At 35.8% G+C, this 230,686-nt stretch carries 225 protein-coding genes, 1 tRNA gene, 1 other RNA gene, 1 riboswitch and 5 other annotated features (2 of these 233 cut by a window edge); of the genes, 198 read left to right on the top strand and 29 right to left on the bottom strand.

The features are described from left to right. The 13 genes from HUW50_RS02010 to HUW50_RS01950 all read left to right on the top strand — a co-directional run. Positions 1 to 201, top strand: partial view of a CvpA family protein gene (locus HUW50_RS02010; RefSeq protein WP_066326911.1) — the end only. The gene continues 339 nt to the left of window position 1, outside the view; 201 of the gene's 540 nt are visible here — the last part of the coding sequence; its start codon lies beyond the left edge, outside the window; the stop codon is at positions 199 to 201. A gap of 123 nt (positions 202 to 324) precedes the next feature. Next, on the top strand, positions 325 to 2,049 hold the full coding sequence (gene polX / locus HUW50_RS02005) for a DNA polymerase/3'-5' exonuclease PolX (RefSeq protein ID WP_066326912.1): 1,725 nt from the start codon (positions 325 to 327) through the stop codon (positions 2,047 to 2,049). Positions 2,050 to 2,114: 65 nt separating this feature from the next. Beyond that, positions 2,115 to 4,475: an endonuclease MutS2 gene (locus HUW50_RS02000; RefSeq protein WP_066326914.1), complete on the top strand. Its 2,361-nt coding sequence runs from the start codon at positions 2,115 to 2,117 to the stop codon at positions 4,473 to 4,475. Positions 4,476 to 4,490: 15 nt separating this feature from the next. Next, positions 4,491 to 4,895, top strand: coding sequence for a DUF350 domain-containing protein (locus tag HUW50_RS01995; RefSeq protein ID WP_066326916.1), 405 nt, complete (start codon positions 4,491 to 4,493; stop codon positions 4,893 to 4,895). 275 nt (positions 4,896 to 5,170) lie between these two features. Further along, positions 5,171 to 6,498, top strand: a protein-coding gene (locus HUW50_RS01990) for an IS3 family transposase (RefSeq protein WP_185653649.1) whose coding sequence is annotated in 2 segments (ribosomal slippage) — positions 5,171 to 5,540 and positions 5,540 to 6,498 — 1,329 coding nt in all. Because the reading frame shifts where the segments join, the coding sequence is not laid out codon by codon here. Positions 6,499 to 7,108: 610 nt separating this feature from the next. Next, positions 7,109 to 8,797 carry an AMP-binding protein gene (locus tag HUW50_RS01985; protein ID WP_066334144.1) on the top strand — a complete coding sequence of 563 codons (1,689 nt, stop codon included), beginning with the start codon at positions 7,109 to 7,111 and terminating at the stop codon, positions 8,795 to 8,797. A 189-nt stretch (positions 8,798 to 8,986) separates the two neighbouring features. Beyond that, a complete protein-coding gene (locus tag HUW50_RS01980) occupies positions 8,987 to 9,571 on the top strand; it encodes a fatty acid metabolism transcriptional regulator FadR (RefSeq protein ID WP_066334147.1) in 585 nt (194 codons plus the stop codon). 233 nt (positions 9,572 to 9,804) lie between these two features. Then, a complete protein-coding gene (locus tag HUW50_RS01975) occupies positions 9,805 to 10,578 on the top strand; it encodes an enoyl-CoA hydratase (protein ID WP_066334150.1) in 774 nt (257 codons plus the stop codon). A gap of 368 nt (positions 10,579 to 10,946) precedes the next feature. Continuing rightward, complete coding sequence (locus tag HUW50_RS01970; RefSeq protein ID WP_066334154.1) at positions 10,947 to 11,720, top strand: electron transfer flavoprotein subunit beta/FixA family protein; 774 nt, start codon at positions 10,947 to 10,949, stop codon at positions 11,718 to 11,720. 43 nt (positions 11,721 to 11,763) lie between these two features. Beyond that, positions 11,764 to 12,741: an electron transfer flavoprotein subunit alpha/FixB family protein gene (locus HUW50_RS01965; RefSeq protein WP_066334157.1), complete on the top strand. Its 978-nt coding sequence runs from the start codon at positions 11,764 to 11,766 to the stop codon at positions 12,739 to 12,741. A gap of 193 nt (positions 12,742 to 12,934) precedes the next feature. Then, positions 12,935 to 13,249, top strand: coding sequence for a thioredoxin (gene trxA / locus HUW50_RS01960; RefSeq protein ID WP_066334160.1), 315 nt, complete (start codon positions 12,935 to 12,937; stop codon positions 13,247 to 13,249). A 312-nt stretch (positions 13,250 to 13,561) separates the two neighbouring features. Then, positions 13,562 to 15,334, top strand: coding sequence for an excinuclease ABC subunit UvrC (gene uvrC, locus HUW50_RS01955; RefSeq protein ID WP_066334163.1), 1,773 nt, complete (start codon positions 13,562 to 13,564; stop codon positions 15,332 to 15,334). Positions 15,335 to 15,508: 174 nt separating this feature from the next. Further along, positions 15,509 to 15,688, top strand: a riboswitch (Lysine riboswitch). Between the two features lie 194 nt (positions 15,689 to 15,882). Then, positions 15,883 to 17,112 carry an aspartate kinase gene (locus HUW50_RS01950; protein ID WP_066334166.1) on the top strand — a complete coding sequence of 410 codons (1,230 nt, stop codon included), beginning with the start codon at positions 15,883 to 15,885 and terminating at the stop codon, positions 17,110 to 17,112. 61 nt (positions 17,113 to 17,173) lie between these two features. Here the strand turns inward: HUW50_RS01950 and HUW50_RS01945 are convergent, their stop codons facing one another. Continuing rightward, positions 17,174 to 17,665 carry a YslB family protein gene (locus tag HUW50_RS01945; RefSeq protein WP_066334169.1) on the bottom strand — a complete coding sequence of 164 codons (492 nt, stop codon included), beginning with the start codon at positions 17,663 to 17,665 and terminating at the stop codon, positions 17,174 to 17,176. Between the two features lie 471 nt (positions 17,666 to 18,136). Here HUW50_RS01945 and HUW50_RS01940 point away from each other — a divergent pair, with 471 nt between their 5' ends. The 24 genes from HUW50_RS01940 (at position 18,137) to yihA (ending at position 45,365) form a co-directional block, all read left to right on the top strand. Then, a complete protein-coding gene (locus tag HUW50_RS01940; RefSeq protein WP_066334172.1) occupies positions 18,137 to 18,745 on the top strand; it encodes a succinate dehydrogenase cytochrome b558 subunit in 609 nt (202 codons plus the stop codon). A gap of 32 nt (positions 18,746 to 18,777) precedes the next feature. Beyond that, entirely contained in the window at positions 18,778 to 20,544 is a 1,767-nt protein-coding gene (sdhA, locus tag HUW50_RS01935) for a succinate dehydrogenase flavoprotein subunit (protein WP_066334174.1), read from the top strand. Next, positions 20,541 to 21,302: a succinate dehydrogenase iron-sulfur subunit gene (gene sdhB, locus HUW50_RS01930; protein ID WP_066334177.1), complete on the top strand. Its 762-nt coding sequence runs from the start codon at positions 20,541 to 20,543 to the stop codon at positions 21,300 to 21,302. Before sdhA ends, sdhB begins: the two co-directional genes overlap by 4 nt. Positions 21,303 to 21,718: 416 nt before the next feature. Continuing rightward, positions 21,719 to 21,907, top strand: a complete 189-nt coding sequence (locus HUW50_RS27380; RefSeq protein ID WP_311774033.1) for an acyl-CoA thioesterase family protein — start codon at positions 21,719 to 21,721, stop codon at positions 21,905 to 21,907. Positions 21,908 to 22,041: 134 nt separating this feature from the next. Then, positions 22,042 to 22,266 (top strand): spore germination transcription factor GerE, encoded by a 225-nt coding sequence (gene gerE / locus HUW50_RS01920; protein WP_003184172.1) that lies wholly within the window; start codon positions 22,042 to 22,044, stop codon positions 22,264 to 22,266. Positions 22,267 to 22,465: 199 nt separating this feature from the next. Continuing rightward, on the top strand, positions 22,466 to 22,915 hold the full coding sequence (locus HUW50_RS01915) for a MarR family winged helix-turn-helix transcriptional regulator (protein ID WP_066334180.1): 450 nt from the start codon (positions 22,466 to 22,468) through the stop codon (positions 22,913 to 22,915). Between the two features lie 10 nt (positions 22,916 to 22,925). After that, the gene (gene racE, locus HUW50_RS01910; protein ID WP_066334182.1) at positions 22,926 to 23,747 is read left to right on the top strand and encodes a glutamate racemase; all 822 of its coding nucleotides are present in this window, start codon (positions 22,926 to 22,928) and stop codon (positions 23,745 to 23,747) included. Positions 23,748 to 23,930: 183 nt separating this feature from the next. Continuing rightward, complete coding sequence (locus HUW50_RS01905) at positions 23,931 to 25,001, top strand: GerMN domain-containing protein (RefSeq protein ID WP_066334184.1); 1,071 nt, start codon at positions 23,931 to 23,933, stop codon at positions 24,999 to 25,001. Between the two features lie 114 nt (positions 25,002 to 25,115). Continuing rightward, positions 25,116 to 25,883: a ribonuclease PH gene (gene rph, locus HUW50_RS01900; RefSeq protein ID WP_066334191.1), complete on the top strand. Its 768-nt coding sequence runs from the start codon at positions 25,116 to 25,118 to the stop codon at positions 25,881 to 25,883. Beyond that, positions 25,880 to 26,473, top strand: a complete 594-nt coding sequence (locus HUW50_RS01895; protein ID WP_066334194.1) for an XTP/dITP diphosphatase — start codon at positions 25,880 to 25,882, stop codon at positions 26,471 to 26,473. Before rph ends, HUW50_RS01895 begins: the two co-directional genes overlap by 4 nt. An 18-nt stretch (positions 26,474 to 26,491) precedes the next feature. Beyond that, positions 26,492 to 27,004: a metallophosphoesterase family protein gene (locus HUW50_RS01890; protein WP_066334196.1), complete on the top strand. Its 513-nt coding sequence runs from the start codon at positions 26,492 to 26,494 to the stop codon at positions 27,002 to 27,004. A 169-nt stretch (positions 27,005 to 27,173) separates the two neighbouring features. Next, positions 27,174 to 27,250, top strand: a tRNA-Arg gene (locus HUW50_RS01885). Between the two features lie 474 nt (positions 27,251 to 27,724). After that, positions 27,725 to 27,979 (top strand) — a binding site (T-box leader). 107 nt (positions 27,980 to 28,086) lie between these two features. Next, positions 28,087 to 29,811, top strand: a complete 1,725-nt coding sequence (gene ilvB, locus HUW50_RS01880; protein WP_066334198.1) for an acetolactate synthase large subunit — start codon at positions 28,087 to 28,089, stop codon at positions 29,809 to 29,811. After that, positions 29,808 to 30,323: an acetolactate synthase small subunit gene (gene ilvN, locus HUW50_RS01875; RefSeq protein ID WP_066334201.1), complete on the top strand. Its 516-nt coding sequence runs from the start codon at positions 29,808 to 29,810 to the stop codon at positions 30,321 to 30,323. Before ilvB ends, ilvN begins: the two co-directional genes overlap by 4 nt. A 99-nt stretch (positions 30,324 to 30,422) precedes the next feature. Further along, on the top strand, positions 30,423 to 31,448 hold the full coding sequence (gene ilvC, locus HUW50_RS01870) for a ketol-acid reductoisomerase (protein WP_066334204.1): 1,026 nt from the start codon (positions 30,423 to 30,425) through the stop codon (positions 31,446 to 31,448). 254 nt (positions 31,449 to 31,702) lie between these two features. Further along, positions 31,703 to 32,812 carry a 3-isopropylmalate dehydrogenase gene (gene leuB / locus HUW50_RS01865; protein ID WP_185653648.1) on the top strand — a complete coding sequence of 370 codons (1,110 nt, stop codon included), beginning with the start codon at positions 31,703 to 31,705 and terminating at the stop codon, positions 32,810 to 32,812. 158 nt (positions 32,813 to 32,970) lie between these two features. Then, positions 32,971 to 34,398 carry a 3-isopropylmalate dehydratase large subunit gene (gene leuC, locus HUW50_RS01860; RefSeq protein WP_066334209.1) on the top strand — a complete coding sequence of 476 codons (1,428 nt, stop codon included), beginning with the start codon at positions 32,971 to 32,973 and terminating at the stop codon, positions 34,396 to 34,398. Positions 34,399 to 34,411: 13 nt separating this feature from the next. Beyond that, positions 34,412 to 35,005 (top strand): 3-isopropylmalate dehydratase small subunit, encoded by a 594-nt coding sequence (gene leuD, locus HUW50_RS01855; RefSeq protein WP_066334212.1) that lies wholly within the window; start codon positions 34,412 to 34,414, stop codon positions 35,003 to 35,005. 111 nt (positions 35,006 to 35,116) lie between these two features. Beyond that, positions 35,117 to 36,121, top strand: coding sequence for a tetratricopeptide repeat protein (locus tag HUW50_RS01850; RefSeq protein WP_066334213.1), 1,005 nt, complete (start codon positions 35,117 to 35,119; stop codon positions 36,119 to 36,121). Between the two features lie 366 nt (positions 36,122 to 36,487). Continuing rightward, a complete protein-coding gene (tig, locus tag HUW50_RS01845) occupies positions 36,488 to 37,777 on the top strand; it encodes a trigger factor (RefSeq protein WP_066334215.1) in 1,290 nt (429 codons plus the stop codon). Positions 37,778 to 38,210: 433 nt separating this feature from the next. Then, a complete protein-coding gene (gene clpX / locus HUW50_RS01840; RefSeq protein WP_066334217.1) occupies positions 38,211 to 39,476 on the top strand; it encodes an ATP-dependent protease ATP-binding subunit ClpX in 1,266 nt (421 codons plus the stop codon). 982 nt (positions 39,477 to 40,458) lie between these two features. Then, a complete protein-coding gene (gene lonB / locus HUW50_RS01835; RefSeq protein WP_066334222.1) occupies positions 40,459 to 42,141 on the top strand; it encodes an ATP-dependent protease LonB in 1,683 nt (560 codons plus the stop codon). A 318-nt stretch (positions 42,142 to 42,459) separates the two neighbouring features. Further along, positions 42,460 to 44,784 carry an endopeptidase La gene (lon, locus tag HUW50_RS01830; RefSeq protein WP_066334225.1) on the top strand — a complete coding sequence of 775 codons (2,325 nt, stop codon included), beginning with the start codon at positions 42,460 to 42,462 and terminating at the stop codon, positions 44,782 to 44,784. Further along, entirely contained in the window at positions 44,781 to 45,365 is a 585-nt protein-coding gene (gene yihA / locus HUW50_RS01825; protein ID WP_066334228.1) for a ribosome biogenesis GTP-binding protein YihA/YsxC, read from the top strand. The genes lon and yihA overlap by 4 nt, the downstream gene beginning before the upstream one ends. A 212-nt stretch (positions 45,366 to 45,577) precedes the next feature. Here yihA and HUW50_RS01820 read toward each other — a convergent pair whose 3' ends face one another. Beyond that, positions 45,578 to 46,066 carry a LiaI-LiaF-like domain-containing protein gene (locus tag HUW50_RS01820; protein ID WP_066334232.1) on the bottom strand — a complete coding sequence of 163 codons (489 nt, stop codon included), beginning with the start codon at positions 46,064 to 46,066 and terminating at the stop codon, positions 45,578 to 45,580. A gap of 474 nt (positions 46,067 to 46,540) precedes the next feature. Between HUW50_RS01820 and hemA the strand changes: the two genes are divergently transcribed. The 8 genes from hemA (at position 46,541) to ysxE (ending at position 55,468) form a co-directional block, all read left to right on the top strand. Then, positions 46,541 to 47,899 (top strand): glutamyl-tRNA reductase, encoded by a 1,359-nt coding sequence (gene hemA / locus HUW50_RS01815; RefSeq protein WP_066334234.1) that lies wholly within the window; start codon positions 46,541 to 46,543, stop codon positions 47,897 to 47,899. 62 nt (positions 47,900 to 47,961) lie between these two features. Next, a complete protein-coding gene (locus HUW50_RS01810; protein WP_066334238.1) occupies positions 47,962 to 48,792 on the top strand; it encodes a cytochrome C assembly family protein in 831 nt (276 codons plus the stop codon). Between the two features lie 31 nt (positions 48,793 to 48,823). Further along, the gene (gene hemC / locus HUW50_RS01805) at positions 48,824 to 49,756 is read left to right on the top strand and encodes a hydroxymethylbilane synthase (protein ID WP_066334240.1); all 933 of its coding nucleotides are present in this window, start codon (positions 48,824 to 48,826) and stop codon (positions 49,754 to 49,756) included. After that, positions 49,756 to 50,541 carry a uroporphyrinogen-III synthase gene (locus tag HUW50_RS01800; RefSeq protein WP_066334242.1) on the top strand — a complete coding sequence of 262 codons (786 nt, stop codon included), beginning with the start codon at positions 49,756 to 49,758 and terminating at the stop codon, positions 50,539 to 50,541. Before hemC ends, HUW50_RS01800 begins: the two co-directional genes overlap by 1 nt. A 16-nt stretch (positions 50,542 to 50,557) precedes the next feature. Next, positions 50,558 to 51,541, top strand: a complete 984-nt coding sequence (gene hemB / locus HUW50_RS01795) for a porphobilinogen synthase (RefSeq protein ID WP_066334248.1) — start codon at positions 50,558 to 50,560, stop codon at positions 51,539 to 51,541. 46 nt (positions 51,542 to 51,587) lie between these two features. Next, positions 51,588 to 52,874, top strand: a complete 1,287-nt coding sequence (gene hemL / locus HUW50_RS01790) for a glutamate-1-semialdehyde 2,1-aminomutase (RefSeq protein ID WP_066334251.1) — start codon at positions 51,588 to 51,590, stop codon at positions 52,872 to 52,874. Between the two features lie 200 nt (positions 52,875 to 53,074). Continuing rightward, the gene (gene spoVID / locus HUW50_RS01785; protein WP_066334253.1) at positions 53,075 to 54,229 is read left to right on the top strand and encodes a stage VI sporulation protein D; all 1,155 of its coding nucleotides are present in this window, start codon (positions 53,075 to 53,077) and stop codon (positions 54,227 to 54,229) included. 210 nt (positions 54,230 to 54,439) lie between these two features. Then, positions 54,440 to 55,468 (top strand): spore coat protein YsxE, encoded by a 1,029-nt coding sequence (ysxE, locus tag HUW50_RS01780; RefSeq protein WP_185653647.1) that lies wholly within the window; start codon positions 54,440 to 54,442, stop codon positions 55,466 to 55,468. A gap of 115 nt (positions 55,469 to 55,583) precedes the next feature. On the opposite strand, the gene HUW50_RS01775 is transcribed toward ysxE, so the two are convergent. Then, positions 55,584 to 55,775 (bottom strand): hypothetical protein, encoded by a 192-nt coding sequence (locus tag HUW50_RS01775; RefSeq protein WP_066334256.1) that lies wholly within the window; start codon positions 55,773 to 55,775, stop codon positions 55,584 to 55,586. A gap of 236 nt (positions 55,776 to 56,011) precedes the next feature. Continuing rightward, positions 56,012 to 56,441: a binding site (T-box leader), on the top strand. A gap of 284 nt (positions 56,442 to 56,725) precedes the next feature. Between HUW50_RS01775 and HUW50_RS01770 the strand changes: the two genes are divergently transcribed. The 23 genes from HUW50_RS01770 to pheA all read left to right on the top strand — a co-directional run bounded on the left by HUW50_RS01770 (position 56,726) and on the right by pheA (position 78,690). Beyond that, positions 56,726 to 59,374, top strand: a complete 2,649-nt coding sequence (locus HUW50_RS01770; protein WP_066334258.1) for a valine--tRNA ligase — start codon at positions 56,726 to 56,728, stop codon at positions 59,372 to 59,374. Between the two features lie 66 nt (positions 59,375 to 59,440). Beyond that, positions 59,441 to 60,760, top strand: coding sequence for a bifunctional folylpolyglutamate synthase/dihydrofolate synthase (locus tag HUW50_RS01765; protein ID WP_185653646.1), 1,320 nt, complete (start codon positions 59,441 to 59,443; stop codon positions 60,758 to 60,760). Positions 60,761 to 61,437: 677 nt separating this feature from the next. After that, the gene (locus tag HUW50_RS27375) at positions 61,438 to 61,761 is read left to right on the top strand and encodes a type II secretion system protein (RefSeq protein ID WP_066334287.1); all 324 of its coding nucleotides are present in this window, start codon (positions 61,438 to 61,440) and stop codon (positions 61,759 to 61,761) included. Further along, positions 61,751 to 62,506: a prepilin peptidase gene (locus tag HUW50_RS01755; RefSeq protein ID WP_066334290.1), complete on the top strand. Its 756-nt coding sequence runs from the start codon at positions 61,751 to 61,753 to the stop codon at positions 62,504 to 62,506. The genes HUW50_RS27375 and HUW50_RS01755 overlap by 11 nt, the downstream gene beginning before the upstream one ends. Before the next feature lie 425 nt (positions 62,507 to 62,931). Beyond that, positions 62,932 to 63,084: a hypothetical protein gene (locus HUW50_RS01750; RefSeq protein WP_157094418.1), complete on the top strand. Its 153-nt coding sequence runs from the start codon at positions 62,932 to 62,934 to the stop codon at positions 63,082 to 63,084. Positions 63,085 to 63,209: 125 nt separating this feature from the next. Continuing rightward, positions 63,210 to 64,262 carry an SPOR domain-containing protein gene (locus HUW50_RS01745; protein ID WP_185653645.1) on the top strand — a complete coding sequence of 351 codons (1,053 nt, stop codon included), beginning with the start codon at positions 63,210 to 63,212 and terminating at the stop codon, positions 64,260 to 64,262. Positions 64,263 to 64,464: 202 nt separating this feature from the next. Continuing rightward, positions 64,465 to 65,037, top strand: a complete 573-nt coding sequence (locus HUW50_RS01740; RefSeq protein ID WP_066334295.1) for a Maf family protein — start codon at positions 64,465 to 64,467, stop codon at positions 65,035 to 65,037. 138 nt (positions 65,038 to 65,175) lie between these two features. Beyond that, positions 65,176 to 65,865 (top strand): RadC family protein, encoded by a 690-nt coding sequence (radC, locus tag HUW50_RS01735; RefSeq protein WP_066334298.1) that lies wholly within the window; start codon positions 65,176 to 65,178, stop codon positions 65,863 to 65,865. A 255-nt stretch (positions 65,866 to 66,120) separates the two neighbouring features. Next, positions 66,121 to 67,143, top strand: coding sequence for a rod shape-determining protein (locus HUW50_RS01730; RefSeq protein WP_066334300.1), 1,023 nt, complete (start codon positions 66,121 to 66,123; stop codon positions 67,141 to 67,143). A gap of 100 nt (positions 67,144 to 67,243) precedes the next feature. Continuing rightward, positions 67,244 to 68,173: a rod shape-determining protein MreC gene (gene mreC / locus HUW50_RS01725; protein WP_066334302.1), complete on the top strand. Its 930-nt coding sequence runs from the start codon at positions 67,244 to 67,246 to the stop codon at positions 68,171 to 68,173. After that, a complete protein-coding gene (gene mreD / locus HUW50_RS01720) occupies positions 68,170 to 68,688 on the top strand; it encodes a rod shape-determining protein MreD (RefSeq protein ID WP_066334305.1) in 519 nt (172 codons plus the stop codon). The genes mreC and mreD overlap by 4 nt, the downstream gene beginning before the upstream one ends. 130 nt (positions 68,689 to 68,818) lie before the next feature. Further along, on the top strand, positions 68,819 to 69,499 hold the full coding sequence (gene minC / locus HUW50_RS01715; protein WP_066334308.1) for a septum site-determining protein MinC: 681 nt from the start codon (positions 68,819 to 68,821) through the stop codon (positions 69,497 to 69,499). A gap of 2 nt (positions 69,500 to 69,501) precedes the next feature. Then, complete coding sequence (minD, locus tag HUW50_RS01710) at positions 69,502 to 70,305, top strand: septum site-determining protein MinD (RefSeq protein ID WP_066334311.1); 804 nt, start codon at positions 69,502 to 69,504, stop codon at positions 70,303 to 70,305. A gap of 290 nt (positions 70,306 to 70,595) precedes the next feature. Beyond that, on the top strand, positions 70,596 to 71,381 hold the full coding sequence (locus tag HUW50_RS01705; RefSeq protein ID WP_066334314.1) for a M23 family metallopeptidase: 786 nt from the start codon (positions 70,596 to 70,598) through the stop codon (positions 71,379 to 71,381). Further along, the gene (locus tag HUW50_RS01700; RefSeq protein WP_066334317.1) at positions 71,374 to 72,240 is read left to right on the top strand and encodes a M50 family metallopeptidase; all 867 of its coding nucleotides are present in this window, start codon (positions 71,374 to 71,376) and stop codon (positions 72,238 to 72,240) included. The genes HUW50_RS01705 and HUW50_RS01700 overlap by 8 nt, the downstream gene beginning before the upstream one ends. A 133-nt stretch (positions 72,241 to 72,373) precedes the next feature. Then, positions 72,374 to 73,825, top strand: a complete 1,452-nt coding sequence (locus HUW50_RS01695) for an Rne/Rng family ribonuclease (protein WP_066334319.1) — start codon at positions 72,374 to 72,376, stop codon at positions 73,823 to 73,825. 66 nt (positions 73,826 to 73,891) lie between these two features. Beyond that, positions 73,892 to 73,972, top strand: a sequence feature (ribosomal protein L21 leader region). Between the two features lie 11 nt (positions 73,973 to 73,983). Further along, a complete protein-coding gene (gene rplU, locus HUW50_RS01690; RefSeq protein WP_066334322.1) occupies positions 73,984 to 74,292 on the top strand; it encodes a 50S ribosomal protein L21 in 309 nt (102 codons plus the stop codon). Positions 74,293 to 74,303: 11 nt separating this feature from the next. Beyond that, positions 74,304 to 74,639, top strand: coding sequence for a ribosomal-processing cysteine protease Prp (locus tag HUW50_RS01685; RefSeq protein ID WP_066334326.1), 336 nt, complete (start codon positions 74,304 to 74,306; stop codon positions 74,637 to 74,639). A gap of 16 nt (positions 74,640 to 74,655) precedes the next feature. Further along, positions 74,656 to 74,946, top strand: a complete 291-nt coding sequence (gene rpmA / locus HUW50_RS01680; protein WP_066334328.1) for a 50S ribosomal protein L27 — start codon at positions 74,656 to 74,658, stop codon at positions 74,944 to 74,946. A 335-nt stretch (positions 74,947 to 75,281) separates the two neighbouring features. Beyond that, positions 75,282 to 75,833 (top strand): sporulation initiation phosphotransferase B, encoded by a 552-nt coding sequence (locus tag HUW50_RS01675; RefSeq protein ID WP_066334335.1) that lies wholly within the window; start codon positions 75,282 to 75,284, stop codon positions 75,831 to 75,833. 15 nt (positions 75,834 to 75,848) lie between these two features. Continuing rightward, complete coding sequence (gene obgE / locus HUW50_RS01670) at positions 75,849 to 77,132, top strand: GTPase ObgE (RefSeq protein WP_066334339.1); 1,284 nt, start codon at positions 75,849 to 75,851, stop codon at positions 77,130 to 77,132. Between the two features lie 215 nt (positions 77,133 to 77,347). After that, the gene (locus HUW50_RS01665; protein WP_066334341.1) at positions 77,348 to 77,791 is read left to right on the top strand and encodes an ACT domain-containing protein; all 444 of its coding nucleotides are present in this window, start codon (positions 77,348 to 77,350) and stop codon (positions 77,789 to 77,791) included. A gap of 14 nt (positions 77,792 to 77,805) precedes the next feature. Continuing rightward, complete coding sequence (gene pheA / locus HUW50_RS01660; protein WP_066334343.1) at positions 77,806 to 78,690, top strand: prephenate dehydratase; 885 nt, start codon at positions 77,806 to 77,808, stop codon at positions 78,688 to 78,690. A gap of 119 nt (positions 78,691 to 78,809) precedes the next feature. On the opposite strand, the gene HUW50_RS01655 is transcribed toward pheA, so the two are convergent. Further along, positions 78,810 to 79,349, bottom strand: coding sequence for a transcription repressor NadR (locus HUW50_RS01655; RefSeq protein ID WP_396652576.1), 540 nt, complete (start codon positions 79,347 to 79,349; stop codon positions 78,810 to 78,812). Positions 79,350 to 79,387: 38 nt separating this feature from the next. Beyond that, a complete protein-coding gene (locus HUW50_RS01650; RefSeq protein WP_083964659.1) occupies positions 79,388 to 80,518 on the bottom strand; it encodes an IscS subfamily cysteine desulfurase in 1,131 nt (376 codons plus the stop codon). Positions 80,519 to 80,641: 123 nt separating this feature from the next. Here HUW50_RS01650 and nadB point away from each other — a divergent pair, with 123 nt between their 5' ends. The 6 genes from nadB (at position 80,642) to HUW50_RS01620 (ending at position 87,136) form a co-directional block, all read left to right on the top strand. Next, on the top strand, positions 80,642 to 82,195 hold the full coding sequence (nadB, locus tag HUW50_RS01645) for an L-aspartate oxidase (RefSeq protein WP_066334357.1): 1,554 nt from the start codon (positions 80,642 to 80,644) through the stop codon (positions 82,193 to 82,195). A 3-nt stretch (positions 82,196 to 82,198) separates the two neighbouring features. Further along, entirely contained in the window at positions 82,199 to 83,029 is an 831-nt protein-coding gene (nadC, locus tag HUW50_RS01640; protein ID WP_066334366.1) for a carboxylating nicotinate-nucleotide diphosphorylase, read from the top strand. A gap of 11 nt (positions 83,030 to 83,040) precedes the next feature. Further along, on the top strand, positions 83,041 to 84,150 hold the full coding sequence (nadA, locus tag HUW50_RS01635; RefSeq protein ID WP_066334369.1) for a quinolinate synthase NadA: 1,110 nt from the start codon (positions 83,041 to 83,043) through the stop codon (positions 84,148 to 84,150). Positions 84,151 to 84,467: 317 nt separating this feature from the next. Then, positions 84,468 to 85,871 (top strand): SafA/ExsA family spore coat assembly protein, encoded by a 1,404-nt coding sequence (gene safA, locus HUW50_RS27685; protein WP_311774031.1) that lies wholly within the window; start codon positions 84,468 to 84,470, stop codon positions 85,869 to 85,871. Between the two features lie 215 nt (positions 85,872 to 86,086). Then, on the top strand, positions 86,087 to 86,839 hold the full coding sequence (locus HUW50_RS01625) for a YhcN/YlaJ family sporulation lipoprotein (RefSeq protein WP_185653644.1): 753 nt from the start codon (positions 86,087 to 86,089) through the stop codon (positions 86,837 to 86,839). 108 nt (positions 86,840 to 86,947) lie between these two features. After that, a complete protein-coding gene (locus HUW50_RS01620; RefSeq protein WP_066334378.1) occupies positions 86,948 to 87,136 on the top strand; it encodes a DUF8096 family protein in 189 nt (62 codons plus the stop codon). A gap of 77 nt (positions 87,137 to 87,213) precedes the next feature. On the opposite strand, the gene HUW50_RS01615 is transcribed toward HUW50_RS01620, so the two are convergent. The 3 genes from HUW50_RS01615 to HUW50_RS01605 all read right to left on the bottom strand — a co-directional run bounded on the left by HUW50_RS01615 (position 87,214) and on the right by HUW50_RS01605 (position 88,227). Then, complete coding sequence (locus HUW50_RS01615) at positions 87,214 to 87,399, bottom strand: hypothetical protein (RefSeq protein WP_066334381.1); 186 nt, start codon at positions 87,397 to 87,399, stop codon at positions 87,214 to 87,216. Positions 87,400 to 87,525: 126 nt separating this feature from the next. Further along, a complete protein-coding gene (locus HUW50_RS01610) occupies positions 87,526 to 87,843 on the bottom strand; it encodes a hypothetical protein (RefSeq protein WP_066334384.1) in 318 nt (105 codons plus the stop codon). A 183-nt stretch (positions 87,844 to 88,026) separates the two neighbouring features. Beyond that, a complete protein-coding gene (locus HUW50_RS01605; protein WP_066334390.1) occupies positions 88,027 to 88,227 on the bottom strand; it encodes a cold-shock protein in 201 nt (66 codons plus the stop codon). 374 nt (positions 88,228 to 88,601) lie between these two features. Between HUW50_RS01605 and HUW50_RS01600 the strand changes: the two genes are divergently transcribed. The 7 genes from HUW50_RS01600 to yajC all read left to right on the top strand — a co-directional run bounded on the left by HUW50_RS01600 (position 88,602) and on the right by yajC (position 93,733). Beyond that, complete coding sequence (locus HUW50_RS01600; protein ID WP_083964661.1) at positions 88,602 to 89,135, top strand: intercompartmental signaling factor BofC; 534 nt, start codon at positions 88,602 to 88,604, stop codon at positions 89,133 to 89,135. Between the two features lie 245 nt (positions 89,136 to 89,380). Next, positions 89,381 to 89,989: a Holliday junction branch migration protein RuvA gene (gene ruvA, locus HUW50_RS01595; protein WP_066334399.1), complete on the top strand. Its 609-nt coding sequence runs from the start codon at positions 89,381 to 89,383 to the stop codon at positions 89,987 to 89,989. A gap of 10 nt (positions 89,990 to 89,999) precedes the next feature. Further along, positions 90,000 to 91,004 (top strand): Holliday junction branch migration DNA helicase RuvB, encoded by a 1,005-nt coding sequence (gene ruvB, locus HUW50_RS01590; protein ID WP_066334402.1) that lies wholly within the window; start codon positions 90,000 to 90,002, stop codon positions 91,002 to 91,004. Then, positions 90,997 to 91,197, top strand: coding sequence for a DUF2905 domain-containing protein (locus HUW50_RS01585; RefSeq protein WP_066334405.1), 201 nt, complete (start codon positions 90,997 to 90,999; stop codon positions 91,195 to 91,197). The genes ruvB and HUW50_RS01585 overlap by 8 nt, the downstream gene beginning before the upstream one ends. 41 nt (positions 91,198 to 91,238) lie before the next feature. After that, a complete protein-coding gene (gene queA, locus HUW50_RS01580) occupies positions 91,239 to 92,267 on the top strand; it encodes a tRNA preQ1(34) S-adenosylmethionine ribosyltransferase-isomerase QueA (RefSeq protein WP_066334421.1) in 1,029 nt (342 codons plus the stop codon). 34 nt (positions 92,268 to 92,301) lie between these two features. After that, positions 92,302 to 93,447 carry a tRNA guanosine(34) transglycosylase Tgt gene (gene tgt / locus HUW50_RS01575; RefSeq protein WP_083964662.1) on the top strand — a complete coding sequence of 382 codons (1,146 nt, stop codon included), beginning with the start codon at positions 92,302 to 92,304 and terminating at the stop codon, positions 93,445 to 93,447. A 25-nt stretch (positions 93,448 to 93,472) separates the two neighbouring features. Further along, complete coding sequence (gene yajC, locus HUW50_RS01570) at positions 93,473 to 93,733, top strand: preprotein translocase subunit YajC (RefSeq protein WP_066334425.1); 261 nt, start codon at positions 93,473 to 93,475, stop codon at positions 93,731 to 93,733. Positions 93,734 to 93,780: 47 nt separating this feature from the next. Here the strand turns inward: yajC and HUW50_RS01565 are convergent, their stop codons facing one another. Next, positions 93,781 to 94,167 carry a TIGR04086 family membrane protein gene (locus HUW50_RS01565; RefSeq protein WP_066334428.1) on the bottom strand — a complete coding sequence of 129 codons (387 nt, stop codon included), beginning with the start codon at positions 94,165 to 94,167 and terminating at the stop codon, positions 93,781 to 93,783. 283 nt (positions 94,168 to 94,450) lie between these two features. On the opposite strand from HUW50_RS01565, the gene HUW50_RS01560 reads away from it, so the two are divergent. Both HUW50_RS01560 and HUW50_RS01555 read left to right on the top strand, forming a co-directional pair. Further along, complete coding sequence (locus tag HUW50_RS01560; RefSeq protein ID WP_311774030.1) at positions 94,451 to 95,746, top strand: ArsB/NhaD family transporter; 1,296 nt, start codon at positions 94,451 to 94,453, stop codon at positions 95,744 to 95,746. Positions 95,747 to 95,821: 75 nt separating this feature from the next. After that, the gene (locus tag HUW50_RS01555) at positions 95,822 to 96,478 is read left to right on the top strand and encodes a DUF421 domain-containing protein (protein WP_066334437.1); all 657 of its coding nucleotides are present in this window, start codon (positions 95,822 to 95,824) and stop codon (positions 96,476 to 96,478) included. 122 nt (positions 96,479 to 96,600) lie between these two features. Here the strand turns inward: HUW50_RS01555 and spoVB are convergent, their stop codons facing one another. Next, positions 96,601 to 98,175, bottom strand: coding sequence for a stage V sporulation protein B (gene spoVB / locus HUW50_RS01550; protein WP_066334440.1), 1,575 nt, complete (start codon positions 98,173 to 98,175; stop codon positions 96,601 to 96,603). 168 nt (positions 98,176 to 98,343) lie between these two features. On the opposite strand from spoVB, the gene HUW50_RS01545 reads away from it, so the two are divergent. The 7 genes from HUW50_RS01545 (at position 98,344) to dtd (ending at position 107,754) form a co-directional block, all read left to right on the top strand. Continuing rightward, entirely contained in the window at positions 98,344 to 98,637 is a 294-nt protein-coding gene (locus HUW50_RS01545; protein WP_066334443.1) for a post-transcriptional regulator, read from the top strand. Between the two features lie 128 nt (positions 98,638 to 98,765). Beyond that, on the top strand, positions 98,766 to 101,009 hold the full coding sequence (secDF, locus tag HUW50_RS01540) for a protein translocase subunit SecDF (RefSeq protein WP_066334450.1): 2,244 nt from the start codon (positions 98,766 to 98,768) through the stop codon (positions 101,007 to 101,009). A 283-nt stretch (positions 101,010 to 101,292) separates the two neighbouring features. Further along, positions 101,293 to 101,610 (top strand): LapA family protein, encoded by a 318-nt coding sequence (locus tag HUW50_RS01535; protein ID WP_066334454.1) that lies wholly within the window; start codon positions 101,293 to 101,295, stop codon positions 101,608 to 101,610. 94 nt (positions 101,611 to 101,704) lie between these two features. Further along, entirely contained in the window at positions 101,705 to 104,065 is a 2,361-nt protein-coding gene (recJ, locus tag HUW50_RS01530) for a single-stranded-DNA-specific exonuclease RecJ (RefSeq protein WP_066334455.1), read from the top strand. Positions 104,066 to 104,081: 16 nt separating this feature from the next. After that, positions 104,082 to 104,594 (top strand): adenine phosphoribosyltransferase, encoded by a 513-nt coding sequence (locus tag HUW50_RS01525; RefSeq protein ID WP_066334459.1) that lies wholly within the window; start codon positions 104,082 to 104,084, stop codon positions 104,592 to 104,594. A 497-nt stretch (positions 104,595 to 105,091) separates the two neighbouring features. Beyond that, entirely contained in the window at positions 105,092 to 107,299 is a 2,208-nt protein-coding gene (locus tag HUW50_RS01520) for a RelA/SpoT family protein (protein ID WP_066334461.1), read from the top strand. Positions 107,300 to 107,313: 14 nt separating this feature from the next. Then, on the top strand, positions 107,314 to 107,754 hold the full coding sequence (gene dtd, locus HUW50_RS01515; RefSeq protein WP_066334467.1) for a D-aminoacyl-tRNA deacylase: 441 nt from the start codon (positions 107,314 to 107,316) through the stop codon (positions 107,752 to 107,754). Positions 107,755 to 107,952: 198 nt separating this feature from the next. On the opposite strand, the gene HUW50_RS01510 is transcribed toward dtd, so the two are convergent. Next, the gene (locus HUW50_RS01510; protein WP_083964663.1) at positions 107,953 to 109,716 is read right to left on the bottom strand and encodes an N-acetylmuramoyl-L-alanine amidase family protein; all 1,764 of its coding nucleotides are present in this window, start codon (positions 109,714 to 109,716) and stop codon (positions 107,953 to 107,955) included. A 132-nt stretch (positions 109,717 to 109,848) separates the two neighbouring features. Between HUW50_RS01510 and HUW50_RS01505 the strand changes: the two genes are divergently transcribed. The 5 genes from HUW50_RS01505 to HUW50_RS01485 all read left to right on the top strand — a co-directional run bounded on the left by HUW50_RS01505 (position 109,849) and on the right by HUW50_RS01485 (position 115,072). Beyond that, positions 109,849 to 110,028, top strand: a complete 180-nt coding sequence (locus HUW50_RS01505; protein WP_157094419.1) for an RNA polymerase subunit sigma-70 — start codon at positions 109,849 to 109,851, stop codon at positions 110,026 to 110,028. 73 nt (positions 110,029 to 110,101) lie between these two features. Continuing rightward, positions 110,102 to 110,335, top strand: a binding site (T-box leader). Between the two features lie 99 nt (positions 110,336 to 110,434). Continuing rightward, positions 110,435 to 111,718 (top strand): histidine--tRNA ligase, encoded by a 1,284-nt coding sequence (gene hisS, locus HUW50_RS01500; RefSeq protein ID WP_066334468.1) that lies wholly within the window; start codon positions 110,435 to 110,437, stop codon positions 111,716 to 111,718. 234 nt (positions 111,719 to 111,952) lie between these two features. After that, a complete protein-coding gene (aspS, locus tag HUW50_RS01495; RefSeq protein WP_066334472.1) occupies positions 111,953 to 113,719 on the top strand; it encodes an aspartate--tRNA ligase in 1,767 nt (588 codons plus the stop codon). Positions 113,720 to 113,791: 72 nt separating this feature from the next. Beyond that, positions 113,792 to 113,981, top strand: a non-coding RNA gene (gene ssrS / locus HUW50_RS01490) — 6S RNA. 323 nt (positions 113,982 to 114,304) lie between these two features. Beyond that, positions 114,305 to 115,072: a tRNA threonylcarbamoyladenosine dehydratase gene (locus tag HUW50_RS01485; RefSeq protein ID WP_066334480.1), complete on the top strand. Its 768-nt coding sequence runs from the start codon at positions 114,305 to 114,307 to the stop codon at positions 115,070 to 115,072. Between the two features lie 45 nt (positions 115,073 to 115,117). Here the strand turns inward: HUW50_RS01485 and HUW50_RS01480 are convergent, their stop codons facing one another. Continuing rightward, positions 115,118 to 116,368: a replication-associated recombination protein A gene (locus HUW50_RS01480; protein ID WP_066335477.1), complete on the bottom strand. Its 1,251-nt coding sequence runs from the start codon at positions 116,366 to 116,368 to the stop codon at positions 115,118 to 115,120. A 281-nt stretch (positions 116,369 to 116,649) separates the two neighbouring features. Here HUW50_RS01480 and HUW50_RS01475 point away from each other — a divergent pair, with 281 nt between their 5' ends. From HUW50_RS01475 to HUW50_RS01370, 22 genes are all read left to right on the top strand, one after another. Next, positions 116,650 to 117,333: a YczE/YyaS/YitT family protein gene (locus HUW50_RS01475; RefSeq protein ID WP_066334482.1), complete on the top strand. Its 684-nt coding sequence runs from the start codon at positions 116,650 to 116,652 to the stop codon at positions 117,331 to 117,333. 10 nt (positions 117,334 to 117,343) lie between these two features. Next, positions 117,344 to 117,760 carry a cysteine metabolism transcriptional regulator CymR gene (gene cymR / locus HUW50_RS01470; protein ID WP_066334484.1) on the top strand — a complete coding sequence of 139 codons (417 nt, stop codon included), beginning with the start codon at positions 117,344 to 117,346 and terminating at the stop codon, positions 117,758 to 117,760. A gap of 36 nt (positions 117,761 to 117,796) precedes the next feature. Next, on the top strand, positions 117,797 to 118,936 hold the full coding sequence (locus tag HUW50_RS01465) for a cysteine desulfurase family protein (RefSeq protein ID WP_066334485.1): 1,140 nt from the start codon (positions 117,797 to 117,799) through the stop codon (positions 118,934 to 118,936). 22 nt (positions 118,937 to 118,958) lie between these two features. Further along, positions 118,959 to 120,071 carry a tRNA 2-thiouridine(34) synthase MnmA gene (gene mnmA, locus HUW50_RS01460; protein WP_066334491.1) on the top strand — a complete coding sequence of 371 codons (1,113 nt, stop codon included), beginning with the start codon at positions 118,959 to 118,961 and terminating at the stop codon, positions 120,069 to 120,071. Positions 120,072 to 120,190: 119 nt separating this feature from the next. Next, positions 120,191 to 120,850 carry a tetratricopeptide repeat protein gene (locus HUW50_RS01455; protein ID WP_185653643.1) on the top strand — a complete coding sequence of 220 codons (660 nt, stop codon included), beginning with the start codon at positions 120,191 to 120,193 and terminating at the stop codon, positions 120,848 to 120,850. Positions 120,851 to 120,883: 33 nt separating this feature from the next. After that, positions 120,884 to 123,250 carry an SF1B family DNA helicase RecD2 gene (gene recD2 / locus HUW50_RS01450; RefSeq protein WP_066334497.1) on the top strand — a complete coding sequence of 789 codons (2,367 nt, stop codon included), beginning with the start codon at positions 120,884 to 120,886 and terminating at the stop codon, positions 123,248 to 123,250. Positions 123,251 to 123,282: 32 nt separating this feature from the next. Beyond that, positions 123,283 to 123,756 carry a PRC-barrel domain-containing protein gene (locus tag HUW50_RS01445; protein WP_066334499.1) on the top strand — a complete coding sequence of 158 codons (474 nt, stop codon included), beginning with the start codon at positions 123,283 to 123,285 and terminating at the stop codon, positions 123,754 to 123,756. 21 nt (positions 123,757 to 123,777) lie between these two features. After that, the gene (locus HUW50_RS01440) at positions 123,778 to 123,969 is read left to right on the top strand and encodes a hypothetical protein (RefSeq protein WP_066334501.1); all 192 of its coding nucleotides are present in this window, start codon (positions 123,778 to 123,780) and stop codon (positions 123,967 to 123,969) included. A 14-nt stretch (positions 123,970 to 123,983) separates the two neighbouring features. Beyond that, a complete protein-coding gene (locus HUW50_RS01435; protein ID WP_066334504.1) occupies positions 123,984 to 124,115 on the top strand; it encodes a YrzQ family protein in 132 nt (43 codons plus the stop codon). A gap of 175 nt (positions 124,116 to 124,290) precedes the next feature. Then, positions 124,291 to 125,352, top strand: coding sequence for an AI-2E family transporter (locus HUW50_RS01430; protein ID WP_066334509.1), 1,062 nt, complete (start codon positions 124,291 to 124,293; stop codon positions 125,350 to 125,352). Positions 125,353 to 125,984: 632 nt separating this feature from the next. After that, entirely contained in the window at positions 125,985 to 128,624 is a 2,640-nt protein-coding gene (alaS, locus tag HUW50_RS01425; RefSeq protein ID WP_066334511.1) for an alanine--tRNA ligase, read from the top strand. 78 nt (positions 128,625 to 128,702) lie between these two features. Beyond that, positions 128,703 to 128,963, top strand: a complete 261-nt coding sequence (locus tag HUW50_RS01420; protein ID WP_066334513.1) for an IreB family regulatory phosphoprotein — start codon at positions 128,703 to 128,705, stop codon at positions 128,961 to 128,963. Between the two features lie 122 nt (positions 128,964 to 129,085). Next, positions 129,086 to 129,502, top strand: a complete 417-nt coding sequence (gene ruvX / locus HUW50_RS01415) for a Holliday junction resolvase RuvX (protein ID WP_066334515.1) — start codon at positions 129,086 to 129,088, stop codon at positions 129,500 to 129,502. Between the two features lie 30 nt (positions 129,503 to 129,532). Beyond that, on the top strand, positions 129,533 to 129,820 hold the full coding sequence (locus HUW50_RS01410) for a DUF1292 domain-containing protein (protein ID WP_066334525.1): 288 nt from the start codon (positions 129,533 to 129,535) through the stop codon (positions 129,818 to 129,820). Positions 129,821 to 130,086: 266 nt separating this feature from the next. Further along, entirely contained in the window at positions 130,087 to 131,214 is a 1,128-nt protein-coding gene (mltG, locus tag HUW50_RS01405) for an endolytic transglycosylase MltG (RefSeq protein ID WP_066334531.1), read from the top strand. Positions 131,215 to 131,417: 203 nt separating this feature from the next. Beyond that, a complete protein-coding gene (locus tag HUW50_RS01400; protein ID WP_066334537.1) occupies positions 131,418 to 132,062 on the top strand; it encodes an O-methyltransferase in 645 nt (214 codons plus the stop codon). Positions 132,063 to 132,083: 21 nt separating this feature from the next. Further along, a complete protein-coding gene (locus tag HUW50_RS01395; protein WP_066334540.1) occupies positions 132,084 to 133,013 on the top strand; it encodes a peptidase U32 family protein in 930 nt (309 codons plus the stop codon). A gap of 58 nt (positions 133,014 to 133,071) precedes the next feature. Then, on the top strand, positions 133,072 to 134,340 hold the full coding sequence (locus tag HUW50_RS01390) for a peptidase U32 family protein (protein WP_066334548.1): 1,269 nt from the start codon (positions 133,072 to 133,074) through the stop codon (positions 134,338 to 134,340). Between the two features lie 4 nt (positions 134,341 to 134,344). Continuing rightward, positions 134,345 to 134,980, top strand: coding sequence for a uridine kinase (udk, locus tag HUW50_RS01385; protein WP_066334556.1), 636 nt, complete (start codon positions 134,345 to 134,347; stop codon positions 134,978 to 134,980). A 341-nt stretch (positions 134,981 to 135,321) separates the two neighbouring features. Further along, positions 135,322 to 135,795 carry a transcription elongation factor GreA gene (gene greA / locus HUW50_RS01380; protein ID WP_066334559.1) on the top strand — a complete coding sequence of 158 codons (474 nt, stop codon included), beginning with the start codon at positions 135,322 to 135,324 and terminating at the stop codon, positions 135,793 to 135,795. 108 nt (positions 135,796 to 135,903) lie between these two features. Then, on the top strand, positions 135,904 to 137,658 hold the full coding sequence (locus HUW50_RS01375; RefSeq protein ID WP_066334562.1) for a peptidoglycan D,D-transpeptidase FtsI family protein: 1,755 nt from the start codon (positions 135,904 to 135,906) through the stop codon (positions 137,656 to 137,658). A 246-nt stretch (positions 137,659 to 137,904) separates the two neighbouring features. Beyond that, entirely contained in the window at positions 137,905 to 138,576 is a 672-nt protein-coding gene (locus tag HUW50_RS01370) for a YrrS family protein (protein ID WP_066334566.1), read from the top strand. A gap of 86 nt (positions 138,577 to 138,662) precedes the next feature. On the opposite strand, the gene HUW50_RS01365 is transcribed toward HUW50_RS01370, so the two are convergent. Further along, complete coding sequence (locus tag HUW50_RS01365; protein ID WP_066334568.1) at positions 138,663 to 138,866, bottom strand: DUF2536 family protein; 204 nt, start codon at positions 138,864 to 138,866, stop codon at positions 138,663 to 138,665. Between the two features lie 275 nt (positions 138,867 to 139,141). On the opposite strand from HUW50_RS01365, the gene mtnN reads away from it, so the two are divergent. From mtnN to HUW50_RS01350, 3 genes are all read left to right on the top strand, one after another. After that, positions 139,142 to 139,834: a 5'-methylthioadenosine/S-adenosylhomocysteine nucleosidase gene (gene mtnN, locus HUW50_RS01360; protein WP_066334569.1), complete on the top strand. Its 693-nt coding sequence runs from the start codon at positions 139,142 to 139,144 to the stop codon at positions 139,832 to 139,834. A 195-nt stretch (positions 139,835 to 140,029) separates the two neighbouring features. Then, on the top strand, positions 140,030 to 140,266 hold the full coding sequence (locus HUW50_RS01355) for a YrhC family protein (protein WP_185653642.1): 237 nt from the start codon (positions 140,030 to 140,032) through the stop codon (positions 140,264 to 140,266). Between the two features lie 562 nt (positions 140,267 to 140,828). Next, positions 140,829 to 140,975: a YrzI family small protein gene (locus tag HUW50_RS01350; RefSeq protein WP_083964666.1), complete on the top strand. Its 147-nt coding sequence runs from the start codon at positions 140,829 to 140,831 to the stop codon at positions 140,973 to 140,975. 170 nt (positions 140,976 to 141,145) lie between these two features. On the opposite strand, the gene sigK is transcribed toward HUW50_RS01350, so the two are convergent. Continuing rightward, a complete protein-coding gene (gene sigK / locus HUW50_RS01345; RefSeq protein ID WP_066334573.1) occupies positions 141,146 to 141,868 on the bottom strand; it encodes an RNA polymerase sporulation sigma factor SigK in 723 nt (240 codons plus the stop codon). A gap of 218 nt (positions 141,869 to 142,086) precedes the next feature. On the opposite strand from sigK, the gene HUW50_RS01340 reads away from it, so the two are divergent. After that, complete coding sequence (locus HUW50_RS01340) at positions 142,087 to 142,242, top strand: hypothetical protein (RefSeq protein ID WP_185653641.1); 156 nt, start codon at positions 142,087 to 142,089, stop codon at positions 142,240 to 142,242. Positions 142,243 to 142,468: 226 nt separating this feature from the next. Here the strand turns inward: HUW50_RS01340 and sda are convergent, their stop codons facing one another. Further along, positions 142,469 to 142,609: a sporulation histidine kinase inhibitor Sda gene (gene sda, locus HUW50_RS01335; RefSeq protein ID WP_066334579.1), complete on the bottom strand. Its 141-nt coding sequence runs from the start codon at positions 142,607 to 142,609 to the stop codon at positions 142,469 to 142,471. Positions 142,610 to 142,985: 376 nt separating this feature from the next. Here sda and HUW50_RS01330 point away from each other — a divergent pair, with 376 nt between their 5' ends. Genes HUW50_RS01330 through HUW50_RS01295 form a run of 8 tightly spaced genes read left to right on the top strand, consistent with a single transcriptional unit; the run spans position 142,986 to position 148,019 of the window. Further along, entirely contained in the window at positions 142,986 to 143,501 is a 516-nt protein-coding gene (locus HUW50_RS01330) for a YqeG family HAD IIIA-type phosphatase (protein ID WP_396652573.1), read from the top strand. A gap of 4 nt (positions 143,502 to 143,505) precedes the next feature. Further along, positions 143,506 to 144,612, top strand: a complete 1,107-nt coding sequence (yqeH, locus tag HUW50_RS01325) for a ribosome biogenesis GTPase YqeH (protein ID WP_066334582.1) — start codon at positions 143,506 to 143,508, stop codon at positions 144,610 to 144,612. 18 nt (positions 144,613 to 144,630) lie between these two features. Then, positions 144,631 to 145,473 (top strand): shikimate dehydrogenase, encoded by an 843-nt coding sequence (gene aroE, locus HUW50_RS01320; RefSeq protein WP_066334590.1) that lies wholly within the window; start codon positions 144,631 to 144,633, stop codon positions 145,471 to 145,473. Beyond that, positions 145,467 to 145,760, top strand: a complete 294-nt coding sequence (yhbY, locus tag HUW50_RS01315; RefSeq protein ID WP_066334591.1) for a ribosome assembly RNA-binding protein YhbY — start codon at positions 145,467 to 145,469, stop codon at positions 145,758 to 145,760. The genes aroE and yhbY overlap by 7 nt, the downstream gene beginning before the upstream one ends. Positions 145,761 to 145,783: 23 nt before the next feature. After that, complete coding sequence (locus HUW50_RS01310; protein ID WP_066334594.1) at positions 145,784 to 146,356, top strand: nicotinate-nucleotide adenylyltransferase; 573 nt, start codon at positions 145,784 to 145,786, stop codon at positions 146,354 to 146,356. After that, positions 146,346 to 146,912 (top strand): bis(5'-nucleosyl)-tetraphosphatase (symmetrical) YqeK, encoded by a 567-nt coding sequence (gene yqeK / locus HUW50_RS01305; protein WP_066334597.1) that lies wholly within the window; start codon positions 146,346 to 146,348, stop codon positions 146,910 to 146,912. The genes HUW50_RS01310 and yqeK overlap by 11 nt, the downstream gene beginning before the upstream one ends. A gap of 4 nt (positions 146,913 to 146,916) precedes the next feature. Then, positions 146,917 to 147,273 (top strand): ribosome silencing factor, encoded by a 357-nt coding sequence (rsfS, locus tag HUW50_RS01300; protein WP_066334600.1) that lies wholly within the window; start codon positions 146,917 to 146,919, stop codon positions 147,271 to 147,273. Further along, positions 147,270 to 148,019, top strand: a complete 750-nt coding sequence (locus HUW50_RS01295) for a class I SAM-dependent DNA methyltransferase (protein ID WP_066334604.1) — start codon at positions 147,270 to 147,272, stop codon at positions 148,017 to 148,019. Before rsfS ends, HUW50_RS01295 begins: the two co-directional genes overlap by 4 nt. A 131-nt stretch (positions 148,020 to 148,150) precedes the next feature. On the opposite strand, the gene comER is transcribed toward HUW50_RS01295, so the two are convergent. Continuing rightward, a complete protein-coding gene (gene comER / locus HUW50_RS01290) occupies positions 148,151 to 148,984 on the bottom strand; it encodes a late competence protein ComER (protein WP_066334608.1) in 834 nt (277 codons plus the stop codon). Between the two features lie 88 nt (positions 148,985 to 149,072). Between comER and HUW50_RS01285 the strand changes: the two genes are divergently transcribed. The 3 genes from HUW50_RS01285 to HUW50_RS01275 all read left to right on the top strand — a co-directional run bounded on the left by HUW50_RS01285 (position 149,073) and on the right by HUW50_RS01275 (position 152,834). After that, entirely contained in the window at positions 149,073 to 149,708 is a 636-nt protein-coding gene (locus tag HUW50_RS01285; RefSeq protein ID WP_185653640.1) for a helix-hairpin-helix domain-containing protein, read from the top strand. Positions 149,709 to 149,866: 158 nt separating this feature from the next. Continuing rightward, positions 149,867 to 150,427: a ComE operon protein 2 gene (locus HUW50_RS01280; protein WP_066334614.1), complete on the top strand. Its 561-nt coding sequence runs from the start codon at positions 149,867 to 149,869 to the stop codon at positions 150,425 to 150,427. A 91-nt stretch (positions 150,428 to 150,518) separates the two neighbouring features. Then, positions 150,519 to 152,834: a DNA internalization-related competence protein ComEC/Rec2 gene (locus tag HUW50_RS01275; RefSeq protein ID WP_185653639.1), complete on the top strand. Its 2,316-nt coding sequence runs from the start codon at positions 150,519 to 150,521 to the stop codon at positions 152,832 to 152,834. A gap of 140 nt (positions 152,835 to 152,974) precedes the next feature. Here the strand turns inward: HUW50_RS01275 and HUW50_RS01270 are convergent, their stop codons facing one another. Then, complete coding sequence (locus tag HUW50_RS01270) at positions 152,975 to 153,109, bottom strand: YqzM family protein (RefSeq protein ID WP_066334616.1); 135 nt, start codon at positions 153,107 to 153,109, stop codon at positions 152,975 to 152,977. 438 nt (positions 153,110 to 153,547) lie between these two features. On the opposite strand from HUW50_RS01270, the gene holA reads away from it, so the two are divergent. Then, positions 153,548 to 154,567, top strand: a complete 1,020-nt coding sequence (gene holA, locus HUW50_RS01265; RefSeq protein ID WP_066334619.1) for a DNA polymerase III subunit delta — start codon at positions 153,548 to 153,550, stop codon at positions 154,565 to 154,567. 112 nt (positions 154,568 to 154,679) lie between these two features. On the opposite strand, the gene rpsT is transcribed toward holA, so the two are convergent. Then, the gene (gene rpsT / locus HUW50_RS01260) at positions 154,680 to 154,946 is read right to left on the bottom strand and encodes a 30S ribosomal protein S20 (protein ID WP_066334621.1); all 267 of its coding nucleotides are present in this window, start codon (positions 154,944 to 154,946) and stop codon (positions 154,680 to 154,682) included. Positions 154,947 to 155,255: 309 nt separating this feature from the next. On the opposite strand from rpsT, the gene gpr reads away from it, so the two are divergent. From gpr to HUW50_RS01065, 39 genes are all read left to right on the top strand, one after another. Beyond that, positions 155,256 to 156,377, top strand: a complete 1,122-nt coding sequence (gpr, locus tag HUW50_RS01255) for a GPR endopeptidase (protein WP_185653638.1) — start codon at positions 155,256 to 155,258, stop codon at positions 156,375 to 156,377. Between the two features lie 221 nt (positions 156,378 to 156,598). Continuing rightward, positions 156,599 to 157,798 carry a stage II sporulation protein P gene (gene spoIIP, locus HUW50_RS01250; RefSeq protein WP_185653637.1) on the top strand — a complete coding sequence of 400 codons (1,200 nt, stop codon included), beginning with the start codon at positions 156,599 to 156,601 and terminating at the stop codon, positions 157,796 to 157,798. Between the two features lie 21 nt (positions 157,799 to 157,819). Then, positions 157,820 to 158,170, top strand: a complete 351-nt coding sequence (locus tag HUW50_RS01245) for a YqxA family protein (RefSeq protein WP_066334633.1) — start codon at positions 157,820 to 157,822, stop codon at positions 158,168 to 158,170. Between the two features lie 237 nt (positions 158,171 to 158,407). Beyond that, positions 158,408 to 160,231, top strand: coding sequence for a translation elongation factor 4 (gene lepA / locus HUW50_RS01240; RefSeq protein WP_066334636.1), 1,824 nt, complete (start codon positions 158,408 to 158,410; stop codon positions 160,229 to 160,231). Positions 160,232 to 160,334: 103 nt separating this feature from the next. Next, complete coding sequence (gene hemW, locus HUW50_RS01235; protein ID WP_066335481.1) at positions 160,335 to 161,474, top strand: radical SAM family heme chaperone HemW; 1,140 nt, start codon at positions 160,335 to 160,337, stop codon at positions 161,472 to 161,474. Positions 161,475 to 161,626: 152 nt separating this feature from the next. Next, a complete protein-coding gene (gene hrcA, locus HUW50_RS01230; RefSeq protein ID WP_066334638.1) occupies positions 161,627 to 162,658 on the top strand; it encodes a heat-inducible transcriptional repressor HrcA in 1,032 nt (343 codons plus the stop codon). A 109-nt stretch (positions 162,659 to 162,767) separates the two neighbouring features. Continuing rightward, positions 162,768 to 163,358 (top strand): nucleotide exchange factor GrpE, encoded by a 591-nt coding sequence (gene grpE, locus HUW50_RS01225; protein ID WP_396652618.1) that lies wholly within the window; start codon positions 162,768 to 162,770, stop codon positions 163,356 to 163,358. Positions 163,359 to 163,391: 33 nt separating this feature from the next. Then, entirely contained in the window at positions 163,392 to 165,227 is a 1,836-nt protein-coding gene (dnaK, locus tag HUW50_RS01220) for a molecular chaperone DnaK (protein WP_066334642.1), read from the top strand. 207 nt (positions 165,228 to 165,434) lie between these two features. Further along, positions 165,435 to 166,556, top strand: a complete 1,122-nt coding sequence (dnaJ, locus tag HUW50_RS01215) for a molecular chaperone DnaJ (protein ID WP_066334645.1) — start codon at positions 165,435 to 165,437, stop codon at positions 166,554 to 166,556. A gap of 48 nt (positions 166,557 to 166,604) precedes the next feature. Continuing rightward, positions 166,605 to 167,543 (top strand): 50S ribosomal protein L11 methyltransferase, encoded by a 939-nt coding sequence (prmA, locus tag HUW50_RS01210; RefSeq protein ID WP_066334647.1) that lies wholly within the window; start codon positions 166,605 to 166,607, stop codon positions 167,541 to 167,543. A gap of 68 nt (positions 167,544 to 167,611) precedes the next feature. Further along, the gene (locus tag HUW50_RS01205) at positions 167,612 to 168,367 is read left to right on the top strand and encodes a 16S rRNA (uracil(1498)-N(3))-methyltransferase (protein WP_066334649.1); all 756 of its coding nucleotides are present in this window, start codon (positions 167,612 to 167,614) and stop codon (positions 168,365 to 168,367) included. 6 nt (positions 168,368 to 168,373) lie between these two features. Beyond that, entirely contained in the window at positions 168,374 to 169,735 is a 1,362-nt protein-coding gene (gene mtaB / locus HUW50_RS01200) for a tRNA (N(6)-L-threonylcarbamoyladenosine(37)-C(2))-methylthiotransferase MtaB (protein ID WP_066334656.1), read from the top strand. Between the two features lie 177 nt (positions 169,736 to 169,912). Next, complete coding sequence (deoC, locus tag HUW50_RS01195) at positions 169,913 to 170,581, top strand: deoxyribose-phosphate aldolase (RefSeq protein WP_185653636.1); 669 nt, start codon at positions 169,913 to 169,915, stop codon at positions 170,579 to 170,581. Between the two features lie 313 nt (positions 170,582 to 170,894). Further along, positions 170,895 to 171,068 (top strand): 30S ribosomal protein S21, encoded by a 174-nt coding sequence (gene rpsU / locus HUW50_RS01190; protein WP_015595024.1) that lies wholly within the window; start codon positions 170,895 to 170,897, stop codon positions 171,066 to 171,068. 14 nt (positions 171,069 to 171,082) lie between these two features. Beyond that, positions 171,083 to 171,529, top strand: coding sequence for a GatB/YqeY domain-containing protein (locus tag HUW50_RS01185; RefSeq protein WP_066334668.1), 447 nt, complete (start codon positions 171,083 to 171,085; stop codon positions 171,527 to 171,529). A gap of 192 nt (positions 171,530 to 171,721) precedes the next feature. Further along, the gene (locus HUW50_RS01180) at positions 171,722 to 173,041 is read left to right on the top strand and encodes an NfeD family protein (RefSeq protein ID WP_066334671.1); all 1,320 of its coding nucleotides are present in this window, start codon (positions 171,722 to 171,724) and stop codon (positions 173,039 to 173,041) included. Between the two features lie 112 nt (positions 173,042 to 173,153). Then, complete coding sequence (floA, locus tag HUW50_RS01175; protein WP_066334674.1) at positions 173,154 to 174,146, top strand: flotillin-like protein FloA; 993 nt, start codon at positions 173,154 to 173,156, stop codon at positions 174,144 to 174,146. A 111-nt stretch (positions 174,147 to 174,257) separates the two neighbouring features. Then, complete coding sequence (locus tag HUW50_RS01170) at positions 174,258 to 174,740, top strand: hypothetical protein (RefSeq protein WP_066334680.1); 483 nt, start codon at positions 174,258 to 174,260, stop codon at positions 174,738 to 174,740. A 71-nt stretch (positions 174,741 to 174,811) separates the two neighbouring features. Beyond that, entirely contained in the window at positions 174,812 to 175,099 is a 288-nt protein-coding gene (yqfC, locus tag HUW50_RS01165; protein WP_066334695.1) for a sporulation protein YqfC, read from the top strand. 226 nt (positions 175,100 to 175,325) lie between these two features. Further along, on the top strand, positions 175,326 to 176,516 hold the full coding sequence (gene yqfD, locus HUW50_RS01160) for a sporulation protein YqfD (RefSeq protein ID WP_396652572.1): 1,191 nt from the start codon (positions 175,326 to 175,328) through the stop codon (positions 176,514 to 176,516). A 3-nt stretch (positions 176,517 to 176,519) separates the two neighbouring features. Further along, positions 176,520 to 177,485: a PhoH family protein gene (locus tag HUW50_RS01155; protein ID WP_066334699.1), complete on the top strand. Its 966-nt coding sequence runs from the start codon at positions 176,520 to 176,522 to the stop codon at positions 177,483 to 177,485. Between the two features lie 241 nt (positions 177,486 to 177,726). Further along, the gene (locus tag HUW50_RS01150) at positions 177,727 to 179,847 is read left to right on the top strand and encodes an HD family phosphohydrolase (protein ID WP_185654028.1); all 2,121 of its coding nucleotides are present in this window, start codon (positions 177,727 to 177,729) and stop codon (positions 179,845 to 179,847) included. 2 nt (positions 179,848 to 179,849) lie between these two features. Continuing rightward, complete coding sequence (gene ybeY / locus HUW50_RS01145) at positions 179,850 to 180,332, top strand: rRNA maturation RNase YbeY (RefSeq protein ID WP_066334705.1); 483 nt, start codon at positions 179,850 to 179,852, stop codon at positions 180,330 to 180,332. Beyond that, positions 180,304 to 180,696 carry a diacylglycerol kinase family protein gene (locus HUW50_RS01140; protein WP_185653635.1) on the top strand — a complete coding sequence of 131 codons (393 nt, stop codon included), beginning with the start codon at positions 180,304 to 180,306 and terminating at the stop codon, positions 180,694 to 180,696. Before ybeY ends, HUW50_RS01140 begins: the two co-directional genes overlap by 29 nt. Before the next feature lie 179 nt (positions 180,697 to 180,875). After that, positions 180,876 to 181,274 carry a cytidine deaminase gene (locus HUW50_RS01135; RefSeq protein ID WP_066334712.1) on the top strand — a complete coding sequence of 133 codons (399 nt, stop codon included), beginning with the start codon at positions 180,876 to 180,878 and terminating at the stop codon, positions 181,272 to 181,274. Then, positions 181,267 to 182,178 carry a GTPase Era gene (era, locus tag HUW50_RS01130; RefSeq protein WP_066334715.1) on the top strand — a complete coding sequence of 304 codons (912 nt, stop codon included), beginning with the start codon at positions 181,267 to 181,269 and terminating at the stop codon, positions 182,176 to 182,178. The genes HUW50_RS01135 and era overlap by 8 nt, the downstream gene beginning before the upstream one ends. A gap of 191 nt (positions 182,179 to 182,369) precedes the next feature. Further along, entirely contained in the window at positions 182,370 to 182,513 is a 144-nt protein-coding gene (locus HUW50_RS01125; RefSeq protein WP_066334717.1) for a YqzL family protein, read from the top strand. Positions 182,514 to 182,546: 33 nt separating this feature from the next. Then, positions 182,547 to 183,299: a DNA repair protein RecO gene (recO, locus tag HUW50_RS01120; RefSeq protein ID WP_066334720.1), complete on the top strand. Its 753-nt coding sequence runs from the start codon at positions 182,547 to 182,549 to the stop codon at positions 183,297 to 183,299. A 57-nt stretch (positions 183,300 to 183,356) separates the two neighbouring features. Next, positions 183,357 to 183,537 (top strand) — a binding site (T-box leader). 241 nt (positions 183,538 to 183,778) lie between these two features. Beyond that, complete coding sequence (glyQ, locus tag HUW50_RS01115; RefSeq protein ID WP_066334729.1) at positions 183,779 to 184,669, top strand: glycine--tRNA ligase subunit alpha; 891 nt, start codon at positions 183,779 to 183,781, stop codon at positions 184,667 to 184,669. Then, positions 184,662 to 186,725, top strand: a complete 2,064-nt coding sequence (glyS, locus tag HUW50_RS01110) for a glycine--tRNA ligase subunit beta (RefSeq protein WP_185654027.1) — start codon at positions 184,662 to 184,664, stop codon at positions 186,723 to 186,725. Before glyQ ends, glyS begins: the two co-directional genes overlap by 8 nt. A gap of 329 nt (positions 186,726 to 187,054) precedes the next feature. Then, positions 187,055 to 187,693, top strand: a complete 639-nt coding sequence (locus HUW50_RS01105) for a transcriptional regulator CcpN (protein ID WP_066335483.1) — start codon at positions 187,055 to 187,057, stop codon at positions 187,691 to 187,693. 24 nt (positions 187,694 to 187,717) lie between these two features. After that, positions 187,718 to 188,533, top strand: coding sequence for a pyruvate, water dikinase regulatory protein (locus HUW50_RS01100; protein ID WP_066334734.1), 816 nt, complete (start codon positions 187,718 to 187,720; stop codon positions 188,531 to 188,533). 416 nt (positions 188,534 to 188,949) lie between these two features. Then, positions 188,950 to 189,402: a YaiI/YqxD family protein gene (locus HUW50_RS01095; RefSeq protein ID WP_066334737.1), complete on the top strand. Its 453-nt coding sequence runs from the start codon at positions 188,950 to 188,952 to the stop codon at positions 189,400 to 189,402. 32 nt (positions 189,403 to 189,434) lie between these two features. Next, complete coding sequence (gene dnaG, locus HUW50_RS01090) at positions 189,435 to 191,252, top strand: DNA primase (protein ID WP_066334741.1); 1,818 nt, start codon at positions 189,435 to 189,437, stop codon at positions 191,250 to 191,252. Positions 191,253 to 191,400: 148 nt separating this feature from the next. After that, on the top strand, positions 191,401 to 192,516 hold the full coding sequence (gene rpoD / locus HUW50_RS01085; RefSeq protein ID WP_066334743.1) for an RNA polymerase sigma factor RpoD: 1,116 nt from the start codon (positions 191,401 to 191,403) through the stop codon (positions 192,514 to 192,516). A 187-nt stretch (positions 192,517 to 192,703) separates the two neighbouring features. Continuing rightward, positions 192,704 to 193,255 carry a hypothetical protein gene (locus tag HUW50_RS01080; RefSeq protein ID WP_066334746.1) on the top strand — a complete coding sequence of 184 codons (552 nt, stop codon included), beginning with the start codon at positions 192,704 to 192,706 and terminating at the stop codon, positions 193,253 to 193,255. A gap of 323 nt (positions 193,256 to 193,578) precedes the next feature. Next, positions 193,579 to 193,941 carry a cytochrome c550 gene (cccA, locus tag HUW50_RS01075; protein ID WP_066334747.1) on the top strand — a complete coding sequence of 121 codons (363 nt, stop codon included), beginning with the start codon at positions 193,579 to 193,581 and terminating at the stop codon, positions 193,939 to 193,941. Between the two features lie 339 nt (positions 193,942 to 194,280). Continuing rightward, a complete protein-coding gene (locus HUW50_RS01070; RefSeq protein WP_185653634.1) occupies positions 194,281 to 194,997 on the top strand; it encodes a tRNA (adenine(22)-N(1))-methyltransferase in 717 nt (238 codons plus the stop codon). Beyond that, the gene (locus tag HUW50_RS01065) at positions 194,994 to 196,115 is read left to right on the top strand and encodes a Nif3-like dinuclear metal center hexameric protein (RefSeq protein ID WP_185653633.1); all 1,122 of its coding nucleotides are present in this window, start codon (positions 194,994 to 194,996) and stop codon (positions 196,113 to 196,115) included. Before HUW50_RS01070 ends, HUW50_RS01065 begins: the two co-directional genes overlap by 4 nt. 58 nt (positions 196,116 to 196,173) lie before the next feature. Here HUW50_RS01065 and HUW50_RS01060 read toward each other — a convergent pair whose 3' ends face one another. Beyond that, positions 196,174 to 197,118, bottom strand: coding sequence for a 4-hydroxy-3-methylbut-2-enyl diphosphate reductase (locus HUW50_RS01060; protein WP_185653632.1), 945 nt, complete (start codon positions 197,116 to 197,118; stop codon positions 196,174 to 196,176). Between the two features lie 157 nt (positions 197,119 to 197,275). Continuing rightward, positions 197,276 to 197,917: a YqfQ family protein gene (locus tag HUW50_RS01055; RefSeq protein ID WP_185653631.1), complete on the bottom strand. Its 642-nt coding sequence runs from the start codon at positions 197,915 to 197,917 to the stop codon at positions 197,276 to 197,278. A 219-nt stretch (positions 197,918 to 198,136) separates the two neighbouring features. Between HUW50_RS01055 and HUW50_RS01050 the strand changes: the two genes are divergently transcribed. After that, on the top strand, positions 198,137 to 199,453 hold the full coding sequence (locus HUW50_RS01050) for a DEAD/DEAH box helicase (RefSeq protein ID WP_066334761.1): 1,317 nt from the start codon (positions 198,137 to 198,139) through the stop codon (positions 199,451 to 199,453). An 11-nt stretch (positions 199,454 to 199,464) separates the two neighbouring features. Further along, positions 199,465 to 200,358, top strand: coding sequence for a deoxyribonuclease IV (locus HUW50_RS01045; RefSeq protein WP_185653630.1), 894 nt, complete (start codon positions 199,465 to 199,467; stop codon positions 200,356 to 200,358). A gap of 127 nt (positions 200,359 to 200,485) precedes the next feature. On the opposite strand, the gene HUW50_RS01040 is transcribed toward HUW50_RS01045, so the two are convergent. Then, positions 200,486 to 200,740: a DUF2624 domain-containing protein gene (locus HUW50_RS01040; protein WP_066334767.1), complete on the bottom strand. Its 255-nt coding sequence runs from the start codon at positions 200,738 to 200,740 to the stop codon at positions 200,486 to 200,488. A gap of 179 nt (positions 200,741 to 200,919) precedes the next feature. On the opposite strand from HUW50_RS01040, the gene HUW50_RS01035 reads away from it, so the two are divergent. Genes HUW50_RS01035 through HUW50_RS01025 form a run of 3 tightly spaced genes read left to right on the top strand, consistent with a single transcriptional unit; the run spans position 200,920 to position 202,946 of the window. Next, complete coding sequence (locus HUW50_RS01035; protein ID WP_066334777.1) at positions 200,920 to 201,681, top strand: metal ABC transporter ATP-binding protein; 762 nt, start codon at positions 200,920 to 200,922, stop codon at positions 201,679 to 201,681. Positions 201,682 to 201,696: 15 nt separating this feature from the next. Continuing rightward, complete coding sequence (locus HUW50_RS01030) at positions 201,697 to 202,539, top strand: metal ABC transporter permease (protein ID WP_066334783.1); 843 nt, start codon at positions 201,697 to 201,699, stop codon at positions 202,537 to 202,539. Further along, the gene (locus HUW50_RS01025; RefSeq protein WP_066334786.1) at positions 202,536 to 202,946 is read left to right on the top strand and encodes a zinc uptake transcriptional repressor Zur; all 411 of its coding nucleotides are present in this window, start codon (positions 202,536 to 202,538) and stop codon (positions 202,944 to 202,946) included. The genes HUW50_RS01030 and HUW50_RS01025 overlap by 4 nt, the downstream gene beginning before the upstream one ends. A gap of 111 nt (positions 202,947 to 203,057) precedes the next feature. Here the strand turns inward: HUW50_RS01025 and HUW50_RS01020 are convergent, their stop codons facing one another. Beyond that, positions 203,058 to 203,630: a hypothetical protein gene (locus tag HUW50_RS01020; RefSeq protein WP_066334788.1), complete on the bottom strand. Its 573-nt coding sequence runs from the start codon at positions 203,628 to 203,630 to the stop codon at positions 203,058 to 203,060. A 142-nt stretch (positions 203,631 to 203,772) separates the two neighbouring features. Between HUW50_RS01020 and HUW50_RS01015 the strand changes: the two genes are divergently transcribed. Both HUW50_RS01015 and HUW50_RS01010 read left to right on the top strand, forming a co-directional pair. Next, on the top strand, positions 203,773 to 204,168 hold the full coding sequence (locus HUW50_RS01015; protein ID WP_066334789.1) for a hypothetical protein: 396 nt from the start codon (positions 203,773 to 203,775) through the stop codon (positions 204,166 to 204,168). An 86-nt stretch (positions 204,169 to 204,254) separates the two neighbouring features. Further along, a complete protein-coding gene (locus HUW50_RS01010) occupies positions 204,255 to 204,470 on the top strand; it encodes a hypothetical protein (RefSeq protein WP_066334795.1) in 216 nt (71 codons plus the stop codon). 58 nt (positions 204,471 to 204,528) lie between these two features. Here the strand turns inward: HUW50_RS01010 and ispG are convergent, their stop codons facing one another. Together ispG and HUW50_RS01000 are read right to left on the bottom strand one after the other, a co-directional pair. After that, complete coding sequence (gene ispG, locus HUW50_RS01005; protein WP_157094421.1) at positions 204,529 to 205,680, bottom strand: flavodoxin-dependent (E)-4-hydroxy-3-methylbut-2-enyl-diphosphate synthase; 1,152 nt, start codon at positions 205,678 to 205,680, stop codon at positions 204,529 to 204,531. Positions 205,681 to 205,777: 97 nt separating this feature from the next. After that, on the bottom strand, positions 205,778 to 206,110 hold the full coding sequence (locus HUW50_RS01000) for a hypothetical protein (protein WP_066334800.1): 333 nt from the start codon (positions 206,108 to 206,110) through the stop codon (positions 205,778 to 205,780). Between the two features lie 208 nt (positions 206,111 to 206,318). Between HUW50_RS01000 and HUW50_RS00995 the strand changes: the two genes are divergently transcribed. Further along, a complete protein-coding gene (locus HUW50_RS00995) occupies positions 206,319 to 208,085 on the top strand; it encodes a methyl-accepting chemotaxis protein (protein ID WP_083964669.1) in 1,767 nt (588 codons plus the stop codon). A gap of 175 nt (positions 208,086 to 208,260) precedes the next feature. Here HUW50_RS00995 and HUW50_RS00990 read toward each other — a convergent pair whose 3' ends face one another. Beyond that, entirely contained in the window at positions 208,261 to 209,040 is a 780-nt protein-coding gene (locus HUW50_RS00990) for a DUF1189 domain-containing protein (RefSeq protein ID WP_066334803.1), read from the bottom strand. Between the two features lie 244 nt (positions 209,041 to 209,284). On the opposite strand from HUW50_RS00990, the gene HUW50_RS00985 reads away from it, so the two are divergent. From HUW50_RS00985 to phoU, 8 genes are all read left to right on the top strand, one after another. Then, positions 209,285 to 210,916 (top strand): Na/Pi cotransporter family protein, encoded by a 1,632-nt coding sequence (locus tag HUW50_RS00985; RefSeq protein ID WP_185653629.1) that lies wholly within the window; start codon positions 209,285 to 209,287, stop codon positions 210,914 to 210,916. A 259-nt stretch (positions 210,917 to 211,175) separates the two neighbouring features. Beyond that, positions 211,176 to 211,784 (top strand): superoxide dismutase, encoded by a 609-nt coding sequence (locus HUW50_RS00980; RefSeq protein ID WP_066334809.1) that lies wholly within the window; start codon positions 211,176 to 211,178, stop codon positions 211,782 to 211,784. 238 nt (positions 211,785 to 212,022) lie between these two features. Then, positions 212,023 to 213,312, top strand: a complete 1,290-nt coding sequence (locus tag HUW50_RS00975; RefSeq protein ID WP_066334811.1) for an MFS transporter — start codon at positions 212,023 to 212,025, stop codon at positions 213,310 to 213,312. A gap of 289 nt (positions 213,313 to 213,601) precedes the next feature. Further along, complete coding sequence (locus tag HUW50_RS00970) at positions 213,602 to 214,597, top strand: PstS family phosphate ABC transporter substrate-binding protein (RefSeq protein WP_066334818.1); 996 nt, start codon at positions 213,602 to 213,604, stop codon at positions 214,595 to 214,597. A gap of 79 nt (positions 214,598 to 214,676) precedes the next feature. Beyond that, complete coding sequence (gene pstC / locus HUW50_RS00965; RefSeq protein ID WP_066334820.1) at positions 214,677 to 215,624, top strand: phosphate ABC transporter permease subunit PstC; 948 nt, start codon at positions 214,677 to 214,679, stop codon at positions 215,622 to 215,624. Between the two features lies 1 nt (position 215,625). Next, complete coding sequence (gene pstA, locus HUW50_RS00960; protein WP_066334826.1) at positions 215,626 to 216,504, top strand: phosphate ABC transporter permease PstA; 879 nt, start codon at positions 215,626 to 215,628, stop codon at positions 216,502 to 216,504. A gap of 26 nt (positions 216,505 to 216,530) precedes the next feature. Further along, positions 216,531 to 217,343: a phosphate ABC transporter ATP-binding protein PstB gene (gene pstB / locus HUW50_RS00955; RefSeq protein WP_066334827.1), complete on the top strand. Its 813-nt coding sequence runs from the start codon at positions 216,531 to 216,533 to the stop codon at positions 217,341 to 217,343. A 311-nt stretch (positions 217,344 to 217,654) separates the two neighbouring features. Then, on the top strand, positions 217,655 to 218,314 hold the full coding sequence (gene phoU, locus HUW50_RS00950) for a phosphate signaling complex protein PhoU (protein WP_066334829.1): 660 nt from the start codon (positions 217,655 to 217,657) through the stop codon (positions 218,312 to 218,314). Between the two features lie 267 nt (positions 218,315 to 218,581). Here the strand turns inward: phoU and HUW50_RS00945 are convergent, their stop codons facing one another. Both HUW50_RS00945 and HUW50_RS00940 read right to left on the bottom strand, forming a co-directional pair. Beyond that, entirely contained in the window at positions 218,582 to 219,085 is a 504-nt protein-coding gene (locus HUW50_RS00945) for an endolytic transglycosylase MltG (protein ID WP_066334833.1), read from the bottom strand. Further along, positions 219,082 to 219,447 carry a hypothetical protein gene (locus HUW50_RS00940; protein WP_066334835.1) on the bottom strand — a complete coding sequence of 122 codons (366 nt, stop codon included), beginning with the start codon at positions 219,445 to 219,447 and terminating at the stop codon, positions 219,082 to 219,084. Before HUW50_RS00940 ends, HUW50_RS00945 begins: the two co-directional genes overlap by 4 nt. 182 nt (positions 219,448 to 219,629) lie before the next feature. Here HUW50_RS00940 and HUW50_RS00935 point away from each other — a divergent pair, with 182 nt between their 5' ends. The 8 genes from HUW50_RS00935 (at position 219,630) to HUW50_RS00900 (ending at position 226,204) form a co-directional block, all read left to right on the top strand. After that, complete coding sequence (locus HUW50_RS00935) at positions 219,630 to 220,091, top strand: hypothetical protein (protein WP_066334838.1); 462 nt, start codon at positions 219,630 to 219,632, stop codon at positions 220,089 to 220,091. Next, positions 220,084 to 221,280: a glycosyltransferase family 4 protein gene (locus tag HUW50_RS00930; protein WP_066334842.1), complete on the top strand. Its 1,197-nt coding sequence runs from the start codon at positions 220,084 to 220,086 to the stop codon at positions 221,278 to 221,280. Before HUW50_RS00935 ends, HUW50_RS00930 begins: the two co-directional genes overlap by 8 nt. A gap of 353 nt (positions 221,281 to 221,633) precedes the next feature. Next, positions 221,634 to 221,783, top strand: a complete 150-nt coding sequence (gene rpmG, locus HUW50_RS00925) for a 50S ribosomal protein L33 (RefSeq protein WP_066334843.1) — start codon at positions 221,634 to 221,636, stop codon at positions 221,781 to 221,783. 116 nt (positions 221,784 to 221,899) lie between these two features. Next, the gene (locus tag HUW50_RS00920; RefSeq protein WP_066334844.1) at positions 221,900 to 222,457 is read left to right on the top strand and encodes a 5-formyltetrahydrofolate cyclo-ligase; all 558 of its coding nucleotides are present in this window, start codon (positions 221,900 to 221,902) and stop codon (positions 222,455 to 222,457) included. A gap of 1 nt (position 222,458) precedes the next feature. Continuing rightward, positions 222,459 to 223,247: a DUF92 domain-containing protein gene (locus HUW50_RS00915; protein ID WP_066334846.1), complete on the top strand. Its 789-nt coding sequence runs from the start codon at positions 222,459 to 222,461 to the stop codon at positions 223,245 to 223,247. A gap of 105 nt (positions 223,248 to 223,352) precedes the next feature. Next, positions 223,353 to 224,291 carry an L-lactate dehydrogenase gene (locus HUW50_RS00910; protein ID WP_066334852.1) on the top strand — a complete coding sequence of 313 codons (939 nt, stop codon included), beginning with the start codon at positions 223,353 to 223,355 and terminating at the stop codon, positions 224,289 to 224,291. 42 nt (positions 224,292 to 224,333) lie between these two features. Next, positions 224,334 to 224,501 (top strand): hypothetical protein, encoded by a 168-nt coding sequence (locus HUW50_RS00905; RefSeq protein ID WP_185654131.1) that lies wholly within the window; start codon positions 224,334 to 224,336, stop codon positions 224,499 to 224,501. Between the two features lie 167 nt (positions 224,502 to 224,668). After that, on the top strand, positions 224,669 to 226,204 hold the full coding sequence (locus HUW50_RS00900) for a rhomboid family protein (protein ID WP_185653628.1): 1,536 nt from the start codon (positions 224,669 to 224,671) through the stop codon (positions 226,202 to 226,204). On the opposite strand, the gene HUW50_RS00895 is transcribed toward HUW50_RS00900, so the two are convergent. Then, positions 226,194 to 227,072: a hypothetical protein gene (locus HUW50_RS00895; RefSeq protein WP_066334859.1), complete on the bottom strand. Its 879-nt coding sequence runs from the start codon at positions 227,070 to 227,072 to the stop codon at positions 226,194 to 226,196. The genes HUW50_RS00900 and HUW50_RS00895 overlap by 11 nt on opposite strands. A gap of 185 nt (positions 227,073 to 227,257) precedes the next feature. On the opposite strand from HUW50_RS00895, the gene HUW50_RS00890 reads away from it, so the two are divergent. After that, entirely contained in the window at positions 227,258 to 228,721 is a 1,464-nt protein-coding gene (locus tag HUW50_RS00890) for a spore germination protein (RefSeq protein ID WP_185653627.1), read from the top strand. 123 nt (positions 228,722 to 228,844) lie between these two features. Here the strand turns inward: HUW50_RS00890 and HUW50_RS00885 are convergent, their stop codons facing one another. After that, the gene (locus tag HUW50_RS00885; protein WP_066334870.1) at positions 228,845 to 230,275 is read right to left on the bottom strand and encodes a carbon starvation CstA family protein; all 1,431 of its coding nucleotides are present in this window, start codon (positions 230,273 to 230,275) and stop codon (positions 228,845 to 228,847) included. Between the two features lie 384 nt (positions 230,276 to 230,659). Between HUW50_RS00885 and HUW50_RS00880 the strand changes: the two genes are divergently transcribed. After that, on the top strand, positions 230,660 to 230,686 hold the 5' portion of the coding sequence (locus HUW50_RS00880; protein ID WP_066334876.1) for a YqgQ family protein. It continues 177 nt past the right edge of the window; the window shows 27 of its 204 coding nt (coding positions 1-27); it begins with the start codon at positions 230,660 to 230,662; its stop codon lies off the right edge, out of view.

Genomic DNA, 230,686 nt, shown 5'->3' with positions numbered 1-230,686 from the left:
TTAAATAGATGGGCAGGGTCAATTTTAGGTTTTCTAGAATCATACCTCTTGTTATTTATTTTCCTATTTATAGGAGCGCTTATTCCAATTCAACAACTTCAGGTAGTGTTAGACCAATCAATGCTAGCTGATTTAATTGTAAATCATACTCCGTATTTTTCTAATAAAGTAAATGAACTATGGATTCAGTACATGTCATAACTTCTCTGCTTACATAGAGAAGTTTTTTTCTTTTACTTTATGGATGCTTTTAAAAAATTGTACTTTTCGTTTAATTATTTGTATCATTTTTATTAACATGCAATTAATAATAGAGGTGAAAAAATGGATATTCATAAAAAGGACGTAATTCGTTTATTGGAGAATATAGCAATACTAATGGAACTTAAGGGTGAAAATCCTTTTAAAATATCAGCGTTTCGAAAAGCAGCGAATGCATTAGAGACTGATGACAGAAGTTTAGCTTTAATCGATGATTTTACAAAAATTCCTGGTATTGGCAAAGGGACATCAGCAGTAATAGAGGAATATGTAGAAACCGGAAAGTCAGAAATTTTGGATGAACTAAATGAAGAGGTTCCAGCTGGGCTTTTACCACTGTTAAAACTACCAGGTTTAGGTGGCAAAAAAATTGCTAAGTTATATAAGGAATTACATATAGATAGTGTTGAAGCATTGAAGCAGGCTTGTGAGGAAAATAAAATTCAAGCATTAGCTGGCTTTGGAAAAAAATCTGAAGAAAAGATTTTAGCAGCGATTGCAGAAATGGGGAGTCGTCCTGAGCGTCTTTCATTAGCGTTCATGCTTCCAATAGCAGAAGAAATAGAAGCATATTTAGAGCAGTGTAATGGCATAGAAAAGTTTTCAAAAGCTGGTAGTCTTCGCAGAATGAAAGAAACCATAAAGGACTTAGATTTCATCATTTCGACAAATGAGCCGGAAATGGTTAGGGATCAGCTTTTAGCAATGCCTTTTTTAACTGATGTTATCGCAAGTGGTGATACAAAGGTTTCGGTCCAATTAGGCTATGACTATGAAGTGAGCGTGGACTTTCGTTTAGTAAAGCCTACTGAATTTGCAACTACCCTACATCATTTTACCGGCTCTAAGGATCATAATGTAAGAATGAGACAGCTTGCGAAAGAGCGTGGGGAAAAAATAAGTGAATACGGTGTGGAAAATACTGAAACGAACGAAATCAAAACATTTGCAACTGAAGCTGAATTTTATGAGTATTTTAATCTCCCACATTATGATCCAGAGATACGCGAGGATGGTTCAGAGGTAGATGTTTTCAATAATAAAATGAAGCTCATCCGATTAGACGATATAAAAGGTGATTTACATATGCACTCAACCTGGAGTGATGGTGCTTTTACAATTCGGGAAATGGTAGAGGAGTGTCGCAAAAAAGGTTATAGCTATATTGCGATCACAGATCACTCTCAATATTTAAAGGTCGCAAATGGATTGACACCTGAGCGGTTACGAGCACAGCGAGCAGAAATTCATGCGTTAAATGATGAATATGATGATATTACGATCCTTGCAGGAGTAGAAATGGATATTTTACCAGATGCAACTTTAGATTATGATGATGAGCTATTAAGTGAGATGGATCTTGTTATTGCATCGATTCATTCAAGCTTTTCTGGGTCACAAGAAGTGATTATGAACCGTTTAAAAACCGCTTTGGATAATCAGCATGTTGACATTATTGCTCATCCAACAGGTCGTCTAATTGGAAAGCGAAAAGGCTATGATGTAGATGTAGATATGCTAATACAATTAGCAAAAGAAACGGATACAGCCTTAGAGTTAAATGCCAATCCTAATCGACTAGACTTAAGTGCTGAACATGTCAGAAAAGCACAAGAAGCAGGTGTAAAGCTTGTTATCAATACAGATGCCCATAATAAAGAAATGCTTGAACATATGAAAATAGGGGTATCAACTGCGAAAAAAGGTTGGATTGAAAGCGAAAATGTGATAAATACTTGGGAGATTGATAAGCTACAAGCATTTTTAAATAGACATCATAAAGAATAATTCAGTTAGAATAGCGACTTGGATGATCAATGAGCTTGCGCTTTTCTATTTAGGAGGTTTAAGGTTTGCAGCAGAAAGTATTTCATGTATTAGAATTTGAAAAAGTTAAAGAGCAGCTTGTTAAGCATGCATCTTCCTCATTAGGGAAAGAAAAAGCAAAAGCGTTAATTCCCTCTAGTCATTATGAAGAAGTGATAACCGCTCAAGAGGAGACAGATGAGGCTGCAAAGGTGTTACGCTTAAAAGGCAATGCACCACTTGGAGGATTAGTAGATGTTAGAGCAACTGTTAAGCGTGCAAAAATCGGTGGTTTACTAAGTGCGTCTGAATTAATCGAAGTGGCTGGAACACTTTATGCTGGACGAAATATGAAACGCTTTATTGAAAAAATGGTTGAAGAAGATATTGAATTACACCACTTACCAGAGCTTGCTGAAAAAATTGTGCTTTTAATAGACCTTGAAAAAAACATCTCACAATGTATCGATGATAATGGTTATGTTTTAGATAGTGCAAGTGACACATTAAAGGGCATTCGTCAGCAGCTTCGCACAACAGAAGCAAGAGTTAGAGATAAGCTAGAATCAATGATTCGTTCATCTTCTGCAACAAAAATGCTTTCAGATGCAATTATCACTATAAGAAATGATCGCTTTGTTTTACCAGTTAAACAGGAATATCGTGGTTCATATGGGGGAATTGTACATGATCAATCAAGCTCAGGTGCTACACTTTTTATTGAACCACAGGTGATTGTTGATTTGAATAACATCTTACAACAAGCAAAAGTTAAGGAAAAGGTTGAAATTGAACGAATTTTAAGACTTTTATCTGAAGAGGTTGCTGAGAATAGTCAAGATATTTTACAAAATGTTTATTGCTTAGCAGAAATGGATTTTATGTTTACGAAGGCAAGATATGCAAAACAAATTAAAGGAATTAAGCCAGCTGTCAATAACACAGGTGTTGTTCGAATGTTTAAGGCACGGCACCCACTTTTACCCGAAGATGAGGTTGTTCCAAACGATATTGAACTGGGAACAGACTTTACTACAATCGTGATTACAGGTCCAAATACAGGTGGTAAAACAGTTGCGTTAAAAACGTTGGGTTTATGTACATTAATGGCACAGGCTGGCTTGCAAATTCCTGTTCTTGATGGTTCTGAAATCGCTGTGTTCGATGCGGTTTATGCTGATATTGGTGATGAACAATCAATCGAGCAGAGCTTGAGTACGTTTTCTTCGCATATGGTTAATATAGTTGATATTCTTGATAAGGTTGATGAAAAAAGCTTAGTGCTTTTTGATGAACTTGGAGCAGGTACTGATCCTCAGGAGGGTGCAGCACTCGCCATTTCAATCCTTGATGAAGTATATAACAGAGGAGCACGGGTTGTTGCGACCACTCATTATCCTGAGCTTAAGGCATATGGATATAATCGTACTGGTGTCATCAATGCAAGCGTTGAGTTTGATATTACAACATTAAGTCCAACTTATAAGCTATTAATTGGTGTACCTGGCCGGAGTAATGCATTTGAAATTTCAAAGAGACTGGGCTTGCAAGAACATGTCATAAATATGGCAAGGGCGCAAATGAGTGATGAACGTAATGAGGTAGATACGATGATTGCTTCATTAGAAACCAGTAAAAAATCAGCTGAGCATGAGATGATTGAAGCGGAAAAAATTCGCAAGGAAGCCGAACAGCTTCATTATGAGCTCCAACAACAAATTATTGAGTTTAATCAGGAGCGTGACGCTTTGTATGAAAAAGCTGAACGCAAAGCTGAAGAAAAGGTTGAGGAAGCACGCCAAGAAGCAGAAAAGATTATTCATGAATTAAGAAAGTTAAGAAAAGATCACAATGCACAAGTAAAAGAGCATGAGCTCATTGATGCAAGAAAACGCTTAGAAGATGCAATTCCAGCATTTGAGAAGAGCAAAAAAGTTGAAAAGAAAGAACCAGCAAAGCAATCCTTTTTACCTGGGGATGAAGTAAAAGTGATTAGCTTTGACCAGAAAGGTCATTTAATTGAAAAGGTTAGTGAAAATGAGTGGCAGGTTCAAATGGGCATCATGAAAATGAAAGTAAAAGAAAAAGATCTTCAATATATAAAGAGACCAAAACAAGAGGTACATGAAAGACCTTTAGCAACAGTAAAAGGTAAGGATTATCATGTTTCTCTTGAATTAGATTTACGTGGTGAACGCTTTGAAAATGCACTACTTAAAGTAGAAAAATACCTAGACGATGCTGTATTAGCTGGTTACCCAAGAGTATCTATTATTCATGGTAAAGGTACAGGAGCTCTTAGGACAGGTGTAAAAGAATTACTCAAAAGCCATCGAAGTGTTAAAAACACCCGATTTGGAGAAGCAGGTGAAGGTGGGTCTGGAGTAACCATTGTCGAACTCAAATAGCGGGGAGAAGATGTGATGAAAGGATTCTGGGAAAATGAATTAGTCCAAATTGCTGCTTACTACAGTGTTGTTGTTCTTTGTATTATTGTGTTTTTAACAATATTTGAGCTTGTGACAAAATATAAAAATTGGGAAGAAATTCAAAATGGAAATATGGCTGTTGCAATGGCAACAGGGGGAAAAATATTCGGCATTGCAAATATTTTTAGATTTTCAATTAACCAACATGATAGCTTATTGGAAATGATGGGATCTGGACTATTTGGTTTTATTCTCTTGCTATTAGGCTACTTTATTTATGAGTTTATGACGCCAAAGTTCAGAATAGATGAAGAAATACAAAAGGACAATCGAGCGGTTGGCTTTATCTCACTTGTTATATCAGTGGGTTTATCGTTTGTCATTGGAGCAGGGATATAAGGAGAGTGTGAGTTGGAGACTTTAGCTAAAGTTTTATTTGGGTTATGTGGGTTATTTATTTTGATCGGAATTATTTATTTAGTGTTTTTTTAATATACCATTCAAAAACAGCATCCAAAAGCTAAATTGTAACTATAAAAAACTTATGTAGTCTGGCATTGATCTGTATCCCGAAAAATGGACACTTATAAAAAAGTCCATTTTTCGGGATTTTTTATGTTTTATCATAGAAGAACCGTTATAATCAAAACAAATAGAGAGAACGGGGAACTAATATGAGTAAAATTATTTTTAATGAATTTCAACGTCAACAACTGGAGAACAATCCAAATGTCAATCATGTATCAGATCGGTCGATCTCTTACAAACCTGAATTTAAAATTGCTGCCATTAAGGAATACAAAAATGGCAAAGGGCCAACGGATATTTTCATTGAATATGGATTTGATCTAGACATAATTGGATCTAAAAAGCCTCAACAATGTTTAAAGCGTTGGAGAAAAACTTATGAAAAGTATGGTGAGGAAGGTTTTAAGAATGAGCTTCGTGGTAAAGGAAGCACTGGACGCCCATCTTCGAAGGATCTTACAGTAGAAGATAAACTAAAAAAAGCAGAGGCACGTATTGCCTTCTTAGAGATGGAGAACGACTTCTTAAAAAAGTTAGAAGAACTAGAGAGGAAGGCGAAGAAACAAAATTAACATTATCAGAAAAGTTCCAACTAATTGAGGCCACAATTCGTAGATATGGTCTAGTTAGAATGGTATCTTATCTTTGTGAATTAGCTACAGTAAAACGCAAAAGTTACTATGCCTGGCTTAAGGCTGAACCCAAGCGTATCGATAGAGAACGTAAGGATGTACAGGATTATAAACTTATAAAACAAGTCTTCGATGAAAAGAATGGTAAATCAGGTGGACGAGATATAAGAATGGTTCTAGAAAATGATTATTTCACTGTGATGAATCTCAAGAAAATCTATCGTATTATGAATAAGTTTAACCTAGAGTCAAAAATTAGAAGGTCAAACCCTTACAAACGAATGGCTCAGGCAACACAAGAACACCGGACTCGTCCAAATATCCTGAATCGAAATTTCGTACATAGTGAGCCTGGTAAAGTGTTACTTACTGACATCACCTATCTTTATTTAGAAAATGGCATACCTGTATATTTGTCATGTGTTAAAGACGGTTCAACACGTGAAATCTTGGCCTACTATCTCTCGACAACATTAGAAATGCGACTTGTTTATCGAACACTTGATAACTTAATTAATGCCTTGGACGGGAACGTCCACCCAGAAGCCATACTCCATTCTGATCAAGGATTTCACTATACAAATCCAGAATATCGAAAAAAAGTTAAGAAACTTGGGTTTATTCAATCTATGTCTCGTAAAGGAAACTGTTGGGATAACGCACCAATAGAATCATTCTTTGGCCATTTAAAAGATGAGATTGATGCTTCTTCATGTCAAACACTCACAGAATTAAAAGGGGTAATTGAAGATTATATGGTCTACTATAATACTTACCGATATCAATGGGGATTAAAAAAGATGGCCCCGGAACAATACCGAAGCCACCTATTAAGTGCATAAAGGTCTTTTTATAAACTGTCTATTTTTAAGGGTACAGATCACATGTACTTTGTCAGACTTTTTTAAAAGGTAAGAAAGTATAAAATTTTGTACTTAATTTTTGTGTCTAGCTCCAGCGCCTATCGCCTATCAAACTTCAGAGCATCTCCCTACGATAAGTCAACATCGGTGCGCTTCGCTTACCGTGTTTCCTTTATCCCACTTTAACGGGCAATAGAAAAATGATCAAAGAACACTAACTTGTGAGTTAACTGCCCGTAAAAGTCCGATAAGTCTCGCTATCCATTAGGATGAGGCCCTAATGGAAGTCTCGCTTTATCTCAGTCGATGCTCCTCCAGTTTGTACGGCGATGACCAAGGCGCTTGCGCTTTTCTTTCATAAAGGCTTGTCAAATATTATTTGAAAATATTTTATATTTCTGAAAATAAGAAAATCTGCTATACTTTCTAATATGAAGGTATAGGGGAAGAGTGACTCCGAACAAAAACTCCAAATAAATACAATCCTATTTATAAATTTCTAGTCTCCCCTCCTCTAAAAAAACAGAGTGTTGTTCATCAATTTAGTTGGTTCATTCTAAAAGTATAGTCTAAGTAGGAGGAGAAGAAGATGGAAATTCAAAAACCTTGGCTACATCATTATCCAGCAGAAGTCCCTCACGAAATAACCATTGATGAAAAACCGCTATACGAATATTTACAGCATGCCGCAGATAAATTCCCAACAAAAACAGCCATTCATTTCCTGGGGAAAGAACTTTCTTATTCTGAACTTTATAATCAATCTCTCAAGCTAGCGAACTATTTACAATCGCTTGGCTTACAAAAAGGCGATCGTGTGTCCATAATGTTACCAAACTGTCCTCAAGCTGTTATTTCATACTATGGTGTACTATTTGCGGGTGGCGTCGTTGTTCAAACAAATCCACTTTATATGGAGAGAGAACTTGAATATCAGTTAAAAGATAGCGAGTCTACATTTATGGTAACCCTTGATTTATTATATCCGAAAGCTTCTAAAATGAAAGCGTTAACAAGTCTAAAGCATATAATCGTTACAAGTATAAAAGATTTTTTACCATTTCCTAAAAATCTTTTATACCCTTTTGTGCAAAAGAAGCAAAATCAAATAGTTGTAAAAGTTGAGCATCAAGGTGATACACATTTATTTAAGCAGATAATGTCTTTAGCTGAGCCAAAAGTAGATTTACCGGATATAAACCCTTCAGAGGATATTGCCTTACTTCAGTATACGGGAGGGACAACGGGTTTTCCGAAGGGAGTCATGCTCTCACATAAAAATATTGTTGCGAATACACAAATGTGTGCATCCTGGTTGTATAAATGTAGAAGAGGAGAAGAATCATTATTAGGAATCGTTCCATTTTTTCATGTTTATGGAATGACAATAGTAATGAATTTATCTGTAATGCAGGCATTTAAAATGATTCTCTTACCGAAATTTGATGCAACAGATACATTAAAAACAATTGGAAAATTAAAACCGACTCTTTTTCCAGGTGCTCCAACCATTTATATAGCATTATTAAATCATCCTGACATTCAAAAATATGATCTTTCATCCATTGATTGTTGTATTAGTGGTTCAGCACCACTTCCAGTTGAAGTCCAGGAACAATTTGAGAAGGTGACAGGTGGACGTCTTGTAGAAGGATACGGTTTATCAGAGGCGTCCCCAGTAACTCATGCAAACTTTTTATGGGATAAAAGAAAAACCGGGAGTGTAGGTGTTCCATGGCCAAGTACGGATGCAGCGATATTTTCGTATGAAAATGGTGAAGTCGCTGATACAAATGAGTTAGGGGAAATAATCATTCGTGGACCTCAAGTAATGAAGGGATACTGGAATAATAAAGAGGAAACCGAAGCTATCCTTAAAAATGGTTGGTTGCTTACAGGTGATATCGGCTATATGGATGAAGAAGGATTTTTCTACGTTGTTGATCGTAAAAAGGATATGATCATTGCTGGTGGGTATAATATTTATCCACGTGAAATAGAAGAAGTCCTATATGAGCATGAAAAAGTCCAAGAGGTAGTTGTTGCAGGTGTTCCAGATCCTTATCGAGGTGAAACGGTAAAGGCCTATATTGTGTTAAGGGAGCATCAAAATGCAACAACAGAGGAATTTAATGAATATGCACGGCAGCATCTTGCAGCGTACAAAGTACCTCGTATTTATGAGTTTAGAGACGAGTTACCAAAAACGGCAGTAGGAAAAATTTTGAGACGTGCATTAATTGAGGAAGAAAAAGAAAAATTAAAAGATGCGAAATGAACGGATTTTTATTTTTTAATCCCTTTTAACTTTATGTAAAGAGTTGCCAGGAGGACTCATATTGAGTCCTCTCTACTCTTACAACGAAAAAGAATAAAAATGGTGAAATGAGGCTTGACATAATGAAAAGGAAAAATTAAGATTAAATTATGAATGACTATTCATTCATTATCAGAAGGGGAGTCGACATTGAAACAGAAAAAACCAAAATATAAACAAATAATAGATGCAGCAGTTATTGTAATTGCTGAAAATGGCTATCATCAAGCACAGGTTTCAAAGATTGCAAAACAAGCGGGTGTTGCAGATGGGACAATCTATTTATACTTCAAAAACAAAGAAGATATACTTGTTTCGCTTTTTCAAGAAAAAATGGGAGTTTTCATCGAAAAAATAGAAGATGAAATCCGCTCTGTGGAAACAGCAGCAGAGAAGTTATTTACATTAATTGAGACACATTTTTCATTGCTTGCTGAAGATCATCATTTAGCTATTGTTACACAGCTAGAGCTGAGACAATCGAATAAAGAATTACGTCTAAGAATTAATGAAGTGTTAAAAGGTTATTTCAATGTGGTTGATAAAATCATCACAGCAGGCAAGGAAACTGGTGAATTTAGAGAAGCCTTAGATCACCGTTTAGCAAGGCAAATGATTTTCGGTACTATTGATGAAACCGTCACAACATGGGTAATGAATGATCAAAAATACGATTTAACAAAACAAGCAAAACAGGTTCATGATTTATTTGTTTATGGATTTACTAAATCATAATAAAAACTATCGGTAAAAAGAGAAAAAAACCTTTACTAACGGAAGTACTTTTTCACCGATATCAAAACATACATTATACCAAACCCTTAGGTGTATGATGGCGAGGGGTCAAGCAAGCTCACTTTACAGTTTTGCTTCCTAGTCATTTTTAATACTTAGCTTATTAATAAAACGAGGCAAGCGGGTATCCCGTTTCCTTCAAAGAGGACAAAATGTTACGAGGGGGTAATTAAATGGACTTTTTAACGCTTAAGAAGGAAAATTTCATCGCTGATATTTCAATTAATCATGCACCAGCAAACGCATTATCTTCTAGTGTTTTGATGGAGCTTTCAACCTTACTTGATCAACTGGAAACAGATGAGGATGTAAGAGTGATTGTTTTACATGGTGAAGGAAGATTTTTCTCAGCAGGGGCAGATATTAAGGAATTCGTTGGTGTTCCTTCGAGCAAAGAATTTTCTTCATTAGCTGAGCGGGGGCAGCAATTGTTTGAGCGAATTGAAACATTTAATAAGCCGGTTATTGCTGCTATTCATGGTGCTGCATTAGGGGGCGGCTTAGAACTTGCGATGTCTTGCCATCTTAGGCTTGTTACAGAGGACGCAAAATTGGGTTTACCTGAATTACAGCTTGGTATTATACCGGGTTTTGGTGGGACACAAAGATTACCAAAGTATGTTGGAACAGGGCGTGCATTAGAAATGATGCTAACAAGTGAACCGATCTCAGGGGCAGAAGCAGTGCAGCTCGGACTAGCAAACCACTCTTATCCGGAAGAATCGATAATAGAGGAAGCAAAAAAGCTAGCAGCTAAGTTTGCACAAAAAAGTCCACTTACTGTAAAAGCTGTTATTTCACTTCTAAATGCTGCAAAGACAACGGCATATGAGGCTGGTATTAAGCAGGAGGCAGGATGGTTTGGTGAGATTTTTGAAAGTGCTGATGCAAAAGAGGGGATTTCAGCTTTTATCGAAAAGAGAAAGCCGACTTTTACAGGAAAATAAGTCTTTGAGGTACTTACATCATTATCAAAAATGAAGGGGAAATTGTTTGTACTCAATTTTTTTATACAATTAACTGAGTTAAGTTTGTTTAACAGCGTACCTTCATAATAAAAGGCTGTTTTCGCAAACTTTGTTGCTTTTAAAATAGTATTGGGTTGGTTGATTGGCACTTCAGGATGCTCGCTTTCCGTGGGGCGGGCGATGAGCCTCCTCAGCGCGAAGCGCCTGCGGGGTCTCATCTGTCCCGCTACTCCCACAGGAGTCTCGCACCTTCCGCACCAATCAACCTAATCATTTTTGTTCAAAAACAACAATCTTTTAGAAAAGAGCCTAATAAAAATACTTAATGAAACATGGGGGAATGGGAAATGAATATCTTCGTAATGATGAAAAGAACATTTGATACGGAAGAAAAAATCTCTGTTCAAAATGGACAAATTAATGAAGACGGTGCAGAATTTATCATTAATCCTTATGATGAATATGCAATTGAAGAAGCAATTCAATTACGTGATAAAAATGGCGGAGAGGTTATAGTGGTCACGATCGGTGGGGAAGATTCTGAAAAAGAATTACGTACCGCTTTAGCAATGGGTTGTGACAAAGCTGTGTTAATTAATACGGAAGATGATTTGGAAGATGGAGATCAATATACTACTTCTAAAATACTGGCAGAATATTTTAAGGAGCAAGATATAGACATCATCATAGGTGGAAATGTGGCAATTGATGGTGGTTCAGGGCAGGTAGGACCTCGTCTTGCGGAATTATTAGATATCGCTTATGTGACAACGATTACAAAACTGGATATTGATGGTGCTAAAGCAACAATTGTTCGTGATGTTGAAGGGGATTCAGAGGTTATTGAAGCAACTTTACCGTTATTAGTCACAGCGCAACAGGGATTAAATGAACCTCGTTATCCTTCATTACCAGGGATTATGAAAGCAAAGAAAAAGCCACTTGATGAGCTTGAATTAGATGATCTTGATATAGATGAAGATGATGTAGAGGCAAAAACGAAAACAATTGAAATCTACTTACCTCCGAAAAAAGAGGCTGGAAAAGTATTGCAAGGAGATCTTGATGATCAGGTTAAAGAATTAGTTTCACTTCTTCGGAACGAAGCAAAGGTTGTTTAAACAGGGAGAAAGCGGACAATTATTTGAACAGGGGGAAATAATCATGGCTAGAAAAGTACTTGTATTAGGTGAGGTTCGTGATCAAGCTTTACGTAATGTTTCATTTGAAGCAATTGCAGCAGGAAAAACAATTTCTGAAGGGGGAGAAGTTGTTGCGGTATTAGTGGGTGAGAACATCGGTTCATTATCATCAGAATTGATTCATTATGGTGCAGATCGAGTAGTGACGGTAGAGGATGCAAAGCTTAACACATATACACCAGATGGATACTCACAAGCAGTATTAGCTATTATTCAAGAAGAAAGACCAGAAGGAATCGTGTTCGGTCACACCGCACTAGGAAAAGATTTATCTCCTAAAATTGCCGCAAGATTAAACTCAGGATTAATTTCTGATGCTACGGCAATTGAAGTGACAGGTGGAAATGTTGTATTCACTCGTCCAATCTATTCAGGAAAAGCATTTGAGAAAAAAATTGTTACTGGAGGAATTATTTTTGCCACAATTCGACCTAATAATATTACTCCACTAGCCAAAGATGAAGCACGAAGTGGAGATATAACCTCATTAGCAGTAACAATTAAAGATTTACGGACAATCGTAAAGGAAGTTGTACGGAAAGCTTCTGAAGGAGTTGATTTATCAGAAGCTAAGGTCGTTATAGCTGGTGGCCGAGGGGTAAAAAGTGAAAATGGCTTTGAACCTCTAAAAGAATTAGCAAATGTTTTAGGTGGTGCGGTTGGAGCATCTCGTGGCGCATGTGATGCGGACTACTGTGATTATTCGTTACAAATCGGCCAAACAGGTAAGGTTGTAACACCAGATCTATACATTGCATGTGGTATCTCAGGAGCAATCCAACACTTAGCTGGAATGTCAAACTCTAAAGTTATTGTTGCAATTAATAAAGATCCTGAAGCAAATATATTTAAAGTTGCTGACTACGGAATCGTAGGTGACCTATTTGAGGTAGTACCACTTTTAACAGAAGAGTTTAAAAAGCTAAAAATACATGCATAATTTCTAAAGCACGCAGGCCAGCGTGCTTTTCTTTTTAGTATCCATTACATAGCTAAGATTTTCATGAGAAAACAAACCATGTTTTGTTATAGAAACATTGGGAAAAGTATTAGTGAAGCATATTGTTAGCTTACTTTAAAAGTGAGTGCTATACTTTAAACATATTTTACCCTACAAATTAGGAGGAATTACAATGGCAATAACAAATGTAACAGATCAAACATTTTCAAATGAAACAAACGAAGGTGTCGTATTAGTAGATTTTTGGGCACCATGGTGCGGACCTTGTAAAATGATAGCTCCAGTTCTAGAAGAACTTGATTCAGATATGGGCGACAAAGTGAAAATTGTTAAGGTTGACGTTGACGAAAACCAAGAAACAGCTGGTAAATTCGGCGTTATGAGTATCCCAACATTACTCGTACTTAAAGATGGTGAAGTTGTTGATAAAGCTGTAGGATATCAACCAAAAGAAGCACTTGCTGAAGTAATAAACAAACATGTATAAAATTTTGGATTGACTTTTGTCAGTCCTTTTTTTTACCTCGAAAGTATCCATTTAGTGGAATATATTATTTCTCCTAAAGCTATGAGCTAAGTTTTGATAATGTATTCACTTTTCTTTAGCAACCAATAATTGCTCAGGAAATGATTGTATGTACTACGACTATTTAACATAGTACGAAAGTATCGAGACATGGTAAAATTAGTTTAGTTAATAATGGACAATAATCCGCTATTTTAATGCTACTCATTAATGTAGGGGATTACTGCCTATTTAAGAGGGTTAACTTTTAACATTTAGTAAGGAGTGTTTGCTATGAAGGATCAAATAAAGGAAAAGCTTGCACTTCTTCCTGATCAGCCTGGTTGCTATATTATGAAGGATCGCCAGGGGATAGTCATTTATGTAGGTAAAGCGAAAGTATTAAAAACAAGAGTTCGATCCTATTTTACAGGATCACATGACGGGAAAACATTACGATTGGTAAATGAAATTGTTAATTTTGAATATATCGTGACATCGTCCAACTTAGAAGCATTAATACTAGAATTAAATCTTATTAAAAAGTATGATCCGAAATATAATGTGATGTTAAAGGATGATAAAACTTATCCATTTATTAAAATTACGAGCGAGCGTCATCCACGATTACTCGTTACAAGACAGGTTAAAAAGGACAAAGGTAAATACTTTGGACCATACCCTAACGTTCTATCTGCTCGTGAAACAATTAAGCTTTTAGATCGATTATATCCGCTTAGAAAATGCTCCACATTACCTGATCGGGTATGTCTTTATTATCACATGGGACAATGCTTAGCTCCATGTGTAAATGATGTATCAGTCGAAACGAATCGTCATATAGTAGAGGAGATTTCAAAGTTTTTAAATGGTGGATATAAAAAGATAAAAGAAGAACTATCTGATAGAATGATGAAAGCCTCAGAGGAATTAGAATTTGAGCGTGCAAAAGAATTTCGAGATCAGATTCTCCATATTGAAGCTACGATGGAAAAGCAAAAAATGACATTAAATGATCATGTAGATCGTGACGTATTTGGCTATGCATATGATAAAGGGTGGATGTGTGTACAAGTCTTTTTTATTCGCCAAGGAAAGCTTATCGAAAGAGATGTATCAATGTTCCCAATATACGATAGCCCTGAACAGGAATTCTTAACGTTTTTAGGGCAATTTTATTCAAAAGCAAATCATTTTGTACCAAAGGAAATTTTATTACCTGATAGCATTGAATTTGATTTAGTTGAAAAGCTATTAGACGTGACTACTCTTCAACCTAAACGCGGCAAAAAGAAGGATTTAATTTTATTAGCTCATAAAAACGCAAAAATCGCTTTAAATGAAAAATTTTCTTTAATCGAAAGGGATGAAGAAAGAACAATTAAAGCTGTTGAAAATCTTGGAGATAAGCTTGGGATTCAAACTCCACTTCGTATAGAAGCCTTTGATAACTCAAATATCCAGGGGACAGACCCTGTATCTGCAATGGTTGTGTTCGAAGATGGAAAACCTGCAAAAAAACATTATCGTAAATATAAAATTAAAAGTGTTCAAGGTCCCGATGACTATGAATCGATGAGAGAAGTTGTGAGAAGACGTTATAGTCGTGTTCTGAAGGATGATCTTCCTTTACCGGATTTAGTAATCATTGATGGAGGGAAAGGACATTTAGCTGCTGCACAAGATGTATTGGAAAATGAATTAGCATTAGATATTCCTGTTGCAGGTCTTGTAAAGGATGATAAACATCGGACCTCTGAACTAATAATCGGTTCCCCTCCTGCATTTATCCAACTTGAGAGAAATAGTCAGGAATTTTATCTTTTACAAAGAATTCAGGATGAGGTCCATCGTTTTGCAATTACCTTCCATCGTCAATTGAGAGGTAAAAATGCACTCCAATCGATCTTAGATGATATTCCTGGTGTTGGTGCTCAAAGAAAGAAATCACTTCTTAAGCACTTCGGATCGTTAAAGAAGATGAAGGAAGCTAGTGTAGAACAATTTAAAGAAGCTGGTATGCCTGAAAATATTGCCAAGCTAATCTTTGATCATTTAAAAGATTAGACACTGTTAATTTTAAAGCGCATATTCTCATTTTGGTGTTTACTGATCGAGTAACCGTGAGGCAATAAATCACCCTATATGTAGCTTATTGATAGTATTAAATAAGCCGCTTGCGCTTTTCTTAAAAGTTTGGTAAACTTTTAAATAATTTCATATTTGATCGTTAGTTTGTTAAATGATGGTAGAGGTGCGAATTTTAAGAGTAGCCTGTTTGAGGAGTATGGTCTCCAATGATAACTGGTGAAAGGAATGTTCGCCGAAGTGAGTAAAGCACCATTTGCTTTAGTTGCTGGTTTTACATTTAAGAGATGTAAAATTGTCAAGAAATCTATTTCTTGGAGAGCTATCTCATTGTAAGAAACGAAGTTTTTTTTCGTTTAGTAAGCAATGGGATGTTTTTCGTCTCATTGCTTTTTTATTTGCAGTCGAAGCTATCCAATCAGTACTAAACATTCTTGCATAGCACAAATGTTACTAATTGAATAGTTGCTCTAACCTTCTAGCAAACAGGGTTCGATCATGAAAATTAACAGAAGGGTGAGATTAATTTGGGTATTATCGTTCAAAAATTTGGTGGTACATCAGTTGGTACTGTTGAAAGAATCTTAAATGTAGCAAACCGTGTCATTCAAGAAAAAGAAAACGGGAATCAATTAGTTGTCGTTGTGTCAGCAATGGGGAAGTCAACCGATCAGCTTGTTGGTCTTGCAGGGCAAATTACTGAGAGACCTAGTAAGCGGGAAATGGATATGCTTCTTACAACCGGTGAACAAGTGACAATATCATTGTTAGCAATGGCATTACAGGAAAAGGGACACGATGCTATTTCATTTACTGGTTGGCAAGCAGGAATTCAAACAGAAGCAAGACATGGCAATGCCAGAATTACAAATATAAACCCTGACGCGATAAAGAAAGAATTATGTGCTGGGAAAATTGTCATTGTTGCAGGCTTTCAGGGCTTTTCAGACGTCCAACAAATAACAACTCTTGGCAGAGGTGGTTCAGATACGACAGCAGTTGCTCTTGCAGCCGCCTTAAATGCTGATAAATGTGATATTTATACAGATGTAACAGGTGTATATACAACAGATCCAAGATATGTAAAAGGTGCTCGTAAGCTAGAAGCAATTTCATATGATGAAATGTTAGAGCTAGCTAATTTAGGAGCGGGTGTTCTACATCCAAGAGCAGTCGAATTTGCGAAGAATTACAGCATTCCATTAGAAGTTCGTTCGAGCATGGAAAATGAACGTGGTACGATCATTGAGGAGGAAACAAACATGGAGCAAAACTTAGTTGTGAGAGGGATTGCATTTGAAGATCAGGTAACAAGAGTCTCAGTTTTAGGGCTAAGAAATGAATTGACGACACTTTCTACTATTTTCTCAACTTTAGCTAAGCAGGGCTTAAATGTCGATATTATCATTCAAAGTACAACAAGTGACAATAAAACGTCGATCTCATTTTCTGTTAAAACAGGTGATCTTGAGGATACAATTTCAATCCTTGAGCAACATAAGTCTGTATTGAATTATGAAAAAATTGAATTTGAATCTGGTCTAGCAAAAGTATCAATTGTTGGTTCTGGTATGGTGTCAAACCCAGGTGTTGCTGCAGAAATGTTCGAAGTATTAGCTAACGAAGGAATCGAAATTAAAATGGTTAGCACATCTGAAATAAAAGTTTCAACAGTATTGTCAGCCGAGGATATGGTGACAGCGGTTGATATTCTTCACAGTGCATTTGAACTTTCTAAAGAAGTTGCTAAGGTATAAAAATAAAAAAGAAAGAGGGTGACTAAATGTTTTTTGAGACATTGAGTCACCCTCTGTAGTTTTAACCTTTACGAGCGCTGCGTTTCCCTATAGAAGGTTCTTCTAATATTTGGTCTTTTTGGTCCCATTGTGCTGTAAAAACCACTTTATTAGAACGTTTTTTTACTTGTTCGTATGTTTCGGTAATGTACTTGTTCATCGATTGTAGCTGTTCTGCAATAAAACCAGCTTCTAACTGAAATGTACATTCATTTGTCTTTTTTAATCTGATAGCAATGAGCTCTCCACCTAGCTCGAATTCCATCTCATTCTTTTTGTTCTGTAGTAAAGTGAGATTTCCCCATCCAGCAGCTTCAAAAAATGCGGATATTTCTTCGATTGATTGAACAGGATATCTACGAGCTAATCCTTTTCCAGCCCAATACAGCATTTGAGGATGATCAGACCCGAGTATATCTGGGAGCAAGACCTCTCTAAGTATTTCTAGTCCGAATGCTGGTGCTTGGATATCCTTTAATTCTTCGATATTAACGAGTACTAATTGTTTGTTCACGGAATTCCCCTCTTTCTATGGTTTATTATATAACAAGTAGTGTAGTGAAAAACATGTAATATTAAGTAAAAGAAGGTTGAAATTTTATTAATAGTAGGGGAACTTATGTTTTTAAATTTAATATTTATTAATAATGATAGTTAAATAAAAAAGGTAACGTTGTTGAATTTACACTATATTGATAAAATAAAATTAAAGGAAAGTAGGATTTGTCGAAAAATTAAAATTTATGAACACGTTTTCTTGACGCTCATACGTTATGGGAGTAAAATGTATTTGTTACATTTTATCTTTTGTAAGGTGGCAGAATTTGATTTTTGTCTACCTTTTAATGCCCATTATGTTTTACATACAATCAATGGTGACCACTATTGATTAAAGTTTAACTTTATCAGGAAAAGATAATTAGGTGAAAAATGAAAAAGTTGAGTTAAAAACTGGGCGCAATATTGAAACTAGGGGGTAAGTTTAATGGCTGGAAACAGAGAGTTTGTGAATCGTAGACTGCACTCATTATTAGGGGTAATTCCTGTAGGCCTCTTTTTAATTCAGCATCTTGTTGTCAATCACTTTGCAACAAGAGGTGCAGAGGCATTTAACAAAGCAGCTCATTTTATGGAGATGCTTCCTTTTCGCTATGTATTAGAAGTGGTAATTATCTTTCTACCAATTTTATACCATGCAATTTACGGAGTTTACATTGCTTTTACAGCTAAAAACAATGTAAGTAATTATGGGTTTCTTCGCAACTGGCTATTTATGCTACAGCGTGTATCAGGTATAATTACATTCATTTTTATCGCTTGGCACGTTTGGGAAACTAGAATAGCAGCTGCACTTGGGGCACAGGTAAACTATGACATGATGGCTTCAATTTTAAGCAGTCCTTTTATGCTAGCATTCTATTTAATTGGAGTTATTTCAACCGTATTCCATTTTGCTAACGGATTATGGTCATTTGCTGTTAGTTGGGGAATTACCGTTACTCCACGCTCTCAATTGATATCTACCTATGTAACGCTTGCAATCTTTATAGCGTTATCAATTGTGGGAGTTCGAGCAATATTTGCATTCGTCTAATCCAGTAATAGCTATTAAAAGGAGTGGGCTTAATGAGTAAAAGTAAAATTATCGTTGTCGGAGGCGGATTAGCCGGTTTGATGGCTACTATGAAAGCCGCTGAAGCTGGCGTTCAAGTAGATTTATTTTCATTAGTACCTGTAAAACGTTCACATTCTGTATGTGCACAGGGTGGAATAAACGGTGCTGTAAATACGAAAGGTGAAGGAGATTCACCTTGGGAGCATTTTGATGACACAGTATACGGTGGAGACTTTTTAGCTAATCAACCGCCAGTTAAAGCATTGGCAGATGCAGCTCCATCAATCATTCACCTATTTGACCGATTGGGTGTTATGTTTAATCGTACTCCAGAAGGATTACTAGATTTCAGACGTTTTGGTGGCACTCAGTATCATCGTACAGCATTTGCTGGTGCAACAACAGGGCAGCAATTACTTTATGCACTAGACGAACAAGTTAGACGCTATGAAGTTGCTGGTCTTGTTACAAAATATGAAGGCTGGGAGTTTTTGGGTGCAGTAATTGATGATGACGGTGTTTGCCGTGGAATCACAGGTCAAAACCTTACTTCTATGCAAATTGAATCATTCCGTGCTGATGCTGTTATTATGGCAACAGGTGGACCTGGTATTATTTTTGGTAAATCAACAAATTCAATCATTAACACTGGTTCTGCTGCTTCCATTGTCTATCAACAAGGAGTTACCTATGCAAATGGTGAATTTATTCAAATTCATCCAACAGCAATCCCCGGTGATGATAAGCTCCGTCTTATGAGTGAATCAGCGCGTGGAGAAGGTGGACGAGTTTGGACGTATAAAGATGGAAAACCATGGTATTTCCTTGAAGAAAAATATCCTGCATATGGTAATCTAGTTCCACGTGATATTGCAACACGTGAAATCTTCGATGTTTGTGTGGAACAGAAGCTAGGTATTAACGGCGAAAACATGGTGTATCTAGATTTATCTCATAAAGATCCAAAAGAGCTTGATATTAAATTAGGTGGTATTATTGAAATCTATGAAAAATTCATGGGTGAAGATCCACGTAAAGTTCCAATGAAAATTTTCCCTGCTGTGCACTATTCTATGGGTGGACTATGGGTTGATTATGACCAAATGACAAATATTCCTGGATTATTTGCAGCTGGTGAGTGTGATTACTCTATGCACGGAGCAAATCGTTTAGGTGCAAACTCATTACTATCAGCAGTTTATGGTGGTATGGTTGCAGGTCCGAATGCAGTGAAGTATATCAAAGGTCTTGAAAAGAGTGCAGAGGATCTTTCATCATCTGTATTTGACGGACACGTGAAGCGAGAAGAAGAAAAGTGGAATAATATCATGAACTTAGATGGTAATGAAAATGCTTACGTTCTTCATAAGGAATTAGGAGAATGGATGACAGATAATGTTACTGTTGTTAGACACAATGATAAGCTGCTTAAAACTGATGAGAAATTACAAGAGCTTATCGAACGCTTCGATAAAATTAATATTAACGACACAGCTAAATGGAGCAATCAGGGTGCAGCATTCACTCGTCAATTGAAAAACATGCTTCAATTATCACGTGTTATAACACTTGGTGCCTACAATCGTAACGAAAGTCGTGGCGCACATTATAAACCAGAATTCCCTGAGAGAAATGATGAGGACTTCTTAAAAACAACTATGGCTACACATACGGGAGATCGTACAGCACCTGAATTTAACTATGATGATGTTGACGTATCATTAATTAAACCACGTAAACGTGATTATTCAAAAAGCAAAGAGGGGGATAAAAAATGAGCGAGAATAAAGTAGTTCAATTTATTATAACCCGTCAAGAATCACCAGAAGCAGCGCCTTATCAGGAAAAATTTGAAATTCCATATCGCCCGAATATGAACGTTATCTCAGCACTTATGGAAATTCGTAGAAATCCTGTAAATGCGGAAGGGAAAGAAACAACTCCTATTAACTGGGATATGAACTGCTTGGAGGAAGTATGTGGAGCTTGTTCGATGGTAATAAATGGAAAGCCTCGTCAATCTTGTTCAGCGCTAGTTGACCAACTTGAACAGCCAATCCGCCTTGAACCAATGCGTACATTCCCTGTAGTACGTGACTTGCAAGTTGATCGGAAGCGCATGTTTGATTCACTTAAGAAGGTTAAAGCTTGGATTCCAGTTGATGGTACGTATGATTTAGGTCCTGGACCACGTATGCCTGAGAAAAAACGTCAATGGGCATATGAATTATCAAAATGTATGACATGTGGTGTGTGCTTAGAGGCTTGCCCAAATGTAAATAGTAAATCTAATTTCATTGGTCCTGCTCCTTTATCACAAGTCCGTTTGTTTAATGCTCATCCAACTGGTGAGATGAATAAATCAGAGCGTCTTGAAGCAATTATGGGTGATGGTGGTTTAGCGAACTGTGGAAATTCACAAAACTGCGTGCAGTCGTGTCCTAAGGGGATTCCTTTGACAACATCAATCGCAGCATTAAATCGTGATACAACGATACAATCATTCCGTAATTTCTTTGGTAGTGACCAAGGTTAATTGTTTTATATGAAGAAGGGCTGACTTTTTAAGTCAGTCCTTTTTCTGCAAGATAAGGCATTACATTATTGGCTAGCTAAAACGTTAAACGATATTTATTGGCATTAGAAATATGTGTTGTGAAAGAAAGGAACATTTTGAAAAGTATTTCATATATTGACTGTTTTGACGAATCGTACAGAAATAGTTTTTCTTTTTCCTATCTAATAAAAATTAGATTTTCTAAAACAGATATGTTTGGACATATGAACAACACGGCTCCTTTTACATACTTTGAAGAAAGGAGGATCTAATTTTTTAAGAAAATTGGCATATGCAAGCCTGGATGAGTTCAAATGGATAAAAATTCCAGTTGTTGCCAACTTACAATGTGATTTTTACAACAAGGATTTTTTGATGACGAAATCACCTTATGTGTGAAAATAAATCGAATTGGAACATCATCTGTTGATTTGAATTACTTAGGAATAAATCAAAACAGGGAGAGTCTTTTTGTAGGGCGAGGAACTGTCGTACAGATTGCAAAGCATACGGGCAAAAGTGTTCCGTGGTCTCAAGAAGATAAAAAGAGAATGCACGAATTAGAAGAACTAGCAAAATTGTAAAAAATAGACGTTGTTTAGGATATTTTCCTTCATCTTTCTGTCACAGTGGCCCTTGGAAACACATAGTATATGTTGACTAAATATATACCCATACGTTTGATCAGCTCTCACCTTAGCAAGGAGGGTTACAATACTTGAAAGAGAAAGAGTTTCAATCAAAGCCATTACTCACGAAAAGAGAGAGAGAAGTATTCGAATTGTTAGTTCAAGATAAGACAACAAAGGAGATTGCTAGCGAGCTCTTCATAAGCGAAAAAACGGTTCGGAACCATATCTCGAATGCGATGCAAAAGCTTGGTGTTAAGGGACGTTCTCAAGCGGTTGTTGAGCTCCTTAGAATGGGTGAACTAGAGCTCTAACCAATACCGGCTACCCTTTTCAGTAAGGAAGCCGGTTATTATTATATTTAGAAAAAATAGTAATGTATTACATAAAAACTAGCTGAATGAGAAAATATGTAACTTGCATTTTTAAAAGAAAACATGGAAAATATGTATTGATAAGCTCGTTTGTCTTAATAAGAAGCATATCATAACTAATTAGTGAGGATTTTAAGTGATGACAAATTATGCAAGTGTTAACGAACAAACCGTAGCTGATCTAGAAAAGGCGCTACGTCACATATCTGCTATTATAAAGCAAAAGGGCCGGGAAATATTAAACGATTATACCATCACTCCCCCTCAATTCGTTGCCTTACAATGGCTTTGGGAAAATGGGGACTTAACAATTGGTGAGCTTTCTAATAAAATGTACTTAGCGTGTAGTACAACGACAGATTTAGTAGATCGTATGGAAAAAAACCAATTAGTCTTAAGAGTGAAAGACCCAAAAGATCGAAGAGTTGTACGAATACATTTATTACAAGAGGGCGAACGTATTATTGAAGAAGTAATTGCTAAACGTCAACATTACTTAAAAGATATGCTCGTTACATTTGAAGAAAAAGAATTATCCATTTTGGAAAAATCGTTAATCAAGTTACAACATGAAATGAGAGAAGAATGAGGCGAATTATTTGAAAAGTCCAATCGGTGTCATTGATTCTGGAGTCGGCGGTTTAACAGTTGCAAAAGAAATAATGAGACAATTACCAAAAGAAGAAATTATCTATTTAGGGGATACAGCTCGGTGTCCTTATGGTCCTAGGCCTGCTGAAGAGGTACGTCGTTTCACGTGGGAATTAACAAATTACTTATTAGAAAATCATCATATAAAAATGCTAGTCATTGCTTGCAATACAGCCACAGCTATCGCTCTACATGAAATTCAAGAAAAAGTAAACATTCCTGTTATTGGAGTTATTTTCCCAGGAGCTAGAACGGCTGTAAAAGTAACGAAAAATGAACAAATCGGTGTTATTGGAACATTGAATACAATTAAAAGTGCTGCTTATGAAACAGCCCTTAAAACGCTAAATAATAATTTAACTATAGAGAGCTTAGCATGCCCTAAATTTGTGCCACTAGTTGAAAGTGGTGAATATGAAGGGAAAGAAGCAGAGTTAATTGTTGAAGAATCATTAGCTTCTTTTAAAGATCTTAAAATAGACACGCTAATTCTCGGGTGCACACATTATCCAATTCTTCAGCATCATATCGAGGAATTTATGGGACAAGCGGTAAGAATTATTTGTTCTGGTGATGAAACTGCTAGAGAGGTTAGTACGATTTTATCGTTTAAAAAGGCTCTAAATCAATCTTCTGGTAAACGTGAGCATTTGTTCTTAACAACAGGACCTCAAAAATTATTTGAGAAAATTGCTACTAAATGGTTTGAACATCCTATTGAAAATATCCGCACAATTTCATTGGATAATGTAGAGAATTTAAAAGCTTAAAAATCTTTAGAAACACGGTGTTAATGGACATCGTGTTTTATTTTGTATCAATTTATATATACGCCTTTTATTGTGAACTAAATTAAGCTCTTCCCACTTTTAGAAAGTTTGTACAAATAATCGGTCTAAAACAAATAATAGCTCGTATACATAGTAGTACAAACTGCCTTTGGAGGGATTTTAATGTCTAAATTCAACAAACAGATTGCAATCACTGTCATTGCGTCATCCATGCTACTCTCTGGTTGTGGTTTATTCAATGCAGAACAAGCTACAAAAGAAATTGATCCACCTCAAGATGTGACGTTTAAAGAAGAGGGGGAACAGTTAGATTCGGAAGGTAAAGTAGAAGATGTAAAAGGTGAAGAAGCAGCTGAAAAGGTGACGAGTCAATTATACTTAATTGATAAAAATGGATTTGTTGTCCCTTATTCGATGAATCTCCCTGAAACGAAGAGTGTTGCAAAACAAGCTTTAGAATATTTAGTAGAAGGTGGACCAGTTTCTAATATTCTTCCTAATGGATTCAAAGCAGTTCTTCCTCAGGACACACAGGTTTTAGGAGTGGATATTAAAGATGGAGTAGCAGTAGCTGACTTCTCTAAGGAATTTAATGCTTATAAAAAAGAGGATGAAGCAAAGATTTTACAAGCAATTACATGGACCTTAACTCAGTTTGACTCTGTAGAAAAAGTGAAAATATGGGTGAACGGTCATGAACAGAAAGAAATGCCTGTAAATGGTACACCAATTCAAGATGGTGTTACCCGTGATAGTGGGATCAACCTTGATTCAAGTGATGTAGTTGATATTACAAATACTCATCCGTTAACAGTTTATTACACTGCTGAATCAGATGGTCAACAGTACTTTGTACCAGTAACAAAGCGTGTTAGCAATACTGAAACAGATTCAATTGTTTCTGCTGTAGAAGAACTTGTTGAGGGTCCGACTGCTTCAACAAGTCTAATAAGTGACTTCCAAAATGGTGTTGAATTATTAAGTGCACCAAAATATGAAGATGGAAAAGTAACATTAGATTTTAACGAATCAATTTATGGAAGCTCTGATGAAGAACAAAAAATAATATCTTCTAATGTACTTCAATCTCTTGTATTGACATTAACTGAACAACAAGGAATTGAAAGTGTGGCTGTAACTGTCAATGGAAAAGCAGAATTAATAAATGAAAATGGAGAAAAGCTAACAGAACCTGTTACAAGACCTGCTAAAGTGAACACAGGTAGTTTTTAATAATAAGTTTTTGATATACTATAAAAAGGGTAAAAAGAGGTATGCTTCTAAAAGCTGCCTCTTCTTTCTTGTTTATACATAAAAAAAGTGGACTTTCATTGGAGGGAATTTGGAATGAGACATGATGGTCGAAGAGTAAATCAATTAAGAAAAATTGACATAGTAAAGGATTTTGTCATTCACCCAGAGGGTTCAGTATTAATTACCTTCGGAGAAACGAAGGTAATATGTAACGCAAGTATCGAAGACAGAGTACCTCATTTTATGCGTGGTGAAGGCAAAGGTTGGATTACTGCTGAGTATTCTATGCTCCCGAGAGCGACTAACCAACGCACGGTAAGAGAGTCCTCAAAAGGGAAGATCAGTGGTCGGACAATGGAAATACAACGGTTAATAGGTAGGGCATTACGTGCTGTTGTAGACCTAAAAGAATTAGGTGAAAGAACGATTTGGATCGACTGTGATGTCATACAAGCTGATGGCGGAACACGAACGGCATCGATTACAGGTGCATTTATTGCAATGACATTAGCTCTTGGAAAATTAGTAAATGGCGGTAAACTTAAGGTGTTACCTATTACAGATTATCTTGCTGCCGTTTCAGTTGGGGTTGACAAAGAGCATGGAGAGATCTTAGATTTAAATTATATTGAGGATTCAAGTGCCCAAGTAGACATGAATGTCATTATGACTTCACAAGGTAATCTTGTTGAGTTGCAGGGCACAGGGGAAGAATCAACATTCACAAGGCAACAATTGAACAGTATGCTTGATCTCGCTGAACAGGGAATTCAATCACTTGTTGAGCATCAGAAAGAGGCACTAGGGGATCTATCACTTATTGTGTCGGAAAACATGAAAAAGCAGGTTGGTACAAAGTGAAAGAGATAATTATTGCCACAAAAAATCAAGGGAAAGTAAAAGAATTTGAAGCATTGTTAGCTCCAATTGGTTTCCGTGTTCAATCACTTCTAGATTATCCTGATTCAATAGATGTAGAAGAGACAGGAAAGTCATTTGAAGAAAATGCAATATTAAAAGCAGAGGCAATTGCAATGCATTATCAGAGAATGACAATTGCAGATGATTCTGGATTAGCGATCGATTATCTAGGTGGTAAGCCGGGGATATTTTCTGCACGCTACGCAGGACCAGATAAAAATGATCAATCCAATATAAATAAAGTACTTGAAGACTTATCAGATGTACATGCTCTAGAGGACCGTTCTGCGAGGTTTATTTGTGCGTTAGCTATATCAATACCAGGTGAAAAAACAAAAACAGTTGTAGGTACATGTGAAGGGTATATCGCAACAGAGCCACAAGGGGAGAATGGGTTTGGTTATGACCCGATCTTCATATTAAAGAATAGAAATCAAACAATGGCAAACTTGACGAAAGAGGAAAAAAATCAGATTAGTCATCGTGCAGTGGCATTAAAAAAAGTAATAGAAGTCATCAAACACTCTTAAAATGGGGCGGCGTGTATAATGAAAGTTTTAATAATGAGTGATAGCCATGGCTTAACAACTGAAATAGATGACATTAAAAACCGTCATATCGATGAGGTTGATTATATGCTTCATTGTGGGGACTCTGAATTATCAGCTGAGAGTTCGGAGTTAATGGCATTTAAAGTTGTTAAAGGTAATTGTGATTTTGGTTCAAATTTGCCTGATGAGATAATTGAAGATCTTGGTGAAAATATTCTGTATATGACACATGGGCATTTATATAACGTTAAAGCAACATTAATGAATTTAAAATACCGAGCATTAGAGGTAAATGCGAAAGTTGCTTGTTATGGACACTCACATATTGCAGGTGCTGAGATCATTGATGGTGTTCTTTTTATTAATCCTGGTAGTATCAGGCTTCCAGTACTGCGAAGACAGAAAACGTATGCTATACTTGATATGGAAAATACATTAGCAAAGGTTACATTTTTTGAAGTTAATGGACAGAAACTTGAAGAAATTTCTCGGCAGTTTACGCTTGAATAGTAAATATGAGGGGGATCATTTCCCTCTTTAAGATAATTTCAAAAAAGTTAAGATAAGTTGTTGACTTTTACATCATTTGAAAATATAATAATAAATGTCGCTGATGATTATTGTGAAAATAACAAATTAAACACACAGTCAGTTGCTTAACTGAATAAAGTACTTAAATGTCCCAGTAGCTCAGCTGGATAGAGCATACGCCTTCTAAGCGTACGGTCGGGAGTTCGAATCTCTCCTGGGACGCCACTTATTACATACTCAACCTTTCATTACAAAATGAAAGGTTTTTTGTTTTCTTAAATACAATGAACTTTTTACTTTCCGAAATTTAACGGCTCAATCATCTGAAAAATATGGAAGATTACCTTACATGTTAGTACACAATGTAACATTTACCATGTAACATATACATAACGAAAGTTCACTATGATCTCTCGGACCTCTTATCTTTTAAATGTTATAAAATTACAGGTTTTAGAATAACCTCCTCAGATACGAATTTTTATTTTCAGCAAAAAAAAATAAAATTAGCCTTTCCATTTATATCAATAATGAAAGCGTATACAACAAAAATGATAAATCTAAATTATCAAATAATTCGTAAAACACTGTTGACACTTGCATTTATAGAGCGTAATATAAGTTCAAATAAAGTTACACGAACATTTAAAAAAGTGTAGAAAATTCGATCAAAAGTCTCAGAGTTTTCTATTCTCATATCATAAAGCAGTGAAGAGGATAAGTAGTCTTTGGAAAAGTATTCAACAGAGAACCGGGGTAGCTGGAAGCCGGTGATACTCCCAAATGATGAACTCGCCTCTGAGTGTTAATCTGAATGTTAGTAAGATTAACCGGGTCCCATTCTTCGGTACTCGTTATCAAAGTGAACAGTAAATCTGTTCGTAAGGTGGTCGCTTTTTGACCATGAAGAAGGGTGGTACCGCGAAAAAGTTTATTAACCTTTTTGCCCCTTTGACACACAAAGTTATGTGGAGTCTTATGAGGGGTGGGAAGGTTTTTTATATGCTGTTTTGTTAATACAATAACACGAAGGCTAGTAGCCTGCTAAGGGAGGAAAGAAAATGAGTACAAATGTACAGTTGAATAGCTCAACTGCCAAATGTACAAACACAATGTCAGGGTCATTAATGCTGATTGAAGCACTTAAACAGGAAAAAGTTGAAGTAATTTTCGGTTATCCTGGTGGTGCTGTATTACCTATTTATGATAGCTTATACGATTCAGGTATGAACCACGTATTAACTCGACATGAACAAGGTGGTATACACGCAGCAGAAGGTTATGCACGCATCTCTGGTAAGCCTGGCGTTGTGATTGCTACATCTGGTCCAGGTGCTACAAATTTAGTTACTGGATTAACAGATGCGATGATTGACTCATTACCATTAGTAGTTTTTACAGGGCAGGTTGCTTCTAGTGTAATCGGTTCAGATGCTTTCCAAGAAGCTGATATTTTGGGGATCACAACTCCAATTACAAAACATAACTATCAAGTTCGTGAAGTAAGTGAACTCCCAAGAATTATTAAAGAAGCATTTCATATTGCGACAACAGGTAGACCTGGTCCAGTATTAATTGATATTCCTAAAGATATTGCGATTTTTGAAGGGGAATTTAGCTATGATATGCCTGTTAATCTACCAGGATATCAACCAAATAGTGAACCAAATTATTTACAAATTCGCAAATTAGTGGAAGCTGTAAGTAGAGCGAAAAAACCAGTCATTTTAGCAGGAGCAGGTGTTTTACACGCAAATGGATCCGAAGAGCTAATAAAATACGTAGAACAACAGCAAATACCTGTTGCAAACACGTTACTAGGCTTAGGGGGATTCCCAGCAGATCATTCTTTATTTTTAGGAATGGCTGGAATGCATGGTACTTATACAGCTAACATGGCTCTATATGACTGTGACTTACTGATCAGTATTGGGGCAAGGTTTGATGACCGAGTTACTGGTAACTTAGAGCATTTCGCGAAAAAAGCAACAGTTGCTCATATTGATATCGATCCTGCAGAGATTGGGAAGAATGTTCCAACTCAAATCCCTATCGTTGGTGATGCAAAGCTTGTTTTAGAGCAATTAATAAAACAAGACGGAAAACAAGGCGATAATAAGGAATGGAATGAACAACTCGCTAATAATAAGCAAGAATATCCATTGGTTTATAACGATAGTGATACAGAGTTAAAACCACAAAATATCTTAGAGCTTATTCACAAGTGGACAAAAGGTGAAGCAATCGTTACAACTGATGTAGGTCAGCATCAAATGTGGGCAGCCCAATATTATAACTTTAAAAATCCTAATAAATGGGTAACATCTGGAGGACTTGGAACAATGGGCTTTGGCCTACCAGCAGCAATTGGAGCACAATTAGCTGATCGAGAATCAACTGTAGTTGCAGTTTTAGGTGATGGTGGTTTCCAAATGACACTTCAAGAGCTTTCAGTCATTCATGAATTAAACTTACCTATTAAAGTTGTTATTTTAAATAACGGAGCTTTAGGTATGGTGAGACAGTGGCAAGAATTATTTTACGAAGAAAGATACTCTCATTCGAAATTCGTATCTCAACCAGATTTCGTTAAACTATCTGAAGCTTACGGTATTAAAAGTGCTCGTATTGAGAAAAGTGATGAAGGCTGGGAAGAGAAATTGAAAGAAGCTATCACTTCAGATGAACCAGTACTTTTAGATATACATGTTTGTAAGAATGAAAATGTCTATCCTATGGTAGCCTCTGGAAAAGGGTTGCATGAAATGGTAGGTGTTAAACTATGAAAAGAATCATCTCATTAACAGTTCTTAATCAAACTGGAGTTTTAAATAGAATTACAGGTTTATTTTCAAAAAGACATTTCAATATTGAGAGCATAACAGTAGGTCATGCTGAAACAGAAGGTGTTTCACGAATGACACTTGTTGTAAATGTTCAAGAAGAAAAAGAAGTCGAGCAAATCACGAAGCAATTGAATAAGCAAATTGATGTGATTAAGGTTACTGATATTACAGCACATTCAATTGTATCAAGAGAGCTGGCGTTAATTAAAGTAATGTCCACTCCAGCGACAAGAATGGAGCTTCAAGGACTCATTCAACCATTCCGTGCTTCAGTCATTGATGTCAGCCGAGAAAGTGTTGTTGTTCAAGTAACAGGCGAACCTGAGAAAATTGAAGTTTTAATAGATTTATTGAAACCTTATGGAATCAAAGAAATTGCACGAACTGGAACCACAGCTTTCACTCGCGGAACTCAAAGATCTGTAAAAGAAGTTCCAATATCAATTGTATAAAAGTTAGCGATCTTACCTGAATAACACAGGTTTTAAGATTCATATATAAAGCAATTATCTTATTTAATTCTTACTACTATTTTAAGGGAGAGATTATACATGACAAAGGTATATTATAACGGAGACGTAAACGAAGCAGCATTACAAGGGAAAACAGTTGCAATTATTGGATATGGTTCACAAGGGCATGCGCACGCATTAAACTTAAAAGAAAGTGGAGTTAATGTCATTGTAGGTGTTCGTCAAGGTGGTTCTTTCAATAAAGCTGTTGAAGATGGTCATACAGTATTATCGGTTGCTGAGGCAGCAGAGCAAGGCGATTTAGTAATGGTATTACTACCAGATGAGCAACAAGCGAAAGTATATCAAGAAGAAATTAAACCAGGCTTAGAAGCTGGAAACTCTTTAGTATTTGCTCACGGATTTAACGTGCATTTCAGCCAAATCGTACCTCCAGCAGATGTTGACGTATTCTTAGTTGCACCAAAAGGTCCAGGACATTTAGTAAGAAGAACATATGAAGAAGGTGCTGGTGTACCTGCATTATTCGCTATCTACCAAGATGTAACTGGTAACGCAAAAGAAACTGCTTTAGCATATGCAAAAGGTGTTGGCTCAGCACGTGCGGGTGTATTAGAAACTACATTTAAAGAAGAAACTGAAACAGATTTATTTGGAGAGCAAGCAGTACTATGTGGTGGTTTAACTTCATTAGTAAAAGCTGGTTTCGAAACATTAGTAGAAGCTGGATACCAACCTGAGGTTGCTTACTTTGAATGTTTACATGAATTAAAATTAATCGTTGACTTAATGTATGAAGATGGTATGGCTGGAATGAGATATTCAATTTCTGATACTGCACAATGGGGTGACTTCGTTTCAGGACCACGCGTAGTAGACAGCAGTTCTAAAGAAGCGATGAAAGAAGTTCTTAAAGATATCCAAACAGGTAAATTTGCAAAAGAGTGGATCTTAGAAAACCAAGCTAATCGTCCACAGTTTAATGCAATCAATAACAACGAAAATGAACACCAAATTGAAGTTGTAGGTAAAAAGCTTCGTGCTATGATGCCGTTCGTAAAATCTAAACAAAATAAGAAAGAAGCTGTGAGTGCGAAAAATTAACCTTTTTGTTACAACGCTCCGTGATGGCGAACAATCTAAAAAGGCTTAAACTTAATGTTAAATAAATGCGTGAGATTGCATAAATAGCTAGAAAAACTCGGCATTGTCGTTAATGAAGCAGGTTTTCCTGCTTCATTAAAAAGTGATTTATTAGCAGTTTAAGAAATCGTAAAGAAGTCAAAAACAGCTCAGTAATCGGGCTAGCTCCTTGGAAGCAAGTCTACTAAATTAAATCACTAGAAGGGGGATAGAACATGAAAAAAACAATTGCATTATTACCGGGTGATGGAATTGGTAAAGAAGTTGTTGATGTAACAGTTGATATCTTAAAAGCTATTGCAGAACATTTTCATCATCAATTTCAATTTAACTATGGACTTATCGGTGGAGACGCAATCGATCAAAAAGGCACTCCACTACCAGAAGAAACTATTGCTATCTGTAAGGATTCCGATGCAATTATTTTAGGTGCTGTTGGTGGACCGAAATGGGACCAGAATCCTATGGAACTTAGACCAGAACGTGGACTATTAGCATTAAGGAAAGAACTTGATTTATTTGCAAATCTACGACCAATTAAAACATTTGAAAGTTTGTTAGACTCTTCCCCTTTAAAGAAAGAGTATGTTGATGGAGTAGATTTTGTAATCGTTCGAGAGCTAACAGGCGGATTATATTTCGGCAAGCCAAGTGAACGAATTGTTCATGAAGGTGAGGATGCTGTAGTAGATACTTTACTTTACAAGCGTTATGAAATCGAGCGAATCCTTGTTTCAGCATTTGAAATTGCCTCTAAGCGTCGCAAACATGTCACATCTGTTGATAAGGCGAACGTATTAGAATCAAGCCGAGTGTGGAGAGAAGTGGCAGAAGAGGTAGCTGCAAGATATCCAGATGTTACCCTAGAGCATATGCTTGTTGATAATGCAGCAATGCAGCTTATCCGCTCACCTAAACAGTTCGATGTTATTGTTACAGAGAATATGTTTGGTGACATATTAAGTGACGAAGCATCGATGATTACTGGTTCACTAGGATTGCTGTCTTCTGCAAGCTTATCTTCTAGTGGATTGCATTTATTTGAGCCAGTACACGGTTCTGCTCCAGACATTGCTGGGAAAAACATTGCGAATCCGATTGCAACTATTCTTTCTGCAGCAATGATGCTACGCCAATCATTTGGTTTAGAAGAAGAAGCAAAGGCAATTGAAAAGGCTGTTGATAATGTATTGAATGCTGGTAACAGAACAGCTGACCTTGCTGAAGATGGAAAGGCTGTTTCCACAAAGCAAATAGGTGAAGAGATTAAAAATGCACTTGGAGATGACCATGCAATCTTAAATATTATGGAAGCTTATTCATAAATCGTAATATTAAAAGACCTGATCTTCAAGCCTGTGCTAACAATAGACCAATATACTATGTTATCTACTTGATAATTAACGATACCTGAGTTTGAGGGGTCTGACACGTGCATTTGTCAGCCCCTCATTTTTCCATCTATAAAAGGAGGTTTATGACCATGAAGCCTAGAACGATAATTGAAAAGATATATGATGAGCATATTGTTCAGCAAGAACAAGGTAAGCCTGATCTAATTTATATTGATTTACACTTAATACATGAAGTTACATCACCACAGGCATTTGAAGGTTTGCGTGAAAAAAATCGTAAAGTAAGAAGACCAGACAGAACATTTGCTACGATGGATCATAACATCCCAACGGTAAACCGCTTTGTGATTAATGATGAGGTTGCAAAACTTCAAATTGGAGCATTAGAACGTAACTGTAAAGAATTTGGAATTCGTTTAGCTGACCTTGAAAGTGAAGATCAAGGAATAGTCCATGTTATTGGACCTGAATTAGGCTTAACACTTCCAGGGAAAACAATTGTATGTGGTGATAGTCATACATCAACACATGGAGCCTTTGGAGCGATTGCCTTTGGAATTGGTACTAGTGAAGTAGAACATGTCTTAGCAACACAGACATTATGGAGACAACGTCCAAAAACGTTAAACATACATGTTCCAGGAAAACTTCAAAATGGGGTTACTGCTAAGGATGTCATTTTAGCTGTAATTGGAAAATACGGAGTTCGTTTTGGTACAGGTTTTATTATTGAGTTTACAGGTGAGGTTATTGAGAGCTTATCAATGGATGAGCGAATGACAATCTGTAATATGTCGATTGAAGCTGGAGCAAGGGCAGGTCTTATCGCACCAGATGAAACAACTTTCTCTTATATTAAAGGAAGGAAATATGCACCAACAGGTGAAGAGTTCGATAAGGCAGTAGAATATTGGAAAACGTTAAAAACTGATGAAGGCGCAGAATATGATGAAGTCATTACGTTACAAGGTGAAGACATTGCTCCAATGGTAACTTGGGGAACAAACCCTGGAATGGCAGTTGGTGTTGACGAAAAGACACCTGATCTAAACGGTTTTCAAAATTCAGAAGAAGTAGATGAAGCAAAACGTGCATTTGATTATATGGGATTACAACCAAATATGAAGATTGAGGATATTACAATTGATCATGTCTTTATTGGGTCTTGTACAAATTCACGTTTGACAGATTTACGCCAAGCAGCTGAAGTTATTAAAGGACTAAAAGGGCAAAAGGTTGCTCCTACCGTCAGAGCAATCGTTGTACCTGGATCTCAAACAGTTAAAAAGGTAGCAGAAGCGGAAGGCTTAGATGTCATTTTTAAAGAAGCTGGCTTTGAATGGAGAGAGTCTGGCTGTAGTATGTGTTTAAGCATGAATAATGATGTTGTTCCAGAAGGAGAACGTTGTGCTTCGACCTCAAATCGAAACTTTGAAGGTAGACAGGGTAAAGGTGCGAGAACACATCTAGTAAGCCCTGCTATGGCAGCAGCTGCAGCATTACACGGTAAATTTGTTGATGTTCGACACATTCAGAAGGAGAAAATTCACGCATAATAGGAGGGGCAAAATGAAACCTTTTACTACCCATACTGGGAAAATAGCAGTTTTAAATAGAGCAAATGTTGACACAGATCAAATTATTCCAAAGCAATTCCTTAAAAGAATCGAAAAAACAGGCTATGGTCGATTTGCCTTTTTCGATTGGAGATACCTTCCTGATGGATCTGATAATCCAGAATTTGAATTAAATCAAGAGAAAAGTAAGGGAGCCTCTATTTTACTAGCTGGAGAAAATTTCGGTTGTGGATCTTCTCGTGAGCATGCTCCTTGGGCTCTGTCAGATTACGGATTTCAAGTTATTTTAGCACCTTCCTATGCAGATATTTTCCATCAGAACTGTCTAAAAAATGGCTTGTTGCCAATTACTTTAGATCAATCTGTTTTAGATGTGATCCGAGAAAAGGCAAATGCTGAAGGATACGAACTAAAAATAGACTTAGAAGAGCAAAAGCTTACGGATAGTGATAATCTTTCAGAATCATTTGCTGTTGATCCATACTGGAAAGACATGCTGCTATATGGGAAAGACGAAATTGACTTAACACTAAACTACAACGAAAAAATTCAAAAATTTGAAGAAAGTAGAGCTGCATTTCTATAATGCCAGCTCTTTTTTTGTTCAAAGCTACTTTTTAATTAGGTACCGCTTGTTTTCCAAGAGTTGGATTGATAAACTTGTAAGCAAAGATTCGCTGCTGGAGTTGACCACCATATGAATGAGAAAAAACGTTCAAAGATCATTCCCTTCCCTAATTTGAAAGAACGATACATAGATAAGGGAATGGCCTTATTAAAAGAGAAAAAGTATCATGAGGCACTTGATATGTTTTCTGAAGCTAAAAATTTAAATGAAGATAAGGCAGAGCTCTATTTAGGTATGGCAATTTGCTTTATGGAGCTTGGAGAATTAAAAGAAGCGAAAGAAATTTGTAAGAAAATGCTTCTGGAAGATATTGGTCACTACTTTACGGTGTTACAAATTTATTTAACGATTTTAATTCAGCTTCGAGAATATCACGAAGTTCAAACTACAATCGAAGCTGTGTTAGAAGAGAATCATCTTCCTGCAGAAAGTGCGGAGCATTTTTATAAATTATTAGAATTTAGTCGGAAAATGACTCAAAATGATGAGGATATTTTTGAAGATGATAATGATGCGGGTTCGACATATATTGAAGACATTCTTGAAAACACAAACAAGCAAATGGCTTATATCCAATCATTACAAGATAGAAATTTAAGTAAGCATTACTCATCGTTAAAGGTCCTATTAGAAAATCCAAATAGTCATCCGATGATTAAATCTATGATTTTACATCTAATGATAGAGAACGAAGTTGAAAAGGAAGTGACGGTGTACAAATTTGGCGAATCCGTCACGGTCATCCCTGCAAAGCTCAACGATATTGCCGATTTACCTTTTACGAAGAAAGTCCTAAATATATTAGATGACACGTTAGGGCAAGAAAATCCCACTCTTTTTGAGGCGGTAAAAGAGCTATGGATTAGACATTTATATGTTCTTTTCCCACTTCTTCCTCAACCGACAGATGGTAATTTATGGGCTGCTGCTCTTCATATAGTTGGATATGAGATGCATGGAATAGTATTAGATCCTGAGGAAGTTCAGCAAATGTACGGGCTGTCTATATCGACATTACAAGAAGTATGTAAAAAAATATATCAAATAGAAGAAATTTCTTATATGCAAATATGAGGCTATATGTTGAAAGGAATGTTTTCTATGTTATAATAAAATGGTTGCAAAATAGTGATCATCGTATATAAGGTCTTTTAAGTGTGGGCAAAAATGGGCCTTCTATTTTATCTCGTTCCAACCTGTCGTATAGGCGGTTGACAATAGGAACTATGGTAGTGAAACGAACATCGATGGGGATGAGGAGAATCTCACGTCTGGATGTTTCAATTATGCGAAATCCTTAAGCATGGTTAGTATTCGGTTATTTTTACCGTACATAAAACAGGTATATCATAGTGTTTGATTGTTTAAACTGGACAAGCAACCACCATTTACCTATCACTTATTCGCACAATCATTATAGATTTTTGGAGGGAACAACACATGTCAGTAAAATGGGAAAAATTAGAGGGGAACGATGGCGTTCTTACGGTTGAAGTTTCTGCAGAGGACTTCACAAAAGCACTTGATGAAGCATTTAAAAAGGTAGTTAAGCAGGTTTCTATTCCTGGATTCCGTAAAGGTAAAATTCCACGTGGTATGTTTGAACAACGCTTTGGTGTAGAATCTCTATATCAAGATGCATTAGATATTATCTTACCGACAGCATATCCTAATGCAGTTGATGAAGCTGGAATTGAACCAGTGGATCGTCCTGAAATTGATGTTGAACAAGTTGAAAAAGGAAAAAGCTTAATTTTCACTGCAAAGGTTACAGTTAAACCAGAAGTGAAATTAGGTGAATATAAAGGTCTAGAAGTTGAAAAATTAGACGACACTGTAACAGATGAAGATGTGGAGAATGAATTAAAACAACTTCAAGAACGTCAAGCAGAATTAGCTGTTAAAGAAGAAGGCGCGATTGAAAACGGTGATACTGCAGTTCTTGACTTTGATGGCTATGTTGATGGAGAAGCTTTTGAAGGTGGAGCAGCTGAAAACTACTCATTAGAAATTGGTTCAGGTTCATTCATCCCTGGCTTTGAAGAACAGCTTATCGGTTTAGAAGCTGGAGCTGAGAAGGATGTCGAAGTAACATTCCCTGAAGAATATCACGCTGAAAATCTTGCAGGAAAGCAAGCTGTTTTCAAAGTGAAGATTCATGAAATTAAAGCGAAAGAGCTTCCAGCTTTAGATGATGAATTTGCTAAAGATGTTAACGAGGAAGTTGAAACACTTGAAGAACTTAGAGCTCAAACAAGAACTCGTCTTGAAGAAGCTAAAAAGACTGAAGCTGAAAATCAACTAAGAGATACTCTAGTTGAGAAAGCTGCTGAAAGTGTAGAAGTTGATATTCCAAATGCATTAATTGAAAACGAAATTTCACGCATGATGCAAGAGTTTGAGCAACGTCTTCAAATGCAAGGTATGAACCTTGACTTATACTTCCAATTCTCAGGTCAAGATGAAGAAGCATTAAAAGCTCAAATGAAAGTTGATGCAGAGAAACGTGTAAAATACAACTTAACACTTGAAGCAATTGTTAAAGCGGAAAACATTGAAGTTTCTGATGAGGATGTTGAAGCGGAATTATCTAAAATGGCTGAAATGTACAATATGCCAATTGAAAATATCAAACAAGCATTAGGTGGATCAGCTGAAGGTCTTAAAGAAGATTTAAAAGTTCGTAAAGCGATCGATTTTCTTGTAGAAAATAGTAAAGTTGTTGCATAATAATAATAATTAAAGAACAAGGCGCGAGTGGATCGTGCCTTGTTTTGTACAATTATGTTTTATTTATATTCCTTTGGGAATGATATAAGAAAGCCAATACATACATACACATGAAGTAATAAAATAAGTAATAATTCGAAAAGGCTTAACATGCTAAAAAATAGGGAAATGGAAATAAAGTACAATGAAAACTTTTTTCTATTTTTTCAACTTTGTAACCTTTTACAAAGTTGAAGTAGTATCATTACCTGTCTTCGCGTTACTTATGGTAAAATGCAATACATACCTGTTTTAAAATTAGTTTCTTTACATATATGTAAAGAAAAGAAAAGCATCCACCTTCTATTCCCTGACATGGTTGGGAAAGATAGACATTAAATTAGGGTTGGGTAGAATTATTAAAGAATGAGATAAAGATACAAGGGGTGAAACAATGTTTAAATTTAACGACGAAAAAGGACAATTGAAATGTTCATTTTGTGGTAAAACCCAAGATCAGGTTCGTAAGTTAGTAGCTGGACCTGGAGTATACATATGTGATGAGTGTATTGAGCTTTGCACAGAAATCGTTGAAGAAGAGCTAGGCACTGAAGAAGAAGTTGAATTTAAAGATGTTCCAAAACCGAAAGAAATTGATGAAATTCTAGATGAGTATGTTATTGGTCAAGACCAAGCTAAGAAATCTTTAGCAGTTGCCGTATATAATCATTATAAACGAATTAATTCTAATAGTAAGATTGATGATGTTGAGCTTTCCAAAAGTAACATTGCAATGATCGGTCCTACTGGAAGTGGTAAAACATTGCTTGCTCAAACATTAGCACGTATATTAAATGTTCCTTTTGCAATCGCTGATGCAACATCATTAACAGAAGCAGGTTATGTAGGTGAAGATGTTGAAAACATTTTGTTAAAACTAATTCAAGCCGCTGACTATGATGTTGAAAAAGCAGAAAAGGGTATTATTTATATCGATGAAATCGATAAGGTTGCTCGTAAATCTGAGAATCCTTCCATTACACGTGATGTATCAGGAGAAGGTGTTCAGCAAGCATTGCTTAAAATTCTTGAGGGTACGGTAGCTAGTGTTCCTCCACAAGGTGGTAGAAAGCATCCACACCAAGAATTTATTCAAATTGATACAACCAACATTCTGTTCATTTGTGGTGGAGCGTTTGATGGCATTGAACAAATTATTAAACGCCGTCTTGGCAAAAAAGTTATTGGTTTTGGATCAGACAACAAAAATGCAGACCTAGATAAAAAAGCTCTTCTTTCACAAGTATTGCCAGAAGATTTATTGAAATTTGGTTTAATACCTGAATTTATTGGTCGTTTACCTGTAATTGCGAGCTTAGAGCCACTTGATGAAGATGCATTAGTTGAAATCCTAACGAAACCAAAAAATGCTCTAGTAAAACAATATCAAAAAATGCTTGATCTAGATGGAGTTGAACTTGAGTTTGAAGAGGGAGCACTGATGGAGATTGCTAAAAAAGCAATTGAAAGAAAAACTGGTGCCCGCGGTCTACGTTCAATTATCGAGGGTATTATGCTTGATATGATGTTTGACCTACCTTCTAGAGACGATATTACGAAAACAATTATAACTGCTGAGACTGTTACAGGAAATATCTCGCCAAAGCTTGTCCTAAATGATGGGACAGTTATACAAGATGATAAAAAAACATCTGCTTAAGTTAGCAATTGTTTAACGTTAGATAGGAAGCTGATATATATCAGCTTCCTTTTTCGTGTATTCAAAAATAGAAAAAGTAATTCTTTCTTTGATAAAAGCTCTTTTCTAAGAGATTGTTGCTTTTAAAACAAGGCTCTTTTCTAAAAGATTGTTGTTTTTGAACAAAACTGATTAGGGTGATTGGTGCGGAAGGTGCGAGACTCCTGTGGGAGTAGCGGGACAGGTGAGACCCCGCAGGCGCTTCGCGCTGAGGAGGCTCATCGCCCGCCCCACGGAAAGCAAGCATCCTGGAGCGCCAATCAACCAACCCAATACTATTTTAAAAGCAACAAAGTTTGCGAAAACAGCCTAAAACAAAAACTAATTCAGGTTGATTGGAACGGATTGCGAGACTCCTACGGGAGCAGCGGGACAGGTGAGACCCCGCAGGGCGTTTACGCCGAGGAAGCTCACCGCCCGCTCCGCGGAAAGCGAGCAACTCTCTGGAATCAACCACACCGGAGTTCTTGGTAAATAGCACCAAGTATGCGAAAACAGCATTGATAAAAAGGCTCTCTATCCCTACATATTCGACAGCCTGATAACATCAGTTCGTTATTCCTTTAATTTAGAAGAGATTGTAATATGCTATAGATGTTTTAAAAGAAAAACATGTTTATTCCAGTAGAACCTCGGAGATACTAGCTATAAATAACCGCTTCATACTAAAAGTACCTACAAATATTTTGCCTAAGCTAAAAGGCAAGCTGAAGCTTGTCTTTTGTCAGCTTTAAGTGAAAAGGGAATCCATATTACATAATAGGCACTTTCATTTTCTTTATGGTTTACTTTGTTTAATGACTGATCTACTAAGTAGACATAGGACAAGATAAAAAAATAATCTACAAGGCCGGAGATTATACACTCTAAGAATGATCTAAGTGACTCCGTCTATATATCAACTTGTAGCGGTAAACAAGAGACTTTAGCAGGAGGGACTACAATGAGTTGGACAAGTATCGCTTTGTTTATTCAGTTGTTTTTTGGGATTATTATCGGGATGTATTTCTGGAATTTATTAAAAAACCAAAGAACTCAAAAAATCTCGATTGACCGTGAATCTAAAAAAGAAATGGAACAATTACGGAAGATGAGAGCGATTCGTTTAACAGAACCTTTAGCTGAAAAAGTAAGACCACAAAGTTTTCAGGATATAGTTGGACAAGAGGATGGAATTCGTTCATTACGTGCAGCCCTTTGTGGTTCAAATCCACAGCATGTGATTATTTATGGACCACCAGGAGTTGGGAAAACGGCTGCTGCAAGGCTTGTGTTAGAGGAAGCGAGAAGAAATGTGAGAACACCCTTCAAAGAAAATGCTGTCTTTGTTGAATTGGATGCAACAACAGCTAGATTTGATGAAAGAGGAATTGCTGATCCTTTAATTGGCTCCGTACATGATCCAATTTATCAAGGTGCAGGTGCAATGGGGCAAGCAGGTATTCCGCAGCCAAAGCAAGGTGCTGTAACAAATGCACATGGTGGAGTCTTATTTATTGATGAAATTGGCGAATTGCACCCAATCCAAATGAATAAGCTGTTAAAAGTGTTGGAAGATCGAAAAGTTTTTTTAGAAAGTGCGTATTATAATGAAGAAAACACACAAATCCCAACACATATCCATGACATTTTTAAAAATGGTTTGCCGGCTGATTTTCGTTTAATTGGTGCAACGACTAGAACACCAAATGAAATTCCACCTGCAATTCGATCAAGATGTCTTGAGGTATTCTTTAGAGATCTTGAGCAAGATGAGCTTTCAATTGTCGCGAAAAAGGCAGCGAATAAGGTTGATATGATCGTAAGTGATGAAGGAATAGATATGCTAACTTCATATGTCCGTAATGGCCGTGAAGTGGTAAATTTAATGCAAATTGCTACAGGTATGGCAATGTCTGAGGACCGAAATGAAATTACTGTAGAGGACATTAAGTGGGTTATCCATTCAAGCCAATTAACACCTAGACATGAGAAGAAGATTAATAAAAAGGCGAAGATAGGTTTAGTAAATGGATTAGCTGTCTATGGCCCAAATACAGGTGCACTTTTAGAAATTGAAGTAACAGTAATCCCGGCTGAGAAAGATAAAGGTACCATTAATATTACTGGTATTGTCGAGGAAGAAAGTATTGGTGACCGTTCAAAATCGATTAGAAGAAAAAGTATGGCAAAAGGATCAATTGAAAATGTTATAACTGTACTTCGTTCAATGGGGATTAAAGCGGGAGATTATGATATTCATGTGAACTTCCCAGGTGGTACACCGATAGATGGTCCATCCGCAGGTATTGCTATGGCAACTGGAATCTTTTCTGCTATTCATAAAATTGCTATTGATAATAAGGTAGCAATGACAGGTGAAATTAGTATACATGGTAATGTGAAGCCTATTGGTGGAGTCATTCCGAAGATAAAAGCTGCTAAAAAAGCTGGAGCGAAAACGGTAATCATTCCTCAGGAAAATATGGAATCGATCATAAAGGGTATTGATGGAATTGACATTGTCCCTGTTACAAATTTACAAGAAGTATTTGACTTAGCCCTTGTAAACCCACCAACAGAGAAGGCCAATCCTTTGCTTCAAAATAATTTACAAGCAACATACCCACATCAGGAATCTGTCTAATATAAAATCGGGGTCAGACCCCTATAGAGTTAATTGGCTAATTATTTAGTAAAAACCAGGGTCAGACCCCTATAGAGTTATTTGCTAATTATTTAGTGAAAAACTTTGTAGGGGTCTGACCCCTTTATAAAGCTTTTACTAAGTATTTAGTGACCAGCCATATAGAAGTCAGACCCTTTTATAGAAAATTTCTTTTTCAACTCAAAGTGAATAGGGTATACTACCTAAATGAGAAAAGTGGTTACAAATAGACACTAGTAAAAGAATAGGATAGAATTGTACAAAGAACTAACTATTATGTCATGGAGGTATAAGCGCATGGCGAAATCAAATACACAAATCGTCCCCCTCCTACCGTTACGAGGCTTGCTAGTATATCCAACGATGGTACTACACCTTGATGTAGGGAGAGATAAATCTGTTCAGGCGTTAGAAAAAGCAATGATGGATGATCATATCATCTTTTTAACGACACAAAAAGAGATTGCGATAGATGAGCCGAAAAAGGAAGATATTTACGAAATTGGAACATTAACGAAAATAAAACAAATGTTAAAATTACCGAATGGAACCATTAGAGTACTTGTTGAAGGTTTAGAGCGTGGCGAAATTAAACGCTTTGTTGAAGAAGATGAATATTATTCTGTTGAGGTTTCTATCTATCAGGACCCAGAAGTTAAGAGTGTTGAAGAAGAAGCCTTAATGAGAACTATGTTAGAATATTTTGAGCAATACATAAAGCTTTCAAAAAAGGTATCCGCTGAAACATATGCTACAGTATCAGATATAAATGAGCCTGGAAGAATGGCAGATATTATTGCTTCACATTTACCTCTAAAGTTAAAAGAAAAGCAAGAGGTACTTGAAACACTTGATTTAAGAGAAAGACTAAACAAAGTAATTTCAATAATTCATAATGAGAAGGAAGTTCTACAGCTTGAGAAGAAGATCGGCCAGCGTGTGAAGCGTTCTATGGAACGTACACAAAAAGAATATTATCTTCGTGAGCAAATGAAAGCCATTCAAAAAGAACTTGGTGAAAAAGAAGGTAAGGTTGGTGAAGTATCATCACTAACTGAGCGGATCGAACAAGCAGGTATGCCTGATCATATAAAATCAGTTGCTTTCAAGGAATTAGACCGTTATGAAAAAGTCCCTGCAAGCTCTGCTGAAAGTGCCGTTATCCGAAACTATATTGAATGGCTTCTATCATTACCTTGGACAAATGCAACAGAAGATCGTTTAGATATCAATATAGCAGAAGAAATCCTTAATGAGGATCATTATGGCCTTGAAAAAGTGAAAGAACGTGTATTAGAGTACTTGGCAGTTCAACAACTAACAAATTCTTTAAAAGGACCGATTCTCTGCTTAGCTGGACCTCCAGGTGTTGGAAAAACATCGTTAGCACGTTCAGTCGCAAAGTCGTTAAATCGCCATTTTGTCCGTATTTCACTTGGTGGTGTTAGGGACGAATCTGAAATTCGTGGACATCGCCGTACATATGTAGGCGCCATGCCAGGTAGAATTATTCAGGGAATGAAAAAGGCAGGAACGATAAATCCAGTTATTCTATTAGATGAAATTGATAAAATGTCTAATGATTTTAGAGGGGATCCATCATCAGCATTGCTTGAAGTTTTAGATCCTGAACAAAATCATAGCTTCAGTGATCATTATGTTGAAGAAACCTATGATCTATCAAAGGTAATGTTTATTGCGACAGCAAACAACTTAGCTACAATTCCTGGACCGCTTCGTGATCGTATGGAAATTATTAATATCGCTGGCTATACAGAGCTTGAAAAAGTTCATATTGGGAAGGATCATTTACTACCAAAGCAGCTTAAGGAGCACGGTCTTAAAAAATCTCATTTACAAATTCGAGATGACGCGATCTTAAGCATTATTCGCTATTACACAAGAGAAGCTGGTGTGCGTGGTCTAGAACGTCAGCTAGCTACAGTTTGTCGTAAAGCTGCAAAGCTCATTGTAAAAGAAGAGCGTAAAAAGATTATCATAACTGATAAAAACCTTGAAGACTATCTTGGTAAAAATCGTTTTAGATATGGTCAAGCGGAACTCGAAGACCAAATTGGTGTTGCAACAGGGTTAGCCTATACAACTGTTGGAGGAGATACCTTATCAATTGAAGTATCTGTATCACCAGGAAAAGGTAAGCTTATTCTAACTGGTAAACTAGGCGATGTAATGAAGGAGTCTGCACAAGCTGCGTTTAGTTACATAAGATCACGTGCAGAAGAGCTTGAAATTGACCGAGACTTTCATGAGAAAAATGACATTCATATTCATGTACCTGAGGGTGCTGTTCCAAAGGATGGACCGTCAGCTGGAATAACGATGGCAACAGCGTTAATCTCAGCATTAACAGGAAGACCTGTTAGGAAAGAGGTTGGAATGACAGGGGAAATCACTTTGCGAGGAAGAGTTCTACCAATTGGTGGTTTAAAAGAAAAAACACTAAGTGCCCACCGCGCCGGGTTGACGAAAATAATCGCACCAAGGGATAATGAAAAAGATTTAGATGACATTCCAGAAAGTGTTCGTAATGAGCTTACCTTTGTGCTTGTGTCACATCTAGATGAAGTATTAAAACATGCATTAGCAGAGGAGAAGCAATGAAAGTAACTAGTTCAGAAATCGTAATAAGTGCAGTAAAGCCGGACCAATATCCAGCTGTTGATCTTCCTGAGATCGCATTAGCAGGACGGTCAAATGTTGGGAAATCATCATTTATTAATAAAATGCTTGCGAGAAAAAGCCTTGCAAGAACATCATCAAAACCTGGAAAAACACAAACGTTAAATTTTTATATTATTAATGAAATTTTGCATTTCGTTGATGTACCGGGCTATGGGTATGCAAAGGTAAGTAAGAAAGAGCGTGAAGCATGGGGGAAAATGATTGAAACGTATATAACAACTCGTGAACAGCTTCGGGCTGTTGTACTGTTAATAGACGTTCGTCATCCACCATCAAAAGATGATGTATTAATGTATGGATTTTTAAAGCATTATGAAATCCCGACAATCATTGTCGCTACTAAAGCAGATAAAATTCCAAAAAGCAAATGGCAAAAGCATGTGAAAATCATTAAGGATTCATTAAACATGGAAAAGTCAGACTCATTTGTTTTGTTTTCATCAGAAACAGGTCAAGGTAAAGATGAAGCGTGGAAAATTATCGAAAGTTATACATCATAAGAAAAGCGCAAGCGCCTTGTTCAGCCTAGGGCAAATAAGTTGCTAATGAAATGAAGGTGTTCTTTACCTTCAATTCATTAGTGGCTTAGACCCAAGAGGGTCTAAGCGCTGGAGCTAGACACTAAAACTAGGTACAAAAACTTATACTTTCTTATCTCATAAATAAAGAGGCTGACTTTTGTTCAGCCTCTTTTTGCGTGGATATAAGTTTGTTATTTTTTTCTTTTGAAAAAAACTAGGAATGCGCCTATTATAATTAATAAAAATGACCAATAGGTTTCAATAAGCTGAACACCATTTTCAACAACTGAGAAAGATTGGATGATCGTTTGAAAAAAATGAAGAAATAATCCAATCAAAAGTAATACTATTCCTTGAGCATAACCAGATTTAGTTTTAATGGCAGTAAGTAGCATTCCCAAGGCTAATATAAAAAGAAATGCAGCTGCATGGTCTGGCCAAGAAGGTAACTTCGGTTGATTGATAAAGTGAATGCCAAGCCCAGCTAAAATGATACCAGGTAGGATAGTCGTATTGTCTTTTTCAAAATGCCCACTAATCAAGTAAGCAGCTCCTAAGAGAATAAGTAAAGCTTGCCAACTATTTTGATTTTCAAATAAATGAATATTTAATTTTTGGATAGAATAAAAAGTGCCAATCCCTAGTAAGATAATGCCAGGTAATAACGATATTTTTTTCATAAGGAACACCTCTAAATAGAATGATATCTGTTTGATAATTTGCTTGAATTACTTATTACGTGAATCCTCTAAAAGTCAGAGGATAAATTATCAATATAATTGACTATGTTAACAAACTGATAACTTGATTAACAGCTTAATATTTGTTATTGTACTGAGTGGAGAGCATGAGGGATCATGTCAAATCGTGTAGATATCATGTCATATTTTCTGACTAATAAATTTACTTTTAATTAACTTAGCAGTACAATTAATGAATCTTAATTTTCTTATTATAATTTATAGCAATATTGATGATAAGATAATAAAAAGTAAGGCTACGTCATAAGACTGTCATAAGACATGATCATAAGTCTAGTTTTTCTAATCATATCATAGGATTCAAATACTGTTCACATTTTATCTGCGTGAATGAAAAATGTGAGTGGTATACTATAACTAAAGAGATCTTTGCATGTGGGGGTGTAAAGGGAAATGCATATACTTGTTGTCGGCTTAAATTATAAAACAGCCCCTGTTGAAATTCGCGAAAGGCTTACTTTCCAACCGAACGAGCTTTCTGATGCGATGAAACAGTTAAAAGACCAAAAAAGCATTTTAGAAAACGTAATTGTATCAACATGTAATCGAACAGAGATTTATGCAGTTGTCGACCAATTGCACACAGGACGTTATTATATTAAAGCGTTTTTAGCGGATTGGTTCGGTATAGATAAAGATGAGATTACACCGTACTTAACGATATTTGAACAAGATGGTGCATTAGAGCACTTATATAAAGTTGCTTGTGGATTAGACTCGATGATACTTGGAGAAACACAAATTCTAGGACAGGTTCGCTCTAGCTTTTTACTTGCACAAGAAAACGACACAATAGGTACGATCTTCAATCAACTATTTAAACAGGTTATAACACTAGCAAAGCGCTCCCATTCTGAAACAGATATAGGTGCTAATGCTGTATCAGTAAGTTATGCTGCAGTAGAATTAGCGAAGAAGATCTTTGGGGACTTAAAAACGAAGCATGTGCTTATTTTAGGTGCCGGAAAAATGGGCGAGCTTGCAGTGCAAAACTTACACGGGAATGGCGTAGGGAAAGTAACTGTTATGAATAGAACGTTGCAAAAAGCTGAAGAGCTAGCTAATCGTTTCAATGGGAAAGCTAAAGGGATCAATGAGCTACAATGTGGATTAGTTGAAGCAGATATTCTAATTAGCTCAACTGGAGCGAAGGATTTTGTAATATCGAAGGAAATGATGTCACAAGTTGAAAAGCTAAGAAAGGGTCGACCATTATTTATGGTCGATATCGCAGTTCCGCGTGATTTAGATCCAAAGCTTGCAGAATTAGATGGTGTATTTTTATATGATATCGATGATTTGCAAGGAATTGTTGAGGCGAACCTACAGGAACGGAAAGTTGCGGCAGAGAAAATTGAGCTAATGATTGAAGCTGAAATTGTTCAATTTAAGCAATGGATTAACACACTTGGTGTTGTACCTGTTATCTCTGCACTTCGTCAAAAAGCGTTAACGATTCAAGCTGAGACAATGCAAAGTATTGAGCGGAAAATGCCTGATTTAACTGATCGTGAGAGAAAGGTACTTAGCAAACATACGAAAAGTATTATTAATCAATTACTCAGAGATCCTATTGTGAAAGTGAAGGAACTTTCAACTGATGCAAATGCTCAGGAGTCATTAGAGTTATTTATGAAAATATTTAACATTGAAGATGCTGTTGAGGAGCAAGTGCAAAAAGAAAGAGCTGAAAAGCAATTAAATCTTTCGAATGGACAAATGTCAGATTTTCGAGCTTCACTGCAATCGTAAGTTTGATGTAGTTATTCCTTTATTATAGTTGGTGGCGTCAGTACGTCATAGGAGTTTTTTGTATGGAGATGAATTTAACTAGAATTAATGAAGTAACCATTATTCTTTATGCATTATGTGTACTTTTATACTTTATAGATTTTCTTAATAATAACCGGAAGGCGAAACAAGCTGCCTTCTGGTTACTTTCTATTGTTTGGCTTTTGCAAACAATTTTTTTATTTGCTCGTATGTTCGAAACGGGAAGATTTCCAGTATTAAATGTGTTTGAAGGATTATATTTTTACACATGGGTATTGGTCACTTTATCTCTAGCATTAAATAAATTTTTACGAGCAGAGTTTATTATCTTTTTTACAAACGTGATAGGCTTCATCATGATGGCATTACATACCTTTGCACCAGCACAATATGAGTCGGCAGCGGTTTCAAGTAAGCTTGTTTCTGAATTGTTATTGATTCATATCACAATGGCAATACTTTCATATGGTGCCTTTTCACTATCGTTCGTGTTTTCAATTTTATATACGATTCAATATAATTTGCTAAAAAAGAAGAAGTGGGGAAAACGTCTTCTGCGCTTAGAAGATTTATCTAAGCTTGATTATATGTCATATGTATTAAATGTCATTGGTGTACCGATGCTGTTATTAAGCCTTATATTAGGAATTATTTGGGCTTACATTAAAGTTGAAAAATTTCATTGGTATGATGCAAAAGTTCTTGGTTCTTTTATGGTGTTAATCACATATAGCGTTTATTTATATATTCGAATTGTGAAAGAATTGCAAGGGAAATCGGTTGCATTATTGAATATTGCCTCCTTTCTTGTGTTATTAATTAATTTTTTCTTATTCGGCAGCTTATCTAGATTCCATTTTTGGGATTCATAAAATCATCAGTAGAATGTAGTAGGAGGATATCATGCGTAAAATTGTTGTAGGTTCAAGACGAAGTAAACTAGCGTTAACACAAACGAACTGGGTGATAAATCAACTAAAATCCTTTGGCTTACCTTTTGAATTCGAGATTAAGGAAATTGTAACAAAAGGTGATCGGATATTAGATGTTACCTTGTCAAAGGTTGGTGGGAAGGGACTTTTCGTTAAGGAAATTGAACAAGCAATGATTGATGGGGAAATTGACATGGCTGTTCATAGTATGAAGGATATGCCAGGAGTACTGCCAGATGGTTTAACAATTGGCTGTATTCCAAAGCGAGAGGATCATCGAGATGTGTTAATTTCGAAGGATCATAAAAAACTTGCAGAGCTACCGAAGGGATCAGTAATCGGTACAAGTAGCTTAAGAAGAAGTGCACAGCTGTTAATCGAGCGACCAGACCTTGAAATTAAATGGATCAGAGGAAATATAGATACACGTCTTGAAAAACTCAAAACAGAAGAGTATGATGCGATTATTTTAGCTGCAGCAGGGTTATCACGAATGGGCTGGAGCAAGGAAGTTGTTACTGAATTTTTAGAGCCCGAAGTTTGCCTACCTGCTGTAGGACAAGGTGCTTTAGCAATTGAATGTCGTGAAAATGATAATGAATTACTAGACTTATTGGCAAAATTCACAGATAAAGCAACACAATTAGCTGTAAATGCAGAGAGAACCTTTCTTACAAAAATGGAGGGTGGCTGTCAAGTTCCAATTGCAGGATTTGCGACAGTTAACGAAAATCAAGAGATCACATTTACTGGTTTAATCGCTTCACCAGATGGTAAAGAAGTATATAAACAGCAACTTACAGGTAAAGACCCTGTCGTTATCGGTGGAGACGTATCAACAATTTTAACTGAGCAAGGTGCGAAAGTCCTAATTGATCGAGTCAAAGCGGAGCTTGATCAATAATGGCAGCAGGCCTTCCTTTACAAGGCAAGCGAGTATTAATAACAAGGGCACAGGCTCAAGTGCAAGAGTTTATTGACAAAATTGAATCAGCAGGCGGAGTAGCAATTACTGCTCCGCTTTTGGAGATTAGAGCTAATAATGTAAATGAGCAAGCGATAAAGGCAACAATTCAAAATCTCAGGAGCTTTGACTGTATTGTGTTTACAAGTGTAAATGGAGTGACTTTTTTTCAAAGCTATTTAGATAAATGGAATATTTCTTATACAAAGCTAGATCATTTAATTGCTGCATCTGTTGGTAGAAAGACAAGTAAACAAATGGAGCAATTAGGGTTAGCTGTTTCGATAATCCCTGAGGAATATGTCGCAGAAAAACTGACAGAAAGTATAACAAAAAACCTTAAATCTCAATCTAGGGTTTTGGTTATCCGTGGTAACCTTGCACGTCCTGTACTGGTAACTGGGTTAAAACGAAATGGTTATAATGTGACAGACCTTGTTGTCTATGAAACGTTACATAATATGAATGAAGCTGAAAAACTAAGAAAATATGTTCAAAATGATAAACTAGACTATATTACTTTTACTAGTTCTTCAACAGTTGATAGCTTTATGAACGTATTCAAGCAGGATGAGCTCCATGAGAACCTAAAGAAAGTGACCTTTGTTTGTATTGGGCCAATAACTAACGATACATTAAAGGAATACGGGTTTGAAGGCATTATACCTGCTTCGTACACCATTGAAGATATGATAAAGCTCATGATCGAGCTTGAACAGAGATGAGGAGGAGGATTTACAAATGGATATTCAATTTTCAAGACATCGTCGCTTGCGTAACAGCGCAAATATGAGAGCAATGTTAAGAGAAAATCATCTTCGAGTAGAGGATTTTATCTACCCAATTTTTGTTGTTGAGGGAGAAAAAAAGAAAAACGAAGTCTCGTCAATGCCAGGGGTTTTTCAGATTTCATTGGATCTTTTAAATGAGGAAATTGAAGAAGTAGTTTCTTTAGGAATCAAGTCAATTATATTATTTGGGGTTCCAGATTCAGATCATAAGGATGAAGTAGGTTCTGGTGCGTATCATGATCATGGCATTGTTCAATTAGCAACGAGACAAGTGAAAGAAGTATACCCAGATCTTATCGTTGTTGCTGATACTTGTCTTTGTGAATTTACAGACCACGGCCATTGTGGAATCGTTGAAAATGGTCAAGTACTTAATGACCCCACACTAGATTTATTAGCGCGAACTGCAGTGAGTCAAGTTAAGGCTGGAGCTGATATCATTGCCCCTTCTAATATGATGGACGGTTTTGTTGCAGCGATTCGCCATGGCTTAGATGAGGCCGGCTTTGAACATATTCCAATTATGTCTTATGCAGTAAAATATTCAAGTGCTTACTATGGTCCATTCCGTGATGCAGCTCAAAGTGCTCCACAATTCGGTGATCGTAAAACCTATCAAATGGATCCTGCTAATCGTGAGGAAGCAATACGGGAAGCAGGGTCAGATCTTGATGAAGGTGCAGATTTCTTAATTGTTAAACCCGCATTAGCTTATTTAGATATCATTCGCGATGTCAAAAATAACTTTAATGCACCGATTGTTGCTTACAATGTTAGTGGGGAATATTCAATGATTAAAGCAGCAGCTCTAAACGGCTGGGTAGATGAAAAAACGATTGTTATGGAAACTTTATTAGGGATGAAGCGTGCAGGTGTGGATTTAATTATCACTTACTTTGCAAAGGATGTTGCTCGCTGGTTAAAAGAAGAGTAGAAAATAACCTTTTAAATCATCACAAGAGTGAGAAAGGGGAATACAAATGAAAAGCTATGTTAAAAGTGAACAAGCGTTTCAAAAAGCACAGTCGTTAATGCCAGGAGGAGTAAATAGTCCTGTGCGTGCTTTTAAATCAGTGGGAATGAACCCAATTTTTATGGAACATGGGAAGGGTTCTAAAATAACTGATATCGATGGAAATGAATACATCGATTATGTATTATCATGGGGACCACTTATTCATGGTCATGCTCACGATACAGTTGTAGAAGCAATTAAAAAGGTCGTTGAATCCGGGACAAGCTTTGGTGCGCCAACATTAATAGAGAACGAATTGGCTAGTCTTGTGATTGAGCGTGTGCCATCAATTGAAATTGTGAGAATGGTTAGCTCTGGAACTGAAGCTACTATGAGTGCATTACGCTTAGCACGTGGGTATACAGGACGTAATAAGATAATAAAATTTGAGGGCTGCTACCATGGACATGGTGACTCATTATTAATAAAGGCAGGATCAGGAGTGGCTACACTAGGATTACCAGATAGTCCTGGAGTTCCAGAAGGTGTTGCTAAAAATACAATTACTGTTCCATATAATGATCTTGAAAGCGTTCGTTATGCATTTGAGCAATTTGGAGAAGATATTGCAGGCGTCATCGTTGAGCCAGTCGCTGGAAATATGGGGGTTGTACCACCACAGCCAGGCTTTTTAGAAGGCTTGCGTGATTTAACTGAGCAATATGGTGCTCTTCTCATATTTGATGAAGTAATGACAGGCTTCCGTGTAGATTACGGCTGTGCACAAGGCTACTATGGCGTAACACCTGATATAACATGCTTAGGGAAAGTAATAGGCGGCGGACTCCCTGTAGGTGCTTATGGAGGTAAACTTGACATAATGCAGCAAATTGCGCCAAGTGGTCCTATTTACCAAGCAGGAACATTGTCAGGAAACCCGCTTGCAATGACAGCAGGCTATGAAACATTAAAGCTACTTACTAAGGAGTCGTATATAGAGTTTAAGCGTAAAGCTGATCGTCTTGAAGACGGTTTGTCAAAGGCTGCAAATGAATATGAAATTCCTCATACGATTAATCGTGCAGGATCTATGATTGGATTCTTCTTTACGAATGAAAAAGTAACAAACTATGAAGTAGCAAAAACGTCAAATCTTGAGTATTTTGCAAGCTATTATAGAAGTATGGCAAATGAAGGAGTGTTCCTACCTCCTTCACAATTTGAAGGCTTGTTTTTATCAACAGCTCATAGTGATGAGGATATTGATTATACAATTGAAGCAGCAAAAAAGGCATTTGCTGCGTTGAAATAGAGCGAGAAGGGTCTAACAAGAATTTTGGTGTTGGACCCTTTTTTTGGTTCAAACAGAAGATAGAAAAGCAACCGCACTGCACCCTGAAAATTTCAATTCATATTCAGAATATAAATAAAATAAACATATTATCCTCCTTTCATACATACATCTGTAATGTCATAGTAATTTGTTAGGCTATTTGAAAGGAGGAATTATTTTTGTCACAGGAACAACTACGTTTTTCTGTAGAAGAATCAGTCTGGTTTCAAAAAGGACAGGAAGTATCTGAACTTTTAACAATTTCTCTAGATCCTGATATCTCAATTCATGAGCATGATCAGTACATTTCAATTCGAGGTGCACTTCAACTTACGGGTGAATACAAAATAGATACAGAAGCAAATGTGCAGGATCAATTTGAATATGCAAATGTACGGTATGTAAATGAAATTTCTACTCGAGAAGACGGTGTAAGTATAATCAATCATCGTTTTCCAGTTGATATTACGATTCCAAGAAATCGAATCCAAGATTTAGATGAAGTTTATGTGTCAATTGAATCATTTGATTATGAACTCCCAGAACTAAAATGCTTAAAACTTGTTGCTGACTTATCGATAAGTGGCATTTCAAATGATGAAACCGAGCCTACTGCTGCGGATGTAAGTGAAAGACCGGAAGAAATTAAAGAAGAAGTATTTGAACCACTTTACAGAGGGCAACAGACACAACCATTTGCTGATGAGGATGATACTTTTACATCACTCGAACAAAATGGTGCACATCCTTTCTCATCTTATTATCAGGATTCTGATACAACTGAAGAAGACATGGACAAATTATCATCTATTAAAACAGAGGCTCCTAGTCGTGTAGTGGAAGAAGTGAGCGAGGACGAAAAAGAAGTTGAAGTTGTTTCTAAACCTAGCCTTGAGGATATTGACGAAGTGGAAAGTGAAGACCAAGAGGTTCATCAAGATCAACAAGAAGATCTTTACGATCCATTTGTTATAGAGGTGAGGAAACAGGAAGAGGAGACTGTTGAACCACAGGAAGTACAATATTCCTTCTTCTCTAAATCTGAAAGTCTTGCGAGTAACGATAACAAACCGGGTTCGGAAGAAGAGAATGAAAGAGAAGAAGATGATCCGAAAGATGCCCATTATTTAACAAGTCTTTTCGCTCGTGATGAAGATGAGGATTTTTCTAGATTGAAAATGTGTATTGTTCAGCAAGGAGATACAATTGATCTTATTAGTGAACGTTATGAAATTTCAGTTCAACAGCTTCTTCGCGTAAATGAATTTCATGCAGATCAAGATGTTTATGAAGGACAAATTCTTTACATCCCTGCATATTCAACGAGTAAATAATCGACATTTTGCAGTGCTTTGAAAAACAGCAGAGGAAATTTACCTCAGCTGTTTTTTTGAAAGGCTCTGTTAAAGCTTACTGTTGATTTTGGCACATAAAATTCGAACCTTTTTCTAGCTCTAGCAGCTTGTCTTTGTAAAGAGGCGTTTGCTTGCGAGCTAAACAAGGCACTTGCGTATTTCGTTAAAGGATTTGAGGTGTCATCTACATTGGCGATACAAGTTGATGGAATAAAGCCATTATTAAGTCATTATGATATCCAGCCTGAATATACAGAAGAAATTAGTCGTAAAGCAATAAAAATTTACACAAATACTGGAACATTCGTGTTAAAAAAGCTTTCAAGAAAATTCAATCCTACTTTTGCTGACTTATTATCGCACTTAGACCAACAAAGATACACTAGTTATGTACCAATTAAGAAAAATAGACATCAGCAATTCATTTCACAAAATAGCAATGAATATTTTTATCTTATGCCTTGGCTGCCAAATGAAACAGACGATGAAATAGATGCACGACATCAATATCTATTCAAAGAAGTTGCTAAACTGCATAGCCGTACAGAAAAAGAAATTAAACTAAACGGTCAAGAGGTAGAAAAGCATTATGAAGCGATCACAAAGCATTGGGAAGAGACAAAGGCATATTATGAAACATTTGTTGATCAATGTGAACAAAGATTGTATCTTTCACCATTTGAATTACAAGCAGTAACCTATTTTATTGAGGTTAGTCGTGCGATCGATTTCTCCAAAAAGAAATTAAAAGAATGGTCTGAGGAAATGGCAGAAAAGGAGAAGACTAGAATTGTATTAAATCATGGAAAGATTTCGGCCCATCATTTTTTATATGATGAAAATAACGCAGGGTACTTAACGAATTTTGAACGTGCAAAATATGCTTCACCGATTGATGATTTCCTATTGTTCTTGAATCATACAGGAAAGACTTATCCTAATCAATGTAATGATTGTGTTAATTGGTTTTATACGTATCAGAAAAGCTATCCTTATACAAAAGGAGAAATACTGTTGTTCCTTAGCTACCTAGCCTATCCAGACCGAATTTGTCGTATCATTAAAAACTACGTCCATAATGATAATACTCAATCTGAGTTAGAAAGGAACAAGCAATTATTAAAAGCTTATTGGCATTTTAAAAACATTGAATACATCGTGATGAAGATATCCGAAATTGAAGAGAAAAAGAAAATGCAAGAAGAATCTTCAGGCTAGAACGATGTGGTAGTATAAAGAGGCTAACACTTTGTGTCAGCCTCTTTTTTAAAATGAAAAATAGGAGATTATCTATAGCAACTGTATAAATGTATTTAAAGAAATGAACAAAATTTTAGATCCAATCATAACGAAACGCAACAGCTAACAAAATTAAGAGAGCAAGTAATAGTACATCAAAGGATGTTGGAAAGAAAACTGTTCGAATACCTTGAAAAATTGTTAATGGAATAATAATTTGGATACCGATTTCTCGCACCTGTCTTACCCATGGCGGGAGCGTGTAAGGATTATACCGCTTCTTCATGTCACAACTCCTCCTCATTTTATGCCTTCGCTAATAAGTAAATTCTTATCTTTCTCTATGGAAAATGATCGGAAAATTAACAACGAAATATGTTTTGATACTTGTAGGAATCTACGTACTATAAAAATATGCATTACAATCGGGATAGGTGCCTGTATATTAGCAGATAAAAATGGTGAAGATATTGACGAAAAAAAGATTTTTTTAGTAATATAGAATAGATCAATATAATAAATCGATAAACGTTGAATGGGAAGAGTACAATTGCTGTCTCGTTACAGAGAGAGAAATCATTTGCTGGAAGATTTCTTACGTAGATAAATTGGAAGGTCGCCCAGGAGTTGCTTCTTTGAATTAAGTAGGAGAAGCCGGTGTAGACCGTTATAAATCTTGAGTGCATAGACTATGCTTGCGTATTTCTTATAGTTAAGGGAATTATAAAAATTCTTGTACTATGGATTAGCGCTTTGACATCCAGCTCCAGCGCCTAGTGAACTTCACACTCCTTATACGCTAAGTCAACATCGAATCGCTTACGCTCTTCGTGTTTCCTTTATCTCATACGGAGTGCTCTTGTTTCTCGTCGCTGATCAAGGCGCTTGCGCTTTTGTTCCTGGTCTATGAAAAAAGGTGGTACCGCGAAAATTTTCTCCTTTCGTCCTTTTAGTGGATGGAAGGAGTTTTTATTTTGTATGAAGGTAAGGCACCAAAAGTGATTTGTACTCGTTTAGGAAATTATAAAATTCTTGAACTGTGGCTAGGCGCACGACATCCAGCTCCAGCGCCTAGCCCCTCTAGGGTCTAGCTAATTTAGAATTGAAGGCAAAGAACGCCTTCTATTCTAAATCATCTTATTTGCCTGAGGCTGATCAAGGCGCTTGCGCTTTTGTACATAACGTTTTCATTTCAACAAGTTATGAAAAACGGAATTATATAAAGGAGGAAACATAATGGGAAACAATGAACAACAGCATGAATTACCAACAAAGTATGATCCAAATACAATCGAAAAAAACCGCTATTCTTTTTGGCTAGAGGGAAAATATTTCGAAGCAACTGGTGATGAAACGAAGCAGCCTTATACAATTGTTATTCCACCACCAAATGTTACAGGTAAACTTCATTTAGGTCATGCATGGGATACAACACTTCAAGATATTGTTACTCGTATGAAAAGAATGCAAGGCTATGATGTTCTATGGCTTCCAGGGATGGATCATGCAGGGATCGCAACGCAAGCGAAAGTTGAAGCAAAGCTTCGTGAAGAGGGTAAATCCCGTTATGACTTAGGTCGTGAAAAATTCGTTGAAGAAACTTGGAAGTGGAAGGACGAGTACGCGGGTCATATTCGTGAGCAGTGGGCAAAGGTTGGCCTAGGCTTAGATTATTCACGCGAGCGTTTTACACTTGATGAAGGCCTATCAAAAGCTGTACGAGAGGTATTTGTTACGCTTTATAATAAGGGACTTATTTACCGTGGTGAGTATATTATTAACTGGGACCCACAAACAAAAACAGCTCTATCAGATATTGAAGTTATTTATAAAGATGTTCAAGGTGCCTTTTATCATCTGCGTTACCCGTTAGCTGATGGTTCTGGATCAATTGAAGTTGCAACAACACGTCCTGAAACGATGCTAGGTGATACTGCTGTAGCAGTGCACCCTGAAGATGAGCGCTATAAGCATTTAATTGGTAAGAAAGTTGTATTACCGATAGTAGGTCGGGAAATTCCAATTGTCGGTGATGATTATGTTGATATGGACTTCGGTTCAGGAGCGGTAAAAATAACTCCTGCTCATGACCCTAATGACTTTGAAGTTGGTAACCGACATAACTTAGAACGAATTCTTGTTATGAATGAAGACGGTACTATGAATGCAAAAGCAGGTATTTATAATGGTTTAGATCGTTTTGAATGTAGAAAAAACATTGTTAAGGACCTACAAGATCAAGGAGTACTATTCAAAATTGAAGAGCATATGCATTCAGTTGGACATAGTGAAAGAAGCGGTGCTGTTGTTGAACCTTATCTTTCAACCCAGTGGTTTGTTAAAATGCAGCCATTAGCCGATGAAGCAATAAAGCTACAAGAAGATGAAGAAAAAGTAAATTTTGTTCCAGATCGTTTCGAAAAAACATACTTACGCTGGATGGAAAATATTCGTGATTGGTGTATTTCGCGTCAGCTTTGGTGGGGACATCGAATTCCAGCTTGGTACCATAAAGAAACAGGGGAAGTGTATGTAAATCAAGAACCGCCAGCAGATATTGAAAACTGGGAGCAAGATCATGATGTCCTTGATACATGGTTCAGTTCAGCGTTATGGCCTTTCTCTACAATGGGCTGGCCTGATACAGAATCAGCTGATTTCAAACGTTACTATCCAACAGATGTTCTTGTAACAGGTTATGATATTATTTTCTTCTGGGTATCAAGAATGATTTTCCAAGGTCTAGAATTCACTGGCAAACGTCCGTTTAAGGATGTCTTAATTCATGGCTTAGTACGTGATGACCAAGGTCGTAAAATGAGTAAATCACTTGGTAATGGTGTTGACCCGATGGAAGTTATTGATCAATATGGTGCTGATTCACTACGTTTCTTCTTATCAACAGGAAGCTCACCAGGTCAGGATTTACGTTTCAGCTATGAAAAAGTAGAATCGACTTGGAACTTTGCGAACAAAATTTGGAATGCTTCCCGGTTTGCGTTAATGAATATGGACGGCTTAACTTATGAAGAAATAGATTTAACAGGCGAAAAATCTGTTGCAGATAAATGGATTTTAACACGCTTAAATGAAACGATTGAAAATGTTACAAAGCTTGCTGATAAATATGAATTTGGTGAAGTTGGAAGACTTCTTTACAACTTCATTTGGGATGATTTCTGTGATTGGTATATTGAAATGGCAAAGCTTCCTTTATACGGGGAAGATGAAGCAGCGAAAAAGACAACACGTTCAATTCTCGGCTATGTACTCGATAACACGATGAGATTATTACACCCGTTTATGCCATTTATTACAGAAGAAATATGGCAATCATTACCACATAATGGTGAATCAATTACTGTTGCAGCTTGGCCTACTGTAAATGAGGAGCTAACAGACAATCATGCAGCATCTGAGATGAAGCTATTAGTGGAAGTAATTCGAGCGGTTCGTAATATTCGCTCAGAAGTAAATACACCTATGAGTAAACAAATTGAAATGCAAATAAAAGCAAAAGACGAAGATGTGTTAAATCAGCTTGAAACCAATCGTGCATATATAGAGCGCTTCTGTAACACAAGCTCTTTAACAATTGCTACGGATCTTTCGTCTTCTGAAAAATCAATGACAGCTGTTGTCACGGGTGCAGAGATCATTTTACCTATTGAAGGATTAATCAATATTGAAGAGGAAATTAATCGTTTAGAAAAAGAACGTGAAAAGCTTGATAAAGAAGTAGAACGCGTTCAGAAGAAATTAGGTAATGAAGGCTTCTTAAAGAAAGCTCCTGAAAAGGTGATTGAAGAAGAGAAGGCAAAGGCAAAAGATTATCTTGAAAAACGTGACATCGTTTTAGCGAGAATTAAAGAGTTAAGAGGATAGGTATGATGACTCGGGTGGTTATTTTAAGCTCACCCGAGTTTTTGTATACCTGAAGGAGGTACATATATGTTTGAGCACTATAACGAAGCAGTAAATTGGATTCATAGTCGGTTGAAATTTGGAGTAAAGCCTGGCTTGAAAAGAATGGAATGGCTTTTAGCAGAATTAAATCATCCTGAAAGAAGCATTCCGATCATTCATGTTGCTGGAACTAATGGAAAGGGCTCTACCATTTCATATATGCAACATATGTTAACAGAAGCTGGATATAAGGTTGGGAGCTTTACGTCTCCATATATAGAAACCTTTAATGAACGAATCAGTGTAAATGGTATCCCGATTTCTGATCAAGAGATGCTTGAACTCGTCAATGAAGTAAAGCCATATGTAGAAAAAATTGAGCAAACAGAGCTTGGTGGACCAACTGAATTTGAAATCATTACAACGATGATGTTTGTTTACTTTGGAAAATACAATAAACCCGACTTTTTATTACTTGAAACAGGTCTCGGTGGACGACTTGATTCAACTAATATTGTGTTACCACTATTATCAATTATTACAAATATTGGCTATGATCATATGAATATACTTGGGTCAACAATTGCTGAAATTGCTGCTGAAAAAGCTGGGATTATTAAACATGGAGTACCTATTTTTACTGCAATAGAAAACGAAAGTGCTTTACAAGTAATTACTGAAACCGCACTACTTCATGCTGCAGAATTATTTACTTTAGGAGAAGAAATTAACGTTATTGATAAACAACTTTACAATCTAGGTGAAAAGTTTTCCATTCAAACACCATTCAATACGGTTAAAAATTTGATTATTACAATGAAAGGTCAGCATCAAATTAATAATGCTGCAATAGCCTTCTCTGCAATTGATTATTTGGTCCAAATGAACAAAGTAAGAATAACTGAGGAGCAAATCCGCAAAGGGCTGGAGAAAACCACTTGGAAAGGGCGATTTGAGCTTGTGAATAGCAATCCAGAAGTCATTATCGATGGAGCCCATAATCCAGAAGGGGTTGAGAGTTTAATCGAAACTTTATCAAGGCATTATCCAAAAAGGAATATACACTTTTTGTATAGTGCATTAAAAGATAAAGAGTATGCTGAAATGATTGACCATTTATCAAGCATTGCGACATCTATGCATTTCACATCATTTGATTTTCCAAGAGCAGCAACTGGATTTGAATTATATTCTGCATGCAAGCTAAATGAAAAAACATACTCAGAGTCATGGCAGTCAAAATTGGACGAGCTCCTAACAGCTTATCAAGATCAAAAAGAAGATATTGTAGTAGCAACTGGATCATTATATTTCATTTCTCATATTCGAGAATATTGTCGAGAAATAAATAAACGTTATAGGTGATAAGTATGAGGGTGTTTCTGTCTTTTTAACGGTAAATTTCGGTGTGTCCACAGCACAATCGATACAGATGATACATTTTCGCTCATTCGATATGCTGATTGAGCAATGTATACTGGAGCAAAGAAAGTAGGACGGAATAAGGTAGCTGCATAAGTGAGTTAAGAAGTTACATAGGGTGTAGGGAATAAGTATTATTTCCCATGGAATAAAATAATGAAAGATTTGTTTTTACTCTGCTTATTTAAAAATGCCAAAGATTTACAATAAAAATCAGCATTGTATATATTTTTGCAATGCTGATTTTTATTGTACTTAATTTATCTCTTTTATCGAACAAGGTTGAACAATCAGATTGATATCTGTTTCCAGGGTAAAAAAGGAAGGAGAGTGCTAGGTGTTCATAGACAATACCAGCATTCCCAGATGCCTTTAAAGATTTTGCAATTAATGCCGATTTCTATGAGGATAATGTTGAACCAACTACTGATCGTTTTCCTTGCCGGAATAGTTGGGATAATCGTTACTTCTATCATGGTTCCAATGTTTGATATTTTTAATCAAGTTCAATAAAAATTTCTGGCAAAAAAAGGTACTTGCAGCATAAGTGTCATGCTATAATCAATATAGCCTAATGAACCAGGACTAATAAACCATATTCCGAAAAGGAGATGTTGTAAATGTTGAAATACCAGCGTGGATTAACTTTGATTGAGTTACTTGCTGTTATTGTCATATTGGGGATTATTGCAGCGATTGCTGTTCCTTCGATTGGGAATATTATTGATAATTCTAGAGATAAAGCTACTGTTTCTGAAGCTATTCAAATTATTGATGCAGCTAAAATTGCTAAAGCTGAAAATCCTGAAACTGATACTTTTGAAGTTGAATATGGTGAAAATGGTTTCATTATTAGTGGACAAGATGCGGTAAATATAGTAAATGGGGAAGAGGCTGACTCCGAAACTGAAGAAGAATTGATTGCTCATATCGATGGAGATTAATATTGTACTAATGATCCTCTACGGCCTCCTCCTAGGCTCCTTCTACAACGTAGTCGGCCTAAGAGTCCCGAAAAATCAATCAATCGTCACACCTCGGTCAGCTTGTCCGAGGTGTCGCCATACTTTATCAGCAGTGGAATTAATCCCTGTTGTTTCTTTCCTTTTACAGAGAGGAAAGTGTCGAAAGTGTGGCATTCGGATTTCACCTCTTTATCCGTTTGTGGAGCTAATGACTGGGCTACTATTTATGGTTTCGCCAATGATTGTTGGCTGGGGTTATGAGCTGATGATTGCCCTCACATTAATATCATTATTTATGATTATTCTCGTTTCAGACATTTCCTATATGATTATTCCAGATAAGGTCATTCTCTTTTTTCTCGTTCTTTTTATTGTTGAACGAGTGTTGTATCCGTTAGCTCCTTGGTATGATTCTATTATTGGAGGAGCGGTCGCGTTTAGTTTACTGTTACTTATTGCCTATGTGAGTAAAGGTGGCATGGGTGGCGGGGATATTAAGCTTTTTGGCTTATTAGGGATTGCATTAGGATTAAAGCTTGTTTTACTTGCCTTTTTCTTGTCTACGCTTATCGGGACGATTGATGGAATACGTCGTATCTTGTTAGGTAAGTATAAAAAAAGAGAACCTGTTCCGTTTGGACCTTCGATTATTGCTGGTACATTACTTGCTTATTTTTTCGGAGATTCAATTATTTGGTGGTATTTTTCATTAATTGGCTTTTAGTGATTGGGGTTTTAAAATGGTTTTATCGTTTAATCGTAAAATTGGAAACATAATCATAAAGAATTATGCTATTCGATATGTTAAATAAAACAAGGTTACCCAGTCATTTTGAGCAAATGATAGTACAATTCTATCAATCGAATTTACTGAGGGTGGTAGTCTCATTGAAACCTAAGCAGAGGCAAGCAAAGGTATTATAAAAGATGCACTTGAAGCAGTTGTTGAACAGGGGACACAGGAAGAAGTCGGAGAAATACCAGTACAAAAGAAGGGGAGAATAGCTTACAATCATAGTCATAGTACGTTCGGATAATTTTTATGATCTGAAGAAATTTGTCGAAACGATCGAACAACAAACAAGAATAACAAAGGTCAATCAGATTTCCTTTCAAGGACCACCTGAAGTCACTCAAAGTGATCAAGTGATGAATCCACTTGAATTTAAAGTACAGCTTACTGCATTTTATATACCGACATTGACTGATTTGGAAGCAGAATCACCTTCGAATAAGGCACCACCGTCAAGCAAGAAACATAACCCTTTATCACCTTATATAAAAGATGGTAATGACGAATAATCATATTATTTGACGAAGGTTTTTAAGGATGAGACGACAAATGTCTTGTTCTTTTTTTTTACCCTTCTGTTAACATGATAAGCAAAATGATCGCATGTGTTTTGCAAAAGAAGGGTGGTAGGCATATGGACAAGCAGACGTCAGATACAATCAAAATAAAAATAAATGGCAAGGATCGCCCGATGTCACAAGCTGAAGAAACGGCTGAGGTCATACCGTTTTCAAGCTGGGAGGATAAGCTCGATGCTGAACAAGAGATTGCTTCAGCAAAGCAAACGGTGGATGAAGAGGATGAATTTCCTTGGCTTTTACCTGATGAGGATGATTCAGTTTTTAAAGATGACCCAAAGGTTGTGACATCTTCAAAGAAAACAAAACTATTTTCCAATCAAACTGTCACCCCTTATCAATATTCGAACAAGAAAAATCGCAATAAGAATATTGTAGCTTTTCCATTAAAAAAGTTTATGACAATTTTTTTATTAGCCATTGGTTTAGGCGTAATGTTTGGTTTTATCGCCTTAAATTTTTTATCAAATGAAGATATGCCAACTGCGGGTACACCAAGTGAAAGTGCAAATGAAGAACCGGCTACCGGGGATACTTCTGATCAAGCTAAAGGTGATGCCGAAGAAAATGCAGGTGAGGAAGCGGGAGCTGCTACTACTTCTGCAACTCTTCAATTATATGCTGTTCAAGGTGGTATTTTTTCGACCAAAGTATCAGCTGAAACTGTTGCAGCCAATATAAAGGAAAAAGGATTTGCATCGATTGTGATGGAAACTGATGGTTCTTATACAGTGTTTGCTGGAGTGGGAAAGGAAAAAGCTGAAACAAGTGCACTAAGTGAGGTATATAAGCAGCAAAACTTTGCTGATATTGAGTTCTGGGGTGGGAAACAACTTTCTCTCACAATTTCTACAATTAGTGCAGCTGATCAATGGGCTCCTGCGATCCAGGAGTTGTCTTCACTGGCATCTGCAACAACTAACGGTGAAAGTGTAAATCAAGAAGCTGTTAGTAAAATAGAGTCAACGATTAACGGGATTAAAGCAACAGATGAAACAGAAAAATCATTAGTGGAAAAACTTCTACAAGCAGCTGATAATATTAAAAATAATCAGGGATGGGACGCACAACAACATATATTAGAAGTAACCAACCAAATAACGAGCTAATTAAGAGAATGATAATAGGCTTATCTCATATACATTACTGTAGAATATGAGATGAGAAGCTTATTATCATTTTTTTTAATCAGGAATTAAACCACTCAAGCAACTGAATTTAAAAATCAATTTTAGAAAATTGTCCAATTGCATTTCGTTTGGTAGGATAGACATGTATCTTCTAATCTGAAACGAAAGGATGAAAAACATCATGAATTCAAACCTCATTTTAGCTTCAGCTTCTCCCCGCAGAAAAGAACTTCTTGAACTACTTCAAATCCCTTTTGAGGTGATCGTAAGTGAAGTTGAGGAAATAGTAGACGAAAAGCTTCATCCTGCAGAAATGGTTCAATCATTAGCACAGCAAAAAGCATTAAGTGTCGCAAAAACAAATCAAACCTCTTTTGTCATTGGTTCAGATACTCTTGTTGTATATGGAGGTCGAATGCTAGGAAAACCAACTAATAAAAGCGAGGCAATTGAAATGCTTCAAATGCTTTCAGGGAATACACATGACGTTTTTACTGGGGTAGCCATTATAAAAGGTGAACAAGTTCACTCCTTTTTTGAGAAAACAAGTGTTACGTTTTTTTCACTTTCAGATAAGGAAATTGTGGATTATGTATCAACAGGTGAGCCAATGGATAAAGCGGGAGCATATGGAATTCAAGGCTATGGGGCATTGTTAGTTGAAGGAATTATTGGTGATTACTATTCTGTTGTCGGTTTACCTATAGCGCGTACACACAGAGAACTGTTAAATATGGGATTTAAACACTCGTAGTAAAACAGAAAATCATTAATAAAGTGTAACCCAATGACAAATCAGGCAAATCAGTTTTAGTAGAATAAAACAGCTACGTAGGTTCATTATATAAATACACATTTCTTTACGAGCAGAAAGGGAAACGAAGGAGGCTAAATGTCAACATCAACCTTTAAAATTCGAGATTTCCCTGAAGACGAGCGTCCTAGAGAACGCTTATTAAATGAAGGACCTGATAAGTTATCAAATCAAGAACTTTTTGCGATTCTACTTCGAACAGGTACAAAAAAAGAATCTGTTTTGGAGTTGTCACAAAATCTCCTTAAACATTTTGAAGGTATAAGAATGTTAAAGGATGCATCTGTAGAAGAGATTACCGCGATATCAGGTATCGGTAATGCAAAGGCGGTACAAATATTAGCAGCTCTCGAACTTGGGAGAAGAATTAATCGACTTACTTATGATGATCGATATGTAATTCGTTCCCCACAGGATGGTGCTAATTATGTGATGGAGGAAATGCGGTTTTTAAGTCAGGAGCATTTTGTCTGCTTGTATTTAAACACGAAAAATCAGGTTATCCATAAACAAACAGTGTTTATAGGCAGTTTAAATGCATCGATCGTCCATCCACGCGAGGTTTTTAAAGAAGCATTTAAACGCTCTGCAGCCTCAATAATCTGTATTCATAACCATCCTTCCGGAGACCCATCTCCAAGTAGAGAGGATATTGAAGTAACTAAGCGGCTAACAGAATGTGGAAAGGTTTTAGGTATAGAACTTTTGGACCATCTTATAATTGGTGAACAAAAATATGTGAGTCTAAAAGAAAAAGGCTACGTCTAATACTTTTTTTTTTGTGTAATTACGATATAATAAGGTTTATGAGTTTTTTTCGGATTAAAAAAGCTCAGTATTAAACTCGGGAAAGATGATGAAGCAGTTTCTTAAAAACTAACCTCATTGATGTAAACCTTAGAACAGTTCAGTTCATTTACTGAAGGTAGTCTAACCCTCAAAATGAAGAAAGTTGTATTCTGTCAATTTTCCTAAAATAATTAAAAAAGTATATATTTCGTTTCAGAAAGGAAGATACACCCTATGTTCGGTATTGGTACAAGAGACCTTGGAATAGATTTAGGGACCGCAAACACACTTGTATTTGTTAAAGGAAGAGGAGTTGTTGTTAGAGAACCCTCTGTTGTTGCCTTACAAACAGATACAAAACAAATAGTTGCTGTCGGTAATGATGCAAAAAACATGATTGGTCGTACGCCGGGAAATATTGTTGCACTACGTCCAATGAAAGATGGAGTTATTGCTGATTATGAAACAACAGCGACAATGATGAAATACTACATTAAACAAGCAACTAAAACAAAAGGTATTTTCTCAAATAAGCCTTATGTTATGGTTTGTGTCCCATCTGGGATTACAGCAGTTGAAGAAAGAGCTGTTATTGATGCTACTAGACAGGCTGGGGCAAGAGATGCTTATACGATTGAAGAACCATTTGCAGCTGCGATTGGTGCGAATTTACCTGTTTGGGAACCAACAGGAAGTATGGTAGTTGATATTGGTGGCGGTACGACAGAGGTGGCAATTATCTCTCTTGGAGGTATTGTTACAAGCCAATCAATTCGCGTAGCTGGTGATGAAATGGACGAGGCTATTATTACATACATTAGAAAAACATATAACTTAATGATCGGTGATCGTACATCTGAAGCAATAAAAATGGAAATCGGTTCAGCTGGTTCTCCTGATGGTGTAGATAATATGGATATTAGAGGTCGAGACCTTTTAACAGGTTTACCTAAAACAATTGAGATTACAGCAGCTGAAATTGCTGAGGCGTTAAAAGATACGGTATACACGATTGTTGATACTGTTAAAAACACGTTAGAAAAAACGCCTCCAGAGCTTGCGGCAGATATCATGGATCGTGGTATTGTTTTAACCGGTGGTGGTGCATTGCTTCGTAATCTTGATAAAGTTATTGGAGAAGAAACGAATATGCCAGTGTTAATTGCGGAAGATCCTTTAGACTGTGTTGCAATCGGAACAGGTAAAGCACTCGAGCATATACACTTATTTAAAAATAAAGCAAGAGATAGTAGATAATTTATGTTTTAGCCTTTGCTTATTGAAGTCTTTTAAATCTTATTAATGTAAGCAAAGGCTATATGTTGAAGTGGAAATTTGAGTTAAGAGGGTGTTCATCATGCCACAGTTTTTCCTAAATAAACGCCTTATCTTGTTGCTAGTTAGTATTATTTTTTTAGTGGCATTGATTGGTTTTTCCTTAAAGGAAGATCGGAAGTTGACTTGGCCTGAGCAATTTTTACAGGATTCAGTAGGTGTTTTTCAATCGATATTTCATAAGCCAGCTTTATATATTTCTGGCTTTTTTGAAAACGTAAGTGACTTAAAAAATACATATGAAGAAAATGAGTTGCTAAAAAGCAGACTTGACGAATATATGCAACTAGAAGCAGATCTTCAAGAGTATAAAGTTGAAAATGAAAAATTATTAGCCGAATTAGGTAATGTTGCTAACTTAAGAGAGTACAATCCGATCTTTTCTACTGTTGTTGGTCGTAATCCTGATAGATGGTATGATTACATATCAATTGATAAAGGTGCACAGGATGGAATAGAGCCTAATATGGCTGTTGTAACGGCACAGGGTCTTGTTGGAAAGGTAAAATCCACTTCACAATTTACTTCTACCGTTCAACTGTTGAGTGCAACAGACCTTAAAAATAGAATTTCATCTGAGGTTCAACCGGTAGAAGTGAAAGATGAAAGTGAGAATAGTGATAAAGAGAACGCGCCAACAGGTGAAAAGGTAATGGGATTAATAGAAGGTTATGACGAGGATAAAGGTGCACTTTTACTTCGTCGGATTAAATCTGATGTTAAGCTTGTTGAAGGACAAAAAGTCATTACATCGGGTAAAGGTGAAGTTTTCCCAGAAGGAATCCTTATCGGTGAAATTATCGAGATTGAGCCAGATTCATATGGGTTAGAACAAATGGCATATGTGAAGCCATCAGCTAATTTTTATGATATAGATCGTGTATGGGTAGCTGAACGTGTTGCTGAATCAGAGGACCCTGTAGACGTGTTAAATGAGGAGGAGGAATCGTGAGACGTTTCATCCTTCCTTTTTTACTCTTCTTTATTTTTATAAGTGAGAGTATCTTCGCTCACTTAGTTCATATTCCATTTGCCTTAGAAGATCAACTATATATACCTCGATTTATGTTAATCGCATGTATTTTCGTGACGGTATACTTAACACGCACACAAGGAATGCTATTTGGAATTGTGTTCGGATTACTCCATGATATTGTTTATATTGAAGTGATCGGAATCTATTTATTTTCATATGGAATCCTAGCTTATTTGATCAATAAAGCAATGAAAGTTCTTCATGGTAATGCTCTAATTGTACTATTTCTGACGATTTTATCGATCGCTGTACTTGAATTTTATGTGTATGGAATGAATTATTTAATAGGGACGACAAAGATGTCATTATATCACTTTACAACCTTAAGGTTATTACCTACGCTTGCTTTAAATTCGGTTGTTGCTATTCTGTTAATCTATCCTATGAAAAAGTTCCTTACGAAAATAAAAATAGATGAATCTGATGATTAGATGGAATAAATAAGAGATGTGCTTTAAAGTTAGGCAATGCTAGCCATGAAAAAAACTAATACTTTATTATCATTTTAAAAAAGGATTTACAGCATTTCTGTCGAATAGTAAAGTCGTTGAGGTGAACGTCATGAAGGTCCAAAAACAACAATATGTTACGATTAAAGGCACAAAAGATGGCTTAACGTTGCATCTCGATGATTCGTGTTCTTTTGATCAATTGCTCCATGAACTCGAGGAAATGCTATCTTTAAAACAATATATACAATCAGGTCCAGTAATTGGTGTAAATGTAAAAGTTGGGAACCGTTTCCTTAATAAGGATCAACGAGTAAAGCTAGAAACAGTAATCAAACAAAATCGTAATCTCATGGTTGAGACAATTGATAGCAATGTGATGACAAAGGATGAGGCGCTTAGGATTAAGAGAGAAACAGAAGTCGTTTCTGTTGCTAAGATTGTTCGTTCTGGTCAAATTTTAAAGGTCAAAGGTGATTTACTGCTTATAGGTGATGTAAATCCAGGTGGAACTGTTATTGCTACTGGCAATATCTTTGTTCTAGGTGCGTTAAGAGGAATTGCACATGCCGGTGCAGATGGTAACGGGCAGGCTGTTATTGCTGCTTCATTATTAAAACCAGCACAGCTTCGCATAAGTGAAATCATAAATCGTGCTCCTGATCATATACCAAATGAAGGTAATGAGATGGAATGTGCTTTTATAAATAGTGACGATGAAATGATTATTGAGCGATTGCAGCAACTTACTCATTTACGACCTAATTTAACAAGGTTTGAAGGGGGAATCTAACTATGGGTGAAGCAATTGTCATTACCTCAGGTAAAGGTGGAGTTGGTAAAACAACAACATCTGCAAATTTAGGGACAGCTTTAGCTATATTGGGCAAACGTGTTTGCTTAGTAGATACAGACATCGGTCTTCGAAACCTAGATGTTGTAATGGGATTAGAAAATCGGATTATTTATGATCTAGTAGACGTAGTTGAAGGGCGCTGTAAAATGCACCAAGCTCTTGTAAAAGATAAACGATTTGAAGATTTATTATATTTATTACCTGCTGCACAAACAAGTGATAAAACAGCAGTGAAACCAGAGCAAATCAAAAAGATAATAGATGAACTAAAACAAGATTATGATTATATTATCATTGATTGCCCAGCAGGAATTGAACAAGGTTACAAAAATGCAGTTGCTGGTGCAGATAAGGCTGTAGTTGTGACAACTCCAGAAATTTCTGCTGTTCGAGATGCAGATCGAATTATTGGTTTACTAGAAAAAGAAGATATTGAGCCTCCGAAATTAGTGATTAATCGTATTCGTAATCATCTAGTTAAAAATGGGGACATGCTAGATGTTGATGAAATCGTTTCACATCTTTCAATTGACCTAATCGGAATCGTTGCTGATGATGATGATGTTATTAAGGCATCTAACAATGGTGAGCCTATTGCAATGGATCCTAATAATCGTGCAGCGATTGCGTATCGTAATATTGCCCGACGTATCCTTGGGGAATCTGTTCCATTACAATCTTTAGATGAGCAAAATAAGGGTGTATTAACAAAGCTGAAAAAGTTTTTTGGAGTACGGGTATAGCTTTGTAAAAATAGATTATTAAATTAAAAGACTAGTGTTTGATTATCGATGTATTTCGTGAAACATCGACTTTCAGCCCACTAGTCTTTTTTGTTTGGTATCTAGCTCCAGCGCCTAGACCCTCTCAGGTCTACAGCCACTCAGGAATTGAAGACAAAGAACGTCTTCTATTCCTGAGCCTCTTATGCCTGCGGGTCTGAACAAGGCGCTTGCGCTTTTCTATATTTTTTAATCATATCCTTTAAGGACAAGGCATAAACTTGTACAAACTGACAAAAGGATTGATGGGGATGAGTCATCGAGCGGATGAAGTGAGGAAAAGAATTGCGAAAAGAAAGCGAGAAAAAGGATTGTCAGAGACACATGAAACATCAAAGCCAACATCATTGTTTTTAAGTGATGAAGAGAGGTATGGTGTGTATTCTCCACCAACATATGAAGGCGGCCCGAACAAAGGAAACGGCGGTCATCCACTTTTTCGTACAGAAGTATTCATATTCAAAGTATTATTTTCAGCAGTTATCGTGTTAGTGACAGCAATCGTCTTTAAAAATAGTGCACCTCTCTTTCAAGATGTGAAGTCAGCCATTACGTATTCCCTAGAGGAAGAATTTCAATTTGCAGCTGTTTCTTCCTGGTATCGAGATCAATTTGGGGAACCACTAGCTCTTTTTGAACCTAATGCAAAGAACAACAAGGATTCAGAAGATGCGACTCAAAGTGTCCAATTTGCTGTCCCGGCTAATGGTAAAGTGCTCGAAACGTTTGAAGATAACGGACAAGGGATTATGGTTGAGACTGATCGACCTTCTGTAGAAGCAATGAATGAAGGAATTATTATCGAAGCAGGTGAAAAACCAGATACAGGTCTGACAATTGTTCTTCAGCATGCTGATGGAACTAAATCATGGTATGGAAATTTAGATAAAATTGATGTTGCCCTATATGATTTTGTAGAAAAAGGGAAAGCACTTGGGAAAACGAAATTAAGTGAAAATCAAAAAGGTACTTATTATTTCGCTATTAAAAAGGGTGATGACTTTATTGACCCAATCCAGGTGATCCAATTTGAATAGATATTTCATACTCTTACAAAAAATTCACATTCATCCATTATTATGGGTAATGATTGGAATAAGTATCATTACCGCTAACTTTAAATCATTGTTATTGTTAATGCTGATTGTATTTATACATGAAATGGGCCATGCAACAAGTGCTCATTTTTTTTCTTGGAGAATCAAAGCAATCATGCTTCTCCCATTTGGAGGGGTTGCTGAGGTCGATGAACATGGAAATCGCTCGTTAAAGCAAGAATTGATTGTTGTGTTATCAGGTCCAATACAGCATATTTGGCTTCAAGGTGCAGCTTATCTACTTCAAGCAACCAATCTCGTAAGCTTGGCAGATTATCAATTGTTCACTTTATACAATGTATCTATCCTACTTTTTAATTTGCTCCCAGTCTGGCCGCTAGACGGTGGGAAGCTTTTATTTATCCTCTTTTCACAATATTGGCCATATAAAAAAGCACATTTTTACATGGTAGCGACGTCGATTTTTTTCTTATCTATTTATGTTTTAGCTATTCTGGTCTATTCACCGAACCATCTGAACATGTGGTTTATTACAACCTTTCTTATTTACAGCTTATATCATGAGTATAAAAATCGAATGTATGGTTGCTTGCGATTTTTGATGGAGCGGTATTACGGTAATCAAGATACAATTTATCGGCTAAAGCCGATTGTCGTCGATGAGTCAGAGTTAATCTATCATGTATTACTTCAATTTCAGAGAGGGTGTAAGCATTTGATCGTTGTCGAGCGAAATGGTGCAAAAGTATCGGAAATGGATGAAAATGAATTACTTCATGCCTATTTTGCTAACAAACTTACTGACTCAAAGGTAGGGGATTTAATGTATGCTTATTGAGTTTTTTAATCCTCAAGGTTTCAGTTTACTACCACTTCTATGATATAGTATACAAAGATATTTTAGGAATTGATAGATAAGTCGAACTAGGGCTTAGCTCCTTGTTCCTGTTCAGAGAAAGAGGAGAAAATAAGTGCGTAAACTGATAATAAATGAAAAAACGAAGGAAGTTCGCTGTGCAGTCTTTGAACATGAGCAGTTATGTGAACTACATCAAACCTATTCCTTTGATAATGAAATTATCGGAAATATATATATTGGTCGTGTAACAAAAGTTCTTCCGGGCATGCAAGCTGCTTTTGTTGATATTGGAATAAATCAAAATGGTTATATACACCGTAATGATTTAATTTCGTTTCAACAGAATGAGAATACAGTCTCTAAACCATCTATCTCCCATTATGTAAGAGAGGGTGAGCAATTGCTCGTTCAAGTAGTAAAAGAGGGGACAGATCAAAAGGGGCCAAAGCTAACAACTAATATCGAGTTTGGAGGAAAGCTTCTCGTTTACATGCCCTATGGTAATTATATAGCTGTATCGAAAAAGCTATCAGATGAAAAAGAGAGAAGTAGATTGTTACATATAGCTAATGAGCTCCAAGAAGAAAAAGAGGGGCTTCTTTTTCGTACAGCTAGCAAGCATAAATCATGGGAAGAGCTTAGTGATGAGTATATTAAGCTAAAAAAGCAGTTTCAATCCATAAAAACAATGTATCGTAAAACTGAATGTGTATTTGAAGCAAAAAGCTTTGTTGAACGCATTTTGAACGAGTTGGCGATTAAACCTGAAGACACAATTATTTGTGATCAAATAGAGCGGGTTCAGGATTTGAAACAGCAATTTCCTACTGCAAAGATTATGTACCATGACCAAAAGGAATCCATTTTTACAACATATAAAATCGAGCAAGAAATTGATAAGCTCTTAAAAAATGTTGTTTGGCTAAAGAATGGCTCCTATATCATTATTGAGCAAACTGAAGCAATGACAATTATTGACGTAAACACGGGAAAATTTTCTGGAAAATTATCTATGCGTGATACAGTGCTAAAGACAAATCAAGTTGCAGCGATAGAAATTGCAAAGCAAATACGCCTAAGAAATGTAAGTGGCATTATTTTAATTGATTTTATCGATATGAAGCATAAAGAAGATCAGAAAATGATAGAAGAAACCGTTATACGTGAGATGAGGAAAGATCGTGTTCAACATAAGGTTATAGGTTTTACAGAACTAAATATTTTGCAAATTACGAGAAAAAAGGTACGTCAACCGATTGAAGCAAGTCTAACTGATCGCTGCCCTACTTGTAATGGAACAGGGCGAATTCCGTCTAAAGAGGCGATTGCATATCAGCTAGAAAGAGAGCTTTGGGAGCACCAATTTATGGATGAAGAAGCAATTTGGATTGAAGCAACAGCTGATGTAATCGAATTATTAAACGGAGGAAACGGCGAACATCTTAAACAACTTGAAGAAGCTTTAAAATACAAAATAATCTGTTCAGAATATCTTCATTCTATACCTAGCTACTCTATAAGGCATATTGGTAATGTGAAGACGATTATGGAAAGACTTAAATGAATAAAATAATTGTTGCATATTTCATAGGTATTTGATATTATGTTTAATGTTATGGTTTGTAGCGCACCCGTGCTACAACCGCTCAGAATGAGGTTAAAGCAATGTTTAGATAACATTCACCTTATTTTGGCGAGTCTGAGTTTATAGGAGGTGCAAGGATGTACGCTATTATTGAAACTGGTGGAAAACAAATTAAAGTTGAAGAAGGTCAAGTTATCTACGTTGAGAAGCTTGGTACTGATCAAGGTGAAACTGTTACGTTTGACAAAGTTTTATTTGTAGGTGGAGACAATGTTAAAGTTGGTAGCCCAACTGTTGACGGAGCAACTGTTACTGGTAAGATCGAAAAACACGGTCGTCAAAAGAAAATCACTGTCTTCAAATATAAAGCTAAGAAAAACTATCGTAAAAAACAAGGTCACCGTCAGCCATACACTAAAGTTGTGATTGACAAAATCAACGCGTAAGGCTATTTGAAATGATAAATGCGAAAATTTATCGTTCAAATGAGGGACTTATAACTTCGTTCGTTTTATCTGGACATGCCGAGTTCGATGAACATGGCAAGGATATTGTTTGTGCTGGAGCATCTGCTGTTACCTTTGGTGCTGTTAATGCAGTGCTGACTCTAACAAATATTGAGCCACAAATTGATCAAGGTGGAGATGGCGGTTATTTACATGTTAAATTACCTTTAAATCTCGATAAATCAACAAGTGATAAAGTTCAATTATTGTTAGAGGGTATGCTCGTTTCATTACAAACAATTGAAAGAGATTACGGACAATATATTTCAGTAACAATAATGAACTAAACAGGAGGTGAACTTCATGTTAAGATTAGATCTTCAGTTCTTCGCATCTAAGAAGGGGGTAGGGTCGACTAAAAATGGTCGTGACTCTATGTCTAAACGTCTTGGTGCAAAGCGTGCAGATGGACAATTGGTATCTGGTGGTTCAATTCTTTACCGTCAACGTGGTACAAAAATTTACCCAGGTGAAAACGTTGGCCGCGGCGGTGATGATACGTTATACGCAAAAGTTGATGGTGTTGTTAAGTTCGAACGTTTCGGACGCGACCGCAAAAAAGTTAGCGTATATCCAGTAGCACAAGAAGCATAAGTTCATGTGAAAACTCTAACCTAACTTAGGTTAGAGTTTTTTTTATTGTAAAGGAAAATATAAAACTCTAGTACTGTGGAAAAGCGCTAGGCATCCAACGTCTAGCCCCTCTTGAGTCTACAGCCACCCATGAATTGAAGGTAAAAAACACCTTCTATTCATTAGCGTCTTATTTGCCCGAGGCTGTTCAAGGCGCTTTCGCTTTTGCGAATTAAAACAGTAATCTATGAATAGCTCTTATGTTCCAACACAATGTTTGTTATAATTCTTATTACAGCGTAAAGTAATTGCTCCTTTATGAAAATTATTTTTTAGTTGAAATAGGAGAAAATAGTATGAAAAATAAATCGAAAAAATGGGATACTGTTGATATATTAAGTCATTCACGACATGATTGGATGAATAAATTACAACTGATTAAAGGTAATCTTTCGTTGCAAAAATATGATCGTGTACATGATTTCATTGAGGAAGTAATCATAGAAGCGCAACAGGAATCTAAACTTTGTAATTTGAAAATGCCCTCGTTTGCTAGTTATCTTATGACATTTAATTGGAGTAACCACCATTTTGTACTTGAATACGAAATTTTAGGAAATGTGTTGTCTTTAGAACCATTTGATGATTCAGTGACCCAATGGAGTAAGAGCTTTTTGGATCAACTAGATAAAGTAGTTGATTTTGCAAGTGAAAATCATTTAAGTATTACAATTGATATAGGTTTAGAAGCTGAAGGAGTTCGTTTCTTTTTTGACTTTAATGGCATAATAAAGGATACAGAACAATTAATTGAGTGGTTAAAAGCTGTTAATCACTCTCAATTGATTGTAAATGAATTTCATGTTAATACATATGAATTAACAACTGTTATTTCACTTGGGATTTAGAACGGAGGAAGACAAATGTTTGTCGATCAGGTCAAGATATATGTAAAAGGTGGAGATGGCGGAAACGGTATGGTTGCGTTCCGTCGTGAAAAGTACGTGCCAAAAGGAGGGCCAGCAGGTGGTGATGGTGGAAATGGTGCTGACGTTATTTTCGAAGTAGAAGAAGGTTTAAGAACGTTAATGGATTTCCGGTATAAACGCCATTTCAAGGCTCCTCGTGGTGAGCATGGTATGTCTAAAAACCAACATGGTAAAAATTCGCAACCGATGATAGTAAAAGTTCCCCCGGGAACCATTGTATCGGATGAAGAAACAGGCCAGATTATCGCTGATTTAACTGAGCATGGACAACAAGCAGTTATTGCTAAAGGTGGTCGTGGAGGTCGTGGTAACTCTAGATTTGCGACACCGGCAAATCCTGCTCCTGAGCTTTCTGAAAATGGTGAACCAGGAATAGAGCGAAACGTTATTTTAGAATTAAAAGTATTAGCTGATGTAGGCTTAGTTGGATTCCCAAGCGTTGGTAAATCAACATTATTATCTGTCATTTCTTCAGCAAAACCGAAAATTGCAGAATATCACTTCACTACACTTGTTCCTAATCTAGGAATGGTTGAAACGGAAGATGGAAGAAGTTTTGTAATGGCGGATCTTCCTGGGCTTATTGAAGGTGCACATCAAGGGGTGGGCTTAGGTCATCAATTCCTTAGACATATAGAAAGAACGCGGGTAATCGTTCATGTGATTGATATGTCAGGGTTAGAAGGAAGAGACCCTTACGAGGATTATGTAACAATTAATGCAGAATTAAAGGAATACAATCTGCGTTTAACGGAAAGACCACAGATAATTGTTGCCAATAAAATGGACATGCCAGATTCTGAAGAGAACTTAGCAGGGTTTAAGAAAAAGCTCAAAGATGATCTGAAAATTTTCCCGATTTCTGCCATTACACGAGAAGGTGTACGCGAGCTGTTATTTGAAATTGCCGATGCAATTGAACGTACACCAGAATTCCCGTTATATGAAGAAGAGCCAGCTGAAAACAGAGTTGTGTACGAGTTTAAGAAGGAAGAACCGAACTTCGCCATTACTCGTGATAGTGATGGATCTTATGTGCTTTCAGGTGAAAAGATTGAGAAACTCTTTAAAATGACTGAATTCTCACGTGAGGAATCTGTTCGACGCTTTGCAAGACAACTTCGTGGCCTAGGTGTTGATGAAGCGTTGAGAGAAAGAGGAGCAAAAGACGGAGATATTGTGAAGTTACTTGAATATGAATTTGAGTTTGTTGAATAATTTGAGCACTAAAGTTGTGGTGCTAATGAATAATAAGTTGTGAGAGCTGATCATGAGCTCTCTTTTTTATAGGATTCGTTTAGGTCCAAATGTTAACTTATCCTTGTTTTTGTATTGTTATAAAGCTTGGATAAAAATAAATAAAGAAAAAGGAAGAAATTTAGCTAATATTGTGATAAATTATCTACATTAAGAAAAAAGATGGGAGGGAGTTAATGAAAGACGATACATTTTTTTTAGTTCGAGAAGATATTTTACCTGAAGCAATGAAAAAAACACTTGAAGTAAAGAAGCTAATTGAAAGAGGAAAAGCTGATTCTGTGGCTGAAGCAGTTCAACGTGTCGATATGAGCCGGAGTGCTTTTTATAAGTATCGTGATGCTGTGTTTCCGTTTCATACAATGGTGAAAGAAAAATTAATCACCCTTTTTTTCCATCTTGAAGATCGTAGTGGAACTTTATCTCAATTATTATCAGTAGTGGCAACTGCTGGATGTAACGTTTTAACCATCCATCAAACCATTCCAATCCAGGGCCGTGCAAATGTAACACTATCGCTTAATACGAATGGAATGACAGAGGATATAAACCGATTAATGACCAAACTTCGTAGATTGGAATTTGTCGATAAGGTAGAGATATTAGGTCAAGGGGCATAAGGAGTTGAAGTTAGTTGTCAAACAGGATAGGATTTTTAGGACCGAGAGCAACTTTTACCCATTTTGCTGTTCAATCTTTTTTTGGGGATGAAGTCGAACAGGTACCATATACCACGATTCCACAATGTATTGATGCAGTTGCAGATGGGGAGATTGATTTTGCTGTCGTACCTACCGAAAATGCACTAGAAGGTTCGGTTAATTTAACATTTGATTATTTAATACATGAACAACCATTGTACATAGTTGGTGAGATTGTTTCACCGATTGAACAGCATTTTATGGTACACCCTTCAAGAAAAAATGATTGGGAAAATGTTACTCGCATTTATTCTCATTCACATGCGATTGCACAATGTCATAAGTTTTTGCATCAAACGTTTAAAGGTATTACGTATGATTATGCAACATCAACTGGAGCTGCAGCAAGTTATGTTAGTAATCATCCTGAAGAATCAGTTGCAGCAATTGCGAACAATCTTGCAGCAAAGGAATATGGGTTAGAAATTGTCAAAGCGAATATCCATGATTACCATTATAATCATACAAGATTTGCAATATTACATCCTTCAAATAAGGCAGAATATACTAGCCCATATCTTACTCCTGATAAAGAAAAAACAACGTTAATGGTTACACTGCCATCAGATCAATCTGGGGCTTTACATCAAGTGTTATCTGCTTTTACTTGGCGAAAACTGAATCTCTCAAAAATCGAATCAAGACCGATGAAAACAGGTTTAGGTAACTACTTCTTTATTATTGATATTGATATGTTAGTTGACGAGATATTAATACCAGGGGCGATAGCTGAGCTCGAGGCTTTAGGTTGCAGTGTTAAATTACTTGGTTCTTATGAAGCATATTCAATTAGCCAGCAAATTGAAAAAGAAGTTTGATTTAAAAACAGGTGACTAGGGTAGTATGTCACCTGTTTTCTTTTACCCATTTTTAGTGGAAGTAATCCTAAAAGCAAGAGGAGAAGGTTGAGATTTGGGAAACTGCCTGTTAAGATCGCTTATTCCTTTACTAAGAATCCTTCTTCATCAAGTGCTTTACAAGCAAGATCTATTTTATCAAGAGAATCAGCTTGTAAAGTATGCAAATGTAGACCACCAGTTAACTGTGATAAATATGAGGCATTATAACGATTTATTTTTTTTACAAATTCATTCACATCATTCCGATTTCCTACCATGATTGAAGCAGTTAATTCCCCATATACTTGATGCTCAACAATTACATCCTTAACAACTACCCCATGGTCAACAAGTATTGATAATTCTTCTATTGTTCGTTCAGGTGCATGCTTACAAGCGATAATTCGTTCGACTAATTTAGTTTGATCATGTTGATTGTTTAAAAATACATACCCTTGGCTTGTAGCCATTATTGGATAATTTTTTGCTTTTAACAGTGAAACGTCTTGGACGATTACCTGTCTACTCACATTTGTTGTGCTTGCTAACTCTCCACCTGTAATCGGCTTGTCTGCTTTAGATAGAATATCTAACAAGAGATTTCGTCGCTCTTCACCTAATATTTTATCAGTCTTCACCGATACCATTCCTTTCTACCTTTGCAAAATTTATGTTTTTAAAAGTTTTCAATGATGTTAATAAGTTGTTTTGCAAATGTCTGAACTTCCTCACTCGATGTTTGAGCACCTAATGATATTCTAATATATTGCTTTGCTTTTTGCTCATCATAACCTAGAGCAAGGATTGTACGAGAAGGTGCTTGCATTCCTACTTGGCATGCACTCCCTGTTGAAATTGCAAAACCGAATCGATTGCATTCTAACATCATATACTGACCTTCAATCCCATCTACAAGCAATGGAAGAATGTTCGGGAGGGTGTTTTCGTTATTTTCATTTAATAGCTTTATTCTATCCTTGCAAGGCTTTAGTGAGTCAACAAAATCTTTTCTAAGTTTTAGATAATGTTCAATGTTCGTATACATGTTAGCTGAAACATCTTTTGCGGCAGTAGCAAATGCAGCTGCACCAGGGACATCAACTGTACCAGGCCGAAAACCTGACTCATGGGTTGTCCCTGGGATAACTGGCTGCCAAAAAACGGATGGATTGATATAGGCCGCTCCAATTCCTTTAGGTCCATAAATTTTATGGCTAGATATTGAAATGGCATCAATATGAATATCCTCTACATTTATTGGAAGCTTCCCAAAGGTTTGAACACAGTCACTGTGGAATAAAATACCTCGTTTTTTTAATAATCGTCCAATTTCCTTGATTGGCTGAACAACTCCAATTTCGGAATTTCCGTGCTGAATCGAGACAAGTCCTGTATTAGATTGTAACTTGCTAGTGATGTCATCAGTTGAAATAAAGCCTTGTTTATTGGGCTCTAAAAAACTAACCTCATAACCCCTAGTTTGAAGACTTTTAAAAAATGTATAAAGTGATGAATGTTCAATTTGTGTTGTAATAATATGGTTATTTTTAAGATCAACACCATTTAACAAGGACTGAACGGCCAATATGTTTGCCTCACTACCACCACTAGTAAAATAAAGACCTTTTTCATTTCCGCAAATCATATCGGTAATTATTTTCCTAGAAGCCTGTAAAGTTCTTGCTGCCATTCCGCCAATATCATGTAAACTACTACTATTTCCAAATGCACTTTTAGCAGCCTTCATATATATAGTTAGGGCATTTTCACTCATTGGTGTAGTTGCTGCATAATCTAGGTAGATCACTGATTTCACCTCTAGTTTTCTCAAACTCTATGAGAATGTTAGTAAAAAACTCTTGTCATTATTTTAAATCTATGTAAATATAGGTGTCAAGACAGGTGTAAATTTACAGGAGGGTACTATGCTATGCCTCAAACAGATGTCATTATAATCGGTAGTGGGATTGCCGCCCTTTCTGCAGCATACCACTTACGACATAAACAAGTAACAATTATTACGAAATCTTCGTGGAAAAAAAGCAATTCAATGCTTGCACAAGGTGGAATAGCCGCTGCAGTTCACACGAAGGATTCATGGAAAAATCATTATGAAGATACGTTAGTTGCGGGTTGTTATCATAATGATTCAAAAAATGTAGAACATCTTGTCCAAGATGGTCCAACTGAAATCCTTGAATGGTGTCAAAGAGGAATGACCTTTGATTGCGATTTAAATGGACAATTTCTTCTTGGGAAAGAAGGAGCACATAGTCAGCACCGAATCATTCATGCTGGTGGCGATGCTACTGGAAGAGAAGTAACCCAGTTTTTATATCAGACGATTTTACCAATGGTAACATTGATTGAGAATGAAATGGCAACAGATTTGATTGTAAAAAATAGTAGTTGCTTAGGTGTTGCTACAAAGAGTGCAAATGGAAAAATGAAAAGATATTTGGCAAGTAAAATAATTATAGCTAGCGGTGGGTGTGGTGCTGTGTATGGCCATACATCAAACGCAGATATCATAACAGGTGATGGAATTGCCATGGCTTATAGAGCAGGTGCAAAAATTGCTGATATGGAATTTATTCAATTCCACCCGACAATGCTCAATATTAATGGACGTTGTGTTGGTCTCGTTTCGGAAGCAGTACGTGGTGAGGGTGCTTTATTAATAAATCAAAATGGTGAGACATTCATGGGTAAGATTCATCCTCAAGGTGATTTAGCACCAAGAGATGTAGTTTCTAGAGCAATTTATTATGAAATGAAAAAAGGGAATGATGTGTTCCTTGATATATCTAATATTTCTAATTTTTCAACAAGATTCCCGACTATTTCTAAATTGTGTGAGCAATATGGGATTAATTTAGACGAAGGAATGATTCCAGTCGCCCCTGGTATGCACTTTTTAATGGGAGGGATTCAGACGAATGATAAAGGTGAGACAAATATCCTCAATCTCTTTGCAGTAGGTGAAGCGGCATGTACAGGTGTGCATGGTGCTAATCGACTTGCTAGTAACTCGCTATTAGAGGGACTTGTTTTTGGGAAAAGAGTAGCGAATCATCTATTGTCTTTACCATTCGAGCAACCGGATAGAAGTGTTGATGTTTTTACAAATACCACTGCAGCAGATGAATTCATCGAATTACCGACAAAAAAACAGATTCAAGAAATCATGACTAACTATGTTGGAATTCAAAGAACGGAAGCTGAGTTAACCTTTGCAGTAAATTGGTTTACGTTTTATCAAAATCAATTCACTTTTTGGGTTTTTAATGTGAAGAATTTCACAACTGAGCAAATTGAAATCATCAATATGTTAACAATAGGCTGGCTAATTTCAACCTCTGCATTTAATCGAACAGAAAGTAGAGGGGGACATTATCGCTTAGATTTTCCTGAAACAAATGATAAATACTGGCGACAAAAGCAGCTTATACGAATGAAAGATGAAATGTATGCGGGGGTATAGAGAATGAACGTGATTAAATTAAAAAAGAAATTAGAAGAATTTTTTCTAGAAGACTTAGGAGAATTAGACGTTACAAGTCAAACGGTTTTTGGTGCTAATGCACGCGGAGAAGCTGTTATTATTGCTAAGGAAGATGGAATTTTGGCAGGTGTTGACGTTATAGCTACTGGTTATTCCTTATTCGATCAAAAGGTGGATGTGGCCCTAAAAAGGAAAGATGGAGACGCACTTAAGCAGGGTGATATCATTGCAGAACTTGAGGGACCTGTTGCCACTATTCTTAGTGGGGAACGAGTCATTCTAAATTTACTTCAGCGTATGAGTGGGATTGCGACATTGACAAATAAAACTGTACATCTTTTACAATCAGATCATACGAGAATTTGCGATACAAGGAAAACTTCACCAGGATTGAGAATGTTTGAAAAATACGCTGTTCGTTGTGGTGGAGGCTTTAATCATCGTTTTGGCTTATATGATGGTGTGATGATAAAGGACAATCATATAGCATTTGCAGGTTCCATTTTAAAAGCAGTTAAAGAGGTTAGGGCTAAAACAGGTCATATGGTCAAAATTGAAGTAGAAATAGAGAACGAAAAGCAGCTTCTAGAGGCAATTGAAGCTGGAGCTGATGTGATTATGTTTGACAACCGATCTCCAGAAGAGGTTGCAATATTCGCTGAGCTCACACCAAAACATATTGTAACAGAAGCATCTGGCGGTATAGGTATGCATAATTTAGCAGATTACCGTAATACCAATGTTGATTATATTTCATTAGGAATGTTAACACATTCATACAAATCTTTGGATATAAGTTTAAATGTAAAATAGGGGGCTTGAAAATGGAATTATTAGATATTCTTGAGCACGATAAAAAAGAAATGATGCCAGAATCCTATAAATCACTTTCAACTGAAGAAATGGAGCAGCGTGTACGAGAAATAAAAGAGAAATTTGGTACGAAGCTTTATATTCCAGGACATCACTACCAAAAGGATGAGGTTGTTCAATTCTCAGATGTGACAGGTGATTCATTACAACTTGCACAAGCTGCAGCAGCAAATAAAGAGGCAGAATATATCGTTTTTTGCGGTGTCCATTTTATGGCAGAAACAGCAGACATGTTAACAACTGAAAGCCAAAAGGTCCTGCTTCCTGATATGAGAGCAGGTTGTTCGATGGCTGATATGGCTGATATTGATCAAACTGATCGTGCTTGGGGAAAACTCCAAAACCTTTTTGGTGACACGATTCTGCCTTTAACATATGTAAATTCAACTGCAGCAATTAAAGCGTTCGTTGGAAAAAATGGAGGAGCAACTGTTACTTCCTCGAATGCTAAAAAAATGTTACAGTGGGCATTTACTCAAAAGGAAAGAATATTATTTTTACCAGATCAGCATTTAGGCAGAAATACGGCCTTCGATCTTGGAATCCCCCTAGATAAAATGGCAATATGGAATCCAATCACAAATGAATTGGAGTTTAATGGAAATGTTGAAGATATCATTGTCATCCTTTGGAAGGGACATTGCTCCGTACATGAAAATTTCACTGTTGCAAATATTGAACATTTACGAAAAACTGAGCCAGATATGAATATTATTGTCCATCCAGAATGCAGCAGAGAAGTGGTTGAACACTCAGATTTTGCCGGTTCCACAAAATATATTATTGACATGATTGAAGCAGCTGAACCTGGTACAAAATGGGCTATCGGAACTGAAATGAACCTAGTAAATAGATTAATTCAACAAAACCAGGATAAAGAAATTGTTTCATTGAACCCATATATGTGTCCATGTTTAACAATGAATCGTATCGATTTACCACATCTTTTATGGGCTCTTGAAAGCATAGAAAAAGGTGAAGTCACAAATCAGATTATTGTACCAGAACATATCACAAAGGATGCTGTATTAGCATTGGATCGAATGCTGGCAAATGTTTGATCTTTTTAAAATTGAACTAACAACAAAAAGGAACTAACAATTTATTGTTGGTTCCTTTTTGTATTGTACATAAATAAGAGTTAGCCAACATATGTATTTAAGTGAGATGTTAGGTTTATCCAATTTTTAATACGAGTTTAATCATAATTTTGATTTTTTCTTCATAAATTGTGATGAAGAATAATGACATCATGCTCATCGTTTATAACAGGGGAAACATAATCTTTCACATAGATGAATCGATTATGTTCAGTAACCCATCAGTTATGAAACGTTTTCTGATGGTAGATCTATTTTTAAGCTTAGGAGGGAAATCATTGAAAATTCATATTGTTCAAAAGGGCGATACTCTTTGGAAGATTGCTAAGAAATATGGGGTTGATTTCGAACAATTAAAAGGGATGAACACACAATTAAGCAATCCAGATTTAATTATGCCAGGAATGAAAATTAAAGTACCTTCTGGAAATGTTGCGGTCAAAAAAGAAGCTCCAATAAAGAAAGAAATGCCAAAAGCTGAACACCCATTTGCAAAAGAAAAACCAAAAGAGGTTTTAGGAGTAGAAGATACAGCACCGAAGGAACCAATTTCAGAAAAACCTTCAAAACCTTATATACCACCTGTACCTAATGTTCAGCATCCGGTATACACTGGGGTGGATATGAATAATTATTATACGGTGAATATGGCGATGATGCCACAAATGGCGAACCCACAACTACCGCCAAAACCAGAAAATGTATTGCCAGACATTACAAAAGATGTAGAGGATATGTATAAGGTACCTGCTAAAGAACAGCCACATTACGAATTACCAGAACAACAAGAGGAGGCTTCAAAAGATATGGCAAATATGCCAAATGTACCAAATATGCCGAATATGCAAATGCCTGCATATACATCACCAGCGATGCATCAACCGCAATATTTAGCTCCACAACACATGGTACCTGTTTCACCTGTATTACCTGGGTATGGTTTCTGCCCACCGATGCCTTATCAGCCGATGGCAATGCCATATGGGTATGGACATGGGCCAGCAATGCCAAATCAGCCATACCCTGCAGCAGTAAGCCCTGCTGAATATGATGACGATGATGATGATCAAGGTGCACATTCACCAAATATGCCGTACCCACATGCAGTTGCTCCAGCACATTACGGACCAGGATTCCCAGTTAATCCATATGCAGGTGTTCCAGTGTCACCAGTATTACCTGGATACGGATTTAATCCAAATCAAGTTTTAGGTGCATATGGTGAAGCACCAGATGATGATGATGATGATTTTGATTATGAACATTCACCAAATATGCCATATCCACAGGCAGTTGCACCAGCCTATACACAGAATGATTGTGGTTGTGGAGGAGCAACACCTTATATAAATCCTTATCAAGGTTATCCATATCAACATGGTGTTAATTATGGCTATCCAATGCAACAACAATTTGGTGGCTATCCAATGCAACAACAATTTGGTGGTTATCCAATGCAACAACAATTTGGTGGTTATCCAATGCAACAACAATTTGGTGGTTATCCGATGCAACAACAATTTGGCGGTTATCCAACACAACAGCCATTTATGGCCCCGCAAGACTATAATCCTAATGGTTTCAATCCTGGACAGATGCAACCCGGACAGATGCAAATGGCACCAGGTGGTCAAATGTTTGATATGCCTAATTATGATGAACGAGAAGATGACCAGGATTAATAATCACAACAAAGCAGAGGTGACATACCCTCTGCTTTATTTTGTTATAAGCTCTCATATTTATGTAATTTACGAAAAAACCTTTAAAAGATATTGACCAAAAATTAAAGGTGTTACCGTTAACTAACAGTTTGTTATTCCTCCCTATGGTGCAAGCTACTTAATGAGCAAAAGTTATTGCTCTTTTTGAAAGTACCTACTGGGGGGGTTTTGTATTGAATAAAGGTAAAAAAGCTTCAGCGTTTACAGCTATTGCGCTTTTAACAACAGGTTTGACAGCTTGTAATGGGGATGAAGGTGCATTAGATACAAGAAATAATGATAACGCACAACCTATGGGTTACTATTCAAATGAAAATACAAACGCAGATAATGAAGGTCCTGTTACAGAAATGATGGACGGAATGAACAATGAAGATAATTATTTCCGTAAAGTTAATAATAAAAACAATAATCAAAATATGAGTAATCCTACAGTACCACTTGGGGATCGTGATGATGGCTTAGTTAGAGATAATCGTTTTAGCCGTAGTGATGCAAATTATCATGGACACTTACAAAATGTAGGTAACAATAATAATAATAATAATAATAAAATGAATATCACAAACAATAATAACCGTGATGATAACGAGATATCTCGAAAAGTTAGAACATCAGTTGAGAAAATGGACAACGTCGACAATGCTCGTGTATTGGTAACAGAGGACAATATTTTAGTTGCAGTTGATACAGCTGACAACAATAATGCTTCCTTAAAAGAAAAAATTTCTAATAACGTACGTAAAATGTCTAATGGTAGAAATGTCCAAGTAGTAACTGATGAAGGAACATTTACACGTGTTCGTAACATTGACAATGATATCCAAAATGGTGTTGACCGAAAAACAATTGACGCCGACATCAATAATTTGATGGATGATCTCGGAGATGCAATTCAACGTCCATTTAATGGTGATCGTGACTAAAGAAGCTAGGGGTGTTCCCCTTGCTTTTTATTTTGTAAATTAAACTTGGACCAAGCATAATTAAGAAATGTGATATGATAAAGAAAATAGTAGTTGTAGGTGATATGTATGGAAGACAACAAACCGAAACGAGAAACAAAAGGTATCGATACCACTGTAGTTTATGATTTTAAACAATACCCAGACGAAATTAGTGGTCGATGTGATAATTGCGGAAACACATTATTTAAGAGTTCTGTTAAGGATTTCATCTTTCTTAGAGAATGTAGTGAATGTGGAATGAAGAAAAGTATTTGAAAACGACTCAATAATCCAAAAAAAGTCACTCAGGTAAAGGGAAATAAGATAACTGAGTGACTTTGAATAGTATGAAACTATTTATTAAATAAATATTTTACGCCTTTATAAATGAGGACTAATGAGAAAACTAAAACTGTTAGTACACCCACCACTGTTGTAAATGGTGCTAAACTTGCTAAAAATGTACCAGCTAAAGGAACTTCAATTAAAGCAAAGCCTGATAAAATAGCAGCTAAAAATAAGAAAATCCAGCTATTCATTGTAACCCCTCCTTTTACTACAATATATGTCCTAAAAGGAATGTAAGTTTAATGAAGTAGCCTATAGCGAAAAAATATTATTTTAGAAAAGAAATAATTCAAGTGAAGATTTCCTTTGAATTTAGTTCAATCATTTACCAGCGATTTAATCTGATCAACTGGAACTTCTTTCTTGACTACTAATTCATTTTTTGCCTCATCATAATACATTATTTTTAAAATTTGCAAAGATGAATCTGCTGAATGAGCGGTAAGTAAACCAAAGTGTCCATTACCTAAATCTACCATATGGGAGTAATCCAATTGTGGATACACATCTTGACTACTACTATAAGAGTCATCCTCCACCGTTACAGTGTGATCACCAGAAGAAAATGCGATAATAATCGTTAAAAAAATGAGGGTAATTCTAATTCTACGCAATTCTGCATTAAAAAGGTCCACATTGCTCACACCTTAATCTTATTTTCAACTAAGAAGTTTTTATTCACTTCGTTTTATTGAACATATTAAATATGAAATAATGACAATTATAGCATAATATGGAATATATTGATTATTTTTGTTGAAAATTTATACACAAAAAAAGGACTTCGTTAGAAGTCCTTTTTTGTACATAAAAGCTAATTAAGCTTTGTTAACGTTAACTGCTTGAAGTCCACGTTGACCTTGCTCAGTTTCGAAAGTCACTTTTTGACCTTCTTCTAAAGTTTTAAATCCTTCGCCTTGGATAGCTGAGAAATGTACGAATACGTCGTCTCCACCTTCGATTTCGATGAATCCGAAGCCTTTTTCTGCATTAAACCATTTTACTGTACCTTGTTGCATGTTTGTTGCCTCCCGTGTGGATATTCCACGATTTATTACTATCCTTGCTCAATTATCAAAGGCGAAAAGTTTAAACACTTATTCTTTCCTTACAGACCGAACAAAAATAATTCTCCTTAATATTAACAGAGTATCCCTCGAATAGCAAATAGGTAATAATTGTTTTAAAAATATTTTTTAGTAGGAATATTCTATGGTTAAAACTTCTATAATTGGTCACAATATTATCGAAACAGTAATTGTTAAGATGTGTTGAAATAATAAACAACTCTAATAGATAAAATAAGCTAGGCTATTAACTAATTTTTTTAATCCTAAATTAGTTGACGTTCAATGTGATGATTGTACGAATTTAAATAAACGAGGTGAGATCGATGAGAAAATTTCATCCAAGTCGCATCGTTACCGTTTGTTGTCTTATTGCAGTAATCATAAGTATAACAATAGCAAACGGTAATCAAGATAGTATTAAAGCAGAAGAAAATATGGTTCAAGGTCCTTTAACTGTAAAAGTAGTTTTACAGAGAGTATATCTTGATGGAGAGTTAAGTGAAGAGGTAACAAATGAAACAATTCTTTCGATGGAAGATTTCTGGGCTGCCTATGATGGCTGGCAGTTAATTGATCAAAATGAAGAGAGAGTTGTTTTTCAAAGAAGTATAGATGATATTTCACCTCTATTAAAAACAAACGGCTATTTCGGAATTGATGATGATGGTACGTTATCGATCTTTAATGGAAAACCAGAGACGAATGAAGTAATTCAATCCTTCTTTCAAATTGATGTGAAAAAGTTGGAAAGTAGAAAGCATGATGAATTAATTCAAGGAATTAGAATACAATCGAGAGACCAATATCTAGAGGTTTTAAAAACTCTTGAAACATATCCAAAGTCAGAGAAAAAATAAAAAAGCTAACTTAAAAGGTGAAAATCTTTTGAGTTAGCTTTTTTGACGAGATAAGAATAAGTACACCCTGAGCTTTTCTTAATAAGAAATTATTATTATCAGAAAAATACCTAAGGCGAAATTTTAATGGTAAAATAGGTTGTAAGAACAATTGTACGTATTTAGATGCATTGTAGTCAAAATCCCTTCTGATTAACCGCTTTTTTTGATACAATGGGGTACAGTCGTAAAAGAGGTGAATATCGTTGATAGAATTTATTAAAGGGTATGTGGACGATGTGACGCCAGAGTATATTGTCATTGATCATCGTGGTTTAGGATATCAAATCCATACACCAAATCCGTTTAGTTATAAGAAAAGCCAACAAGAAGAAATCATTATCTATACATATCAGCATGTACGTGAAGATATATTAGCTTTATACGGCTTTAAATCGAGAGAAGAAAAAGCATTATTTATGAAATTGCTCAATGTAACTGGCATAGGGCCTAAGGGGGCATTAGCTATACTTGCTTCGGGTAATCCCTCACAGGTGATTGAGGCAATTGAAAATGAAAATGATACATTCCTCGTAAAGTTTCCAGGTGTAGGTAAAAAGACAGCACGGCAAATTATCTTAGATTTAAAAGGTAAATTAGGCGATGTTGCTGCTTTGTATGCGCCAGATTTATTTACACATGAAGAAATTTCAAAAAAGCATACTGCAAATCATGCCTTGAATGAGGCAATTGAGGCACTGAAAGTACTAGGTTATGCCGAACGTGAAATTAAAAAAGTTGCTCCTTCTCTTGCAGAAGAAAGTTTAACTACAGATCAATATGTAAAAAAAGCATTGCAAAAGCTATTGAAGTAAGGTGATAAACATGGATGAACGCCTTGTATCAAATGAAGCAGATTCACAGGAATCGTATATTGAGCAAAGCTTAAGACCTCAGAACTTAGGACAATACATAGGACAGGATAAAGTAAAAGAAAATTTAAAGGTGTTTATTGAAGCAGCAAAAATGCGAAGCGAAACATTGGATCATGTTCTTTTGTATGGTCCTCCAGGCCTAGGAAAAACAACATTAGCAACGATTATTGCAAATGAAATGGGTGTGAATATTCGTACAACTTCTGGACCTGCCATTGAAAGACCTGGTGATCTAGCAGCAGTTTTAACAGCACTAGAGCCTGGTGATGTACTGTTTATCGATGAAATACATCGTTTGCATCGTTCAATAGAGGAAGTTTTGTATCCCGCTATGGAGGATTTTTGCCTTGATATTGTCATAGGTAAAGGCTCTACAGCAAGATCCGTTCGTTTAGATCTCCCGCCATTCACGCTAATCGGAGCAACAACAAGAGTTGGATTATTAACAGCTCCGCTTCGTGACCGTTTTGGAGTCTTGAGCAGATTAGAATATTATAATGAAAAACAGCTAGCACATATTATTGAACGTACAGCAGAAATATTAGAAGTTGGTATTGAATATGATGGTGCCGTCGAAATGGCTAGAAGATCTCGTGGTACACCAAGAATTGCAAATCGCTTGCTAAGGAGAGTAAGAGATTTTGCTCAAGTAATGGGAGTAGAGACAATCACAACTGAATTAGCTGTTGACGCATTAGAGAGGCTTCAAGTAGATAAATTAGGATTAGATCATATTGATCATAAGCTTCTCCTTGGAATTATTGAAAAATTCCGAGGAGGACCGGTTGGAATCGATACAATTTCGGCTACAATAGGTGAAGAGTCACATACAATTGAAGATGTATATGAGCCATATCTATTGCAAATTGGATTTCTACAACGAACTCCAAGAGGAAGAATTGTAACAGATCTGGTATATCGACATTTTCAAATGGAGGTTCCAAACATTGACTGAGTTTCCTAAAGTTTTAATGATAATCGGTGGTGTGCTTTTAATCATTGGGATTTTTATGCAATTTATTGGGAAACTACCTGGAGATATTGTGTTTAAAAAAGGGAATACAACTATATTTTTCCCCATTGTTACATGTATCGTCATTAGTATTGTTCTATCTCTAGTATTTTCGTTTTTTGGTCGATTTAAGTAAGGTAAAGTAAGTTAAGTGATTACAGAAAAAAGGTGAACGTTTTGAAGGTAGAATTATTTGATTTTCACCTTCCGGAAGAACTGATTGCACAAGTTCCTTTAAAGGAAAGGGATGCATCTAGACTAATGGTTCTTCACAAGGAGACAGGTGAGCTACAGCATAAGTCATTTAAGTCAGTTATTGATTATTTCCACTCTGGTGATTGTCTCGTATTAAATAATACAAGAGTTATGCCAGCGAGGCTTTTTGGTATGAAGGAAGATACTGGTGCAAGTATTGAGATCTTATTATTAAAACAACAAGAAGCTGATGTATGGGAAACTTTGGTTAAACCTGCCAAACGGGTAAAAGAAGGTACAGTGATCACATTTGGTTCCGGTATACTAAAGGCTACTTGTGTAGGAACAAGTGAGCATGGTGGTCGATTACTACAATTTGATTATGATGGAATCTTTTATGAAGTTCTTGATTCACTTGGAGAAATGCCATTACCACCATATATAAAAGAACAATTAGATGATCGAGAAAGATACCAAACTGTTTTTTCTCGTGAAATTGGATCTGCTGCCGCCCCAACTGCAGGATTACACTTTACAGAAGAAATTCTTGATCAACTTAAAGAAAAAGGGGTTCATATCGGCTTTATTACTCTTCATGTAGGATTAGGTACATTTCGGCCAGTTAGTGCTGAGACAGTAGAAGAACATGATATGCATGCAGAATTTTATCAAGTAAGTGAGGGGACGGCTTCTCTTTTGAATGAAGTGCGTTCAAGAGGTGGTCGCATTATCTCAGTAGGGACAACCTCGACTAGAACACTTGAGACGATTGCGTCCAAGAATGAAGGGCAATATGTAGCAGAAAGCGGCTGGACCAATATTTTTATTTATCCTGGTTATGAATTTAAGGGAATTGATGGTATGATCACAAACTTCCATCTGCCTAAATCTTCTTTAATTATGCTTGTTAGTGCTCTAGCATCAAGGGAATATGTGATGAACGCCTACACAGCAGCTGTTAAGGAAAAGTATCGATTTTTTAGCTTTGGAGATGCGATGCTTATTATCTAGGGCACATACGCTTTTCTTATAAGGAGGAAAAAAGGTGTCAACTTCACCAATTCGTTACGAACTAATTAAAACTTGTAAACAAACAGGTGCGAGGCTTGGAATGGTACATACACCACATGGTAGCTTTGAAACACCTGTATTTATGCCAGTAGGCACGCTTGCAACAGTAAAAACAATGTCTCCTGAAGATTTAAAACAAATGGGAGCAGGAATTATTTTAAGCAATACCTATCATTTATGGCTTCGTCCAGGGCATGAGATTGTGAAAGAAGCCGGTGGATTACATAAGTTTATGAACTGGGACCGTGCAATTTTAACAGATTCTGGGGGATTCCAAGTTTTTAGCTTAAGTGATATGCGAAGAATAGAAGAAGAGGGAGTTCATTTTAGAAATCATTTAAATGGAGACAAACTTTTCCTATCTCCAGAAAAAGCAATGCATATTCAGAATGATTTAGGTTCTGACATTATGATGGCTTTTGATGAATGCCCGCCATATCCTGCTGAATATGAGTATATGAAAAAATCAGTTGAACGGACAAGCCGTTGGGCTGAACGATGTTTAGAAGCTCATAACAGACCAAATGAACAAGGATTATTTGGGATTATTCAAGGTGGAGAATATGAGGAATTACGTAAACAAAGTGCAAGAGATTTAGTATCATTAGATTTTCCAGGTTATGCAGTTGGTGGATTATCAGTAGGGGAACCGAAAGATGTCATGAATCGTGTTCTTGACTTTACAACTCCACTCATGCCAGCAAACAAGCCGCGATATTTAATGGGGGTAGGCTCACCGGATTCATTAATTGATGGAGCGATTCGTGGAATCGATATGTTTGACTGTGTTCTACCAACTCGTATTGCTCGAAATGGAACATTAATGACAAGTGAAGGTCGATTGGTTGTGAAAAATGCAAAATTTGCAAAAGATTTCGGACCGCTTGATGAAAATTGTGATTGTTATACATGTCGTAATTATTCACGCGCATATATTCGCCATTTAATAAAATGTGATGAAACGTTCGGATTAAGATTAACATCTTACCATAATCTATATTTTCTGGTAAACTTAATGGAGAAAGTAAGAGAAGCTATTCGAGAAGATCGTTTAGGCGATTTCCGCGATGAATTTTTTGAAAAATACGGTTTTAATAAACCGAATGCTAAAAACTTCTAGGACATGCTTGAAAGGGGTGAAAATAATGGAAATGTTAGGAACAGTATTACCTTTAGTACTTATGTTTGCTATTTTTTATTTCTTGTTGATACGTCCGCAGCAAAAGCAACAAAAAGCGGTACGTGAAATGCAAAACAGCTTACAAAAGGGCGATAAAATTGTAACGATTGGTGGACTTCATGGTATTTTAGACTCAATCGACGAAAATAAGATTATTGTTAAGGTTGGTGACGGCACTCGTTTAACGTTTGATCGTAAATCAATTCGTGAAGTTGTTAAAGACTAAATAGTACATAGGTGGACAAAAAAACAGGGTTCATTTGGACCCTGTTTTTATTTACTAGCTCTAGAAGATGTCATATTGACTCCAAATACTCCCCCGACCATTGCTACAACTAAAAAACCTCCGTGATACATTGTTTGTTCCATTGTAAAGATATGACCATAGCCTAAAAATTGAAAAAGAAAAATAATTAAAGAGTAGAGAATAGCAGTCACTCCACCAATTAGCCATCCCTTTTCCTTTCCATTTCCTCCAGCGACAAATCCACCTATGAACATTGCTAAAACTGAAAGACCTAATAGTAACCATGTTATGGAAGATTCCGTTAGGCTTGTGAATTTTAAAAGCAAAGAGAATATTAAGCTAGTAGCTAATGCGATAACAAAGATTGTGATAAGACCATAGAGAATTGCTTTTCCCCATTTTTTTGTTTCCACTTAGACTTCCACCTTTCCTACTAAGTTCAAGCTTGTTTCTGCTCGTCTTAGTACAGAATATTCATAGAAGAAAAAAATAGAATACAAATATTTTTATGGACTTGCATCATATGATGGTATGAGGAAGTATATTGCTTGAGATATCTTTTTAGTGACTAGCTACAGTGACTAACCCCGTGGCTCTACTGCACTCATGATAGAAAGGAAATATTTCTTATATTCATGCTCGGTTTTTTCCTGAGGTCGAACAAGTCACTTAAGCTTTTCATGTGGAAGGGGTTAGATGATGCTAACAATATTGACTGTCATCATTTTTTTATTAACCTATATCGTAATTATGACAGAAAAAATTGATCGTGCGTTGGCTGCTGGTATCGGTGGCGTTGCAATGCTTATCGTTGGAATCTATGATGTCAACAAAGCGTTTGTCACCTATATTGATTGGAATACGATTGCATTGTTATTTGCTATGATGATTATTGTCATCATAACAAGTCAAACAGGTGTGTTTGAATATGTTGCGATTATGATGGCAAAGGTTGTTGGCGGTAGACCAATTCCCTTGTTGATTGTTATTTCAACCCTAACAGCTATTGGTTCAGCTTTTTTGGCAAATGTAACAATGGTTTTGTTACTCGTACCAATTATATTAACAATTGTTAGAATGCTTAATATTCCTGCAATACCCTATTTGATTTCGATTATTATTGCATCTAATATTGGTGGGACTGCAACATTGATTGGAGATCCACCCAATATTATGATTGGTCAAGCAGTTGAGCACTTATCGTTTAATGCATTTCTTATCCACCTTAGTCCAATTGTTCTGATTATCTATGCTGTTGTATTGCTTTATTTAATCATCATTTATTGGCCAAAGTTACAAGTAGATCACATTGATCGAAAAAAGCTTGCTTCTGTAAAAGCAAGCAATTACTTAAAGCTGACCGCTGCATTGCCAAAGTCAATTATTGTCTTAGCTTTAACAATAGCGGGATTTATCTTAAACCCGATACTCCATATCGATTTAACAAGTATCTCACTGGCAGGTGCCCTGCTTCTCCTTTTGCTTACACATGATGAAAATAATCCTGAAGGTATTCTTAAACAGGTAGAATGGGGAACATTGTTTTTCTTTATTGGCTTATTCATGTTAATCGGAGGATTGGAAGAAGTTGGGATTATTGATGAATTAGCTAGAGGAGTTGTTCTTTATACAGAGGGAGATTTACCTAAAACGTCTATGTTAATCCTTTGGATGACAGGGATTTTATCTGGATTTGTTGACAATATTCCATTCGTTGCAGCAATGATTCCGGTCATTTTAGAGTTTAAAGATTATGGGATGACGAATCTTGATCCATTGTGGTGGTCATTAGCATTAGGTGCATGCCTAGGAGGAAATGGGACATTATTAGGAGCAAGCTCTAATTTAGTAGTAGCAGGTTTAGCAGCAAAGGAAAAAGAACATATCAGATTTAGTGAATTTTTAAAGGTCGGCTTTCCGATTGTTCTTATCTCATTAATCATATCATCGATTTATGTTTATCTTCGTTATTTACTAAACTTTACAGGCTAACTGTTTTTTTTTACATAAAACAATGGTTAACGTCCAAACTAATTGTAAGTAACTGCGGTAAAAGGAGGCCATTAAATGGAAGTGTATATCACCATTGTGGCTCGAACCATTTTTCTTTACTTCTTAATTGTTTTGATTTTTCGACTAATGGGGAAAAGAGAAATAGGAGAATTGAGCATTTTTGATTTAGTCGTCTTTTTAATGATTGCTGAAATGGCTGTAACAGCAATAGAGGATCATAAAGACTCATTAATACATACAATAATCCCAATGTTTCTTCTAATGATAATTCAAATTTCTTTGGCGTTTTTGTCGTTGAAAAGTCAAAAAATCCGTCATTTGCTTGATGGGAAACCGACCATTATTATTAATCGTGGAAAGGTAGATGAGCACGCAATGAGATCACAACGTTACAATTTTGACGATTTAATGACTCATTTACGTGAAAAAGACATAAAGAGTATTGCTGATGTAGAATTTGCCTTATTGGAGTCTTCCGGAAAACTGTCAGTTATTGAGAAACAAAAGGACAAAAGAAATCAACCTGAACTTCCAATTCCAGTTATTATTGATGGACGTATCCAAGAGGAAAACCTAGAATCCATAAACAAAAATAATTTATGGCTGAGGCAACAGCTTCGAAAATTAGGATATGATAACATCAAACACATTTCCTTTTGCTCATTTGGAAAAGGGATCTTTTTTATTGATTTAAAGGATGAAAAAAAATAAATACAAACATACAAAGGTGAGGATCTCTAGGTCTTCATCTTTTTTGTTCTAGATAGGAGGACATAATAAAAACAGACAGTAAATTACTGTCTGTTTCAACTTAGATTTACAGAAGTTTGGCTTTATTTTTTTACAGGAATTAACCTTGATAATTGTCCGCCAATATAAGGTATCCGATTAATTTCATCCTTTTCAACCAAATTTAATAACAAGAGTAGGATACAGTAAAAGATCGAGGTTACACTTATCGCGGCAATTAGTCGAAAAGCAATGACTCCATCAACTAATACATTCTCATAAAAAAGATACCCTACAAAACCTGATGCAACCATTGTTAAACCGCTTTTTAAATAGTCTTTTATATATATATTGAATGGAGAAACTTTCATGACTGTAGCAAAATGTAACAAAGTGACTAACATAATCCCAATTACAATAGCCAAAGCAGCACCCATAATCCCAAGTGATGGCCTTGTAGCCAATACAAAAATTAATGCCGTTTTAACAGCTGCTCCTATTAAACTATTAACCATAGCAGCTTTTGCTAAATCAAGTGCTTGTAAAACTGCTTGAAGTGGTCCTTGAAAATATTGGAAAATAAAAAATGGAGCCATTACTTTAACAAAAATGGCGGATTGACTACTACCATACATGACAAGCATTAACGGCTCTGCAAAGATATATAAGACAACACATGCTAAGCCACCACTTACTATTGATAAACGAATTGACTGCTGAAGGCGATGCTCAACAAGTTTTAAATTGTTTTGTGCCATTGCTTCACTTATAGCAGGAACTAATGAAGTAGATAGGGAATATGTGATGAACGAAGGAAGCATTAATAATGGAAGGGCATATCCTGTTAGCCCACCATATTGTTTTGTAGCAACAGTGGTTAATACGCCTGCAATAGCTAGACTATTAGCAACAACAATTGGCTCAAAAAACCATGAAATTGATCCTATTAGCCGACTTCCTGTAGTTGGAAGGGCAATGCTCATTAATTGGTTAAACGTCTCTTTACCGTTTTTGACAGATTTGAAAAATTTTCTACGTATCTTAATTTTCTTTTTCACCTTGAACATCGCGGCGAGATAAATGAGGGAAACAAGCTCACCGATAACTGCTGAAATCATTGCACCTGCTGCTGCATACTCAATACCATATGGTAAAAAGGCACTTGTAAAAAGAGCAACTAAAGAGATTCGAACAACCTGTTCTAGTACTTGAGAAGCTGCAGCGGGACGCATGTTTTGCTTCCCTTGAAAATAACCACGAATTACAGATGAGATCGCAACTATTGGAACAACAGGTGCAATAGCTAATAGCGGCCATTTAATACGATCATCGGTAAACACATCTTCAGCTAAAATAGGTGCTAAAAAACTCATTGCTGGAGTGAAAAGAATACTTAAAGTTCCTGTGACAGCTAAAGAAACAACAAGTATTTTTTTGATTTTCCGGTGGTCTCCTTGTGCTTCAGCTTCAGCAACAAGCTTTGAGATGGCTACAGGTAAACCAAGCTGTGTAATCGTAATAACCAATACGAGAGTAGGTACAGCCATCATATATAAGCCTACACCTTCTTCTCCAATAAAGCGTGCTACGACAATTCGATTAATAAAACCTAGTACTCGCGTAATAAATCCTGCTAAAATTAAAATAAGCGTTCCTTTTAGAAACGTTTGTTTTGACATTTCTCTCCCTGCCTTCTCAAATAACGTGGAATCATATACAATTACTATATGCGGACCTGTGGGCCAAGCATGACAAGTTCTAACATGAAAGAGTGAAATGCATTCTATGTACATAAACAACTAGAGAAACAAAGAAGATCTATTTAGTTTAATTAAGGAGTGGAGTTAATGAATAGGCAGCCTTTGGATGAATTCAAAGATCATGTAAAACCTGCAATCATAAGCAAGCTTGAGGAATTTGTATTATTAGGCTATACAGATGTATCTGAGGAAAAACTATGGGGATTTTTAAAAAATAAAAAGTGGAAAAAAACAACAGAACTTTCAGTACATGAAGTTGTCCGTGATGTATTAGCACTAAAAATCGGTGATTTTATGAATTATGCAACAGTGGAATCTTATAAAACAGCAAACTGGTTTGATAGTGAAGAAGGAAAAGACGTCTTGAAAGACCTTATATAACGTTGATAAAATTGCATAAAAAAGCGTATAATTTTTAAGAAGAATGTTGCAAGTAAAGATTTTCTAGTTTACCAACAATATTTGCAGTCATACATAAATTGTTTTTTAGATTTTAAGGAGGATACATAATGGTCAAGCGTGGACGCATTATTGCGTTTTTTCTACTTGTCCTCTTTGTGGGAAGTTTAATTGGCTTAAACACAAACAGGGTGACAAACAACATCATATTAGGCTTAGATTTACAAGGTGGCTTTGAAATACTTTATGAAGTAAAGCCTGCAAATGAGGGTGACAAAATAACAAGGGATGTACTAGTTAGTACAGTGAATGCCCTACAAAAACGTGCCAATGTACTTGGTGTTAGTGAACCGAATATACAAATTGAAGGTGATGATCGGATTCGCGTTCAGCTTGCGGGTGTAGATGATCAAACGAAGGCACGAGAAATCCTTTCCACACAGGCTGAATTAACATTCCGTGATTATCAAGATAAAGAAATGTTAAATGGTGCTGATTTAGTTGAAGGTGGAGCAAGTCAGTCATTTGATGAACAAGGGAAGCCGAACGTTGCTATCAAGCTAAAGGACGCTTCAAAATTTAAAGAAGTAACTCAAGAGATTGTTGGTAATGCTCCTTATAATCAGTTGGTTATTTGGCTTGATTATGCAGAAGGTGATGCGTATCAGGAGGAGGCTACAAAGGCTGAACCAAAATTTATTTCTGCTCCAAATGTAGACCAAGTGTTCAATCAAACAGATGTGACAATTACTGGAGATTTTACGATACAAGAAGCAAAGGATTTAGCTAATTTATTAAATGCTGGTTCCCTTCCAGTTAAGTTAGATGAGATGTATTCAACCTCTGTTGGTGCACAGTTTGGTGAACAGGCTTTAGATCAAACAGTTCTTGCGGGTATAATTGGTATATCGATTATTTTCTTATTTATGATTGCTTTTTATCGCTTACCTGGGTTAATCGCAGTTATAACGTTATCTACGTATATTTACGTGATCCTCCAAGTGTTCGACTGGATGAATGGCGTATTAACATTACCTGGAATTGCTGCTCTTATTCTTGGGGTAGGGATGGCAGTTGATGCCAATATCATTACATATGAACGTATAAAAGAGGAACTAAAGCTAGGACGTACTGTTCGCTCAGCCTTTAAAGCAGGGTCGAGACGCTCCTTTGCTACAATTTTTGATGCAAACATTACAACGATACTCGCTGGTGGTGTCCTATTTTTCTTTGGGACTAGCTCTGTAAAAGGTTTTGCCACAATGTTAATTCTAAGTATAATTGTTAGTTTTATAACAGCTGTTTTCTTATCGAGAATCTTACTTGCTCTTTTGGTTGAAAGTCGTTGGCTTGATAAGAAAAAAGGATACTTTGGTGTGAAGAAAAAGGATATCTTAAGTATTGAAGAAACTGATGATGATACAACTGCTCCAACTAAGTTTGATCAAGTAGATTTCTTAAAGTATCGTAAGTTATTCTTTATGCTTTCAACAGTGGCTGTTATTGCAGGAATTATCATCTTATTGGTATTCAAGCTAAACTTAGGGATTGATTTTGCAAGTGGTACACGAGTTGAAGTTCTTGCCGGTAAGACGATAACAACAGAAGAAATAACTGAAGAAATGAGCAAAATTGATCTAGAAGTAGATGATGTTGTGTTATCAGGTGATGAAAATGAGATTGGAGTTGCCCGTTTTACAGGGACTTTAGATCAACAGAAGATCGCGGAATTAAAGAATCACTTCAAAGAGAAGTATGGTACTGAACCGAATGTTAGTACTGTTTCACCTACAGTAGGGAAAGAACTTGCTCAAAATGCGATGTATGGTGTTTTAATCGCAGCTATTGGTATCATTATATATGTCGCGATTCGCTTTGAATTTTATATGGGACTTGCCTCAGTAGTCGCGTTATTACATGATGCGTTTTTCATTATCGCATTCTTTAGCATTACGCGTTTAGAGGTAGATATAACGTTCATAGCAGCTGTCTTAACAATAGTCGGATATTCGATAAATGATACGATTGTAACATTTGATCGTATACGAGAATTACAAAAAAAGAGAAAGGTTAAAACAGTGGAGGATTTACAGTTTATAGTAAATCGAAGCCTTCAACAAACCTTTACTCGTTCAATTAATACGGTGCTAACTGTTGTTATTGCAGTAGTTGCTCTGCTTATATTCGGTAGTTCATCCATTACAAACTTCTCAATCGCTCTATTAGTTGGATTAGTTTGCGGAACGTATTCATCGCTGTTCATCGCAGCACAGCTTTGGTTAATTTGGAAAGGAAAGCAGCTTAATAAGAAGAAGGAATTGCCTTCTAATGTAAGTGATGAACCACAAGTTTAAATAATTGTTAATAGGGTCAGCAATCTCAAGGAGCATAATATTATGAATGTGATGAAATAGGTCACAAAATAATACATTGAGGTGAGCTGACCCTAATTTACTTACAACAAGGCACATAACTTGGTTGTTGATTTACGCTTTGGCGTTCGCTTTCGGCGGGTGGTTAGGGAGCTTCTTCGGTGCTTTGCACTTGCATGAGTCTCCCTTGGACGCGCACTCTAAGCTCATAAATCCGTTCGAATTTGTTTTAACAGAACTAACAACAAGAGAAAGGAGAGATCATATGAAACGTCAATTGAGCATTATTTTAGCAATCATTTTTGCGATTATTATTGCTGTTTTTGCGGTAATAAACGTTGATTCTGTCGAGGTAGACTATTTGTTTGGAACCGCTGAATGGCCACTGGTACTTATCATCCTAGGTTCTGTTCTGATGGGTGGGTTTATGATCGCTGCTACAGGAGTTGTACGTATATTAACGCTTCAACGGAGACTAAAAGTAGCTGAAAAAGAAAATGCAAAGTTAAAAAATGAACTCGATGCTAACAAGCAACAACAAGAACAATTTCCTGAAACACAAGTAGAGCATAGCGATCAATAAGTCCAATCTACTTAGAAAAGATGTTATATCCATAATCATCAAATTGAAACCCCTTGATCTCTCTAGTATAATGGGATGGTTGAGGGGTGAATTTATGTTAAAGGCAAAAACAAGATGGATGGTTCAGCCATCTGAAGATACATTAATGAAAACATTTATAGATAACTTATCGATTACACCACTAGTTGCATCATTACTTGTTAATCGTGGGATAAATACAATTGAAAAAGCACGTGAATTTTTACAAACAAAGCAACAGACTTTTCATGATCCTTTCCTTTTAAAAGATATGGACAAAGCTGTCCACCGAATAAAAACAGCAATCGAAAACAGAGAACATATATTAGTATACGGTGATTATGATGCGGATGGCGTAAGTAGTACAACTGTTTTGTTAACTACTTTAAGCAAGTTGGGAGCACAAGCTGACTTTTATATCCCGAATCGTTTTACAGAAGGATATGGCCCTAATGAAACGGCTTTTAGACAGGTACATGAGAAGGGATTTTCACTGATTATCACTGTTGACACGGGAATTGCAGCTGTTCATGAGGCTGAAGTTGCAAAAGAGCTTGGTATTGACCTCATCATCACTGACCACCATGAACCAGGGCCGGTTTTGCCTGATGCGTTAGCGATTATCCATCCAAAGCAACCTGGATGTCCTTATCCATTTAAGGAATTGGCAGGAGTTGGAGTTGCATTTAAATTAAGCCACGCACTTTTGGGTGAACTCCCAGCAGATTTATTAGAGGTCGCAGCAATTGGCACCATCGCTGATCTAGTGACTCTACATGGGGAAAATAGATTAATTGCAAAAATCGGAATTGAACAATTAAAATCAACAAGTCGTACGGGGCTAAAAGCATTGTTAAAGGTAGCCAAGGTTACAAACTCTGACATTAACGAAGATACAATTGGTTTTGCGTTAGCACCTAGAATTAATGCAGTTGGCCGGTTACAATCTGCAGATCCAGCTGTAGACTTACTTTTAACAGAAGATGCAGAAGAAGCAATTGAAATTGCGCAGGAAATAGATTTATTAAATAAAGAGCGACAAAAGCTAGTAAGCACTATGACAGAGGAAGCGATTGAACAAGTAGAATCAAGTTTTCCGATCACTGATAATCCTGTGCTTGTCATAGCGAAGGAAGGCTGGAATCCTGGGGTTGTAGGAATTGTTGCATCACGACTTGTTGAACGTTATTATCGACCAACGATTGTTCTAAGCGTTGATAAAGAAAAAGGCGTCGCGAAAGGTTCTGCAAGAAGTATTATTGGGTTCGATTTATTCGAAAATCTTTCAACCTGTCGAGATATTTTACCGCATTTTGGTGGTCATCCAATGGCCGCAGGTATGACACTAGAACTTGAAGATGTCGATTTATTAAGGCAAAGATTAGTTGAAAAAGCAAAAACTATTTTAACAGATGAAGACTTTACACCAATTACAAAGGTTGATGTCTCCTGTAAATTAGAAGATATCTCAGTAAATTCAATTGAAGAGATGCAGCTTCTTGCACCGTTTGGTATGCACAATCCAAAGCCAATTATTCAGGTTGAGGATGTCACGTTAGCAAACATACGAAAAATTGGTGCAGAACAAAATCATCTAAAGCTTGTTTTTGAACAAGAAGAACATCAACTTGATAGTGTTGGATTTGGATTTGGTTATATTCATGATGATCTTTCACCTACTGTTACATTATCTGCAATTGGGGAATTATCTATTAATGAGTGGAATAATTTTCGAAAACCGCAATTAATGCTACAGGATGTAAAAGTAGATCAATGGCAACTGTTTGACTATCGTGGCACACGTAATGTTGACAAGCTTTTAAAAAATGTTAATTTAGTAAAAAATAGTACTATTATTACATTTCAGTCAGCTATATATGAGGATTTGAAACAAAAAGGTTTTGATACGAATACAATCTTTGTTAATACTGTATCTGTCGCTCAAAACCTAAATAGCAAAAATAAAAACCTTGTATTAATGGATATACCGTCATCACTAGACTTGCTGGATTCCCTTTTTGTTCAAGGAAAGCCAGATCGAATCTATACTGTTTTTTTACAAGAAGCCGATCACTTCTTTGCAACAATACCAACTAGAGATCACTTTAAATGGTATTACAGCTTTTTATTAAAGAAAGGTTCCTTTAAATTAAAGGAACAAGGTGAACAACTTGCCAAACACAAAGGTTGGTCAAAAGAAACAATAGAGTTCATGTCACAGGTGTTTTTTGAGCTAGAATTTGTTACAATAGAAAATGGTGTTATTTCGACAAATTCTACGTCTCGAAAAAGAGATTTAGCTGAATCGAAAACATATGCACAAAAGCAAATGCAAATTGAATTAGAAAAAACGTTATTATATACATCTTACATGCAGTTAAAACAGTGGTTTGAAGAGAGATTTCAATCAACAGCTGATACGTTTGTAAATGTATGAGGAGGACAAAGGAAAAATGGATTTAAAGCAATTCATAACAGTCGTACCTGATTATCCAAAACCAGGTATCCAATTTAAGGATATTACAACATTGATGGATAACGGGGATGCGTATAGATATGCAACAGATAAAATCGTTGAATATGCTCGTGAAAGACAAATTGAGCTTATCGTTGGACCTGAAGCTCGCGGTTTTATAATAGGTTGCCCAGTTGCATACTCTCTTGGTGTAGGTTTTGCTCCTGTACGTAAGGAAGGGAAATTACCTCGTGAGGTTGTGCGTGTAGAATATGGTCTTGAATATGGTAAAGATGTATTAACTATTCACAAAGATGCTATTAAACCAGGTCAACGTGTTTTAATTACAGATGACTTACTTGCTACAGGAGGAACAATTGAAGCAACGATCAAGCTTGTTGAAGAGCTAGGTGGAGTTGTTGCAGGAATTGCTTTCCTAATTGAGTTATCATATTTAGATGGACGTAAATTACTTGATGGATACGATGTTTTAACATTAATGCAGTTCTAAAAGAAGCGTTTATTACCTGTTTTTTTAGTATTAAAAGAAGCACTCAGATGGGTGCTTTTTTTACAAATTTTTTTAGTGAGAATAAAGAATTGTTAGTCCTCATGCTTTACATCTAATTGATTGAATTTTTATTAAATACTTAATTCACTTTTGTACTATACCCAACATGAATCTTTCGCTTCAAGTATTCCAGTGCTTATAACATGATATTATTATTACTTTTATATTCTTATTTAGAAATATCAATTACTAGGTTGAAAAGAAACCAGTAATTGGACGGCAAAAAAGTGTGAATCTTCTTTACATCTCTACTTTTTTTATTGATAATAGTTACAATATAGAAAAACTTCCAATTACGAGAAGAACATATTTATTAGTTGTTTTTTATTAGCACTTATAACTAGAATTTTATTATAAAAATATCTGCCCACTATAAACATATAGAAATAATTTTATCAGAGGGCTTATCAAAGTTTTCATTATAAAAAGGTGATTGCATGGCAAATGAACAAGTACTATCTTCCGAGCAAGTAATTGAAAAGGCACAGCGTTATTTGTCAGCTGACGATACCGCTTTTATTCAACGTGCCTACGACTTTGCTGAAGAAGCACATCGTGAACAATTCCGAAAATCAGGTGAACCATATATCATCCATCCAATCCAAGTTGCAGGAATATTGGTAGATTTGGAGATGGATCCTTCTACAATAGCAGGTGGATTCTTACATGATGTTGTGGAGGATACGGATGTTACTCTTGACGACATTCGCACAGCGTTTAGCGACGAAGTAGCGATGTTAGTTGATGGGGTAACTAAGCTAGGGAAAATTAAATATAAATCTCAAGAAGAGCAGCAAGCTGAAAATCATCGTAAAATGTTCGTTGCAATGGCTCAAGATATTCGTGTGATTTTAATAAAGCTTGCTGACCGCCTTCATAACATGAGAACCTTAAAGCATTTACCACAGGAAAAGCAAAGACGAATTTCAAATGAAACATTAGAAATTTTTGCACCTCTTGCACATCGTTTGGGGATATCAAAAATTAAGTGGGAACTTGAGGATACGTCACTACGCTATTTAAATCCACAACAATATTATCGAATTGTTAATCTTATGAAGAAAAAGCGTCAAGAACGTTTGGAATACTTAGATCAAGTGATTGATGAGGTTCGCGATCGGGTTGATGAGGTTAATATTGAAGCAGAATTCTCTGGTAGACCAAAACATATTTACAGCATCTACCGCAAAATGGTTCTTCAGAATAAGCAATTTAACGAAATTTATGACCTTTTAGCTGTCAGAATAGTCGTAAATAGTATCAAAGATTGTTATGCCGTATTAGGGATCATTCATACATGCTGGAAGCCAATGCCTGGCCGTTTTAAAGATTATATTGCCATGCCTAAGCCAAATATGTATCAATCCCTCCATACGACTGTAATTGGTCCAAAGGGTGATCCGCTAGAGGTTCAAATCCGTACAATTGAAATGCATCAGATCGCTGAATACGGGATTGCGGCTCATTGGGCATATAAAGAGGGAAAAGAAGTTGATGAAAAAACTACATTAGAAAAGAAACTTTCCTGGTTTAGAGAGATTTTAGAATTCCAAAATGATGTAACAAATGCTGAGGAATTCATGGAATCGCTAAAAATCGATCTGTTTTCTGACATGGTCTTTATTTTTACGCCTAAAGGGGATGTTATTGAATTACCTTCAGGTTCCGTTCCAATTGATTTTGCCTATCGAATTCATTCTGAAATTGGTAACAAGACAATCGGAGCAAAAATAAACGGGAAAATGGTAACGTTAGATTATAAGCTTAAAACGGGCGACATAATTGAAATCTTAACTTCGAAGCATTCTTATGGACCAAGTCAGGATTGGTTGAAGCTAGCTCAAACCTCTCAGGCAAAAAATAAGATCCGCCAATTCTTTAAAAAGCAACGTCGAGAAGAAAACGTTGAAAAAGGTAGAGAAATGGTTGAAAAGGAAATTAAAAACCTAGACTTCGAAGTGAAAGAAGTCATGACCACCGATAATTTACAACGGGTAGCTGAAAAATTCAATTTCTCAAATGAAGAGGATATGTATGCTGCTGTTGGCTATAACGGTGTTACAGCTTTACAAGTTGCCAATCGTTTAACGGAAAAGTGGCGAAAAATACGTGATCAAGAGGAACAGGAAAAGAATATCCAAGAGGTCATTAATGATGCGAAACAAGTCCCTGCTTCCTCGACAAGAAAGCGTGATGCTGGTGTACAGGTAAAGGGTATTGATAATTTACTCATTCGCTTATCAAAATGCTGTAATCCTGTACCAGGTGATGACATTGTAGGCTTCATCACAAAAGGTCGTGGAGTTTCTGTTCACCGTGCTGATTGTACAAATGTTCATACGGATGATGCAAAAGAGCGTCTTATCGATGTTGAATGGGAAAACCAACCTTCAACAACTCGCAAAGAATACAATGTTGAAATTGAAATACTTGGCTATGATCGTCGCGGTTTATTGAATGAAGTTCTCCAGGCAGTTAATGAAACAAAAACAAATATCTCTTCTGTGTCTGGAAAATCAGATCGAAACAAAGTCGCGACAATTAATATGGCGATTTCAATCTCGAATATTAATCATCTACAAAAAGTAGTTGAACGTATTAAGCAAATTTCGGATATTTATTCTGTTCGAAGAATGATGAATTAAGGTAGGGTATTATTGTGAAAGTTGTTATACAACGTGCAAAAGAAGCAAAAGTTACTGTAGATAATAAAGTAGTTGGTCAAATAGATGAGGGTGTAATGGTGCTAGTTGGAATTACCCATGATGATTCTGAAGCAGACGCTGAATACCTCGCAGAAAAAATAGTAAACTTAAGAATTTTTGAAGATGAAGCTGGTAAAATGAATCATTCATTATTAGATGTAAATGGACAAGTCTTATCTGTTTCACAATTCACCTTATATGGTGATTGCCGAAAAGGAAGACGACCTAATTATATGAATGCGGCTAAACCAGATTATGCAAATGAAATTTATGAGATCTTTAATACGAAATTACGAGAAAAAGGCCTCCATGTAGAGACAGGAATATTCGGAGCGATGATGGATGTTCAATTTACAAATGTAGGACCTGTGACATTGATTGTTGAGAGCAAATAAGAAAAGCTCAGGGCGCCTTGAACAGACTAAGGCCGGCATAGTCGCTCAGGAATAGAAGACGTTCTTTGTCTTCAATTCCTGAGTGGCTGTAGACCTAAGTGGGTTTAGGCGCTGGAGCTAGACACCAAAACTGAGTAAGTAAAGTTATAAATTTTGATACTAAAAAAAGGTAAGCCAATCGGCTTACCTCTTTTTAAGTTATTTAAAATACTGAGCCAGTCCATTATAAATACCTTGTGATACACGTTCCTGATAGCTTGATGTATTAACAGTTAATTCTTCTGTTCGATTACTTAAGAAACCAAGCTCTAAAAGTGTTGAAGGTACATTGTTTTCACGAAGTACATGGAAGTTTCCATATTTGATACCACGGTTTCTTAGATTAGATTGTTTGACTAATTGCGAATTCAATTTCGAAGCTAGTTGTGCATCCTTTAATGAGCTGTAATAGTAAGCTGTTGTTCCATTAGCACTTCTATCAGTTGTGCTATCATAATGAAGACTAATAAACGCTTTGGCATTACGATAATGTGACGTGCGAACTCTTGAGTTCAGGCTTATATATGTATCATTAGAACGAGTTAAAAAAACATTTGCGCCTGCTGATTTTAGTTTGTCATAAACTAATTTAGCTGTTGTTAATGTTAAGTTTTTTTCTAGTGTACCCCTTGTCCCAACAGCACCGCTATCCTGTCCGCCATGACCTGGGTCGATAACAATTGTTTTATTTTTAACGTATTGCTCAGAACCAGGCTTTGTCACAGGAGAACTAACACCGCTTGTCTCAACAACCCAACCTGCAATATAGCCAATTGTACTTCCAAGATTAATTTTGTACCAATCACCAACCGTTTCGATGATCTCGTACGATTCTCCTAAACTTGCTCGTTTGACAATTGATTTGCTAGTTGAGGCACCTGATCGAATGTTTGTACCATTATAAATGATTTTTACATGCTTCTTATTAGTTGTACTTGGGGAAGAGCTTGTTTTATCGATAGTTTTTGAAATATACCATCCAGCAATCCAGCCTGTTTTATTTGAGCTAAAGGTTATTTTGTACCAATCATTTTTTTCTTCAGTAATCGAAACCTTCATTCCTTTAGTAACAGTCCCAACAACCTTACCATTTAAAGAACCATTATTCCTTACATTTAAGGATGTAGCAGTAACAGTTCCACTTGCTTTGACCGTTGTGCTTGGGCTTGTGGTTGAAGGTGTTTCTGTTGATGAACCTGAACTGCTAAGTTTTAAATAATCGCTATGTACCCAGCCTTTAATAGCGTTTGTTTCGATTTGTGCCCAGCCACCTTGCTCTTGAATAATAGTAACACTAGCATTCTTTCTTAGGCTCCCGACACGAGTACCCTTAGTAGAGGGCGTTTTTCTGACATTAAGGGAGGTAGCGGTGATACTTGCTGTTTTTTTGACTTTGGACGGTGTTGCTTTGTTCGAGTTTCCATTCGTTTTTACATAGCTAGCAGCTACCCATCCTTGCTTACCTGAGTAAGAAATCTTGATCCATTCTCCACTTTTGTCTAAGTAAGTAGCTGTTTTTCCTTTTTCAAACACACCAATAACTCCAAATGATGTTCCTGGTCCTGAACGAAATCTTAATCCAGTAGCTTTGGATTCAACTGTTCCATTTCCACTTGAAACTGATGAAGATGAAGAAGTGCTATTAGCTTTCTTTGTCACAAGCCATGCTGCAACCCAGCCAGTTGAATTGCTTGAAAGTTTAATTTTAATCCAATCATTTTTCTTTTCTACGACATCAAAAGTTTGGCCCTTTTTTACTTTGGCAAGAACAGAAGAAGTAAGAGCTGCCCCACTTCTAACATTTAGCAGATCAACATTAATTGTCACTTGTTCACTAGCTGCAGTCGATTTAATCGGACTTACAAATGAAGCAATAAAAAGTAGCGTAAAACATATGTACATGGTCATGCCTTTGCGAATCAACGAAAAATCCTCCTTTTCTAGGTGCTAAACTAAACATTTCTCTACTTATATCGACATTCCTTTTAAAAGTTGAAATAAATTCTTCCAAAATAGGTAAAGATATTTGTATGAGACTTAATCTGAAGGGACGTAATGCAGATGAGAAATAGTGAAAAGGGAGAATTAACACACACGCGACATGATGTTTTTGGCATGGATTTTCATGATTTTATGGTAAAAGAACAAAATGATACATCATTGGAATTGGCATCCGAATTTGGAATTTCACTAAGAGAAGTAAAGAATTTAAAAAAACATTTAAATCGTTCTTGACATTGTACGTCAAACATTCGTATGATAAGATAAAATTCGAGTAATTCGATTTGGAAAAATACCTTACATAGGCTTTGAACCGGTGAGGGAGAAAAGTAAATAAGAGTACACATGAATAGAGAGGAAATGCCTTTGGCTGAAAGCATTTCTACATGATGACTTATTGAAAAACACTCCTTAGGTTTCTCTCTGAAAAACAGTTTGTTTAGTAGGAGCAGAACGTTACAGGCGTTAACTGATTGAGTGGAAATAGTACTATTATTATTTCAACTAGGGTGGAACCACGGGTATAACTCTCGTCCCTACATTTTGTAGAGACGGGAGTTTTTTATGTTTTTGTAGGAATCGTCTTATGCTTGTCGGGGCTGAACAAGGCGCTTCCGCTTTTAGATAGGAGGAGAAAGTGATGTCATTCCAGATTCCTAGAGGAACTCAGGATATTTTACCTGGAGAAGTAGAAAAGTGGCAGTTTGTAGAAAATACTGCACGAGAATTATGTAACAGATATCAATATAAGGAAATACGTACGCCGATCTTTGAACATACAGAATTATTTGCACGAGGTGTTGGTGAAAGTACTGATATTGTTCAAAAGGAAATGTACACATTTCAAGATCGTAAGGGAAGAAGCATGACGCTAAGACCTGAAGGAACCGCTTCGACTGTACGTTCTTTTGTGGAAAAAAAGCTTTATGCAAACTCATCTCAACCAACTAAGCTTTATTACATTGGACCAATGTTTAGATACGAACGTCCGCAAACTGGCCGTTTTCGTCAATTTGTCCAATTTGGTATAGAAGCACTTGGAAGTAATGATCCTGCTATCGATGCTGAGGTTATTTCACTTGCGATGTCTCTCTATCAAACACTTGGTTTAAAGAGTTTAAAGCTTGTGATAAACAGCCTAGGTGATGCAGATAGTCGCACAGCACATCGCACGGCATTAATCTCACACTTTGAGCCGAGAATTGGAGAGTTTTGTTCAGATTGTCAAAAACGTTTAGAACAAAACCCCTTGCGAATTTTAGATTGTAAGAAGGATCGCGATCATGAATTAATGAAGACCGCTCCTTCGATTCTTGAATATTTAAATGATGGGTCAAAAAGCTACTTTAATAAAGTTCAGCAATATTTGTCTGCAAATGGGATCCCTTATGAAGTAGATCCTGGGCTTGTAAGAGGCTTAGATTACTATAATCATACTGCCTTTGAAATCATGAGTAATGCTGAAGGCTTTGGAGCCATTACAACCTTATGTGGAGGTGGCCGCTATAATGGACTTGCTCAAGAAATTGGTGGACCTGAGACTCCAGGGATTGGTTTTGCCTTAAGTATTGAACGCCTTTTAGCAGCTCTTGATGCCGAAAATGTAACTTTACCGATTTCTAGTGACATAGATTGTTATATCGTTACAATGGGGGATCAAGCAAAGGATCGTGCTGTTTCATTGCTTTATGAGATGAGAAACGCGGGCTTAAAAGCAGAAAAAGACTATGAAGATAAAAAAATGAAAGCTCAATTCAAATCTGCAGATCGTCATCAGGCTAAATTTGTAGCTGTATTGGGTGATGATGAACTTGAAAAAAATGTGATAGCTGTTAAGAATATGGAGACAGGTGTCCAAGAAGATATTGCTATTGATCAACTTATTTCTTATTTAAAAGCTTATTCTAAGAGAATGTTGCTTTAAAACTAAAATACTTTAGGTTGATTGGAGCGGAAGTGCGAGACTCCTGCGGGAGTAGCGGGACAGGTGAGACTCATGCAGGCGTTTACGCCGAGGAGGCTCACCGCCCGCCCCGCGGAAAGCGAGCATCTGAAGCGGAAATCAACCACACCGCACTACTTAGTAAATAGCAACAAAGTTTGCAAAAAAAGTCTATTTAAAACAAACATCTATTTGATTAACAAAGGAGAGGGTACCATGTTTGGCCGTACATATTATTGTGGAGAAGTACCAGAGTCAGCTATTGGAGAAAAAATCGTATTAAAAGGGTGGGTGCAAAAACGACGTGATTTAGGAGGAGTTATTTTTATTGATCTTCGCGATCGCACAGGTGTTGTTCAAATCGTTTTTAACCCAGAAATTTCTGAGGAAGCATTAGCAATTGCTGAGCGAGTTCGAAGTGAATATGTGTTAGATATAACTGGGAAAGTTGTTGAACGTGATGCAGAAACAGTAAACCCAAATGTCCCAACTGGGAAAATAGAGGTTATTGTTGAGAATGTAACGATTATAAACGCAGCTAAAAATCCGCCATTCTTAATTGAGGATAAATCAGATGAAGTATCCGAGGATGTTCGTCTAAAATATCGTTATTTAGATTTAAGAAGACCAGCACTATTTAATACGATTCAAATGCGTCACAATGTAACTAAATCAATGCGTAATTTCCTAGATGAAAGTGGCTTTTTAGATATTGAAACGCCAATCTTAACAAAGAGCACACCTGAAGGAGCTCGTGATTACTTAGTACCTAGTCGTGTACATGAAGGTGAATTTTATGCATTACCACAATCACCACAAATCTTTAAACAGCTATTAATGGTGTCAGGGTTTGATAAATATTATCAAATAGCTCGCTGTTTCCGTGACGAAGATTTACGTGCTGACCGTCAGCCTGAATTTACACAAATTGATATTGAAGCTTCATTTATGAGTCAGGATGATATTATGTCCATGACAGAAAAAATGATGGCAAGAATTATGAAAGAAACAAAGGGTGTTGAGATTAACCTACCAATGCAAAGAATGCCATATGACGAGGCAATGGGGCGCTTTGGATCTGATAAGCCAGACACACGCTTTGGTTTAGAGCTTGTTGATGTAGGTGAAATTGTTAAAGACAGTGGCCTGAAAGTATTTAGCAGTGTAGTAGCAAATGGTGGTCAAGTAAAATCAATCAATGTTAAAGGTGCTGCTGATAAATATTCTAGAAAAGATATGGATGCACTAGCTGAATTCGTTGCACCATACGGAGCAAAAGGGTTAGCTTGGCTAAAAGTTGAAGAAGATGGTTTAAAAGGTCCGATTATTAAATTTTTCACTGAAGAAGAGCAAAAAGGATTAGTTAGAACAATGGAAGCAACAGTCGGTGATTTGCTAGTATTTGTAGCTGATAAAAAATCAGTTGTTGCGGATTCCCTAGGTGCGCTTCGATTAAAGCTTGGTAAAGACCTACAGTTAATTGATGAAAGTAAATATAATTTTCTTTGGGTTGTTGATTGGCCATTACTTGAGTATGACGAAGCAACAAAACGTTATTATGCAGCACATCATCCATTTACAATGCCAGCTCGTGAAGATTTAAGTTTATTTGACACAGATCCGGGTAATATGAAAGCACAGGCATATGATATTGTATTAAATGGATACGAGCTAGGTGGCGGATCAATTCGTATTTTTGAAAAAGACGTTCAAGAAAAAATGTTCAAGTTATTAGGCTTCTCTGATGAAGAGGCCAAAGAACAATTTGGTTTCTTATTAGACGCTTTTGAATATGGCACACCACCACATGGTGGTATAGCTCTTGGTTTAGACCGATTAGTAATGCTATTAGCTGGTCGTACAAATTTAAGAGATACAATCGCTTTCCCTAAAACAGCGAGTGCGAGTGATTTATTAACAAATGCCCCAAGTACTGTAAGTGAAGCGCAGTTAGAAGAATTGAATTTAGAATTACGTGACTAAATCATTAATTGCATCTAGTCAAGATCTTGAAATGATATTTTCAATATGATATTATTTTAAAAAATAACAATTAAAGTCCTGATGTGTTAGTTGTACACCTAGTTTTGACCTAACATTTTTTCTACGGGAGCTTGTGTTTCTTGACAGAGTAAATGCCTCTCTAACTCGTTAAAGAGGACTTACAACCTCTAAGAATAAAGCACCCACCTGCTAAGGGCGGGATCAAAACGAGGGAAACGGCGACGGCACGATTGGGACTACTACATATGATTGACTAAGGGTCTGACCCCTCAATGTAAACTTATAGATAGTACATTACCTAGGTTTGTACTAATTATTAAGGATTGAGAGGATAGACCCTTTTTGTTTGTTAATACAAAAGGGCACTGAAACCCTGAAAATAAATAAAATGATAATACATTCAGCTTGGGGAGTTTTGAAACGAGGTTTCTTGAAATTCCTTATTTGTAGATCTATAAAATCTCTTGCTTTTCGTACAATGTATGTTATATTCGTTTTCAGGTAAAAATACTGTCATTATGAAATGACAGTGAAATTAATTGGATAATAATTGGAGTGAGTTAGTTGTTACATCAATTTTCACGTAATGAATTAGCGATTGGTAAAGAAGGTTTAGATATACTAAAGAATAGTACTGTTGCTGTGCTAGGTATTGGCGGTGTCGGTTCTTTTTCAGCGGAAGCACTTGCTAGATCTGGAGTAGGGCGATTGGTTTTAGTTGATAAAGATGATGTAGATATTACAAATGTAAATCGTCAAATTCACGCACTAATCTCAACAGTTGGTCAACCGAAAGTTGACTTAATGGAAGCGCGAATAAAGGATATAAACCCTGACTGCGAAGTTATTTCTCTCAAGATGTTTTATACAGAAGAAACCTACGAGCAATTTTTTGATCAAAAGCTTGATTATGTAATAGATGCATCTGATACCATTTCTTATAAAATTCATTTAATGAAGGAATGTTTAAAACGAAAGATTCCGATCATTTCCAGTATGGGTGCGGCAAATAAAATGGATCCTACTAGGTTTCAAGTTGCCGACATTTCGAAAACACATACAGACCCAATGGCGAAGGTTATTCGTATTCGTTTACGTAAAGAAGGAATTCATAAAGGAATAAAGGTTGTTTTCTCTGATGAAAGTCCGATTGTCATTCGTGAAGATGTACGTAAAGAGGTTGGTAATGATGCTGCACAAATCCGTAAAGCAAAAATGCCTCCAGCATCCAATGCATTTGTACCTTCTGTAGCGGGGTTAATTATGGGAGGATATGTTGTAACTGATTTAGTTAAGGATATCAAGATTGTTCGAGTTAAAGATGAAAAATAACAGAAAAGAGGCTATTCTAGCCTCTTTTTGTTAGCTTAGACGTTCTCACTTTCTTTGTTGCTTCAATAGCTTGTCATACACTTGGCTTAAGGTTAATTCGAATTTTCCAGTTTTTTTCGGTTCATAATACACTTTGTTTTTTAAACGATCTGGCAGGTATTGTTGTTTTACCCAGCCATTTTCATAATCATGTGGATATAAATAATCAATTCCTCTGCCTAACGCTTTTGCACCCTGATAATGTGCATCCTTTAGATGAATGGGAACGTCACCTATTTTTCCAGCTCTGATGTCAGAGATCGCGTTATCTAATGCTTGATAAGCACTATTTGATTTGGGTGAAAGGCATAATTCAATGACTGCATTTGCAAGCGGAATTCTTGCTTCAGGGAATCCTAATCGTTCAGTTGCTTCAATTGCTGCTAATGTTCGCGCTCCTGCTTGTGGATTTGCAAGACCTATATCCTCATACGCAATGACTAATAGTCTTCTGTTGATGCTTACTAAATCACCAGCTTCAATTAGTCTACCTAAATAATGTAAAGCGGCATTTACATCAGAACCTCTAATAGATTTCTGAAATGCAGAAATCACATCATAGTGGGCGTCACCGTCTTTATCATGAACAAAGCTTTTCTTTTGCAGACATTCCTCAGCTATTTCAATAGTAATTTCAATTAAACCATCTCTATTAGCCTCAGTAGATAAAACAGCTAATTCAAGTGCGTTTAGTGCTGACCGTACATCACCTCCACAGCTGCCAGCTAAATGATGTAAAGCATCTTCACTTATTTCGATCTCCTGTATTCCTAATCCATCTTCTTTATCATGAATTGCCCGAAGTAAAGCCTGTTTTATATCCTCCTCATCTAGTGAATGTAGTTCGAAAATCTGACATCTACTTCGTATCGCTGGATTAATTGAATGATAAGGGTTACTTGTAGTCGCCCCGATTAGAATAATCATTCCATTCTCAAGATAAGGTAGTAAAAAGTCTTGCTTTGCTTTATCAAGACGATGTACTTCGTCTAAAATTAAAATTACTTTTCCTGACATCTTTGCTTCTGCAACAACAATTTCCATATCTTTTTTATTGTTAACAACAGCATTAAGCTTGCGAAAGGCTGTACCAGTGCTACCTGCAATCGCCGTAGCAATCGATGTTTTTCCAATACCAGGGGGTCCGTATAATATCATTGAGGACAAATGCTTTGCTTTAACCATGCGCTGAATAATTTTTCCTTCTGCTACTAAATGGGTTTGACCGATAATATCTTCTAATTTTTTTGGTCGCATTCTATATGCAAGTGGTTGCTTCAATTTAAACACTCCAAACGTTTAGTGAAAATGTCATGATTAGTGATTAGATGGGTATGTGTTGTGACCTTACTGGTGAATAATGAAAATCACTATGTCCAAGCAGCAAAGTCGGTTTTAGTGCCTAATAAGTTAATAATATGCTATAATGGCTAATGTTCAAAGTAAGAAACTTAGAAAATAAATGCTCTAGTCTAAAGGATGTGCATGCTTGTCTTACACCTTAGAAGTTTCTTCAAAGCATATCGGGGGATCATAGCATGAAGAATAACAACAATATCTTTGTATCCATTGTAAAATGGGTGATATATTTTATAGGCTTGCTAATTATGTCATTAGGAATAGTGTTAACAATTAAAGCAGATTTAGGAGTTTCCTCTTGGGATGTTCTCCACATTGGGCTGTATCGTCAACTGGGCTTAACGATTGGAACTTGGACGATATTAACTGGTGCAATCGTTCTTTGTGTAGCAACACTTTTAACAAAAAGGCTACCACAACTTGGTGCATTTATTAACATGCTAAGTATTGGAGTTTTTATTGATTTATATTTAATGATGCCGTTTTTAAAGACACCTGAATCATTTATCGGACAATTGATTATGCTTATGGTAGGCATTATTGTATTAGGGTACGGGATGGGATTATATATATCAGCTAAATGTGGTGCTGGACCTAGGGACAGTTTAATGATATCTCTAGTAGAAAAAACAGGGAAATCGATAACTTTTATTAGAGGCGCTATTGAAATTATTGTATTAGGTATTGGCTGGTTTTTAGGTGGACCGGTATATATTGGAACAATCATTACAACGGTAACGATTGGATATGTAGCAGGGATGATGATACCGTTTTGTCATATATCAACGGATCGACTGTTAATCAAACTATCTAGTAACAAGGGAACTATTCAAGAAAATAGGTTGCTAGATCGTAAAATATAGGGGTGTTAGTATGAAAATATCGACAAAAGGACGTTATGGTTTAACAATTATGATTGAGTTGGCACGAAAGCATGGAGAAGGTCCAACATCATTAAAAAGTATTGCACAAGCCCATGACTTGTCAGAACATTATTTAGAGCAGCTAATTGCTCCACTACGAAATGCAAGACTCGTAAAAAGCATAAGAGGCGCTTATGGTGGTTATATTTTAGGAGATGAGCCGACGAACATTACATCAGGTGATATTATACGTGTTCTTGAAGGACCGATAAGCCCTGTTGAAGTACTAGAGGATGAAGAACCAGCTAAGAGACAACTTTGGGTGAAAATTCGTGATGCAGTAGCGGATGTACTTGATAATACAACACTAGAAGATCTTGCGAGCTATACAGACGGAGAGCAAGAGCCTTATATGTTTTATATTTAAAACTGTTCTAGACATTAAGATAGGAGGGGTTGCCTGATGAAACGAATTTATTTAGATCATGCTGCAACATCCCCATTGCATCCAGAGGTGCTTGAAAAAATGCTGCCGATTATGTTGGAAAACTTCGGTAACCCTTCAAGCATCCATTCATTTGGTAGAGAAGCCCGACGCATTACTGATGAATCTAGAAGAAATCTTGCTAATCATATCGGGGCAACACCTGGAGAAATTATTTTTACAAGTGGTGGTACTGAGGCTGATAATCTGGCAGTTATTGGAGCAGCTTTAGCAAATAAACATGTGGGTAAGCACATCATCACCACGCAAATTGAGCATCATGCTGTCTTGCATGCATGTAAGCATCTAGAGAATGTTGGGTATGAAGTAACCTATTTGCCTGTTAATGAACAAGGAGTTATTTCGATTGATCAACTTAAGGAAAATTTAACAGATCAAACTGTACTTGTAACAATTATGTACGGAAATAACGAAGTTGGTTCAATCCAGCCTATTCAAGAGATTGCTAACGTGCTTAAGGACCATAAAGCTTTGTTTCATACAGATGCGGTACAAGCCTTTGGAGTGGAACATATAAATGTAAAAGACTTAGGTGTTGACCTTTTATCAGTATCAGCACATAAAATAAATGGACCTAAAGGTGTAGGGTTTTTATACGTGAAAAATGGAGTGAAGCTTCAACCATCCTTATATGGGGGAGAACAGGAGCTGAAGCGTAGAGCTGGTACAGAAAATGTATCAGGGATATATGGGTTTAGTTATGCTGCAGATCTTGCCTTATCAACTCGTGCACATAAAACCGAGCAATACAGAGCATTTAAGCAAGAAATGATTGGTATCTTTGAAGAGCAAAATCTTCAATTTCAATTAAACAATTCATTAGATGGATTGCCACATATATTAAATGTGTATTTTCCAGGAACACATATTGAATCATTATTAGTCAATTTAGATTTATCAGGCATTGCAGCTTCAAGTGGATCAGCATGTACAGCTGGTTCTGTTGATCCATCACATGTATTAGTTGCAATGTTCGGTAAAGAATCAGATCGTGTATTATCTTCAGTTCGATTTAGTTTTGGTTATGGGACAAGTCTGGAAGAAATTCAATATGCTGCAGAGAAAATAGCAAATATTATTAAGAGAGTTACAGCTTAGAGTTACAATGGAGGTGAAAGGGATGAAAAAAGATCCTAAAGATATAAGAGTAGTCGTAGGTATGTCAGGTGGAGTTGATTCATCTGTTGCGGCGCTTCGATTAAAAGAGCAGGGCTATGAGGTAATTGGGATTTTTATGAAAAACTGGGATGACACTGATGAAAACGGTGTTTGTACCGCGACAGAGGATTACAACGATGTTATTGAAGTGTGTAATCAAATTGGTATTCCGTATTATGCAGTGAATTTTGAAAAACAGTATTGGGACAAGGTGTTTACGTACTTCCTTGATGAATACAAAGCAGGTAGAACGCCAAATCCTGATGTAATGTGTAATAAAGAAATTAAATTTAAAGCTTTTTTAGAACATGCAATGTCACTGGGAGCAGATTATTTAGCAACAGGTCATTATGCACGTGTGGAGTACCGTGATGGTGAATATAAAATGCTTCGTGGCATAGATGATAACAAGGATCAAACATATTTCCTTAATCAGTTGGGTCAGGAACAACTATCAAAGGTCATGTTCCCATTAGGTGATATTGAGAAACCATTAGTTCGTGAAATGGCAAAGAAAGCGAATTTAGCAACTGCAACAAAGAAAGATAGTACCGGCATCTGTTTTATTGGTGAACGAAATTTTAAAGAGTTTTTAAGTGGGTATTTGCCAGCACAGCCTGGAATTATGCAAACTCTTGATGGTGAAGTTATGGGTAAGCATGATGGGCTTATGTACTATACAATCGGTCAACGCCACGGCCTTGGAATCGGTGGTAGTGGAGACCCTTGGTTTGCAATTGGAAAAGACTTGGAGAAAAATGTGTTATATGTTGATCAAGGTTTCCATAATGAGCTTTTATACTCTGATTCCATTATTGCTACAAATGTTAGTTGGGTATCAGAAAACCAAGTTTCTGAATTGACTTGTACAGCTAAATTCCGTTATCGTCAAGAAGACAATGACGTGGTTGTTACAATGTTGGATAATTCAACTGCAAAAGTTGTGTTTAAGAAGCCAATTCGTGCAGTAACGCCAGGACAAGCTGTCGTCTTTTATGATGGTGAGGTTTGTCTTGGTGGTGGAACAATCGATGATGTGTTCAAAAATGATAAAAAGCTGTGGTATGTAGGCTAATCGTGAGATACTAAAGAAAGGGGGTTGACACATTTGTTTGAGTCAGCCCCTTTTAACTATGATAAGACGTTCTAAATGAAACTACATATGAACTAAATGTTGAAAGAGGGTTTTTGTAAATGGATATGAATCAACGTGGAATTGAAGCAATGCAAGAGGGGAATTTTGAGGAAGCAGCATCGATTTTTTCTGAGGCGATTGAAGCTAATCCGAATGATCCCATTAGTTACATCAATTTTGGTAATTTGCTCTCAGCTGTAAATGAGCTTGACAAGGCATTAAAATTTTATGATAAAGCAATCGAGTTAGATGAAGATGCTGCAACTGCATATTATGGGGCAGGAAATGTTTATTTTAATCAAGAAAAATATCATGAAGCGAAAAATAAGTATGAAAAAGCGTTGAAAAAGGGGTTGGATCACGGAGATTTACATTTTATGTTAGGAATGAGCTTGCAAAATATTGGTCAAAATCGCTTATCACTTCCATATTTTCAACGTGCTACAGAATTAAATGAAGATGATACCGATGCCAGATTCCAATATGGTTTATGTCTTGCACAATTAGATTTAGTTGATGAGGCGATGAAGCAATTTCAAACAATAGTTGAGCTTGATGAAGAACATGCAGATGCTTATTATAATCTAGGTGTTGCTTATGCATTTAAAGAGGAAGTGAAAAAAGCAACTGACATGCTAGAAAAAGCATTAAACATACAATCCGATCATTTATTAGCAGGTCATGCTTTAAAAATCTTGAAGGAAAATAAAGAGCAATAAGATGACACGCAGGGAAGAAGGGAGAACGGATTCATGCAGGAAAGTGCTGATTTATTTGGGGAAAATGAACGTTTTGTTAAAGGACTTGTAAAGGTTGTTATTTTTCACAATGAGCAAAACTTATATTCAGTGTTAAAAGTAAGAGTTCATGAAACAAGTGAAAATATTGAAGATAAAGAGATAACCGTTACAGGTTACTTTCCACTCCTGCATGAAGATGACACCTATACCTTTTTTGGAACATTTAAAAACCACCCCAAATTTGGTCTTCAATTTCAAACTGAACATTTTCGAAAAGAAATCCCTCAAACAAAGGAAGGGATTATTCAATATTTATCGAGTGATCTTTTCAAAGGGATAGGCAAAAAGACAGCGGAAGCTATTGTTGAGAAACTAGGTGAATCAGCAATTTCAAAAATTCTGCAAAACCCTTCGATTTTAGATGATATTCCAAAGGTAAATAAAGATAAAGCGAAACAACTTGTCGAGTCATTAATATCCCATCAAGGGCTAGAGCAAATAATGATAGCACTCAATCAATTTGGTTTTGGACCTCAACTTGCCATGAAAATTTATCAAGTCTATCAAGATCAAACCTTGACAATAATTCAAGAGAATCCATATCAATTGGTTCATGATGTTGAAGGAATAGGATTTGTGCGAGCAGATGAGCTTGGTCAGCATTTAGGTATTTCTGAAAAAAGCGCAGAAAGAATTAAAGCTGCATGTCTTTATATTATTGAACATATGAGCTTACAAGAAGGACATGTTTATTTAACATTAGAACAGCTAATTGTAAGAACGAAGGAATTACTTGATCATTCAAAACAAGAGAATATTCATGAAACAGATATTGCAACTGAAATATCCGCATTAAACAATGAAAAAAAAGTGATCGTTGAAGAAGAACGGGCATATATACCATCTCTTTATTACGCGGAACAAGGATTAGTAAAAAACATAAAAAAAGTACTAGCACAAACGGAATATGATGACCTATTTCCTGAGTCTGAATTTTTGCTTTCGCTTGGTAACCTCGAAGAAAGAATGAAGGTACAATATGCTCCAACTCAAAAGGATGCAATTCAACAGGCGTTAATGTCTCCAATGCTTTTATTAACAGGAGGTCCTGGAACAGGTAAAACAACTGTTATAAAGGGAATTGTTGAATTATATGCAGATTTACATGGATGTTCTCTTGAACCAAAGGATTATAAAAAAGAAGAACCATTTCCGATTTTACTTGTTGCACCAACAGGACGTGCGGCAAAACGAATGAGTGAAGCAACAGGTATGCCAGCTGTTACGATTCATCGTCTTTTGAAGTGGAATGGTGCTGATGGTTTTGAGCATGATGAAGATAATCCGATTTCAGGAAAACTGCTCATTGTAGATGAGGTGTCAATGGTTGATTTATGGATTGCGAATCAATTGTTTAAAGCACTTCCCGAAAAAATCCAAGTAATAATGGTTGGGGATGAGGATCAGCTCCCATCAGTAGGTCCTGGTCAGGTGCTTCGTGATTTATTAGCCTCCAAAATCATCCCAACGGTCCAACTAACCGATATATATCGTCAAGCAGAAGGGTCATCAATAATTGAGCTTGCACACGATATAAAGCAAGGTAAATTGCCGCAAAATATTACATCTCCAACCTCTGACAGGTCATTTATCCAATGCTCACAGGCGCAAATGAAAGAGGTAATTGGAAAGGTAATTAAAAGTGCTATCAACAAAGGCTATACAGCGAGAGATATTCAAATTTTAGCACCAATGTATAAAGGTCCAGCAGGGATTGATCAATTAAACAAACTGCTTCAAGAGCTTTTTAACCCTAAAACACCTGGAAAAAGAGAAATGACATTTGGTGATACCATCTATCGGAATGGTGATAAAGTTCTCCAATTGGTCAATCAGCCTGATAGTAATGTCTTTAACGGTGATATTGGAGAGATAGTTTCAATTTTTTATGCAAAAGAAAATACCGAAAAAGAAGATATGATTGTCGTTTCCTTTGATGGCAATGAGGTTACCTATATAAAACAAGATTTTAACCAGTTTACTCATGCGTTTTGCTGCTCGATCCATAAATCACAGGGTAGTGAATTTCCGATTGTTGTGATGCCTATTGTAAAAGGATATTATCGAATGCTTCGTCGAAATTTAATTTATACTGCAATTACAAGGAGTAAGCGGTCTTTGGTTATATGTGGGGAAAAAGATGCTTTACAGTGGGGGATTTCCAATAGCGATAGTTCAGACAGGCAGACAAGTCTTAAAATTAAGCTAAATGGTTTTGAGGAAGTAGACGAATTACAAAAAGAGCTTCCATTCCCTGTCCAAGATGCAAATATTGGAATGGAAAACGTTACACCGTATGACTTTATGGAAGAAGGCTAAAGCTAAAATTGTTCGGAAAGGTGGAGATTTCTTTGCGGACATTTTCAAAGCTAAAAGGGCTCCCAGTATATAGTAATAGTAATGCGGACCTCCTTGGTCATATTGCTGATTTATGTTTATCTTCCAATGGCTCTGTAATCGGACTGATGATGGAAGGAAAAGGCTTGTTTAATCGTGATCGCTTTGTTCCAATTGAATCAATTCAGGCACTTGGAGAAAATGGTGTGATGGTTGGGGATAAGGACAAGCTCATTTCAATCCAAAATATGAAAGCAAATTATTCATATAACACCTATGGTGATATCCGCTATAAATCAGTTTTAACAAGAGAAGGACAGAAACTTGGTTTATTAGAGGACGTATATTTTTCCGAAAAAGAGGGCACAATTGAGGCATACGAATTGACGGACGGATTTTTTGCAGACATCGCTGAAGGTAAAAAAGTAGTAAAGGCTTCTGGTGAATCATTAATGATAAGCAAAGATGCGATCGTCATAGACTTTTGAATTAAAGAGGTGTGCTAAAGTTTGTTATCATGTCCGAATTGTAAAAGCAAAGACCTAGGGAAGATCGGTGTAAATCAATATTATTGCTGGAGCTGCTTCATTGAACTTTCTGTTGCGAAAGGGAAAATTTTAACTCATCAAGTAGAAGAGGATGGTACATTAAGCTCACTTGATGATTTGTTTTCTGATGATGAACGATCAATAAGCATGTAAAGGGGAGATAGGTCTTGAATCGTACTGTAACCTCATTAGTATCTATAGGTGTTGGTGCTGCAGCATATTACTATGCACGTTCATCAAACATGACAAATAATCGTTCAATGAGAAAATTACGTAAACGCGTATCAAAAATGTTTTAATTTAATGGAGCTGACTAAATTGTCAGCTCCTTATTTATGTTAAGAAATGGAAGTCTCGCTTTATCTCAGTCGATGCTCCTCCAGTTTGTACGGCGATGATCAAGGCGCACTGAGCTTTTCTAATGCATAAATTATAACTTCACACTCCACAATATATGGCATAGGAGTGAGAGTCATGAGAGACCGTCAAATAAAATGGTTGTTAAGAATAACGATTTTATTGTTGGGTTTATTAACGATATATGTGTTTTTTAAACTTCATAACATTTGGGATCCTTTTTTTCTAATGTTTAAAGCAATCTTTATTCCTTTTATTATAAGTGGATTTATTACGTATTTACTTCATCCTGTAATTGAAAGACTTCATCGGACAGGTGTTCCAAGGTCTATATCGATACTAATTATCTATTTCCTATTTTTCGGTGTAATCGGATATGGCTTTTATCGCGGTGTGCCTGTGCTGGTCAACCAACTTCGTGATCTATTGGAGAATTTCCCACAGTTTTCTGATACATATAATAATTGGATAAATTCTATACGAAATCAAACCAATCAATGGCCAGATGGAATTCATGAGCGTATTGATAACATGTTCCAACAAACAGAGGAATGGCTAGCGTTAACGATTGAGAAATTAATAAACAGTTTAAGAAGTGTTTTTGATTATATTCTTTTGATAGCGATCATTCCATTTTTAGTTTTTTATATGTTAAAAGACTATGATCAGATTAAAAAAGCTGCATGGTATTTGACACCAAGAAAATGGAGAAATGAAGCTATTCAGTTTTTAAAAGATCTTGACAGGTCGCTAGGAAATTACATTAGAGGGCAGTTATTCGTTTGTTTAATAATCGGGAGTCTTGCTTTTCTATCACTATGGTTTTTTAAAGTGAAATATCCATTAATATTGGGGTTGCTCATCGGTGTGACGAATATTATTCCATACTTTGGGCCAATAATTGGCGCGGTTCCAGCACTGATAATTGCAGCGACTATGTCAGCTAAAAGTGTCATAATTGTCATTGTGATTATTTTAATTCTACAATTTATAGAGGGAAACATCTTGGGGCCATTAATTGTTGGGAGAAGTCTTCACATGCATGAGATCATCATCATGCTTGCACTGCTCGCTGGTGGTGAAATTGGAGGCGTAGTAGGCTTAATGCTTGCTGTTCCGATAGTTGTGATATTAAGGGAACTTATTATACATCTTGTTCAACTTAGAAGGAACCATTGACTTTTATTATTTGCTTGTCTATAATTCACGATAGAATAAAGCTAAATCAATGATGGAACAAAGTATGTTGTGACCACCTTTTTAGAGAGGAATTTCCCTTGGCTGAAAGAAATTCTAAAGGATACCAACAGAAAGCTAGTCCTAAGTGCAGAAAAAACTGCCGTTTAATCCACGTTACGGTTTATAAAGGTGATGGACTTTTGATTGACCACAAAGTTTAAGTTTTTATACTTAGCTTTGTCGCCAATAGTTTGGCGTGTTGCGCAAATCGAGTCCATAATCAGGGTGGTACCGCGAGTTAACTCTCGTCCCTGTGAAAAGAGGAGATTCTTTACACAGAGACGGGAGTTTTTTGTGTTTTAAATTTTGGCTGTTTTCGCAAACTTTGTTGCTTTTAAAATAGTATTGGGTTGGTTGATTGGCGCTCCAGGATGCTCGCTTTCCGTGGGGCGGGCGATGAGCCTCCTCAGCGCGAAGCGCCTGCGGGGTCTCATCTGTCCCGCTACTCCCACAGGAGTCTCGCACCTTCCGCACCAATCACCCTAATCAGTTTTATTCAAAAACAACAATCTTTTAGAAAAGAGCCTAAATTTTAAAAAGTAATCAACATAGTTATTTTAAGGAGGATACATATGAGAAATTTACAATCAGCTGAAGTACGACAAATGTTTTTAGATTTTTTTAAAGAAAAAGGACATGCTGTTGAACCTAGTGCATCACTTGTCCCACATGAAGACCCAACATTGCTTTGGATCAATAGCGGTGTTGCGACATTAAAAAAATATTTTGATGGTCGCGTGATACCAGCGAACCCTAGAATTTGTAATGCACAAAAATCAATTCGAACAAATGATATTGAAAACGTTGGTAAAACAGCAAGACATCATACGTTTTTCGAAATGCTTGGTAACTTTTCAATTGGTGACTATTTTAAAGTAGAGGCAATTGAATGGGCATGGGAGTTTTTAACAAGTGAGAAATGGATCGGTTTTGATCCAGAAAAATTATCGGTTACGATTCATCCTGAAGATCAAGAAGCTTTTGATATTTGGAAGGATAAAATTGGTGTACCAGAAGAACGCATTATTCGGTTGGAAGGAAACTTCTGGGATATTGGTGAAGGACCAAGTGGACCTAATACAGAGATCTTTTATGATCGAGGTGAATCATATGGCAATGATCCACAAGATCCAGAGTTATATCCTGGCGGTGAAAACGAACGATATTTAGAAGTATGGAATCTAGTCTTTTCTCAATTTAACCATAACCCAGATGGAACTTATACTCCACTACCTAAGAAAAACATTGATACAGGTATGGGACTTGAACGTATGGTTTCCGTTATTCAAAATGTTCAAACGAATTTTGATACGGATCTGTTCATACCGATTATTCGTGCGACTGAACAAATTTCAAATGAGGTTTATCGTCAGGATCATGAAAAAGATGTTTCTTTTAAAGTAATCGCTGATCATGTTCGTACAGTTAGTTTTGCTATAAGTGATGGGGCATTACCATCTAATGAAGGCCGTGGTTATGTTTTACGTAGATTGTTAAGAAGGGCAGTTCGCTATGCTAAGCAAATTAACATTAATCGTCCATTTATGTATGAACTTGTACCAGTTGTTGCGGAAATCATGGTAGATTTTTATCCAGAAGTAAAAACAAAAACAGAGTTCATTCAAAAAGTCATTAAAAATGAAGAAGAACGCTTCCATGAAACTTTAAATGAGGGCTTGGCAATACTTAGTGAAGTCATTAAAGTTCAAAAAGACAAAGGCAATGAGGTGATTCCAGGAAATGATGTCTTCCGTTTATATGATACATATGGTTTCCCTGTTGAATTAACAGAGGAATATGCGGAAGAGGAAGGTATGAAGGTTGACCATAACGGCTTTGAACAAGAAATGGGAAGACAACGTGACCGTGCTCGTGCTGCAATTCAAAAGGTAGATTCAATGCAGGTTCAAGGTGGAATGCTAGGCGAAATAAAAGATACAAGTGAATTTGTTGGCTATAATCAATTAACTGTAGAAGATGCTTCAGTTCTCGTATTAGTGAAAGATGGAGAAGTAATAAAAGAAGCAAATGAAGGGGAAGAAATACAAGTTATTCTTAATAGAACTCCTTTCTATGCTGAGAGCGGTGGACAGATTGCAGACACTGGTGTGCTATCAAGTGATAAAGTGTTTGTGAAGGTGAAGGATGTTCAAAAAGCACCTAATGGACAGAATCTTCACAATGTCTTCATAGAAAGTGGAACACTCCAAGCTGGAGACATTGTTACAGCGAAAGTTACTGAAAACAACCGGAGTGCGATTGTTAAAAATCATACGGCCACACATTTATTGCATCAAGCATTAAAAGATGTTCTCGGGTCCCATGTAAATCAAGCAGGATCATTGGTAACCGCTGATCGACTTCGATTTGATTTCTCTCATTTTGGACAAGTAAGCGGGGATGAATTAGCTCGTATTGAACAAATTGTAAATGAGCAAATTTGGAAGAGTATTGCAGTTACGATTGATTTGAAATCACTTAAAGAAGCGAAGGAAATGGGCGCCATGGCTCTCTTCGGAGAAAAATATGGAGATGTTGTCCGCGTCGTTCAAGTTGGTGAGTATAGTTTGGAACTTTGTGGTGGTTGCCATGTTGACAACACAGCATCAATTGGATTGTTTAAAATCATGACAGAGACAGGAATCGGTGCTGGGACAAGACGTATCGAAGCAGTAACAGGTAAAGCTGCTTATCAATTAATTAATGGACAGCTTGAAAAGTTCCAGGAAGCTGCATCACTTTTAAAAGCTAACCCTAAGGATCTTGTGGCAAAAATAGATAGTCTATTAACTGATTATCGTACAATTCAACGTGAGAATGAATCATTAACAGCTAAACTAGGTAATCTTGAAGCAAATAGTATTGTTGATAAGGCAATTACGATTAATGGTGTAACAGTTCTTGCAACAAAGGTAAATGCAAAAGATATGAATAGCCTACGTGGTATGATGGACGACTTGAAAAATAAACTTGAATCAGTTATTGTAGTTCTCGGAGCTGTTGAAGATGGAAAAGTTAACCTTGTAGCAGGTGTTACGAAGGATTTAGTTACACAGGGCTATCATGCAGGTAAACTAATAAAAGAAGTTGCTGAACGTTGCGGTGGGAAAGGTGGCGGTCGTCCAGAGATGGCCCAAGCAGGTGCTAAAAATCCTGAAAACCTTACAGAAGCGCTTAAATATGTCGAAGAATGGGTTGAATCCGTTTTATAATTAGGCAAAGTAGTGTAGAATGTAAGTAAGATGGGACAAAAAGATTCTATTTGATTCTCTAGAAAGAGGTGCGAATTAGTGAGTTCATTTGATAAAACGATGAAATTTAATTTCTCTGATGAATCGGTCGAAACAAATGTAAATGAGGTCCTTTATACTGTTTACGATGCATTGCAAGAAAAGGGCTATAATCCAATTAATCAAATCGTTGGCTATTTGCTTTCTGGTGATCCTGCCTATATTCCACGTCATCGTGATGCTCGAAATTTAATTCGCAAGCTTGAACGTGATGAATTAATTGAGGAGCTAGTCAAATCTTACTTGCACAAACGAACATAATTAAGATTGAAGGTGAGTGGAGCTTTACCTTAAAGCCTAAATTCAAATAAGGATGGAACAAGCTAACAAATTAAAGCTGGTTCCATTTCCTTACCTTCATTCAAAAAATCGAGAGGCTTAAAATGCGTATAATAGGACTTGATTTAGGAACGAAGACACTTGGCGTTGCAGTTAGTGATGAACTTGGCTGGACCGCACAAGGAATCGAAACGATAAAAATTAATGAGGAAAATCGAGATTATAATTTTGCCAGACTGACTGAAATCATTAATGAGTATTCAATAGAAAAAATCGTTTTAGGAATGCCGAAAAATATGAATGGCTCTATTGGACCAAGGGCAGAAGCGAGTCAGAAGTTTGCTGATATTCTAACAAAAAAATTCAAACTACCTGTTATTTTGTGGGATGAAAGATTAACAACAATGGCGGCAGAACGAATGCTCATTTCAGCTGATGTCAGTCGAAAAAAGCGAAAACAAGTCATTGATAAAATGGCAGCAGTTATGATATTACAAGGCTATTTAGACAGCTTAAATTAAGATTTAATTATAATAATGAGGTGAACCAACATGGAACATGGCGAAAAACAAATTACAGTTATTGATGAGAACGGAAACGAACAACTTTGCGAAGTATTATTTACCTTTGAATCAGAAGAATTTAAGAAATCATACGTTCTATACTACCCATTAGGGGCAGAGGAAGATGATAGCGAAGAAATCGAGATTCACGCATCTAGCTTTAATCCACACGCTAATGGTGAGGATGGAGAACTTGAGCCAATCGAAACAGAAGAAGAGTGGGATTTAATTGAGGAAATGTTAAACACTTTCCTTGATGAAGAAGAGGAAGAATAAGCTTTGCAAGAGGTTGACTCAAAAGGTCAGCCTCTTTTTTATGTCTGAAATTTCATCTTTTAATAAGATTTTATGTCGATATCATGCAATGCTTCCAACAATTGTATGATTTTATAACCCATCTAAAGAAAGAATAAAAATAATTGTTTATAATTTTTTCTACCTTTAAACTCCTTTTTCTTTCGTACTTTTCTACCTTTTGTGAAAAAATTGCCGAAACATAAAGAACATTGTAGTATAATAATTGGGACGAGAGGAGGATATGCATGTCTGAAGTTGATTCAAAAAAAGATATATTCCGTAAAAAGCTACTAGAAAAACAAAAAGAGGCAAAGGTAGTAAGAAAAATTGTCTTAACTGTTTTTATCGTATTAATTATTGCCTTTTCAGGACTTATCGGAGGCGGTTATCTATATATTAAATCTTCATTAGAACCAGTTGATCCAAGTGATCAGAAAGGTATTGATGTTACCGTTCCAATTGGCTCATCAGTATCAACAATATCAAGAATTTTAGAAGAAAATGATATTATTAAAGATGCCCGTGTATTTAAATACTACATTAAATTCAAGAACGAATCTGGCTTCCAAGCTGGGAATTATAAATTAAATAGAGCGATGACATTTACTGAAATCATTGAAATCTTAAAGCAAGGAAAGCTTATGGATGACGTAGCGTTTCAAATCACGATACCTGAAGGAAGACAATTAAAAGAAATCGCCTCAATTATTTCAAATAAAGCATCATTTAGTGAGGAAGAAATTATCCAAAAACTAACTGATAAAAAATTTATTGAGTCGATGAGAGCAAAATATCCAGACTTACTTACAGATGATATATTTGGAGAAAATGTAAAATACGCACTTGAAGGATATTTGTTTCCAGCAACCTACCCTTATTATAAAAAGGATCCAACACTTGAAGAAATTTTGGAGCCAATGATTAAAAAAACGAGTGAAGTTGTTGCAATATATATTCCACAGCTACAGGAACAAAAGATGAGTGTACATCGTTTTGTAACATTGGCTTCCTTAATTGAGGAAGAAGCAACTGAAAAGGCTGATCGTGAAAAGATTTCAAGTGTTTTTTATAATCGTATCGAAAAAGATATGCCTTTACAGACAGATCCAACAGTTTTATATGCTCTTGGTGAACATAAGGACCGCGTTCTTTACAAAGACCTTGAAGTTGATTCGGCATATAATACCTATCAAAACAAAGGTCTACCACCAGGTCCAATCTCTAATGCGGGTAAAATATCCTTTGTTGCAGCTTTATCACCTGAAGATACAGACTTCTTATATTTCTTAGCAACAAAAGAAGGAGATGTCATCTTCACGAAAACACTCGATGAGCACAATAAGGAAAAAGATAAACATATTACAAACAAATAATGATACATAGGGAGAGTGATTTTTTATTCGCTTTCCCTTTCTTGTTGTGGTAAAATATATCGAGTTGTTATGGGGTTTTGTAACTTTTATATTAAATAGGCTAAGAGTTCTCATTAATGAGGCTCTTATTTTTAGGTATACAAGATAATAATCAAAAAATAATGACATTTTTCTTATAGTTATACGAAATGCAGGAGGCAATCATGTTAAAAGAAGAAGTACTAACATATATAGAGAATCTTATACCTGATCCGCAAGATTATGTAAAACAAATAGAAGTTTTCGCTAAGGAAAATAATGTGCCAATAATGGAGAAAACAGGTATTGAAGTGTTATTACTTCTTCTCTCTATGCAGCAGCCTAAAAAAATTGTTGAGATTGGTACAGCAATTGGGTACTCCGCAATTCGAATGGCTTTAAAATTGCCCAATACTGAAATTATTACGATAGAGCTTGACGAAGAGCGCTTTCATCAGGCAAACCTCAATATTAAGGAAATGGGACTTGAAGAAAGAATTCAAGCACTACATGGTGATGCCCTTTTATTATCAGAGGAAATAAATAAGTATGGTCCATTTGATGCATTATTTATTGATGCGACAAAGGCCAAATATACAAAGTTTTTCAAGTTATATGAACCAATGCTTTCTTCAAATGGAATTATTTATACGGATAATGTTCTATTCAAAGGAACAGTTGCTCGCGATCGTTCAGAATTAAAAACAAGAAGACAACGAACACTTGTCAGAAAACTTGATGAGTTTAATCATTGGTTGTTTACATTAGATAAGTATGAAACAACAATCATTCCTGTCGGAGATGGGATTGCAGTATCAAAACGAAAATGAAGTTTAAAAGAGGTGTTTGACATGCACAAACCTGAATTATTAGTTACACCCAAAAAAGTAGAGGACATAATGCCCCTAATAGAAGCAGGTGCAGATTCGTTTGTTATTGGTGAACAAAAATTTGGTCTTCGACTAGCCGGTGATTTTTCAAAGGAGCAGGTAAAAGAAGCGATTGCTATTGCCCATCAGCATCATAAAAAAGTGTACGTGGCTATGAATGCAATTTTCCATAATGATTTGATTGATGAATTAGAAGAGTATTTGACTTTTCTAAATGAAGTAAAGGCTGATGCAGTTGTTTTCGGTGATCCAGCAGTACTTATGGTTGCAAGAGAAGTTGCACCCGATTTAAAGCTGCATTGGAATACAGAAACAACAGCAACAAACTGGCATACTTGTAACTATTGGGGAAGAAAAGGTGCCAAACGTGCAGTTCTTGCTCGTGAGTTAAGTATGGATGCGATTATCGAAACAAAGGAACATGCAGAAGTTGAAATTGAAGTACAAGTTCACGGAATGACATGTATGTTCCAATCAAAACGTAGCTTATTAGGTAACTACTTTGAATATCAAGGTAAGGCTTTAAAAATAGAAAATCGTGCTGAAAAAGAAATGATGTTTTTATACGATCCTGAAAGAGATAATAAATACCCAATCTTTGAAGACGCAAATGGGACACATATTATGAGTCCAAATGATATGTGTATTATCGATGAGCTAAGTGAAATGATTGACGCTGGTATAGATTCCTTTAAAATCGATGGGGTTCTTCAAACATCTGAGTATGTAATTGAAGTGACAAAGAAATACCGTAAAGCAATCGATCTATGTGAATCTAATAATACTGAGTATGAAGAGATAAAAGATGAATTATTAGCTGAAATAGAAGATTTACAAGCGAAAAATCGACCATTAGATACTGGGTTTTTCTTTAAAGAGACTGTTTATTAAAAATAACTTAAGAGGTACAAAAAGATTTTGAACTCACATTAAAAAGGGAGTGATAAAAATGACTGAAGTAAAGGATAAAGTCTCTAGCATTATAAATGGAAAGCGTGTAATCACGAAAAAACCTGAGTTACTAGCACCAGCAGGTAACTTAGAAAAACTTAAAATAGCGATCCATTATGGCGCAGATGCTGTTTTTATTGGTGGACGAGAATATGGACTACGTTCAAATGCTGATAATTTCTCCCTTGAAGAGATGGCTGAGGGTGTTCAATTTGCTAATAAATATGGTGCGAAAATCTATGTCACAACAAATATTTTTGCTCATAATGAAAATATGGACGGACTAGATGAATATTTAATGGGAATTCAGGATGCGGGAGTGACTGGTATTATTGTAGCCGATCCATTAATTATTGAAACCTGTAGACGGGTTGCTCCGAGTTTAGAAGTACATTTAAGTACACAACAATCACTTTCAAACTGGAAGGCAGTCCAATTTTGGAAGGAAGAAGGCTTAGAGCGTGTCGTCTTAGCTCGTGAAACTGGTGCTGAAGAGATCAGAGAAATGAAGGAAAAGGTTGATATTGAAATTGAAGCCTTTATCCATGGTGCAATGTGTATTGCGTATTCTGGTCGCTGTACATTGAGTAATCACATGACGGCTCGAGATTCTAATCGAGGCGGCTGTTGTCAATCTTGTCGCTGGGATTACGACTTATTCAAACTAGAAAACGATGATGAAGTTGCTCTATTTGATGCTAATGATGCACCATTTGCAATGAGTCCTAAAGATTTAAATTTAATAGAATCAATCCCAAAAATGATAGAACTTGGAATTGATAGTTTGAAAATTGAAGGAAGAATGAAATCTATCCACTATATTGCAACAGTTGTAAGTGTTTATCGCAAAGTGATTGATGCTTATTGTGCAGATCCTGATCATTTCAAAATAGATCATGAATGGTTAAAAGAATTAGATAAGTGTGCAAACCGTGAAACAGCTTCTTCATTCTTTGAAGGTATTCCAGGTTACAAGCAGCAAATGTTTGGTAATCACAGTACGAAAACAGCCTATGACTTTGTAGGCCTTGTATTAGATTATGATCAAGAAACACAAATGGTTACTTTACAGCAACGAAATCACTTTAAACCAGGAAATACAGTTGAATTCTTTGGTCCGGATATTGAAAACTTTACACAAACGATTGAGAAAATTTGGGATGAAAAAGGAAAAGAGCTTGATGCTGCTCGCCATCCTTTACAGATTGTGAAATTTAGAGTAGATAAACCAGTCTTTAGGAACAATATGATGCGAAAGGGGTTCTGATTAAATGAGTAAGAAGCCCGTTGTAATCGGAGTGGCTGGAGGTTCTGGTTCAGGTAAAACAAGTGTTACAAAATCAATTTATGATCAGTTTAAAGGTCATTCGATTTTAATGCTAGAACAAGATTATTATTATAAAGATCAAAGTGATCTACCATTTGAACAAAGATTAAATACAAACTATGATCATCCTTTAGCATTTGATAATGATTTATTAATCGATCACTTAAAAACATTACTAAATCATCAATCAATTGAAAAACCTGTGTATGATTACAAATTGCATACAAGATCAGAAGATGTTATAGTTGTTGAACCGAAGGATGTTATTATTCTAGAAGGCATATTAATCCTAGAAGACGAGCGTTTACGTGATTTAATGGATATTAAGCTTTTTGTAGATACAGATGCAGATCTTAGAATCATCCGTCGAATAATGAGGGACATAAAAGAACGTGGTCGTTCAATTGATTCTGTTATTGAACAGTACATTTCCGTTGTAAGACCAATGCATAATCAATTTATTGAACCGACTAAACGATATGCAGATATTATTATTCCTGAGGGTGGACAAAATCACGTTGCGATTGATTTGATGGTAACAAAAATTCAAACAATTCTTGAACTAAATGCAATTTTGTAATAACATAGCATAGATAAAGAGTACTGTGATCATATTATGTATAAGAATTAATATTTTTTCTTTAGGCATTGTTTTTTATATAAAGTAAAGGGCATAATCTTGCCCTTGCTTTTTTAATACTCACCTGATTCTTGCCTGTTCAACTAAAAGTATTTTCTTATCAGTGATCACAACATATGAAAATGAAAGTATGTCTTTTAATGCTTACATCTTTCATCTTGAGGCATATAGTCTCGGGCTTATACATACGTATTTTTGATCTCTTATCACAAAATAAGTAATTTCAACAGAAAAAGAACAAAAACGACGGGGAACAGTCTACTAGAAGGAGTGGAACAAACATGGCACAAGAAAAAGTTTTTCCAATGACAAGAGAAGGTAAAGATAAGCTTGAACAAGAGCTTGAATATTTGAAAACGGTTAAACGTAAAGAGGTTGTCGAAAGAATTAAAATTGCACGTAGCTTTGGTGATCTATCAGAGAACTCAGAGTATGATTCTGCTAAAGAGGAACAAGCATTTGTTGAAGGTCGTGTTACAACACTAGAAAATATGATTCGAAACGCAAGAATTATCGAAGGTGAAGCTGATACTAGCTCTGTTTCACTAGGCAGAACAGTTACGTTTACTGAGCTTCCTAATGGTGATGAAGAAACATATACAATCGTTGGTAGTGCGGAAGCAGATCCTTTTGAAGGCAAGATTTCAAATGACTCACCAATTGCTAAAAGTCTAATTGGCAAAAAAGTGGATGATGAAGTAACAGTTCAAACTCCTGGTGGAGAAATGCTTGTGAAAATTGTGAAAATTAGTTAAAAAAAGGTTTATATAACGAACACCTCGTCGAAAATGAAGACGAGGTGTTTTTTTATAAAATTTTTTCTTAAACCCATAAAGAGCAGAGTTTTTTATCAGGAGGTTTGAATGATTTCAAGAAAAAGATTTATTATTGTCGGAACCTTTTTTCTTATGGCTTTATTTTTTATCCTTTATCGATTAGCTGATATACAATTGATTCATACAGAATCGTTTTCAAAAAAGGGAGTAAATCTAGTTCAGGAAAGTGTTAATCAAAGAACACAAGAGGTTGTCATTGATGATGGTCGTGGACGTTTTGTAGACAAGAATGGTGAATCTCTTCGTAATAAAGTTGAGCCATCACTCGTTTTATTTCCATTTTTAAAAGATATTACTTGGCCTGTAGAAGAGCTTTCAGATTTAGTAAATGTTTCAAGTTATGAACTAAAAAGTCGTTTACAAGATTCAACGGAACCGCTTGTTCTTTCGAGTAAAGACAATGTAAACTTATCAAATATTGATCTTGAAAAAATTAATAAACTTGAGATCCCCGGAGTATTTGGTATTTATCGACAGTCTCCTATTGAAGAAACAATTGGTGAACATATAATTGGAATTACAGGAGAGAATGCAGAGGTATTACGAACAAAATATCCTGATCGAGAGGATTTATCCTATAAAACACAAATCGGACTAACAGGTCTCGAGAAAGCGTTTGATGAATTTCTTTTACCTGATGAAGAAACGAAGCTACTTTATCATGTTGATGGGGATGGGAACCCTCTCTTTGGAGTAAATGTTAAATATATCGCAGACTCTAATCCATTTTATCCTGTTACTGTTAAAACTACAATAGATAAAGATATTCAGGGAATTGCTGAAGAGGTGTTAGAAAAACAAAAGGTCGATAACGGAGGACTTGTTTTGCTAGATGTTGAGACAAATGAGATATTAGCAATGGTTAGCAAGCCTGAATTAGATCGCTCTGCCGGTGTTACCCTTACAAATCATATGGTTCAACCTCTTTTTCCGGGCTCGATATTTAAAACAGTCATTTTAGCCGGTGCTATTGAATATGGTTTAGATGATGCAACAAGGGAGTTTAATTGCAATCTGAACCTTTATGGAGAAAGTGATGGCGGACAGGATGATGGAATGCTTACACTAGCAAGGAGTTTTGCAAAAAGTTGTAATTACACCTTTACGACTTTAGCAGAAGAGTTAATTGAGAAGGATAACAATGTAATTGAGAATACTGCTGAAAAGTTAGGTTTACTAGGACCCGTTGGCTGGAGTGGTAAAGTTTTTCATTATCAAAATTTCAAACAACTTCCAGATGAGAGATCAGGAAAAATTTGGGGAGATGAAAAGGATAAAAAGGTCCAAAGAGCGATAGATCAAACTGCGATTGGACAAAAGGATGTTAAGGTTACGCCACTGGGAGTTGCTAACATGATGGCAACAATTGCCCGAGGCGGTCATAAAGAACAGATCAAAATCGTAGAAAATATATTATATAAAAATGGAACTAATATGTTTTCTTTTACGTCTAATTTATTAGAAGAGGAAAAAATATCACCCTTAACAGCATCAAAACTTCAAAAACAACTTCGTTTAGTTGTAACAGACCCTGAAGGAACTGGAAGAAGGTTTCAAACTTCTCCTTATGAGGTATCAGGTAAATCAGGAACCGCTCAAACAGGTAAAAAAAATGAACAAGGCCAAACGTTATACAATAAATGGTTTGCAGGCTATTTTCCATCAAGTAATCCAAAATATGCTCTTGTAGTCGTGGAGATGGATACAACTAGTGCGGAAGCTGGGACTAATGCATCATTTTATGATATAGTTGCTGATTTATCCAAGTTAAACAAGCAATAAGACCTATGTTAAAGATAAGAGTAATCACGTAAAGAAATAGTAGGGATAACTAGAGAACAATCAATAAAAAAGGGTGAACAGCCTTTAATTCATTTTTGCAAAAAAGTCAAAACATGTACAATTTGTGATTCTAAATATCCAGTAATGAATATGTTACAAATGTTAAAAAGATAAAACAACTAGATAGAAAAACGTTCTAGTGCTAGAATAAGACAGAAGGTATGAGGGAAAAAGGAGTGTAGGGCATTGAGTAATCATGTAAACTCTCGATATGAAAAAAGAGATAAGCGTAGAAAAACCAACGTAGTATTAAATACTTTAATAGGAATAGTTGCATTACTTATTCTTGTTATTGGATCTCAGCTCATTTTTGGAGGTAGTGATTCTGAAAAAACGGCAAAATACAATGAACAACCTGATATAAAGCTCGCAAACGAAGAAGAGAGCAATGAAGAAGCAATAAAGGATAAAGAAAAAGAAGAAGAAAATAGTAATAAATCAAATGAAGAGCTAGATGAAAATAGTGATGGAAAAGCAGATTCTGAAGATAAAACTGATGAAGAAGTAACTGAAGATCCATTCGAACAAGCAACAATTACTGAAGGAGATCCAGGATCAGGTGTTGAAGAAACAATTGAAAACCCAGGTTGGGGACCTGTTGGTACTTCTCAATCAGAGCCTCATTCAGCTAATTATGAAAAAGGATCACAGGACTGGGCTGAAATGACAAAAGCACTTAGTTATGCAGCAGGAATCCCTGAATCGGAAATGATAATTTGGTTTCTTGGAAACAATGGATCACCCAATGATGCAGTTGGAACCATCTCACCAAAAGATAAATCAGCAAAATACAAAGTATATATTACATGGGTTGAAAACGAAGGTTGGAAACCAACTAAAATTGAAAAAATAAATTGAGAACTAAAGTCAAACGAAATAAAAGCAGCGGCACAATGCCACTGCTTTTATTTTTGTTTAAGCACACCAATTACATATTGCTTGTTTTATGTAGCTTTAAAATGAACAACAGCACTGTAAAATCTTTTGCCTTCTTCTGAAACATACATTTGATGGGAGACAGAATGAACAGCCAATAAGATTGCTTGGTTATGAACAATTTGCTCATTAATTTTTTTTTCAAGCTCATTAATTGTAGTAGCTTCAAATATTTCAATTTTATCTTTAATAATATCTAATTGAAAATCCATTATTCCACCTCGATCGTACATAGATTATGAATAAATTTTAACAAATATTGAAGTGGATGAACAGGAATGAAAAATACTAGATGGTGAAGATTAAAAAAAATCATTGAATACTTCCACCAAAGATCAGACGAACCTTGATTTAGATGCATGAAATATGTACACTTCTATTTGGAGGCTTACTACAAATTTATTAATAAAATAATGTACTGAGCAAATATACAAATGGATGACTAATTGGTCGAAATGTTGATACATAATGGAAAGGAATTGAAATAATGAAAATTGCAATAATTGGAGCAATGGAAGAAGAAGTAACAATACTTAGAGATAAGTTAGAAAATCAAGAGCAAGACGTGATTGCTGGTAGTGAATTTACAAAGGGGATCTATAAAGGTGTTGAGGTTATTTTATTAAAGTCTGGTATTGGTAAAGTAAATGCAGCTATGAGCACAACTTTGCTTTTAGATCGATACAAACCAGATTATGTAATCAACACGGGCTCTGCAGGAGGATTCCATCCATCTTTAAACGTAGGTGATGTTGTTATTTCAACAGAGGTTAGACATAACGATGTTGATGTTACAGCTTTTGGCTATGAATACGGACAAGTTCCTGGATTGCCAGCAGCATATATACCTAACGAAATGCTTGTTGATGTGGCCGTGAAAAAGGCGGAAGAAATTAGTGACATCCAAGTAGCAAAAGGTTTAATTGTGACAGGAGACTCTTTCTTAAATGATCCAGTTAAAGTTGAATTTATCCGAAGTAAATTTAAAGATCTTCACGCAGGGGAAATGGAGGCAGCTGCTATCGCTCAAGTTTGTCATCAATTTAATGTTTCGTTTGTTGTAATTAGGGCCTTATCAGATATAGCTGGTAAAGAATCAAATGTATCATTTGATCAGTTTCTAGAACAGGCTGCTAAGCATTCAGCAGATTTAGTGTTGAAAATGGTTGAAGCGATATAAGGTAGAGATTTAGTTTGGAAGCAAGCTCATTAGGTCTGACTCCCGAAAGGGGTCAGACTGCTTAATTTATACATATGTCAAGGATGAAATATTTTACAACCCAATAGCCACCCACTTGGTGAAATTTACATGGTTAATAGTCTCATAGACTATGTTAAGGTGAACATATAACACATCAGGTAGGTGGGGTATGATATGAATAAAAAGAAACTACAAGCACTTATCATTGATTTTAAGCAATATGCATTTATTTTATTAGCTGTAAGTGTGTTTTTATATATTGGAGTTACATTACCTGATCAAGGTAAAGCAGAAATTTACGATAACGTTCTTATGATCACGACAATCTTATGTTTAATCAGTGCTTTTGTTTGTTTTAAAACATCCTTGAAATATAAAAAACAATTAGATCAAATTGAAGAGCATAAATAGAATAGGTTTTGTTAAACGCTCCAAGATACTTGGGGCTTTTTTTATTGTTAAGTAAATTATAGAATTTTTGAACTGTGGATAAGCGCTTCTACATCCAGCGCTTTTGTTCTTAATTGTCAGAAAATAAAAACATTAACAAAAATACCAAAAACTATTTACAGACTTGGAAATTGTGGATATAATTACCAAAGGAATAAGAAATTAAAACTAAGGAGGTCGAAGAAGATGATCAAATCCATGACAACACAACCAACTGCACGAAACATAAAAACTGAACATCTATTCGACCATTTCGGTGTATCCACCTTTTTATTTACTTGAAAAAAGTAATTATTTAAGTGAACTCACGCCACAGGTTGATTAGATCAGCTTGTGGCGTTTTATATGCAATATCAAAACGCCATAGGTTGCCCTGTGGCGTTTTTTTTATACTTAAATTTCTTGTTACATTTTTAAGTATAAATATGTACTCCGTAAATAGGCGTACACATCCTCTACAGGTTTGGCAACCTATGATTAGACATCAAGTGAGGTGCGAAATGCTTGTAAGGAGGTGATACACATGACGATCAACCTATTTTTTATTACATTGACTCTTTCAGTGTCAAAACGAAAAGATTCTAAAGAAGAATTTGAAAGAAATTTAGAAGTACAAAAAAGAATGGAACAATCTAAAGAAAAAGTATTTAATGAATTTCATAACATGTAAGCAGGATGAAAAAATAATTGGAGGCGATGACTATGTTGAGAATTGAACTTTTAGTACATTTAATTGTAGAGAAGGATTCTGCCTAGCTTATTTTGTATGGGTAGTTAACAGTTATAGTAAGAATAAGCACATAAAAAGAGAAGAGTGGCTACTCTTCTCTTTTTAATCACTTATTCCTTTTTTCGATTTCTTTTTTCCTTTTCAGCACGGTAAAATTCATGAAACATCTTCATAAGTGCTCGCTTTTCGATTCTAGAAACATAGCTTCTTGAAATACCAAGCTCTTTTGCAATTTCTCGCTGAGTTTTTTCCTTTTTTAAATCTAATCCAAACCGGCCGACAATTACCTCTTTTTCTCTCCCATCTAAAATGTCAATATATTCTTTCACTTTTTCTAACTCCATATTTAACTGAATCGTATCAATAACATCTTCATTCTCTGATTTCAGTACATCAATTAAGCTAATTTCATTTCCTTCTTTATCCTGGCCAATTGGATCATGTAGGGAAACATCTTTTTTTGTTTTCTTTAAAGCTCTTAAATGCATGAGGATTTCATTTTCTATACAACGAGCTGCATATGTTGCAAGTTTTGTACCCTTTCCCTGTGAATAGCTTTCAATTGCTTTTATCAATCCAATTGTACCAATTGAAATAAGATCTTCGGAGTCTTCCCCAGTGTTTTCGAATTTTTTTACGATGTGAGCAACGAGTCGCAAGTTATGTTCGATTAAAAGGTTTCTCGCATACTCATCACCCTCTGACATAAGTCGCAAATATTTCTGCTCGTCAGTCGCAGACAAAGGCTGTGGGAAGGCATTATTTTTTACATAAGATACTAAGAACACTAATTCTTTTACGAAAAACCCTAGTGCTGTAATGAGCCCTGACATACCTCCACCTCCACTAAATCTTTATGTAGGCAAATGCCTATAAGTAATGTTTATGTGTGAGGAAGGTAGTTCGTGCATGTACAATGAAAGAAGATAAAATTCTAAGCGACTATTTTAAAGATTTATTGATTTTGGACATCGATGTGACAAGAGCCTAAACGTTTATGGGGGAATGTTCATATTTATATGGTATCAAATAAATAAGGGAGGAATCAGTTATGTATGGTTATACACCTTATGGTCCAGGTCCATATCCGTATTATCCAACATATGGAGGCTTAGGTTATAGCTACTGGTATGCATTTATCGTTGTTTTGTTAATCTTATTGCTCGTTATTGGTGGAGGATATTATTATTATAATCATATTCGTTAGTAGTCCCGAATGGTCCTTATGCAAAATGTCTAGGACCATTCAAGCTTTATGAACAATGTAGCTAATTCATAAAAATATAGTGGTGTATGTAAACAAATGTTATAATAACATTCACTAATTATATGATACATACTTGTCTTAAAGGAAATACTAAAACTGTAATCTTAAGGAATAAAAGTTTGATTAGTTAAAAACAAAAAAAAGAGCCGTTAAACGGCGTGTAATTTTAAGAAGAAGCCTTAAGTACATGTCCTAATGAACGGCGTTTAATTTCAATTGTGATTAGCTCTATAAAATCATCATGTAGTTTCATTTCAGTTGCTTTGAAATAAGATTCAATTAACAATTCGTCAGAAAGTTTACGCATGGTTGACGGCCAACAAATTGGCTCTACACCTCCTAACATTTATTTCATTCCATTATGGAATTTCCTAATATGTTATATTTTGTTATTGATTTAAATCTAACATGAATAATTTGATAGAACAACCGTTCTCTTATCCACAGATATTAGTGGATAAACTGTGGGTATATTGTTTATAAGGTGTAAAAAGTGAGGTATTTCAGAGGGGATAATGTGTATAATATTATCCACAACTGTTGAAGGGACCCGGAATTTGTCGAAAAGTTTTTATAATTTATTCAAGCTTTTATGCATATAGTATAAGTTTCTTTTGAAAGTACGTGCGAAATTGGTTATGATGTAAGATGGCAAAAAAATGAATAATGAGGTGCTTAAACTCATGTTACGACTATTTTTACCTAGTGAATATGTCAAGAGTATTTTTCATATTTCACCACGAAAGTTAAAAGAAAATGGCATTAAAGGAATCATTACAGATTTAGATAATACACTAGTCGAATGGGATCGACCGAATGCAACACCACAATTGTTAGAGTGGTTTAAAGAGGTTAAAGATCAAGGAATGGATATTACCATAGTTTCAAATAATAATGAAAAAAGGGTAAAAGCATTTTCTGAGCCTCTTAATATCAAATTTATTCATAAGGCTAGGAAACCAATGGGTCAAGCTTTTTTAAGAGCAGCTAAAAAGATGAACTTAAAAAAAGCTGAAGTTGTTGTCATTGGTGATCAGCTATTAACAGATGTGTTAGGTGGTAATCGTACCGGCTTTCAAACGATATTAGTTGTTCCTGTCGCTTCTACAGACGGTTTCTTCACTAGAATTAACAGAAAAATCGAGCGAAGAATTATGGAAAGCTTGAAACGAAAAGGAATGCTTCAGTGGGAGGAATAGAATCGTGTCAGAACAACAATTTTCATGTATAGGGTGCGGTGTTTCCATACAAACAGAAGACCCGAAAAAACTTGGTTTTGCTCCTGAAAGTGCGTTAGAAAAAGATGATATTATTTGTCAACGCTGCTTTCGGCTGAAAAATTATAATGAAATACAAGATGTCTCATTAACAGATGATGACTTTTTAAAGATTTTACATGGCATTGGTGAAACAAATGGATTAATAGTAAAAATTGTTGATATCTTTGATTTTAACGGAAGTTGGCTTCAAGGAATTCAGCGTTTTGTCGGAGGTAATCCAATTCTCTTAATAGGAAACAAAAGTGATATCTTACCAAAGTCAGTAAAACATCAAAAGCTAATCAATTGGATGAAAAGAGAGGCTAAGGAATTAGGCTTAAAACCAATTGATGTCTGCTTAGTTAGTTCAGCGCGTGGACATGGTATAAGAGAAGCTGCTGAGCTAATCGATTTGCATCGAAATGGACAAGACGTATATGTAGTTGGATGTACAAATGTTGGAAAGTCTACATTCATTAACCGAATGATTAAAGAAGTAGCCGGTGTAAATGATGTGATCACAACATCGCATTATCCTGGTACAACATTGGATTTAATTGAAATTCCACTCGAAAATGGTGCATCTCTATATGATACGCCTGGGATTATTAATCATCACCAAATGGCGCATTTTGTTGATAAGCGAGACTTGAAGCTATTAAGTCCTAAAAAGGAACTAAAGCCAAAAATATTCCAATTAAATGAAAACCAAACATTATACTTCGGTGGACTTGCCAGACTCGATTATGTAACAGGTGGGAGAGAGTCACTTGTTTGTTATATTCCGAATGAATTGACGATTCATCGGACTAAGAGAGAAAATGCTGATTCATTGTATGAGAAGCATGCGGGAGAGATGTTAACCCCGCCAAGAAAAGAAGATGTGGATACATTCCCTAGATTAATACCTCATGAATTTACGATTAAAGAAGGGAAAACAGATGTTGTTTTTTCTGGTTTAGGTTGGGTAACTATTAATAATCCTGGCAAAAAGGTAATTGCTTTTGCTCCTCAAGGAGTAAATGTAACACTAAGAAAATCGTTAATTTAAACGGGGAGAGGTCATATTATGGGGAACTTATATGGCGTAATTGGATGTCCAATTAATCATTCTATGTCACCTGACATCCATAACGATGCTTTTAAAGATAAGAATATAGATGGTTATTATCATGCTTTTCATGTTGAGCCTGATCAACTTGGTGAATCAGTTCAGGCCCTTAAGGTATTGGGGGTAAAAGGTTTTAATGTTACAATCCCACATAAAATTTCTATTATCCCCTATATGGATGAGCTTGATGTAACAGCTAAAATTGCTGGCGCAGTAAATACAGTTGTTAATGTAAATGGACGACTAGTCGGACATAATACAGATGGTAATGGCTATGTCGACTCATTAACTCATGTTTTAATAAAACCGATAATTGAGCAAAAAATATTGATTATCGGTGCAGGTGGTGCAGCTAGAGGTATTTATTTTACGCTTGCACATCAAGGCTGCCAGGATATTGACCTATGTAATCGAACAATATCAAAAGCAGAAGAGCTTATAATGGAATGTCCATATGAAAATACAAGTAAAGCCTTAACATTAGAAGAGGCAGAATTGCAGCTGGAAAGCTATGACGTTATAATTCAAACGACAGCAGTAGGTTTACACCCGAATATAGATCAGAAACCATTGTCTCTAAACAATGCTAAACAGTCAGTAGTCGTAAGTGATATTGTTTATAATCCAATAAAAACTGCGTTATTACAGGAAGCAGAAGAACGCGGATTAACGATACATAACGGTGTTGGTATGTTTGTTCATCAGGCTGCACTTGCCTTCAATTTATGGACAGGTTTAGAACCATCTATCGAAAAAATGACAGAAATTGTTTATGACAAACTAGGAGGTACATCATGTTAACTGGAAAACAAAAACGTTTTTTACGATCAGAAGCACATCACTTGAATCCAATTTTTCAAGTTGGTAAAGGTGGAGTAAATGAAAATATGATTAAGCAAATCTCAGAGGCGTTAGAAGCTCGTGAGCTTTTCAAAATATCTATATTGCAAAATTGTGAAGATAACAAAGATACAGTTGCTGAAACATTAGTTAAAGGAACAGGTGCAGAACTTGTACAGATCATTGGCAACACAATCGTTTTATATAAAGAGTCTAAAGAAAATAAGCAGCTTCGTTTACCTAATTAATTGATTCCTGAGGAGGGATAAAAATGTCAAAAAAAATAGGGATTTTGGGTGGGACATTTGATCCGCCTCATTATGGCCATTTATTAATTGCTAGTGAGGTTTTACAAGCATTGCAATTATCTGAAATATGGTTTATGCCTAATCAAATTCCTCCTCATAAACAGAAAGAAGACTTTACTGATAGTAAGCATCGTCTAAATATGTTAAAGCTTGCTACTAGTGAACAAGAACACTTTAAAATCGAAACGATCGAATTAGAACGAAAAGGTCCTTCCTATACATATGACACACTTTGTCTATTACGCGAACAATTTCCTACATATTCCTTTTACTTTATAATAGGAGCAGATATGATAGAGTATTTACCAAAATGGTATAAGGTTGACGAAGTCGTAAAATTAGTTACGTTTGTCGGAGTGAAACGACCTGGATATGAAACCAGTACAAAATATCCAATCACCGAGATTGAAATCCCACAATTTGACGTTTCTTCTACAATGCTAAGAAATCGGTTAAAAGTAAATAAAAATACTGCTTATCTTCTACCCGAAGATGTGAAAAGATATATAGAGGAGAATCGCTTATATGGAACGTGAAGTAGCATTAAAGCTTGTGGCTGAGCAAATCACAGAACATCGCTATGTTCATACAATTGGTGTTATGGAAACGGCGGTCCAATTGGCGCGATATTATGGGCAGGATCCGAAAAAAGCTGAGTTAGCTGCGATTTTTCATGACTATGCAAAGTTTCGCCCGAAAGCAGAAATGAAACAAATCATTGAAGAACAACAAATGTCAAAAGAATTGTTAGAACATAATAGTGAACTATGGCATGCGCCAGTTGGTGCATACTTAGTTGAAAAAGAAGTGGGGATTACTGATCAAGATGTTTTGAGTGCGATTAAGTACCATACTTCTGGACGACCAAATATGACACTACTAGAAAAAATTATTTATGTGGCAGACTATATTGAGCCAGGTAGACATTTTCCTGGTGTTGAAGAGGTTAGGGAGCTTGCACAATCAGATCTAGACCTAGCATTAATAAAATCATTACAAAATACGATGATGTTTTTATTGAAAAAAAATCAAGCAGTTTATCCTGATACATTTCAAACATACAATTCTTTAGTATTAACAGGAGGAAGATAAATTAATGGATAGAAGAGATATTTTAACAACAGTAGCAAAAGCAGCAGATAGCAAACGTGCAGAGGATGTCATTGCACTTAATATGCAAGGAATTTCCTTAATTGCAGATTTTTTTCTTATCTGTCATGGTAATTCAGACAAACAAGTTCAAGCAATTGCAAGAGAAATAAAAGAACAGGCTGCAGAAATGGACATTCATGTAAAACGTTTAGAAGGTTTTGATGAAGCTCGCTGGGTGTTAATTGACCTTGGTGATGTCGTAGCACATGTGTTTCATAAAGATGAACGTAGCTATTACAATCTAGAACGTTTATGGGGAGATGCTCCAATTGAGGATTTAACAAGTGAGTTAAATCAATGATCTACCAAGGCTTTGCCTATATTTATGATCAGCTTATGAAGGATGCACCATATGAAGAATGGGTAACGTTCATTAATGAGTCCATTTCAACATATAGTCCCCAGGCAAAAAAGATCTTAGATGTTGGCTGTGGGACTGGAGAAATTGCTATCCGTTTGGCAAAACAACAGCTTGATGTTACAGGTGTTGATTTAAGTGAGGATATGCTAACTGTGGCCCAATCAAAGTTAAACGAGAGTAAAGTGGCTGTTTTATTTCTTCAGCAAGATATGAGAGAGCTCGATGGTTTTGTAGAACAGTTTGATGTAGTAACAATATGTTGCGATTCGTTAAATTATTTAGAAACGAATGATGACGTACAAGCTACATTTCATGCAGTTTATAATCAGCTAAAGACTCGAGGATTATTTATTTTTGATGTTCATTCCATTCATAAAATACACAATATTTTTGTGGGTGCAACCTTTACAGATCAAGATGAAGATGTCAGCCTAATTTGGAATTCCTATGCTGCTGAAGAATCGAACAGTGTGGAACATGACATGTCCTTTTTTGTAAAGCGCGATGACCTTTATGAGCGCTACGATGAGCTTCATTATCAAAGAACATATACGATTGAAGAATATACATCATGGCTTGAAGCAGCTTCTTTTGAAGTTGTAAAAGTCTGCGGTGATTTTCGCTTTGATGAATCACCATCCTCGACATCTGAACGGTTGTTTTTTATTGCGAGGAAAAAAGAATAAGCTTAAAAGGTGGATCCTTATGGATTCACCTTTTTAAGTTTCCTTAGAAAAACAGACGGATAAACCGTCTTAAAAATTAATTGACAATATTTTTAGGTCTGCTAGCAGGAAAATGACTAAGTGCCATTGAATTATTTATGAGGAATTTTATTAAATTGCACAGAAACTTCTTCAATATCTTCATAGTACTTTTCATGTGTTGCTTGAAATACCTTTTCAAACATATCGCCAATTTCATCTTCTAGCACCTTAATTCCTTTTCCTGTTACTCCTCCTTTCACGCAAACCTTTTCCTGGAGTGTTGGTAGTGTGTAAATTTCTGTTTCGAGTAATTTACCCATACCAATAATCATCTCGCTCGCTAAAAGAACAGCCTGGTCTTTAGTGATGCTTGTTTCTGCGACAGCGCCGTCTACAAATTTCTGAAGCAAATAGCTAAAAAAGGCCGGTCCACAACTTACAATATCTGATGAAACCCTCGTGATATCATCTTCTATTTGAACTGGGTTTGAAATTTGTTCAAACAGTTCCTCGAGAGTTCTTTTTGTGTCTTTATGACATGAATGACCATAAGTAATTAACGACACTCCGGAAAATGCACGATTTGTAATACTTGGAATGGCTCGTGCAATCTGGCAATCTACAAGTGTTTCAAGCTGTTCTACACTTATTGGGCTAGTAATCGATAGTAAACATTTATTTGGTGTTAAAAGATGGTCAAGTTTTTTTAAAAGGGGGTGTATATCTAATGGCTTCACACAAATAAATATTAAATCCGAGCGTTTAACCACTTCTTCTGCCGAATCCAGTACATTTGTTTCTAGATAAATATTTTGTATTGCTTCTGCCTTAGCTTTTGTTCGATTAGTCATATAAATGAATGAGGGTCTAATTGCACCCGACTCGATAAAAGATTCTATTAAAATTCTTCCCATATTCCCTGTTCCAACAAAACCTACATTCAAAGTATATCCCCTCCTTAGAATGCATATCACTCATACACAATATGTTACAAACTGGCAATTTATGATTATTTAAAAAGGAGTGAAGTGAATGAGTATCTTTCAAAAATATAAAAAATGGATAATTGTTATATCCATTTTATTAGCTTCAATTGGTTTTTATTATTATTTTATTAACGATTCGGGTTCTTCAGAGGTCTTAAGTATTCAAGAAGAAAAGGATCCCCTCACTTTATTGGATATGGAAGAACCAGCTACTGAGATAAAAAACAATGAAGAGGAAGGAAAGTCTGTATTAGTTATTGATATAAAAGGTGCAATAAACCAGCCAGGTGTTTATGAATTAGAAACTGGTGCAAGAGTACACCAGCTTATTGATATAGCAGGCGGATTAAAAAAAGATGCAGATGAGTTGGCTATTAATTTAGCGGCTCCTTTGGAAGATGGCATGGTTGTGTATATTCCTAAAAAGGGTGAAGTAACCGATAATCAATTTACGATGCCTGCAGGACAAGATAGAAGTGGTGCTAAAGACAAAATAAACATTAATCTAGCAACAAGTGAAGAACTTCAAACAATAACAGGTGTTGGGCCGTCAAAGGCAGAAGCAATTATTACATTTCGGGATGAGAATGGACCTTTTACATCCCCAGAAGGTTTATTGGAAGTATCCGGGATTGGTGAGAAGTCATTAGAAAAAATAAAAGAAGAAATTACTATAAAATAAAATTTTTCTAGTGATTGTAGGTTTAAATCTTATAGTATTAGCAGTCTTTAGCATATTTTGATTTTGTTTTTCATTTAAAATCCAATAATAATAAATTGACGGCTATTCAGTATTCTCGATACACTTAAGGAAGAAAATTGTCGAGTGGGGGAGTTTTAGTGAGTCGTATTTCTTGGAATCAATATTTTATGTCACAAAGTCACTTGTTAGCTTTAAGGAGTACTTGTACAAGATTAGCAGTAGGGGCAACAATAGTTCGTGATAAACGAATTATTGCTGGCGGATATAATGGATCTATTGCTGGTGGTGTTCATTGTTCTGATGAAGGTTGTTATGTTATCGATAATCATTGTGTTCGAACAATTCACGCTGAAATGAATGCTTTGCTTCAATGCGCGAAATTTGGTGTTCCAACTCAAGGTGCAGAAATATATGTCACACATTTTCCGTGCCTTCAATGTTGTAAGGCCCTTATTCAAGGTGGGATAAAAAAGGTTTATTATGCAGTTGACTATAAAAATCATCCATATGCAGTAGAACTTTTTAAGCAAGCGAATGTTTCGGTTGAGCATGTGGCACTTGACAATTCACTAGACGTTGAAAAAAATCAAGAAAAACATGAATTTATTTCAAGTTTATTAGACAAGCTTGCAAAAACAGATATCGATGAAGAGGTGCTACAAGCACTCTATAAAAAAGCTGATTTACTGTTTTTATAAAAATTTGAGTAAGGCTGACTGATTTTCTTATATCCTCGATAAAAAATCCTTGGTCAGCCTTACATATCGATAAAGGCGGGTGTTTTAATAATTGAAAGGAAAGCTACAATTCCTAGTTATTTCTGCTTGTTTTTCACTCATGATGTGTCGTTTTCACTTCCACCCCTTTTTTATTTTCACCACAATTATCTTCCTTATTTTCCTTCTTATCAAAAAGAAACATCTTCTCTTTTTCCTTTCCTTTTCGACAATCATTTTCTTTATATTTGTCTACTCCCTTACAGAACAACTAAATAAATCAACATTGAAGGAAGGTTTATATACTGTAAATGGAATTTATTCATCTATTCCCATTATTGATGGAAACCAATTTAGAGGCTATATCGAAACTAGTGATGGAGAGAAGCTTCCTATTTACTATACGATTAATTCTTTAGAGGAGAAGCAGGCTCTTAATAAGATTAACCCAGGGACCATTTGTCGTTTTACAGGAGAATTAGAAATGCCCAAATCACCAACAATGCCAAATGCATTTGATTATAAACAGTATCTATATGATCAACATATTCATTGGCAATATGAGATTGATGAGATTGAACAGTGTAAAGTAGGTAAAAAGGATTGGCTATTCTTTTTATTAGAAATTAGAAAAAATGGATTATCTTTTATAGAGAAGCATTTTCCAAATACATCAGTAGGAATTGTGCAAGCATTAATTTTTGGTGAAAGAAAATTAATTGATAAGGACCTAGACACAGCTTATCAAGAGCTTGGTATTGTTCATTTACTTGCAATTTCTGGATCACATATAGGATTATTGGCTAGTGGTATTTATTACATATTGATCTATTGTGGTATCACACATGAAAGGGCAAGAATTATTTTAGTCGTAATGTTACCAATATATATGATTCTTACAGGTGCTACTCCATCCGTCGTTAGAGCATCGTTTATGATGGTTCTTTACCTATTAATAAAGATTTTCAAAAAAAATGTCTCTTCAATAGATGTTATAAGCTTCACATTTCTAGTGCTCCTTTTTATAAACCCATACTATTTGTTTCAAGTAGGGTTTCAGCTGTCTTACGTTGTAAGCTTTGGATTACTTTTTTCTATTGGTATTGTTGAACAGTATAGTAGTTGGCTAACTAAATTAATAGTTGTTTCGACTGTTGCCCAACTATGTGCGATGCCATTATTACTTTTTCATTTCTATGAGATATCCCTAATTAGCTTACCGATGAATATGATATTTGTGCCACTTTATTCCTTCATTATTTTACCATTTTCCATTTTAGCTACATTAGTTGTTGCAATTTCATCCTCAATTGGACAGCCTATTGTAAATTTGTTTAGTGAAATGCTTCAGCTAACTCATCAAATCGTTCTATTTGCATCGTCAATTCCATATACAACCTTTACAACAGGGAAACCTGCTCTTTTAGTAACGATGGGATTAATCTGCTCGACGTTTTATTTATTTTTTCAATTTGAGCGTTACCATAGTATATATTTGTTAATTCGTCCTGCAGTTTTTATTATTTTTGTATTATTCATTCAAGCTGTATTACCATATTTAAATCCTTATGGAAAGGTAATAATCATTGATGTTGGCCAAGGGGATTCGATTTTTATTCAACGCCCTTTTAATAAAGGTAGTTATTTAATTGATACAGGAGGAAGGATTTCATTTCCGAAGGAAGATTGGGAAGAATCAAGTAATCCTTATTCGCTTGCTGAGAAAGTAACTGTACCGTATTTGAAATCAATTGGCATAACGAAGCTTGATGCTCTGTTTTTAACACATGGAGATATGGATCATATAGGCGAAGCTTTACCATTAATGAAAGAGGTTAAAATTAAAGAATTAATTATTCCAGAGGGGTTTGTTAGAGGGAAGTTAGAAGATACAATCATTCAAGAAGCAAAGAAGAAAATGATGAAGATAAAAGCAGTACAAGCTGGGGAACGAGTGACTTTTCAAGGTTTTTCTTTTTATGTTGTTTCTCCGAGCATCTTAACTGAGAGTAAGAATGACGATTCATTAGTACTATGGGCAGAGCTAGGTGGTCTAAAATGGCTATTTACTGGGGATGCAGAAATTGAAGGAGAGAAAAAGATGATTGAAATGTATCCAACATTAAAAGCAGATATTTTAAAAGTGGGGCATCATGGGAGTAAAGGATCCACCTCAGATCTTTTACTTGACCATATTAATCCATCAATTGCACTCGTATCAGCAGGGGATAATAACCGTTATCAGCATCCACATACCGAGGTTCTTGAAAAATTATCACTACGTAAAATTGATTTGTTTCGAACAGATTTACATGGAGCAATTTTATATCATTTTAAAGGAAATAGAGGAACCTTTTCTACCCATCCTCCATACGATGAAGTATATTAACAAAGCTTAAAACGACTTGATCTCCTTAGGCTTTACATCATTCATGAGGGTGAATAATGGATATTAGCTTACAATTTGTTGAAATTGTAGGCACGAAAAAGAGACTACTCTATAAAGCAGTCTCTATGTAAGGATACAACTTATGAACCAATTAAGCTAATAACAGTCGCAATAATGAAAATTACTGCGAAAAAACCAAATGAAGCAGCGAAACCAACTCCGGAATCTACAGCATCATTACGTTTGCTTTGAACACTCTTTTCAAATTCGTTCACTGTTACCCCTCCTATATCATACTTAGTATAAGCGATTCATATAAAAAAATCTACATCATGATTATATGTTCTTTAACAATACAGGATCATATTTCCATCTTTGCTAGAAAAGACAACAAATAATCCGCTTGACATTGGCTAAACTAGAAATTAAGGCTATGTTAAAGCTCACTGCTGTCGATTTTGGCACTTTGTTGATTGGAGCTAACGCCTGGAGCGGAAATCAACAACAAAGTTTAACAAAGCCAAATTAAATTGCGGTATCGTTTCGAATTAGGTTACCTAGGCCCTAAAACGGAACGTTCACATAGATAAGAGGGAATTGAATGAGTGACGTGTTCAATTCCCTTATCAATTAATCTAATCGTTTTCCACTTGCCAAACCTTTGTTTTCATTTTAGGATTAAATGAAGTGAATCGACGATTGGAGAACAAAAAATGATTTTTAATGTATGGAACGATATTAAAAAAAAGAAATTACACTCTACCTATTTATTAATTGGGAAAGAAACATTTCTAATGCAAGAGACAGTACAGTTAATTGTAAATGCTTCTCTAATGGAAGAGGAAAAAGACTTTAATTTGTCTGTTTATGATATGGAAGAAACATCGATTGAAACAGCTTTAGAGGATGCAGAAACCCTTCCTTTTATGGGGGAAAAACGTGTTATAATATTGAAAAATCCGGTCTTTTTAACAAGTGAGAAGAAAAAGGAAAAAATTGAACATCGAATTGACAAACTTGAGCAATATATGAATTCTCCAGCACCATATACAATCCTAATTTTTCTTGCGCCATATGAAAAGCTTGATGAACGAAAGAAAATAACAAAGCTTATAAAGAAGCAATCTGTTTTACTTGAGATGAAAACACTTTCAGATGATGAGACAATAAAGTGGATTACCGACATTGCTGAACAAGAAGCAATCTATTTTTCAAAAGAAGCGATGGAAGAGCTTATGTTATTAACTGCAGGAGATTTAATGATAATGCATCAGGAACTAAAAAAACTTAGTACATATGTAGGTGAAGGTGGTTCGATTACACCTGAAACGGTGAGGCTTCTAGTTGCGAGATCGTTGGAACAAAATATTTTTGATTTAATAGACCATGTCATTCATCGAAGAAGTAAGGATGCGTTACAAATTTTTTATGATTTATTAAAAAATAATGAGGAACCAATAAAAATTCTGTCCCTATTGGTGAATCAATTTAGATTGATATTACAGGTGAAAGAGCTGGCGAATACTGGTTACGGCCAACAGCAAATTGCAACTACTGTCAAGGTACATCCTTTTCGAGTTAAATTAGCCTTGCAGCAAGCAAAATTATTTAAAGCAGAGGAATTAGCACATATTCTAATGGATCTTGCAGAGGCTGATTATGAAATGAAAACTGGAAAAAAGGAAAAACAACTATTACTAGAATTGTTTTTGCTGAAGTTATTCCAGAAATAATGGGTACAAAAAAACGATCCTAAGCGGGATCGTTTTTTTTGTACAGAATCTATGCAAAAAAATAAAAAACTAAGGCATTCGCTATCTTTGCTGGGCCTTAGTTTTCTTATGATTATGCAGATAATCCGTTAACACTTTTAGCTAAACGAGATTTGTATCGTGCAGCAGCGTTCTTGTGAACTAAACCGCTTTGTGCAGCTTTATCAATTCGTTTGTTTGCTTCAACAAGTGCAGCTTTAGCATTTTCAGCATCATTGTTTAAAACTAATGCATCTACTTTTTTAATAGCAGTACGCATTGAAGATTTAATAGTTGCATTATGTGCATTACGCTCATTGCTAGTTTTTACGCGTTTGATAGCAGATTTAATATTTGGCATATCTTTCACCTCCTAAGAAGTAAATCGAGATCTATTTTACTCGACCATTTCCTTTACATGAACAAAAGATATTCTATCAAACGACCACTCATTTTGCAATACTAATGTAAAGGAAAATCCATTGAAACGATGTATTTATTCAAATATTTTTCATTTGCATACATTTTATCGCTAAATGCTATCTATAATTAGAATTTTCATACAATCTCTCTTTAAGTTTTTCGGTTTCCTACAAAAAAGAGTTCTAAAGAATGTTTCCTTGAATAAATGGCAAACATAATTAGTAGGAACAAATTGGGAGGTATTTTTATGGGAAAGTCTTTAGACTTAAGTAAATATTCCGTACGGACGGATTTAGCTGTTGAAGCAAGAGCAATGGCGATTGAAACAGTAACAAAGGGTAAATCAACTGAAGATTCAAGTAACATAGCTGGTGTGATTGTGAAAGAATGGGAAGAAGAGGGTATAGGTATTTCTTTTTTAGAAATAAAGGATGAAGGATCAAAAATCGTTGGTAAAAAGCCAGGGAGATATCTTACCTTAGAAACTCAAGGGATTCGCCAAAAGGATTCAGAGTTGCAAGAAATTGTTGTTGATGTCTTTGCAAAACATTTTAGTCAGTTTTTAACTGATTTGAATATTCCAAAGGATGCAAGTTGTTTAGTTGTTGGATTAGGAAACTGGAATGTTACTCCTGATGCCTTAGGTCCACTTGCAGTTGAGAATTTATTAATTACAAGGCATCTATTTAAATTGCAACCTGAAAATGTTGAAGAAGGGTTCCGACCAGTTAGTGCAATTGCACCAGGTGTTATGGGAATTACAGGTATTGAAACAAGCGATATTATTTCTGGTGTGATCGAACAGTCGAAGCCAGATTTCGTAATTGCGATTGATGCATTAGCAGCGCGTTCACTCGAACGTGTTAATACTACGATACAAATTTCGGACACTGGAATCCACCCAGGTTCAGGAGTCGGAAATAAGAGAAAAGCTTTAAGTCAAGAAACTTTTGGGATTCCGGTTATTGCGATTGGGATACCGACAGTTGTCGATGCTGTATCTATCACGAGTGACACGATAGATTTTATTTTAAAACACTTTGGTAGAGAAATAAAAGAAGGTGATAAACCTTCTAGGTCACTTACTCCAGCTGGAATGAGTTTTGGGGAGAAACGTGTTTTGACAGATGAGGATATGCCTAGTGAAGAGCAGCGTAAACAATTTTTAGGGGTTGTTGGTGGGCTTGAGGATGATGAAAAGCGTAAATTTATCCATGAGGTACTTTCACCGTTAGGCCATAACTTAATGGTTACACCAAAAGAGGTTGATACGTTTATTGATGATATGGCAAATGTTATTGCAAGTGGATTAAATACTGCTCTTCACCAACAGGTCGACCAAGGTAATTCAGGAGCATATACTCACTAAAATAACGAATATGCCATTTGAGCCACAAATGAAAATGTAAAACGGTTTATAATCTTCACTCTAACATGTCTGCAATAATGTAAAACCTAAAATACTTAATTGGAATAGTCGAATTTTGCTGATGAATTTTCAGAGTTCGACTCTTCCTTCATACAGAAGGTTCTACTTCCTTATTCTTGTTCATACAAATTAGTAGACAAGCTTAAGGAGGATTAATGTAAATGAAGCGTTCTAATACTAGTCGTAATTTGATCGTCACTTTAAATGGGACAAGCATAAAAAAAGGGATCGTTCTAGGCTTCATTGTCCTTTTAATGACTTTTTTACTTTCTGGTGTATTAACATCACTAAAACCAGAATATCGCTTAAACTCTTCGTCAATAAATGACCTAACAAAAAATATTGATAGTGAGGCATTCTTGCAATTATTAGGAGCCGAAAATCGATTTTTTATTTCTGCGCTTCCTGATCAAACAGAACCAATTAAATTATCTTCCATCTTGTTCAAAGTAGCTACCAGTATCAACCCAGATGATCCACGAAGTCTTTTAGGCAGGGAATTGCCTGGATTTTCACTTTATGACAGTGAAATCGTTGTTGCGGGTAATGGGACAAACTATACAAATATGCCCTATGAATCACCGCCACCGACTGAAGTATTAGAGCAAGAAAGGGAAGCATCCATTAATAAAAATGATGTTGTAAATCCAAGTGGTGAGGAGCCTAAAGCCCCTCCTACTTTAACGACTGGTGATAAAAAAGTTGTATATATTTATAACACACATAATACCGAATCTTATTTACCTCTTTTAGAAGGAGAAACTGACCCAAATAGTGCGATACATTCTGAAGCTAATGTCACGATAGTTAGTGAACTTTTAGGTAAGGAATTACTAAGTGAAGGTATTGGATCACAAATCGAGTCTACTGATATACAACAGAATGTTAAACAAAAAGGTTGGAATTACGCAAAGTCGTATAAAGCCTCTAGAACTATTGTTGAAAGTGCGATGGCTACTAATCAAAATATTAAATATTTAATAGACATTCATCGTGATTCGCAAAGAAAAGGTATAACAACTATAAATATTAATAGTAAATCCTATGCAAAGATTGCTTTTGTAATTGGTGGAGATAATCCGAACGCAGAAAAAAATGAGCAACTTGCAAAGGAATTACATGCATTATTGGATGAAAAATATCCAGGTTTAAGTCGAGGGATTTTTGAACAAAAAGGCAAAGGTGTTAATGGTGTTTATAATCAGGATTTATCAAATAATGCTCTTCTTCTTGAATTTGGCGGTGTTGACAATAATCTAGAGGAGCTCAAAAACACAGTAGCAGCAGTATCGGATGTCTTTAGCGAATACTTCTGGCAAGCTGAAAAGGTAGATGGCAATCCAGCAAGTGAAAAAAAGTAAACAAATTGTGAGGGAAGCAAGATGGTAAAATTCATGCTTAAATGCTTTGTTCTTTGCTCAGTCCTTCTGTTTGGGGTCCTAATCGGAATGCAGCAAGCAAACCAGGGAATGTTAAAAATGAAAGGCTATAACGATCCTGAACTACAAGGTGCTTTTCAAGTTGAAAGTGAACAAACAGGTGATGTTGAAGCATCTATCCTTGGAAATAAAGTAACAAGTCAGGACCTCCAACAAAAACAAGAACAACTAGAACAAATTGAAGCATTTAACTTCTTCTCTCAAGTGGGTAAACAATTTGCGTCAATTGTAAGTAATGGGATATCTACTCTTGTTGAATCATTTGCAGAGTGGATAAATAGATTTTTAAGGTGAAAATTAAGCTGATAAGAATAAGTTATCTTATGCAAAAGATAACGCTTATTCTGTCAGCTTTTCTACTTTTTAAAAAACCATGTCATAATGAATGATTACTGCTTTGAGTAATCAATATTTCAATCAAAATAATGTCTAGATGATAGTGGCTAATTTTTTATCCATTGAATGTTGAAATCTCAATTGCTATAATGAGAAATAGTGTATTTGTAAGCTATGTAGGAGTGAAGACATTATATGAATAGAGAAGAAAAGTTGATAAGACAATCGAGAATTCGTAATTTCTCGATCATTGCCCATATTGATCACGGTAAATCTACTCTAGCAGACCGTATTTTAGAAAAAACATCTGCTTTAACACAACGTGAGATGAAAAACCAATTATTAGATTCAATGGATTTGGAACGAGAACGCGGTATTACAATTAAGCTAAATGCCGTTCAATTAAAATATAGAGCAAAAGATGGGGAAGATTATACGTTTCATTTAATCGATACTCCGGGGCATGTTGACTTTACTTATGAAGTTTCTCGAAGTCTTGCTGCTTGTGAAGGTGCTGTTTTAGTTGTCGATGCTGCTCAAGGTATTGAAGCGCAAACACTTGCAAATGTGTACTTAGCTCTTGATAATGATTTAGAAATATTACCGGTTATTAATAAAATTGATTTACCAAGTGCTGATCCTGAGCGTGTAAGAAACGAAATCGAAGAGGTTATTGGGCTGGATGCTTCAGAGGCCGTATTAGCATCAGCTAAAGCAGGAATTGGGATTGAAGAGATCCTCGAGCAGGTTGTTGAGAAAGTTCCTGCTCCAGAAGGTGACCCTGATGGCCCATTAAAAGCACTTATTTTTGACTCAATATATGATGCTTACAGAGGTGTGGTAGCCTACATCCGTGTAGTTGAAGGAACGGTTAAGGTTGGTCAAAAGATCAAAATGATGGCAACGGGTAAAGAATTTGAGGTTACAGAGTTAGGGGTATTCACTCCAAAGCCCGTCCAGCTCAAGGAATTAAATGTTGGGGATGTTGGTTTCTTATCAGCTGCGATTAAAAACGTAGGTGATACTCGTGTTGGTGATACTATTACTGACGCGAAAAATAGAGCAACAGAAGCGCTACCAGGATATCGTAAACTTAATCCAATGGTTTTCTGTGGTCTATATCCGATTGATACAGCGAAATACAATGATTTACGTGAAGCACTTGAAAAGCTGGAGCTTAACGATGCATCTCTACAATTTGAGCCAGAAACGTCTCAAGCATTAGGCTTTGGTTTCCGTTGTGGATTTTTAGGATTATTACACATGGAAATCATTCAGGAACGCATCGAGCGGGAATTTAAAATTGACTTAATTACAACAGCTCCAAGTGTAATTTACGATGTTCATTTAACAGATGGTGAATCACTAAAAGTTGATAATCCATCCAACATGCCTGATCCACAAAAAATTGATCACGTTGAAGAGCCTTACGTTAAAGCCGCTATTATGGTCCCGAATGATTATGTTGGTGCTGTAATGGAGCTTTGTCAGAAAAAACGTGGTATCTTCCTTGATATGCAATACTTGGACGAGATACGAGTGAACATAAATTATGAAATCCCATTATCAGAAATTGTTTATGATTTCTTCGATCAATTAAAATCCAATACAAAAGGCTATGCATCCTTTGATTATGAGTTAATTGGTTACAAACAATCTACTTTAGTGAAAATGGATATTTTATTGAATGCAGAAAAAATAGATGCATTATCGTTTATCGTACATCGTGATTCTGCATATGATCGTGGTAAGATCATTGTTGAAAAGCTGAAGGAATTGATTCCTCGCCAACAGTTTGAGGTACCGATTCAAGCAGCAATTGGACAGAAAATTGTTGCTAGATCAACGATCAAAGCAATGCGTAAAAACGTGCTTGCAAAATGTTACGGTGGCGATATCTCACGTAAACGTAAATTGTTAGAGAAGCAAAAAGAAGGTAAAAAGCGGATGAAGATGGTTGGTTCTGTAGAAGTACCACAGGAAGCATTTATGGCTGTATTACGAATGGATGAGAACTAAGTTCATTCGTCGCTAAACGGGCGCTTACGCTCGATATAAAAATAATTGTTTGAAACTATGCCGCAGCGTTGCTGCGGCTTCTTAATTAGAGGGTGAAATAATGATTCAATCAGCATACATTCATATCCCGTTTTGCCACCATATCTGTCATTATTGTGATTTCAATAAGGTGTTTTTTAAGCAACAACCTGTGGATGAATATATTGAGATGCTAGTTAAAGAAATGCACCATACTGTACAGAACAATAAGCAAGTATCACTTAAAACGATTTTTATCGGTGGTGGGACTCCAACTGCTTTATCTGTTAGTCAGCTTGATCGATTGCTAGAAGGAATCCATAAAGAGTTGTTGCCAACTAATGATCTTGTTGAGTTTGCAGTAGAAGCAAATCCAGGGGAGCTTACGTTAGACAAGCTGTTAGTGTTAAAAAATGCTGGAGTTAACCGCTTGAGTATTGGCGTTCAAAGCTTTAATGATGAACTTTTGGAGCGAATTGGAAGAGTTCATCGAAGAGAAGATGTTTTCCGTACGTTACAACAAGCTGAGCAAGTAGGATTTGACAATATGAGCATTGACCTAATGTATGGCTTACCTGGACAGACAGTAAATGATTTTAATGAATCATTAAATATAGCCTTTAGCTTGAATGTTAAACATTTTTCAGCGTATTCATTAATTGTTGAGCCGAAAACAGTGTTTTATAATTTGATGCAAAAGGGGAAATTATCATTACCACCACAAGATCAAGAAGCACAAATGTATGAACTTGCAATGGAACAAATGGAGAAACATGGATTTAGACAATATGAAATAAGTAATTACGCGATTCCAGGCTTTGAAAGTAATCATAACCTTACCTACTGGAACAATGATTATTATTATGGCTTTGGCGCAGGAGCACATGGTTATATGAACGGAATAAGAACATCAAATATCGGCCCCATAAAAAAATATATGGAGCAAATTGAACAAACTGGTGAAGCATACAATAGTCAGAATATTGTTAGTAAAGAGGAAGAAATGGAAGAGGAAATGTTCCTTGGTCTTCGGAAAGAAGCTGGAGTGAGTAAAAGTATTTTTAATAAAAAATTTAATGTTCAATTGGTTGATGTCTTTCCAGAACAAATTGAAAATCTGGCCAAGCTTGGCCTAATAGTGAATGATGATCAATCAATAAGGCTTACTCATAAAGGTAAACTTTTAGGTAATGAAGTATTTCAAGAATTCATTGGACTTTCTTGAATGTGGTTTTATTACAAGTGAATACTTCATTCTTCATCCAGAAAAAAGCATATTAAGAGTGATTTAACAATTGACAATTTATTTTAGTTTTGATAACTTTTTATATATATTTAGCACTCGCATTCTTAGAGTGCTAACAGAGGTGATGATAGTTGCTTACAGATCGCCAATTGTTGATTCTACAAGTAATTATTGATGATTTTATTCATTCAGCTCAGCCCGTTGGTTCGAGAACATTAGCGAAAAAAGACGAAATTACGTTTAGCTCAGCTACAATAAGGAACGATATGGCTGACTTAGAGGACCTTGGCTTTATCGAGAAAACACATAGTTCTTCAGGACGTGTCCCATCTGAAAAGGGATATCGTTATTATGTAGACCACCTTCTGTCACCACAGCGTCTAACGAAGACGGAGGTTAGTCAAATAAAATCGATTTATGCTGAAAGAATTTTTGAATTAGAAAAAGTAGTTCAAAAATCAGCACAAATCTTGTCAGAATTAACTAATTACACTTCAATCGTCCTTGGTCCAAAGGTGAATGAAAATCGCTTGAAGAGAATTCAAATTATCCCCATTAACAATGAAACTGCTGTTGCAATAATCGTGACCAATACTGGACATGTGGAAAATCGCACCATTACATTCCCAGGATCCCTTGATCCTAGTGATATTGAAAAAATGGTTAATATCTTAAATGAAAGATTAGCGGGAGTACCACTTGTAGAGTTACAGGATAAGATTTTTAAAGAAGTTGTTTCGGTCCTAAAGGATCATATTCAAAATTATGATATGATGTTAAAGGTCATGGCGGGTACATTGAAACTCAATTCAGGAGAAAAAATCTATTTCGGCGGAAAAACCAATATGTTAAGTCAACCTGAGTTCGCTGACATTGGAAGAATCAGATCATTGCTAACAATGATTGAGCATGAGAAAGAATTGTATGGTTTATTACAATCAAATCATACAGGAATCTCGATAAAAATTGGTAAAGAAAATGATAATATAGCGATGGAGAATTGCAGTTTAATTACAGCAACTTATTCATTAGGTGATAATCAATTAGGGACGATTGCAGTATTAGGCCCAACAAGAATGGAGTATTCACGTGTTATAAGTTTATTAACACGAATGACACGTGATTTGTCCAAAACGCTTACTGATTTGTATCATCAATCTTAAGCTTGGTTATATTGATTATGGGTGGAATAGTAAATTCCACCCGATTCCTATGTTTTAAAAATCAACGCAAAACAATTCTTATAGATCAATCCCTTTAAGGAGGTGAAACATTGTGTCAAACGAAAAAAACGTTGCAGAACAAGAAGAAGCAGTAGATACTCCACAAAATGAACAGTCAGACGCAGATGTTGAGGTTGTTAATGCTGATGATGTAATCATTGAAGATGCATCTGATGCTGGTGATGAGTCTGAACAAAAAATCGCAGAATTACAAGCGAAGTTAGACGAAACCGAAAACAAAATGCTTCGTGCTCAAGCAGATTTTGACAATTTTAAAAGAAGAAGTCGCTTGGATCAAGAAGCAGCTCAAAAATATCGTGCTCAAAGTTTAGTATCTGAAATCATACCTGCTCTTGATAACTTTGAAAGAGCATTACAAATAGAAGCAGATAACGATCAAACAAAATCGTTGCTACAAGGCATGAACATGGTGTATAACCAATTAGTTCAAGCTCTTAAAAATGAAGGTGTAGAAGCAATAAATTCGGTAGGTGAACAGTTTGATCCTCATTTACACCAAGCTGTGATGCAGATCGAGGATGAGAACTATGAATCCAATTCGGTTGTTGAAGAGCTTCAAAAGGGTTATAAACTTAAGGATCGAGTAATTCGACCTGCAATGGTAAAAGTAAATCAATAACATTCTATCTTACATATTAGGAGGTCCTATTTTATGAGTAAAATTATCGGTATCGACTTAGGTACAACAAACTCATGTGTCGCAGTTTTAGAAGGCGGAGAACCAAAAGTGATCCCAAATCCAGAAGGTAACCGTACAACTCCTTCTGTTGTAGCTTTTAAAAACGGCGAACGTCAAGTTGGTGAAGTGGCAAAACGCCAAGCAATTACAAACCCAAATACGATTATTTCTATCAAACGTCATATGGGTACTGACTACAAAGTTGAAGTAGAGGGCAAAAGCTACACACCTCAAGAAATGTCAGCAATCATTCTTCAACACTTAAAATCTTATGCAGAAGAATATCTAGGAGAACCTGTAACAAAAGCAGTTATCACAGTACCTGCATATTTCAATGATGCTGAACGCCAAGCAACAAAAGATGCTGGTAAAATTGCTGGTTTAGAAGTAGAACGTATCATCAACGAGCCTACTGCTGCAGCTTTAGCTTACGGATTAGATAAAACAGATGAAGATCAAACGATTCTTGTTTATGACTTAGGGGGCGGTACGTTTGACGTGTCAGTTCTCGAGCTTGGAGATGGCGTATTTGAAGTTCGTTCAACTGCTGGTGACAACCGCCTAGGTGGAGACGACTTTGACCAAGTAATCATCGACTATTTAGTTGCTGAATTCAAAAAGGAAAACGGCATTGATCTTTCAAAGGATAAAATGGCGTTACAACGTTTAAAAGATGCTGCTGAAAAAGCGAAAAAGGATCTTTCAGGAGTAACATCAACTCAAATATCTTTACCATTTATAACTGCTGGAGAAGCTGGTCCACTTCACTTGGAAATAAGCTTATCACGTGCTAAATTTGACGAGATTTCATCTGATTTAGTTGAAAGAACGATGGGGCCAGTTCGCCAATCACTTAGTGATGCAGGTCTTTCAGCTAGCGAAATCGATAAAGTTATTCTTGTTGGTGGTTCAACTCGGATACCAGCTGTTCAAGAAGCAATCAAAAAAGCATTAGGTAAGGAGCCACATAAAGGTGTAAACCCTGATGAAGTAGTTGCGCTTGGTGCATCAATTCAAGGTGGAGTTATTACTGGAGATGTAAAAGACGTTGTGCTACTTGATGTAACTCCACTATCATTAGGAATTGAAACGATGGGTAGTGTATTCACAAAGTTGATTGAACGAAATACTACAATCCCAACAAGTAAATCACAGGTATTCTCAACAGCTGCAGATAGCCAAACAGCAGTAGACATTCACGTTTTACAAGGTGAGCGTCCAATGGCAGCGGACAATAAAACATTAGGTCGTTTCCAATTAACAGACATTCCACCGGCACCACGTGGTGTACCACAAATTGAAGTATCATTTGATATCGATAAAAATGGTATTGTAAACGTACGTGCAAAAGATTTAGGTACAAACAAAGAGCAAACAATCACAATTAAATCTTCAACAGGTTTATCAGATGATGAAATCGACCGCATGGTAAGAGAAGCGGAAGAGAATGCTGACGCTGATAAACAACGTAAGGAAGAAGTTGAACTTCGCAATGAAGCAGATCAATTAGTGTTTACAACTGAAAAAACATTAAAAGATCTTGAAGGAAAAGTTGACGAAGCAGAAGTAACAAAAGCAAATGAAGCAAAAGAAGCATTAAAAACTGCGATTGAGAAAAACGATTTAGAAGAAATCAAAGCGAAAAAAGATGAACTACAAAATATTGTTCAAGAACTTTCAGTAAAACTTTACGAAGAAGCAGCTAAACAAGCTCAAGCTCAGCAAGGTGGAGAAGCAGCAAGTGGTAAAGCTGACGACGACGTAGTTGATGCTGAATTTGAAGAAGTAAAAGACGAAGATAAAAAATAAACATAGAACATTAAGGTGAAAAGTCAAAGTCAGGCGTGTCTTGACTTTGGCTTTTTTTAGATAAAACACTAGAATTCTTTCACTTGAACATAACAAGAGTGATAAGTGATAGATGCGACAAAACATTCGAAACAACAATTTGTTGCTTTTCCTCTCTTTTGAGTGATACAATTTACCTTATGTGAGAAAATCGGGAGTGAGAAAATTATGAGCAAGCGTGATTACTATGAAGTACTCGGGTTAAGTAAGAACGCGAATAAAGATGAGATTAAAAAAGCTTACCGTAAGCTTTCAAAGCAATACCATCCAGATATTAATAAAGAAGCAGATGCTAACGAGAAATTCAAAGAAATAAAAGAAGCCTATGAAACATTGAGTGATGAACAAAAGAAATCTCACTATGATCAATTTGGACATACTGATCCAAATCAAGGCTTTGGTGGCGGCGCTGGCTTCGGTGGAGATGGATTTGGCTTTGAAGATATTTTTAGCTCAATCTTTGGCGGAGGTACTAGAAGACGTGATCCGAATGCACCAAGACAGGGTGCGGACTTACAATATACAATGACATTAGACTTTGAAGAAGCTGTTTTTGGAAAAGAAACGACGATTGAAATTCCTAGAGAAGAAACATGTGAAACCTGTGATGGATCAGGTGCGCAAAAAGGAACTAAACCTGAAAAATGTACACATTGTGGTGGTAGCGGTCAATTAAATGTAGAACAAAATACTCCATTTGGCCGAATTGTAAATCGCCGTGTTTGTAATCACTGTGAAGGCACAGGTAATATGATTAAGCACAAGTGTGGAACATGTCGTGGAACTGGAAAAGTGAAAAAGCGTAAAAAGATTCAAGTGAAAATTCCTGCTGGTGTCGATGATGGTCAACAATTGCGAGTATCTGCACAAGGTGAACCAGGTGTAAATGGTGGACCTCCTGGAGATTTATATGTCGTATTCCACGTAAGAGAGCATGAGTTCTTTGAAAGAGAAGGCGATGATGTATACTGTGATATGCCTTTAACCTTTGCTCAAGCTGCACTAGGAGACGAAATTGAAGTACCTACACTACATGGTAAAGTGAAATTAAAAGTGCCAGCAGGTACGCAAACTGGTAAGAAATTCCGTTTAACTGGAAAAGGTGTTCCTAATGTTAGAGGTTATGGACAAGGTGACCAATATGTAATTTTACGTGTATTGACTCCAACGAGCTTAACTGAAAAACAAAAGGAACTACTTCGTGAATTTGCTGAAATTAGTGGAGCAAAGCCTGATGAACATGAAGATAGCTTTTTTGATAAAGTAAAACGGGCATTTAAAGGTGATTAACTAATCTATTAAAGATGAACAAATGTATGAGGATTGGAGTTGGTAGATATGAAGTGGTCAGAATTTAGTATTCACACAACACAAGAAGCAGTAGAACCCATTTCAAATATATTACACGAGGCTGGGGCTAGCGGTGTAGTCATTGAGGATATTGCTGATTTAGTTAAGGAACGGAGTACTGTACTAGGCGAAATCTACCAACTAGATCCAACCGATTATCCAGAAGAAGGGGTTATTGTTAAAGCATATTTACCGGTCAACAGCTTCCTAGGTGAAACAGTTGACGGGATAAAAGCTTCGATAAACAGCCTCTTGCTGTATGATATTGATTTAGGAAAAAATCACGTAACGATTAGTGAAGTAAATGAAGAAGAATGGGCAACAGCTTGGAAGAAATATTACCATCCTGTAAAAATTTCAGAGAAGTTTACAATTGTTCCAACATGGGAAATTTATGAGCCTGTAAGTTCAGATGAATTGATTATTGAGCTAGATCCAGGGATGGCATTTGGAACAGGTACACATCCAACAACAGTACTATGTATTCAAGCGTTAGAGCGTACTGTTCAGAAAGATGATAAGGTAATTGATGTTGGTACAGGATCAGGTGTCTTAAGTATTGCTGCTGGATTACTGGGAGCTAATCAAATTCAAGCACTTGATTTAGACCAAGTTGCAGTCGAAAGTGCCCGTTTAAATTGTAAACTAAACAAAGTACAAAACGTTGTCAATGTTTCACAAAACAATCTTTTAGATGGTATAGAAGGTCCTGTAGACCTGGTTGTTTCAAATATATTAGCTGAAATAATTGTTCGCTTTATAGACAAGGCTTATGAAGTCTTAAAAGAAAATGGAACTTTTATCACATCTGGTATTATCCAAAATAAAAAGAATGAAGTAAAAGAAGCACTTCAAAACGCAGGTTTTGTGATAGAGGAAACAATGGTCATGGAAGATTGGGTTGCATTTATTGCTAAGAAGAAGTAGTCTTCTTTAACTAATGGGGGGCAGACCCCTGTGTTTACAAATTGTATTCATTAATAGGGGTGGCTGCTTTGCAACGTTATTTTGTAGATGAAGAAAAGGCTCATATAGAATCTAATATACAGATTACAGGTGATGATGTACATCATATATCACGCGTATTACGTATGCAGTCAGGAGATAAGGTTGTATGTTGTACAAAGGATGGATTCGAAGCACATTGTGAAATAGCTGAAATTACCAATGACCAAGTGAATTGTTTTATATTAGAATGGATGACGGTGAACCGTGAGCTTCCTGTTACTATTACCATCGCGAGCGGGTTGCCTAAAGGGGATAAACTTGAATGGATTATTCAAAAGGGCACCGAATTAGGTGCTTCTTCATTTATCCCTTTTAATGCTGCCCGTTCAATTGTAAAACTTGAACAAAAAAAGATTGGAAAGAAGCTCGATCGCTGGCAAAAAATCGCAAAAGAAGCGTCAGAACAATCGTATCGTAACAAAGTCCCTACAGTCATTGAGCCATGCCAATTTAACGAACTATTGAAAATAGCGAATGACTACGATGTGAAAATCGTTGCTTATGAAGAATCGGCAAAGCAAGGTGAGAAAAAGAATTTAGCAAAAGCATTTGATGAACTAACAGATGGATCCTCCTTACTTGCTGTTTTTGGTCCTGAGGGTGGCTTAACAGAGCAAGAAGTATCAAAGCTTGAAGAGCTAGGTTTTCTCGTTTGTAGCTTTGGTCCAAGAATATTAAGAACAGAGACAGCTCCATTATATTTATTATCAGCTGTTTCTTATTATTTCGAATTATCGAGGTGATGAATAATGCCTACAGTTGCATTTCATACATTAGGTTGTAAAGTAAATCATTATGAGACAGAAGCGATTTGGCAGCTTTTCAAAGATGCTGGCTATGATCGTACAGAATATGAAAAAGTCGCAGATGTATATGTGATTAATACATGTACTGTAACAAATACAGGTGATAAAAAGAGTCGTCAAGTTATTCGTCGCGCAATCCGTAAAAATCCGGATGGTGTAATCTGTGTTACAGGTTGTTATGCCCAAACTTCTCCTGCAGAAATTATGGCGATCCCTGGTGTTGATATTGTTGTAGGAACACAGGATCGTGTTAAGATGCTAGAATATATTGAGCAATTTAAAAACGAAAGACAACCAATTAACGGTGTAAGAAATATTATGAAAACACGTGTATATGAAGAGCTTGATGTACCTTCATTCACAGATAGAACAAGAGCTTCTTTAAAAATACAAGAAGGTTGTAATAACTTTTGCACATTTTGTATCATTCCTTGGGCACGTGGCTTAATGCGTTCACGTGATCCTAAAGAGGTTGTTACACAAGCACAGCAGCTAGTGAATGCAGGTTACAAAGAAATTGTACTAACAGGCATTCATACAGGAGGATACGGTGAAGATCTAAAGGATTATAACTTAGCCATGCTATTACGTGACTTAGATGAGCAAGTTGAAGGTTTAAAACGGATCCGGATTTCATCAATCGAAGCAAGCCAAATATCAGATGAAGTGATAGAAGTTCTGAAAAATTCAAGCAAAGTTGTTCGTCACTTACACATTCCGATTCAATCTGGATCAGATACAGTGTTAAAACGTATGCGTAGAAAGTATACAATGGAATTTTTCGCAGACCGCATTAAGCTTTTAAAAGAAGCATTGCCAGGTCTGGCGATTACATCAGATGTAATTGTTGGATTCCCAGGTGAAACAGAGGAAGAATTTTTGGAAACTTTTAACTTCATTAAAGAGCATAAGTTTTCTGAGCTTCATGTTTTTCCGTATTCTAAACGGACTGGTACCCCAGCTGCTCGAATGGATGATCAAGTGGATGAAGAAATTAAAAATAACCGAGTTCATCGTTTAATAGAACTATCAGATCAATTAGCCAAAGAATATGCTTCTCAATTCGAAGATGAAGTGTTAGAGGTTATTCCTGAAGAAACATTTAAAGAAGAGACAAATGAAGGATTGTATGTTGGGTACACAGACAATTATTTAAAGGTTGTTTTTCCTGCTAATGAAGAAATGGTAGGTAAGATTGTAAAAGTGAAAATAACAAAGGCTGGCTATCCTTACAATGAGGGTCAATTTGTACGAGTATTAGATGAGCCATTGCAAACAGACGAAAATATTCGTTTATCTTCTTAATGTAATTGGGGTTGGTTGTAATTTAACCAATCCTTTTTCTTTTTATAGAAAAATATTCATAAGGAAATGTGTAAAATTTATTAATAAGTGCAAATTAATTTAGTACTCGTTTTTATTTTTTGATAATGTTAAGATGTAAGAGGTCGGACAACTATATGTTGAAGGAGACGATACATAATGTCAAATATAGCAAAAATGATTGATCATACTGCCCTTAAGGCGGATACAACTAAGGATACGATCGAAAAGCTTTGCAAAGAAGCCAGTGAATACAAGTTTGCCTCTGTATGTGTAAACCCAACCTGGGTAGAAACAGCAGCCCAGTTGTTAAAAGGGTCAGATGTAAAGGTTTGTACCGTTATTGGTTTTCCATTAGGAGCAAATACACCAGAAACAAAGGCATTTGAAACAAAAGATGCCATTGAAAAAGGTGCAACTGAAGTTGATATGGTTATTAATATCGGAGCTCTTAAGGACAAAAATGATGAGCTTGTAGAACGCGACATCAGAGCTGTTGCAAGCGCTGCAAAGGGTAAAGCCTTATCAAAGGTGATTATTGAGACAAGTCTTTTAACAGAAGAAGAGAAGGTTAGAGCTTGTGAGATTGCTGTGCGCGCTGGAGCTGATTATGTAAAAACATCTACTGGTTTTTCAAGCGGTGGAGCAACCGTTGAGGATATAGAACTTATGAGAAAAACAGTAGGGCCTGAGATTGGTGTAAAAGCATCTGGTGGAGTCCGAGACACAGAAGGTGCCGAAGAGCTGGTGAAGGCGGGAGCAACTCGTATTGGAGCAAGCTCTGGCGTCTCAATCGTTAAAGGTGAGTCATCAAATTCTGATTATTAATTTTGTTATTTAAATCAATTTTTCACTTATTGATCATTTGTGCAATCAGCAAATAAAAGCAAGCATATAATAATCGAATAATTCAAACAACAATTTATACACGGAACTTTTTACTATATGAGTTGACCTGCATTATTCGTTATATTATAATTGCAAAGTACATGTTTTGTTATACTATCCAAATTCACATTTTAAGGATGATAGTATAGGAAATAACTAAGGCATTCGCAACATTGCGATAAGCCATGTTTTTCTAGTAGACATGTTTTATTTAAAGATGTCGATTGGTTGTATTCGGAGGGAGGGAAAGAGAATGTCAAAAACGGTCGTTCGTAAAAACGAGTCGCTTGAAGATGCTCTTCGTCGTTTCAAACGTACTGTATCTAAAAGTGGTACAATACAAGAAGCTAGAAAGCGCGAATTCTATGAAAAGCCTAGCGTAAAGCGTAAGAAAAAGTCTGAAGCAGCTAGAAAGCGCAAATTCTAAAAGAGGGTGTACTTATGAGTCTTCTTGAGCAATTGAATCAAGATATGAAACAAGCGATGAAAAACAAAGAAAAAGACAAGTTAATTGTCATTCGAATGGTCAAGGCTGCTTTGCAAAATGAAGCGATTAAACTTGGCAAAAATGAGTTGTCTGAAGAAGAAGACTTGACAGTTCTTTCTCGCGAATTAAAGCAACGTAAAGACTCCCTCCAGGAATTTAAAAATGCTGATCGTTTGGACTTAGTTGAAAAAACACAAGCGGAAATCGATGTATTAGTCGATTATATGCCTGAGCAGCTTTCCGAAGAAGAGGTTTCTGAAATCGTTAAACAAACAATTTCAGAAGTGAATGCATCTTCTAAAGCGGATATGGGGAAAGTAATGGGAGCACTCATGCCCAAAGTTAAAGGAAAAGCAGACGGAAGTCTTGTTAATAAGCTTGTGCAACAACAGCTATCATAAATTTTAAGACACCTTGCCTTGCAAGGTGTCTTTTAGTGTGTAAGAAGATAAAAGTGTTAATCATAAAAAAGAGAAAATACTATTTACATAAGAATCTAATTTAAGTAATAAATTTTTATTAATAAATGAAACCAAATACTAACTAAAAACGTATTAAGAATAGGGCGTTATAGAGAGGAGGTTTTTAGACAAATGAGAAAGCGTTTTTACCAGTTAATGATTGTCGTAGCTTTTATTTTGGCTTTGTTTAATGGTTTTAGTAATGAGCTCAAAGCAGATTCTAATCAAAAAGTATTTATCATACCTCTTGAGGAAACAGTCGAGAAAGGTCTCTCGCAATATATTAAGCGAACAATTTCAGAAGCGAAATCTCAGGAGGCTGACCACATCATTCTTGAAATAGACACATTGGGTGGTGCTGTTGATGGAGCTATGGAGATAGCTGATACACTCCGTTCAAGTGAAATCCCGATTACTGCTTATATTAATAGAAGAGCTATTTCAGCAGGAGCTTATATTGCGTTGAATGCGGACCAAATATATATGGCTCCAGGTAGTCAGATGGGGTCTGCTGCAATCATTACAGGGGATGGTAATGCTGCAGATGATAAGTCGCAATCATTATGGCTGTCAGAATTGAAAGAATCAGCAGAACGGAATGGACGTGATCCAAAATATGCGTTGGCAATGGCAGATAAGGATGTTGATATTCCTGAATATGGAGCAGGTAAAGGAGATTTATTAACACTTGAGACAAAGCAAGCATTTGAAGTTGGATATTCAGAAGGAACTGCTGAAAATCGCAAAGACTTATTAAAACAATTAAATTTAACAGGTGCTTCCATAATCGAGGCAGAAGAAAGTTTTGCAGAGAAAGTGGCAAGATTTATCACACATCCTGTTGTTGTTCCTATTCTTCTGTCGATAGGTAGTATTGGTTTAGTTGTTGAACTTTATTCTCCAGGATTTGGTGTTGCGGGATTCATGGGATTAACTTCACTTTTTTTATTTTTTTATGGTCACTTAGTTGCTGGTCTAGCTGGGATGGAATCAATAATATTATTTGTTTTAGGAATTATATTGGTAATCGCTGAATTCTTTGTACCAGGTGGTATAATGGGAGCGTTGGGCTTTGCAAGTATGATTACAAGTTTATACTTAGCTTCAGGTGATTTTGTCCATATGACGATTTCCTTATTAACTGCCCTGGTTGCATCAATTATAGTATCTATTCTACTAGTAAAGGTGTTTGGAAAACGTATGAATATTTTTAAAAAGCTAATATTGCGTGACTCAACAAATACCGAGAGTGGTTACGTGTCAAATAAATCAAGAGCTGAATTACTTGGTCTTGAAGGAGTTGCATTTACGACATTACGACCTTCAGGAACAGCAATAATTGCAGACGAACGGTTAGATGTTGTGACAGAAGGTAGCTTTATCTCTCAAGGCCAAAGGGTAAAAGTTGTAAAGGTGGAAGGCTCGAGAATTGTTGTTAGAGAGCTGAATTAATAAAGATCTAGGCTTGTTACTTTATTAAGCGTTTAATAGTAGTTACTTTGAAATAGTCATCTGACTGCTAGGAATGCTTGATTTTGATACATTATACATTAGGAGGAAAACAATGGAAGCATCAGCAATATTAATAATTGGACTCGTTATACTAGGCTTTATCTTTTTAGGTATCTTTTTTACATTTGTACCAATTGCACTTTGGATTTCAGCTCTTGCAGCAGGGGTTAAAATTAGCATCTTTACGTTAATCGGAATGAGGCTACGTCGTGTTATTCCAAGTAGGGTTGTTAATCCATTAATTAAGGCACATAAAGCTGGACTTGGTATTACAACAAATCAGCTTGAAAGTCATTATTTAGCAGGTGGTAATGTAGACCGTGTTGTAAATGCGCTAATTGCAGCGGAACGTGCAAATATTGAATTAACCTTTGAACGTGCTGCAGCAATCGATCTAGCTGGTCGTGACGTTCTAGAAGCTGTACAAATGAGTGTTAATCCAAAAGTTATTGAAACTCCTTTTATTTCAGGTGTAGCGATGGATGGAATTGAAGTAAAAGCAAAAGCAAGAATAACTGTCCGAGCGAACATCGATCGTTTAGTCGGGGGAGCAGGCGAGGATACTATTATAGCTCGTGTTGGCGAAGGGATTGTAAGTACAATTGGTTCCCAAAAGGATCATAAAAAGGTATTAGAAAATCCTGATATGATTTCTCAAACAGTTTTAGGAAAAGGCTTAGATTCCGGTACTGCCTTTGAAATTCTCTCGATTGATATCGCGGATGTTGATATCGGTAAAAACATTGGAGCTGAATTACAAACAGAGCAAGCAGAAGCAGATAAGAAAATTGCTCAAGCCAAAGCAGAAGAAAGAAGAGCGATGGCTGTTGCTCAAGAACAAGAAATGCTTGCGCGTGTACAAGAAATGAAAGCTAAAGTTGTAGAAAGCGAAGCAACAGTTCCACTGGCTATGGCTGAGGCACTTCGCTCTGGTAACATAGGTGTGATGGATTATATGAATATTAAAAATATCTCTGCTGATACAGACATGAGAGACTCAATTGGTAAAACAAATCAAGATCAAAATGATAATGACCAATATTGATCGGTAGATTGTACCATCTTAAATAAGGTGGTGGATGGTGAAGCTAAGCTACCTATATGCACTAGGCCTTGCTTCCCATCCTTTTCCTTCATTTAAAGGAGGGAGTGACTTATGGAGCTTACAGAATTATTAACAAATCCACTTGTCTGGGGGGCTCTTGTGTGGTTGTTTTCTAGATTCTTCACATCTAATAAAAAAGATGAAGAAACACCAAAAAAACAACATAATCAACGTGAGAATCGTCCAAATCCAAGACCAAATCCAAGGCAAAACTCAAGAACGAACCCTAAGCCGGTGATGACTACTGTTGAGCGAAAGCCTCGAAATGAAGCGAAACCTGCTCTTCAAACAGTACAACAGGCGTATGAAAGCATGAAAAATCAAGCTACAGAAAAAACTAGGATTGTAAAAGAACAACCAAATAAGAGGAAAGTTGTACCAAGAGAGCAATTTCCTAAAGTAAATCGAAATATAAAACAAAATAACCTAATTATTGATCAACAGAAAGCAGTACAAGGTGTAATTTGGGGCGAAATTTTAGGTGCACCGAGGTCTAAAAACCCACATTATACGAGAAACAAAAGACATTCATAACTTCTAACAATAATCGTGTTATAAGACTCCGTTTTCTCTCATACATATGAGATGAAAGGGGGTCTTTTTTTATGGCAAAAAAATGGCGACAGCAACTAACTAGATGGATTACAAATACAATTGAACTACCGCCCGATGTCATGATGGATCTTCCTAGAATTACGATGGTTGGCCAGCTCCATATTTACATAGAAAATCATCGAGGGCTCCTTACTTTTACTGATACAGAGCTTCGCCTTCTATTAAAGCAAGGACAACTTTTAATCAAAGGCGAAGCTTTTGTCATAAAGACGATTCTACCGGAAGAAATTCTACTCGAAGGTAAAATAAATCAGGTTCTATATCTGGATGCAACTTAAGGAGGATCCTGGAACTTTCATCGGTAATAACCAACCTAATAAAAGGAACATCCAAGAATATTGTTCTAGCAGCGAAATCTTAGTGAGTAAAAAACTCAAATAGTCTGCTGTGAGTTAATCATCCGTTTTTTATAAATAACCACAGCAGGCAAGTTTATAAAACGTTATATAGTAATGTTTAGCAGGTAACTACACAAACCACTATTTTGCAGGGTTTAGGAGGATAATGATGAAAAACCAATGGACGAGTTTGTTATTTGGAGTTGTAAAAGTAAGTATCGTGGGTCGAGGTACAGAGCGCTTTTTGAATGATTGTATACGTGAAGATATTGTAATTTGGAATGTTAGAAGAAGCCAAAAGGATGGGATGGATTTCTTTATTCGCCTTAAAGATGTACATGCCTTGCGAAGAGTAGTAAGGAAAAATGAATGCAAATGTCGCTTTGAGAAAAGGTTAGGTTTTCCCTTTTTTGTAAAAAAATCATGGAGGAATAGCGGATTTGTCATGGGAATACTTGCTTTTTTATTAGTGATTTTTGCTTTGTCGAATATGATATGGGGAATAAAAGTCGAGGGTGCTTCACCTGAAACGGAGCATTTAATAAAAAAGGAGCTTTCTCGAATTGGGGTTAAAACTGGAAAGTTCCAATTCTTTGTAGAAAATCCCGATGATATTCAAAAATCCTTAACAGATAATATTCAGCAGATTACATGGGTTGGTGTGGAATTAACTGGTACAACCTATCATTTAAAGGTTGTAGAAAAAAATCAACCAGAAGAAGAAAAACTTGTAAGTCCTCGTCATATAATTGCTGAAAAAGAAGCAGTTATTTCTAAAATGTTTGTAGAGCAAGGCCAACCACTTACAACTTTACATGAGCATGTAAAAAAAGGACAAATATTAGTTTCAGGGCTGATCGGGAAGGAAGATGAACAGAAAAAAGTAGCGGCTAAAGCTGAAATTTTCGGGGAAACTTGGTATAAATCAACAATTTTAATTCCATTAAAGACGACTTTTCATGTTTTAACTGGAGATGATAAGGTTAAGCATTATCTTCAATTCGGATCCTTTAAGCTTCCAATATGGGGATTTAAAGATCCTGAGTTTAAAAATTTTGAAGTAGAAGATGATGTTAGATATGTTAAATTTTTAAATTTCACATTGCCGGTTGCATACGTCAATGAGACATATAGAGAAAAAGAACAAGTTAGTCGGGATTACACGGTAAAACAAGCTAGGGAAGCTGCTTTAGATCGAGGTCGTAAAGATATTGAGGATAAACTTGATGAAGAAGAAAAAGTAATTGGAGAAAAAGTTTTGCACGAGACGAATGAGAATGGTAAAGTAAAATTAACCGTTCTTTACCAGGTGATAGAAAATATAGTGAGAACCACACCAATTGTTCAGGGAGACTAAAGAATGCCAGAAGAATTAGTGACAATGAGTCAACAATTAGAAAATCCAAATGAAGCAATTGCTTTATTCGGTAACAATGATGTTCATTTAAAACGAATGGAAGAAGAACTAAAGGTTTCAATTGTAACGCGAGGTGAAGCAGTCTTTGTATCTGGAGACTCTGAACACGTTAATCTTGTTGAAGAACTGCTTAAATCCCTGCTCCTTATTATCCGCAAAGGAATCAACATTAGTGAGCGAGATGTGATTTATGCCATAAGTATGGCAAGGGAACAGAAATTAGATCAATTTGAGAACCTGTATGTTCAGGAAATAGCTAAAACAGCCAAAGGGAAATCAATACGAGTTAAAACCTTAGGTCAACGTCATTATATAGCAGCTATTCAAAACAAGGACTTAGTTTTTGGAATAGGTCCTGCTGGTACTGGTAAGACGTATTTAGCTGTTGTCATGGCTGTAAATGCTTTAAAAAACGGTAGTTTAAAACGGATTATATTAACAAGACCTGCTGTTGAAGCTGGAGAAAGCTTAGGTTTTTTACCAGGTGATCTAAAAGAGAAGGTAGATCCATACTTAAGACCTTTATATGATGCATTACATGATGTTTTGGGAATGGAGCATACTGGAAGACTTATTGAGCGAGGAACAATTGAAATAGCGCCTTTAGCTTATATGAGGGGTAGAACATTAGATGATGCATTCGTTATTTTGGACGAAGCTCAAAATACCACTCCAGCCCAAATGAAAATGTTTCTTACTCGATTAGGTTTTGGATCTAAAATGGTCATTACTGGTGATATTACACAAGTTGACTTACCGAAAGGTGTAAAATCTGGATTAACTGTAGCGAAGGATACTCTTGTAAATGTACAAGGTATTTCATTTGTTGAGTTAGAGCAATCTGATGTTGTTAGACATCCGCTTGTTGCAAAAATTATTTCAGCTTACGAAAACTCCAAAGAAGGATAAGTGACCCGAGCACCCGAAGTCGGGTCACTTTCTTTTTAGACCTTTTATTGTGTAGGAATGTTTTTGTTGATTTTTTTGTCGTATTTTGTCATAATGGTTGAACATTTTTCGATAAAAGGAAATAATGGAAGAAGTGAACGAATTAACGAATGAAAATTAATTCGTTGAAAAGGTGGTGCCTCTTGTGAAGAAAAAAATTAATAAAGATAAACTAAAACCAAACCCAAACCCAAACCCATTAATTGAAAAACTTAAAAATAATAAGTTTCAACATGTTTTTTTATATGCGATTTTAGCGGTAATATTGTTTGTAGCACTTTATAGTAATGTTAAGCCTGAAACATTAGATGTTGAGCTTTTTACTGTGTCTGATCAAACAATCTATGCACCTACAACCGTTGAAGACAAGGTTGAGACTCAGCGAAAAGAGCAAGAGGCTTATGATGCAGTAGAAGACCAATATGTCTTAAAAAAGGAGATTACAGAAAAACAAGTAGATCTCATATCATCGATTTTTGATGCTATTATTGAAGTCCGTAAAGAAGAAGAAATAGCGAATAAGTCGGAAGACGCTACATCCACCTTGTTAACTCCTGAAGAAAAGGTGAAACGTTTACAAGAAAAGTTAACCCCGGCTATAAGTGATAAAATCTCTGAGGAAACCTTTTTGCCCTTAGTAAGTACGACAGACGATGAGTTAGTTCTTGCAAAGGATGCGGTTGTTACAGCAGTAAATAATATCATGAGCAAGGAAATACCAATCATTCAATTGACAGAAGCAAAAAAGCAAGCTGTTGAAGAATTGGGATATACCTCCCTAAAAGCAGATGTTCTTAAGGCGGCAACAGAACTAACTCGTTTTTCAATCACACCAAATGTTGTATTTGACAAGGATGCGACTGAGGAGAAAAGACAGCAAGCAATTGATAATGTGAAAGTAGCACAAATTAAACAAGGCCAAATCCTAGTCGAAGAGGACGAGCTAATTAATCGGGAAGTTTATCGAAAACTTGGACTAGTTGGTTTACTAGATAATCAACAATCATTTAAACCATTCTTAGGGTTAGGGTTATTCATTGTGCTAATTCTGATTGGTGTCGTGTATTATTTTGAAAAGAAAGATAGTCCAATTTCTAAGAAATACAATTCCCTGCTCTTATATTGTTTAATATTTGCAATTACTATTCTTCTTATGAAGATCGTCAGTCTCTTTCAAAAAATCGACTATACACATATTGGGTACCTTGTGCCTGTTGCGATGGGCGCTATGCTTGTAAAGCTCTTACTGAATGAGCGCCTAGCGATCTTGACATGTATGATATTTGCAATTTGTGGAAGTGTGATTTTTAATGAAGGTGTTACTGGTAGCTTTAATTTTTCAGTAGGTGTATACTACTTATTTGGTTGCCTTGCGGCAGTATTATTTTTAGGAGAACATAATCTTAGGTCTAAAATTTTACAAGCTGGCTTGTTTGTAGCTGGAATGAATGTCCTTGTTATAACAGCTATTATGCTAATTAGAAATGGTAGCTATTCAAATGTTGAAATTGGTTCATATTTTATTATGGCTTGTGCGTCAGGTCTTGTTTCTTCTGTATTAACAATAGGTTTTATGCCATTCTTTGAAACCGGATTTGGAATATTGTCTACGATGAAATTAATTGAACTATCTAATCCAAATCATCCATTACTAAGAAAAATTTTAACAGAAACTCCAGGTACATATCATCATAGTGTAATGGTTGCAAATTTGTCTGAGTCTGCATGTGAAGCAATTGGGGCAAATGGGTTATTAGCAAGAGTAGGAGCCTATTATCATGATATTGGAAAAACGAAGCGACCACAGTATTTTATAGAAAATCAAATGAATATAGAAAATCCACATAATAAGCTTTCAGCTCAGCTAAGTAAAAATGTCATTATTTCACATGTTACAGATGGTGTAGAGATGCTTAAAAAGCATAAGATGCCAAAGGAATTTGTTGATATAGCTGAACAACATCATGGTACATCACTATTAAAATACTTTTATCATCAGGCAAAACAATCAAATGATTCGATCTATGAAGAAGAGTTTCGTTATCCTGGTCCAAAGCCACAAACAAAGGAAATTGCCATAATATCGATTGCAGATAGTGTGGAAGCTGCTGTCCGGTCAATGTCAAACCCAACTCCTGATAAGATTGAAAAGCTTGTTCGTTCCATTATTTCAGACAGATTACAAGACCACCAATTAGATGAATGTGATTTAACTCTTAAAGAGATAGACATTATTGCAAAGTCATTTTGTGAATCATTAAAAGGGATTTTTCATTCAAGAATTGAGTACCCAGAATTAACAAAAAAGCAGAAGGTGAAGTAAGCATGAGATTAATCATCGATAGTATAGATGAAACAAATGAACTAGTAGATGAACAATTAAAAACAGTCGAGGATTTATTACAATTTGCAGCTGAAGTTGAAGCAGTAGCACAGAATGCGGAGCTATCTGTGACCTACGTTACTAATGAACGTATACAAGAGGTAAATCGCGAATACCGAGATAAGGATCTACCTACAGATGTGATTTCCTTTGCTCTAGAGGAAATAGGAGAAGGTGAAATTGAAATTGTTGGTTTAGAGCAACCCCCAATATTAGGTGATATTATTATATCCATTCCTCGCGCAAAGGAACAAGCGGTTGAATATGGTCATTCGTTCATGAGAGAACTAGGGTTTTTAGCAGTTCATGGCTTTCTACATTTATTAGGATATGACCATATGAATCATCAAGATGAGAAAGAGATGTTTACAAAACAAAAGGATATTTTGGACCGCTATGGACTTAAAAGATCCTCAGATCTCTGAATGGAAGCGGTTTTATAGGAGTTTTTGCTTTGCGTGGAGTGGGATTATTCATACATTTAAAACCGAAAGAAATTTTCAAATACATGTATTTATTTCTATCGTTACATTAATTGTTGGTTATTTCGTCCACTTTACAAAATTCGAGTGGATCGTCATTTTATTTTTAATTGGAGGAATGTTAGCCCTCGAATTAATAAATACGGCATTAGAACACGTTGTCGATCTAATCACAAGTGAGTTTAAGCCACTAGCAAAAGCAGCAAAGGATGCGGCAGCTGGAGCTGTTTTTGTTTATGCGATTCTTTCGGTTATAATAGGGATAATCATCCTTTCGAATCATATATCTTTTGAATTGTTCAAATGAACTATAAATAATTAAGTACTTGTAAGGATAAAACTCACTTTTTATTTTATTTTAATTGTATTTCGAAAATTCTTACAATTAAATTACAAAAGCGAAGAAGGCGTGAAATTTGTGTGAAAGTTAGGTAAAATAAAGAAGAGCAGATGGTTATTGACTGTCTTTAGAAAGGAAGAAATTTTGTGAACATCGAACTACTCATCAATGAAGCGAAAGCAGCACGTGACATGGCGTATACTCCCTATTCTAAATTTAATGTTGGGGCAGCTTTGTTAACAAAAGATGGTATAATATATAAAGGCTGCAATATAGAAAATGCTGCATATAGCATGACAAATTGTGCGGAGCGTACAGCATTATTTAAAGCCTTTTCTGAGGGAGACAAAGAGTACGCTGCAATTGCAGTTGTTGCAGATACAAAACGACCAGTTCCTCCATGTGGAGCATGCCGTCAAGTTATTGCGGAACTTTGTCCAAAGGATATGAAAGTAATCTTAACTAACCTCCAAGGTGATATAGAAGAATTAACAGTACAAGAATTACTACCAGGAGCTTTTTCAGCGGAGGATTTACATGAATAATAATCAATCATACAAATCAGGTTTTGTTTCAATTATTGGAAGACCAAATGTTGGTAAATCAACATTTATTAACCGAGTAATCGGTCAAAAAATCGCAATAATGAGTGATAAGCCCCAAACAACTAGAAATAAAATTCAAGGGGTTTATACGACGAACAATTCACAAACAATTTTTATAGATACACCAGGTATCCATAAGCCTAAACATAAGCTTGGGGACTTTATGATGAAAGTTGCTCAGAACACATTAAAAGAAGTCGATCTCATTCTTTTTATGATTAATGCAGAGGAAGGCTATGGTCGTGGCGATGAATTTATCATTGAACGATTGAACGAAACGAAAACACCCGTTTTCTTGATCATAAACAAAATTGACCAAATTCATCCTGACCAGCTTTTACCTTTAATCGAGCAATATAAAGAGTTATATCCTTTTAAAGAAATTATCCCAATCTCTGCTTTACAAGGAAATAATATTGATACATTATTACAACAAATTGAAATGTTATTACCAGAAGGTCCACAATACTACCCAGAGGATCAAGTAACAGATCATCCTGAGCGTTTTATCATAACAGAATTGATTCGAGAAAAAGTCCTACACTTAACGAGGGAGGAAATTCCACACTCAGTTGCAGTTGTTATGGACACACTAGAAAGAAGAGAAAATAATCAAGCTATTTTTGTGGGAGCAACGATCATAGTTGAACGTGATTCCCAAAAAGGAATTGTAATTGGCAAACAAGGTAGCATGCTTAAGGAAGTAGGGAAAAGAGCAAGAGTTGATATCGAAGCCTTACTTGGTTCTAAAGTCTTTTTAGAGCTATGGGTTAAAGTACAAAAGGATTGGCGTAATAAAGCTTCCCAATTAAGAGATTATGGTTTTAGAGATGATGAGTATTAATGTCGATCTAAGCTACTGAAGTGGAATATTTAATAAAAAATTAGTTATTCCTTTTTAATAGTACTGAGGTATGCATCAAAAATATTAGCAAAAATTGTTTGACATGAATTGGAGAATAGAAGGTCAAGATAAATGTAAAGAAATTGGACATATTGCTTGCTAGTCTTAACAACTGAAAGGTGGGGTTTTTTATGTTGGATTTTACCTGGAAGGTCTTTTCGCAAACAGGTAGCATTGATACGTATCTTCTTTTTAAAGAATTAGAAAAGGAGAATGATGACGGACCCGATTCTCAAGATGATGAACTAGCTGAAATGGATTTTCCAATTTCCTGATCTTGCCTGAACCTTTGGAAGGTGAGGGAAATTTTGCTTCAAAAATGTGAAGGAATTGTGATTCGATCAACGGATTACGGTGAAACAAACAAAATTATTACAATATATACTCGAGAACTCGGAAAAGTTGGGGTTATGGCAAGAGGTGCAAAGAAACCGAATAGTCGGCTCACGTCAATTACCCAACTTTTCACGTATGGAACATTTTTATTTCAGAAGACAAGCGGATTAGGAAGTCTTCAGCAGGGTGAAACACTCCTTTCGCTAAGAGGTATTCGAGAGGATATCTTCCTAACTGCTTATGCTTCTTACATAGCAGAACTATTAGATAAAAGCACTGAAAATCATGAACGAAATCCATACTTATTTGAACTTCTAAAACAGACACTCCAATATTTAGATGATGAAGTAGATCCTGATATATTACTAAATATTTTCGAGATGAAAATGTTGACAGTTTTAGGTCTTCATCCACAGTTAGACGGATGTGCATTATGTGGAAACAAAGATGGTACATTCCACTTTTCTATAAGAGAAGGTGGTTTTTTGTGCCATAGATGCTTTGAGAAGGATCCATATCGTTTACCCATATCACAAATAACTGTTAAATTATTACGGCTGTTTTATTATTTTGACTTAAATCGTTTAGGGAATATATCAGTAAAGCCTGAAACAAAGAAGGAGCTAAAGGATGTAATCCAAGCTTATTATCAAGAGTTTTCCGGTTTAACGATTAAATCGAAACGATTCTTAGATCAATTAGATTCTTTAAAAGGTAAGCTATAAAGTATACTGGTGTTGACATTAGTCTATTTTTCGATTAATATGCAAATATAATTTAACATTTTTGCGTAGAAGGAAAAGAGTACTTACGAGTTAAACCAATATAAGCGACCTTAGGATGGTGAAAGCTAAGGATTGGTACGTAACGAAAGGCATTCTGGAGCAGATTTTTAAAGTGGCTTACATTAGCAGACTATGTAAGCAATTAGGGTGGAACCGCGGGTATGCTCTCGTCCCTATGTCATTGATTTGGCATAGTGGCGGGAGCTTTTTGTATTTCTGCAAGTATATGAATGATATGCAAATTATGGAGGTTTTAGTTTACCAGTTTGTTTTCACAAGGCTTTTTCTTAATTTCTTCTAGACTACCTCTGACTTGGTCTCAAGATCACAAGTGAACAAAAATATCGTTGTGGATGTCAGTCTAAAACAATGAAATTAAATGCAATTAGTCCTTATCAAATATGGAGGTGTAAGGTAACATGAATATTCAAGAAATGATTTTAACGCTGCAAAAGCATTGGTCAGATCAGGGCTGTATTTTAATGCAGGCGTATGATACTGAAAAAGGTGCAGGAACAATGAGCCCTTATACGTTTTTACGTAGTATAGGTCCAGAACCATGGAAAGTTGCATATGTTGAGCCTTCAAGACGACCTGCTGATGGACGATATGGTGAAAACCCAAATAGACTATATCAGCATCACCAGTTCCAAGTCATTATGAAGCCATCACCAGATAATATTCAAGAGTTATATTTAGATTCGTTACGAGCTTTAGGTATTGATCCATTAAAACATGATATCCGATTTGTTGAGGATAACTGGGAAAATCCTTCATTAGGCTGTGCTGGTTTAGGTTGGGAAGTATGGCTTGATGGAATGGAAATCACGCAATTTACGTATTTTCAACAAGTTGGTGGTTTAGAATGTAAACCAGTTTCAGCTGAAATTACATATGGAATAGAAAGGCTAGCTTCCTATATTCAAGACAAGGAAAATGTTTTTGATCTTGAGTGGACAGATGGATACACAGTTCGTGATATTTTCTTAATGCCCGAATATGAGCATTCGAAGTATACGTTTGAAACATCAGACACAGAGATGTTGTTCCAATTGTTTTCAACTTATGAAAAAGAAGCGAATCGTCAAATGGATGAAGGGCTAGTCCATCCTGCATATGATTATGTTTTAAAATGCTCTCATACGTTTAACTTACTTGACGCAAAAGGGGCTATATCTGTTACTGAGCGAACAGGTTACATAGGACGTGTTCGTAATTTAGCGCGGAAAGTGGCAAAAACTTTTTATGATGAAAGAGAGAAACTTGGTTTCCCAATGTTGAATAAGGAAGGAGGAGCACATGATGAATAAGCAAGATCTATTAATTGAAATCGGATTAGAAGAAGTACCTGCACATTATGTAACAGATGCAATGAATCAGTTTACTGAAAAGGTAACAAAATGGCTTGAAGATAAAAAACTTTCTTATGGAACTGTTAAGTCTTATTCAACACCACGAAGACTAGCTGTATTAGTTAAAGATGTAGCTGTTAAACAGCCTGATATCGAAGTAGAAGCAAAAGGTCCTGCGAGAAAAATTGCGTTAGATGAGAATGGTAATTGGTCCAAAGCAGCAATTGGTTTTACAAAAGGTCAAGGTGCTTCTGTAGACGATATTTATTTCAAAGAAATCAATGGTATCGAATATGTACATGTTCAAAAATTTACAAAAGGTCAGGAAACGAAGTTGCTTTTAGAAGATATAAGTCAAATCATCACGGGCTTAACCTTCCCTAAAAACATGCGATGGGGCAGTCAGGAGATGCGCTATATTAGACCAATAAAATGGATTGTTGCTTTATTTGGTAAAGATGTTATACCATTTGAAATTTCAGGTGTAACAACGAACTCATACAGCTACGGTCATCGGTTTTTAGGAAATAAGGTTGAGATTGTAGCGCCATCATTATACGAAGCGACATTATTAGAACAATTTGTATTGGTCGATCCAGTAAAGCGTAAAGAAGCAATTAGCAATCAGCTTTCAGAACTAGAGAACGAACAAACTTGGGTGATTCCAGTTGATGAAGAACTACTTGAGGAAGTAAATAATCTTGTTGAATACCCAACAGCATTGTTTGGGAAATTTGAAACAGAATATTTATCTTTACCGGACGAGGTATTGGTTACTACGATGAAAGAGCACCAACGTTATTTTCCTGTTAGAAATCAACAAGGTGAGCTTCAGCCATTTTTCGTAACAGTACGAAACGGTGACCATAATCATCTTGAAAATGTTGCTAGAGGGAATGAAAAAGTTCTTCGTGCAAGACTTTCTGATGCGAATTTCTTTTATAAGGAAGATCAAAAGCTAAAGATTGAAGATGCTGTACAAAAGTTAGATAAAATCGTATTCCATGAAGAATTAGGCACATTAGGTGAAAAAGTTAAACGTGTTGTTGAACTCTCTGGCCTATTAGCAGATAAACTACTTGTAAGCAATGAGGAAAAGCAAGATATTAAACGAGCTGCTTCCATTTGTAAATTTGATTTAGTAACACATATGGTCTACGAATTTCCTGAGTTACAAGGGAAAATTGGTGAAAAATATGCACGACTTAGTGGTGAGAAGGAATCCATTTCTGTTGCAATTAATGAACATTATATGCCTCGCCATGCAGAGGATGCGGCACCTGAATCAACAGTAGGAGCTGTTGTTGCACTAGCGGATAAATTGGATACAATTGTAGGTTTTTTTGCAATTGGGAAAATTCCAACCGGTTCACAAGACCCTTATGCATTAAGAAGGCAAGCAAGCGGCATCGTGCAAATCCTTCTAACAAAGAAATGGAAGCTCGAATTACCAGAGTTGTTCCAAATTGCACTTGATTTATATGGTGATAAAGCTATAGCAGCTGCTGCACAAGAGTTATTATCATTTTTTAGACTTCGCTTAAAATATTTATTAGCAGAAGATCATATTCGCTATGATTTAGTTGATGCTGTATTAGAATCCTCAGTTTTAGAAGTGACTTCTTTAGTTGAACGAGCAAAGGTTCTTGAGTTAAGATCAAGGCAGGAAGAATTTAAAGAAACGATTGAGGCGCTTGCACGCGTTATGAACATAGCGAAAAAAGGTGCAGAACAGAATATTAATGAACAATTATTTGATAGTGAATATGAAAAATCTCTTTATGATTCATTTGTTCATGCTTCAAATGCAATTAATTCATTAAAAGCAGAAGGTAAAGAGGAAGAAATTTATAATGTTCTTGCAGGGTTAAAAGTGGTTATAAACGACTACTTTGATCACACGATGGTAATGTCTGAGGACGAAAACATCAAAACAAATCGATTAGCTCAAATGGTTAAACTCGCACAGCTTATCGAATCATTTGCGAAAATGAATGTAATCCTTGTAAAGTAATGATCAGAACGCTATTTCAATAGTGTGGTTCGGTTAGGGCGTATTTTAGAGAAAAGAGATTTAATCTTAATTATCTAAATTTTAACAAGGATGACGAAATACTAATATACCTAGCTTCATCCACGTTTTATTATAAAAAGGGTCTGACAATTGTATCGTCAGCCCTTTTTATTTTTTCGTTTTATACTTGCCAATATATAATGGTTTTCAAAATAGATAAAACAAATTACTTTTCAAAAGGATATTAAAGTATATAATAATTTTATATAGTATAACCTATTTAGTTAGGTAGCAATTTTTTATAGATAAAAACTAGATGAAGCAGGGTGGTGAGTAAAATCGAGCTTAATAAACGACAAGAAAAAATTGTAGAAATTGTTAAGGCGAATGGTCCGATTACAGGAGAACAAATAGCTGACCAGCTTCATCTAACGCGAGCAACTCTTCGACCGGACTTAGCTATTTTAACAATGGCAGGGTTTCTGGAGGCGAGGCCAAGAGTTGGTTATTATTATACAGGCAAAACAGATACACAGCGCTTAACAGACGAGCTTAAAAAACTACAAGTGAAGGATTTTCAATCAATTCCAATTGTCGTAAGTGTAAATGTGTCAGTATATGACGCGATTTGTACAATGTTCTTAGAAGATGTTGGAACATTATTTGTAGTTGATAATCAATCTTATTTAGTTGGTGTACTCTCACGTAAAGATTTATTACGTACTAGCATAGGCAAGCAGGAGCTTGAATCCATTCCTGTTAATATAATTATGACGAGGATGCCTAACATTACTGTATGTAGGCAGGATGATCTTATATTAGATGTAGCAAATGCTCTTATCGAAAAACAAATAGATGCTCTCCCAGTAGTTAAGGATACTGAGATGGGACTTGAAGTAATAGGCAGAATAACAAAGACAAACATGACAAAAATCCTGGTGGATTTTGCGAGTGATGACATTAGTTAAGTAAATAGAAATGGGGATAAAAAAATGAGACACCGTATGATTTATGTAGTATCAGATTCTGTAGGTGAAACCGCTGAGCTTGTTGTAAAAGCAGCTGCGAGTCAATTTAATGGTGCATCGGCTAATACGAAAATTAAACGTATACCATATGTAGAAGACAAAGGAACAATTCTTGAGGTTGTTTCTTTAGCGAAGGTAGACCAAGCCATTGTTTGCTTTACTCTCGTAATTCCAGAGCTAAGAGAGTTTTTAATTGAAGAGGCAAATAAACAAGGTGTCATATATTATGATATTATTGGCCCTTTAATTGATAAAATGGAAAACTCTTATGGAACTGCAGCAAAATATGAGCCAGGTAGAGTTCGTAAGCTTGACGAAGATTACTTCAAGAAGGTAGAAGCGATTGAGTTTGCGGTAAAATATGATGATGGTCGAGATCCGAGGGGGATACTAAAAGCAGATATCGTTTTAATAGGTGTGTCTAGAACATCCAAAACACCTCTCTCTCAATATCTTGCACATAAACGCTTCAAAGTTGCTAATGTCCCAATAGTTCCAGAGGTTGAACCACCTGAAGAGCTGTATAAGGTTTCTGCTCAAAAATGTATTGGTTTAAGGATTAGTCCAGATAAACTCAACCACATTCGTAGAGAGCGTTTGAAATCATTGGGTCTTAATGACGAAGCTTTTTATGCTAATATTAATCGGATCAAAGAAGAATTAGAATACTTTGATAAGGTAGTTGATAAGATTGGTTGCCAGGTAGTCGATGTTTCTAATAAAGCAGTAGAGGAAACAGCAAACATCATAGCGAATTTTATGAATAAACATAATGGGTAGGGCATTTTGAGATGGATGAGGGTGACTTTAGGAGTGTTAAACACTTTGTTAATGAGTCAGCCTCTTCGCTTTTATACTGAGTTTGAATCGTATTTTGTTATAGGTTAGCAACAGTCAGATTGTATATTAATCGAACGGATTATTTATTCAAACTACTTATGCTTCAATACATAAAAAAACAATAGATATTTAACTAACTTTGTATTATAATAAAAAATTGTGATAAAAATATTTTTTTTAGGTTTAGAACTTGACATATAGGAATAAACTATTAATTGTAAACTGTCAAGATTTATTAGGAAATAATTTTCGACAAAAAGAAATTGGGTTGGTTATCACGAATTTTAAGTTTCTAGCAAGTTTTTAGAAGGATTCTGTCGGAGTGATGTAGAATAGAGAAATATGGCGAAAAAACAATGAAAATTTATGTCGATGCTGATGCTTGCCCTGTAAAACAAGAAATAATGAATATTGCAAGCAAATACAACATTGAAGTCATCTTCGTTGCATCCTATAATCATACATCAGACAAAACGTATGGTGGTAGATGGATCTTTGTTGATACCGGTAAGGAAGAGGCTGATTTATACATAGTCAACCATGTGCAAAAAAGTGATCTAGTCATTTCGCAGGATATTGGGTTAGCTGGCCTTTTATTAAGGAAAGACGTTATTGTTGTTACTCCTAGGGGTAAACGATATACAGAAGCTAATATTGATACTGCCCTACAATTCCGTTATTTATCAGCAATGGAGAGACGTGGTGGTAAGTATTCGAAAGGCCCAAAAAAATTCACAGAAGAAGACACTTTGAATTTTATCACAACAATGGAAAAAATTTTGTCGAAAGATGAAGGAGATCTTAAATGAATCTCGAATATCTTTAACACGGGGTTGTTAGCATGGGAAATCGAATTCCCGAAGAATTAATTGAAAAAATACAACGAACTTCTGACATTGTTGATGTGGTAAGTGAATATGTTCAATTGAAGAAACAAGGTCGTAACTATTTTGGGTTATGTCCATTTCATGGAGAAAAGTCTCCTTCGTTCTCAGTTTCTGCCGATAAGCAAATTTTCCATTGCTTTGGATGTGGAGCAGGGGGCAACGTTTTTTCATTTTTAATGCAGCATGAGGGTTATGCATTTATTGAAGCCGCACAACACCTTGCAGATAAGGCGAATATTGAGATGCCGTCGCTCACTCCAGTAGATCAAGTGCAGCAATCTGTTTCTAAAGATGCAGAAAAAATGATTGAAGCTCATGAACTCTTAAAGAAATTTTACCATCATTTATTAGTAAACACAAAAGAGGGTCAGCAAGCTTTAGACTACTTATTAAATCGTGGCTTTACAAAAGAAATCATTGATACGTTTGAGATTGGGTATGCCCTTGATTCATGGGATTTCATTTCAAAGTTTCTAGTTAAAAGAGGTTTTGATGGATCTATGATGGAGGAAGCGGGTCTATTAGTTAAGAAAAACAATTCAGACGAGTACTTTGACCGATTTCGTAATCGAATTATGTTTCCAATAGCAGACCACCATGGAATGACAATTGCTTTTTCTGGAAGGGTACTTGGTGATGAAAAGCCCAAGTATTTAAATAGCCCTGAAACAAAAATTTTCAACAAAAGTAAATTGCTATATAATTTCCACCGTGCAAGAGTACATATTCGAAAAAACCAACAAGCTATTCTTTTTGAAGGATTTGCAGATGTTATTTCATCAACAAGATCTGGAGTCCAAAATGCTATTGCTACAATGGGTACGTCTCTTACTGATGAACAGGCGAAAATTATCCGTAGAAATGTATCTGAGATCATTATATGTTATGACTCAGATTCGGCAGGTATTGAAGCAACCGTTAGAGCATCAAAGATATTAAAAGATGCGGGTTGTAGAATAAAGGTTGCAATGATTCCAGATGGGTTAGACCCTGATGACTACATCAAAAAATTCGGATCAGAAAAGTTCAAAAATGATGTAATAGGGGCAAGCGTATCTTTAATGACATTTAAAATGAGTTATTACCGTAGAGGAAAAAATCTTCAAAATGAAGGTGAAAGGCTACAGTATATTGAAAATGTTATTTTAGAACTTAGTAAGCTAGAAAGTGCAGTTGAAAAAGAGATCTTCTTAAAACAAATTTCCAGAGAATTTGACCTTTCGATGGAGGTTCTAAAGGATCAACTTCACCAAAAGGAACAGCAAATAAAACCACAAAAAGCTTCGCCACAAAAAAGTATTGACCAGCAACATCGAAAAAGAGCACCTATTCAATCGAAAAGGCTGCTACCAGCATTTCATACTGCTGAACGTATGTTAATCGGACATATGCTAAGAAGTAAGGATTTTGCAGAAAAGGTTCTTGAAAGACTTGGACTTCAATTTAATATTGAAGAGCACAAAGCAATTGTTACTTATTTATATGGATTTTATGAAGAAGGAAATGAAGAGAATGTAAGTTCTTTCCTTTCAAGGCTGCCAAGTCCTGAATTACAACATATTGTATCCAACATTGCGATGATCACATTAAACACCGAAGTGAGTGAACAAGAACTATCAGATTATATAAAACAGGTGTTGAATCATCAAAAAATGTTAATGATAAAAGAAAAAGAAGCTGAAAAAAATGAAGCTGAAAGAAATAAACAGTTCAAAGAAGCAGCTCAAATTGCGATGGAAATCATTCAATTAAATCAAGCGCTCAAATCATAGTAAGTAAGCTGAAGATTAAAAGGTAAGTGAGTTATAAATGATGTGTCATGCATTTTAATCATGCACATTCCTATATTATAGGTAATACCGCTAAACAGTAATCGATGGCTTATCTTAACATGTGATAAGTTTGGAAGGAGGGGATCCTATGGCTGATAAACAAACCCATGAGACGGAAGTAACCTTTGAACAGGTGAAAGATCAGTTAACTGAAATTGGGAAAAAACGTGGAGTTTTGACATATGAAGAAATTGCAGAACGTATGTCCAACTTTGAAATTGAATCAGACCAAATGGATGAGTATTATGAATTTCTTGGTGAACAAGGTGTCGAACTAATTGGTGAGGCTGGTGAGACTGAAGGCGATCCAAATGTTCAAGATCTTGCAAAAGAAGAAGAGTTCGATCTAAATGATTTAAGTGTTCCTCCTGGTGTAAAAATAAACGACCCAGTAAGAATGTACTTGAAGGAAATCGGGCGAGTTGATCTTTTATCTGCAAATGAAGAAATTGATCTCGCTAAACGTATTGAAGAAGGTGACGAGGAAGCTAAACGTAGACTTGCTGAAGCTAACCTTCGACTTGTTGTAAGTATTGCCAAACGTTATGTAGGTCGTGGAATGTTGTTCCTTGATTTAATACAGGAAGGTAATATGGGCCTAATGAAAGCTGTTGAAAAGTTTGATTACCGTAAAGGGTACAAATTCAGTACGTATGCAACTTGGTGGATTCGCCAAGCGATTACTCGTGCGATTGCAGACCAGGCTCGGACCATCCGTATCCCAGTTCATATGGTTGAAACAATTAACAAATTAATAAGAGTACAACGTCAATTACTTCAGGATTTAGGTAGAGAACCAACTCCAGAGGAGATTGGGGAAGATATGGAATTAACCCCAGATAAGGTAAGAGAAATCTTAAAGATTGCTCAGGAGCCTGTATCACTGGAAACACCTATTGGTGAAGAAGATGATTCTCATCTTGGCGATTTTATTGAAGATCAAGACGCAACTTCACCTTCTGAGCACGCTGCATATGAGTTATTAAAAGAGCAGTTAGAAGATGTCTTGGATACTTTAACAGATCGTGAAGAAAATGTGTTACGTCTTCGCTTTGGACTTGACGATGGCAGAACAAGAACACTTGAAGAGGTTGGTAAAGTCTTTGGTGTTACTCGAGAGCGTATCCGTCAAATTGAAGCAAAAGCTCTTCGTAAATTACGTCATCCAAGTCGTAGTAAGCGTCTTAAAGACTTTCTAGAATAGATGAGGCGGACAACATTGTCCGTCTTTTTAAATGATTAGAAAGTTTAAGTCTAAGTTTTGGTGTCAAGCTCCAACTTTCTTTTAGTTAAGAGGTACAAGATAAGCCATGTGCTTAAAAAGACTATAGATGCTGACCAGCGGGCTTGCGTTATTCTTATGGCAGAGTAGACGTAAAAGGATGACCTGAATGAATAATAATAAAAAGAACATCATTATTAATGAAATTTCCTATTGGAAAAATAATAAGCTTCTGCCTGAAACATATTGTGACTTTTTGTTAGCGCTTTATACTGAAGGTAATCAAATGGATATAGATATCACATCACAAAAGGAACAAAAGAGAAAAGTAATAACTATCTATCAAGTTTTTTTGTACGGCTTGCTACTATTGTTGCTTCCAGCAATGCTCCTTGTCATTTATTTTACTGAATTGTCTTTCGTTTTGCAAATGACCATTGTAGGTTTTTTTCTAGTATTTTCAATGAATGTTACCGCTTACTTTATAAGAAAAAGAGTATTTTTTCAAGTGCCTTTAAGTATAACTTTTATTCAATTATTAATTGTCTCACTATCCATAATAGAGAAAATAACAAATGGTGATCGCTTGTGGATTGGTGGAACAGTTGTAGTTAATTGCTTACTTTGGATTTTGATCGGGAGAATATATCGTGTGATATATCTTATAATTAGTGGAATATTAGGTTTGGCTATTTTTATATTGACTACCATGGTCTTCTAATATTAAAATAATTAATTGTCAATGGCTTTCTTGAAAGAAACAATTCTCTTTTCTATTTTTTGTCTAAAGTGTGAAAAACATGGGGATGTTATAAGATAGGTCTTTTACTTATTGTAAAATTACAGTAAAATAGAGGTTGTTTACAAAAAAATGTACTTATGAAATTTATCCCGCAGTAACGGGCAGTAAGAACCTAAAAAATCGTAAACGTAAATTATTAATGTGTTAACTGCCTGTAAAAGCTAGATAATTCAACTAACCATTAGAAGGAATTGCAGCCTTACTAGTGGAGATTTACTTATTTACATAAGGGAGGTTACATGATGAATCGCAATCCACTTATACCATTTTTATTAATCGCTGTTCTAGGAATCGGCCTTATGTTCCTTTTATCATTTAAAGGTATTGGCGATCATGAAGAATTAGCAAAAGGTGACGAAGAGCCAAAAACTGAGGATGTTGCAAACGCTACACCTGAAGAACTTTATACACAAAAGGGCTGTATTGGTTGTCATGGTGATAACTATCAAGGTGTTTCAGGACCTAGCCTTGTAGGTGTTGGAGAGAAATTATCTGTTGATGAAATCAAAACAACCCTAAAAGAGGGTAGAGGTGGCATGCCAGCTAATTTAGTTCCTGCCGAAAAACTGGATGAAATGGCTGAATGGGTTTCTCAAATCAAATAATACTATAAGAAAGTCCTTTGCATATGTGAAGGACTTTTTTTATACTTTTACTAAAAGGCTCTTTTCTAAGAGATTGTTGCTTTTAAAACGAAAACTGTTTATGGATGATTGGAGCGGAAGTGCGAGACTCCTGCGGGAGTAGCGGGACAGGTGAGACCCACTGGCGTTTACGCCGAGGAGGATCACCGCTCGCCCCGCGGAAAGCGAGCATCTGGAGCGGAAATCAACCACACCCCACTACTTGGTAGATAGCAACAAAGTTTGCAAAAACAGCTTACTAAAAAGTATTTATATGGAAAATGATAAAGAAATAACAATAAACGAAATAGTGGTGACAATATGAATGAAATGAAGCTATCAAAGAGGCTTGCGACAGTTGCTGGTTATATCCCAAAAGATGCAGTTTTTGCTGACATTGGTTCTGATCACGCCTATCTGCCCTGCTACTCTATTTTGCAGGGAATTGCGAAAGCTGCAATTGCCGGGGAAATTACCGACGGACCTTTTATATCCGCAAAGAAACAAGTAAAGAAATGTGAACTGTCAGACGTTATTTCTGTCAGGCAAGGGGACGGTTTATCCGTTATTGAAGAAGGAGACTCAATCGATTGTATAACTATTGCAGGAATGGGTGGAGGTCTAATTAAACGTATTTTGGAAGAAGGAAGTACAAAATTATCTGGAGTTAAAAGACTCGTTTTACAACCCAATATCCACGCGATTTACATAAGACAATGGATGATGGAAAATGGATGGCAATTAATTGATGAAGATATCATAGAAGAAGACAATAAAATATATGAAATCCTTGTAGCTGAAAAAGGAAATTCAAAGCTCCCATATCAAACATATTCCATTGAAGCAAACCTATTACTAGGGCCAATACTAGCTAAAAAGAAATCAGTTGTTTTTCAAAACAAGTGGACACAGGAATGCAATCATTGGCGAACGATTGTTAAACAGCTTGAACAAGCGGGACATACTTATGAAAATAATGAAAAGTTCAAAGAGCTATCAAACCAAATTCGGCTTGTTGAGGAGGTATTACAAGCGTGAAGAAGAATCCAAACGGCTTTGAGGTCATTCAATTATTTGAACAGTTTTCACCTAAATCCTATGCAGTAGAAGGGGACAAGATAGGTCTACAAATAGGGAGTTTAAATAAACAAATTCATCAAGTTATGATAACTTTAGATGTTACAGAAGCGGTCATCGATGAGGCAATTGAAAAGAAGGTCGATTTAATTATTGCCCACCATCCACCAATTTTTCGCCCAATTAAAAAGCTTACAACAGATTCTACATCAGGGCGAATTTTTGAAAAATGCATTAAGCATGATATTGCTGTCTATGCTGCCCATACAAACCTAGATATTGCAAATGGCGGTGTAAATGACTTGCTTGCAGCAGCGTTAGAGCTTACAAATCTAGATGTTTTAGTACCTACATACGAAGATAAATTAAAAAAATTAGTCGTGTTCGTCCCATCTAGTCATGAAAAGGCTGTTAGAGAAGCCTTAGGTGCTGCTGGAGCAGGCCATATCGGAAATTATAGTCATTGCTCATTTTCTACGAGCGGGGAAGGAAGCTTCTTACCACTTGAAGAAGCTGATCCGTTTATTGGTAAAACGGGACAGTTTGAATTAGTAAAGGAAACTAGGATTGAAACGATTTTTCCTGAGTCACTCCAAAAAAAAATTATCAATGCTATGATTAAAGCTCATCCATATGAAGAAATAGCATATGATATTTATCGATTAGAGCAACAAGGTGCATCTTTAGGTTTAGGGAGAATAGGAAAACTAAAGGATGAGCTAACTCTTCAAGAGTTTGCTGAGCATGTAAAAAAATCGCTTAATGTTGAGCGGGTTAGAATGGTAGGAGATCCAAGCTCAAAGGTGAAAAAGGTTGCTGTATTAGGTGGAGATGGGAACAAATATATTCAGCAAGCTAAATATAAAGGTGCTGACGTATATGTAACAGGTGATTTGTATTTCCATGTAGCACATGATGCATTAATGCTAGACTTAAATGTGATTGATCCAGGACACCATGTTGAGAAGGTTATGATTAAAGGTGTATCAGCCATATTGGGTGATATGTGTAAAGAAAGAAACTTTGATGTGAGTGTATTTGGTTCAACAGTTGATACAAATCCCTTTACGTTTGTTTAAATCTAAAAAAAGCCCGTTACCTACAATGAGTATGTAGTAATGGGCTTTTTTGTTATATTTAGCCTTTAATTTTAACCTTGGGTAGAATCTTTGCTAATGGAACTTTTTGGTTTAGATCCCATGTTGACTCATCCTCTGGGTTATATTGCTCAAGAAACTGAATGACTTTTTTTGTAATAGGTGTAGGAGTGGAAGCACCTGCTGTAACAGCTACTTTTTTTACATTTTTTAACCATTCAAGCTTAAGTTCACTTAAATCTGAAACACGGTATGCAGTTGTTCCAGCAATCTGTTCTGATACTTGAGCTAAACGATTTGAGTTATTGCTTTTAGGATCTCCAACAACAATTGTTAAATCTGCTTCTTTTGCTTGTTCAGCAACGGCTTCTTGACGAACCTGTGTTGCTAAGCAGATTTCACGATGTACTTCAACATGTGGAAATTTTTCTTTTACCATTTCCATAATGTCTGCAACATCCCATTGACTCATTGTTGTTTGATTTGTAACGATTATTTTTTCATTTTCAATCTTTAATCGGTTAACATCTTCAATTGATTCGACAAGGTGAACAATATCGGGAGCTACACCAACTGCTCCTTCAGGTTCTGGATGACCCTTTTTCCCTATATAGATGATATGAAAACCTTGAGCTTCTTTTTCCCGAATAAGATCATGTGTCTTAGTTACATCCGGACATGTAGCATCAAGAGTGACAAGCCCCTTTTCTTTTGCAATTCTTCTTACCTCAGGTGATACTCCGTGAGCGGTAAAAACAATCGTCCCATGATCAACCTGTTCAAGAATTTCTAATCGATTATTTCCATCGAGTGTTATGATGCCATCCTCTTCAAATGCATCTGTTACATGTTTATTATGAACAATCATTCCTAAAATGTAGATTGGTCTTGGTAAGGATTTATCTAGAGCAGCGTTTTTAGCAATAACCATTGCATCTACAACGCCATAACAATATCCACGTGGAGCGATTTTTATAACGTCCATTTCATTGCCTCCTTAAGAGATAAAAAGGGTACAGACCTAAAAAGTCATTCTAATCTTTGTCCCTTTCTTCTATTGAAAAAAAGCCGCAAAACGGCTCTTTACTCTCATAATCTCTTAATATTATATCGAACATAAGGGAAGATTACAAAGAGGAAAATTAGATATACATTTTTGGACTTGAGCCTCTAGGTGTTGATGGACGTTTTTTATTTTCTTTAGTTGTCACTGATTCTGTTTCTTTCTTAGTAGAAGTAGTCTCATTTGTAGATGTCTTTCTTTTTGGTTTTTGTTTGCTAGTTGTTGGTGTTTCTTCAGAGGTAAACTCTGTATTTGTTTCAGGAGTCTCATCAGTAGTAGTGACTTCTTCATCACTTTCACTATCACTATTTTTTAATTCACGGTAGATTTTGATCATTGCTGGTAAGTTTTTCACTAAGGGACCATATTGCTGAACCATTGGGGTTACTTGCTGTGCCATTCCTAAGACCTTTTGAACATTTCCAAGCATACTAGAAATATTAGCGGGGTTTGTTATTCCTTGAAGCGCTCCAGTAGCTCTTGAAGCACCTGTTGCCCCTTGGATAAACCCTTGTGAATTAATAGCAGTTGCACCTTGACTCCCAGGCATAATCTTAGATAATAATCCTTTTAATCCTCCGCCTCTTGCAGGCATTTGTGGACCTATTTGTCCACTACCCATAAAAGGACCTTGTAAAGGCTGACGTCCCATTGGCATCTGACCTTGCCCGGGGAAAAAACCTCTAGAATTCATAGGAGGCATTGGTCTTTGTGGAAACATATAAATCCTCCTTTCATAATAAGTTGCCCTATCCTTAGACTATGCAAATGATTAGAAAATGGTTTCCTTATTATTAAAGAAGTATTATATCAATGATGAAGTTCACTTTCTGACAAACATTGAGTTATTTCGTGGATATTGGTATAATGTAATGATGGACTGATAAAGAGTACACCATTATAGGTGTGATAAAGCTTTGTCTAAAAGGAGATGACACGGATGGAGAAAACAAAATTTGAGCGTTTTTCATTAAAACCGTTTATTATAGAAGCATTATCGAATGAGTTGAAATTTTTTGAACCAACTGAAATTCAAGAGAGGCTTATACCTTCAATATTAAAAGGTGAAAGTGCAATCGGTCAATCCCAAACGGGTACAGGAAAAACACATGCTTATTTATTACCATTACTAAACAAGATTGATCCGGATCGTAAAGAAGTACAGGTTGTTATTACAGCACCTACTAGAGAACTAGCGACACAAATCTATAACGAAGTTGTAAAGGTTATTGCTTTTTCAAAGGAAGAAATCTTAGCGAAATGTTATATTGGCGGAACTGACAAACAACGAACGATAGACAAGCTGAAGACCCAGCCACAAATTGTTGTTGGAACACCAGGTAGAATTAACGATTTAGTGAAGGAACAAGCATTAATCGTCAATAAAGTCCGAACATTTGTCGTTGATGAAGCAGATTTAATGCTTGACATGGGATTCATTAAAGAGGTTGATATGGTTGCTAGTCAAATGCCAGACAACTTACAAATTCTTGTCTTTTCTGCAACGATCCCAGAAAAGCTAAAACCATTTCTAAAAAAATATTTAGAAAATCCAAAGTTTACACATGTAGCACCTAAACAGGTTACTGCAGCGAAAATTGAGCATGTTCTAGTACCGACAAGACACCGAGACAAAATAAAATTGGTACATGATATGCTTGTTAAATTTAATCCATTTTTGGCGATCGTTTTTACAAACACAAAAAAGAATGCAGATGAAGTTGCAAATGCTCTTCTTGAGAAAGGCTTAAAGGTTGGCCGTATTCATGGTGATCTATCGCCTCGTGATCGTAAAAAAATGATGAAACAAATCAATGATTTAGACTTCCAATATGTTGTTGCAACTGATTTAGCAGCAAGAGGAATTGACATCAAAGGTGTTAGTCATGTCATTAATTATGAGATTCCAACAACAGAGTTAGACTTTTATATTCATCGTGTTGGTAGAACAGCACGTGCTGGAAGTTCAGGGATTGCTGTTACACTCTTTGATTCATCTGATGAGGATGCATTAAACAAATTAGAGAAATTAGGTATTGAATTTGTTAATAGAGATTTTGTCGGTGGAGAATGGAAGGATTTAGATGATCGCCAACGTCGACAAAAGCGAAAAAGAGTCGCAGATGAAGCGGATGCTTTAGCAAAAAGTATCGTTCAAAAACCTAAAAAGGTTAAACCAGGATATAAAAAGAAGATGACTCGTGAAATGGACCAAATTAAAAAGAGAAAAAGAAGATTAGATAAGAAAAGCAGATAGGGGGAGAACGCATGCTTAAAATTGGATCACATGTCTCGATGAGTGGTAAAAAAATGCTTTTAGCTGCAAGTGAAGAAGCTGTTTCATACGGAGCAAATACATTTATGATCTACACAGGTGCACCTCAGAACACTAGACGTAAGAAAATAGAAGACTTGAATATTGAAGCTGGACAAGCCCATATGAAGGAAAATGGAATTGATGAAATCGTTGTTCATGCACCCTATATTATTAATATAGGCAATTCAACAAATCCAGCTACATTTAAGTTAGGTGTTGATTTCCTCCGTTCAGAAATAGAGAGAACCCATGCTTTAGGAGCTAAACAAATTGTTCTTCATCCAGGGGCACATGTAGGAGCAGGTCCAGAGGTTGGCATTAATAAAATTATTGAAGGCTTAAATGAGGTACTAGAACAAAATCAGGAAGTTCAAATCGCATTAGAAACAATGGCGGGAAAAGGTTCTGAATGTGGACGTTCTTTTGATGAATTGGCAAAGATTATTGATGGTGTAACACATAACCAGCATTTATCTATCTGTTTTGATACATGTCACACACATGATGCTGGTTACGATATCGTAAATAACTTTGATGGAGTACTTGAGGAGTTTGATTCAATCATTGGTTTAGATCGTTTAAAGGTTTTGCACATCAATGATAGTAAGAATCCAATGGGTGCAAGCAAAGACCGTCATGAAAATATTGGCTTCGGGCATATCGGTTTTGAAGCGTTAAATAAGGTCATTCATCACCCATCTTTAACAACTATCCCCAAAATACTTGAAACTCCATTTGTAGGTGAGGATAAAAAATACAAAAAACCTCCTTATAAGTTTGAAATTAATATGTTCAAGGAACAATCATTTGATGAAGGTCTATTAGATAAGATCTTGAATCAATAAGATAATAAAAACATTTTGACATATACTTTTCATAGTGTTGAAAACATGTGAAAGTTTTAATTGAGAAAAGACAGATCAAAAAAAAATGATCCTGTCTTTTCTTCATTTATTCCATTCTAAGTACTTATTAATTAGTGAATTTTTGAAAAATTTGATTAACCTGTTGTGCAGTTTGTGGAGAGGTGATACTTGAAATTTTCTGTAATAATTGTTTTCTCTCGTTTTGATTGAAAATATTAATATTTTGGCCATGCATGGCTTTTACAACCTCAACCGCTTGAGCTCGACCTATTGTAACATTAAATTGTTTCGCATACTGCATTAATTCCTCTACCGATATGTTGTTAAGTTTTTGGTTAATAATTTTTTGAAATAAGATCATTTTCAAACCTCCTCTAAAAACAATGTATGGGGGTTTATATAAAATGTGCGATTTTTACGGTTGAATTTTTATCCTTTACATAGAAGATTTATTTCTGTATAATTTACATGTTATAAACAATCGTGGATATTTACTAGATGTAAATCGGAACGATTCTTAATTTGAAAAGGATGACGTCAATGAAGCAACCTATTATTGAAATAAATGATGTGAATTTCACATATGATCGGCAAAAAGTGTTAGAAGATATAAATATTACAATTGAACAAGGAAGTTTTGTTGGGCTTGTAGGTCCAAATGGATCAGGTAAAACAACATTATTAAAATGCTTATTAGGGTTATTAAAACCACAGCAGGGAGAAATAAAGTTGTTTGGGCAAACGATACAGAAATTCAAGGATTGGCATAAAGTTGGGTTTGTTTCTCAAAAAGCAAATAGCTTTAATACTGGTTTTCCTGCATCAGTTTTTGAAGTTGTTTCCAGCGGTTTAACATCCAAATTAGGTTTATTCAAATTTATGAGTCCAAAAGACCGCAAGCATGTCGATGAGGCAATTGAAGCAGTAGGATTAGGCAAGTTTGCAAAAAGAAACATTGGAGAGCTTTCTGGGGGCCAACAGCAACGTGCATTTATTGCTCGTGCAATTGTAAGTAATCCTAGGTTATTGATATTAGATGAGCCAACAGTAGGTGTCGATGCCCAAACTGTTCAAAATTTTTATGAAATGCTAACGCATTTGAATAGAGATTTGGGGATTACGTTAATTTTAGTTACGCATGATGTTGGAACAATTACAGATAAGGTAACACATGTAGCTTGTATTAATAAACATCTACATTTTCATGGTAACTCTAGAGAATTTGAATTATTAAAGGATGATGAGATGTCAGATTTTTATGGACACTCATTACATGTGTTGACACATGACCACTCCCATTAATGGAGGATATAAAAAATGGTAAGCAGTCTCTTCGAATATGAATTTTTACAAAATGCATTTTTATCAGGTATGTTAATTGGATTAATCGCACCGCTGTTAGGCGTGTTTGTTGTTGTAAGACGAATGTCTCTTATTGCTGATGCATTGAGTCATGTGACATTAGCAGGAATTGCAGCAAGCTTATTGCTTGAGAAAAAGGTTGCTGTATTTGCTGGTTTAAATCCTATTTATTTAGGTATGGCCTTTTCTGTAACGGGATCTCTTTTCATTGAAAAGCTTCGTACAGTTTATAAGCATTATCAAGAACTTGCGATACCAATCATTTTATCTAGTGGTGTAGGTATTAGTGTTATATTTATTTCTCTAGCAGATGGTTTTAATACAGATCTTTTTAGCTATTTATTCGGTAGTATTAGCGCAGTTAGCCGTACAGATTTATATGTAATAATAGGGATAACAGTCTTTGTTATTGGTACCGTCTTTCTTCTTTATAAGGAACTATTCTTGTTATCATTTGATGAAGAACATGCAACAGCATCTGGTATCCATGCAAAGTGGATTCACTTCATTTTTATTTTAATTGTCGCGTTGGTTATTGCTGGTTCAATGAGGATTGTTGGAATTTTACTTGTTTCCTCGTTAATGACATTGCCAGTTGCAGCGAGTATACGAATTGCAAAAGGCTTTAAACAAACCATTTTCTTTTCTGTACTATTCGGTGAACTTTCTGTTATTATTGGATTAATCCTAGCTTATTATTTAGATTTAGCACCAGGTGGAACTATCGTTATTTTATCTGTTATTATTCTTATTTTAGCTATTTTATGGACTAAATTTACAAAGGGGAAAGTTTCATGAATGTTCAAGAAGCTCTCGACTTATTAAAAGAAAAAGGCTACAAATACACAAGTAAAAGAGAAGAAATGCTCCAGCTTTTTGCTGATTACGATAAATACTTAACTGCAAAAGATGTATTAGAGTCATTAAAGAATGATTATCCAGGTTTAAGCTTCGATACGATTTATAGAAATTTATCGTTATTTGCTGATTTGGGAATTTTTGAAATGACAGAACTATCTGGAGAAAAGCATTTCAGATTTACATGTGATACAAAGCATCATCATCATCATTTCATATGTTTACAATGTGGAAAAACAAAAGAAATACCTGGGTGTCCAATGGGGAACCTAGAAGAAAACCTAGCCGGATATGATATTAGTGGACATAAGTTTGAAATATATGGGACATGCCCACAATGCAATTAAAGTAAGGCTCTGACAATTTGGTGTCAGAGCCTTATTTGTCGTTTAAGGAAATTATAATATTCTTGAACTGTTGGATAAGCGCATGACATCCAGCTCCAGCGCTTTTGTTCCTTATAAAACTTTCACTTCATACCATTGATTCACCCAGTCTTTAGCCTCTAGCCAATGGTCCACACGGATAACTCCGCTTGGTACGGGATCCTGGTTATAAGGAGTATTAAAAAGAATTACTGGGATCTGATGCTCTTCACTAATCATACAAGCATTATCGTGCTTGTCCTCAAAAAAGATTGAAATATCATTGTTTTTAACAGCTTCAAGCTTGTCGTGACTACCAATTAATTCAATATGATGATAATAAAGCTCGTTTTCATTGAACCAATTGTATGTAATATCAAGTAAATGTTTTCTTCTTGCACTAATAAATAAAAGCTGGTGTTGCTCCTTCCAATTATCCAAAACGGCTTTAGCATGTAAGGCAAGAGGTGCTTCTTTATAAATAATTGGTTCGAACTCATCCATCCATTTCCAAAATTCTACCTCGGTTATATTTAATACCTTTGTTAAATCATATTGCTTTAAATCATTATATGTTAGGGTTTTATTAAATGATTTATTTAAATAAGGTACAAACGTCTTAGGGTCTGTAACTGTACCATCAATATCAATTCCTAGTCGTAACATAATATGCTCTCTCCTTCGTTGCTTCCTATTAGTAGTGTACCATAATCAATTTTTAAACGAACAGAAAAGTTTTACAGTTATAGTTCTGCATCATTAGCTCATACTATAAATGCTCCTTTATATATGAAAGGAAGGGATCTTAATGGCAGACGAAAATAAGTTCGAAAATCAAGAACGTGCTCGTTTTGACAACCCTGATTACAAGGGATTCACGCCACTAGATCGAGAAATTGAAGACGACTTTCAAGAAGAGACTGCAGCAGAAATAGCCGCACCAGTGAACTTAAGAAGAGACTATGCTGCAGTAGACAGAGAAGCTGATCGTGATGAAGTAGTGGGCGAAGGCAGAGGAATGGGGTATTTAGCTTTAGCTCTTTCCATTATTTCACTGTTTATTTTACCTGTTATTTTAGGGGCTGCAGGTATAATTGTTGGCTTCATTGCACGTAGAAGGGGAGCAAAAGCTTTAGGAGCATGGGCAATTGGAATCGGTGCAATTTCCATCATTTTAGGAATCTTTATTATGCCATTTTTCTAAAATGGACTGACTGAACGATAGAAGGGATTGACCTTATATGGTCAATCCCTAATTTACGCTTTTTCGCAAACTAAAAGGAGTAAAATATGAAAAGATATGAGGCAAATGAAAAAATCCAGAAATCACTAGGTAATCATGGAACTGATCCAGTTAACCAAGAAAATGAAACATATACGGCAAATTATGCAATTCAAAATCGTTTTTATGAAGAGAAAAAAGTAGAGGATAATATTGAATCTACTCTGTCCGCGAGCAGTAATATTGGAGCTGTGCTGCTTCCGGTGAAGGATGAAGAGAAATAACTTTATAAAAAAGGAAGGGTAGAAAATACTACATGTAGTATTTTCTACCCTTTAGTTTCTATGCTTTGAGCTTTTCAGCTTCCTGCTTTGCAAAATGCTCTTCAGCAATTTTATCGATTTCCTTTTTCAGTTCCTCAACCATTGTTTCTTCAGGAACCTTACGGACAATTTCACCTTTACGGAATAAAAGACCTTCACCTCGTGCTCCTGCAATACCTATATCTGCTTCACGTGCTTCACCTGGTCCATTTACAGCACAACCTAATACTGCAACTTTTATTGGTGCTTTGATTTTTGCTATATATTCTTCAACTTCATTTGCAATACTAATTAAGTCGATCTCAATTCGTCCACATGTTGGACAAGAAATTAATGTTGCGGCATTAGCAGCTAAACCAAAGGATTTTAAAAGTTCACGTGCAACTTTTACTTCTTCAACGGGGTCTGCACTTAAAGAAATACGAAGCGTGTTTCCAATCCCTTTATTTAAAATAACACCTAGACCAGCAGCACTTTTAACTGTTCCAGCAAAAAGTGTCCCTGATTCAGTAATTCCTAAATGTAAAGGATAATCAAACGCCTTAGCAGCCTTTTCATAGGCTTCTATCGCTAAGTTTACATCAGAGGCTTTCATAGATACGATGATATCATGGAAATCTAAATCTTCAAGTATTTTAATGTGATGTAATGCACTTTCCACCATCCCATCAGCTGTAGGATAACCGTATTTTTCAAGGATTCTTTTTTCAAGAGATCCCGCATTTACACCAATTCTTATTGGGATGTTACGTTCTTTTGCTGCTTTTACAACAGCCTCAACTTTTTCTTTTCTCCCGATGTTACCTGGGTTAATTCTTATTTTATCTGCTCCACCTTCAATCGCTTTTAGAGCAAGTTTATAGTCAAAATGAATATCAACAACAAGAGGAATATTAATTCTCTTTTTTATTTCAGCAATTGCATTTGCAGCACGTTCATCTGGACATGCTACACGCACAATCTGACATCCCGCTTCCTCTAAACGATTGATTTCAGCAACTGTTGCTTCGACATCATGTGTTTTTGTTGTTGTCATGCTTTGAATAACAACCTCATTATTTCCACCAATCGTTAAATTTCCAACTTTAACAGGACGAGTTTTTGTACGATGTATGATTTCACTCACGTGTAAATCGCTCCTTAAAAATAAGTTTATATCTCTGTTCTTCATTATCTTAATTAATGATACTTGACCTAGTCTATTTTTTCTAGTAAATGTACTTCCCACACTCATTTTACAGGGAGTCATAATAAATGACAAGGATCAACTATTGTTTATAATCAGGAAAACGGTATGTTTCACCTAGTAATATTGATTCTGCCTTCACATTTGTATTTAATCCTTCAAAATCTTGAACAATTTGTTCAATCGAGGTAGGGAGAGTACCGTGATATCGTTCTGTTACGGATAAAACTGTATCACCTTGTTTAATTTTTACTTCATAATACGGAATTGTAGTACTTTTTTTATTATTATCAGGTGATGTTGGAGTTTCCTCGACATTTGACATACTAAAAGCAGGAAGTGTCCCGATTTGAAAGTCATAATAAATAATATAACAAAGGAAAAGACCTATTATTAATAACGAAATTCGTTTCATCTTTCTGCCTCCAATATGAGTTAAAAATCGTATTAACCCATACATATGCTTGTCCAAGTAATTTATTCCATTAAAAATATAATTTAACGTTAATAGTAAAAAAGATTCGCGACTTTTCGACTAAACACAACAAAAATTTACAATAGATTTACACTTCCTTAATATTTCCCTGTCATAATTCTTAATGAATTGTAGATAGGGGTGTAATATGAATAAATTACTAAACTTAGTCAATAAAACAAACGAAATAAAGCTAAAGCTTCATAAAAAAAATCAGAAAAAGCAACAAGTAGAGTATAAACAAACAATTTTTTCTAAAATCTCTCTTCAGTCGAGATTAATTATTCTAGTTCTCTTCCTATTATTATCATCCATTAGTGTTGTAGGTTTTACATCATATAGTGAGTCAAAGGATACAACGATGAAAATAATTGAAGAACGACTTTATAGAGAAGTTAATACAACTTCCGATATTGTTAAAAATTTGGCCTTTGCATATATTGGAGATGAGGAGGAATTTTCAAAAAGAGTGGATGATGTTGTTATACCAGGACAATCCGCCGCATTAATACAAGATGGATTACCAGCAAAATTCTTCTTAGTGTCAAAAGATGGTGCTGTGCCTATGGATATCAATAAGGAACCAGGAATTACGATTTCTGAAGAGTTAGTAAAAGCTATTTTGGAAAAAGATCACGGTGTGCTACATAAGAAGATAGATGGAATCGATTTTACTTTATCTTTTAAGGAAATACAGGAATTAAAAGGGTATTATGTAATTCTTGTTCCGACAAATAACTATATGGAGCCAGTAAATCACCTTGCTAATTTTATTGGTATTGTTGTTTTAATAAGTGTTGTCATTACAACAGTCGTTTTGTTTATACTTGTAAGAAGTTTAACAAAGCCTTTATCCACGCTACAGAATGCAATGAGAGAAATTAGAAATGGAGATTTATCAAACGACATAAAATTATCGACTAATATTCCTGAAATATACTCCTTACATAAAAGCTTTAATCAAATGATGAAACAAATGCGTGAAATGATTACTCATATAAATGGAACAACGACAGAACTTTTTACAACAGGTAAGCATTTGAGGGAGGCATCAGATGATGTAATGCTCCAAAACAGTCAACTTGTTGAAGCGATCAAGGTCGTAAAAACAGGAGCTGAACAAACAGCTACCAGCTCAGATGAAAATGTTGTGACATTCCAAAAAATGAAAAGTGATATAACGCTTATTCTTCAAAACATGGAATATGTATTTAATAGTGCATCAGACATGGATCATTCTGCTGTAAAGGGAGAAAGTAGGATTTCTCAAATGATTCATTCAATGAATGAATTTGATCAAGAATTTACAAAAATGACGACCACGATTAAAGGAGTTAGAGACAACTCGATCGTTATTACTAAGGTTGTTAGTATTATTCAATCAATCGCAGAACAGACAAAGCTTCTTGCTTTAAATGCTACAATAGAAGCTGCACGTGCAGGTGAAGCGGGTAAAGGCTTTGCAGTAGTTGCAAATGAAGTTCGTAAACTTGCTGATCAATCATCCAAAGCAACTGAGGAAATTACTCAATCAATTCAAATGATGGAAAAGATTTCAGATCAAGCTAACAATGAATTTGAATCGATGTTAGGTAATATCCAGTCACACCTTGTTGTTGCAGAAGAGTCGAAGGAAGCTTTTGATCTGTTAATGACAGAAATATCGAAGGTGAATGGGAAGCTGTCTGGTATGAAGGATTACCTGCAGGAACTAAACAGATCACTTCCAAGAATGGAACAATCTTCAGAAAATTTTGTTTCGATTTCACAGGAAACTTTAGCTAGTGCCGAGCAAATGCTTGCATCATCAGAAGGACAGATTACTCAAATCAATCGCACACATGAAATGGGTTTAATTCTTACAGATTTATCAAAAACATTAACAGAAAGTATAAAGCAATTTAAAGTAGAGTAATTTGACTCCTTGCTAGAATTTAGTATAACAACGATAAGAGCTCGGCAGACAGGCTAAATACGATACGACACTTAGTGCCTTGTACAAAAAACAACAAGCATTGTGAAAATAACCAACAATAAAAACGCGGGAATAACCCCGCGTTTTTATTTGTAAGAATTTAAAATGCCAGTTTTTATGCTGTTTTTAAAGGCTTCTTTGAAGGTGGGACTTCTTTTATTACTAGATAAAGAACAATTAGATGAACAAACCAATTTAATAAGAATCCATTAGGTACGGTTACTTGTAAACTATCCATTATGATGAAAAAAATAGTTGCTAATGTTGTCGAATAGGCTGAAATCACCCAAATTTGTTTGAAATTTAATCTTCTTTGAAGACTATTTTTAAAAGCTAACCCAAATACAGCTAAAACTGTTACTTCAATAAATTTAACAAAGGAACTGAATAAATACACTATCACAACTAAAATCGAGATAAAGATAGGTAGGAGTTGATTAAATTGTTTTGAAATATCAATTAGGTCTTGTTTAGAAATAGTCATATTTAAAAGATTATATTCATACGATTGCGCTTGACCATTTGCAGCAAAAACAAACCGATCCTGTAAAATGCCAATCGCATTTTGTTTATTTTCAATTTCATCAACACCGAATGCACCAGTATCATCTAATATTATAATAAAATTATCTTTCCTAATTTCTATTGCTTTATCAGTATCTGCTGAAAGCTGTCCGTCTTTAATGGTAAAGGAAGGTAAATCATCACGGAGAGTTTGATCAAATCCTTTTAAACCTTCTGTTAAACCACTAGTAAAATGAAATGCAGTTGGTATAGTACTAATCAAAGACAAAATAAACACAAATAATATTGTTTTCCCTATCCCTTGAAATCGAAATGTGGAGATGATTTTAGGGGAGTATATACTAGTGTAAAGTTGTTTAAAAACATTCATGAGCAAACGACACACCCTTCTTATTTATACGACTTATATTTTATATCTCTCTGTTGGATAATACAAGAAAAGAACAATTATATTGAAGGATTATGTATGTGAAAACGCTATCTTTGGCTATCTTTTATTTTTTTGTAAAGAATTTATTAAAACACCTTTACAATAAAACAATAAATCGTTAATAATTGTAATGGTTGTAGATTTTTGTCGACTTAAGACGAACATGAATGAGGGGTTGAAAATTTTGGAAATTGATATCCAGAAGATGATATTTGAATTTATCGGCGGTCTTGGGATATTTTTATTTGGTATTAAATACATGGGCGATGGCCTTCAAAGGTCAGCCGGTGATAAGCTAAGAGACATTTTGGATAAGTTTACAACGAATCCATTTATGGGTGTTTTAGCTGGTATCATTGTAACAGTTTTAATTCAATCAAGTAGTGGAACTACCGTAATTACGGTTGGATTGGTTAGTGCAGGATTTATGACACTTAGACAGGCAATCGGTGTCATTATGGGTGCAAATATTGGTACAACAGTTACTGCGTTTATAATTGGTATCGATGTAGCAGAATATGCCCTCCCTATTATATTTGTCGGTGCAATCATGCTCTTTTTCTTTAAAAATAAGCAAATACATAGTTTGGGACAAATTGTCTTTGGATTTGGTACTTTGTTCTATGGCTTAGAGTTAATGGGATCTGGTATGAAGCCTTTAAGATCATTGCAAGCATTTCATGATTTAACAGTAAGTATGAGTGATAACCCATTATTAGGTGTTTTAGTTGGAACAATTTTTACTGTTGTTGTACAAAGTTCAAGTGCTACAATTGGAATTTTGCAAGAGTTATTTGGGCAGGGTCTAATTGACATTAAAGCTGCACTACCAGTTCTTTTTGGAGATAATATTGGGACAACCATTACTGCTGTATTAGCTTCAATTGGGGCGTCAATTGCAGCAAGACGTGCAGCATTAACACATGTTATTTTTAATTTAATCGGAACAGCTATTTTCATGATTTTTCTACCGCTATTCACTAATTTTATTCAATTCCTACAATCGACTTTTGGATTAAATCCAGAAATGACAATAGCATTTGCTCATGGGTCGTTTAATATTACAAATACAATTATTCAATTTCCTTTTATTGCAGTCCTAGCGTGGATTGTGACAAAGCTTATTCCTGGTGAAGATTCAATGATTGAATATAAAGCGAAACACTTGGATCCAATTTTTATCGAACAATCTTCTTCCATTGCTTTAGGACAAGCAAAAGAAGAAGTGCTGCGCATGGGTAAGTTTGCGACTCTTGGTTTAGAAGAAGCAAACTTATATCAAAGAACATACTCGCAAAAGCATGCAGATACATCTATGCAATTAGAAGATGCAATTAATAATCTAGATCGTAAAATTACAGATTATTTAATCTTAATTTCAAGAAGCGAAATGTCTACTGCTGAATCGGAAGAGCATAGTATGTTATTGGATACAGTACGAGATATTGAACGAATTGGTGATCATTTTGAAAATGTGGTTGAATTGGTAGGATTCCAACTCACAAATAAAGTGAAATTAACAGATTCAGCAAAACAAGATCTGGAAGACATGTTTAATCTAACAATCCAAACATTAAAGGATGCAATTACATCATTAGACGATAAAGACACAGCTTTAGCTACAACGGTATTAAAATCTGAAGAACAAATTGATAAAATGGAGCGCACATTACGTAAAAAACACATATTAAGGATTAATGAAGGTCAGTGCTCAGGTTCTGCAGGTATCGTATTTGTAGATATTATTAGCAATTTAGAACGTATCGGAGATCATTGTGTAAATATCGCAGAGGCTGTATTAGGTTACAGAAACTAATATTTTAGAAAAATGATCATTATTAGTTATATTGGATGAAAGCAAGGGATTCCCTTGCTTTTTTTATTCACTGATTTCTGTAATACCCAAATATATAACAAAAAAGATCCTTTGTTACATAATTATTTAAAAAAAGTATAAAATGAAAGATGACTTTGCATGCTTTTCAATTGAAAGAACCGGACAATTTTGGTAACCTTAGGTTGGAAAGCTAATCCAAAGCTTTTAGTTTGTACATATTAAGGGAGGAAATTAAAAAATGGCATATGAATTACCGCAATTACCTTATGCATACGATGCACTAGAACCACATATTGACAAAGAAACGATGAATATTCATCACACAAAACACCACAACACTTACATTACAAATGTAAATGCAGCATTAGAAGGTCATGCTGATCTGGCTGGCAAAAGTGTTGAAGAATTAGTATCTAATATTGATGCAGTTCCTGAAGCTATTCGTACAGCAGTTCGCAACAACGGTGGTGGACATGCTAACCATAGTCTTTTCTGGACAATCCTTTCTCCAAATGGTGGCGGTGAGCCAACTGGTGAATTAGGTGAAGCGATCAACGCTAAATTTGGTAGCTATGAAAACTTAAAAGAAGAGTTTGCAAAAGCTGCAACAACTCGTTTTGGCTCTGGATGGGCTTGGTTAGTAGTGAACAATGGTGAATTAGAAGTAACTAGCACACCAAACCAAGATTCTCCATTAATGGAAGGTAAAACTCCAATTCTTGGATTAGATGTATGGGAGCATGCATACTACTTAAATTATCAAAATCGTCGTCCAGATTACATTGCATCATTCTGGAATGTAGTAAACTGGGATGAAGTAACACAACGTTTTAACTCTGCGAAATAATAGTACGATTGAAGAGCTAACTAAGGTTGGCTCTTCTTTTTATGTACGGGTCTTAACAGATACTCTTTTAACATTAACCCCATTTATCTCAAGTAAAACCTCAAGAAAACCCCTTAATAGTGGAATCTTTGCTTATTTATTTACCTCCACCTTTTAATTACATCAAATGCAATAAAAATACATATCTCCACTTTGATAAGACAGACTATGTAATAGAAGTTGAAGGGGAGTCATTTTTATGTCAAAACTGCAAAAAATTATTGGAGATGTACATGTTAGTAAGGATTTAATTTTATTGTTAGTGATTGGTGGATTGTACTCGCTGAGTATTTCTTTATCTAATACGTTTGTTAACGTTTATTTATGGAAGCAATCCGGAGAATTTATTGATTTAGGAATCTACAATTTATCAATTGTAATCATGCAACCAATTACATTTATCTTCGCGGGAAGGCTAGCCAAAAAAATTGACCGCGTAGTTGTATTACGACTTGGAGTCATTTTTTTGGCAATCTTTTTCATGTCGGTATTAATAATTGGAGGATCAGCAGCAAAATTCATTATCCTACTAGGAGGAACTTTAGGGATAGGCTATGGATTTTATTGGTTAGCCTTTAATGTTCTTACTTTTGAAATAACCGAACCTGAGACTAGAGACTTTTTTAATGGTTTTTTAGGGATTATGAATTCAACAGCTGGAATGGTCGGACCAATTATTGCCGGGTTTATTATTTCAAGGCTAAAAAATTTTACAGGGTATACCACGATATTTTCAATATCCCTATTATTATTTTCTGGCGCAGTGGTACTAAGCTTTTTTTTAAAAAGAAGACCTGCAGAAGGAGATTATTTATTTAAACGAATATTCAATGAAAGAAAAAGAGATCGAAATTGGAAAATGATTACGAGCGCTCATTTCTTTCAAGGACTTCGAGAAGGAACCTTCGCATTTGTTATTGGTGTTTTCGTATTTATTGCGACTGGAAGCGAATTAGCATTAGGGAAGTTTGGGCTTGTAAACTCTAGCGCAGCATTCATTGCTTATTTTTTAGCAACAAGGATCATAAAAAAAACCAAAAGGAAAATGTTCATTTTAATGGGAGGTATCTTTCTATATTTATCGATCTTTGTTATCCTTTTTGATTTATCGTATCAAAGGTTACTTATATATGCTGTACTAATTGCTTTCGGTTATCCGATGCTCTTTGTACCATATGCATCAATTACCTATGATGTAATCGGAAGGGCTTGGAATATAACCAAGGCAAGAATCGAATACATTGTAGTGAAAGAAATTTTCCTGAATTCTGGTCGTATTGTCTCTATTCTAGGTTTCATCGTTGCCGTAACTTTATTTAATGAAAAACAAAGTATTCCAATCTTACTAGCAATTGTTGGTGCAGGACATTTAATTATTTACTTCTTTGTAAGAAATGTACAGCTTGAAGAAAGTAACATTCCAATAGAAAAAACTGGTCAGAAACCTGTCCGTAAAACTAATCTTGTGGATGGCGATAGTGGCGGATAATTTGAATTATATAAAAATTGAATAATAAGTACAAAAGAATATGGCTTAAATAAAGAATTCCTATTCTTTTTATTTCTTTAGAATAAAGGAGGGGCAGAAGTAAAACAATAAATAAAAGATAATTAATTTGTGATTTGAGAATGATCTATTACTCAAATTAGAACAAATTATGACAAACTCCATCACGAATTTACAAAACCTTTACATTAAGTTAAAACGTGATTAATACTCAAGCGTTATTCTAATACACGTAGGACAAAACAACCAATATACTAGGGGGAATTAAAGAATGAAAAGCTTTAAATTTCTAGCAATGTCAATCATGCTTTCTTCATTACTTGCTTTCGCAGCAGCTTGTGGAAATGGAGAAGATGCAGCAACTGGAGAAAATGGTACTGAAGATACAGAACAAACTAAAGAATCTGGCGAAGAGTCAGCTGAATTAGAAGGAGAAATCGGAATTGATGGTTCTTCTACTGTAGCTCCAATTGGTGAAGCAGTATCTGAAGAGTTCTCAATGGATCATCCAAAAGTACAAGCTCCAATTGGTATATCTGGTACTGGTGGTGGATTTGAAAAGTTCACAGCAGGTGAAACTGATATTTCTGAAGCTTCTCGTCCAATTAAAGACGAAGAAAAGACAGCAGCAGCTGATAATGGAATTGAGTTCACAGAATTCCAAGTTGCTTATGATGGGCTTTCAGTAGTAGTAAACAAAGAAAATGATTTTATCGATAAATTAACTGTTGAAGACTTAAAGAAGCTTTGGGTTGAAGATGGTTCTGTGAAAAAATGGTCTGATATTAATGCTGATTGGCCAGAAGAAGAAGTTAAATTCTTTTCACCTGGAGCAGATTCTGGTACTTATGACTACTTCAATGAAGTTATCTTAGAAGATGCTGCAATTGTGAAATCTGCAACATTATCTGAAGATGACAACACTTTAGTTAAAGGTGTTACTGGAGATACAAATGCTATTGGTTACTTTGGATATGCTTACTACCTAGAAAATAAAGATAATTTAAAAGTTGTACCTATTGTAAACGAAGCTGGAGAAGCTGTTGAACCTACAAATGAATCTGTTGAATCTGGTGATTACAATCCACTTTCACGTCCATTATTCATCTATGTAAACAACGCTTCTATTAAAGATAAAGAACATGTTGCTGAATATGTGAAATTCTACCTTGAGAATGCTGGTGCTCTAGCTGAAGAAGTTGGTTATGTATCTCTTCCAGAAGAGGAATATACAACTCAACTTGAAACTCTTGAGGGTTTAAAATAATTCATTAGTTGAGTGGATGAGAAGCATCTCGATATGCTTCTCATCTTTCTTCCTATGTTTTGGAAAGGGGTTTTTCAAAATGGCTTTAACAAACAATCAAAATGTAAGTGTTAGAGACTTAATAAAAGAGAAAAAGTCTAAAAATAGCACTAATCAAATAGTAGAAAAAATGGTTCCTGGAGTATTATTTGTATTAGCACTAATATCTATTCTGACAACTGTAGGTATAGTATTAACATTAATCTTTGAAACAGTAACTTTCTTTAGTAGAGTCTCAATTGTAGAATTCTTGACAGAAAAGGAATGGTATCCATTCTTTGAAGAAAGTGCTACTTATGGAATTGGTGCATTGGTATCTGGTACGTTATTAATTACAGTTATTGCAATTATCGTAGCAGTTCCAATTGGATTAGCGGCAGCTATTTTCTTGAGTGAATATGCATCAGATCGTACAAGAAGAATTATTAAACCGATATTAGAGGTATTAGCTGGTATTCCAACAATTGTTTATGGTTTTTTTGCATTAACATTCGTTACACCTCTTTTGCAAAAAGTTGTCCCTGACTTGGCGCTTTTTAATGCCCTTAGTCCTGGAATAGTAGTTGGAATCATGATTATCCCAATGATTGCTTCACTTTCTGAAGATGCAATGAGCTCTGTCCCTAATTCAATGAGAGAGGGAGCATTAGCATTAGGATCTACAAGATTTGAAGTAACAATGAAGGTAATTGTTCCTGCTGCAATGTCAGGTATTGTTGCATCGTTCGTATTAGGTATTTCTCGTGCTATTGGTGAAACTATGATTGTTTCATTGGCTGGGGGAGCAACTCCTAAGCTAACATTTGACCCAACTGAATCGATCCAAACGATGACAGCATATATTGTTCAGGTTAGTGGAGGAGATGCAGGATATGGAACAACTGTTTATTACAGTATTTATGCAGTTGGTATGACATTGTTCTTGTTTACCCTTATTCTGAATCTTTTAGCACAATATATTTCTCGACGCTTTAGGGAGGAATACTAATATGAAAATGATTGATCAAGAAGTTGTTACAAAAAAAATGGGTGGACGATTAGCATTAAATCAAACATTTAAATGGATTTTTATGGCTGCTACCTTTTTGGCATTAGTTGTTTTAGCTATTCTTTTATATCGGATATTCACTCAAGGATCTAGTTATTTTTCACTTGAATTTTTCCAAAACTATGCTTCTAGAAGACCAGAGCGATCTGGTATTAAAGCTGCTATAGTAGGCTCACTATGGGTAATGGGAGTAACTATTCCAACAGCACTGATTTTAGCTGTCGGAACGGCAATTTATTTAGAAGAATATGCGAAGAAAAGTAAAATTAACACCTTTATTCAAACAAATATTTCAAACCTTGCTGGTGTACCTTCTATTGTTTTTGGACTTTTAGGTTTAACTGTATTTGTTCGTTTTTTCGATCTAGGTCGAAGTATTTTAGCTGGTGGATTTACGATGGCTCTTCTCGTACTACCAGTTATTGTTGTAGCGTCACAAGAAGCAATTCGCTCCGTTCCGAAGGATCTACGGGAAGCATCATACGGTATGGGAGCTACTAAATGGCAAACGATTTTAAGAGTCGTTTTACCTGCAGCAATTCCTGGAATTGTAACGGGAAGTATATTAGCCTTTTCACGTGCAATTGGAGAAACAGCTCCTTTACTAGTGGTCGGTGCATTTGCTTTCGTTAATTACTTACCAGAAGACGTTTTGAGTACATTTACTGTTATGCCAATTCAAATCTACAACTGGGCAGCAAGACCACAGCCAGAGTTTCAACAGGTCGCAGCTGCAGGCATCATCGTGTTATTTATTTTCTTAATAGTGATGAACTCAATTGCTGTGTTAATCCGTAATAAATTCCAGAAACGTTATTAATAAGTTTTAATTGGAGGGGTTTTCGTATGGAAAGTGTAAAAATTAAAAGAGAAAATACACAAAATAATGAAGTTAATGTAAATAAGAACGTAGTATATAAAACAGATAATTTGAATCTTTGGTATGGTAAGGACCAAGCTTTAAAAAATATTGACCTTGATATTTATGAAAATGATGTAACAGCAATTATCGGACCTTCTGGATGTGGTAAATCGACGTATATCAAAACGCTTAATCGCATGGTGGAATTAATTCCTATAGTTCGCACATCGGGGCAAATTCTATATCGTGGGAAAAATATTTTTGATAAATCTTATGGTGTAGAAGAGCTTAGAACACAGGTAGGGATGGTGTTTCAAAAACCAAATCCATTCCCAAAATCAATCTATGAAAACATCGCATATGGTCCGAAAATTCACGGTATTAAAGATAAGAAGATTATCGATGAAGTTGTTGAGAAGAGTTTACGTGGTGCAGCTATTTGGGATGAAGTAAAAGATCGTTTAAAGGAAAATGCATACGGTCTATCTGGTGGTCAGCAGCAACGTTTATGTATTGCCCGTTGTCTTGCAATTGAGCCAGATGTTATTTTAATGGATGAACCTACATCAGCACTCGACCCGATCTCGACACTTAAAATTGAAGAATTAATTCAAGAATTAAAACAGAACTATAGTATTATTATCGTAACTCATAACATGCAACAAGCTGCTCGTATTTCAGATCGTACTGCTTTCTTCTTAAATGGAGAGGTTGTAGAATTTACTGATACTGATAGATTATTTTCTAACCCTTCTGATAAACGAACAGAAGATTACATTACTGGTCGATTTGGTTAATCAATTAAAAATAGAAAAGTCGTGCTTATAATAATCTAGCACGACTTTTTTATTTTTAAGCACTGTTAAAGCTCACATTTGATTAGGATACATTTTTTAGACCGAAATGGATATGTTAGACTCCTGCGGGAGTGCGAGTCTGAGGGAGACCACACAGTTACTTAGCACCGAGGAGGCCCCGGACAGCCAGTGGAAAGCGAATGCCTGAAGTGGAAATTGAAAACTAAGTTTAACAGAGCCTATTATTAATTGAAAACTATATGTTAGAAATTACTTTTTTAGGGAATAAGAAGGATAAGGAGGTATGAAGCATGAGTGTTAGAGAAAGATTTGATTTTGACTTAAAAAACTTAAGAGATAAACTAATCGAAATTGGAAGCCTTACAGAAGTTGCACTTAGTAAAGCTATACATGCATTAGAAAACCAAAATATTGAAGAGGCTTTGGAAATAATCGAGGACGACAATAGAGTAGATGATCTTGATGAAGAGATAAATGATTTAGCGATCATTTTAATTGCAAAGCAACAACCTGTTGCCGTTGACCTTAGAAGAATTATTGTCGCAATCAAAATTTCCAGTGACATCGAAAGGATGGCTGATTTTGCTGTTAATATCGCAAAATCAACTGTTAGAATTGGTGATGAACCTCTAGTTAAGCCGATCAATAGTATTAAAAAAATGCATAATATTGCATTAGAAATGCTATCTCTCTCAATAAAAGCTTTTAATGAAGAGGATATCGTTTTAGCAAAAAAAGTCGCTGATATGGATGATCAAGTAGACGAGTTATATGGTGAAACAATCCGTGATATTCTAGAGCTTATGGAATCCAAAAAGGAAAACTCTCAGCAACTTACCCAGCTATTGTTTATATGCCGATATATTGAAAGAACGGCAGACCATACAACAAATATATCTGAAAGCATCATGTACCTTGTCAAAGGCCAACGATATGATTTGAATAGCTAAAAGTGTTTAGTACATATAGGTTTCAAATTTAATAAATATCTCTGTTAAATCTTATTGCTTTTTTTATCTTAGATTAGGGAAATCTTGTTCCCTTTCCGCTGACTGGCTGCCAAGCCTCCTCGTCCGTTTTCACTGTGGTGTATTGGCAGCCAGTTCTCCCGCAGGAGTGTCGTAGATTTCCCTTATTTACAACAAGTGTTGTTCAAATAGCCAATAACATAGAAAAAACAGCCATTGAGATCAGTCTCTATAGCTGTTTTTCTATGTTTATTTTGTTAATACTTCTGCAAGCTGGTTATATGTCATTCCTTTTTGAACAGTGAATGTACCAAGCTGTACCTTTTGATGATAGTTACCCTTGATTAAAAATTGATCAAAATCAAAGGAATCTTCAATAATTCCATTTTGCTCTAGTAAATCAGAAATCTCACTAGTTGTCATACCTGATTTAATTGTAACACTATATTTAACTACTTCTTCTTTCTTTTCTTCAGCTGTACTTTCTTCTTGTTGAGGTGTTTCCTCTGCTGTTTTTGTATCCTGTTGCTGAACAGCTTTATCCTTTGCTGCTAATAATTCTTCATATTCGTCAGTTGTTATCGAAACTTTTCCGTTACTTGTTAAATATGATTCAACATCGCTTTTAGTAACTTCTTTCTTTTCTGCATTAGCTTCTGCTGATTTGTTATCAGATAAAAGATATGTTCCGCCAAGTAATGATGTAGCCACAATCATGCCTGCTGCAAATGTTTGAAATCCGGTTTTACTCATGTTAAAACCCTCTCATTCTGTTCAACAATTGCTCGGATCTCTTCAACAGATGTACCTTCTGATAATGCGATCGCTTCAATGGACATTCCTTGACGATACTTTGCTAAAATGCGTGAAGTATTAGGATTAGTTTGGCTATCTTCACTATTCGTTTTAGTTTGTTCCTTTAGAGGAGTATCGTTTTGTAAGAGCTCTTCTTCGACGACTCTCATTTTCTTCTTTAGTTTGTATATCTCTTGCATCGCTGACAATTGTAAATGATCTAGCTCCTGTTCTAGTTCTTTTACATTGTCACGTTGTAGAAAAGATATGCCGATAAGCACAATGCTTATAATAAACAAAATAATAATCATGATTGTCATTTTTTTCACCTTCTATTGATTATTTCCCTCTACCTTTATATCATAAATTGTCTTTGTAAAGAAGTGGTTTTTTTCATAAAGTGTAGTTTTTTGACGAATTTTCTCTAGAATGTAAACAAGTATTCACAGTCTATGCATGTTAAGATAATCATAAGTATGTAATGAGAAAGAAGAGGACAGCTATGAAACCAATTGAAAATAGTAAGACTACTAATATCATTCGAGCACAATCGACATTTTGTGAGGATTCTCTAAAAATAATTGCCTATCCAACATGTCTTCTTATTACCTGGAATATTTTATCAACCACCAAAATTCTATTAGAGAATATACTTGGTGAACAGTTTAATGATTTACATATGCGAGTTATTCTTTCTAAAAAAAGTAAACAGGAACAAATGACTGATTTTTTTATTAGTGATCCAAGTGGTGTTTTGCATTTAGCGACAATCCCCACAGGAATATATAATTGTGAACTAGTTGTAAGCAACTCTCATAATGAAACGATCACTGTGAAACGATCAAATACCATACATTTTCTCCAAAGTAAAAATCATAGATGCAAGGAAATACAATGGGAGCAACTTATTGATGATCCTCAAATGTGGCTACAGGCATACTCAGGATATACAGTTTATGAATGAGAAGAAGGTGCTGTATTTGGATAATGAAGCAAATTTGACTATTTTACTCTTAACAACTGAATATCGAGATCATATCATTGGAGGACTCGGCAGACATGTTACTGATTTAACTTCAGAAGGGATAAAGCGGGGGATTACGTATATCGTTGTTACAATTTCTAAAACAGATAGAGAATCATATAAAGTTGAAGATGGTGTTCACGTTTTTCGCTTACTACCCTGGAAGAGAAAGCCCTCAGAATTCTTGGATTACATTCGAAATATAAATTTTCGTTTTTCACAGTTTGTTTTACAGGAATTACAACTTTCCTTTGATTTAATACATGTTCATGATTGGTTAACTGGTATTGCGGGTAGTCAGTTAAAAGATATTTTGAAGATGCCGCTGCTCACAACCTTTCATGCGACCGAAATCGGAAGAAAGCAAGATCAGGTCACTGCTATAACCAAAAGGATAATAGATTATGAAACAAAGCTCGTACAGGCATCTGATCGTATCATCGTATGTAGTTTATATATGAAGAACGTCTTAATTAATGAGCTTGGCTGTCCCATAGAAAAGCTTGAGGTTATTCCAAATGGAGTCATTCCGAAGAATTATCAAGCAATTATGTTAAATGAAGATGTACGAAATAGGTTTCCTTTTATAAATTCTCCATTTTTATTTGCAATGGGAAGACTTGTTAAAGAAAAGGGCTTTCAACTATTTATCCATGCATTTTCGGAAATTCATCAAGAGTTCCCAGATTTTATACTTGTAATTGCAGGTAAAGGACCATTTGAATCAGAATTAAAGCAATTAACGAAAAAATTCAATTTAGAGAATAAAGTAATTTTTACAGGCTTTTTACATGATTTAGAACGGAATACCTTATTAAAACATTGTGATATGTTAGTTATACCGAGTTTATACGAGCCGTTTGGCATTATTGCATTAGAGGGTATGGCTGCTGCTAAACCGACTGTTGCCTTCAATATAGGTGGCTTAGGAGAAATCCTTGCAGAAAAGCGCGGAATTTTAATTAATGAAGCAAACAGTAAGAGCCTTGCAGAAATACTTCGTAAATATTTATCACAGCCTGATCAGTATCGGGAGATTGCATATAAAGGTTTCCAGTCAGTAAATTCTGAGTATAATTGGTCTTTACTTATTGATGAAACAGCTGATGTTTATAAAAATATGATATAAAAAGGCTCTTTTCTAAGAGAATGTTGCTTTTAGAACGAAAACTATTTAAGGTTGGTTGGAGCGGAAGTGCGAGACTCCTGCGGGAATAGCGGGACAGGTGAGACCCCACAGGCGTTTACGCCGAGGAGGCTCACCGCCCGCCCCGCGGAAAGCGAGCAACTGGAGCGGAAATCAACCACACCGCATTACTAGGTAAATAGCAACAAAGTTTGCGAAAACAGCCTATAAATAAGAAGTATTTAAGGTCAAAATTAAAATATAATGAAATTCATGTGGTATTTGTCTAATAAAAATGCTATTATATTAAAGTCTGATTTGTTTTATTAGTTTTTTATGTTTGGAGGGAAAGAAACATGCGTGTAAATATTACATTAGCTTGCACTGATTGTGGCGAACGTAACTATATTTCTAAAAAGAATAAACGTAATAACCCAGATCGTCTTGAGCTTAAGAAATATTGTTCAAGAGATAAAAAAATGACTACACACCGCGAAACAAAGTAACAGTAGGGATGTTTATTCCTACTGTTTTTTTTATTTTTAAGGCAATATATAAGATGAAAAAGAATGATTCCAACCTTCTCTTCCAGCTATAATAAAGGTAAGGAGGGTAATGACATATGGATAAGAAACATTTACGAACCTTAATTAAGCAGAGATTAGCTGAAATGTCTGAGGAAACATTTAGACACTATTCGAAGGATATTCATCAACAATTATTTTCTTTACAGTCTTGGAAAGAAGCTCATACAATTGCGGTGACAATATCAAATGGCCGTGAAGTTGATACCACAAACATCATCGAAAGGGCATGGCAAGACAAGAAACGTATCGTTGTCCCAAAATGTGACCCTAAAACAAATACGATGGAGTTTAGACAAATAACCTCCTTTGACCAGCTTGAACGCGTCTTTTTTGGTCTTTTAGAGCCGAAAGTTTTGGAAACGGAAAAAGTCAGTCCAAATCAAATTGATCTCATGATAATACCAGGTATCTGTTATGACAGGAGGGGCTATCGTATTGGCTATGGTGGCGGTTATTTTGACCGATATTTAACACATTACAAAAACGATACCTTGTCTTTAGCCTTTTCTATGCAAATTGTTGAGAAAGTGCCTGCTGAGCCACATGATCTTCCTGTTTCAACAATTATTACTGAATGTGGGGTAATTAACTAATATGTTAGAGCTCGAATTGGTTTGGGCCTTTTTGTTTATATGTTTGATATCATATGCTGGTTGGAAGGTAAATTCATTAACTGTCAGTGGTGCAATCGGAGCGGTATGTGTAGGATTTCTCATTTATCTAGGGTTTTCCTGGCAGGGTCTATTCGTATTAGGCTGCTTTTTCAGTAGTTCAAGTTTCTTAAGTAAATATCAAAGTTCAAAGAAGTCAAACCTTCAGGATATGCTAGAAAAAGGAGATCGCAGAGACATTGTTCAGGTGATGGCCAATGGAAGTGTTCCTGCGATACTTGGACTATTTCAATTTATCGAACCGAGTGTAGATCCTACGGTATTACTTTGCTTTTGTATATCGATCGCTGCTGCTAATGCTGATACATGGGCATCTGAGGTCGGTACGCTAAGTAAGCGAAAGCCTAGATTACTTTTAACCTTAAAAAAAGTAGAAAGAGGCACGTCTGGTGCAGTATCTATCCTAGGCACGAGTGCCGCATTAGCTGGAGCGACTTTTATAAGTATAATTGCAGGAATCTTGTTTTCTATTTCCTTTTACTTTATGTTGTGTATCGTAATTTTTGGTTTTATCGGAAATATCCTTGACACATTACTAGGGCAGACAATTCAAGTTAAATATAAGTGTAATGTTTGTGAAAAAATAACTGAAAAACAAATACATTGTAGTAATAGTGGTACGAAGCTGACAAAGTATAGTTTTCTAAATAATGATGCAGTGAACCTTTTATCAATTGCGTCTGCTACTATATTAGGTTTTATTCTTTCATGAAATGTTCAAATATTAATCTTACATAGAGACAATAGTAGTGTAAAATATAATTGTGAAGTAATTCACAAAGTATAAAGAATAAAACACTTGAAGGGTTGGAAGCAAATGGCTAGTAATGTAAATCGTGTCGCACTTATAGGTACAGGTTTTGTAGGATCTAGTTATGCATTTGCCTTGTTAAATCAAGGTGTTACGGAAGAATTAGTTTTAATTGATCTGAACAAGGAGAAATCAGAAGGTGACGCAATGGATCTTAATCATGGCTTAGCCTTTGCTCCAAGCCCTACTAAAATCTGGTATGGAGGCTATGAGGATTGTAATGATGCGGATATCGTTGTTATTTGCGCAGGAGCTAATCAAAAGCCTGGAGAAACCAGACTAGATTTAGTAGCTAAAAACGTAAAAATTTTCAAAACAATTGTAACTGATGTGATGGCTAGCGGGTTTGATGGTATCTTTATTGTTGCTACAAATCCAGTGGATATTTTAACATATGCGGTTTGGAAGTATTCTGGCTTGCCACAAAGCCGTGTTATTGGCTCTGGAACGATTCTTGATACAGCAAGATTTCGTTATCTTTTAGGTGAACATTTTAAAGTAGACACACGCAATGTTCATGCTTATATTATCGGGGAACACGGTGACACTGAGCTGCCAGTGTGGAGCCATGCTGATATTGGGGGTGTCCCAATCCTTGAAACTATGACCGATGAGCAGGAGAAGCTTGAAGAAATTTTTGTAAATGTCAGGGATGCAGCCTACCATATTATTAATCGAAAAGGCGCAACATATTATGGGATAGCGATGGGACTTGTCAGGTTAACAAAAGCCATTCTTCATAATGAACACTCTATTTTAACAGTATCTTGTCATTTAGCAGGTGAATATGGTGAGGATGATGTATATATAGGAGTTCCTGCGATTGTGAATCGAAATGGAATACAAAAGGTGGTAGAGCTTCGCCTAAATGAACATGAGAAAAAACAATTTGCCCATTCAGCAAATGTCTTAAAAGAAACAATGTTTCCCTTTTTTAAAGGATAAAAAAAGCCTTTCCTACTAAATATATGAGTAGGAGGGATGTTTATGAGACGACTCATTATGCTTGTAGCTGGAGGATTCGCATTATATCGCTATCGATATCAAATAGTGAATGTTGTATTAGGTCAACCTGAGCTACGTAGATACTTTATTCAATTATCAATGAGAGTTCCTTTTTTAAGAGATCGTTTTGTTAATCGTGCTTTTCATTAAAAAGTTAATTCTTGAAAAAGCTGACTTTGTAGTTAAGTCAGTTTTTTTTTACTTTATGCTTCTAAAAATTTCTTGGTTTTTTTAGAAGGTAGCTTAAAGGCAGGATTCTTCCTTTTCACTTTCATTACTTGTTATAATAAAGAAAAATAAAGGTCGGAGCGGATATTATGGTGATAGAGCAAGATTATTTATATTGGTCATTAATAGAACAACTAGTAGTGGAGCAGAAATATTCAATTTTGGCTCTATCCCAGGATGGTCGTGAGGTATTGCTAGAGCCGTTTCGTAATAAACAATTTACGCTAGTTCGGTTAAGAAGAATGGATGTTGATTGGGGAAACACACTTGCTTTAGATATTGAACAAGCAGGTGCAAGATTTGAACAACTTTTAAGAAATGGTGTAAGAGGTCCAATTCGTATAATGAATATATATGTTTCTTCATTACCACCTGTAGATGACTATCCTGAAAGCTTTGTTAAAGGATACAGTAGATCGAAAGGTAAAATAGATATAACCTCTACCTTGTTAATAAAGGATAATCTAAAGGAAAAGATTCAAAAATTAGAAGAAGCATTAAATGTTCCAGTGAAATTTGATCATGAAATACAAAGGGAAAATCTAGAACTTGCAGACATTCAAAAAGTAAGAAATAGAGTTATCGACTTTCAAAACCAACAGAAAGAAGAAGAAAGAAAAATCTTTCAAAATGGTAAGCCTTTTTTAACGTATCTTTTTTTAGGATTACAAATTTTTATGTTTCTCCTTCTCGAATTATACGGCGGAAGTACTAATTCGGAGACTTTAGTTCGTTTCGGAGCAAAATATAATCCCCTCATTTATGAAGGGGAGTGGTGGAGATTTTTCACTCCCATTGTGTTACATATTGGTTTTTTGCATTTACTGATGAATAGTTTTGCGCTCTATTACATTGGGCCTGCAGTTGAACGAGCGTATGGCTCACTACGCTTTTTGTTTATCTATTTAGTTGCTGGCGTTTCTGGTTCGATTGTAAGCTTTGCATTTAGTCCGTTTCTATCTGCGGGTGCCTCTGGTGCTATATTCGGTTGTTTCGGTGCGTTATTATACATAGGGGTGCAAAATAGAAAAGTTTTTTTTCGAACGATGGGTTCTAACCTATTAGTAGTAGTAGCCATTAACTTGGCGCTTGGCTTTGCAATTCCAAATATTGATAATGCGGGACATATTGGTGGATTAGTTGGTGGTTTTCTTGCAGCATTAATTGTTCAACTTCCTAAAAGAAAGCATATTCTACTGAGACTAATAGGTTTAGCTGCAACAATTACTTTATTAGTTATTTTATATCGTTACGGAATTAGCCAAACTGAAGAGCAGCATTCGCAGTATACAGTTCTTCAAGGTCAAGAGTTAATACAGGATGAAAAATATGAAGAAGCATACACTTATTTAAATGAAGCAATAAAAACGGATAACAGCTCAAATGATCTCTTGTTTTTGTTATCTGTAAGTGAAATTGAATTGGAAAAGTATGATCAAGCAGTCCGGCATTTAAAACAAATTATTTCAGATGATAATTCCTATCATCAAGCTCATTTTAACCTCTCGATCTTATATGCAAATAGGGGTGACATTTCTCTTGCATTGGAAGAGGTAAATAATGCATTGGAATATGACCCTACAAATGAGGATTATAAATCATTTAAGGAACAAATTAATCGTTAAGCGATATGTTCTGAATAAATTTAAATGGTAAACCATTCTCAGCTTGAATAAGAATCACAATATGAGAGTAATTTTTTGCAATCAAAATCAAAGGCATGGTGCTGCCAATTGGTTCAATCACCTTGCCTTCTTTTGTTTTTAAACCTAAAAAGTAATTTTTATATAAACCCTCCCATAGACTACCAATCACTTCTTGTGTTTTAGCCTTTGATAATCCCAAAAGCGGATCGGTATTGTACCTTTCTAACTCTATGAACGGAATTTTTTCATATTTGGTTTCGTCAATTTTATAATAGTCAATCAATTGATTCCAGCTGTATTCAAGATGTTGTTCTGTCACTTTATCTAAAATGTCTTTCCACTCTAATTCTTCATCAGTAAGTGGCCTTTTAAAAGAAAAAAGATCTGTAAATTCTGAATCAATTACGTATAAATGGTCTCGAGACATTCGCTGTGTACTACGGATAAGATCATTCTCCAAATGAATTTCTCCATAATGAAGACTTATCGTTTGATAATGGCTACTATCTTCACCAGTAATTTTTTTATATTGTGCAAGCTTTTGGCTTTGATCCTCCCATTCGGAAAGCGTATCAACTAATTTTCCATCTGAAAATAGCAATGATATATCTTGCCTTAAATATATTTCCTTGTTTGTAAGTGAAGTAACATCCCACTCAATGATATACTCATCATCATCTTTTTTACCAGCAAACTGGAGAGTAGTAGAAGCTTTATCAAAGGTTACAGAGTCGTCAATTGGAAAAAAGATGATGCTTTCCCTTGCAACTTTCCCATGATAAAAAAATAGAAAACTGGAAGTTATTAGAGCCAGTAAAATCACAATTACCCATTTAGTTGTTTTCATCAGCATCAACTCCGTGCAGGACAGGTTGCTTAAGTGTATGACACTATAGCACAAAATATGAATATGAGAAAATAAGTTAGTTTTTATTCAATTGGATTTAATAACAAAATAATTATGACAGGTATGTATTTCCAGTATTTCGTCTAAGATGAGTAACAAATTGAGATACGAAATGGAGAAATCTTATGGCGTATGAGGTAGAAAAGAAAGTTGTTTCAAAAGATTTTCAAGAAAATATAGATTTTTTATCTGAACGACTAGGAGTAAAAAAAAGCTTTGATGTCATTCAGTTAGATCTTGAATATGCTGGGCGAAAAATGGCTTTGTTTATGGTAGATGGATTTGTTAAGGATGATATTCTTCATTATTTAATGAGATATTTATCAGAGCTTTCTCCAGAGCAGATTGAGGAAAACACTTTACAGCGGCTATTAAAAACATATATTCCTTATGTTGAAATTGATAAATCAAATGACTTAAACTCAGTAGTCCACACTGTGCTAGCAGGACCAACAGCGCTTGTCGTTGATGGCATTGACGAAGTGATCTTAATCGATGCTCGGACATACCCGGTTAGAGGTCCGCAAGAGCCAGATATGGAGCGAGTTGTTCGAGGCTCAAGAGATGGATATGTTGAAACAATTGTCTTTAACACTGCTTTAACGAGAAGGCGAATAAGAGACCGTTCGCTTCGGATGGAATACTTACAGGTTGGAAGACGCTCTAAAACAGATGTTGTGGTTTGTTATTTAGAGGATATTGCCGATTTAGATCACGTAAAAGATCTAAAAAAATCACTAGAAGCAATCGATACAGATGGTCTGCCGATGGGGGAAAAAACTATTGAAGAGTTTATTGCAGGTAGACATTTAAACCCATATCCTATGGTTAGATACACAGAGCGACCAGATACTGCTGCAGCACATTTGTATGAGGGTCATGTCATTGTTTTCGTTGATGGATCTCCGAGTGCACTTATTACGCCAACAACGTTTTGGCATCACCTTCAGCATGCAGAGGAATATCGCAATAAACCAGTTGTGGGTGCTTATTTACGCATTGTTCGATTTATGGCGGTTTGGACATCAATTTTCCTTCTCCCTCTTTGGTATTTACTTGCTGAAAATCCGGGGCTACTACCTCCTGGTCTAGAATTTATCGGAATTAATGAACAAGGTCATATTCCATTACTCATTCAGTTTTTGCTTATTGAGATAGGAATAGATGTATTAAGGATGGCTGCGATACATACTCCTTCATCATTGGCTACCGCACTTGGATTAGTTGCGGCTTTGATGATTGGTCAAGTAGCTGTTGAGGTTGGGCTTCTAACATATGAAGTGGTTCTTTATTTAGCTATAGCAGCTATTGGAACCTTTGCAACCCCAAGTTATGAGCTAGGCCTTGCGAATCGAATCTTCCGTATTATCTTATTACTCTTTACAGCATGGCTGGGTGTAATCGGATTTGTAGGTGGAATAACTTGTTGGATTATCATGCTTGCTCGTATGAAATCATTTAATGTACCATATTTATATCCATTCATTCCATTTAATTATCGAGGAATGCGAGATGTATTATTTAGAGCACCTATGCCATTGAAAAATAGACGGCCAACGTTTCTGCATCCTCAAGATCCTGATCGTTAATATTCTAAACAGACTAATTTGAACTAGAATTAGTCTGTTTTTTAGTGATGAAGGAAATGATAAAAACTCTTGTACTTGGGGCTTCTATAATAAAAAGGGCTGACAATGTCAGCCCTCTGCTCATCATGCAACTTTCTTAAGAGCAACTTCTTTATATTTGTATTTTTTAAGTTGTACTAGGAACCACACGAACACTGATACAAATACAACTGAGCCACAAATCATTGATGTTTGATAAGATAGTTGAAATCCTTCTGGAGCATAGAAAATATATGAGCCAGTTACAGCTGTCATAAATAACGCAGGAATGCTTGCGATCCAATGGAATTTCTGACTTTGTAGTAAAAACATTGCTGCTGTCCAAAGCATAACTGTTGCAACAACCTGATTAGTCCAACCAACATATCTCCAAAGGAAAGTGTAATCCATTTGCGTTAATAAATAGGTAGGGATTACAACAGGGATTGTCATCAATACGGTTTTTATCTTAGAATCAAAATTTCCAAATTTGCTAAATAATTCGACTAACATCATCCTCGAAGATCTAAGCGCTGTATCACCAGTAGTTATTGGAAGGATGATCACTCCAAGAATTGCTAAGATTCCGCCAAATTGTCCTAGAGTAGATTTACTAATTTCGTTCACGACACCAGCAGTTCCACCTTCGGCTAATGCACCTTGCAAACCATCTGGTCCTCCAAAGAATGTCATACCTGCAGCAGCCCATATTAATGCAATAATTCCTTCAGCAACCATTGCGCCAAAAAATACTCTGCGACCATCACTTTCTTTTTTCAAGGTTCTAGATAAAATAGGGCTTTGAGTACTATGAAACCCAGAAATGGCCCCACATGAGATGGTTACCATTAATAATGGCCAAACTGGAATTTCACCTGGATGTAAATTTTTAAACGTCAAATTTGGTACTGAGTAATCCATAAAGAATAATGCAAATCCTATGGATACAGCCATAATAATTAAAATAACTCCAAATACTGGATAGATTTTACCTATTAGTTTGTTTATTGGTAAAACGGCAGCCAAAACAAAATAAACAAAAATTAGAAGTAATGATGCTGAATAACTTAAAGGTGTAAGTTGTTCAACTAATTGTGCTGGGCCAGCTGTAAAAGCTGCAGCAACAAGAATCATTAAAACAATTGAAACAAGATTTATAATCGTTTTAACTGATTTACCTAAATAGCGCCCAACAAGTGTTGGGAATTGTTCTCCGCCGTGTTTCAGAGAAAGCATACCAGAGAAATAATCATGTACAGCACCTGCGAACAAGCATCCAATAACAATCCAAATAAATGCTACAGGTCCATAAAGTGCGCCCATAATCGCACCGAAGATGGGACCTAATCCAGCGATATTTAATAATTGAATGAGAGTAGCCTTAAGCCACCCCATCGGCATAAAGTCCAAACCATCAGTTTTAGTGTAAGCAGGAGTAACACGTTGATCATTAATACCGAAAATTCTTTCTACTACTCTTGAATATACAAAATAACCTACAATTAATAAAACGACTGATACAATAAAAGTTGCCATTTCCTGCTCCTCCAAATCTCTCTATTAAAGTATCACCATTTTAAACCTCTATATTGTAAAATTCAATATATTTTTTAGAAAAAATAAATTATTCAGATAAATTAAAGGTGATTTACCCAAATTGTAATTTATATTAGATATAATAGAAAAAAGAAGTGTTTGTGAATACCAATCATTTCGTTATTGGTATTCTGAAATATGAAATTTACAATAATAGAAAAGTATCTTTATAAAAATAATAAAATGTTAAAACGTTTTCTTGACGCTAAGATCAATTCCTTTATACTTTATAGTAGACCCATCTTAAATAGGTCTGTAGTTTCGCAAAAATTTTCTTAATAACAGCCGAATGAAGTAATGGACAAACGTAAGTAGGTGATCAATTTGAAAACAATTTATGATGTACAACAG

Source organism: Metabacillus sp. KUDC1714 (assembly GCF_014217835.1).
Taxonomy (GTDB): domain Bacteria; phylum Bacillota; class Bacilli; order Bacillales; family Bacillaceae; genus Metabacillus; species Metabacillus rhizosphaerae.
Note: the sequence above shows the minus strand (reverse complement) of the source record. Positions and strands in the feature narration are given on the sequence as shown.

Coding starts and splice junctions, on each gene's coding strand:
- polX (WP_066326912.1), top strand. CDS start 325: ATGGATATTCATAAAAAGGACGTAATTCGTTTATTGGAGAATATAGCA.
- HUW50_RS01995 (WP_066326916.1), top strand. CDS start 4,491: ATGAAAGGATTCTGGGAAAATGAATTAGTCCAAATTGCTGCTTACTAC.
- HUW50_RS01985 (WP_066334144.1), top strand. CDS start 7,109: ATGGAAATTCAAAAACCTTGGCTACATCATTATCCAGCAGAAGTCCCT.
- HUW50_RS01975 (WP_066334150.1), top strand. CDS start 9,805: ATGGACTTTTTAACGCTTAAGAAGGAAAATTTCATCGCTGATATTTCA.
- HUW50_RS01970 (WP_066334154.1), top strand. CDS start 10,947: ATGAATATCTTCGTAATGATGAAAAGAACATTTGATACGGAAGAAAAA.
- HUW50_RS01965 (WP_066334157.1), top strand. CDS start 11,764: ATGGCTAGAAAAGTACTTGTATTAGGTGAGGTTCGTGATCAAGCTTTA.
- trxA (WP_066334160.1), top strand. CDS start 12,935: ATGGCAATAACAAATGTAACAGATCAAACATTTTCAAATGAAACAAAC.
- uvrC (WP_066334163.1), top strand. CDS start 13,562: ATGAAGGATCAAATAAAGGAAAAGCTTGCACTTCTTCCTGATCAGCCT.
- HUW50_RS01940 (WP_066334172.1), top strand. CDS start 18,137: ATGGCTGGAAACAGAGAGTTTGTGAATCGTAGACTGCACTCATTATTA.
- sdhA (WP_066334174.1), top strand. CDS start 18,778: ATGAGTAAAAGTAAAATTATCGTTGTCGGAGGCGGATTAGCCGGTTTG.
- sdhB (WP_066334177.1), top strand. CDS start 20,541: ATGAGCGAGAATAAAGTAGTTCAATTTATTATAACCCGTCAAGAATCA.
- HUW50_RS01915 (WP_066334180.1), top strand. CDS start 22,466: ATGACAAATTATGCAAGTGTTAACGAACAAACCGTAGCTGATCTAGAA.
- HUW50_RS01905 (WP_066334184.1), top strand. CDS start 23,931: ATGTCTAAATTCAACAAACAGATTGCAATCACTGTCATTGCGTCATCC.
- rph (WP_066334191.1), top strand. CDS start 25,116: ATGAGACATGATGGTCGAAGAGTAAATCAATTAAGAAAAATTGACATA.
- HUW50_RS01890 (WP_066334196.1), top strand. CDS start 26,492: ATGAAAGTTTTAATAATGAGTGATAGCCATGGCTTAACAACTGAAATA.
- ilvB (WP_066334198.1), top strand. CDS start 28,087: ATGAGTACAAATGTACAGTTGAATAGCTCAACTGCCAAATGTACAAAC.
- ilvN (WP_066334201.1), top strand. CDS start 29,808: ATGAAAAGAATCATCTCATTAACAGTTCTTAATCAAACTGGAGTTTTA.
- ilvC (WP_066334204.1), top strand. CDS start 30,423: ATGACAAAGGTATATTATAACGGAGACGTAAACGAAGCAGCATTACAA.
- leuB (WP_185653648.1), top strand. CDS start 31,703: ATGAAAAAAACAATTGCATTATTACCGGGTGATGGAATTGGTAAAGAA.
- leuC (WP_066334209.1), top strand. CDS start 32,971: ATGAAGCCTAGAACGATAATTGAAAAGATATATGATGAGCATATTGTT.
- leuD (WP_066334212.1), top strand. CDS start 34,412: ATGAAACCTTTTACTACCCATACTGGGAAAATAGCAGTTTTAAATAGA.
- HUW50_RS01850 (WP_066334213.1), top strand. CDS start 35,117: ATGAATGAGAAAAAACGTTCAAAGATCATTCCCTTCCCTAATTTGAAA.
- tig (WP_066334215.1), top strand. CDS start 36,488: ATGTCAGTAAAATGGGAAAAATTAGAGGGGAACGATGGCGTTCTTACG.
- clpX (WP_066334217.1), top strand. CDS start 38,211: ATGTTTAAATTTAACGACGAAAAAGGACAATTGAAATGTTCATTTTGT.
- lonB (WP_066334222.1), top strand. CDS start 40,459: ATGAGTTGGACAAGTATCGCTTTGTTTATTCAGTTGTTTTTTGGGATT.
- lon (WP_066334225.1), top strand. CDS start 42,460: ATGGCGAAATCAAATACACAAATCGTCCCCCTCCTACCGTTACGAGGC.
- yihA (WP_066334228.1), top strand. CDS start 44,781: ATGAAAGTAACTAGTTCAGAAATCGTAATAAGTGCAGTAAAGCCGGAC.
- HUW50_RS01820 (WP_066334232.1), bottom strand. CDS start 46,066: ATGAAAAAAATATCGTTATTACCTGGCATTATCTTACTAGGGATTGGC.
- hemA (WP_066334234.1), top strand. CDS start 46,541: ATGCATATACTTGTTGTCGGCTTAAATTATAAAACAGCCCCTGTTGAA.
- HUW50_RS01810 (WP_066334238.1), top strand. CDS start 47,962: ATGGAGATGAATTTAACTAGAATTAATGAAGTAACCATTATTCTTTAT.
- hemC (WP_066334240.1), top strand. CDS start 48,824: ATGCGTAAAATTGTTGTAGGTTCAAGACGAAGTAAACTAGCGTTAACA.
- HUW50_RS01800 (WP_066334242.1), top strand. CDS start 49,756: ATGGCAGCAGGCCTTCCTTTACAAGGCAAGCGAGTATTAATAACAAGG.
- hemB (WP_066334248.1), top strand. CDS start 50,558: ATGGATATTCAATTTTCAAGACATCGTCGCTTGCGTAACAGCGCAAAT.
- hemL (WP_066334251.1), top strand. CDS start 51,588: ATGAAAAGCTATGTTAAAAGTGAACAAGCGTTTCAAAAAGCACAGTCG.
- HUW50_RS01775 (WP_066334256.1), bottom strand. CDS start 55,775: ATGAAGAAGCGGTATAATCCTTACACGCTCCCGCCATGGGTAAGACAG.
- HUW50_RS01770 (WP_066334258.1), top strand. CDS start 56,726: ATGGGAAACAATGAACAACAGCATGAATTACCAACAAAGTATGATCCA.
- HUW50_RS01765 (WP_185653646.1), top strand. CDS start 59,441: ATGTTTGAGCACTATAACGAAGCAGTAAATTGGATTCATAGTCGGTTG.
- HUW50_RS27375 (WP_066334287.1), top strand. CDS start 61,438: ATGTTGAAATACCAGCGTGGATTAACTTTGATTGAGTTACTTGCTGTT.
- HUW50_RS01755 (WP_066334290.1), top strand. CDS start 61,751: ATGGAGATTAATATTGTACTAATGATCCTCTACGGCCTCCTCCTAGGC.
- HUW50_RS01750 (WP_157094418.1), top strand. CDS start 62,932: ATGAATCCACTTGAATTTAAAGTACAGCTTACTGCATTTTATATACCG.
- HUW50_RS01745 (WP_185653645.1), top strand. CDS start 63,210: ATGGACAAGCAGACGTCAGATACAATCAAAATAAAAATAAATGGCAAG.
- HUW50_RS01740 (WP_066334295.1), top strand. CDS start 64,465: ATGAATTCAAACCTCATTTTAGCTTCAGCTTCTCCCCGCAGAAAAGAA.
- radC (WP_066334298.1), top strand. CDS start 65,176: ATGTCAACATCAACCTTTAAAATTCGAGATTTCCCTGAAGACGAGCGT.
- HUW50_RS01730 (WP_066334300.1), top strand. CDS start 66,121: ATGTTCGGTATTGGTACAAGAGACCTTGGAATAGATTTAGGGACCGCA.
- mreC (WP_066334302.1), top strand. CDS start 67,244: ATGCCACAGTTTTTCCTAAATAAACGCCTTATCTTGTTGCTAGTTAGT.
- minC (WP_066334308.1), top strand. CDS start 68,819: ATGAAGGTCCAAAAACAACAATATGTTACGATTAAAGGCACAAAAGAT.
- minD (WP_066334311.1), top strand. CDS start 69,502: ATGGGTGAAGCAATTGTCATTACCTCAGGTAAAGGTGGAGTTGGTAAA.
- HUW50_RS01705 (WP_066334314.1), top strand. CDS start 70,596: ATGAGTCATCGAGCGGATGAAGTGAGGAAAAGAATTGCGAAAAGAAAG.
- rplU (WP_066334322.1), top strand. CDS start 73,984: ATGTACGCTATTATTGAAACTGGTGGAAAACAAATTAAAGTTGAAGAA.
- HUW50_RS01685 (WP_066334326.1), top strand. CDS start 74,304: ATGATAAATGCGAAAATTTATCGTTCAAATGAGGGACTTATAACTTCG.
- rpmA (WP_066334328.1), top strand. CDS start 74,656: ATGTTAAGATTAGATCTTCAGTTCTTCGCATCTAAGAAGGGGGTAGGG.
- HUW50_RS01675 (WP_066334335.1), top strand. CDS start 75,282: ATGAAAAATAAATCGAAAAAATGGGATACTGTTGATATATTAAGTCAT.
- obgE (WP_066334339.1), top strand. CDS start 75,849: ATGTTTGTCGATCAGGTCAAGATATATGTAAAAGGTGGAGATGGCGGA.
- HUW50_RS01665 (WP_066334341.1), top strand. CDS start 77,348: ATGAAAGACGATACATTTTTTTTAGTTCGAGAAGATATTTTACCTGAA.
- nadB (WP_066334357.1), top strand. CDS start 80,642: ATGCCTCAAACAGATGTCATTATAATCGGTAGTGGGATTGCCGCCCTT.
- nadC (WP_066334366.1), top strand. CDS start 82,199: ATGAACGTGATTAAATTAAAAAAGAAATTAGAAGAATTTTTTCTAGAA.
- nadA (WP_066334369.1), top strand. CDS start 83,041: ATGGAATTATTAGATATTCTTGAGCACGATAAAAAAGAAATGATGCCA.
- HUW50_RS01620 (WP_066334378.1), top strand. CDS start 86,948: ATGGAAGACAACAAACCGAAACGAGAAACAAAAGGTATCGATACCACT.
- HUW50_RS01615 (WP_066334381.1), bottom strand. CDS start 87,399: ATGAATAGCTGGATTTTCTTATTTTTAGCTGCTATTTTATCAGGCTTT.
- HUW50_RS01605 (WP_066334390.1), bottom strand. CDS start 88,227: ATGCAACAAGGTACAGTAAAATGGTTTAATGCAGAAAAAGGCTTCGGA.
- HUW50_RS01600 (WP_083964661.1), top strand. CDS start 88,602: ATGAGAAAATTTCATCCAAGTCGCATCGTTACCGTTTGTTGTCTTATT.
- ruvB (WP_066334402.1), top strand. CDS start 90,000: ATGGATGAACGCCTTGTATCAAATGAAGCAGATTCACAGGAATCGTAT.
- yajC (WP_066334425.1), top strand. CDS start 93,473: ATGGAAATGTTAGGAACAGTATTACCTTTAGTACTTATGTTTGCTATT.
- HUW50_RS01560 (WP_311774030.1), top strand. CDS start 94,451: ATGATGCTAACAATATTGACTGTCATCATTTTTTTATTAACCTATATC.
- HUW50_RS01555 (WP_066334437.1), top strand. CDS start 95,822: ATGGAAGTGTATATCACCATTGTGGCTCGAACCATTTTTCTTTACTTC.
- spoVB (WP_066334440.1), bottom strand. CDS start 98,175: ATGTCAAAACAAACGTTTCTAAAAGGAACGCTTATTTTAATTTTAGCA.
- HUW50_RS01545 (WP_066334443.1), top strand. CDS start 98,344: ATGAATAGGCAGCCTTTGGATGAATTCAAAGATCATGTAAAACCTGCA.
- secDF (WP_066334450.1), top strand. CDS start 98,766: ATGGTCAAGCGTGGACGCATTATTGCGTTTTTTCTACTTGTCCTCTTT.
- HUW50_RS01535 (WP_066334454.1), top strand. CDS start 101,293: ATGAAACGTCAATTGAGCATTATTTTAGCAATCATTTTTGCGATTATT.
- recJ (WP_066334455.1), top strand. CDS start 101,705: ATGTTAAAGGCAAAAACAAGATGGATGGTTCAGCCATCTGAAGATACA.
- HUW50_RS01525 (WP_066334459.1), top strand. CDS start 104,082: ATGGATTTAAAGCAATTCATAACAGTCGTACCTGATTATCCAAAACCA.
- HUW50_RS01520 (WP_066334461.1), top strand. CDS start 105,092: ATGGCAAATGAACAAGTACTATCTTCCGAGCAAGTAATTGAAAAGGCA.
- HUW50_RS01505 (WP_157094419.1), top strand. CDS start 109,849: ATGCAGATGAGAAATAGTGAAAAGGGAGAATTAACACACACGCGACAT.
- hisS (WP_066334468.1), top strand. CDS start 110,435: ATGTCATTCCAGATTCCTAGAGGAACTCAGGATATTTTACCTGGAGAA.
- aspS (WP_066334472.1), top strand. CDS start 111,953: ATGTTTGGCCGTACATATTATTGTGGAGAAGTACCAGAGTCAGCTATT.
- HUW50_RS01480 (WP_066335477.1), bottom strand. CDS start 116,368: ATGCGACCAAAAAAATTAGAAGATATTATCGGTCAAACCCATTTAGTA.
- HUW50_RS01475 (WP_066334482.1), top strand. CDS start 116,650: ATGAAGAATAACAACAATATCTTTGTATCCATTGTAAAATGGGTGATA.
- cymR (WP_066334484.1), top strand. CDS start 117,344: ATGAAAATATCGACAAAAGGACGTTATGGTTTAACAATTATGATTGAG.
- HUW50_RS01465 (WP_066334485.1), top strand. CDS start 117,797: ATGAAACGAATTTATTTAGATCATGCTGCAACATCCCCATTGCATCCA.
- mnmA (WP_066334491.1), top strand. CDS start 118,959: ATGAAAAAAGATCCTAAAGATATAAGAGTAGTCGTAGGTATGTCAGGT.
- HUW50_RS01455 (WP_185653643.1), top strand. CDS start 120,191: ATGGATATGAATCAACGTGGAATTGAAGCAATGCAAGAGGGGAATTTT.
- recD2 (WP_066334497.1), top strand. CDS start 120,884: ATGCAGGAAAGTGCTGATTTATTTGGGGAAAATGAACGTTTTGTTAAA.
- HUW50_RS01430 (WP_066334509.1), top strand. CDS start 124,291: ATGAGAGACCGTCAAATAAAATGGTTGTTAAGAATAACGATTTTATTG.
- alaS (WP_066334511.1), top strand. CDS start 125,985: ATGAGAAATTTACAATCAGCTGAAGTACGACAAATGTTTTTAGATTTT.
- ruvX (WP_066334515.1), top strand. CDS start 129,086: ATGCGTATAATAGGACTTGATTTAGGAACGAAGACACTTGGCGTTGCA.
- HUW50_RS01410 (WP_066334525.1), top strand. CDS start 129,533: ATGGAACATGGCGAAAAACAAATTACAGTTATTGATGAGAACGGAAAC.
- mltG (WP_066334531.1), top strand. CDS start 130,087: ATGTCTGAAGTTGATTCAAAAAAAGATATATTCCGTAAAAAGCTACTA.
- HUW50_RS01400 (WP_066334537.1), top strand. CDS start 131,418: ATGTTAAAAGAAGAAGTACTAACATATATAGAGAATCTTATACCTGAT.
- HUW50_RS01395 (WP_066334540.1), top strand. CDS start 132,084: ATGCACAAACCTGAATTATTAGTTACACCCAAAAAAGTAGAGGACATA.
- HUW50_RS01390 (WP_066334548.1), top strand. CDS start 133,072: ATGACTGAAGTAAAGGATAAAGTCTCTAGCATTATAAATGGAAAGCGT.
- udk (WP_066334556.1), top strand. CDS start 134,345: ATGAGTAAGAAGCCCGTTGTAATCGGAGTGGCTGGAGGTTCTGGTTCA.
- greA (WP_066334559.1), top strand. CDS start 135,322: ATGGCACAAGAAAAAGTTTTTCCAATGACAAGAGAAGGTAAAGATAAG.
- HUW50_RS01375 (WP_066334562.1), top strand. CDS start 135,904: ATGATTTCAAGAAAAAGATTTATTATTGTCGGAACCTTTTTTCTTATG.
- HUW50_RS01365 (WP_066334568.1), bottom strand. CDS start 138,866: ATGGATTTTCAATTAGATATTATTAAAGATAAAATTGAAATATTTGAA.
- mtnN (WP_066334569.1), top strand. CDS start 139,142: ATGAAAATTGCAATAATTGGAGCAATGGAAGAAGAAGTAACAATACTT.
- HUW50_RS01355 (WP_185653642.1), top strand. CDS start 140,030: ATGAATAAAAAGAAACTACAAGCACTTATCATTGATTTTAAGCAATAT.
- HUW50_RS01350 (WP_083964666.1), top strand. CDS start 140,829: ATGACGATCAACCTATTTTTTATTACATTGACTCTTTCAGTGTCAAAA.
- sigK (WP_066334573.1), bottom strand. CDS start 141,868: ATGTCAGGGCTCATTACAGCACTAGGGTTTTTCGTAAAAGAATTAGTG.
- HUW50_RS01340 (WP_185653641.1), top strand. CDS start 142,087: ATGTATGGTTATACACCTTATGGTCCAGGTCCATATCCGTATTATCCA.
- sda (WP_066334579.1), bottom strand. CDS start 142,609: ATGCGTAAACTTTCTGACGAATTGTTAATTGAATCTTATTTCAAAGCA.
- HUW50_RS01330 (WP_396652573.1), top strand. CDS start 142,986: ATGTTACGACTATTTTTACCTAGTGAATATGTCAAGAGTATTTTTCAT.
- aroE (WP_066334590.1), top strand. CDS start 144,631: ATGGGGAACTTATATGGCGTAATTGGATGTCCAATTAATCATTCTATG.
- yhbY (WP_066334591.1), top strand. CDS start 145,467: ATGTTAACTGGAAAACAAAAACGTTTTTTACGATCAGAAGCACATCAC.
- HUW50_RS01310 (WP_066334594.1), top strand. CDS start 145,784: ATGTCAAAAAAAATAGGGATTTTGGGTGGGACATTTGATCCGCCTCAT.
- yqeK (WP_066334597.1), top strand. CDS start 146,346: ATGGAACGTGAAGTAGCATTAAAGCTTGTGGCTGAGCAAATCACAGAA.
- rsfS (WP_066334600.1), top strand. CDS start 146,917: ATGGATAGAAGAGATATTTTAACAACAGTAGCAAAAGCAGCAGATAGC.
- HUW50_RS01295 (WP_066334604.1), top strand. CDS start 147,270: ATGATCTACCAAGGCTTTGCCTATATTTATGATCAGCTTATGAAGGAT.
- HUW50_RS01285 (WP_185653640.1), top strand. CDS start 149,073: ATGAGTATCTTTCAAAAATATAAAAAATGGATAATTGTTATATCCATT.
- holA (WP_066334619.1), top strand. CDS start 153,548: ATGATTTTTAATGTATGGAACGATATTAAAAAAAAGAAATTACACTCT.
- rpsT (WP_066334621.1), bottom strand. CDS start 154,946: ATGCCAAATATTAAATCTGCTATCAAACGCGTAAAAACTAGCAATGAG.
- gpr (WP_185653638.1), top strand. CDS start 155,256: ATGGGAAAGTCTTTAGACTTAAGTAAATATTCCGTACGGACGGATTTA.
- spoIIP (WP_185653637.1), top strand. CDS start 156,599: ATGAAGCGTTCTAATACTAGTCGTAATTTGATCGTCACTTTAAATGGG.
- HUW50_RS01245 (WP_066334633.1), top strand. CDS start 157,820: ATGGTAAAATTCATGCTTAAATGCTTTGTTCTTTGCTCAGTCCTTCTG.
- lepA (WP_066334636.1), top strand. CDS start 158,408: ATGAATAGAGAAGAAAAGTTGATAAGACAATCGAGAATTCGTAATTTC.
- dnaK (WP_066334642.1), top strand. CDS start 163,392: ATGAGTAAAATTATCGGTATCGACTTAGGTACAACAAACTCATGTGTC.
- dnaJ (WP_066334645.1), top strand. CDS start 165,435: ATGAGCAAGCGTGATTACTATGAAGTACTCGGGTTAAGTAAGAACGCG.
- prmA (WP_066334647.1), top strand. CDS start 166,605: ATGAAGTGGTCAGAATTTAGTATTCACACAACACAAGAAGCAGTAGAA.
- mtaB (WP_066334656.1), top strand. CDS start 168,374: ATGCCTACAGTTGCATTTCATACATTAGGTTGTAAAGTAAATCATTAT.
- deoC (WP_185653636.1), top strand. CDS start 169,913: ATGTCAAATATAGCAAAAATGATTGATCATACTGCCCTTAAGGCGGAT.
- rpsU (WP_015595024.1), top strand. CDS start 170,895: ATGTCAAAAACGGTCGTTCGTAAAAACGAGTCGCTTGAAGATGCTCTT.
- HUW50_RS01185 (WP_066334668.1), top strand. CDS start 171,083: ATGAGTCTTCTTGAGCAATTGAATCAAGATATGAAACAAGCGATGAAA.
- HUW50_RS01180 (WP_066334671.1), top strand. CDS start 171,722: ATGAGAAAGCGTTTTTACCAGTTAATGATTGTCGTAGCTTTTATTTTG.
- floA (WP_066334674.1), top strand. CDS start 173,154: ATGGAAGCATCAGCAATATTAATAATTGGACTCGTTATACTAGGCTTT.
- HUW50_RS01170 (WP_066334680.1), top strand. CDS start 174,258: ATGGAGCTTACAGAATTATTAACAAATCCACTTGTCTGGGGGGCTCTT.
- yqfC (WP_066334695.1), top strand. CDS start 174,812: ATGGCAAAAAAATGGCGACAGCAACTAACTAGATGGATTACAAATACA.
- yqfD (WP_396652572.1), top strand. CDS start 175,326: ATGATGAAAAACCAATGGACGAGTTTGTTATTTGGAGTTGTAAAAGTA.
- HUW50_RS01155 (WP_066334699.1), top strand. CDS start 176,520: ATGCCAGAAGAATTAGTGACAATGAGTCAACAATTAGAAAATCCAAAT.
- ybeY (WP_066334705.1), top strand. CDS start 179,850: ATGAGATTAATCATCGATAGTATAGATGAAACAAATGAACTAGTAGAT.
- HUW50_RS01140 (WP_185653635.1), top strand. CDS start 180,304: ATGGACTTAAAAGATCCTCAGATCTCTGAATGGAAGCGGTTTTATAGG.
- era (WP_066334715.1), top strand. CDS start 181,267: ATGAATAATAATCAATCATACAAATCAGGTTTTGTTTCAATTATTGGA.
- HUW50_RS01125 (WP_066334717.1), top strand. CDS start 182,370: ATGTTGGATTTTACCTGGAAGGTCTTTTCGCAAACAGGTAGCATTGAT.
- glyQ (WP_066334729.1), top strand. CDS start 183,779: ATGAATATTCAAGAAATGATTTTAACGCTGCAAAAGCATTGGTCAGAT.
- glyS (WP_185654027.1), top strand. CDS start 184,662: ATGAATAAGCAAGATCTATTAATTGAAATCGGATTAGAAGAAGTACCT.
- HUW50_RS01100 (WP_066334734.1), top strand. CDS start 187,718: ATGAGACACCGTATGATTTATGTAGTATCAGATTCTGTAGGTGAAACC.
- HUW50_RS01095 (WP_066334737.1), top strand. CDS start 188,950: ATGAAAATTTATGTCGATGCTGATGCTTGCCCTGTAAAACAAGAAATA.
- dnaG (WP_066334741.1), top strand. CDS start 189,435: ATGGGAAATCGAATTCCCGAAGAATTAATTGAAAAAATACAACGAACT.
- rpoD (WP_066334743.1), top strand. CDS start 191,401: ATGGCTGATAAACAAACCCATGAGACGGAAGTAACCTTTGAACAGGTG.
- HUW50_RS01080 (WP_066334746.1), top strand. CDS start 192,704: ATGAATAATAATAAAAAGAACATCATTATTAATGAAATTTCCTATTGG.
- cccA (WP_066334747.1), top strand. CDS start 193,579: ATGAATCGCAATCCACTTATACCATTTTTATTAATCGCTGTTCTAGGA.
- HUW50_RS01070 (WP_185653634.1), top strand. CDS start 194,281: ATGAATGAAATGAAGCTATCAAAGAGGCTTGCGACAGTTGCTGGTTAT.
- HUW50_RS01060 (WP_185653632.1), bottom strand. CDS start 197,118: ATGGACGTTATAAAAATCGCTCCACGTGGATATTGTTATGGCGTTGTA.
- HUW50_RS01055 (WP_185653631.1), bottom strand. CDS start 197,917: ATGTTTCCACAAAGACCAATGCCTCCTATGAATTCTAGAGGTTTTTTC.
- HUW50_RS01050 (WP_066334761.1), top strand. CDS start 198,137: ATGGAGAAAACAAAATTTGAGCGTTTTTCATTAAAACCGTTTATTATA.
- HUW50_RS01045 (WP_185653630.1), top strand. CDS start 199,465: ATGCTTAAAATTGGATCACATGTCTCGATGAGTGGTAAAAAAATGCTT.
- HUW50_RS01040 (WP_066334767.1), bottom strand. CDS start 200,740: ATGATCTTATTTCAAAAAATTATTAACCAAAAACTTAACAACATATCG.
- HUW50_RS01035 (WP_066334777.1), top strand. CDS start 200,920: ATGAAGCAACCTATTATTGAAATAAATGATGTGAATTTCACATATGAT.
- HUW50_RS01030 (WP_066334783.1), top strand. CDS start 201,697: ATGGTAAGCAGTCTCTTCGAATATGAATTTTTACAAAATGCATTTTTA.
- HUW50_RS01025 (WP_066334786.1), top strand. CDS start 202,536: ATGAATGTTCAAGAAGCTCTCGACTTATTAAAAGAAAAAGGCTACAAA.
- HUW50_RS01020 (WP_066334788.1), bottom strand. CDS start 203,630: ATGTTACGACTAGGAATTGATATTGATGGTACAGTTACAGACCCTAAG.
- HUW50_RS01015 (WP_066334789.1), top strand. CDS start 203,773: ATGGCAGACGAAAATAAGTTCGAAAATCAAGAACGTGCTCGTTTTGAC.
- HUW50_RS01010 (WP_066334795.1), top strand. CDS start 204,255: ATGAAAAGATATGAGGCAAATGAAAAAATCCAGAAATCACTAGGTAAT.
- ispG (WP_157094421.1), bottom strand. CDS start 205,680: ATGAAGAACAGAGATATAAACTTATTTTTAAGGAGCGATTTACACGTG.
- HUW50_RS01000 (WP_066334800.1), bottom strand. CDS start 206,110: ATGAAACGAATTTCGTTATTAATAATAGGTCTTTTCCTTTGTTATATT.
- HUW50_RS00995 (WP_083964669.1), top strand. CDS start 206,319: ATGAATAAATTACTAAACTTAGTCAATAAAACAAACGAAATAAAGCTA.
- HUW50_RS00990 (WP_066334803.1), bottom strand. CDS start 209,040: ATGAATGTTTTTAAACAACTTTACACTAGTATATACTCCCCTAAAATC.
- HUW50_RS00980 (WP_066334809.1), top strand. CDS start 211,176: ATGGCATATGAATTACCGCAATTACCTTATGCATACGATGCACTAGAA.
- HUW50_RS00975 (WP_066334811.1), top strand. CDS start 212,023: ATGTCAAAACTGCAAAAAATTATTGGAGATGTACATGTTAGTAAGGAT.
- HUW50_RS00970 (WP_066334818.1), top strand. CDS start 213,602: ATGAAAAGCTTTAAATTTCTAGCAATGTCAATCATGCTTTCTTCATTA.
- pstC (WP_066334820.1), top strand. CDS start 214,677: ATGGCTTTAACAAACAATCAAAATGTAAGTGTTAGAGACTTAATAAAA.
- pstA (WP_066334826.1), top strand. CDS start 215,626: ATGAAAATGATTGATCAAGAAGTTGTTACAAAAAAAATGGGTGGACGA.
- pstB (WP_066334827.1), top strand. CDS start 216,531: ATGGAAAGTGTAAAAATTAAAAGAGAAAATACACAAAATAATGAAGTT.
- phoU (WP_066334829.1), top strand. CDS start 217,655: ATGAGTGTTAGAGAAAGATTTGATTTTGACTTAAAAAACTTAAGAGAT.
- HUW50_RS00945 (WP_066334833.1), bottom strand. CDS start 219,085: ATGAGTAAAACCGGATTTCAAACATTTGCAGCAGGCATGATTGTGGCT.
- HUW50_RS00940 (WP_066334835.1), bottom strand. CDS start 219,447: ATGACAATCATGATTATTATTTTGTTTATTATAAGCATTGTGCTTATC.
- HUW50_RS00935 (WP_066334838.1), top strand. CDS start 219,630: ATGAAACCAATTGAAAATAGTAAGACTACTAATATCATTCGAGCACAA.
- HUW50_RS00930 (WP_066334842.1), top strand. CDS start 220,084: ATGAATGAGAAGAAGGTGCTGTATTTGGATAATGAAGCAAATTTGACT.
- rpmG (WP_066334843.1), top strand. CDS start 221,634: ATGCGTGTAAATATTACATTAGCTTGCACTGATTGTGGCGAACGTAAC.
- HUW50_RS00920 (WP_066334844.1), top strand. CDS start 221,900: ATGGATAAGAAACATTTACGAACCTTAATTAAGCAGAGATTAGCTGAA.
- HUW50_RS00915 (WP_066334846.1), top strand. CDS start 222,459: ATGTTAGAGCTCGAATTGGTTTGGGCCTTTTTGTTTATATGTTTGATA.
- HUW50_RS00910 (WP_066334852.1), top strand. CDS start 223,353: ATGGCTAGTAATGTAAATCGTGTCGCACTTATAGGTACAGGTTTTGTA.
- HUW50_RS00905 (WP_185654131.1), top strand. CDS start 224,334: ATGAGACGACTCATTATGCTTGTAGCTGGAGGATTCGCATTATATCGC.
- HUW50_RS00900 (WP_185653628.1), top strand. CDS start 224,669: ATGGTGATAGAGCAAGATTATTTATATTGGTCATTAATAGAACAACTA.
- HUW50_RS00895 (WP_066334859.1), bottom strand. CDS start 227,072: ATGAAAACAACTAAATGGGTAATTGTGATTTTACTGGCTCTAATAACT.
- HUW50_RS00890 (WP_185653627.1), top strand. CDS start 227,258: ATGGCGTATGAGGTAGAAAAGAAAGTTGTTTCAAAAGATTTTCAAGAA.
- HUW50_RS00885 (WP_066334870.1), bottom strand. CDS start 230,275: ATGGCAACTTTTATTGTATCAGTCGTTTTATTAATTGTAGGTTATTTT.